This is a genomic window from Acidovorax sp. BLS4 (assembly GCF_032929295.1).
GTDB lineage: Bacteria > Pseudomonadota > Gammaproteobacteria > Burkholderiales > Burkholderiaceae_C > Paracidovorax.
Map to the genome: position 1 here is coordinate 4,259,893 of NZ_CP136797.1, position 221,118 is coordinate 4,481,010.

At 68.4% G+C, this 221,118-nt stretch carries 210 protein-coding genes, 2 tRNA genes, 1 pseudogene and 1 riboswitch (1 of these 214 only partly in view); of the genes and pseudogenes, 105 read left to right on the top strand and 108 right to left on the bottom strand.

What is annotated here, in order from left to right; all coding sequences use genetic code 11:
- The 7 genes and pseudogenes from tilS to R1Z03_RS19640 form a co-directional block, all read left to right on the top strand.
- Window positions 1-352: the end of a tRNA lysidine(34) synthetase TilS gene (gene tilS, locus R1Z03_RS19610; protein WP_317354208.1), read on the top strand. 599 nt of this gene lie to the left of the window's left edge; the window shows 352 of its 951 coding nt (coding positions 600-951); its start codon lies beyond the left edge, outside the window; it ends in the stop codon at window positions 350-352.
- 97 nt (window positions 353-449) lie between these two features.
- On the top strand, window positions 450-1,718 hold the full coding sequence (locus R1Z03_RS19615) for an aspartate kinase (RefSeq protein WP_272548049.1): 1,269 nt from the start codon (window positions 450-452) through the stop codon (window positions 1,716-1,718).
- Between the two features lie 42 nt (window positions 1,719-1,760).
- A tRNA-Ser gene (locus tag R1Z03_RS19620) sits at window positions 1,761-1,853 on the top strand.
- A 328-nt stretch (window positions 1,854-2,181) separates the two neighbouring features.
- Window positions 2,182-3,822, top strand: a complete 1,641-nt coding sequence (locus R1Z03_RS19625; protein ID WP_317354210.1) for a hypothetical protein — start codon at window positions 2,182-2,184, stop codon at window positions 3,820-3,822.
- A 327-nt stretch (window positions 3,823-4,149) separates the two neighbouring features.
- On the top strand, window positions 4,150-4,530 hold the full coding sequence (locus tag R1Z03_RS19630) for a hypothetical protein (RefSeq protein ID WP_317354213.1): 381 nt from the start codon (window positions 4,150-4,152) through the stop codon (window positions 4,528-4,530).
- 180 nt (window positions 4,531-4,710) lie between these two features.
- Window positions 4,711-5,391 (top strand): annotated as a pseudogene (locus R1Z03_RS19635) (type VI secretion system tip protein VgrG); the annotation flags it as partial.
- 154 nt (window positions 5,392-5,545) lie between these two features.
- Window positions 5,546-10,627 (top strand): RHS repeat-associated core domain-containing protein, encoded by a 5,082-nt coding sequence (locus R1Z03_RS19640; protein ID WP_317354215.1) that lies wholly within the window; start codon window positions 5,546-5,548, stop codon window positions 10,625-10,627.
- Between the two features lie 491 nt (window positions 10,628-11,118).
- Here the strand turns inward: R1Z03_RS19640 and R1Z03_RS19645 are convergent, their stop codons facing one another.
- Window positions 11,119-13,116, bottom strand: a complete 1,998-nt coding sequence (locus R1Z03_RS19645; RefSeq protein WP_317354218.1) for a U32 family peptidase — start codon at window positions 13,114-13,116, stop codon at window positions 11,119-11,121.
- Window positions 13,117-13,287: 171 nt separating this feature from the next.
- Between R1Z03_RS19645 and R1Z03_RS19650 the strand changes: the two genes are divergently transcribed.
- The 6 genes from R1Z03_RS19650 to R1Z03_RS19675 all read left to right on the top strand — a co-directional run bounded on the left by R1Z03_RS19650 (window position 13,288) and on the right by R1Z03_RS19675 (window position 19,613).
- Window positions 13,288-14,457 carry a branched-chain amino acid ABC transporter substrate-binding protein gene (locus R1Z03_RS19650; protein ID WP_372588175.1) on the top strand — a complete coding sequence of 390 codons (1,170 nt, stop codon included), beginning with the start codon at window positions 13,288-13,290 and terminating at the stop codon, window positions 14,455-14,457.
- Between the two features lie 188 nt (window positions 14,458-14,645).
- Window positions 14,646-14,897: a hypothetical protein gene (locus R1Z03_RS19655; protein ID WP_317354221.1), complete on the top strand. Its 252-nt coding sequence runs from the start codon at window positions 14,646-14,648 to the stop codon at window positions 14,895-14,897.
- Window positions 14,898-14,955: 58 nt separating this feature from the next.
- Complete coding sequence (gene tadA / locus R1Z03_RS19660; RefSeq protein ID WP_317360437.1) at window positions 14,956-16,350, top strand: tRNA adenosine(34) deaminase TadA; 1,395 nt, start codon at window positions 14,956-14,958, stop codon at window positions 16,348-16,350.
- A gap of 63 nt (window positions 16,351-16,413) precedes the next feature.
- Window positions 16,414-17,397, top strand: a complete 984-nt coding sequence (locus R1Z03_RS19665) for an LD-carboxypeptidase (RefSeq protein WP_317354224.1) — start codon at window positions 16,414-16,416, stop codon at window positions 17,395-17,397.
- Window positions 17,398-17,582: 185 nt separating this feature from the next.
- Window positions 17,583-18,521 (top strand): adenylate/guanylate cyclase domain-containing protein, encoded by a 939-nt coding sequence (locus R1Z03_RS19670; protein WP_284431236.1) that lies wholly within the window; start codon window positions 17,583-17,585, stop codon window positions 18,519-18,521.
- A 75-nt stretch (window positions 18,522-18,596) separates the two neighbouring features.
- Window positions 18,597-19,613, top strand: a complete 1,017-nt coding sequence (locus tag R1Z03_RS19675) for an asparaginase (protein ID WP_317354227.1) — start codon at window positions 18,597-18,599, stop codon at window positions 19,611-19,613.
- A gap of 21 nt (window positions 19,614-19,634) precedes the next feature.
- Here the strand turns inward: R1Z03_RS19675 and R1Z03_RS19680 are convergent, their stop codons facing one another.
- Window positions 19,635-20,309, bottom strand: coding sequence for a hypothetical protein (locus tag R1Z03_RS19680; protein WP_317354230.1), 675 nt, complete (start codon window positions 20,307-20,309; stop codon window positions 19,635-19,637).
- A gap of 171 nt (window positions 20,310-20,480) precedes the next feature.
- Here R1Z03_RS19680 and R1Z03_RS19685 point away from each other — a divergent pair, with 171 nt between their 5' ends.
- The 5 genes from R1Z03_RS19685 to R1Z03_RS19705 all read left to right on the top strand — a co-directional run bounded on the left by R1Z03_RS19685 (window position 20,481) and on the right by R1Z03_RS19705 (window position 25,234).
- Window positions 20,481-21,203, top strand: coding sequence for a hypothetical protein (locus tag R1Z03_RS19685; RefSeq protein ID WP_284404528.1), 723 nt, complete (start codon window positions 20,481-20,483; stop codon window positions 21,201-21,203).
- Window positions 21,204-21,608: 405 nt separating this feature from the next.
- Complete coding sequence (locus R1Z03_RS19690) at window positions 21,609-22,274, top strand: haloacid dehalogenase type II (RefSeq protein ID WP_317354235.1); 666 nt, start codon at window positions 21,609-21,611, stop codon at window positions 22,272-22,274.
- The gene (locus tag R1Z03_RS19695; RefSeq protein WP_317354238.1) at window positions 22,274-23,365 is read left to right on the top strand and encodes a phosphotransferase; all 1,092 of its coding nucleotides are present in this window, start codon (window positions 22,274-22,276) and stop codon (window positions 23,363-23,365) included. The genes R1Z03_RS19690 and R1Z03_RS19695 overlap by 1 nt, the downstream gene beginning before the upstream one ends.
- The gene (locus R1Z03_RS19700; protein ID WP_317354241.1) at window positions 23,362-24,729 is read left to right on the top strand and encodes an aspartate aminotransferase family protein; all 1,368 of its coding nucleotides are present in this window, start codon (window positions 23,362-23,364) and stop codon (window positions 24,727-24,729) included. Before R1Z03_RS19695 ends, R1Z03_RS19700 begins: the two co-directional genes overlap by 4 nt.
- A gap of 4 nt (window positions 24,730-24,733) precedes the next feature.
- Window positions 24,734-25,234, top strand: a complete 501-nt coding sequence (locus R1Z03_RS19705) for an Lrp/AsnC family transcriptional regulator (protein ID WP_284400048.1) — start codon at window positions 24,734-24,736, stop codon at window positions 25,232-25,234.
- Between the two features lie 151 nt (window positions 25,235-25,385).
- Here R1Z03_RS19705 and R1Z03_RS19710 read toward each other — a convergent pair whose 3' ends face one another.
- From R1Z03_RS19710 to R1Z03_RS19730, 5 genes are all read right to left on the bottom strand, one after another.
- Window positions 25,386-26,660, bottom strand: a complete 1,275-nt coding sequence (locus R1Z03_RS19710) for an acyl-CoA dehydrogenase family protein (RefSeq protein WP_317354246.1) — start codon at window positions 26,658-26,660, stop codon at window positions 25,386-25,388.
- A gap of 62 nt (window positions 26,661-26,722) precedes the next feature.
- Entirely contained in the window at window positions 26,723-27,808 is a 1,086-nt protein-coding gene (locus R1Z03_RS19715; protein ID WP_317354249.1) for a phosphotransferase, read from the bottom strand.
- 34 nt (window positions 27,809-27,842) lie between these two features.
- Window positions 27,843-28,562, bottom strand: coding sequence for a Crp/Fnr family transcriptional regulator (locus R1Z03_RS19720; RefSeq protein WP_092743762.1), 720 nt, complete (start codon window positions 28,560-28,562; stop codon window positions 27,843-27,845).
- A 225-nt stretch (window positions 28,563-28,787) separates the two neighbouring features.
- Complete coding sequence (locus R1Z03_RS19725; RefSeq protein ID WP_317354256.1) at window positions 28,788-29,567, bottom strand: oxepin-CoA hydrolase, alternative type; 780 nt, start codon at window positions 29,565-29,567, stop codon at window positions 28,788-28,790.
- A gap of 69 nt (window positions 29,568-29,636) precedes the next feature.
- Window positions 29,637-31,160 (bottom strand): 3-hydroxyacyl-CoA dehydrogenase, encoded by a 1,524-nt coding sequence (locus R1Z03_RS19730; protein WP_317354259.1) that lies wholly within the window; start codon window positions 31,158-31,160, stop codon window positions 29,637-29,639.
- A 112-nt stretch (window positions 31,161-31,272) separates the two neighbouring features.
- Here R1Z03_RS19730 and R1Z03_RS19735 point away from each other — a divergent pair, with 112 nt between their 5' ends.
- The gene (locus R1Z03_RS19735; RefSeq protein WP_317354262.1) at window positions 31,273-33,495 is read left to right on the top strand and encodes a hypothetical protein; all 2,223 of its coding nucleotides are present in this window, start codon (window positions 31,273-31,275) and stop codon (window positions 33,493-33,495) included.
- 94 nt (window positions 33,496-33,589) lie between these two features.
- On the opposite strand, the gene R1Z03_RS19740 is transcribed toward R1Z03_RS19735, so the two are convergent.
- The 4 genes from R1Z03_RS19740 to R1Z03_RS19755 are packed head-to-tail and all read right to left on the bottom strand — an operon-like array spanning window position 33,590 to window position 36,663.
- On the bottom strand, window positions 33,590-34,504 hold the full coding sequence (locus tag R1Z03_RS19740) for a thiamine phosphate synthase (RefSeq protein ID WP_317354264.1): 915 nt from the start codon (window positions 34,502-34,504) through the stop codon (window positions 33,590-33,592).
- A gap of 1 nt (window position 34,505) precedes the next feature.
- Window positions 34,506-35,336: a thiazole synthase gene (locus R1Z03_RS19745; RefSeq protein ID WP_284414476.1), complete on the bottom strand. Its 831-nt coding sequence runs from the start codon at window positions 35,334-35,336 to the stop codon at window positions 34,506-34,508.
- A gap of 5 nt (window positions 35,337-35,341) precedes the next feature.
- On the bottom strand, window positions 35,342-35,539 hold the full coding sequence (gene thiS, locus R1Z03_RS19750) for a sulfur carrier protein ThiS (protein ID WP_284400028.1): 198 nt from the start codon (window positions 35,537-35,539) through the stop codon (window positions 35,342-35,344).
- Complete coding sequence (locus R1Z03_RS19755; protein WP_317354269.1) at window positions 35,536-36,663, bottom strand: FAD-dependent oxidoreductase; 1,128 nt, start codon at window positions 36,661-36,663, stop codon at window positions 35,536-35,538. The genes thiS and R1Z03_RS19755 overlap by 4 nt, the downstream gene beginning before the upstream one ends.
- A 247-nt stretch (window positions 36,664-36,910) precedes the next feature.
- Here R1Z03_RS19755 and thiD point away from each other — a divergent pair, with 247 nt between their 5' ends.
- The gene (thiD, locus tag R1Z03_RS19760; protein ID WP_317354272.1) at window positions 36,911-37,765 is read left to right on the top strand and encodes a bifunctional hydroxymethylpyrimidine kinase/phosphomethylpyrimidine kinase; all 855 of its coding nucleotides are present in this window, start codon (window positions 36,911-36,913) and stop codon (window positions 37,763-37,765) included.
- 162 nt (window positions 37,766-37,927) lie between these two features.
- Here the strand turns inward: thiD and R1Z03_RS19765 are convergent, their stop codons facing one another.
- From R1Z03_RS19765 to R1Z03_RS19810, 10 genes are all read right to left on the bottom strand, one after another.
- A complete protein-coding gene (locus R1Z03_RS19765; protein ID WP_317354275.1) occupies window positions 37,928-39,208 on the bottom strand; it encodes a cytosine permease in 1,281 nt (426 codons plus the stop codon).
- A 189-nt stretch (window positions 39,209-39,397) separates the two neighbouring features.
- Window positions 39,398-40,474, bottom strand: a complete 1,077-nt coding sequence (locus R1Z03_RS19770) for an NAD(P)/FAD-dependent oxidoreductase (RefSeq protein WP_317360439.1) — start codon at window positions 40,472-40,474, stop codon at window positions 39,398-39,400.
- A 29-nt stretch (window positions 40,475-40,503) separates the two neighbouring features.
- Entirely contained in the window at window positions 40,504-40,827 is a 324-nt protein-coding gene (gene fdxA, locus R1Z03_RS19775; RefSeq protein WP_092743740.1) for a ferredoxin FdxA, read from the bottom strand.
- A 102-nt stretch (window positions 40,828-40,929) separates the two neighbouring features.
- On the bottom strand, window positions 40,930-42,309 hold the full coding sequence (locus tag R1Z03_RS19780; RefSeq protein ID WP_317354278.1) for a GTP-binding protein: 1,380 nt from the start codon (window positions 42,307-42,309) through the stop codon (window positions 40,930-40,932).
- Window positions 42,309-43,241 (bottom strand): sulfate adenylyltransferase subunit CysD, encoded by a 933-nt coding sequence (gene cysD / locus R1Z03_RS19785; RefSeq protein WP_272553239.1) that lies wholly within the window; start codon window positions 43,239-43,241, stop codon window positions 42,309-42,311. The genes R1Z03_RS19780 and cysD overlap by 1 nt, the downstream gene beginning before the upstream one ends.
- A 48-nt stretch (window positions 43,242-43,289) precedes the next feature.
- Complete coding sequence (locus R1Z03_RS19790) at window positions 43,290-43,670, bottom strand: DUF934 domain-containing protein (protein WP_317354285.1); 381 nt, start codon at window positions 43,668-43,670, stop codon at window positions 43,290-43,292.
- A 35-nt stretch (window positions 43,671-43,705) separates the two neighbouring features.
- On the bottom strand, window positions 43,706-45,544 hold the full coding sequence (locus tag R1Z03_RS19795) for a nitrite/sulfite reductase (RefSeq protein ID WP_317354288.1): 1,839 nt from the start codon (window positions 45,542-45,544) through the stop codon (window positions 43,706-43,708).
- 10 nt (window positions 45,545-45,554) lie between these two features.
- Window positions 45,555-46,358 (bottom strand): sulfite exporter TauE/SafE family protein, encoded by an 804-nt coding sequence (locus R1Z03_RS19800; RefSeq protein WP_284404497.1) that lies wholly within the window; start codon window positions 46,356-46,358, stop codon window positions 45,555-45,557.
- A gap of 170 nt (window positions 46,359-46,528) precedes the next feature.
- Window positions 46,529-48,493: an FAD-dependent 5-carboxymethylaminomethyl-2-thiouridine(34) oxidoreductase MnmC gene (gene mnmC, locus R1Z03_RS19805; protein ID WP_317360441.1), complete on the bottom strand. Its 1,965-nt coding sequence runs from the start codon at window positions 48,491-48,493 to the stop codon at window positions 46,529-46,531.
- Window positions 48,494-48,521: 28 nt separating this feature from the next.
- A complete protein-coding gene (locus tag R1Z03_RS19810) occupies window positions 48,522-48,794 on the bottom strand; it encodes an oxidative damage protection protein (protein ID WP_284414462.1) in 273 nt (90 codons plus the stop codon).
- Between the two features lie 143 nt (window positions 48,795-48,937).
- Here R1Z03_RS19810 and R1Z03_RS19815 point away from each other — a divergent pair, with 143 nt between their 5' ends.
- From R1Z03_RS19815 to R1Z03_RS19865, 11 genes are all read left to right on the top strand, one after another.
- Window positions 48,938-49,960, top strand: coding sequence for a sulfate ABC transporter substrate-binding protein (locus tag R1Z03_RS19815; protein ID WP_272569324.1), 1,023 nt, complete (start codon window positions 48,938-48,940; stop codon window positions 49,958-49,960).
- A 48-nt stretch (window positions 49,961-50,008) separates the two neighbouring features.
- The gene (ssuE, locus tag R1Z03_RS19820) at window positions 50,009-50,599 is read left to right on the top strand and encodes an NADPH-dependent FMN reductase (RefSeq protein WP_317354295.1); all 591 of its coding nucleotides are present in this window, start codon (window positions 50,009-50,011) and stop codon (window positions 50,597-50,599) included.
- Window positions 50,600-50,745: 146 nt separating this feature from the next.
- Window positions 50,746-51,708, top strand: a complete 963-nt coding sequence (locus tag R1Z03_RS19825; RefSeq protein WP_317354298.1) for a sulfonate ABC transporter substrate-binding protein — start codon at window positions 50,746-50,748, stop codon at window positions 51,706-51,708.
- Window positions 51,709-51,720: 12 nt separating this feature from the next.
- A complete protein-coding gene (locus R1Z03_RS19830) occupies window positions 51,721-51,906 on the top strand; it encodes a hypothetical protein (RefSeq protein ID WP_284425657.1) in 186 nt (61 codons plus the stop codon).
- Between the two features lie 19 nt (window positions 51,907-51,925).
- The gene (gene ssuD / locus R1Z03_RS19835) at window positions 51,926-53,089 is read left to right on the top strand and encodes an FMNH2-dependent alkanesulfonate monooxygenase (protein WP_284399997.1); all 1,164 of its coding nucleotides are present in this window, start codon (window positions 51,926-51,928) and stop codon (window positions 53,087-53,089) included.
- Between the two features lie 15 nt (window positions 53,090-53,104).
- Window positions 53,105-53,479: a VOC family protein gene (locus R1Z03_RS19840; RefSeq protein WP_284399990.1), complete on the top strand. Its 375-nt coding sequence runs from the start codon at window positions 53,105-53,107 to the stop codon at window positions 53,477-53,479.
- Window positions 53,476-54,339 carry an aliphatic sulfonate ABC transporter permease SsuC gene (gene ssuC, locus R1Z03_RS19845; RefSeq protein WP_272569330.1) on the top strand — a complete coding sequence of 288 codons (864 nt, stop codon included), beginning with the start codon at window positions 53,476-53,478 and terminating at the stop codon, window positions 54,337-54,339. The genes R1Z03_RS19840 and ssuC overlap by 4 nt, the downstream gene beginning before the upstream one ends.
- A gap of 41 nt (window positions 54,340-54,380) precedes the next feature.
- Window positions 54,381-55,358 (top strand): aliphatic sulfonate ABC transporter substrate-binding protein, encoded by a 978-nt coding sequence (locus R1Z03_RS19850; RefSeq protein ID WP_284431215.1) that lies wholly within the window; start codon window positions 54,381-54,383, stop codon window positions 55,356-55,358.
- A gap of 4 nt (window positions 55,359-55,362) precedes the next feature.
- On the top strand, window positions 55,363-56,184 hold the full coding sequence (locus tag R1Z03_RS19855) for an ATP-binding cassette domain-containing protein (RefSeq protein ID WP_284425653.1): 822 nt from the start codon (window positions 55,363-55,365) through the stop codon (window positions 56,182-56,184).
- A 79-nt stretch (window positions 56,185-56,263) separates the two neighbouring features.
- Window positions 56,264-56,479: a molybdopterin-binding protein gene (locus R1Z03_RS19860; protein ID WP_092743710.1), complete on the top strand. Its 216-nt coding sequence runs from the start codon at window positions 56,264-56,266 to the stop codon at window positions 56,477-56,479.
- 241 nt (window positions 56,480-56,720) lie between these two features.
- Complete coding sequence (locus R1Z03_RS19865) at window positions 56,721-56,972, top strand: hypothetical protein (RefSeq protein WP_284404467.1); 252 nt, start codon at window positions 56,721-56,723, stop codon at window positions 56,970-56,972.
- 36 nt (window positions 56,973-57,008) lie between these two features.
- On the opposite strand, the gene R1Z03_RS19870 is transcribed toward R1Z03_RS19865, so the two are convergent.
- Window positions 57,009-57,572, bottom strand: coding sequence for a TetR/AcrR family transcriptional regulator (locus tag R1Z03_RS19870; RefSeq protein WP_272569334.1), 564 nt, complete (start codon window positions 57,570-57,572; stop codon window positions 57,009-57,011).
- A gap of 134 nt (window positions 57,573-57,706) precedes the next feature.
- Between R1Z03_RS19870 and R1Z03_RS19875 the strand changes: the two genes are divergently transcribed.
- The 6 genes from R1Z03_RS19875 to R1Z03_RS19900 all read left to right on the top strand — a co-directional run bounded on the left by R1Z03_RS19875 (window position 57,707) and on the right by R1Z03_RS19900 (window position 64,969).
- Window positions 57,707-58,435 carry a nitroreductase family protein gene (locus R1Z03_RS19875; RefSeq protein ID WP_317354313.1) on the top strand — a complete coding sequence of 243 codons (729 nt, stop codon included), beginning with the start codon at window positions 57,707-57,709 and terminating at the stop codon, window positions 58,433-58,435.
- Between the two features lie 401 nt (window positions 58,436-58,836).
- Complete coding sequence (locus R1Z03_RS19880) at window positions 58,837-61,008, top strand: TonB-dependent receptor (RefSeq protein ID WP_317354316.1); 2,172 nt, start codon at window positions 58,837-58,839, stop codon at window positions 61,006-61,008.
- 1 nt (window position 61,009) lies between these two features.
- On the top strand, window positions 61,010-61,786 hold the full coding sequence (locus tag R1Z03_RS19885) for an ABC transporter ATP-binding protein (protein ID WP_317354319.1): 777 nt from the start codon (window positions 61,010-61,012) through the stop codon (window positions 61,784-61,786).
- Entirely contained in the window at window positions 61,783-62,781 is a 999-nt protein-coding gene (locus R1Z03_RS19890) for an ABC transporter substrate-binding protein (protein WP_317354321.1), read from the top strand. The genes R1Z03_RS19885 and R1Z03_RS19890 overlap by 4 nt, the downstream gene beginning before the upstream one ends.
- Window positions 62,778-63,848 carry an iron ABC transporter permease gene (locus R1Z03_RS19895; RefSeq protein WP_317354324.1) on the top strand — a complete coding sequence of 357 codons (1,071 nt, stop codon included), beginning with the start codon at window positions 62,778-62,780 and terminating at the stop codon, window positions 63,846-63,848. The genes R1Z03_RS19890 and R1Z03_RS19895 overlap by 4 nt, the downstream gene beginning before the upstream one ends.
- 188 nt (window positions 63,849-64,036) lie before the next feature.
- Window positions 64,037-64,969 carry a CysB family HTH-type transcriptional regulator gene (locus tag R1Z03_RS19900; protein ID WP_317354326.1) on the top strand — a complete coding sequence of 311 codons (933 nt, stop codon included), beginning with the start codon at window positions 64,037-64,039 and terminating at the stop codon, window positions 64,967-64,969.
- Window positions 64,970-64,996: 27 nt separating this feature from the next.
- Here the strand turns inward: R1Z03_RS19900 and R1Z03_RS19905 are convergent, their stop codons facing one another.
- The gene (locus R1Z03_RS19905; protein ID WP_317354329.1) at window positions 64,997-65,410 is read right to left on the bottom strand and encodes a c-type cytochrome; all 414 of its coding nucleotides are present in this window, start codon (window positions 65,408-65,410) and stop codon (window positions 64,997-64,999) included.
- Window positions 65,411-65,597: 187 nt separating this feature from the next.
- Between R1Z03_RS19905 and R1Z03_RS19910 the strand changes: the two genes are divergently transcribed.
- The 4 genes from R1Z03_RS19910 to alaS all read left to right on the top strand — a co-directional run bounded on the left by R1Z03_RS19910 (window position 65,598) and on the right by alaS (window position 72,026).
- A complete protein-coding gene (locus tag R1Z03_RS19910) occupies window positions 65,598-66,569 on the top strand; it encodes a sulfurtransferase (RefSeq protein ID WP_284425646.1) in 972 nt (323 codons plus the stop codon).
- An 84-nt stretch (window positions 66,570-66,653) separates the two neighbouring features.
- Window positions 66,654-67,844 carry a YeeE/YedE family protein gene (locus R1Z03_RS19915; RefSeq protein WP_317354332.1) on the top strand — a complete coding sequence of 397 codons (1,191 nt, stop codon included), beginning with the start codon at window positions 66,654-66,656 and terminating at the stop codon, window positions 67,842-67,844.
- Window positions 67,845-68,060: 216 nt separating this feature from the next.
- Window positions 68,061-69,185: an ROK family protein gene (locus tag R1Z03_RS19920; RefSeq protein WP_317354334.1), complete on the top strand. Its 1,125-nt coding sequence runs from the start codon at window positions 68,061-68,063 to the stop codon at window positions 69,183-69,185.
- Window positions 69,186-69,398: 213 nt separating this feature from the next.
- The gene (gene alaS, locus R1Z03_RS19925; protein WP_284431205.1) at window positions 69,399-72,026 is read left to right on the top strand and encodes an alanine--tRNA ligase; all 2,628 of its coding nucleotides are present in this window, start codon (window positions 69,399-69,401) and stop codon (window positions 72,024-72,026) included.
- Window positions 72,027-72,099: 73 nt separating this feature from the next.
- Here alaS and R1Z03_RS19930 read toward each other — a convergent pair whose 3' ends face one another.
- The 5 genes from R1Z03_RS19930 to R1Z03_RS19950 all read right to left on the bottom strand — a co-directional run bounded on the left by R1Z03_RS19930 (window position 72,100) and on the right by R1Z03_RS19950 (window position 77,090).
- Complete coding sequence (locus tag R1Z03_RS19930; protein WP_284431204.1) at window positions 72,100-73,146, bottom strand: GGDEF domain-containing protein; 1,047 nt, start codon at window positions 73,144-73,146, stop codon at window positions 72,100-72,102.
- Window positions 73,147-73,173: 27 nt separating this feature from the next.
- Entirely contained in the window at window positions 73,174-73,968 is a 795-nt protein-coding gene (trmB, locus tag R1Z03_RS19935; RefSeq protein ID WP_317354340.1) for a tRNA (guanosine(46)-N7)-methyltransferase TrmB, read from the bottom strand.
- Entirely contained in the window at window positions 73,938-74,921 is a 984-nt protein-coding gene (gene gluQRS, locus R1Z03_RS19940) for a tRNA glutamyl-Q(34) synthetase GluQRS (RefSeq protein WP_317354343.1), read from the bottom strand. Before gluQRS ends, trmB begins: the two co-directional genes overlap by 31 nt.
- Entirely contained in the window at window positions 74,918-76,063 is a 1,146-nt protein-coding gene (locus R1Z03_RS19945; RefSeq protein ID WP_317354345.1) for an FAD-dependent oxidoreductase, read from the bottom strand. The genes gluQRS and R1Z03_RS19945 overlap by 4 nt, the downstream gene beginning before the upstream one ends.
- Window positions 76,064-76,151: 88 nt before the next feature.
- Window positions 76,152-77,090, bottom strand: coding sequence for a LysR family transcriptional regulator (locus R1Z03_RS19950; RefSeq protein WP_272569350.1), 939 nt, complete (start codon window positions 77,088-77,090; stop codon window positions 76,152-76,154).
- Between the two features lie 110 nt (window positions 77,091-77,200).
- Here R1Z03_RS19950 and R1Z03_RS19955 point away from each other — a divergent pair, with 110 nt between their 5' ends.
- The 4 genes from R1Z03_RS19955 (at window position 77,201) to R1Z03_RS19970 (ending at window position 79,882) form a co-directional block, all read left to right on the top strand.
- The gene (locus R1Z03_RS19955) at window positions 77,201-77,902 is read left to right on the top strand and encodes a pirin family protein (protein WP_284431200.1); all 702 of its coding nucleotides are present in this window, start codon (window positions 77,201-77,203) and stop codon (window positions 77,900-77,902) included.
- 84 nt (window positions 77,903-77,986) lie between these two features.
- Complete coding sequence (locus R1Z03_RS19960; protein ID WP_272569353.1) at window positions 77,987-78,541, top strand: flavodoxin family protein; 555 nt, start codon at window positions 77,987-77,989, stop codon at window positions 78,539-78,541.
- Window positions 78,542-78,593: 52 nt separating this feature from the next.
- Window positions 78,594-79,001 carry an OsmC family protein gene (locus R1Z03_RS19965; RefSeq protein ID WP_272569354.1) on the top strand — a complete coding sequence of 136 codons (408 nt, stop codon included), beginning with the start codon at window positions 78,594-78,596 and terminating at the stop codon, window positions 78,999-79,001.
- The gene (locus R1Z03_RS19970; protein ID WP_317354350.1) at window positions 78,998-79,882 is read left to right on the top strand and encodes a pirin family protein; all 885 of its coding nucleotides are present in this window, start codon (window positions 78,998-79,000) and stop codon (window positions 79,880-79,882) included. Before R1Z03_RS19965 ends, R1Z03_RS19970 begins: the two co-directional genes overlap by 4 nt.
- Window positions 79,883-79,937: 55 nt before the next feature.
- Here R1Z03_RS19970 and R1Z03_RS19975 read toward each other — a convergent pair whose 3' ends face one another.
- From R1Z03_RS19975 to R1Z03_RS19990, 4 genes are read right to left on the bottom strand one after another with little or no spacing between them, the layout of a single operon-like run.
- Complete coding sequence (locus tag R1Z03_RS19975) at window positions 79,938-80,720, bottom strand: sulfurtransferase (protein ID WP_317354351.1); 783 nt, start codon at window positions 80,718-80,720, stop codon at window positions 79,938-79,940.
- 43 nt (window positions 80,721-80,763) lie between these two features.
- A complete protein-coding gene (locus R1Z03_RS19980; RefSeq protein ID WP_317354352.1) occupies window positions 80,764-81,615 on the bottom strand; it encodes a MinD/ParA family protein in 852 nt (283 codons plus the stop codon).
- 10 nt (window positions 81,616-81,625) lie between these two features.
- Complete coding sequence (locus R1Z03_RS19985; RefSeq protein WP_372588176.1) at window positions 81,626-82,408, bottom strand: GGDEF domain-containing protein; 783 nt, start codon at window positions 82,406-82,408, stop codon at window positions 81,626-81,628.
- 55 nt (window positions 82,409-82,463) lie between these two features.
- The gene (locus tag R1Z03_RS19990) at window positions 82,464-84,134 is read right to left on the bottom strand and encodes a SulP family inorganic anion transporter (RefSeq protein WP_317354355.1); all 1,671 of its coding nucleotides are present in this window, start codon (window positions 84,132-84,134) and stop codon (window positions 82,464-82,466) included.
- 149 nt (window positions 84,135-84,283) lie between these two features.
- Here R1Z03_RS19990 and R1Z03_RS19995 point away from each other — a divergent pair, with 149 nt between their 5' ends.
- The 3 genes from R1Z03_RS19995 to R1Z03_RS20005 all read left to right on the top strand — a co-directional run bounded on the left by R1Z03_RS19995 (window position 84,284) and on the right by R1Z03_RS20005 (window position 86,358).
- The gene (locus tag R1Z03_RS19995) at window positions 84,284-84,745 is read left to right on the top strand and encodes a BON domain-containing protein (RefSeq protein ID WP_284431196.1); all 462 of its coding nucleotides are present in this window, start codon (window positions 84,284-84,286) and stop codon (window positions 84,743-84,745) included.
- A gap of 103 nt (window positions 84,746-84,848) precedes the next feature.
- The gene (locus R1Z03_RS20000; protein ID WP_317354359.1) at window positions 84,849-86,072 is read left to right on the top strand and encodes a PLP-dependent transferase; all 1,224 of its coding nucleotides are present in this window, start codon (window positions 84,849-84,851) and stop codon (window positions 86,070-86,072) included.
- Between the two features lie 109 nt (window positions 86,073-86,181).
- A complete protein-coding gene (locus tag R1Z03_RS20005) occupies window positions 86,182-86,358 on the top strand; it encodes a hypothetical protein (protein ID WP_284399897.1) in 177 nt (58 codons plus the stop codon).
- 84 nt (window positions 86,359-86,442) lie between these two features.
- Here the strand turns inward: R1Z03_RS20005 and R1Z03_RS20010 are convergent, their stop codons facing one another.
- Window positions 86,443-87,087, bottom strand: coding sequence for an arylesterase (locus R1Z03_RS20010; protein ID WP_284431194.1), 645 nt, complete (start codon window positions 87,085-87,087; stop codon window positions 86,443-86,445).
- Between the two features lie 30 nt (window positions 87,088-87,117).
- Between R1Z03_RS20010 and R1Z03_RS20015 the strand changes: the two genes are divergently transcribed.
- The 4 genes from R1Z03_RS20015 (at window position 87,118) to ribB (ending at window position 90,594) form a co-directional block, all read left to right on the top strand.
- Entirely contained in the window at window positions 87,118-87,813 is a 696-nt protein-coding gene (locus tag R1Z03_RS20015; RefSeq protein ID WP_272569367.1) for an ABC transporter ATP-binding protein, read from the top strand.
- Between the two features lie 114 nt (window positions 87,814-87,927).
- The gene (rlmB, locus tag R1Z03_RS20020) at window positions 87,928-88,677 is read left to right on the top strand and encodes a 23S rRNA (guanosine(2251)-2'-O)-methyltransferase RlmB (protein WP_317354365.1); all 750 of its coding nucleotides are present in this window, start codon (window positions 87,928-87,930) and stop codon (window positions 88,675-88,677) included.
- A 15-nt stretch (window positions 88,678-88,692) separates the two neighbouring features.
- Window positions 88,693-89,511: an NAD-dependent deacylase gene (locus R1Z03_RS20025; protein WP_317354367.1), complete on the top strand. Its 819-nt coding sequence runs from the start codon at window positions 88,693-88,695 to the stop codon at window positions 89,509-89,511.
- Window positions 89,512-89,514: 3 nt separating this feature from the next.
- A riboswitch (FMN riboswitch) is annotated at window positions 89,515-89,721 on the top strand.
- A gap of 198 nt (window positions 89,722-89,919) precedes the next feature.
- Entirely contained in the window at window positions 89,920-90,594 is a 675-nt protein-coding gene (gene ribB, locus R1Z03_RS20030; RefSeq protein WP_317360443.1) for a 3,4-dihydroxy-2-butanone-4-phosphate synthase, read from the top strand.
- A gap of 15 nt (window positions 90,595-90,609) precedes the next feature.
- On the opposite strand, the gene R1Z03_RS20035 is transcribed toward ribB, so the two are convergent.
- From R1Z03_RS20035 to R1Z03_RS20045, 3 genes are all read right to left on the bottom strand, one after another.
- A complete protein-coding gene (locus R1Z03_RS20035) occupies window positions 90,610-91,569 on the bottom strand; it encodes an aldo/keto reductase (RefSeq protein WP_317354370.1) in 960 nt (319 codons plus the stop codon).
- 217 nt (window positions 91,570-91,786) lie between these two features.
- Window positions 91,787-92,386, bottom strand: a complete 600-nt coding sequence (locus R1Z03_RS20040) for a chromate transporter (RefSeq protein WP_317354373.1) — start codon at window positions 92,384-92,386, stop codon at window positions 91,787-91,789.
- A complete protein-coding gene (locus R1Z03_RS20045; RefSeq protein WP_317354375.1) occupies window positions 92,383-92,991 on the bottom strand; it encodes a chromate transporter in 609 nt (202 codons plus the stop codon). Before R1Z03_RS20045 ends, R1Z03_RS20040 begins: the two co-directional genes overlap by 4 nt.
- Window positions 92,992-93,457: 466 nt before the next feature.
- On the opposite strand from R1Z03_RS20045, the gene xopAJ reads away from it, so the two are divergent.
- The 3 genes from xopAJ to R1Z03_RS20060 all read left to right on the top strand — a co-directional run bounded on the left by xopAJ (window position 93,458) and on the right by R1Z03_RS20060 (window position 95,643).
- Window positions 93,458-94,435, top strand: coding sequence for a XopAJ/AvrRxo1 family type III secretion system effector zeta toxin (gene xopAJ, locus R1Z03_RS20050; protein WP_317360445.1), 978 nt, complete (start codon window positions 93,458-93,460; stop codon window positions 94,433-94,435).
- A gap of 2 nt (window positions 94,436-94,437) precedes the next feature.
- A complete protein-coding gene (locus R1Z03_RS20055; RefSeq protein ID WP_317354379.1) occupies window positions 94,438-94,734 on the top strand; it encodes a hypothetical protein in 297 nt (98 codons plus the stop codon).
- Between the two features lie 63 nt (window positions 94,735-94,797).
- A complete protein-coding gene (locus tag R1Z03_RS20060) occupies window positions 94,798-95,643 on the top strand; it encodes a fumarylacetoacetate hydrolase family protein (protein ID WP_317354382.1) in 846 nt (281 codons plus the stop codon).
- A 33-nt stretch (window positions 95,644-95,676) separates the two neighbouring features.
- Here R1Z03_RS20060 and R1Z03_RS20065 read toward each other — a convergent pair whose 3' ends face one another.
- Entirely contained in the window at window positions 95,677-97,776 is a 2,100-nt protein-coding gene (locus R1Z03_RS20065; protein WP_372588177.1) for a TonB-dependent receptor family protein, read from the bottom strand.
- Window positions 97,776-98,477 carry a superoxide dismutase family protein gene (locus R1Z03_RS20070; RefSeq protein WP_317354388.1) on the bottom strand — a complete coding sequence of 234 codons (702 nt, stop codon included), beginning with the start codon at window positions 98,475-98,477 and terminating at the stop codon, window positions 97,776-97,778. The genes R1Z03_RS20065 and R1Z03_RS20070 overlap by 1 nt, the downstream gene beginning before the upstream one ends.
- Before the next feature lie 285 nt (window positions 98,478-98,762).
- On the opposite strand from R1Z03_RS20070, the gene R1Z03_RS20075 reads away from it, so the two are divergent.
- Window positions 98,763-99,338, top strand: coding sequence for a retropepsin-like aspartic protease (locus tag R1Z03_RS20075; protein WP_317354391.1), 576 nt, complete (start codon window positions 98,763-98,765; stop codon window positions 99,336-99,338).
- 49 nt (window positions 99,339-99,387) lie between these two features.
- Here R1Z03_RS20075 and mmsB read toward each other — a convergent pair whose 3' ends face one another.
- From mmsB to R1Z03_RS20095, 4 genes are all read right to left on the bottom strand, one after another.
- On the bottom strand, window positions 99,388-100,284 hold the full coding sequence (gene mmsB / locus R1Z03_RS20080; protein WP_284431184.1) for a 3-hydroxyisobutyrate dehydrogenase: 897 nt from the start codon (window positions 100,282-100,284) through the stop codon (window positions 99,388-99,390).
- Between the two features lie 88 nt (window positions 100,285-100,372).
- Window positions 100,373-101,539, bottom strand: coding sequence for an acyl-CoA dehydrogenase family protein (locus R1Z03_RS20085; RefSeq protein WP_272569380.1), 1,167 nt, complete (start codon window positions 101,537-101,539; stop codon window positions 100,373-100,375).
- A gap of 85 nt (window positions 101,540-101,624) precedes the next feature.
- Window positions 101,625-102,050 carry a lysozyme inhibitor LprI family protein gene (locus tag R1Z03_RS20090; protein WP_284425624.1) on the bottom strand — a complete coding sequence of 142 codons (426 nt, stop codon included), beginning with the start codon at window positions 102,048-102,050 and terminating at the stop codon, window positions 101,625-101,627.
- Between the two features lie 53 nt (window positions 102,051-102,103).
- On the bottom strand, window positions 102,104-103,642 hold the full coding sequence (locus R1Z03_RS20095; protein WP_317354398.1) for a CoA-acylating methylmalonate-semialdehyde dehydrogenase: 1,539 nt from the start codon (window positions 103,640-103,642) through the stop codon (window positions 102,104-102,106).
- Window positions 103,643-103,895: 253 nt separating this feature from the next.
- On the opposite strand from R1Z03_RS20095, the gene R1Z03_RS20100 reads away from it, so the two are divergent.
- The 3 genes from R1Z03_RS20100 to cycA all read left to right on the top strand — a co-directional run bounded on the left by R1Z03_RS20100 (window position 103,896) and on the right by cycA (window position 107,437).
- Window positions 103,896-104,804: a LysR family transcriptional regulator gene (locus R1Z03_RS20100; protein ID WP_317354401.1), complete on the top strand. Its 909-nt coding sequence runs from the start codon at window positions 103,896-103,898 to the stop codon at window positions 104,802-104,804.
- A gap of 107 nt (window positions 104,805-104,911) precedes the next feature.
- Window positions 104,912-105,367 (top strand): DUF2846 domain-containing protein, encoded by a 456-nt coding sequence (locus R1Z03_RS20105; RefSeq protein WP_317354404.1) that lies wholly within the window; start codon window positions 104,912-104,914, stop codon window positions 105,365-105,367.
- A 618-nt stretch (window positions 105,368-105,985) separates the two neighbouring features.
- On the top strand, window positions 105,986-107,437 hold the full coding sequence (gene cycA, locus R1Z03_RS20110) for a D-serine/D-alanine/glycine transporter (protein WP_317354406.1): 1,452 nt from the start codon (window positions 105,986-105,988) through the stop codon (window positions 107,435-107,437).
- 128 nt (window positions 107,438-107,565) lie between these two features.
- Here the strand turns inward: cycA and R1Z03_RS20115 are convergent, their stop codons facing one another.
- Window positions 107,566-107,781: a hypothetical protein gene (locus R1Z03_RS20115; protein WP_317354409.1), complete on the bottom strand. Its 216-nt coding sequence runs from the start codon at window positions 107,779-107,781 to the stop codon at window positions 107,566-107,568.
- Here R1Z03_RS20115 and R1Z03_RS20120 point away from each other — a divergent pair.
- Both R1Z03_RS20120 and R1Z03_RS20125 read left to right on the top strand, forming a co-directional pair.
- Window positions 107,774-108,169: an EF-hand domain-containing protein gene (locus tag R1Z03_RS20120; RefSeq protein WP_317354411.1), complete on the top strand. Its 396-nt coding sequence runs from the start codon at window positions 107,774-107,776 to the stop codon at window positions 108,167-108,169. The genes R1Z03_RS20115 and R1Z03_RS20120 overlap by 8 nt on opposite strands.
- A gap of 127 nt (window positions 108,170-108,296) precedes the next feature.
- On the top strand, window positions 108,297-108,560 hold the full coding sequence (locus R1Z03_RS20125) for a hypothetical protein (protein ID WP_284431178.1): 264 nt from the start codon (window positions 108,297-108,299) through the stop codon (window positions 108,558-108,560).
- Window positions 108,561-108,641: 81 nt separating this feature from the next.
- Here R1Z03_RS20125 and R1Z03_RS20130 read toward each other — a convergent pair whose 3' ends face one another.
- Window positions 108,642-108,800: a DUF3309 family protein gene (locus R1Z03_RS20130; RefSeq protein WP_284404388.1), complete on the bottom strand. Its 159-nt coding sequence runs from the start codon at window positions 108,798-108,800 to the stop codon at window positions 108,642-108,644.
- Between the two features lie 214 nt (window positions 108,801-109,014).
- Here R1Z03_RS20130 and R1Z03_RS20135 point away from each other — a divergent pair, with 214 nt between their 5' ends.
- Window positions 109,015-109,971 carry a hypothetical protein gene (locus R1Z03_RS20135; RefSeq protein WP_317354417.1) on the top strand — a complete coding sequence of 319 codons (957 nt, stop codon included), beginning with the start codon at window positions 109,015-109,017 and terminating at the stop codon, window positions 109,969-109,971.
- 14 nt (window positions 109,972-109,985) lie between these two features.
- Here R1Z03_RS20135 and metE read toward each other — a convergent pair whose 3' ends face one another.
- Window positions 109,986-112,376, bottom strand: coding sequence for a 5-methyltetrahydropteroyltriglutamate--homocysteine S-methyltransferase (metE, locus tag R1Z03_RS20140; RefSeq protein WP_317354419.1), 2,391 nt, complete (start codon window positions 112,374-112,376; stop codon window positions 109,986-109,988).
- Between the two features lie 108 nt (window positions 112,377-112,484).
- Here metE and R1Z03_RS20145 point away from each other — a divergent pair, with 108 nt between their 5' ends.
- Entirely contained in the window at window positions 112,485-113,411 is a 927-nt protein-coding gene (locus tag R1Z03_RS20145) for a LysR family transcriptional regulator (protein ID WP_272563647.1), read from the top strand.
- On the opposite strand, the gene R1Z03_RS20150 is transcribed toward R1Z03_RS20145, so the two are convergent.
- Window positions 113,398-113,826, bottom strand: coding sequence for a nuclear transport factor 2 family protein (locus R1Z03_RS20150; RefSeq protein ID WP_284431175.1), 429 nt, complete (start codon window positions 113,824-113,826; stop codon window positions 113,398-113,400). The genes R1Z03_RS20145 and R1Z03_RS20150 overlap by 14 nt on opposite strands.
- 98 nt (window positions 113,827-113,924) lie before the next feature.
- Here R1Z03_RS20150 and R1Z03_RS20155 point away from each other — a divergent pair, with 98 nt between their 5' ends.
- From R1Z03_RS20155 to R1Z03_RS20185, 7 genes are all read left to right on the top strand, one after another.
- A complete protein-coding gene (locus tag R1Z03_RS20155; RefSeq protein ID WP_317354423.1) occupies window positions 113,925-114,812 on the top strand; it encodes a LysR family transcriptional regulator in 888 nt (295 codons plus the stop codon).
- A 90-nt stretch (window positions 114,813-114,902) separates the two neighbouring features.
- A complete protein-coding gene (locus R1Z03_RS20160; RefSeq protein ID WP_317354426.1) occupies window positions 114,903-116,192 on the top strand; it encodes a M20/M25/M40 family metallo-hydrolase in 1,290 nt (429 codons plus the stop codon).
- 113 nt (window positions 116,193-116,305) lie between these two features.
- Window positions 116,306-117,619, top strand: a complete 1,314-nt coding sequence (locus R1Z03_RS20165; protein WP_317354429.1) for a HipA domain-containing protein — start codon at window positions 116,306-116,308, stop codon at window positions 117,617-117,619.
- Window positions 117,620-117,650: 31 nt separating this feature from the next.
- Window positions 117,651-117,974, top strand: a complete 324-nt coding sequence (locus R1Z03_RS20170; RefSeq protein ID WP_284399824.1) for a helix-turn-helix domain-containing protein — start codon at window positions 117,651-117,653, stop codon at window positions 117,972-117,974.
- Between the two features lie 162 nt (window positions 117,975-118,136).
- Window positions 118,137-118,697 carry a sugar O-acetyltransferase gene (locus R1Z03_RS20175; RefSeq protein WP_284431171.1) on the top strand — a complete coding sequence of 187 codons (561 nt, stop codon included), beginning with the start codon at window positions 118,137-118,139 and terminating at the stop codon, window positions 118,695-118,697.
- A 77-nt stretch (window positions 118,698-118,774) separates the two neighbouring features.
- Window positions 118,775-119,236 (top strand): Rrf2 family transcriptional regulator, encoded by a 462-nt coding sequence (locus R1Z03_RS20180; protein WP_272569551.1) that lies wholly within the window; start codon window positions 118,775-118,777, stop codon window positions 119,234-119,236.
- Window positions 119,226-120,146, top strand: coding sequence for an NAD(P)/FAD-dependent oxidoreductase (locus R1Z03_RS20185; RefSeq protein ID WP_317354434.1), 921 nt, complete (start codon window positions 119,226-119,228; stop codon window positions 120,144-120,146). The genes R1Z03_RS20180 and R1Z03_RS20185 overlap by 11 nt, the downstream gene beginning before the upstream one ends.
- A 132-nt stretch (window positions 120,147-120,278) precedes the next feature.
- On the opposite strand, the gene R1Z03_RS20190 is transcribed toward R1Z03_RS20185, so the two are convergent.
- The 8 genes from R1Z03_RS20190 to R1Z03_RS20225 all read right to left on the bottom strand — a co-directional run bounded on the left by R1Z03_RS20190 (window position 120,279) and on the right by R1Z03_RS20225 (window position 128,088).
- Window positions 120,279-120,431: a hypothetical protein gene (locus R1Z03_RS20190; RefSeq protein WP_272569550.1), complete on the bottom strand. Its 153-nt coding sequence runs from the start codon at window positions 120,429-120,431 to the stop codon at window positions 120,279-120,281.
- Window positions 120,432-121,084: 653 nt separating this feature from the next.
- Window positions 121,085-121,768 (bottom strand): type 1 glutamine amidotransferase domain-containing protein, encoded by a 684-nt coding sequence (locus R1Z03_RS20195; protein ID WP_284431123.1) that lies wholly within the window; start codon window positions 121,766-121,768, stop codon window positions 121,085-121,087.
- A gap of 181 nt (window positions 121,769-121,949) precedes the next feature.
- Window positions 121,950-123,113: an iron-containing alcohol dehydrogenase gene (locus R1Z03_RS20200; protein ID WP_317354439.1), complete on the bottom strand. Its 1,164-nt coding sequence runs from the start codon at window positions 123,111-123,113 to the stop codon at window positions 121,950-121,952.
- Between the two features lie 188 nt (window positions 123,114-123,301).
- Window positions 123,302-124,153: a hypothetical protein gene (locus tag R1Z03_RS20205; RefSeq protein ID WP_317354443.1), complete on the bottom strand. Its 852-nt coding sequence runs from the start codon at window positions 124,151-124,153 to the stop codon at window positions 123,302-123,304.
- A gap of 64 nt (window positions 124,154-124,217) precedes the next feature.
- On the bottom strand, window positions 124,218-124,787 hold the full coding sequence (locus R1Z03_RS20210; protein ID WP_317354446.1) for a hypothetical protein: 570 nt from the start codon (window positions 124,785-124,787) through the stop codon (window positions 124,218-124,220).
- 107 nt (window positions 124,788-124,894) lie between these two features.
- Window positions 124,895-125,884: a tripartite tricarboxylate transporter substrate binding protein gene (locus R1Z03_RS20215; protein WP_317354449.1), complete on the bottom strand. Its 990-nt coding sequence runs from the start codon at window positions 125,882-125,884 to the stop codon at window positions 124,895-124,897.
- 102 nt (window positions 125,885-125,986) lie between these two features.
- Entirely contained in the window at window positions 125,987-127,084 is a 1,098-nt protein-coding gene (locus R1Z03_RS20220; protein WP_317354451.1) for a TraB/GumN family protein, read from the bottom strand.
- Entirely contained in the window at window positions 127,081-128,088 is a 1,008-nt protein-coding gene (locus R1Z03_RS20225; RefSeq protein ID WP_272549346.1) for a fumarylacetoacetate hydrolase family protein, read from the bottom strand. Before R1Z03_RS20225 ends, R1Z03_RS20220 begins: the two co-directional genes overlap by 4 nt.
- A gap of 107 nt (window positions 128,089-128,195) precedes the next feature.
- Here R1Z03_RS20225 and R1Z03_RS20230 point away from each other — a divergent pair, with 107 nt between their 5' ends.
- The 3 genes from R1Z03_RS20230 to R1Z03_RS20240 all read left to right on the top strand — a co-directional run bounded on the left by R1Z03_RS20230 (window position 128,196) and on the right by R1Z03_RS20240 (window position 130,809).
- Window positions 128,196-128,978 (top strand): IclR family transcriptional regulator, encoded by a 783-nt coding sequence (locus R1Z03_RS20230; protein ID WP_317354456.1) that lies wholly within the window; start codon window positions 128,196-128,198, stop codon window positions 128,976-128,978.
- Window positions 128,979-129,068: 90 nt separating this feature from the next.
- Window positions 129,069-130,298 (top strand): DUF3108 domain-containing protein, encoded by a 1,230-nt coding sequence (locus R1Z03_RS20235; protein ID WP_317354457.1) that lies wholly within the window; start codon window positions 129,069-129,071, stop codon window positions 130,296-130,298.
- A 223-nt stretch (window positions 130,299-130,521) separates the two neighbouring features.
- The gene (locus R1Z03_RS20240; RefSeq protein WP_272566968.1) at window positions 130,522-130,809 is read left to right on the top strand and encodes a DUF3567 domain-containing protein; all 288 of its coding nucleotides are present in this window, start codon (window positions 130,522-130,524) and stop codon (window positions 130,807-130,809) included.
- A gap of 154 nt (window positions 130,810-130,963) precedes the next feature.
- On the opposite strand, the gene R1Z03_RS20245 is transcribed toward R1Z03_RS20240, so the two are convergent.
- The 3 genes from R1Z03_RS20245 to R1Z03_RS20255 form a co-directional block, all read right to left on the bottom strand.
- Window positions 130,964-132,037, bottom strand: coding sequence for an AbrB family transcriptional regulator (locus R1Z03_RS20245; RefSeq protein WP_317354461.1), 1,074 nt, complete (start codon window positions 132,035-132,037; stop codon window positions 130,964-130,966).
- A gap of 159 nt (window positions 132,038-132,196) precedes the next feature.
- Window positions 132,197-133,684, bottom strand: a complete 1,488-nt coding sequence (locus tag R1Z03_RS20250) for a TIGR01777 family oxidoreductase (protein WP_317354462.1) — start codon at window positions 133,682-133,684, stop codon at window positions 132,197-132,199.
- A 4-nt stretch (window positions 133,685-133,688) separates the two neighbouring features.
- Window positions 133,689-134,348, bottom strand: a complete 660-nt coding sequence (locus tag R1Z03_RS20255) for a DUF4166 domain-containing protein (RefSeq protein ID WP_317354464.1) — start codon at window positions 134,346-134,348, stop codon at window positions 133,689-133,691.
- 124 nt (window positions 134,349-134,472) lie between these two features.
- Between R1Z03_RS20255 and R1Z03_RS20260 the strand changes: the two genes are divergently transcribed.
- The gene (locus R1Z03_RS20260) at window positions 134,473-136,272 is read left to right on the top strand and encodes an ATP-binding protein (protein WP_317354466.1); all 1,800 of its coding nucleotides are present in this window, start codon (window positions 134,473-134,475) and stop codon (window positions 136,270-136,272) included.
- The gene (locus tag R1Z03_RS20265) at window positions 136,269-137,645 is read left to right on the top strand and encodes a sigma-54 dependent transcriptional regulator (protein ID WP_317354468.1); all 1,377 of its coding nucleotides are present in this window, start codon (window positions 136,269-136,271) and stop codon (window positions 137,643-137,645) included. The genes R1Z03_RS20260 and R1Z03_RS20265 overlap by 4 nt, the downstream gene beginning before the upstream one ends.
- A gap of 52 nt (window positions 137,646-137,697) precedes the next feature.
- On the opposite strand, the gene R1Z03_RS20270 is transcribed toward R1Z03_RS20265, so the two are convergent.
- Complete coding sequence (locus tag R1Z03_RS20270) at window positions 137,698-141,291, bottom strand: LAGLIDADG family homing endonuclease (protein WP_317354470.1); 3,594 nt, start codon at window positions 141,289-141,291, stop codon at window positions 137,698-137,700.
- 331 nt (window positions 141,292-141,622) lie between these two features.
- Between R1Z03_RS20270 and R1Z03_RS20275 the strand changes: the two genes are divergently transcribed.
- The gene (locus R1Z03_RS20275) at window positions 141,623-142,315 is read left to right on the top strand and encodes a nitroreductase family protein (RefSeq protein WP_284431109.1); all 693 of its coding nucleotides are present in this window, start codon (window positions 141,623-141,625) and stop codon (window positions 142,313-142,315) included.
- A 347-nt stretch (window positions 142,316-142,662) separates the two neighbouring features.
- Here the strand turns inward: R1Z03_RS20275 and R1Z03_RS20280 are convergent, their stop codons facing one another.
- The 3 genes from R1Z03_RS20280 to R1Z03_RS20290 all read right to left on the bottom strand — a co-directional run bounded on the left by R1Z03_RS20280 (window position 142,663) and on the right by R1Z03_RS20290 (window position 145,065).
- Window positions 142,663-143,388, bottom strand: a complete 726-nt coding sequence (locus R1Z03_RS20280; RefSeq protein WP_317354473.1) for a formylglycine-generating enzyme family protein — start codon at window positions 143,386-143,388, stop codon at window positions 142,663-142,665.
- 26 nt (window positions 143,389-143,414) lie between these two features.
- The gene (locus R1Z03_RS20285; RefSeq protein ID WP_317354475.1) at window positions 143,415-144,605 is read right to left on the bottom strand and encodes an aldo/keto reductase; all 1,191 of its coding nucleotides are present in this window, start codon (window positions 144,603-144,605) and stop codon (window positions 143,415-143,417) included.
- 91 nt (window positions 144,606-144,696) lie between these two features.
- Window positions 144,697-145,065, bottom strand: a complete 369-nt coding sequence (locus R1Z03_RS20290) for a hypothetical protein (protein ID WP_284431106.1) — start codon at window positions 145,063-145,065, stop codon at window positions 144,697-144,699.
- Window positions 145,066-145,226: 161 nt separating this feature from the next.
- On the opposite strand from R1Z03_RS20290, the gene R1Z03_RS20295 reads away from it, so the two are divergent.
- The 3 genes from R1Z03_RS20295 (at window position 145,227) to R1Z03_RS20305 (ending at window position 148,326) form a co-directional block, all read left to right on the top strand.
- Window positions 145,227-145,925, top strand: a complete 699-nt coding sequence (locus tag R1Z03_RS20295; protein ID WP_284431105.1) for a heavy metal response regulator transcription factor — start codon at window positions 145,227-145,229, stop codon at window positions 145,923-145,925.
- Entirely contained in the window at window positions 145,912-147,267 is a 1,356-nt protein-coding gene (locus R1Z03_RS20300) for a heavy metal sensor histidine kinase (protein ID WP_317354479.1), read from the top strand. The genes R1Z03_RS20295 and R1Z03_RS20300 overlap by 14 nt, the downstream gene beginning before the upstream one ends.
- A 165-nt stretch (window positions 147,268-147,432) precedes the next feature.
- The gene (locus tag R1Z03_RS20305; RefSeq protein ID WP_284431103.1) at window positions 147,433-148,326 is read left to right on the top strand and encodes a ChaN family lipoprotein; all 894 of its coding nucleotides are present in this window, start codon (window positions 147,433-147,435) and stop codon (window positions 148,324-148,326) included.
- 124 nt (window positions 148,327-148,450) lie between these two features.
- On the opposite strand, the gene R1Z03_RS20310 is transcribed toward R1Z03_RS20305, so the two are convergent.
- Entirely contained in the window at window positions 148,451-150,430 is a 1,980-nt protein-coding gene (locus tag R1Z03_RS20310; RefSeq protein WP_317354482.1) for an EAL domain-containing protein, read from the bottom strand.
- Window positions 150,431-150,579: 149 nt separating this feature from the next.
- Here R1Z03_RS20310 and purU point away from each other — a divergent pair, with 149 nt between their 5' ends.
- The 8 genes from purU to R1Z03_RS20350 all read left to right on the top strand — a co-directional run bounded on the left by purU (window position 150,580) and on the right by R1Z03_RS20350 (window position 160,342).
- Window positions 150,580-151,428 carry a formyltetrahydrofolate deformylase gene (gene purU / locus R1Z03_RS20315; protein ID WP_317354484.1) on the top strand — a complete coding sequence of 283 codons (849 nt, stop codon included), beginning with the start codon at window positions 150,580-150,582 and terminating at the stop codon, window positions 151,426-151,428.
- A 73-nt stretch (window positions 151,429-151,501) separates the two neighbouring features.
- Window positions 151,502-152,419: a LysR substrate-binding domain-containing protein gene (locus R1Z03_RS20320; protein WP_284431130.1), complete on the top strand. Its 918-nt coding sequence runs from the start codon at window positions 151,502-151,504 to the stop codon at window positions 152,417-152,419.
- A gap of 270 nt (window positions 152,420-152,689) precedes the next feature.
- Entirely contained in the window at window positions 152,690-154,420 is a 1,731-nt protein-coding gene (locus tag R1Z03_RS20325; protein WP_284431100.1) for a PAS domain-containing methyl-accepting chemotaxis protein, read from the top strand.
- Window positions 154,417-155,892, top strand: a complete 1,476-nt coding sequence (locus R1Z03_RS20330) for a chemotaxis protein CheW (protein ID WP_317354487.1) — start codon at window positions 154,417-154,419, stop codon at window positions 155,890-155,892. The genes R1Z03_RS20325 and R1Z03_RS20330 overlap by 4 nt, the downstream gene beginning before the upstream one ends.
- Before the next feature lie 31 nt (window positions 155,893-155,923).
- Complete coding sequence (locus R1Z03_RS20335; protein WP_317354489.1) at window positions 155,924-156,421, top strand: GAF domain-containing protein; 498 nt, start codon at window positions 155,924-155,926, stop codon at window positions 156,419-156,421.
- Window positions 156,418-156,813, top strand: a complete 396-nt coding sequence (locus R1Z03_RS20340; RefSeq protein WP_317354492.1) for a response regulator — start codon at window positions 156,418-156,420, stop codon at window positions 156,811-156,813. The genes R1Z03_RS20335 and R1Z03_RS20340 overlap by 4 nt, the downstream gene beginning before the upstream one ends.
- Before the next feature lie 91 nt (window positions 156,814-156,904).
- On the top strand, window positions 156,905-158,794 hold the full coding sequence (locus tag R1Z03_RS20345; RefSeq protein ID WP_317354495.1) for a sensor domain-containing phosphodiesterase: 1,890 nt from the start codon (window positions 156,905-156,907) through the stop codon (window positions 158,792-158,794).
- Between the two features lie 48 nt (window positions 158,795-158,842).
- On the top strand, window positions 158,843-160,342 hold the full coding sequence (locus R1Z03_RS20350) for an FAD-linked oxidase C-terminal domain-containing protein (RefSeq protein WP_317354498.1): 1,500 nt from the start codon (window positions 158,843-158,845) through the stop codon (window positions 160,340-160,342).
- Between the two features lie 52 nt (window positions 160,343-160,394).
- Here the strand turns inward: R1Z03_RS20350 and R1Z03_RS20355 are convergent, their stop codons facing one another.
- Window positions 160,395-160,979 carry a GYF domain-containing protein gene (locus tag R1Z03_RS20355; RefSeq protein WP_317354501.1) on the bottom strand — a complete coding sequence of 195 codons (585 nt, stop codon included), beginning with the start codon at window positions 160,977-160,979 and terminating at the stop codon, window positions 160,395-160,397.
- A complete protein-coding gene (locus tag R1Z03_RS20360) occupies window positions 160,976-161,662 on the bottom strand; it encodes a hypothetical protein (RefSeq protein ID WP_317354504.1) in 687 nt (228 codons plus the stop codon). Before R1Z03_RS20360 ends, R1Z03_RS20355 begins: the two co-directional genes overlap by 4 nt.
- Before the next feature lie 141 nt (window positions 161,663-161,803).
- On the opposite strand from R1Z03_RS20360, the gene R1Z03_RS20365 reads away from it, so the two are divergent.
- Entirely contained in the window at window positions 161,804-162,229 is a 426-nt protein-coding gene (locus R1Z03_RS20365; protein WP_284426762.1) for an XRE family transcriptional regulator, read from the top strand.
- Between the two features lie 93 nt (window positions 162,230-162,322).
- Window positions 162,323-162,742: an XRE family transcriptional regulator gene (locus tag R1Z03_RS20370; protein ID WP_272566942.1), complete on the top strand. Its 420-nt coding sequence runs from the start codon at window positions 162,323-162,325 to the stop codon at window positions 162,740-162,742.
- A 69-nt stretch (window positions 162,743-162,811) separates the two neighbouring features.
- On the opposite strand, the gene R1Z03_RS20375 is transcribed toward R1Z03_RS20370, so the two are convergent.
- Both R1Z03_RS20375 and R1Z03_RS20380 read right to left on the bottom strand, forming a co-directional pair.
- Window positions 162,812-164,119, bottom strand: a complete 1,308-nt coding sequence (locus R1Z03_RS20375; protein WP_317354510.1) for a DUF445 domain-containing protein — start codon at window positions 164,117-164,119, stop codon at window positions 162,812-162,814.
- A gap of 41 nt (window positions 164,120-164,160) precedes the next feature.
- A complete protein-coding gene (locus R1Z03_RS20380) occupies window positions 164,161-165,303 on the bottom strand; it encodes an aminotransferase class V-fold PLP-dependent enzyme (RefSeq protein WP_317354513.1) in 1,143 nt (380 codons plus the stop codon).
- A 239-nt stretch (window positions 165,304-165,542) separates the two neighbouring features.
- Between R1Z03_RS20380 and ltaE the strand changes: the two genes are divergently transcribed.
- On the top strand, window positions 165,543-166,616 hold the full coding sequence (gene ltaE, locus R1Z03_RS20385; RefSeq protein WP_317354515.1) for a low-specificity L-threonine aldolase: 1,074 nt from the start codon (window positions 165,543-165,545) through the stop codon (window positions 166,614-166,616).
- A gap of 273 nt (window positions 166,617-166,889) precedes the next feature.
- Here ltaE and R1Z03_RS20390 read toward each other — a convergent pair whose 3' ends face one another.
- Genes R1Z03_RS20390 through R1Z03_RS20405 form a run of 4 tightly spaced genes read right to left on the bottom strand, consistent with a single transcriptional unit; the run spans window position 166,890 to window position 172,944 of the window.
- Window positions 166,890-168,023, bottom strand: coding sequence for an HlyD family efflux transporter periplasmic adaptor subunit (locus R1Z03_RS20390; protein WP_317354517.1), 1,134 nt, complete (start codon window positions 168,021-168,023; stop codon window positions 166,890-166,892).
- On the bottom strand, window positions 168,020-170,221 hold the full coding sequence (locus R1Z03_RS20395) for a TolC family protein (protein WP_317354520.1): 2,202 nt from the start codon (window positions 170,219-170,221) through the stop codon (window positions 168,020-168,022). The genes R1Z03_RS20390 and R1Z03_RS20395 overlap by 4 nt, the downstream gene beginning before the upstream one ends.
- A gap of 1 nt (window position 170,222) precedes the next feature.
- Window positions 170,223-171,548 carry a glycosyltransferase gene (locus R1Z03_RS20400; protein ID WP_317354523.1) on the bottom strand — a complete coding sequence of 442 codons (1,326 nt, stop codon included), beginning with the start codon at window positions 171,546-171,548 and terminating at the stop codon, window positions 170,223-170,225.
- A gap of 4 nt (window positions 171,549-171,552) precedes the next feature.
- The gene (locus tag R1Z03_RS20405; protein WP_317354525.1) at window positions 171,553-172,944 is read right to left on the bottom strand and encodes a hypothetical protein; all 1,392 of its coding nucleotides are present in this window, start codon (window positions 172,942-172,944) and stop codon (window positions 171,553-171,555) included.
- 308 nt (window positions 172,945-173,252) lie between these two features.
- Between R1Z03_RS20405 and R1Z03_RS20410 the strand changes: the two genes are divergently transcribed.
- A complete protein-coding gene (locus R1Z03_RS20410; protein WP_317354528.1) occupies window positions 173,253-174,863 on the top strand; it encodes a methyl-accepting chemotaxis protein in 1,611 nt (536 codons plus the stop codon).
- A gap of 19 nt (window positions 174,864-174,882) precedes the next feature.
- On the opposite strand, the gene R1Z03_RS20415 is transcribed toward R1Z03_RS20410, so the two are convergent.
- Entirely contained in the window at window positions 174,883-175,605 is a 723-nt protein-coding gene (locus R1Z03_RS20415) for a YggS family pyridoxal phosphate-dependent enzyme (RefSeq protein WP_317354530.1), read from the bottom strand.
- 39 nt (window positions 175,606-175,644) lie between these two features.
- Between R1Z03_RS20415 and R1Z03_RS20420 the strand changes: the two genes are divergently transcribed.
- The 4 genes from R1Z03_RS20420 to R1Z03_RS20435 all read left to right on the top strand — a co-directional run bounded on the left by R1Z03_RS20420 (window position 175,645) and on the right by R1Z03_RS20435 (window position 179,571).
- Window positions 175,645-176,688: a type IV pilus twitching motility protein PilT gene (locus tag R1Z03_RS20420; protein WP_092744851.1), complete on the top strand. Its 1,044-nt coding sequence runs from the start codon at window positions 175,645-175,647 to the stop codon at window positions 176,686-176,688.
- A 77-nt stretch (window positions 176,689-176,765) separates the two neighbouring features.
- A complete protein-coding gene (locus R1Z03_RS20425) occupies window positions 176,766-177,401 on the top strand; it encodes a cyclic nucleotide-binding domain-containing protein (protein WP_272566930.1) in 636 nt (211 codons plus the stop codon).
- Between the two features lie 33 nt (window positions 177,402-177,434).
- Window positions 177,435-178,571, top strand: coding sequence for a PilT/PilU family type 4a pilus ATPase (locus tag R1Z03_RS20430; RefSeq protein WP_272566929.1), 1,137 nt, complete (start codon window positions 177,435-177,437; stop codon window positions 178,569-178,571).
- 67 nt (window positions 178,572-178,638) lie between these two features.
- Window positions 178,639-179,571 (top strand): NAD(P)-dependent oxidoreductase, encoded by a 933-nt coding sequence (locus R1Z03_RS20435; RefSeq protein WP_284431083.1) that lies wholly within the window; start codon window positions 178,639-178,641, stop codon window positions 179,569-179,571.
- Between the two features lie 102 nt (window positions 179,572-179,673).
- On the opposite strand, the gene R1Z03_RS20440 is transcribed toward R1Z03_RS20435, so the two are convergent.
- The 3 genes from R1Z03_RS20440 to R1Z03_RS20450 form a co-directional block, all read right to left on the bottom strand.
- Entirely contained in the window at window positions 179,674-180,351 is a 678-nt protein-coding gene (locus tag R1Z03_RS20440; protein ID WP_372588178.1) for a BON domain-containing protein, read from the bottom strand.
- Entirely contained in the window at window positions 180,348-180,944 is a 597-nt protein-coding gene (locus R1Z03_RS20445) for an SIS domain-containing protein (RefSeq protein ID WP_284431081.1), read from the bottom strand. Before R1Z03_RS20445 ends, R1Z03_RS20440 begins: the two co-directional genes overlap by 4 nt.
- A 103-nt stretch (window positions 180,945-181,047) precedes the next feature.
- The gene (locus tag R1Z03_RS20450; protein WP_284431080.1) at window positions 181,048-181,431 is read right to left on the bottom strand and encodes a YraN family protein; all 384 of its coding nucleotides are present in this window, start codon (window positions 181,429-181,431) and stop codon (window positions 181,048-181,050) included.
- On the opposite strand from R1Z03_RS20450, the gene rsmI reads away from it, so the two are divergent.
- Window positions 181,431-182,351 (top strand): 16S rRNA (cytidine(1402)-2'-O)-methyltransferase, encoded by a 921-nt coding sequence (gene rsmI / locus R1Z03_RS20455; protein WP_317354539.1) that lies wholly within the window; start codon window positions 181,431-181,433, stop codon window positions 182,349-182,351. The genes R1Z03_RS20450 and rsmI overlap by 1 nt on opposite strands.
- Before the next feature lie 81 nt (window positions 182,352-182,432).
- Here the strand turns inward: rsmI and R1Z03_RS20460 are convergent, their stop codons facing one another.
- The 26 genes from R1Z03_RS20460 to R1Z03_RS20585 form a co-directional block, all read right to left on the bottom strand.
- Window positions 182,433-183,713: an Hsp70 family protein gene (locus R1Z03_RS20460; RefSeq protein ID WP_372588179.1), complete on the bottom strand. Its 1,281-nt coding sequence runs from the start codon at window positions 183,711-183,713 to the stop codon at window positions 182,433-182,435.
- 231 nt (window positions 183,714-183,944) lie between these two features.
- Window positions 183,945-184,021: transfer RNA gene (locus tag R1Z03_RS20465), tRNA-Met, on the bottom strand.
- Between the two features lie 25 nt (window positions 184,022-184,046).
- Complete coding sequence (gene rplQ / locus R1Z03_RS20470) at window positions 184,047-184,445, bottom strand: 50S ribosomal protein L17 (RefSeq protein ID WP_284406975.1); 399 nt, start codon at window positions 184,443-184,445, stop codon at window positions 184,047-184,049.
- Between the two features lie 89 nt (window positions 184,446-184,534).
- Window positions 184,535-185,527, bottom strand: a complete 993-nt coding sequence (gene rpoA / locus R1Z03_RS20475; protein ID WP_272549398.1) for a DNA-directed RNA polymerase subunit alpha — start codon at window positions 185,525-185,527, stop codon at window positions 184,535-184,537.
- Between the two features lie 111 nt (window positions 185,528-185,638).
- Window positions 185,639-186,262, bottom strand: coding sequence for a 30S ribosomal protein S4 (rpsD, locus tag R1Z03_RS20480; protein ID WP_272566916.1), 624 nt, complete (start codon window positions 186,260-186,262; stop codon window positions 185,639-185,641).
- A gap of 89 nt (window positions 186,263-186,351) precedes the next feature.
- The gene (rpsK, locus tag R1Z03_RS20485) at window positions 186,352-186,756 is read right to left on the bottom strand and encodes a 30S ribosomal protein S11 (protein ID WP_011793799.1); all 405 of its coding nucleotides are present in this window, start codon (window positions 186,754-186,756) and stop codon (window positions 186,352-186,354) included.
- 18 nt (window positions 186,757-186,774) lie between these two features.
- Complete coding sequence (gene rpsM / locus R1Z03_RS20490; protein ID WP_056670935.1) at window positions 186,775-187,140, bottom strand: 30S ribosomal protein S13; 366 nt, start codon at window positions 187,138-187,140, stop codon at window positions 186,775-186,777.
- Between the two features lie 22 nt (window positions 187,141-187,162).
- A complete protein-coding gene (gene rpmJ, locus R1Z03_RS20495) occupies window positions 187,163-187,276 on the bottom strand; it encodes a 50S ribosomal protein L36 (protein WP_011793797.1) in 114 nt (37 codons plus the stop codon).
- Window positions 187,277-187,425: 149 nt separating this feature from the next.
- The gene (gene secY / locus R1Z03_RS20500; protein WP_284431076.1) at window positions 187,426-188,745 is read right to left on the bottom strand and encodes a preprotein translocase subunit SecY; all 1,320 of its coding nucleotides are present in this window, start codon (window positions 188,743-188,745) and stop codon (window positions 187,426-187,428) included.
- A 23-nt stretch (window positions 188,746-188,768) separates the two neighbouring features.
- A complete protein-coding gene (gene rplO, locus R1Z03_RS20505) occupies window positions 188,769-189,200 on the bottom strand; it encodes a 50S ribosomal protein L15 (protein WP_272569571.1) in 432 nt (143 codons plus the stop codon).
- Window positions 189,201-189,210: 10 nt separating this feature from the next.
- A complete protein-coding gene (gene rpmD / locus R1Z03_RS20510; RefSeq protein ID WP_056670941.1) occupies window positions 189,211-189,393 on the bottom strand; it encodes a 50S ribosomal protein L30 in 183 nt (60 codons plus the stop codon).
- Window positions 189,394-189,407: 14 nt separating this feature from the next.
- Window positions 189,408-189,926 carry a 30S ribosomal protein S5 gene (gene rpsE / locus R1Z03_RS20515; protein ID WP_272549406.1) on the bottom strand — a complete coding sequence of 173 codons (519 nt, stop codon included), beginning with the start codon at window positions 189,924-189,926 and terminating at the stop codon, window positions 189,408-189,410.
- A 17-nt stretch (window positions 189,927-189,943) separates the two neighbouring features.
- Window positions 189,944-190,309 carry a 50S ribosomal protein L18 gene (rplR, locus tag R1Z03_RS20520; RefSeq protein ID WP_272549407.1) on the bottom strand — a complete coding sequence of 122 codons (366 nt, stop codon included), beginning with the start codon at window positions 190,307-190,309 and terminating at the stop codon, window positions 189,944-189,946.
- An 11-nt stretch (window positions 190,310-190,320) separates the two neighbouring features.
- A complete protein-coding gene (gene rplF, locus R1Z03_RS20525; RefSeq protein ID WP_284431075.1) occupies window positions 190,321-190,854 on the bottom strand; it encodes a 50S ribosomal protein L6 in 534 nt (177 codons plus the stop codon).
- Between the two features lie 24 nt (window positions 190,855-190,878).
- Window positions 190,879-191,274: a 30S ribosomal protein S8 gene (rpsH, locus tag R1Z03_RS20530; protein WP_005793636.1), complete on the bottom strand. Its 396-nt coding sequence runs from the start codon at window positions 191,272-191,274 to the stop codon at window positions 190,879-190,881.
- 20 nt (window positions 191,275-191,294) lie between these two features.
- Window positions 191,295-191,600 carry a 30S ribosomal protein S14 gene (rpsN, locus tag R1Z03_RS20535; protein ID WP_272549410.1) on the bottom strand — a complete coding sequence of 102 codons (306 nt, stop codon included), beginning with the start codon at window positions 191,598-191,600 and terminating at the stop codon, window positions 191,295-191,297.
- 8 nt (window positions 191,601-191,608) lie between these two features.
- A complete protein-coding gene (gene rplE, locus R1Z03_RS20540; RefSeq protein WP_272566913.1) occupies window positions 191,609-192,148 on the bottom strand; it encodes a 50S ribosomal protein L5 in 540 nt (179 codons plus the stop codon).
- 9 nt (window positions 192,149-192,157) lie between these two features.
- Entirely contained in the window at window positions 192,158-192,478 is a 321-nt protein-coding gene (gene rplX, locus R1Z03_RS20545; protein ID WP_272549412.1) for a 50S ribosomal protein L24, read from the bottom strand.
- Window positions 192,479-192,487: 9 nt separating this feature from the next.
- Entirely contained in the window at window positions 192,488-192,856 is a 369-nt protein-coding gene (gene rplN / locus R1Z03_RS20550; RefSeq protein ID WP_025596343.1) for a 50S ribosomal protein L14, read from the bottom strand.
- Window positions 192,857-193,050: 194 nt separating this feature from the next.
- Window positions 193,051-194,643, bottom strand: a complete 1,593-nt coding sequence (locus tag R1Z03_RS20555) for a glycerol-3-phosphate dehydrogenase/oxidase (RefSeq protein ID WP_317354579.1) — start codon at window positions 194,641-194,643, stop codon at window positions 193,051-193,053.
- Between the two features lie 153 nt (window positions 194,644-194,796).
- Window positions 194,797-196,527, bottom strand: a complete 1,731-nt coding sequence (locus R1Z03_RS20560; RefSeq protein WP_317354582.1) for an ABC transporter substrate-binding protein — start codon at window positions 196,525-196,527, stop codon at window positions 194,797-194,799.
- Between the two features lie 113 nt (window positions 196,528-196,640).
- A complete protein-coding gene (locus R1Z03_RS20565; protein WP_284413575.1) occupies window positions 196,641-196,949 on the bottom strand; it encodes a DUF2160 domain-containing protein in 309 nt (102 codons plus the stop codon).
- 150 nt (window positions 196,950-197,099) lie between these two features.
- The gene (locus R1Z03_RS20570; RefSeq protein ID WP_272549418.1) at window positions 197,100-197,912 is read right to left on the bottom strand and encodes a carbohydrate ABC transporter permease; all 813 of its coding nucleotides are present in this window, start codon (window positions 197,910-197,912) and stop codon (window positions 197,100-197,102) included.
- Window positions 197,905-198,801: a carbohydrate ABC transporter permease gene (locus R1Z03_RS20575; protein WP_272549419.1), complete on the bottom strand. Its 897-nt coding sequence runs from the start codon at window positions 198,799-198,801 to the stop codon at window positions 197,905-197,907. The genes R1Z03_RS20570 and R1Z03_RS20575 overlap by 8 nt, the downstream gene beginning before the upstream one ends.
- The gene (locus tag R1Z03_RS20580) at window positions 198,798-199,874 is read right to left on the bottom strand and encodes an ABC transporter ATP-binding protein (RefSeq protein ID WP_317354587.1); all 1,077 of its coding nucleotides are present in this window, start codon (window positions 199,872-199,874) and stop codon (window positions 198,798-198,800) included. Before R1Z03_RS20580 ends, R1Z03_RS20575 begins: the two co-directional genes overlap by 4 nt.
- Window position 199,875: 1 nt before the next feature.
- Window positions 199,876-200,958 (bottom strand): ABC transporter ATP-binding protein, encoded by a 1,083-nt coding sequence (locus tag R1Z03_RS20585; RefSeq protein ID WP_317354590.1) that lies wholly within the window; start codon window positions 200,956-200,958, stop codon window positions 199,876-199,878.
- 400 nt (window positions 200,959-201,358) lie between these two features.
- Between R1Z03_RS20585 and R1Z03_RS20590 the strand changes: the two genes are divergently transcribed.
- The 4 genes from R1Z03_RS20590 (at window position 201,359) to proC (ending at window position 206,181) form a co-directional block, all read left to right on the top strand.
- Window positions 201,359-202,630: a porin gene (locus R1Z03_RS20590; protein WP_317354593.1), complete on the top strand. Its 1,272-nt coding sequence runs from the start codon at window positions 201,359-201,361 to the stop codon at window positions 202,628-202,630.
- A 282-nt stretch (window positions 202,631-202,912) separates the two neighbouring features.
- On the top strand, window positions 202,913-203,677 hold the full coding sequence (locus R1Z03_RS20595) for a DeoR/GlpR family DNA-binding transcription regulator (RefSeq protein ID WP_284394152.1): 765 nt from the start codon (window positions 202,913-202,915) through the stop codon (window positions 203,675-203,677).
- 52 nt (window positions 203,678-203,729) lie between these two features.
- The gene (gene glpK / locus R1Z03_RS20600) at window positions 203,730-205,262 is read left to right on the top strand and encodes a glycerol kinase GlpK (protein WP_284394154.1); all 1,533 of its coding nucleotides are present in this window, start codon (window positions 203,730-203,732) and stop codon (window positions 205,260-205,262) included.
- A gap of 76 nt (window positions 205,263-205,338) precedes the next feature.
- Complete coding sequence (proC, locus tag R1Z03_RS20605; protein WP_317354599.1) at window positions 205,339-206,181, top strand: pyrroline-5-carboxylate reductase; 843 nt, start codon at window positions 205,339-205,341, stop codon at window positions 206,179-206,181.
- Window positions 206,182-206,275: 94 nt separating this feature from the next.
- Here proC and ubiA read toward each other — a convergent pair whose 3' ends face one another.
- The 7 genes from ubiA to R1Z03_RS20640 form a co-directional block, all read right to left on the bottom strand.
- Window positions 206,276-207,151, bottom strand: coding sequence for a 4-hydroxybenzoate octaprenyltransferase (ubiA, locus tag R1Z03_RS20610; protein ID WP_317354601.1), 876 nt, complete (start codon window positions 207,149-207,151; stop codon window positions 206,276-206,278).
- 116 nt (window positions 207,152-207,267) lie between these two features.
- The gene (locus R1Z03_RS20615) at window positions 207,268-207,792 is read right to left on the bottom strand and encodes a Dps family protein (protein WP_284394159.1); all 525 of its coding nucleotides are present in this window, start codon (window positions 207,790-207,792) and stop codon (window positions 207,268-207,270) included.
- 163 nt (window positions 207,793-207,955) lie between these two features.
- Window positions 207,956-209,710 (bottom strand): dipeptidase, encoded by a 1,755-nt coding sequence (locus R1Z03_RS20620; protein ID WP_317354603.1) that lies wholly within the window; start codon window positions 209,708-209,710, stop codon window positions 207,956-207,958.
- A 229-nt stretch (window positions 209,711-209,939) separates the two neighbouring features.
- On the bottom strand, window positions 209,940-210,905 hold the full coding sequence (locus R1Z03_RS20625; protein ID WP_272566898.1) for a LysR substrate-binding domain-containing protein: 966 nt from the start codon (window positions 210,903-210,905) through the stop codon (window positions 209,940-209,942).
- 1,018 nt (window positions 210,906-211,923) lie between these two features.
- On the bottom strand, window positions 211,924-212,184 hold the full coding sequence (locus R1Z03_RS20630) for a hypothetical protein (protein ID WP_317354606.1): 261 nt from the start codon (window positions 212,182-212,184) through the stop codon (window positions 211,924-211,926).
- A 361-nt stretch (window positions 212,185-212,545) separates the two neighbouring features.
- Window positions 212,546-212,938, bottom strand: coding sequence for a hypothetical protein (locus R1Z03_RS20635; RefSeq protein ID WP_317354608.1), 393 nt, complete (start codon window positions 212,936-212,938; stop codon window positions 212,546-212,548).
- 38 nt (window positions 212,939-212,976) lie between these two features.
- Window positions 212,977-213,762 (bottom strand): RHS repeat-associated core domain-containing protein, encoded by a 786-nt coding sequence (locus R1Z03_RS20640; RefSeq protein WP_317354610.1) that lies wholly within the window; start codon window positions 213,760-213,762, stop codon window positions 212,977-212,979.
- Window positions 213,763-213,994: 232 nt separating this feature from the next.
- On the opposite strand from R1Z03_RS20640, the gene urtE reads away from it, so the two are divergent.
- Entirely contained in the window at window positions 213,995-214,699 is a 705-nt protein-coding gene (gene urtE, locus R1Z03_RS20645; protein WP_317354613.1) for an urea ABC transporter ATP-binding subunit UrtE, read from the top strand.
- A gap of 9 nt (window positions 214,700-214,708) precedes the next feature.
- Here urtE and R1Z03_RS20650 read toward each other — a convergent pair whose 3' ends face one another.
- Complete coding sequence (locus R1Z03_RS20650; protein WP_284429125.1) at window positions 214,709-215,635, bottom strand: LysR family transcriptional regulator; 927 nt, start codon at window positions 215,633-215,635, stop codon at window positions 214,709-214,711.
- Window positions 215,636-215,858: 223 nt separating this feature from the next.
- Between R1Z03_RS20650 and R1Z03_RS20655 the strand changes: the two genes are divergently transcribed.
- The 4 genes from R1Z03_RS20655 to R1Z03_RS20670 all read left to right on the top strand — a co-directional run bounded on the left by R1Z03_RS20655 (window position 215,859) and on the right by R1Z03_RS20670 (window position 221,098).
- Window positions 215,859-216,872 carry a porin gene (locus tag R1Z03_RS20655; protein WP_317354619.1) on the top strand — a complete coding sequence of 338 codons (1,014 nt, stop codon included), beginning with the start codon at window positions 215,859-215,861 and terminating at the stop codon, window positions 216,870-216,872.
- Window positions 216,862-217,893 carry a tripartite tricarboxylate transporter substrate binding protein gene (locus R1Z03_RS20660; protein ID WP_317354622.1) on the top strand — a complete coding sequence of 344 codons (1,032 nt, stop codon included), beginning with the start codon at window positions 216,862-216,864 and terminating at the stop codon, window positions 217,891-217,893. Before R1Z03_RS20655 ends, R1Z03_RS20660 begins: the two co-directional genes overlap by 11 nt.
- 12 nt (window positions 217,894-217,905) lie before the next feature.
- Window positions 217,906-219,834, top strand: coding sequence for a CocE/NonD family hydrolase (locus R1Z03_RS20665; RefSeq protein WP_372588180.1), 1,929 nt, complete (start codon window positions 217,906-217,908; stop codon window positions 219,832-219,834).
- Between the two features lie 196 nt (window positions 219,835-220,030).
- On the top strand, window positions 220,031-221,098 hold the full coding sequence (locus R1Z03_RS20670; protein ID WP_317354625.1) for an adenylate/guanylate cyclase domain-containing protein: 1,068 nt from the start codon (window positions 220,031-220,033) through the stop codon (window positions 221,096-221,098).
- Window positions 221,099-221,118: the final 20 nt, after the last annotated feature.

Below are 221,118 nucleotides of genomic sequence, written 5' to 3' on the forward strand. Positions count from 1 at the left end.
GCTGCCAGCGCTCGATGCCGCTTTTCCCCAGTTCCGCGACACCTTCGCCCGCAGCGCCGAGCATGCCGCGCAGGCCAGCGAACTGCTGCAGGAACTGGCCGAGGCCGATCTGGCCGCCGTGGGCGTGCCGCCGCGGCTGGCGGCCTTGCAGTCGCTGAGCCGGGCCCGGCAGGCCAACGTGCTGCGCCACTGGTTGCGCAGCGTGCACGGCACCACGCCGGCCGCAGTCCAACTGGCCGAACTGCTGGACCAGATCGCCGCATGCACCACTCGGGGGCATCGCATCCGCATCAAGGTCGGCCGCGGCTTCGCCGTGCGCGAAGCCCAGGTGCTCGGTTGGTACAATTCCTAGGTTTTGGTCCCCATCCCTGCACGAAAAACGGCGGCGCGCCAGAACAATTTTTCTCCTTTCCCTGCGCCGTCTTGCGTTTCGTCATTCCAGATATCCAATGGCACTGATCGTTCATAAATACGGCGGCACGTCGATGGGCTCCACGGAGCGCATCCGCAACGTCGCCAAGCGCGTGGCCAAATGGGCGCGGGCCGGCCACCAGATGGTGGTGGTGCCCAGCGCCATGAGTGGCGAAACCAACCGCCTGCTCGGGCTGGCCAAGGACCTTGCCCCTTCGCGCGCCACGTCCGCCTACCACCGTGAACTCGACATGCTGGCCTCCACCGGAGAGCAGGCGTCTTCCGCGCTGCTGGCGATCGCGCTGCAGTCCGAAGGCATGGAGTCGGTGAGCTACGCCGGCTGGCAGGTGCCGATCCGCACCAACAGCGCCTACACCAAGGCCCGCATCGAATCCATCGACGACCAGCGCGTGCGTGCCGACCTGTCCGCCGGCAAGGTCGTGATCGTGACGGGCTTCCAGGGCATCGACGAGCACGGCCACATCACCACGCTCGGCCGGGGCGGCTCCGATACCTCTGCCGTGGCGGTGGCCGCCGCCATGAAGGCGGCCGAATGCCTGATCTACACCGATGTGGACGGCGTGTACACGACCGATCCGCGCGTGGTGCAGGAGGCGCGCCGCCTGGCCACCGTGAGCTTCGAGGAAATGCTGGAGATGGCCAGCCTGGGCAGCAAGGTGCTCCAGATCCGCTCGGTCGAATTCGCCGGCAAATACAAGGTGCCCCTGCGCGTGCTGTCCAGCTTCACGCCCTGGGACATCGACATCAACGAAGAAGCCCGCTCCGGCACGCTGATCACTTTTGAGGAAGACGAAAAAATGGAACAAGCCGTTGTATCCGGCATCGCATTCAACCGCGACGAGGCCAAGATCTCCGTGCTCGGCGTGCCTGACAAGCCCGGCATTGCCTACCAGATCCTGGGCGCCGTGGCCGATGCGAACATCGATGTCGACGTGATCATCCAGAACCTGAGCAAGGACGGCAAAACGGACTTCAGCTTCACCGTCAACCGCTCCGACTACGCGCGCACGATTGACTTGCTCAAGGAAAAGGTCGTTCCCGCATTGGGCGCGCAGGAAGTGGTGGGCGACGCCAAGATCTGCAAGGTCAGCATCGTCGGCATCGGCATGCGCAGCCACGTGGGCGTGGCCGCCAAGATGTTCCGCGTGCTGAGCGAAGAGGGCATCAACATCCAGATGATCTCGACCTCCGAAATCAAGACCTCCGTCGTGATCGACGAGAAGTACGTGGAGTTGGCAGTGCGCACGCTGCACAAGGCGTTCGAACTGGACCAGTCGCCTGCTTGACGAGGCAAAAACGCCTTCAATCTGAGGCATAATAGCCGGATTGGAAACGTGACCGAGTGGCCGAAGGTGCTCCCCTGCTAAGGGAGTATGGGGTGTAGAGCCTCATCGAGGGTTCGAATCCCTCCGTTTCCGCCAGATGCAAAAGCCCCAAGTGATTGATTCACTTGGGGCTTTTCTCTTTGGTGCGTTGGGCCGCACATCGGCGACCTGAATTGAACCTGGATCGAGTGTGTGGTGTGAGTTGGCGACACCCCAAGCGATAGGTTCCCGGCGGCAAGGTTGGACGCTTTGGCAGCATTCGGAATCCATTTCGCATAGTCGCGCAACATGACCTGGACACTGTGCCCGTGCTGATTCCTCCCTGTATCCATGACCCCTCTATATGATCGTCAGTGACGCATCCGGTTAAGAAAATCGGGGGGTCACCACTCGCGAAAGCGCTCTATCTAAAAGGGAGAAACCAATGGCTACTGACGGTTGCTGGGTGCAGTTCTACGACGGAGAAAAAATGAGCGGCGGAACGAAGCGTTTCGACGGTCCGCTAGAGGTGTCAGATCTGAACGATTACATATTCTCGACGGGCGAAAAGGGGGGCGACGAAACCGATTCCCTTGTACTAGGCTCGAGAGCGTGGATTCAGGTATTCAAAGATGATGATTACGGCGGCAAGACGGCCTATTTCTATCCCAACCAGACGATTAAAGACTTGGACGCGTACGGAATGGGCGGCACTATCGACAGCTTCAAGCTCTACGATTACCAACCGGAGTCCTTTCCTGCACCGACAACGGTGACTTGGGCCGTTGAGGACAACGACGGTGTGGTCTCAGCCTCTACCATCAACAACTTCTTCCGCACGGCTCTCGGCTCGGCGTTGATGCTGGTCCCCGTCGTGGGCGCTGCGCTCAAGACCATGGTGTACGGTCTTTGGCCCGATCCCCGAACCAACAAAGAGCAGGCTTGGGCCAGCTTTCAAAACTACATCAGTCAGGTGGTCGGCACGGTGTATGACCAGCTTATCGATAAAGAGCTCACCATTAAGCTGCAAGGCCTCTACAACGTGATGCGCAACTATGTGGAGTCGACAGAATCGGAGCGTGCAGGAAATTTCACAGCGCTGGTTAACACGCTGGATTTCCTGGAGCCGAGTTTTCTTGACGTGGAGGATCCTCAGAAAACCCTCAAGTTCTCTTTGCCCTTCGGCTCGATCATGTTGCTCACCATGCGGGAGGAAATCCTGTTCCATGAGGAAATATTTGGTGACCCGCTTAGCCCTGATGAACGCGCTAAACGAGTACGCCGGTTGCAGGAGAAGATTGATGCATACCAAGCGGCCATCGCCGCAGCACGTGCTGAGCTGCTGGCGCTGCGGGCAACCATGATCAAGCTGCAGGACAATAGCTCGATCACCGTCGATAAGTGGACGCCGTACGACACTTACAGTGGATGGCGAGGTGTGGAGGAATACAGCGGTGGAGCCAAGAGGCGTGCCGAGTACGCGGCAGCTAAGCACACTGAGGTGGTGACAAACGAATTGGCTTGGCAGATCGATCAGAACACCGCTCAGACTCAGCTCTGGAGTTGGGCTAATCCCGACAATGTCACACCCATTCGAGCGCCTGAAGTGGTTTATCTGGATGGGCCATACGGCGATTTTCAGGAAAGTGCGAGGTTCAGCGCGGTAGCGGATGATGGCAAGCGGATCACTCAGGTGCGAGTGCGCGCGGGTGACCTGATCGATTCGTTGGAGGTGTTTATAGACGGCACCTCCACCGGTGTGCAGGGCCGCACTGGTGATACGAATGCCGCCCCGTTCGAGGTCACACTGGCCGCTGGCCAGAGCATCATTAACTCAAAAGGTCGCTCTTCCACTTTGATCAACGCGTTGGGCTTCACGGCTGATAACGGACAGAGCTTTCTCGCCGGAAGCCCTGGAAATAGTGGGTTCGACTCCCATCCGCCTGAAGGAACGGCCGACGGCCGGATGGTTGGACTGTCGGGGTACAGCTTGAACGGCACCACTGCGGGGTGCAATTTGAAGGTGCTAACTTTCCACTGGTACTGCACTTTGCCATTGCCGGAAAAGCCCGTTCTGCTGAACTGACGCGGTTTTTTCGTTCCGGCGGGAGGGCGACGTCGTCGCCCATTGCGCAACGCTCAGCCCATAAGGCCGTTCGGTTCGCGCGCTCACGGAATGGATTCGAAAGAGTGGTACTACAGCGGCTTTGGGTACAGTTCAGGAGCTGGGTAAATACTGCGCGTTGAGCGCATGCGCAGCCAGAACTGACCTGAGTCAAGTGATTTGCCGCGATTGCGTGTCGTCCGACATCCACTCGGTGTTCGGGACGGCGAGGCGTGGGGGACGGGCTCTTTACAACGGAATGGCAGCGGGCATTTCGCCTGCGAAGCGACCACCTCAAAGGAGCCCACCATGAACGCATCCCATACGCCCCTGGCTGAAACAAGACCTGCCGGCTCTGACCTGGCCGAGCAGGCCCGTCCCGGTCACGGCATTCCTTCGCAGGACCCGGCCGTGGCCGCCCAATATGCGCTGTCGCCTGAAGAGGCCGAGCGCGAATCGAAATCTTCGCTGATGGGCGGCGGTGTCATGGCTGGTACGGCCGCAGGCGCGGCCGTTGGTGCAGCGGTGGCAGGGCCTGTCGGCGTGTTCGTGGGCGGCACTGCCGGTGCTGTGGCGGGCGCGTTGGGCGGGGCTGCTGCGGGAAGTCTGGTCGAGCCAGATGCCCCATCAGCCGATGAGCAACCGACGCATGACGCGGGCAAGACCCCCAATACCGTTTTGCCGCGCTGACTCGGCGCGCATCTGAACCCCATGGGCAACCACCATCAATCGGTGGCCTGTCCACTGGTAATGGGCGGCTCTGTAGGCGCGCAGAGCGTGTTGGCGTCGTTGTGCTTGTATGTTTCAGACCAGACCAGCGCGGTAGAGTTTGACTGCCGATGAGGCGGCCAGACCGGTCCGTGCAGCGTGGACAAGTGGGTCGGCCGCGACCGGCGCAAGACCATCGACCGGGACGAGACCAACGTCATCCACCGCGACCGCACCGAAACCGTGGACCGCAACGAAAAGATCACCGTGCACGGCTGGCGCACCGAGGAAGTCGATGGCGACGAGACCATTACTGTCCATTCCAACCGCACCGAGCGGGTGGACCACGACGAAAAGATCAGCATCGGCGACAACCGAAGCGAAGACGTCGGCATCGACGAGACGGTGAGCATCGGCAAGAACCGCAGCAAGACCATCGGCAAGAACGAGAAAGACCAGATCGGCAGCAACTGGACCATCCAGGTCGGGAAGATGAAAACCGAGACCGTGGGCATGGTGGCCCTGCAGAACGTCGGCATGGCCAAGATGATGAACATCGGCATGGCCTACAGCGTGAACGTTGGCATGGTGCGCAACGACCTGGTGGGCATGCACTGGAGCCGCAGCGTGGGCAAGGACGACAGCGTGAGCGTGGGCGGGGACCGCAGCGCGCAGGTGACGGGTGGCGACAGCCTGCAGGTGGGCAAGGCGCTGGCCGTGAAGGCGCAGCAGATCACGCTGGAGGCGGACCAGGAGATCACCCTGCGCTGCGGGGCCAGCACCGTGCGGCTCACGCCGGCGCTGATCGAAGTGCTGTCCAGCCTGGACAAGCTCAACTGCTGAGGCGGGCCGGCGGGGGCTGCCCTGTAGGGCCTTCGCGCGCTGGCGCGGCCCCAAACCCGATGCGATGGCCGGAAGCCCCGAGGCGATTGGCGCAAAGACTTACCTCTCCCCCCTTGCCTGAACCCGGCAAACGATCCCAAGAAAGAGCGACAGCATGAGTGGCAAACCAGCGGCACGGCAAAGCGACATGACCCAAAAGGGCGGGCCGATCGTTCAGGGCTCGGCCACCGTGCTGATCGGCTCGGCGGGGGGCGTGGCGTGCTCCGTGTGCCCGGGCGGCATGGCGGTGGGCAGCCCCGTCAACCCGGCGCTGGGGGCCAAGGTGCTGATGGGCGGGGATGAGCTGGACTTCAGCCTGCCCGGGCCGATGCCGCTCGTGTGGCAGCGCCAGTACAGCAGCTACGTGAACGAAGAGCACGGGGCGACCTGCGGGCTGCTGGGCTACGGCTGGAAGCTGCCCATGGAGATCGCCGTGCGGCTGGAGGCAGGGCGCACCGTGCTGCTGGACACCGGGGGGCGGGCCATCACCTTCGGCGAGCCGCTGGCGCCCGGCGAAGCGCTGTACAGCGCCAGCGAAGACCTGTGGCTGATGCGAGGTGGCGGTGCAGGCAGCGCGTTGCCTGCCGGCGCGCCTGCCTCGCGCATCCCGTGCGAGCTGCAGCCCTGGGCCTGGCAGCCGCGCTGGGCCCACGTGCCCCAAGAGGCCCGGGCCGACGCGCGGTGCGTGATCGCCGCCTCGGGCAACGGAACCACCGCGTGGCTGCTGTGGCCGGGGGAGGACGGGCACCACCGCGTGGGCCGGGTGCTGGACCGCTTCGGGCGCAGCCAGCACTACGGATACGACGATCACGGGCGGCTGGCTGGCATCACCGACGGCAGCGGGCGGCGCTATGCGCTGCACTACAACCGGGAGCGGGACCGGGAGGGGGCTGCCGCCGCGGCCCCAACCACCGCTACGGCCACTGCCACCGCCCACCCGCTGCTCGGCCCGGACAGCGGCGAGCGCCTGACCGGGGTGGACTGCGTGCACAACCCGCTGGATGCGGCCTGCACCGGCCCGGGCTACCGGGTGGCGCTGGTGCGCTACCGCTACGACAGCGCGGGCGACCTGGTGGAGGTACTGGGGCGGGACGGCCAGCGCACGCGCGAGTTCGGCTACGACCGGGTGCACCGCATGGTGCGCCACCGGGTGCGCAGCGGCCCGCTGCACACCTACGTCTATGAAGACCAGGGCGTGGCCATGCCCCGGCCCGGCGCCCGCGTGGTGGAGCAGCACAACGAGCAGGGACTGTCGTACCTCTTCGAATACCGCGATCCCCCCGCCATCCCTCCCGCCACCCCGGCTGCGATCGGCGAGTCCGAGACGGACCCCGACACCCCAGTCTCCGACACCCCGCAGCCCATGCCGCCGTCCATGCCGCAGCCCGTGCCGGTGAGCGAAGTGCGCGTGCGCGACAGCCTGAACCGGCTCACCCGCTACCACTTCGAAGGCGCAGGCGGAGACAAGCGCCTGGTGCGGCTCGTGCTGCCCGATGGCGCCGAGCAGCGCGACCGCTACGACAGCGCGGGCCGGCGCGTGGCGCACACCGATCCGCTGGGGCGCACCACCTGGTGGCGCTACGACGGCGCCGGGCGGCTGCTGGGCACGCAGCACCCCGACGGGCGCAGCACCCGCTATCGCTGGGGCGAGGCAGGCTCGGCGCAGGACGGCCTGCTGCTGCAGAGCGTGGGCCTGGGGGCGCTGCCAACCCACATGGACTACGACGCCTGGGGCCGGCTGCGGCAGGTGACCGTGGGCGATCCCCAGGGCCTGGATGCCCCGGCCCTGGCCACCCGCTTCGAATACGCCCCCCTGACCGCCGAGGGCGCCATCGACCCCGCCACGCAGCCCTGGTGCGACCAGCCCGTGGCCGTCATCGACGCGCAGGGCGGGCGCAAGGAACTGGCCTACAACGGCTGCGGGCAACTCACGCGCCACACCGACTGCTCGGGCCGGGTGCATGCCTGGCACTACGGCGTCTTTGGCGAAGTGCGCGAGAGCATCGATGCCCTGAACCAGCGCACGCGCTACCAGTACGACGGCGCGGGCCGGCCCACCCGCGTCATGGCGCCCGACGGCTCGCAGGTGCAATACCGCTGGGGCCCGAACGGCCAATTGCAGGCGGCCACGCACAGTGCGCAGCCCGTGGGGGAGGGGGATGCCGCGGGCCACAGTGCCTTGCCCAGCACCTGCGTCACCTACGGGCACGACCTGTGGGGCCGCGTCGTCGCGCAAACCCAGGCCGGCCAGGGATTCGCGCTGCGCTACGACGTGGCGGGCCGTCTGGTGGAGCTCATCAACGAGAACCAGGCCGTCACCCGCTTCGTGCACGACGTGCAGGACCGGCTGGTGCAAGAGGTGGGATTCGACGGGCGCGTGCAGGTCTATGGCTACGACGCGGCCGGCCAGCTTGTGCACAAGAGCGATGGGCACGGGCAGGGCCACCACCCGGGCGTGCAGGGAATGGTTGGGCAAGGAATGGCCGGGCAGGGGACGGCCGCCCAAGGGCTGGGCGCCACCGTGAGGAGCCGCAACCACCACGATGCGGGCGGGCGCATCGTGGCCCGCGTCCTGGTCCGCTCCCCGGGCCTGCCAAGCGCGCAGGGCAACGGCGCCAGCGCCCATGACCGCGGCGAGAGCCTGCAGATCCAGGCCTACGAGTACGACGACCGCGGCGCCCTCGCCGTGGCCCGCACGTGGAGCGCGCACCTGCCCTGGGCGGCAGAACAAGGCCGCGCCCACCCCCAGACCCACGTCCAGACCCTGGGCGAGCAATGGCTGGACGCGCCCGCCCCGCTGCTGCAAGCCCTGCTGGCCCTGGGCGCAACCTCTGCCGCAGAGCCCGATCCGGCCCTGGCCGAAGCCGCGCAGCGCCTGCAGGCCGAGCGCCTCATCGCCGACACCCGCGTGGCCCTGGAGCGCGATGCCTTCGGGCGGTCCACGGGCGAGGCGCAGACCCTGTACCGGCAGGCGCATGCCGCGCCCCTGCTGGGCGGCGAGCCAGAGCCCGAGTTCGAACACCGCATCGCGCACCGCCTGGGGGCGCTGGGGCAGCGGCTGGGCAGCCAGCTGCAGGGCCTGGGCGAGCTGGACTGGCTGGCCTACGGCTCGGGCCACGTGCACGGGCTGCTGCTGGACAAGACCCCGGTGCTGGCCATCGAACGCGATGCGCTGCACCGGGAGGTCGCGCGCACCTTACAACTGGACAGCGCCACGGATCTGACCCATGCCGCAGTCACCCAGACCCGGCGCCTGGACCCCATGGGCCGGCTGCTGCAGCAGGACTGGCAAGGCCTGCCATCGGCAGGATTGGCGCAGGCACCGGGCCCGCTCGCCGCCCTGTCCGTGCGCCGCTACACCTACGACGCGCTGGGCCAACTGGTGGGCGTGCAGACCCCGTTGGATGCCACGCGCTACCACTACGACGTGCATCAGCGCCTGATCGGCGTGGCGCATGCGGCCGCCGACGCCGTGCAGCAGCGGCGCTGGCGGCTCGATCCGGCGGGCAACCGGCTGCCGGACCCCTCGGGCCAGGACGCGGCCCCGGGTGCGGACCGCCAGGACTGGGCGAGCCAGGTGCAGCAGAACCTGCACGACCCGGGCTTCGATCTGCTGCAGCCGCAGGGTGGTGCGTCAGGCCGCGCGGGCGGGCCGGTGCAGCAGTGGCCGGGCAACCGCATCGGCTGGAGCCACGGCGGGGCGGGAGCCGGTGCGGTTGCCGGTGCGCAGGGGGGCACCCTGCAGTACTGCTACGACGCCTTCGGCAACCGGGTGCAGGCGCAGCACGCCGATGGGCGCACGCTGCGGCTGGAGTACGACGCGCTGCACCAGTTGGCGGCGGTGTTCGAGCAGGCGCCGGGCGAGCCGGGCTGGACTCCGGTGGCGCGCTACCGCTACGACGCGTTCGGGCGACGTCTGGGCAAGACCGTGGTCCGCGAAGGACATCAGGAGAGCACCCACTACGGCTGGGACGGCGACCGGCTGGTGCACACGCAGGATGGGCAAGGCATCCGGCACACGGTGTACGAGCCGGCCAGCTTCGTGCCGCTGCTGCAGCTGCAGCGCAGGCAGGGGGCCAAGGATGCGGTGCAGATGCTGATGGGCCTGGGTGCAGAGCCGGGCGAAGACACCACGGATGCGACGGACAGCTTCGCGGCCATGCCACGGGCGCAGCGGGAGATGGTGCAGGCGGCGCTGAACACCGTGCTGGACCCCGCCAGCGGCGCGCAGGCACTGGCCCTGGTGCAAAAACACATGCCGCAGGATCTGGCGCAGGCCATGGCGGGCAGCGTGGGCCAGTTGCAGGCCGAGCGCCAGGCCCAGGCAGCGGGCAACCCGCTCACCATCCGGCACTACCTGTGCGACCACCTGGGCACGCCGATCGGGCTGGTGGATGGCAATGGCGAGAAGGCCGGCGAGATCACCTGGGCGGCCAGCTACGGTGCCTGGGGAGATGTGCAGGAGGAATACAACCCGCACCGGATCGAGCAGAGCATCCGGCTGCAGGGCCAGCAGATCGATGCCGAGACCGGGCTGCATTACAACCGCTTCAGGTACTACGACCCTCACCTGGGGCAGTACATCACGCAGGATCCGATTGGCCTAAATGGGGGTAGAAATTTATATCTCTATACAAATCAACCCATTACCATGATTGACCCGCTAGGATTAGAGGCCAATATTGTGGGCCATCCAGCTGCCGGTCCAGTGGGGAAGTTGACCAATCCGAATTCGCATCATCTTGCCATTGAACTTAAACCAGATGACGCGAATTGTGATCTTGCTGGTGTAAAGACTCTTGGAGGCCAACCTTCTGGAAACTTTGCGAATGGCTATCTTGTATCGCGTTCCAACTATCCTGGAGATTCAAAGGGCATAGATGTAAGGCAGGCCATTCAGAAGCCGGAAGGAATGACGGATTGTGAGTTTCTCAAGAAGCTGAAGAAGGCATCGGAAGAATACTGTAATTGCCTTCCGTATTCCAAGCCTAACGTCTCTCTAATTCCTGGGACGCAGGATGGGCAAATGGATCCCGGTACATACAATAGCAACTCGTATGTGTCTGGTGTCATACAGAGAGCTGGAGCAGTTCCTCCAACGCTGAACACTGGGGGCAACTGGCAGGCACCTGGATATGGTAATCCTTTGCCTATCAGCAATATTGTTGCTCCTGTTGGAACAGTCGAGGTCAAATGATGAGAGAACGATTTTTGGATACGGCGATAGGATCGTTGAAGTTGCTGTTTTATCTTTGCGCCATTATTTTCTTGTCGGTGTTTTCAATGTATTTCATTGATTACAATACGAGTTGGCTTGAGGCTTTGCCAAAGAGGGAGTATTTGGTTTTGGCAGTCGCGACGCCTTTTGGCTTGTTTGCAATAACGAGGTTTAAGCTTTCGTCAATCTTTGTGGCTGCTGTGTTCTTGGTTCCAAGTTTTTATGTGATATATTTTATTGTGGCCTGTTCGATTTTTAAAGATTGTATTTAAAATCGGCGCTTAAACGCCCCTGGCTTATCATCCTGTTTTCCACTCTTTTGCGAAAGACGTTTAGGCAAAACCGCACCTCGCGGGCTGTTCTGGGCCGCAGATTATCTGGCCCTCGGTTTGAGGCTGGTAGGTGTCGGTTGTAGCCGGGGCGAATTTCCCGGGGCATTCGGCGGCGGCCAAAGCCGCGTTGCCACGGTGCTATACCGCCACAGGCCGCGTGCGGTAGAACTGCATCGGCACCGCCTGCATGTCGCGCGCGTGCTGGTTGAGCACCGACTTCTTCATCTTGCCCACCACGTGCATCTCGCAAGGCTTGCAGTCAAAGCGCAGGGTGAGCTTTTCCTTGCCGTTGATGAGCTGCAGCGGCTCGGCCTTGATGGTGCCCTTCACGCCGATCACGCCCTTGGCCTGCTTGGGGCACAGGCTCATGGAAAAGCGCACGCAGTGCTTGGTGATCATCAGGCTGACTTCGCCTTCCTCTTCCTTCGACTCGTAGGCCGCGTCGATCACCTTCACGCCGTGCTTCACGTAGAAATCGTGCGCCTTCTGGTTGAACACGTTGGCCAGATAGGTGAGCGTGTCCTCGGGGAAGGGCGCGGGGGGCTGGACGGGCTCGGCGCGGGGCAGGCTCACCAGGCCGGCGGCGCGCGCGGATTCGAGCGCGGCCACCGCGTCGCGGCGCAGCGGGTTCAATGCCGAGGCCGGCACGAACCAGGGCTGCGACAGGCTCAGGGCGATGTCGTGCACGGAGAACACCGTGGCGCCGAAGCGGCCGAGTTGCTCGCGCAGCGTGGCCTCGGCTTGGCGGCCGTCGGTGGCGCGCTGGTGCGGGTGCACGATCGCCGCGCTGCCGACGAAGCCATCCTCGTCGGTCAGCGTGAGGTCGAAGCCGTCGGGCGTTTCGGACAGCTGTGCCCACAGGCCGATGCGCCGGTCGCTCGACTTCTTGTCGAGGGTGCGCACCCAGTCCATATCGCGGTTGCGGTTGATCTCCAGCCCACGGCGCAGGTCCTTGAAGCCGGCGATGGGGTCCTTGGGGAACACGCGCCACAGGCCCTTTCTGGCGTTAACGGCTTCGGCGCGGTTGATCTGCAGGCCCACCAGTTCCTTTTGCAGGTCGTAGTAGCACAGGCCGTCGCCGTTGTGCAGCACAGTGTCGGGGCTGGACAGTTCGAGTTCGGCGAAGTTATCGCCCACCTTGGTGACCCACCCGATGGCGCGGCCCGGCGTCTTGGGCGTGTCGAACGCGCCGATGTCGTCCTGGCGACCGTTGACGAAGTAGTCGGTGAACTCGCGGTTGAAGTTCTGGTCGGGGTCGGGCGTGAAGGTGAACGTGGTGCGCCCGGACGACGAGCGCGCCAGCGGCTCGGACGAGAACTCGCGCTCTTCGATGATCTCGTCGAGCAGCTTGCGGTAGTGCGCCGTGATGTTCTTCACGTAGCCCATGTCCTTGTAGCGGCCCTCGATCTTGAAGCTGCGCACGCCCGCATCGATGAGCGCCCGCAGGTTGTCGCTCTGGTTGTTGTCCTTCATCGACAGCACGTGCTTTTCGTGGGCGATGATGCGTCCGCTGCCGTCCAGCACCTCGTACGGCAGGCGGCAGGCCTGGTTGCAGTCGCCCCGGTTGGCGCTGCGGCCGGTGTGCGCGTGGGTGATGTAGCACTGGCCGGAATAGGCCACGCACAGCGCGCCGTGCACGAAGAATTCGATGGTGGTGCGCGCCGGGTCGGTGGCGGCGCGCACGGCGGCGATCTCCTGCAGGTCCAGCTCGCGCGCGATCACGATCTGCGACAGGCCCGCGTCCTGCAGGAAGCGCGCCTTCTCGGGCGTGCGGATGTCGGTCTGGGTGCTGGCGTGCAGCTGGATGGGCGGCAGGTCCAGTTCGAGCAGGCCCATGTCCTGGATGATGAGCGCGTCGGCCCCGGCGTTGTATACCTGCCAGGCCATCTGCCGTGCGCCTTCCAGCTCGTCGTCCCGCAAGATGGTGTTCAGCGTGACGAAGATGCGGCTGTGGAAGCGGTGCGCATGGCGCACCAGGCGCTCCAGGTCGCGCAGATCGTTGCCCGCGCCGGCCCGGGCGCCGAAGGCCGGGCCGCCGATGTAGACGGCGTCGGCGCCATGGTTGACGGCCTCGATGCCGATGTCGGCGTCGCGCGCCGGGGAAAGCAGTTCGATCTGGTGGGGCAGCAGGGACATGGGGCGCGATTATCCCAGCGGGCGCTGCCGGTGCCTACCCGGGCCGGCATTAGCGGCGCGAATGCCCCGCAATCTGCACTGAATTGGTGCGATTTATCCCGGAACCGGTGCGTGGCGCGGCTAGCATACGCACGCTTGGCCGCCGGCCCCGGCGGCTTTCCAACGACAAGGATGGAGACTTTGAGAGTGCTGAATGCTTCCCGACTGAGTTTTTCCCTGCGGTCCACCGCGCTGGCCTGCGCGGCTTTGGTGGCCTGCGGCGCCGCCATGGCCCAGGACGTGCAGACCGTCAAGATCGGCCACGCCGGCCCCCTGTCGGGCGGGATCGCCCACATCGGCAAGGACACCGAGAACGGCGTGCGCCTCGCGCTGGACGATCTGAACACGCAGAACCTGGTGATCGGCGGCAAGAAGGTCCGCTTCGAGCTGGCCGCCGAAGACGATGCCGGCGACCCGCGCCAGGCCACGGGCGTGGCGCAGAAGCTGTGCGACCTGAAGGTGGCGGGCGTGGTCGGCCACCTGCAGTCGGGCACGTCCATTCCCGCCTCGTCCATCTACGACAAGTGCGGCCTGCCCCACATCACGGCCGCGGCCACCAACCCCGACCTGACCAAGCCCGGCTACAAGACGACCTTCCGCCTGATCGCCAACGACAGCGCGCTGGGCGCGGCGCTGGCCCTCTACGCGGCGGACCACCTCAAGCTCAAGACCGTGGCGATCATCGACGACCGCACGGCCTACGGCCAGGGCGTGGCGGCGGTGTTCAAGGCCACGGCGCTGCAAAAGGGCCTGACGGTGGTGTCCGAAGAGTTCACCAACGACAAGGCCACGGACTTCATGGCCATCCTCACCGCCATCAAGTCCAAGAAGCCCGACGGCATCTTCTACGGCGGCCTCGATGCCCAGGCCGGCCCCATGCTGCGCCAGATGGAGCAGCTGGGCCTGGGCTCGGTGAAGTATTTCGGCGGCGACGCGCTGTGCACCGAGAAGCTGCCCGACCTGTCGTCCAAGGCGGCCGTGCTCAAGAACGTGACCTGCGCCACGGGCGGGGCCTCGGTCACCAAGATGCAGGGCGGCGCCGAATGGAAGAAGCGCTACGACGCCAAGTTCCCCGGCCAGTTCCAGATCTACAGCCCGTACGCCTACGACGCGGCCATGGTGCTGGTGGACGCGATGAAGCGTGCCGACTCGGTGGACCCCAAGGTCTACGTGCCATTCCTGTCCAAGACCCAGTACAAGGGCGTGACGGCGAACATCGCGTTCACGCCCAAGGGCGAGTTGACGGCGCCGGCCGTGACGCTGTACCACTACCCGGCGAATGCCCGGGTCGCGCTGAACTGATCCTGCACCCCGAGCGCGCCCGCCAGCGCGCTGTTCTTCGTTACAGTGGCGGCTCTGTCCGGCGCCGCCGCCGATGCCACTCCCCGTGCGATTTCGATCCCGTGACCCCGTGAATGGGCCGCAGGGTGAGTCGGCGCGTGGCACGGTATCGGGCCGCCGCCGGTCGCGCAACACACGGAGAACTGACCATGCGCATGGGATTCGGACTCGTGGGCCTGCTCGTGGCCCTGGCGATCGTCGCCGTCCTCGTGAAAAAGCAGATGGGCGCCACGCGCGCTTCCGTGCCCGTCATCGCGGTGCCGGGCGCCCAGCCGCCGGCCAGCGGGGCCTCGGCTGCCACCGTGCGCGAGCAGAGCCAGCAGGTGCAGCAACAGGTCAAGCAGCAGATGGAAGCGCTCATGCAGCAGGCCCGCCCCATGCCGGAAGACGAATCCAAGTGAAATCGGGCCCATGCCGGCGTTTTCCATGCCCTGATGGCTATAAAAATAATAGCAAATGATGGATTCGGCCGATGATGAAGATGCGCGCTGGATGCGCCATGCCCTGGCCGAGGCGCGTGCTGCGGCCGAGGCGGGCGAGGTGCCGGTGGGCGCGGTGGTGGTGCGCAACGGCGAAGTCATTGCCACGGGCCGCAACGCCCCCATCGCCGGCCACGATCCCACCGCGCACGCCGAGATCGCCGCGTTGCGGGCGGCGGCGGCGCGCCTGGGCAACTACCGGCTGGATGGCTGCACCCTCTACGTCACGCTGGAGCCCTGCGCCATGTGCAGCGGCGCCATGCTGCACGCCCGCCTGCCGCGCGTGGTGTACGGGGCGCAGGACGCCAAGACCGGCGCGGCCGGCTCGGTCGTCGATCTGTTCGCCGAGCCGCGGCTGAACCACCACACCCAGGTGCGGCGCGGCGTGCTGGCCCCAGAGTGCGGCGAGTTGCTCAGCGGTTTTTTCCGTGAGCGGCGCAGCCAGCAGCGTGTCCGGGCGCTGTCGGCCCACCCGCTGCGCGATGACGCGTTGCGCACGCCGGACGCCGCCTTCGCGGGCCTGCCCGATTACCCCTGGGCACCGCACTACCTGAGCGACCTGCCTGCGCTCGCCGGCCTGCGCCTGCACTACCTGGACGAGGGCCCGCGCGATGCCGCCCGCACCTGGCTGTGCCTGCACGGCCTGCCCACCTGGAGCTACCTGTACCGCCACATGCTGCCGGTGTTCACCGCTGCGGGCGACCGGGTGGTGGTGCCCGATCTCATCGGCTTCGGCCGCAGCGACAAGCCCAAAAAAGAGGCCGCCCACGGCTTCGAATGGCACCGGCAGGTGCTGATCGAATGGATCGAACGGCTGGACCTGCGCCACGCCGTGCTGGTGGTGCAGGGCTGGGGCGGGGCGCTGGGCCTGACGCTGCCCATGGCCCTGCCCGGGCGGTTCGACGGCGTGCTGGCCATGAACACCTGGCTCGCCGGCGCCGATGCGCCGGTTCCCCATCGCCTGCAGGCGTGGCAGGCGGAATGCGCCCGGGCCGGCCGCAGCGCGGGCGCGGGCCGCCTGGTGGCGCAGGCCGGCAGCCCGCTGACTCCCGAGGCGCAGGCGGCCTACGATGCGCCGTTTCCCGATGTGGGTTTTCGCGCTGCGCTGCGGGCGCTGCCGCAGGCCGTGCCGGAGGAACCCGAGGGCGCCTTCATGGCCCTGGCGGCCCGCCGCTTCTGGCAGGGCGAATGGACAGGCCGCAGCCTGCTGGTGGCCGGTGCGCCGGACGCCGCGCTGGGCCCTGCGGCCATGCAATCCCTGCAGGCCCTGGTGCGCGGCAGCCCGCCGCCGCTGGCAGTGCCCGGTGCGGGGCATTTCGTGCCGGAGCAGGGCGCCGAAATCGCCGCGCGGGCTGTGGAATACTTCCGACCCTAGCGCGCCGGCCGCACCGGCGCACACACCGCATCCACCGGAGCAGGCCCGCGCGGCCTGAATGCCTTGTCCCTTGCATCCCATGACGACCACGCCCATTGCGGCCACGACCACGGCCCCCGGCACATCTACATCTACTCGCCCTCCGGCGCGGTGCGCGACAAGGCGGCGTTCAAGCGCGGCATCGCCCGCCTGAAGGCCCTGGGGCACGAGGTCGAGGTGGATGCCGATGCCCTGGCCACGCACACGCGCTTCGCGGGCGACGACGCCACCCGGCTGGCGGCCATCCACCGCGCGGCGGCCAGCGGCGCCGACCTGGCCCTGATCTCGCGCGGCGGCTATGGCATCACCCGCATCCTGCCGGGCATCCGCTACAAGGCGGTGGCCAAGGCGGTTGCGGGGGGCACGCGCTTCGTCGGCGTGAGCGATTTCACGGCGTTCCAGAACGCACTGCTGGCCAAGACCGGCGCCATCACCTGGGCTGGCCCCTCGCTGTGCGGAGACCTGGGCCCGGAAGGCGAGCCCGACGACATCATGCTGGCCTGCCTGGACGACCTGCTCACCGGCCACGGCGAGGGCAGCGGCTGGCGCATGAACGCCGAAAAGCCCAGCGCCGCCGGCCAGCCCGCGGTGCGCGACGTCTACCTGAAAAGCGCGCAGCTGTGGGGCGGCAACCTCGCCGTGCTGGCCGGGCTGGTGGGCACGCCCTACCTGCCGGCGGTGCGCGGCGGCATCCTCTTCATCGAGGACGTGAACGAGCATCCCTACCGCGTGGAGCGCCTGCTCACGCAATTGCTGCATGCGGGCGTGCTGGCGCAGCAAAAGGCCGTGATCCTGGGCCAGTTCACCGGCTACAAGCTCGCACCGCACGACAAGGGATTCAAGCTGCAGAGCGTGGTGGACTGGCTGCGCACGCAGATCAAGGCGCCGGTGCTGACCAACCTGCCTTACGGCCATGTCGCTACCAAGGTGCTGCTGCCCGTGGGCGCCACGGTGTCGCTGTCGGTCGAGGGGCGCGACGCGCTGCTGTACTGGGGCCACACCCACTGAGGAACGTGGGCGGGGCCACCTTCCATGCCCCGCTGCAGGCCGCCCGAGCCGGCCCCATAATTTGCATTCCGTTTCCATTCTTTCCCCTCCGTGCCTCGTCTGTTCGCGTGTTGCGTGCACGCATCCCTGATCTTTGAAGGCCCTGGCGCCACCACGCGGCCAGGCGCTCGCCGGAAGGCCGCGCCATGACGGGCGGCGCGGTGCACACCGTCGTGTTCGCCGACATCGCGGGCAGCACCGCCCTGTTCGAGGCTGTGGGCAACGCACGTGCGACCGCCGCCGTGACCCAGCTGACCGACTGGATCGGCGAGACCGTCACCACCCATGGCGGCCGCGTGGTCAAGACGCTGGGCGACGGCGTGCTCGGCGTGTTCGAGGACGGCGCGGCCGGCGTGGCCGCCATGGCCGCGATGATGCGCAGCCACCACCACCGCATGCACGCCTGGCCGCGAGAACTGCGCCTCGACCTGCGGGCGGGCCTGGCCAGTGGCGAGATCGTGCAGGTGGACGGCGATTGCTACGGCGACGCGGTCAACGTGGCCGCCCGGTTGTCCGAGCGTGCAGGCCCGCGCGAGATTTGGGCCACCGAAAGCACCGTGGAGCAGGCGGGAGCGGTGGACGGCACCTGGTTCGTGCGCCTGGGCGCCATGGACCTGCGCGGGCGGTCCGAGCCCATCGTCATGTACCAGGTCGAATGGCGCGATGGCGAGGAGGGCGATTCGGTCACCATGCAGGCGGCGCTGCCCAGCGCGGTGATGCCGCTCGATTCCGGCAGCGCCTGCCTGGAACTGTCCTGGGGCGGCGCGCACCGCGCCTTCCTGTCCACGCAAACGCCCGTGCACCTGGGCCGCGCCACGCAGGCCCAGGTGCATGTGGGCGACCCCCGGGTCTCGCGCCTGCATGCCCGCATCGACTGGCGCAACGGCACCTTCGTGCTCACCGACCTCAGCAGCTTCGGCACCTGGGTGCACTTCGGGGGGGGCAGCACCGTCGTCAACCTGCGCCGCGACGCCTGCCTGCTGCATGGCACGGGGGTGATCGCCCTCGGGGTGCCGCTGGGCAAGGTGGCCGGCGGGCCGACGGTGGGCTTTCGCGTGTCGGGCGGCACCGTGCTGCCGCACTGACGCGGCAGCGCCGGGATCTTTCCATCTGCCTGCCCGTGGGGCAGGCCCAGCACCCAAACCAAAGCGAGTTGCCCCATGCACCATGCCCCATTGATCGAACTCACCCGTGGCGGCATTCCTGAAAGCCTGCATGCCGGCTCGGTGGCCGTGGTGGACCGGCAGGGCCGGCTGCTCGCGCAGGTGGGCGACCCATGCGCGCGGGTGTTCACCCGCTCCACCATCAAGGCCTTCCAGGCCCTGCCGCTGCTGCGGTCCGGGGGCGTGCACGCCCTCGCCTGGGGCGAGCGCGAACTGGCCTTGCTGTGCGCCAGCCACAACGGCGAAGCGCAGCACGTGCAGGTGGTGCAGGGCATGCTCGACAGCGTGGGCCAGGCCCACACCGTGCTGCGCTGCGGCTGCCACGTGCCGCTGTTCGCGGCGCTCGGGCTGGGCACGCTGGCGCCCGGCGCCGTGCACGACGAGCGCCACCACAACTGCAGCGGCAAGCATGCGGGGTTCGTTGCGTACTGCGTGCAGCAGGGCCTCTCCTTGCCCGACTACACCGACCCTACGCACCCGCTGCAGACCCAGGTGCGCGAGCAGGTCGCCAGCGCCGTAGGGCTCGCACCCGAAGAGCTGGCCATGGGCATCGACGGCTGCTCGGCGCCCAACTACGCCATGCCGCTGACGCACCTGGCGCGGGGCTACGCCCGGCTGGCCGGCGAAGCACCGCAGGACAGCGACCTGGGCCCGCACCTGGCGGCGCTGGCCGATGCCATGGTGGCGTTTCCTGCACTGGGCTCGGGCACGGGGCGACACGATGCCGACTTCATGCGGGCCGGCGGGGGCGACTGGGTGTCCAAGACGGGCGCCGATGGCGTGCAGGTGCTGGGCAGCCGCAGCCGGGGCGAGGCCTTCGCGCTCAAGGTCATGGACGGCAACATGAACGCGCAGATCGCCGCCGCCGTCGAGGTGCTGGACCAGCTGGGCTGGATGAATGACGCCCAGCGCGCCGCGTTGGCGCCCTGGCGTGCCGCGCCGCTGCTGAGCGCGCGGGGCGTGCCCGTGGGCGAGCGCCGTCCGGTGTTCCGGCTGGAGCGCGCCGCCGTTTGAGCCCAACAGGCCGCCGCCGCTTTACGGATAAGCGCTGGCCGCTGCAAAAACAGTCGCAAAAGACCAAGTGTCCGGCAGGATGTACGCCACGCCCGCCGACTGGCCGAACACGGGCGCGATGAGCCGGTCGTAGAACGCCGCGTCCACGTTCACGCAGCCGTAGGAAATCCGCTTGTCCTCGGCGCTGCCATGCACGAGCCGCTCGCGCCGGCGCTCTGCGGGGCTCACGCTGCGCAGCCGGTGCAGCGACACGGCGGCGTCGTAGTCGATCCAGACGATGTGGTCGCCGCGCAGGTTCAGCCCCGGCTCGGTGATGAAACGGCCGGCCGGGGTGGTGCGCTCCTCGGGCCGAATCTTCGACAGGGGCTTGTCGCCGATGCCGGGCACCGAGGCGTCGCCGCGGGCGGAGCCCAGCAGCACGGCCGCGCTGCCGCGCCAGCGCCCGTCGGCGGCAAAGACATGCAGGCGCGCGCCCAGCTTGTCGATCACGGCGAACGGCAGGCCGCCGTGGTCGGCCGTGCCCTGCACCCACCGCACCAATTGCACCGCGGTGTCGGAGGTGCCCTCTGGCGGCCACGTCGCGCCGGTGCCAGCCCGTGCCCCGGCAACGGGCAGCAGCCCCAGGGCCGCTGCGGCGATGGCGGCCCTGCGCGAGAGGGCGGCGGCGTGGGTCGGGGCGGCGGGCGGTGCGGTCATGCGGTGATATCGGATGGCCAGGCAGAAACGGCCTGGCGAGTAGCGAAGAAGTACCCAAAAAGTCCCAAGGGGTGGAAAGTGCCGTGCATGCTGGCGCGTGCGAGCAGAGGGGGCCGGTTTGGGCGAATAATGGCTGCTTCTGCCGAGCCTTTGCCCTGATTTTTTCACACCATGTTCGAGCGCTTTCGCAAAGCCTTCGCCTTGGGCCCACGCCCCGACGATCCTCCGCGCCCCGTATCGCTGGAGGACACCGAGCAATGGGCGGCCGCGCAGGGCCTGGCTTTCTCGCGTACCGCGGAGCCTGGCGGGTTCCTGATGCTGGGCCAGTACGAAGGGCGCACCTGGCGCCTGGAGTGCGGGGCGCCGCAGCGCCACTACCTGAGGGGCACGGAACTGCGCGCACGCATCGATGTGGGCGTGGAGCCCGACGTGGCGCTGATGCTGGTATCCCGCCCCCTCAAGGAGGCACTGGAACGCGAAGCCTACGGTGCCTTCACCGACACGCTGCAGACCTCGTTGCCAGGGGACCTGCCCGAGGAAGTGCGCTGGCTCGCCATGTTCGAGGAGATGGCGTGGCCCGGCGTGCCGCTGCCTTTCTGGCAGCATTTCGCGGTGGTGGGCGAGGGCGGCCTGCACGCCAAGCGGTGGGTGCAGCCGTCCATGGTGTCCCATCTGCTGGAGATGCTGCTGCCGGCCCAGGGCGAGCCCGATGAAGCGGGCACGCGCGCGCCGAAAGCGCCGCCGCTGATGCTGATGGTGGCGCGCGGCAAGGTGTCGCTGCGCATCGAATACCCGGGCGACCACCTGCAGACACTGGCCGATGCGGTGATGCTGCTGCACGAGGCTGCCCGCAGCGCCCTGCAGCACCTGCCGCAGGGCACAGCGAAGAACTAGGACCGGCTGGCACGAATTGCGCCGAGGCGGATTCGCTGCGACCGTGAATGCAGGGAGATCGCAGCGGCTCGCTGCGGGCCGATCGAACGCGGTCTTCCAACGCGGCGAGCCAAGGCTGGCCTGACGAATCGGCAAGTGCTCAGCGCAACGGGACCTGCCCGTCGGCGCTGGGATTTCAGCCCCATTTCCCCATCGGGCCACCCCTGCGTGATCGCATGCGCAGGGTGCGCCTCGCGATGCAGTAGTGGCCGCCATCGCGCCGGACGAGGGCAAAACAACACTATCCAAAAATGCCAGGCCCCGTGCAGATTGACAAAGAAACTGCTCGGGACTCGCATCGTTATGGCATCTCCTGTAAAGGGTGCAGTCCTAGACTCGTTTCACCTCAACACAGCAGATCTGCCCATGATCTTCAAACCTCGATTCATCAGCTTCGACTGCTACGGCACGCTCATCAACTTCGAGATGGGGCCGACGGCAAAGATCCTGTTCAAAGACCGGGTGGCGGCCGATCGGATGCCTGCGTTCCTGGACAGTTTTCGGGCCTATCGCCTCGACGAGGTGCTGGGCGACTGGAAGCCTTTCTACGACGTGGTGGCGAACGCCATCCAACGTGCCTGCAAGGCGCACGGCATCGAATGCCTGGCATCGGATGCTGCCGCTTTGTACGACGCCGTGCCGACCTGGCAGCCACACCCGAACGTGGTGGAAGTGCTGGAGGCGATTGCGCCAGAAGTACCGCTGGTCGTCCTGTCGAACTCGATGGTCGACCTGATTCCCCACAGCGTCGCGCACCTCAAGGCCACCTTCCACGCGGTCTATACCGCCGAGGAAGCGCGCGCGTACAAGCCGCGCATGCAAGCCTTCGAATACATGTTCGACCGGCTGGGATGCGGGCCCGATCAGATGATGCATGTCTCGTCGAGTTTTCGTTATGACCTGATGACGGCGTCCGACCTGGGGTTCATGGCCAAGGCCTTCATCGACCGGGGCCATGAGCCTGCGTCGAGCGACTATGGCGTGTGCCGCCTGACAGACGTTCGCCAGCTTCCTGCATTGCTCGGACTCTGATGCTCCGCCTCGACCCCCACCTGGGAACCCAGGGCGCGATGCGTGACCAAGCCGCGGCACTGAGCACAGCAGCGCCCCAACTGGCGCCAGCCGAGGTGCAGCGGCTGGTGAAGCGCCTCTACGGCCTCGACGTCGGCGTGAGGGCACTCGCTGGCGAGCGCGACCAAAACTGCGCGTTGGAATCGGCCGACGGCGCGCGCTACGTGTTCAAGATCAGCAACCCCTCGGAGCGGGTGGAACTGGTCGATTTCCAGATCGCCGCCATCGAGCACATCGCCCGCACATCGCCCGGCCAGCCGGTTCCGCGCGTGGTGCGGATGCTGGACGGACGCGCGCGCGATACCGTGGAACTCGCCGGGGGCATCCGGACCACCGTGCGCATGCTCACCTACCTGGATGGCATCCAGATCCGGGAGACACCGCGAACCGCTGCCCAGCGGGTGGCGATGGGGCAGGGCCTGGCCGCGCTGAACCTTGCCCTGCAAGGCTTCACGCACCCGGCGGCGGCCCATGATCTGCTGTGGAACGTGTCGGCAGCGCATCGTCTGACCGTCCAGCTCGACAGCCTGGTGGAAGGCCCGAGGCGCGTGCTGGCCCAGTCGTTCATGGCCCGCTTCATCGACCACGTGCTGCCTCGCCTTGCTTCGTTGAGGGCGCAGGTGATCCATAACGACTATCACCTCTACAACGTGCTGGTCGCGCCGCACGACCCGTCGCGCATCACCGGCATCATCGACTTCGGCGACATGCTGCACGCGCCATTGGTCGGCGAGGTGGCCACGGCAGCGGCCTTCCACATGGCCGGCTGCGCCGATCCGTTCGAAGGGCCGGCGCAGTTCGTCAGGGCCTACCAATCCGTTGTGCCGCTGACCGAGCCGGAGCAGGAGATCGTCGCTGATCTCATGGCGACGCGCCACCTGATCACGGCCTTGATCTCGGAGTGGCGTGCCTTGCGCTATCCCGAAAACCGCGACTACATCATGCGGCATAACCCGGCGGCCTGGCAGGCGCTGTCGCAGATGGCAGACCTTTCCCGCCACGAGGCGCGCGACCGCCTGTTGACCCCCACACCCACTGAAACCCCGCCATGAAAACCACTGCTGATTTCAATATGGTCAATGCCTACATCCCTGGCCGAGCCCAGGTCGGCCCCGCCACCGAGGCCATGATCGATCGGCGCAATGCGCTGCTCGGCCCGGCCTACCGGCTGATGTATGAGCATCCGCTGCACATCGTGCGCGGTGACGGCGTTTGGCTGATGGACCCCCAGGGCCGCCGCTACCTCGACGCCTACAACAACGTTACCTCGCTCGGTCATTGCCACCCCGCGGTGACCGAGGCGATCTGCCGCCAGGTGACGACCCTCGCGACCAACACGCGCTACCTCCACGACACCATCCTCGAGCTGGCCGAGCGCCTGCTGGCCAGCGTGCCGGGCACGGATCTGGCCCACCTGATGCTGACTTGCACCGGCAGCGAGGCCAACGACCTGGCTTATCGCATCGCCAAGGTGCGCACCGGCGGCACGGGGGTGGTCGTCACCGACACGGCATACCACGGCATCACGGACGCCGTGTCGCAGTTCTCGCCCTCGCTGGGCCCGACCGTCGACCTGGGGGCGCACGTTCGCCTGGTGCCGGCGCCGCGCCGTTACCACGCCGAGGGTGCCGACCTCGGCGAGCGCTTCACGCGCGACGTCGAGGCGGCCATCGCCGACCTGCAGCGCCATGGCATCCGGCCGGCCGCCTTGATCGTCGATTCGCTTTTCACCAGCGACGGCATACTCCCCGAGCCCGCGGGCTTCCTGAAGGGGGCAGTCGAGGCGATCCAGCGCGCTGGCGGGCTGTTCATCGCCGACGAGGTGCAGCCTGGCTTCGGCCGCACGGGCGAGCATCTGTGGGGATTCCAGCGCCATGGCCTCGTTCCCGACATCGTCACCATGGGCAAGCCCATGGGCAACGGCCAGCCGATCGCCGGCATCCTTGCGACAGCCGACGCCCTGGCGGAATTCGGCAAGAACTCCCGCTACTTCAACACCTTCGCCGGCAACACGGTCTCATGCGCAGCGGCCCTGGCGGTGTTGGAGACCATCGAGCGGGACCGACTGGTGCCGCACGCGGCCAGGATCGGCCGATTGCTGCTCGACGGCATCGCGGGGCTTGCCGCGAAGCACGAGGCCATCGGCGACGTTCGGGGGGCGGGGCTCTTCGTGGGCGTCGAACTGGTATCAAACCGGGCGACGCGGGCGCCGGCGCGCGAACTCACCAGCCGGGTCGTCAACCGGATGCGCGACAAAGGCGTGTTGCTCAGCGCGTGTGCCCAGGGACACAACGTGCTCAAGATCCGCCCGCCGCTGGTGTTGTCGGCGGAGCAGGCCGGCATGGTTGTCCAAGCGCTCGACGAATCGCTGGCCGAGACATGCACCACAAGGCAAGGCGGCTTGGCCATACGATAGCGCCATGAAATCGGCCATCCTGTTCGATCGGTTTGACCTCAAGATCCTCGCGCATCTTCAGCGCGAAGGGCGCTGCTCGAACGTCGATCTGGCCAAGTCGGTGGGGCTGAGCCCCAGCCCGTGTCTCCTGCGCACGAAGCGGCTGCAGGAGATCGGACTGATCCGTGGCTACAGCGCCGACATCGCGCTTGAAAAACTGGGGGATCACGTCATCGTGTTCTCCGAGGTCACCATCGGCAGCCACCGGCCGCATGATTTTCGAAAGTTCGAGGAAGGCGCCGGGAAGTACCAAGAGATCGTCGAGTGCTACAACGTCAGCGGCGGATACGACTACCTGCTCAAGATCGTGGTGTCGGGCATCGGCGCTTTTCAGGCGCTGATGGAAAAGATGCTGGAAGACGATATCGGCATCGAGCGTTTCGCTTGCCGGATTGTCCTGCGCCAACCGCATGGACGGCGCGAGTACCCCTTGGGGGCCATTGCGGCTCGGCAACGTTGGGAGTGACGGTGGGCTTCGGGTCTGGGGCGACCCGTGCCGATTCTCGATGCCATGGAAAAACGCCCCGGGATCCGGGGCGATCGCAACCTCTTTGAGTGGAATCTGAAGGGCAGGGGCCAGGGAGCCGTGGGCCCCTGCACCTTGGGGCTGCAGGCAGTCAGCAGCCGCGCGTGATGGGCGGCTCCACGCGACTGCCGTAGGTTCCGTACTTGCCCAGTTCCCACTTGGCGATAGCGTTGCGGTGCACCTCGTCCGGGCCATCGGCAAAGCGCAGGGTGCGCGCGTTGGCGTAGGCATAGGCCAGCGGAAAGTCGTCGCACATGCCGCCGCCGCCATGCACCTGCATGGCCCAGTCGATCACCTGGCAGGCCATGCTGGGCGCGACCACCTTGATCATGGCGATCTCGGTGCGTGCGACCTTGTTGCCGGCCACGTCCATCAGCCACGCCGCTTTCAAGGTGAGCAGGCGGGCCATGTCGATCTTGCAGCGGGCCTCGGCGATGCGCTCCTGCGTCACCGTCTGCTGCGAGACCGGCTTGCCGAAGGCGACGCGGCTGCTGGCGCGGCGGCACATCAGCTCGAGCGCGCGTTCGGCCAGGCCGATGAGCCGCATGCAGTGGTGGATGCGGCCCGGGCCCAGTCGGCCTTGGGCGATCTCGAAGCCGCGGCCCTCGCCCAGGAGGATGTTGGAGGCGGGCACGCGCACGTTCTCGAACACCATCTCCACGTGCCCGTGGGGCGCGTCGTCGTAGCCGAACACGTTCAGCGGTCGCAGGACGCGGATGCCGGGCGTGTCGGCGGGCACCAGCACCATGCTCTGCTGGGAGTGGCGGGCCGCTTCCGGATCGCTCTTGCCCATGGTGATGAACACCGCGCAGCGCGGGTCCGCCGCGCCCGAGATCCACCACTTGCGGCCGTTGATGACGTACTCGTCGCCCTGGCGTTCGATGCGCGTCTCGATGTTGGTCGCGTCACTGGAGGCCACGTCGGGCTCGGTCATGGCGAAGGCCGAACGGATCTGCCCCTCCAGCAGCGGCTTGAGCCAGCGCGCCTTGTTCTCCTCGCTGCCATAGCGGGCGATGGTCTCCATGTTGCCGGTGTCCGGCGCGGAGCAGTTGAACACCTCGCTGGCCCACGGCACGCGGCCCATGATCTCGGCCAGCGGCGCGTATTCCTGGTTGGTCAGCCCGGCGCCGTCATAGCCCGAGGCGGCGGCGCTGTCCACTGGCAGGAACAAATTCCACAGCCCGGCGGCGCGGGCCTTGGGCTTGAGCTGCTCGATGGTGTTCAGGGCCGTCCAGCGCTTGCCGGCGGCGGTGTTGGCCGCCAACTCGGCGGCATAGGCGGGCTCCGAAGGGTAGATGTGGTCGTCCATGAACTGCCGCAGGCGTGCCTGCAGGTCCTGGGTCTTCGGTGAGTAATCAAAATCCATCGCGGTCCTCCGGTTGAAAGGCTTGGGGGCAGGCCGGCGGTGCTGCATCGCCGGCCGTGGTTTCACATGCGCTGGGCAAACCCCCAGGCCATCTGGGCCAGGGGCCGGGCGCCTTCGCCCGAGGTGCGTGCCTGGGCGCTGGAGGCGGTGCCGGCTTCCACCCGCTTGGCGATGCCTTGCAGGATCGAGGCCAGGCGGAACAGGTTGTAGGCCAAGTAGAAATTCCAGTCGGCGCGCAGCGCCTCGGGCGTGGTGAAGCCGGTGCGCTCGCAATAGCGGCGGATGTAGTCGGCCTCGTCCGGAATGCCCAGTGCCGCGATGTCCAGCCCCGCGATGCCGCGGAACATGCCCGGCGGGATGTGCCAGGCCATGCAGTGGTAGCTGAAATCAGCCAGTGGATGGCCCAGGGTGGACAGCTCCCAGTCCAGCACCGCGATCACGCGGTTCTGGGTGGGGTGGAACATCAGGTTGTCGAGCCGGAAGTCGCCATGCACGATGGACACGCGGTTCTCGTCGCGCGCGCTCTCCGGAATGTGCGCAGGCAGCCACTCCATGAGCCGGTCCATCTCCTCGATGGGCTGGGTGATGGAGGCCGCGTACTGCTTGCTCCAGCGGCCGATCTGCCGGTCGAAGTAATTGCCGGGCTTGCCATAGCCGGCCAGGCCCCGGTCGGCGAAACGCACCGTGTGCAGTGCCGAGATCACGCGGTTCATCTCGTCGTAGATGGCGCCGCGCTCGGCCGGTTGCAGGCCGGGCAGCGACTGGTCCCACAGCACACGGCCTTCCATGAACTCCATCACGTAGAACGCCCGGCCGATCACCGACTCGTCCTCGCACAGCACATGCATGTGGGGCACGGGCACGTCGGTACCGGCCAGCCCGCTCATCACCGCGAACTCGCGCTCGATCGCATGGGCCGATGGCAGCAGCTTGGCTACCGGCCCGGGTTTGGCGCGCATGACGTAGCTGCGGCCCGGCGTGACGAGCTTGTAGGTGGGGTTGGACTGGCCGCCCTTGAACATCTCCACCGTCAGCGGTCCGGCGAATCCATCCAGGTTCCGGCCCAGCCAGTCGCTCAGGGCCCGGGTGTCGAACGCATGCTGATCGGAGACGGGTCGGGTGCCGATGAAGTGGTCGTAGTTGCTCATGGAGTGCGGTGGAGGTGGGAGGCCGGCGGGTCGGTCAGTTGTCGGTTTCTGCGATGCGCATCAGGGCTTCGCGGTCACGCACCACGAGGCCGCCCGGCTCGATGCGGATGGCGTCCTCGCGCTCCATCGATTTGAGTTCCTGGTTCACGCGCTGGCGCGAAGCGCCCAGCAATTGCGCCAGCTCTTCTTGCGCCAGTTGCAGGCCAATGCGCATCTCGCGTCCGTCCGAGAGGCTGGGAATGCCGTAGCTGCGCACCAGGTGCAGCAACTGCTTGGCCAGCCGCGCGCGCAGGGGCAGGGTGTTGAGGTCTTCCACCAGGCCGTAGAGCTGGCGGATGCGCCGCGCATGCAGGCGCAGCATGGCTTCGTAGAACTCCACGTGCGCGCTGAGGATCTTGCGGAAGTCGGCCTTGGCCACGCACAGGATGGTGGTGTCGCCGTGGGCATAGGCATCGTGCGTGCGGCGGTCCCCGTCGAAGATCGCCACGTCGCCGAACCAGATGCCGGGCTCCACGTAGGTCAGCGTGATCTGCTTGCCCGAGATGGAGGTGGAACTCACCCGCACCGCGCCGCGAGCGCACGCGATCCATTCCTCGGGCGGATCGCCGCGGGCGGCGATCAGGCCGCCGTCCTTGAAGCGTTTGACGTACGCGCATCGGAGAATGTCGTGCCGCAGAGAAGGGGAGAGGGAAGAGAACCAGCGACCGGTATTGATCGCTTCACGTTCTTCGATGGTAAGAATGGGGTCGTCCATTGGTCTGTCTTTTGGGTGACTGGTATCGCTTTCATTGTCGCGCCCGGGACCGGTGCGCCTGCTGCTCGTTGTCCCGGGGCTGTCGCCTGCGTGTCTGGCACGCGCGCACGGCCACGCCGCGACGCTGCCGCAAGGGGCAGGCACAGGACCCAGGCAAGGGATCAGGCGCGGCAGTTCAAGGAAAAAAGCCCTGGCGCCGGCGTTTTATATGTCTTGATTGCTATGTTATTGATAGCGTGCTGCGCGTTTTTCGAGAAAGGCGGAGATGCCTTCACCCGCGTTGGGGTGCTGCAGGTTGCGCACGAAGTGCTGGCGCTCCTGGGCCAGCTGTGTGGTCAGCGTGTTCTGCGGCGCCTCGCTGATCAGCTCCTTGATGCTGGCCAGCGCATTGGGGGCGCGTGCGTTCAGGGTGTCCGCCAGTTCCAGCGCGCAGGCCAGGGCCGAGCCGGCCTGCGACAGCCGATTGACCACGCCCAGGGCGTGCAGGCGTTCGGCATCCACCTTGCCACCACCCATGAGCATTTCGCTGGCCAGTTGGCGTGGCACGGCCTGGGCCAGGCTCCAGCTTGCGCCGCCGTCGGGCGACAGCGCGATGCTGCTGTAGGCCATGGTGAAAGTCGCGTTGCGCGCCGCCACGACGAGGTCGCAGGCCAGCGCCAGCGAGAAGCCCGCGCCGGCTGCAGCGCCCTCGACCGCGGCGATCACCGGCTTGGGGTAGGCGCGGATGGTTTCGATCCAGTGGTGCAGCGCTTCCACGCCCTGCGCCTGCGATTCGGCATCTTCCTGGCGCCGCGCCAGCAGCCGCTGCAGGTTGCCGCCCGCGCAGAACGTGCCGTCGGCGCCGGTGATGACCACGCTGCGCACCTCCGCGCTGCGCTCGGTGCCGTTCAGGGCTTCGATGCCCGCCGCGTAGATGGCCGGATCGAGCGCGTTGCTCATTTCCGGATGGCGGATGGTCAGCACGAGGGTCTGTCCGTGGCTGGTGCTCTGGAGTTGTGCGGGCATGGGCGCTTTAAGTAAAGAAGAGGCGGGCAGGGCCGGCGGTGCGCCGGCCCGCAGGGAAGATCGGTGGGTTCACTCTTCTTCGTGCAGCAGGCTGAGCCCGATCGCGCCGCGCCGGCGCAGCCAGGGGCTGGGCCGGTAGCGCGTGTCGCCATACACGGTCTGCATGTTGAACAGCACTTCGAGGATGTTGGTCGGTCCCCAGCGATTGCCCATGGCGAGGGGGCCCATCGGATACCCCAGGCCCAGCGTGACCGCCGTTTCCAGGTCGGCCGGGCTGCAGATGCCCTGCTGGCAGATGTCGCTGGCGATGTTCACGATGGTGGCCACCACGCGCTGCGTGACGAAGCCGCCGCTGTCGCGGATCACGCTCACCGGCTTGCCGTCGCGGGCGAACAGCGCGTGGGCCGCGTTGCGGATGTCCAGGCGCGTGGCGGGGTTGGTGGCCAGCACGCGGCGCCTGGTGGCGGGGTCTTCCACCAGCATGTCGATGCCCAGGGTACGTGCCGGGTCGAGCCGCTCCACCACGGCCACCGTGGTGATGTCGAATCCCAGGGGCGCCACCAGCGTGATCGCGTTGGGAGAGGGCGAGGTGCCGGTTTCGATCTGCGCGCCCAGGTCCTTGAGCAACTGGTACAGCTCGGCCCGCCGCGCGGCGCGGGGAGACACCCAGACCGGCGGTATGTGGTCCACGACCGGCGCGGCTGGCTCCGCGAGCACCTGCGCCACGCCGTCGGCATAGCGGAAGAAGCCTTCGCCGGTCTTCCTGCCAAGCATGCCACCGGCCAAGCGCTGGGCGGTGATCACGCTGGGGCGGTAGCGGGGCTCCTCGAAATACTGGTGGTAGACCGACTCCATGACCGGATGCGAGACATCGAGCGCGGTCAGGTCCATGAGTTCGAAGGGGCCGAGCTTGAAGCCGACCTGGTCGCGCAGGATGCGGTCCACCGTGGCGAAGTCGGCAATGCCCTCGCTCACGATCCGCAGCGCCTCGGTGCCGTAGCCGCGACCCGCATGGTTGACGATGAAGCCCGGCGTGTCCTGCGCCTGCACCGGGGTGTGGCCCATGCAGCGGGCGTGCGCGGCAAGCCGCTCGCACACGGCCGGGTCCGTGCGCAGGCCGGCGATGACTTCCACCACCTTCATCAGCGGCACGGGATTGAAGAAATGGAAACCCGCCAGACGCTGGGGGTGTTGCAGCGCCGCACCAATGGCCGTCACCGAAAGCGACGACGTGTTGCTTGCCAGCACGGCATCTGTGGCGACAATGCGCTCCATCTGTGCAAAAAGCGACTGCTTGGCGTCGAGCCGTTCCACAATGGCTTCGACGATCAGGTCGCATGGCGCCAGACCTTCCAGCGAGGACACCGCCGTCAACCGCGCCTGCCAGTCGCCGGCCTGGGCTTCGGTAATGCGGCCCTTGCCTACGAGGCGCAGCCATTGCTGCTTGATATGGTCAATCGCTTCGCCTGCTGAGTTAGGCTTGGCATCAAATAGAAGAACATTGCTGCCGGCCTGTGCCGCCATCTGGGCAATGCCCTGGCCCATGGCACCGGTGCCTATGATGCCCACGAAGGAAAATGGGTTGCTGGTCATGGGGCGCATTATGGCGGCGGCGTATTGGGGAGGACTTATGTGCCAGAATGGGCCGAACAAAAAAGAAACTGTTGTGAAAATAAGTAACGCGATTCTTGGTGCAAGTTTGTCGATGGTTGCCTGCAGCGCCACGGCACTTTCGCTGGGCGCGAGCCGCGGCGCCGTGGTGCTGGGCGCTCCGGTGGATCTGGTGTTCGAGGTGCAGCCCGACCCGGGCACGGACATCGAATCGTCCTGCGTGGCGGCCCGGCTGGTGTCCGGCGAGACTCCAGTTCCGGATTCCAAAGTCCGGGTGACGCCGATACCCGCCTCGGCCGGCCGATCCGCTGCCGTGCGCGTGCAGGCCAATGTGTCGGCCGACGAACCCATTCTCACCGCCAGGCTCACTGCGGGATGCCGCGGTGGTGTTACACGAAACTACACTTTTTTTGCGCAGCTGCCTGAATCGGCGGCTGGCACCTCCCGCCCCGTGGATCTGGGCCAATTGGCGCGGCCTCGCACGGCACCGGCCACAGGTCCTGGGCTGGCAGGCGACGGCGCGGCTGCAACGGGTGCGGGACGGACTTCCGCCGCAGCCACCACGGATGTACCCCCTCGCAGGCCCGCGGCGGCGCCCCGTCCCCCACGGGCCCCTGCCGCGAATGCTGCCGCACCCCGTGCTGCGGCGGCCCCCGCCACGCCCGCTTCGGGCCGCGCGGTGTTCACCAGCCCGCAGCAGCCGGCGCCCGCCGAGCGCCCCCGCCTCGTGATGGAGCCTCTGGATGTGTGGCTCGATGCCCCGCTGCCATTGCGCGCGGCCCCCGAGATGGCGGCGCCTACCGCCACTGATGCCAGCCCCCAGCGCGCCGAAGCCGCTGCGCTGTGGAAGGCGCTGAACACGCCCGTGGAAGAGCTGCAGCAGTCCGCGGCACGCACTGGCAAGCTCGAAGCCGAGGTGGCAACGCAGCGTGCCCAGGCCACCTCCGAGCGCGCGGCCGCCGCCCAGCTCAGGCAGCAACTCGAAGCCGCCGAGACCGAGCGGTTTTCCGCCACGGTGGTCTACGGGCTGCTGGCCTTGCTGGTCCTGGCCCTGGGATTGGCGGCCTGGATCTGGGCGCGCGCACGCCGCCAGTCGGCGCTGGACTGGAGCCATGCCGTCGCTGCCAGTGGCGGCAACGGGCCCCTGGGCGGCGCGGTGGTGGATGGGCCGACGGGTCGCGAGTCGCTTCAGACCGCGCCGCAGGCGGCGGACGAGTGGCCGGGCATGCCCGAGCCGGTCGCATATGCCACGCCCGCAGCGGTGCCTGCTGCCGTAGCCGTGCCCGTGCCAACGCCCGCCCCGGTGCCCGCCAAGCCCGCACCACGCGCCGCTACCTTGCCCGAGCGCGCTCCGCCGCCGGTGATGCGCCGCACCGAGCCCTCGTTGCGCAGCGCGCCAGCGCCCCTGGCGCCGCCGCCCCCCGTGCCGCCCGTGTCCTTGGTACCGCCGCCATCTGCTGTCCGGGCCGCGCCCATCGTGCATCCGGAGGACCTGTTCGACATTCAGCAGCAGGCCGACTTCTTCGTGTCGGTGGGCGAGCATGACCAGGCCATCGGTGTGCTCAAGCGCCACATTGCCGAGCATGGAGAGACCTCGCCCTTTGCCTACCTGGAGTTGCTGCGCCTGTACCACACGCTCAGCCGCGTGGACAGCTTCAATCAGCTGCGTGCCCAGTTCCAGGCGCAGTTCAATGCGCAGGTGCCGGAGTTCTCCTCGTTCCACCGGACGGGCCTGACGCTGGAAAGCTACACGGAAGCGCTGGCGGCCATCGAGGCCGAATGGTCCTCCCCCGAGGTGCTGGACACCCTCGAAGGCTGCCTGTTCCGCCGCGGCGAAGACGCCATCGCCTCGCCGTTCGATCTGGCGGCCTACGACGATCTGTTGCTGTTGCTGGCCATCGCGCAGACTACGCCGGCCAGTGCCCGCGGGGCACCGCCGCCACGCACCCGCACCACACCCCTCACGCCCCCGCCGCTGGAAATCGAGCCCGAGCCGGAATTGCCTTCCGCCAGCGCCTTCGGTGTGGACAGCCTCTCCGCGCGTCGGGAGCAGGAGCTGCAATCGCTGGACTCACTGTCTGCCGGGTTCTCCTGGGAATCGATCCCGGCGCCTCTAGCCCCCAAGCCGATCTCCGAGGCCATGCTGGACATCGACCTGACCGATCCACCACCGCTCACGCTGAGCGAGCTGCCCCCGGTGCCCGTCACCGCGCCGCCTTCGGCGGGGGATCCGGTCGGCTTCGGCATGGACAACGACAAGATGGAGTTGCGTCTGGAGCTCGAAGAGCTGGAGCGAAAGCAGCGCACGGACAAGTAACGGAAAAAGGCCCTTCGGGGCCTTTTTCGATGCAGGGCATGCCGCGCGTTGCGGCTTTCTGTCGTCGGCGCGCGCCTGCCAGGGGTTGCCGGTGTCAGCCCGCCATGCGGGCCATCAGATCCTGTGCCGCGGCTTCCGGATCGTCGGCATTGACGAGCGCCCGCACCACGGCGATCGAGCCCACGCCCGTGGCCAGCACCTCGCCGAACTGCGGCGCCCCGATGCCGCCGATGGCGACCATCGGGTAGTGCCGCATCAGCCGGGCGTAGCCGGCCAGGCGTGCGACCCCCTGGGGCACGGTGGCCATCTTCTTGAGCGTGGTGGGAAACACCGCCCCCATGGCCACGTAGCTGGGCGCCGCGGCATCGGCGCGCACCATTTCCGCATAGCCGTGGGTGCTGACCCCCAGGCGCAGGCCGGCGTCGCGGATGGCCTGCAGCTGCGCAGGCGCCAGCGCATCGAGGTCTTCCTGGCCCAGGTGGACGCCGTAGGCGCCCGCGTCGATGGCGGCCTGCCAGTGGTCGTTGATGAACAGCAGGGCATGCGTGCCGCGCACGGCGTCCACGGCGGCCCGCACTTCGTGCGCGATGGTTTGTGCGTCGTCTGTCTTGTAGCGCAGCTGCACGGTGGGTACGCCGGCACGGGCCATGCGGCCCACCCATTGCGCATCGGGCAGCACTGCATAGAGACCCAGCCGCTCGGGGCAGGCGGGGAAAGGCTGGCGGTGCGGCAGCGGCTGCAGGCCGAAGTCTTGCGGCGCATCGGGCCACTGCGAGGCATCGAAGCCGCCGGTGCGGTCCGTCTGTGCCTGCCAGGCCCGGGCGAGGCACTCGGCATCGCTGGCGATGAAACCCAATGCGCTGCAGGCCTCCAGCGCCGCGCGGTACACCGGGCCGCCGGACAGCGGCACGGGGGCCGGCTGGGATGGGAAGTCGGCGAAGGCGGCGCCATGCGCGGCCAGGATGGCGCGCACCGATGCGGCGTGCCCCGAAGCGGTTCCATGCAGCATTTCAGCCATGGTCGTGGTGCCAGAAAGGGGTGCCCAGCACCGGGGTGCTCGGCTGGGCGGCTTCCTGCGCGGCCATGGCGCCCGCACGGCGGGCGGTGCGGCCGGCCTGCACGGCGTCGGCGAAGGCGCCGGCCATGGCCACCGGGTCTTGCGCCAGGGCCACGGCGGTGTTCAGCAGCACGCCGTCATAGCCCCATTCCATCACCTGGCAGGCATGCGAGGGCAGGCCCAGGCCGGCGTCCACCAGCATGGGCACGTCCAGGCGCTCGCGCAGCAGCTGCAGCGCGTAGGGGTTGACGGGGCCGCGGCCGGTGCCGATGGGCGCGGCCCAGGGCATCACCGCCTGGCAGCCCACGTCGACGAGGCGCTGGCAGAGCACCAGGTCCTCGGTGCAGTAGGGCAGTACCTGGAAGCCGTCGCGGATCAGCTGCGAGGCGGCATCGACCAAGTTCAGCGTGTCGGGCTGCAGCGTGTAGTCGTCGCCGATCAGCTCCAGTTTGATCCAGGGCGTGCCGAACACTTCGCGCGCCATCTGCGCGGTGGTGATGGCCTCCTGCACGCTGTGGCAGCCGGCGGTGTTGGGCAGCACGGGCACCTCCAGGCGCCGCAGCAGCTCCCAGAAGCCGCTGCCGGTCTCGGCGGCGTTGCTGCCCTGGCGCCGCAGCGAGGCGGTCACCATCGCGGGCCGGGCGCGCTGCACGGCGGCTTCGAGCACGCTGGGGGATGGGTAACGGGCGGTGCCCAGCAGCAGGCGGCTGGAAAAGCGCTGGCCGTACAGCACCAGCGCATCGGCGTCGTCGTTGTCTCGGGAAGGGTTGGAAGGGGAATGCATGGTGCTCAGCCGCCCGTCACGGGCGAGATCACTTCCACCCGGTCGCCCGCGGCAAGCTGGCGCAGGTGGTACTGGGTGTTGGGAACGAAAACGGTGTTCACGGCCACGGCAAAGGGCGGGCGCGCGGCGATGGCGGCCAGCGCGTCGGCTACGGTGGCAGGCTCCGGCAGGGTCGTGGCGGTCTGGTTGATGGTGATGTTCATGGGGAAAGGGCTGCCTCTTCGTCGAGGTGCAGGGCCAGATCGAAACGGGAGGCCAGCGCCGATTGTCCCTGGTTCAACCATTCCATGACGGCGTCGAGGATGGCCGGGGCGATCATGAAGCCATGGCGGTACAGGCCGTTGACCTCCAGCACGCGCGGGCGCACCTGGCGGAGGGCGGGCAGGTTGTCGGGCAGGGTCGGGCGGCATTGCGTGGCCACTTCGAGGATGCGGGCCTCGGCAAAGCCCGAATGCACCGCGTAGGCCGCGCTCAGCAACTCCAGGGTCGAGCGCACGCTGGCGGGCGACAGGTCGTCCGATTCGATCTCGGTTGCGCCGATCACGAACAGGTGGTCTTCCTTGGGGGCGATGTAGATCGGGTAGCGCGGATGCACCAGGCGGGTCGGCCGCCGCAGGGTCACCTCGGGCGCATGCACGCGCACGACCTCGCCGCGCACGCCGCGCAGCGCGCTCCACTGCGCGCGGGCGCCCAGGCCCCGGCAGTCGATCACCCAGTCCGGCTGGCCGGGCGTGCCGGGGGAAAAGTCCGATGGCGCGCGCGGGCAGTGCCAGTGGGCCTCGATGCCCAGGCCGGCGAAGCTGGTCTCCAACGCGGCCAGCAGCTGCCGGTTGTCCAGCTGGCCCTCGCCGGGCAGATACAGCCCCTGGGCGAAGCGCTGCCCCACGGCCGGCTCGTGCGCCTGCACGCCGGCGCTGTCGAGCACCTGCAGGGCCGGCAATTCGGGCAGGGTGGCCGTGGTGCGTTCGAGTTGTCCGCGCAGCCGCGCGGCCTCGGGCGCGTCCTGGCGGTGCCACAGGATCAGCGTGCCCTCCTGCTGAAAGAACACGGGCCCGTTCAGGCGGGCCAGCAACTGCGGCCAGCGCGTGAGCGCGTAGTGGCCCATGCGCACCACGCCGGGCTCGGTCACCGCGGACTCCGCCAACGGTGCCAGCATGGCTGCGGCGATGCGCGCCGCGGCGCCTTGCGCATCGGGCCCGGCGGCGTCGTAGACCGTGACCGCATGGCCCTGGTGGGCCAGCTCCACGGCCAGCAACCGGCCCATGAGGCCGGCGCCCAGAATGGCAAGGGAAGAGGGCGAGGAAGGGGAAAGAAGAAGGGGGCGCATCGGGTCCGTCTGTCTGCAAGCCAACAGGGGGACAAAACGGGAAGGCTCCGCCGATGAAACTCCCCACGCCAGCATGACCTGGATCGGGTCGCGGGGCACGCGGGGCGGTGGTGTGGCCGCCAGGCCCCAGGGTATGTTCTCAGTCGCGCGCCATGGGCGGGACACCCCTGTTTCGTCCGTGCAGGGATTACAGCACAGTGACCGCGCCCGCCGGTTTGACCTGGCGCATGGGCCATAATTTTTGCCCATGAACACTGAGACCCTCTCGCCGCCGGCCGCCCGCCGCTACGCACGCGTGCTGTCGATCGCCGGATCGGACAGCGGCGGCGGAGCGGGCATCCAGGCCGACCTGAAAACCTTCAGCGCCCTGGGCTGCTACGGCATGACCGCCATCACCGCCCTGACCGCGCAGAACACGCAGGGCGTGCGCGCCATCCACGGCGTGCCGCCGGACATGCTGCGCCAGCAGATCGATGCGGTGGTGGAGGACATCGGCGTGGACGCCGTGAAGATCGGCATGCTGCATTCGCCCGAGGTGGTGCGCGTGGTGGCCGATGCCATCCGCCGCCACCGCCTGCCGCACGTGGTGCTGGACCCGGTGATGGTCGCCACCAGCGGCGACCGGCTCATCGCGCAAGAAACCGTGGGCGTGCTGGTCGAGGCCTTGTTCCCTCTCGCCACGCTGGTCACGCCCAACCTCGACGAAGCGGGCTTGCTGCTGGGCCGGGCGGTGGACGGCGCCGATGCGCTGGACGCTGCGGCGCAGGACCTGCTGGCGCTCGGCGCGCCGGCCGTGTTGCTCAAGGGCGGCCACCTGCCGGGCGACTGGGTGATCGACGTGCTGGCCGGGCCGCAGGGCCTGTACCACCGGCTGCAGTCGGCCCGCATCGCCACGCACAACGGGCACGGAACGGGCTGCACGCTGTCGTCCGCGATCGCCGCGCACCTGGCGCTCGGCGAGCCGCTGGTGCAGGCCGTGGAGCATGCGCGCGCCTACATCCTGGCGGCCATCGCCGCGGGCGCCGACGTGCACACCGGCCGGGGCCACGGGCCGCTGAACCACGGGCACAGCCCGGTGGCGCAGCGCATCTTGCAGGGCTGACCGCGCAGGGGCGCTGCCTGCCCGTCCCTCACCGACCAAGGCTGCTGGGTGTGCTATAAAAATAATAGCTGAATGCCGGCGACTTGATTGTGCTGGAGCCCGATTTTTGCATCAAACCATCACGCTGCCACGCAAGCCGGCCGGGTGCGCCGCAGGCGTGGGTCAGCGCCGGCCCGGCCGGGTGAGGAACGCCAGCGCGAAGCACAGGCACAGTGTCGGCAGCGCCGCGCCCAGCGCCGGCAGCACCCGCGGCAGTCCGTGGTAGCAGGCGATGCCCGCGATCCAGAGGCCGACGGGCAGCCACTCCACCCGCCGCGCCTTTGCCAGGGCCTGCTGCACCGGCGCGCCGAACGCCAGCCGGCCCAGGATGACGCCGAACAGCGGCACGAACACCGAGCTGAGCAGCAGCAGGAACGGCTCCAGGCTGTGCATGGGCAGCACCAGGGCCAGCGCCGTGCACAGCGCCGCCATGGCCATACCCCAGCGGCGCACGCCCCAGCGCGGCAGCAGGCTGTGGGCCGAGACCGCGCCCGAGTACGCATCGCCATAGGCGTTGTCCACCTCGTCGATCAGGATGAGCGACAGCGCGATCAGCCCGCCCTGGGCCAGCAGCAGCGCGGTCACCAGGTCCTGGCTGGGCAGCGTGAGCGCCACCAGCACGCCGAGCGCATAGCACCACAGGTTGGCCAGCGCGTAGCCCAGCCAGGTGCCGCGCAGCGCGGACCGGCCGGACGTGCCGTGGCGCGCGTAGTCGGCCACCAGCGGCAGCCAGGAGATGGGCATGGCGATCACCAGGTCCAGCGCGGGCAGCACGCCCATGCCGCCCGCGCCGGGGCGCGTCCACAGCGTGGCGAAGCCCTGGGCCTGCGCCAGCGACACGAACTGCCAGCTCAGCCACAGCAGCGACAGCACCACCAGGGGCAGCGCCACGCGCGCGATGAGCCGGCGCACCAGCTGCACCATCGAGCCGCTGAGCAGCAGCATCACCATGCCGCCCCACAGCAGCGTGGCCAGCACCGGCCAGTGGGCCCCGCCCATGGCGCCGGCCTGCCGGCCGATGGCCACCGTGGCATCGCGCATCACCACCAGCTCGAACGCGCCCCAGCCCGTGAGCTGCACGATGTTGAGCCCGATGGGCAGGCCCGCGAACGCGCGCCCGTAGACGGCATGCATCAGTCCGGCGCTCGCCAGGCCGCTGTCGCAGCCGATCTTGGCCACCCAGCCCAGCAGGCCGGCGCCGATCAGCGAGCCGGCCACGATGGCCGCCAGCGCCTCGCGCGGGCTCAACGCGGGCATCAGATAGGCGCCGACCTGCATCACCAGCAGGCCCACGCCCAGGCTGAACCACAGCGAGGCATGGTCGCCGAAACGGAAGACGCGGCGGTCGGGCGCGATGGGGATCAGCGCGTCGTTGGCGGGCGCAGGGGGCGAGGAGGGCGGCATGGAAGCTCCGTGGATGGCAGGCACAGCAGGGTCGCGGCACGGGCTGGCCCCAAGGCACGCTGGGACGGCATGCGGTGGGCGTGGCGGCGGGAGGCGAATGGCCTGCGCGAGGATGACCCCGGCCGATTCAAGGGGAAAGTCTCAGACGGGGACCGGTCGGCCGGTTCCACCCCTGGCGAAGCCGCGATTCTAGGGCGGTGCGGAGGCCGCCGGCACCGCCACCCCCAGCCGCTCGTGCAGCCGGGCGCTGGTGGTGGTGTATTGCAGCGCCACGGGCGCGCCGGACAGGTATTCGGCCGCGCCGAAGGCCGCCAGCGTGGCTTCGTGGAAGCCGCACAGGATCAGCTTGCGCTTGCCGGGGTAGGTGTTGATGTCGCCCACCGCATGGATGCCGGGGATGGCCGTGCGGAAGGCCGCGGTATCGACCACGAGCTGCTTGCGCTCCATCGCCAGTCCCCAGTCGGCGACGGCGCCCAGGCGCGGCGAGATGCCGAGGCAGGCGATGAGCACGTCGAGTGGCAACGGTCGCGGCTGGCCGTCCGGGTCGATCAGTTGCAGCGCGCTCAGGCGGTCGTGCTGCACCTCGATGCCGACGATCTGCCCGGCCACCACCGTGATGCGGCCAGCCTCGCGCAGGGCCTGCAGCTGGGCCAGGGCCTCGGGTGGCGCCTGGAAGGCATCGCGCCGGTGCAGCAGGGTCACGCTGGCGGCGGCGTGCGGCCCCGGTTGGGCGCAGGCGATGGCGCGGGCCACGGCGGTGTCTTCGCCGCCATGCACGACCACATGGCGGCCGGCGGTGTCGGCCGCATCCTCGTGGTAATGCAATTGCGTGCCTTCGAAGCGATCGATGCCTTCGGCCTTGACGGCGCGCGGCACGAACGCGCCCACGCCCGCGGCGATGAAGACCGTACGCGCCAGCAGCGCGGTGCCGGCCGTGGTCTGCAGCAAAAGCCGCCCGTCGGGCTGCGGCGCGAGCGTGGCGACACGCTGGCCCAGGTGCAGGGTGGGTGGGAACGGGGCGATCTGCCGCTGCAGCAACGCGACGAGTTCGCGCCCGGTGCAGACGGGAATGCCGGGAATGTCGTAGATGGGTTTGTCGCCGTACAGCTCGGCGCACTGGCCGCCCACGTGGGGCAGCGCATCGATCACATGGGCTGCAATGCCCTGCAACCCGAGCTGGAACACCTGGAACAGCCCGACCGGCCCCGCGCCGATGACGGCGGCATCCGTCTCGATGGTTCTCGAGGGGGCTGTGGTCGCTTCGATCTTCACGGGGCGTCGGGGGCCTGTCTGCTTCAGCGGATCAGGTCGGCCACCTTGCCGGGCTTGCCGTTCCATTCGTCGGCGTCGGGCAGGGGCGCCTTGCGCTTGGTGATGCTCTTGAACTGGGGCGACAGGTCGGCGTTGATCTTGATGAAGGCGATCTGGTCCGGGGGCAGGTCTTCCTCGGCAAAGATGGCGTTGGCCGGGCACTCGGGAATGCACACGGCGCAGTCGATGCATTCATCGGGGTCGATCACGAGGAAGTTGGGGCCTTCGCGGAAGCAGTCCACGGGGCACACGTCCACACAGTCGGTGTACTTGCACTTGATGCAGTTTTCGGAGACGACGTGAGTCATGGCAGGAGTTGTCGTTGGATCGGGGGTAACCCGCGATTTTAGGGCGTTTCAGGGAGGGGCCCGGGGGCCGCCCCTGCAACGGCAAGGATTCGGCGCCGCCGGTCAGGCCGCCGGGGCGTTCACGAGCACCGCGCCAGCGGTCTTGTGGCTGGCGGTATCCACCAGGATCAGCGAGCCCAGCACGCGCGCCTGGGTGAACGGCGCGGCGGGCAGGGGCTCCTGCAGCAGCAGGTCCACGTGGCCGATGGCATTGGGGTCGAGCTGGGCGGCGTCTTCTTCGGCCAGCGTGTGGATGTTGAGCTTGTGCACCACGCGCTGCACCTTGGCCTTGACCCAGCGGTGGCCGTGCAGCGCCCAGTACACGCGGCCGGCGACCAGGGGCTCGTCGTCCATCCAGGCCACGGTGGCGCGCAACTCGCGCCGGCCGGGCCACGACGGCGTCGATGCCGGGGTGTCGAAATCGTCGGCGGCTACGGCGGCGGCCTGCGGTGCGGCCAGGATCCAGTCGCCGCGCGACACATCCACCTCGCGGTCGAGCACGATGCCCGCGCTCTGGCCGGCCGGCACGCCTACGGGGCGGCGCGCATGGTCCAGGACCTGGGCCACGGTGGCCTGCTGGCCGCTCGGGAACACCTGCACGGCCGTGCCCGGCGCCACGGCGCCTGCCGCCACGCGGCCCCAGAACACGCGGCGCCCCTGGGAGGTGTCGGCGGAGGACGAGAATTTCTCGACCCACTGCACCGGGAAGGCCAGCGGCAGCGCGACGTCGGTGGGCGTGTTGGGCAGGCGCTCCAGGATCTGCAGCAGGCTCGGGCCTTCGTAGCCGCACCAGCCGGGGTGCGCATCCACCACGTTCCAGCCCTTGAGGGCGGACACGGGCACCGTCGCCCGCGCGGCGATGCCGGCGGCCTGAGCGAACGCGCCCAGCGCATCGCGGATGTGGCGGAAGGCGAGCGCCGGGTCTTCCACCGCATCGAGCTTGTTCACGGCGAACACCAGCGAATGCACGCGCAGCAGGTGCACCAGCAGGGAGTGGCGGCGCGTCTGCACCAGCAGTTCGAGGCCGGGGTTCTTCCAGTCGAGCTTGGTGGCATCGACCAGCACCACAGCGGCGTCGGCGCTGCTGGCGGCGGTGACCATGTTGCGCGTGTACTGCTCGTGGCCCGGCGCATCGCCGATGATGAACTTGCGCTCTTCGGTGGCGAAGTAGCGGTAGGCCACGTCGATGGTGATGCCCTGCTCGCGTTCGGCCGACAGGCCGTCGGTCAGCAGGGCCAGGTCGGTCTCGCCCTGGCGCTGCACGCCGGCCAGGTGGTCCTGCAGCACGGCCTTGCTGTCCACCAGCAGGCGGCCGATGAGGGTGCTCTTGCCGTCGTCGACCGAGCCGCAGGTGATGAACTTCAGTGCAGAGATGGCATCGTTTTGGCCCGATGCCGGCGGATTGATTGCCTGTTCTGCTATCGAATTGGTAGTGGTGGTCATCAGAAGTACCCGTCTTTCTTGCGCTTTTCCATCGAGGCGTCGGAGGTCTTGTCGTCCATGCGCGTGGCGCCGCGCTCGCTCACATCGGCCGCCAGGGTCTCGATCACGATGTCGGCGGCCGTGGCGGCCGGGCTCTCCACCGGGCAGGTGCAGGTGATGTCGCCCACGGTGCGAAAGCGCACGTCGCGCGTCTCCACCGTTTCGCCGTCGCGCGGCGGCGTGAGGTCGGTCACGGGCACGAGCAGGCCCTTGCGCTCGACCACCTGGCGCTTGTGGGTGTAGTAGAGCGAGGGCAGGGCGATCTGCTCGCGGTCGATGTACTGCCACACGTCGAGTTCGGTCCAGTTGCTGATGGGGAACACGCGAAAGTGCTCGCCCGGCGCCAGCCGTGTGTTGAACAGCGTCCACAGCTCGGGCCGCTGGGCCTTGGGCTGCCATTGGCCGAAGCTGTCGCGGTGCGAGAAGATGCGCTCCTTGGCGCGGGCCTTTTCCTCATCGCGGCGGGCGCCGCCGATCAGCGCGTCGAAGCGGAATTCCTCGATGGCCTCCAGCAGCGTGACCGACTGGTGCACGTTGCGGCTCTCGCCCGGATGCGCGAGGCGCACGGTGCCGCGCGCCATGGAGTCTTCCACGCTGCGCACGATGAGCTCGGCCCCCAGTTCCTTCGCCCGGAAGTCGCGGAAATCCGTCACCTCGGGGAAGTTGTGGCCGGTGTCGATCATCAGCAGCGGGTAGGGAATGCGCCCCACGCCAAAAGCCTTCTCGGCGCACCGCAGCATCACCAGCGAATCCTTGCCGCCCGAAAACAGCAGGGCGGGGCGCTCGAAGGCGGCGGCCACCTCGCGCAGGATGAAGATGGTTTCTTCTTCCAGCGCGTCCAGGTGGCGGTTGCTGAGGTGGCTCAGCACATGGGATTCGGTGCGGGCATTCATGCGGGGGATCTCGTTGGGGGCGTCGTTGTGCGGGGCGGGGGCGTCGCGTCAGGCGGCGTCGCGGAAATGCGGCAGCGGGTGCGTCACGTCGCCCTGGTAGAAGGCGTGGAAGCGGTCCAGCTGGCGCTGCGCATCGGCCATGTCCACGCCCTCGCGCAGCACGGCCACGTCGAAGCCGCAGCGGGCCATCTGCACCAGCTGGTCGATGAGCACGTCGCCCGTGGCGCGGATCTCGCCCGCGAACTTCAGGCGCTGGCGCAGCAGGCGGGCCTGGCTGAATGCCCGGCCGTCGGTGAATTTCGGAAAGTGCAGGTCGATGCGCTCGATGCCTGCAAGGTCTTGCGCGAGCGGGTCGGCGTCGTTGGCCAGTTCAAGGACTTTTTGGCCTTCCGCGCTTGTGCTGTGTGCGCTGGCAGCTATTATTTTCATAGTGATTCGGTGGGGCTGGAGGACGTCGGCGGATGTCAGTCGGAAAGGACTTCGGCAGGGTGGCGCGCGGCGTTGGCGGCGGCCTTGAACGGCTCGATGCCCACGCGGCGCACGGTGTCGATGAAGTTCTCGTGCCGGGGGCCGTGGGCGGCGTCCACCACGGGCAGGCGCTCGGTGCGGTAGGTGGCCAGCAGCGCCTCGATCACGCCGGGCACTTCGCTGGCGCTGAACGACGGGCCGATGATCTTGCCGGGAATGGCCGGACCCGACAGGTTCGTGCCGTCGGCGCCGCCCAGCGTGATCTGGTACCACTCCTTGCCGTCCTTGTCGACGCCCAGGATGCCGATGTGGCCGCTGTGGTGGTGGCCGCAGCTGTTGATGCAGCCGCTGATGTGCAGGTCGATCTCGCCCAGGTCCCACAGCTCGTCCAGGTCCTGGTAGCGCTCGGTGATGGCTTCGGCGATGGGCAGCGAGCGGGCATTGGCCAGCGAGCAGAAGTCGCCGCCGGGGCAGGCGATCATGTCGGTCAGCAGGCCGATGTTGGGCTTGGCCAGGCCGAGCGCCTTGGCGGCCTTGTACAGCTCGGGCAACTGGTCGCGGCGCACCCAGGGCAGCAGCAGGTTCTGTTCGTGCGTCACGCGGGCCTCGCCGCCCGAGAAGCGGTCGGCCAGGTCGGCGGCGGCTTCCATCTGCTCGGCGGTGGCGTCGCCGGGCGCGTAGCCCAGGCGCTTGAACGACAGCACCACGGCGCGCAGCTGCGGATGGCGGTGCGGCATCACGTTGCGCGTGAGCCAGCGGCCGAAGTCCTGGTCGTTCTCGGCGGCGGTGCGCAGCAGGGCCACGGTCTCGGCTTCGGCGTCCGCCGGGCGCAGGTCCAGCGCGGGTTCGCGGAACGAGGCGGTCACGCGGTCCAGTTCGGCCTGGGTGATGGTGTGCGGTCCGCCTTCGATCTCGACGATCTGCCGGAATTCCTCCTCGACCTGGTCGATGTAGGTCTGGCCTTCGGACTTGACGAGGATCTTGATGCGCGCCTTCCAGGCGTTGTCTCGGCGGCCGTAGCGGTTGTAGACGCGGATCACGGCTTCCAGGTAGTTCATGAGCTGGTTCCAGGGCAGGAACTCGCGCAGCACCGGGCTGATGACGGGGGTGCGGCCCATGCCGCCACCGGCGCGCACGCGAAAGCCCAGCTCGCCGGCATCGTTCTTGTGCAACTGCAGGCCCACGTCGTACCAGCCGAGGGCGGCGCGGTCTTCCAGTGCGCCGTTGAGCGAGATCTTGAACTTGCGCGGCAGGAAGGCAAACTCGGGGTGCAGCGTGCTCCACTGGCGCAGGATTTCGCAGAACGGGCGCGGGTCGGCGATCTCGTCGGCGGCGATGCCGGCCAGCGCGTCGCTGGTGATGTTGCGGATGCAGTTGCCGCTGGTCTGGATGCCGTGCAGTTGCACGGAGGCCAGCAGGTCCATCACATCGGCACTCTTGTCCAGCGGAATCCAGTTGTACTGCACGTTGGTGCGCGTGGTGAAGTGGCCATAGCCGTACTTCAGCTGCGTGCCGATGCGCCGGCCGTCGTGCAGGGGGATGTCGCCCAGCTTTTCCTGCGTGGCCTGGGCCTCGGCCAGCAGGGCGGCATTGGGCTGGTCGTACTCGCGGGCCACCTTGGCCAGCACGCGCAGCTGGGTGCTGGACAGCTCGCCGTAGGGCACGGCCACGCGCAGCATGGGCGCGTAGCGCTGCACGTACCAGCCGTTTTGCAGGCGCAGGGGCTTGAATTCGTCGCCCGAAAGCTTGCCGGCCTGGAAGCGTTCGAGTTGGTCGCGGTACTGCTCAGCGCGCAGGCGGATGAATTCGCGGTCGAAGTCTGTGTATTGGTACATCGTGGGTCACTCAGATCAAAACCAATTTGGCGCCCGCCCAGGCGAGCAGCACGGAAAGGGCCGAGCGGATCAACCGCTCCGGCGCGCGGGATACGAGGCGCGAGCCCAGCCAGATGCCTGGCAGCGATCCCGCCAGCAATTGGACCAGAAGCGGCCAGTCCACGGAGCCGAGCGACGCATGCCCCAGGCCGGCCACCAGGGTCAGCGGCACGGCATAGGCAATGTCGGCCGCGATGATGCGCGGCAACGGCAGCAGGGGAAACACCATCAGCAGCACCGTCACGCCGATGGCGCCCGCGCCCACGGAGGTGAAGGTGACCAGCGTGCCGATCACGGCGCCCAGCAGCACCGGCAGGCTCCAGTGGCGCGGCCGTGCGGCGTCTGTGCCCGCGTCGGCACGCGCCGCCCGGTCGGCCGCCTGTCGGGCGGGAGAAAACACGAAGGCCTTGTATAGCATGGCCGCGGCGGTCAGCAGCAGGGCCACGCCCAGCGTGGTCGTCATGATGCGCTGGGCGGTGCTGCTGCTGGGCCCCATCACCTGGAGGGCCCACAGCGACAGCAGCGCCGCCGGCACGCTGCCGGCGCACAGCAGGCCCACCACCTTCCAGGGCACGAGCCGCTGGCGTGCCAGGCTGACGGTGCCCCCCATCTTGGTGAAGGCGGCGAACAGCAGGTCGGTGCCGATGGCCAGGTGCGGCTTCACGCCGAAGAAGAAGATCAGGATCGGCGTCATCAGCGAGCCGCCGCCCACCCCGGTGAGGCCGACGATCAAGCCCACCGCGAAGCCCGCGAAAACGAATGCCAAATCATGCATGCGGGCGAATGTAGTGGGAGTCTTTATGGAAACAAACGATTGTTTTGTGAGGCCGTTATGCGGATAAGCATATTCCTCAAGGCTGGCGCGGGTTGGCAGGGGGCGGACGGCGGAAAACGGCGATAAGGGGTTGGGCGCCGTTTCTGCCCGGCCCGCGGGTCAGTCCAGGTTCACAGGCGTTCCGTGCCCAGCGCTTGGGCCAGGCGGGCGTCCAGCGGCAAGGGTTCGCCATGCAGCCGGGCGGCGACCAGTTCGCCGCACAGCGGCGCCAGCGTGATTCCGCGCGCGCCCATCGCCGTGCACACCCACAGCCCGGGCAGGGCGTGCGGGTCCACCGGGCCGGCGATCGGCAGGCGGTCGGGCGAGGCGCAGCGCAGGCCGGCCCAGACCGAAACGGGGGGGATTTCCCTGCCGGGCACTCGGTCCGTTGGGGCCGCATGGGTCTGGCCGAAGGCGGGCGCCAACTGGTCCGCCACGGCCGGCAGCAAGGTGCGCAGCTTTTTCCAGTTGGTGGCGTGGGCGGCCGTCTCGTCGGCGCTGCTGGGCGGAAGCTCGGTGGCGTGGCGTTCGAAGGTGGAGCCGGCGTACCAGCGCCGGGCGCCGTTCGCGCCCTCCGGCCCGGGAATGTGGGGCACGAGGCTGCCGTTGCCATTGACCGGAAAGGGCGGCCAGCCCGCGGTGTCTTCGCCTTCTTCGGCCCACGACACCTGGCCGCGCAGCGGCTGCAGGGTCCAGCGGTGGTCCAGCAGCGGCATGCTGTCGGGCCCGGCCGCCACGAAGGCGTAGGGGGCCTCGGCCAGCACCTGGCCCTGCGCACCGATGGCTTGCCAGCCCGCCGGCCCAGTGTCGTCGCTCTTGCCGTCGCTCTTTCCGTCCTCGCCGGCCGGCACGCGGCGCAACCGCGCAACCTGTGCGCCGCCGTGCCATGCGATGGCCGGGTGGTCCAGCAGGGACTGCACCAGCCGCGCCGGGCGCACCCAGCCGGCGCGGGCGTGCCAGCAGGCCGTGGTGCCGGGCGGCAGCCCGGCCTGCCGCAGCGCGTCGGCGTCGGCGGGGCGGCTCCATTCGCCGCCGTTCCCGCCGGCCCAGGTCGGCGGCACCCCCGGGCTGCCGTCCACGCGGTGCTCCAGCACGCCGCAGGGGCTCCAGGCTTCGCCCACCGGCAGGGCCGACAGCGCCTGCAGCGTGGTGCGCACCCCGCTGCGTGACAGGCGCGACAGCACGCTGTCGTCGGGCGACACATGGGGGGCGAGCAGGCCGGCGGGCAGGCCGGAGGCGCCGCGCGCGGGCGCCTCGGCGCGGTCCAGCACCCGCACCTTCCACCCGCGACGCGCCAGGCTCGCGGCCACCGAGGCGCCGGCCAGTCCCGCGCCGATCACCAGGCATTCGGACGCCGCCGCCACTTCCAGCGGCGGCGGGGCGTTGCGCGCCGCCCGGGGTTCCCAGGCCGGATCGAACGTGGCCTGCAGGTTGTCGCGCTTCGGGGGCACGCCGGGCACCTTGGCCACGGTGAAGCCGCACTGCGCGAGCGTGTCGCGCACCGCCCGCGCGATGGTCCAGGTCGCCAGCCGCGTGCCCCGCCGGCAGCAGCGCGCCACGGCCTTCAGGGTGTGTTCGTTCCAGAGATCGGGGTTGCGCTGCGGGCTGAAGCCGTCCAGGTAGACCGAATCGGCCGTCGGCATCTGCTGGCGCAGCATGGCCTGGGCATCGCCCACATAGAGCGTGAGCAGCACGCGGCCCTGCTCGAACGACAGGCGGTGCACGCCCGGCAGCAGCCCCCAGAACTGGTCGTGCAGCTGCTGCGCCAGGGGCGCGAGGTCGGGGTGGGCGCTGGTGGCGCGTAGCAGGTCGCCGGCGGCCACGGGGTAGGCCTCGCACGAGGCGAAGTGCAGCAGGGCAGGGCGATCGGGGTCGCTGCGCCAGGCCGCCCAGGTCACGAGGAAGTTCAACCCCAGGCCGAAGCCGGTCTCCAGGATGCGCCAGCGCGGCTGGCCGGCCCAGGCCTGGGGCAGGCCGCAGCCGTGCAGGAACACGCGGCGCGCCTGGCCCAGGCCGCCGTTTTCACTGTGGTAACGGTCGCCGAACCGCGGGCTGTAAGGGGTGCCGTCCGCCAGCCAGTCGATGGGCTCCGGCAGGAACCGAGCCGGGTTCATTCCCGGCGGTTCAGGCGCTGGGCGGCACGTAGCCCTGGGCGGCGTCGGCGCCTTCGCCGAAGAAGTGCTGCTCCATCTGCCGGGCCAGGTACTGGCGGGCGCGGGCGTCGGCCAGGTTCAGGCGGTTTTCATTCACCAGCATCGTCTGGTGCTTGAGCCAGGCGGCCCAGGCTTCCTTGCTGACGCCCTCCCAGATGCGCTTGCCCAGGTCACCGGGATAGGGGGGAAAGTCGAGGCCTTCGGCTTCCTTGCCGAGTTTGATGCATTGAACGGTACGTGCCATGGGGAAGGGTCCTGGAAAGGTGGTTTAGATGTTTTGGGTATTTAAAACTGAAATTTCAGTAGTTCCAGTTTTGAAGAGCGACTTTCAGAATGCGTTGCATCGGTGATTTGCACCGGACCGCATTCCACAAAAGAAAGCCTCTCATGAACGTTCGCCGCGACTTTATCAAGTTTCCCCTCGCCGCCGCCCTGCTGGCCGGTATGGCCCTGACGGCTTTGCCGTCGCTGGCCCAGCCGGTGCAGTTCCTGAACGTGTCCTACGACCCCACCCGGGAGCTGTACGTCGAATACAACCAGGCGTTCGCCAAGCACTGGAAGGCCAAGAGCGGCCAGGACCTGGCGATCAAGCAATCGCACGGCGGCTCCGGCAAGCAGGCGCGCTCGATCATCGACGGCATCGATGCCGACGTGGCCACGCTGGCACTGGGCGGCGACATCGATGCGCTTGTCACGCACGGCGGCCTCGTCAAGGCCGACTGGCAAAAACGCCTGCCACACAATTCGGCCCCCTACACCTCGACCATCGTGTTCCTGGTGAAGAAGGGCAACCCCAAGGGTCTGAAGGACTGGGACGACCTGGCCAAGCCCGGCGTGCAGGTGATCACCCCCAACCCCAAGACCTCCGGCGGCGCCCGCTGGAACTACCTGGCCGCCTGGGAATTCGCCAAGCGCAAGTACGGTGGCGACGCACAGGCCAAGGACTTTGTCGCCAAGCTGTACAGCAATGTGCCCGTGCTGGACACCGGCGCCCGCGGCTCCACCATCACCTTCGTGCAGCGCGGCGTGGGCGACGTGCTGCTGGCCTGGGAGAACGAAGCCTTTCTGGCGCTGAAGGAGTTCGGCCCCGAGAAGTTCGAGATCGTCGTGCCGTCGCTGTCCATCCTGGCCGAGCCCAGCGTGGCGGTGGTGGACAAGAACGTGGACAAGAAGGGCACCCGCGCCGTCGCCGAGGAATACCTCAAGTACCTGTACTCCGACGAAGGCCAGGACATCGCCGGCAAGAACTTCTACCGCCCCACGGGCGACAAGGCCAAGGCCAAGTACGACAAGCAGTTCCCCAAGCTCACGCTGGTGACCATCGACCAGGCCTTCGGCGGCTGGGCGAAGGCCGACAAGGCGCACTTCGCCGATGGCGGCAGCTTCGACCAGATCTACACCAAGAAGTGAAGACGACGGCGCTCTTGCCAATCCGCCCGCGCTAGAAAGCCCCATTCCATGTCCGTCCTCCTGATCGCCGGCAGCCCCTCGGAGCGTTCCCGCTCCGCCGCCCTGCTGGATACCGTGTCGCAGCGCCTGTCGGTGCGCGGTGCGCTGGTGCAGCGCCTGCACATCCGCGACCTGTCGCCCCAGGCGCTGCTGCTGGCGGACACGGGCCACCGCTCCATCGCCCACGCGGTGGACAGCGTGGCCGAGGCCAGCGTGCTGGTGGTGGCGACACCCGTCTACAAAGCGGCCTACAGCGGCGTGCTCAAGGTCTTTCTCGACCTGCTGCCGCAGGCGGCGCTCAAGGGCAAGACCGTGCTGCCGCTGGCCACCGGCGGCAGCGCCCACCACATGCTGGCGCTGGACTACGCGCTGCGGCCGGTGCTGCAGTCGCTGGGTGCCAAGCACATCCTGCCGGGCATCTACGCCACCGATGCCCAGGTCACGCTCACGCCCGAGGGCGCCTACGAGGTGGGGCACGACGTGTCCTCCCGGCTGGACGACGCCGTGAACGTGCTCATCACCGAAACCCTGCGCCCCGCGCCGGCCCAGGCCACGCGGTTCGCGCCGGTGCATTTCTCCCAGGTGCGATGTAGCGTCTGACGCGCCCCGGGCGGCGCCGGCCTGTGGGCCGACCCCCGCCGTCCGCTCCTCCCCAAGCCCTCCCCATCTTTGAGAACCCGCCCGCCGCGGGCAGGCCGCTGCATCGCCGCCCGCACCCGGTGGACCTCGCCAGAAAGACCGATCGCATGACTTCGAATTTCTCTTCCCTGCGCCGCCGGATGGTGGCTTCCGGCCTCGGCACCGTGCTGGCCGCCGGCCTGCCGCCCGCTTTGGCCCAGAAGGGCGACCGCGTCCTGCGCGTGGGCCACCAAAAGGGCTGGCTGTCGCTGCTCAAGGCCCGTGGCACGCTGGAAAAGCGCCTGGCGCCGCTGGGCGTGAAGGTGACCTGGACCGAGTTCAATGCCGGCCCGGTGCAACTGGAGGCGCTGAACGTCGGCTCGATCGACTTCGGCGACGTGGGCGAAGCGCCCCCCATCTTCGCCCAGGCGGCCGGAGCGCCGCTGGTGTACGTGGGGGCCACGGTGCCGCGCCCGCAGCTGGAGGCCGTCGTCTTGCCCAAGGGCTCGGCGATCCAGAGCGTGGCCGAGCTGAAGGGCCTGCGCGTCGCGCTCAACAAGGGCTCGAACGTGCACTACCTGCTGGTCAAGGTGCTGGAAAAGCACGGCCTGCACTACCGCGACGTGCAGCCGGTCTTCCTCGCGCCGCCCGATGCGCGGGCGGCCTTCGAGAAAGGCGCCGTGGACGCCTGGGTGATCTGGGACCCGTTCCTCGCGTCGGCGCAAAAGACGCTGCAGGCCCGCGTGCTGGCCGATGCCACGGGCGTGGCGAACAACCGCGCCTACTACTTTTCCTCGCGCGACTATTCCGCCAGGAACGCCGACGTGCTGCGCGTCGCCATCCAGGAGGTGGACGCCATCGACAAGTGGATTGCCGCGCACAAGGCCGAGGCCGCGGCGGAGCTGTCCACCGTGCTGGGACTGGACCGCGCCGTCACCGAGTTGTTCGTGGGCCGGGCGGGCTACGGTACCTCGCTGGTGTCGCGCGACATCCTGGCCGAGCAGCAGGTGATCGCCGACACCTTCTTCGACCTGAAGCTCATCCCCCGCAAGCTCAACCTGCAGGACGCCGCTCCGGTGGACCTGCTCTGAAAGGGTGCACCCATGTCCGCACCTTTCCCAACCCCTTTGCAGGTGCGCGTGCGCCGGGTGCTGGGCGTGACTGCCCAGGCCTGGGGCCTGTCGGCGCCGCGCGAAAGCGCCCGCGTGCTGGCGCTCGCCCCGGCACCCCGGGCTGCGCGCCGGCGCCGGGCCGTGGCGCGGGCGCCATTTTTCGCCATTTCCTACTGAACGACGACGAGGTCATCGCATGCAAGTGTTCTGGTTCATTCCCACCCATGGCGACAGCCGCTATCTGGGCACCACCGAAGGCGCGCGCCAGCTCAGCCACGACTACGTGAAGCAGGTGGCCGTCGCGGCCGACAGCCTGGGCTACGAAGGCGTGCTCATTCCCACCGGGCGCTCGTGCGAAGACCCGTGGGTGGTGGCGTCCAGCCTGGTGGCGGTGACGCGCCGCCTCAAGTTCCTGGTGGCCGTGCGGCCGGGCCTGCACCAGCCCAGCCTGGCCGCGCGCATGGCGGCCACGTTCGACCGGCTCTCGGGCGGGCGGCTGCTGATCAACCTGGTGACGGGCGGCGACCAGGTCGAGCTGGAAGGCGACGGCGTGTTCCTCGACCATGCGGCGCGCTACGAGCAGTCGGCCGAGTTCATCCGCATCTGGCGCGAGATCCTCACGCGCAGCCACGACGGCGGCACCTTCGATTACGAGGGCAAGCACCTCTCGGTCAAGGGCGCCAAGCTGCTGTTCCCGCCGCTGCAAAAGCCGTATCCGCCGGTGTACTTCGGCGGCTCCTCGGCCGCCGCGCACGACTTGGCGGCCGAACAGGTGGAGGCCTACCTGACCTGGGGCGAGCCACCCGCCGAAGTGGCCAAGAAAGTGGCTGATGTGCGCGAGAAGGCCGCGCGGCTGGGCCGCACGGTGAAGTTCGGCATCCGCCTGCACGTGATCGTGCGCGAGACCGATGCCGAGGCCTGGGCCGCGGCCGAGAGCCTCATCAGCCGCGTGAAGGACGAAACCGTGGTGCAGGCCCAGGCCGTGTTCGCGCGCATGGACTCCGAGGGGCAGCGCCGGATGGCCGCGCTGCATGCGGGCGGGGCCAAGCGCTCCCGGGCCGACCTGGAGATCAGCCCCAACCTGTGGGCCGGCGTGGGCCTGGTGCGCGGCGGCGCGGGCACAGCCCTGGTGGGCGATCCGCAGACCGTGGCTGACCGCATCAAGGAGTACGCCGCCTTGGGGATCGACACCTTCGTCATGTCGGGCTACCCGCACCTCGAAGAGGCGTACCGCTTTGCCGAGCTGGTGTTTCCGCTGCTGCCGCTGGCGTTGCAGGAAAAGCTCGCGGGCGGCGCGCCCGGCGGGCCATTCGGCGAGGTCGTGGGCAACCAGTACGCGCCGCGCGCGTCGCAAAGCTGAGCGGCGGGGCAGACCATGGCGATCCATTCCATCAACCATGTGCAACTGGCCTTTCCGGCGGGCGCCGAGGGCCAGATCCGCAACTTCTACAGCACGCTGCTGGGGCTGCCGGAATTGATCCACCCCATCGGCAGCACCCTGCGCTTTGCCGCGGGGGCGCAGCGCATCGAGCTGGTGCCCACCGAACGCTGGCAGCCGGCGCCTGCCGTGTCCCACCTGGCGTTCGAGGTGGAGAACCTGCCCGAGCTGCGCGGGCGGCTGCTGCAGGCCGAGCTACCGCTGGTGGAGAACCGGGCGCTGCCCGGCTACCTGCGCTTTTATGTGAAGGACCCGGCGGGCAACCAGCTGGAGTTCCTCGAACCCGACAACGAACCGAGGTACGACGCATGACCGATACGGTACGAGAGCTGCAGGTCTCGCCCCTGCCCGAGTCGCCCGAAGGCCCGGCGGGCGCCTTGCCTGCGCCGCTGGTGCAGCTGGTGGCCGCCGTGTGGCGCCGCCTGCTGCCCTGGCTGGTGCCGGTCGCGCTGATCGCGCTGTGGCAGGTGGCGTCTGCCCTGGGGTGGCTGTCCACCCGCGTGCTGCCGGCGCCGCTGGACGTGGTCAAGGCCGCGTGGACGCTCACCGAATCGGGCGAGCTGTGGACCCATGTGAAGGTGAGCGCCAGCCGTGCCCTGGCGGGCCTGGCGATCGGAGGCGGCCTGGGGCTGGTGCTGGGGCTGCTCACCGGCTCGCTGCGGCTGGCCGAGACGCTGCTCGACTCCACCATCCAGATGGTGCGCAACATCCCGGCGCTGGCGCTCATTCCGCTGGTGATCCTGTGGTTTGGCATCGACGAGTCGGCCAAGCTGTTCCTCATCAGCGTGTCGGTGTTCTTTCCGATCTACCTGAACACCTTCCACGGCATCCGCAACGTGGACCCGGGCCTGATCGAGATGGGCCGAACCTACGGCCTGTCGCGCTGGCAGCTGTACCGCGAAATCATCCTGCCCGGAGCACTGTCGTCCATCCTGGTGGGCCTGCGCTTTTCGCTGGGGCTGATGTGGGTGATCCTGATCGTGGCCGAGACGATTTCGGCCCAGGCCGGCATCGGCTACCTGACCATGAACGCCCGCGAGTTCCTGCAGACCGACATCGTGCTGGTGGGCATCCTGCTGTATGCGCTGCTCGGCAAGCTGGCCGATGTGTTCGCCCGCGGGCTGGAGCACTGGTGGCTGCGCTGGCATCCCGGCTACCAGGCCAAGTCCTGAACCCGCCCGCCGTGCGCTCGACCGAAAGAAAGAAACCGCCCATGACCTTTTCCCATTCCCCCAATCGCCGCACGGTGCTGGCGGCGCTGGCCGCCACGGCCACGCTGGGCGGCACCGGGCTGGCCGCCGCACAAGGCGCTGCGCCGTCCGTGGTGCGCATTGGCTACCAGAAGTCGTCCACGCTGACCGCGCTGCTGAAAGTGCAGGGCACGCTGGAAAAGCAGCTCGCGCCGCTGGGTGTGCAGCCCGTGTGGCACGAGTTCACGAGCGGCCTGCCGCTGCTGGAGGCGCTCAACCTCGACAACCTGGACTTCAGCGCCGACGTGGCCGACACCGTGCCGGTGTTCGCCCAGGCCGCCGGGGCCCGCGTGACCTTCGTGGCACAGGAGGCACCGTCGCCCACGGCCCAGGCCATCCTGGTGCGGGCGGACTCGCCGCTCAAGACCGTGGCCGAGCTCAAGGGCAAGAAGGTCGGCTTCGCCAAGGCGGCGGGCGCGCACTACCTGCTGATCGCCGCGCTGGAAAAAGCCGGCCTGTCGTTCAAGGACATCGAGCCGGCCTACCTCACGCCCGCCGACGGCCGCGCCGCCTTCGAGCGCGGCGCCATCGATGCCTGGGTGGTGTGGGACCCGTTCCTCGCGGCCGCGCGGCAGCAGTCTGGCGCCCGGGTGCTGGCCGACGGCACGGGCCTGGCGTCGTACCAGCGCTACTACCTGGCCAGCACCCGGTTCGCCCAGGCGCGGCCCGACGTGCTGCGCACCCTGTATGCCGAACTGGAAAAGGCCGGCCGCTGGACCAAGGCCTACCCCAGGGAGGCCGCCGCGCTGCTGGCCCCCGTGTGGGGCCTGGATGCGTCCGTCATCGAGCAGGCCAACGGCCGCCGCAGCTATTCCGTGCGGCCCGTGGTGCCCGAAGGACTGGCCGAGCAGCAGCGCATCGCCGATGCCTTCTTTGCCGAGAAGCTGATCCCGCGCCGGGTGGATGCCCTGGCCGTTCCCCTGTTCAAGCCCGGAGCCTGACCCCATGCCTGACGCCCGACCTTCCTCTTCTGCATCCCCCGCCGGCGGCGTGCGCCTGCAGGCGCGCGGCCTGTCCAAGCGCTACGGCCAGCGCGAGGTGCTGCGCAACGCGCAACTGGAAATCGAACCCGGCGAATTCATCGCCATCGTGGGCCGCAGCGGCTGCGGCAAGAGCACCTTGCTGCGGCTGGTGGCCGGGCTGGAGGCCGCCAGCAGCGGCACGCTCACCACCGACGGCCAAGCCGTGGCCGGCCTGCACGGCGACACGCGCATCATGTTCCAGGAAGCCCGGCTGCTGCCCTGGCGCCGGGTGCTCGACAACGTGACGATCGGCCTGCCCAAGGCCGCGCAGGCGCGGGGCCGCGAGGTGCTGGCGCAGGTGGGCCTGGCCGACCGCGAGGGCGAATGGCCGGCCCGGCTGTCGGGCGGGCAGCGCCAGCGCGTGGCCCTGGCGCGCGCCCTGGTGCACCAGCCGCGCCTGCTGCTGCTCGATGAGCCGCTGGGTGCGCTGGATGCGCTCACCCGCATCGAGATGCACCGCCTCATCGAGGGGCTGTGGCAGCGCCATCGCTTCACGGCGCTGCTCGTCACCCACGACGTGCAGGAGGCCGTGGCCCTGGCCGACCGCGTGGTGCTGATCGAGGACGGCCGCATCGCGCTGGACGAGCGCATCGACCTGGCCCGCCCGCGCTCGCAGGGCGACGCCGCGTTCGCCGCCATCGAAAAACGCATCCTCGACCGCGTGCTGCAAAAGCCCGACGCCGACCCGCCGGCCGATCCGGCCTGGCCCGGCATTCCCGCGCACGGGCTGCGCTGGGCGGTCTGAAACGACGCCTTCCATCGTTCCGTTCCCCTGATTTTCGATCCCACCGTTTTCCGTTCCCGGACTTTTCAAGGAGAAAACCATGTCCATCCAAGCCATCAACGTGCGCAATCAATTCAAGGGCAAAGTGCGCGAGATCGTCCGCGGCGACGTCGTGTCCGAGGTCGATGTCGAGACGCCCTGGGGCATCGTCACCTCCGTCATCACGACGCGCTCGGTCGATGAACTGAGCCTGGTCGTGGGCTCCGACGTCGTGGCGTTGGTCAAATCCACCGAGGTGTCGATCGCCAAGCTGTGAAGGGCATCGGGGCCAAAAACGCCCCTGGCGCATGATTCACTAGGGCGTTGTGCTATAAAAAAAGTAGCACTTGCTTTAAAAGGCGGCCTGCGGGCCGCCTTTTCCATGGTGGAGCGATCCTGCTGGGGGGGCGCTGCGGCACGGCGCCCGGCGTGTCCGCCTTCATCCGTGCGGGCGCTTTCCGACACCGTTGCGTGCGGCACCTCGGTAGCGTCGAGGCCTGTTCCAACGAGGCACTCCCATGAATCCTTCTCCCATCGAATCATTCAAGCGGCTCCAGCGGTACGACGACCGGCGCCCCGGCTTCCAGGGCGAGCACTGGCTGGTGCTGGGCGCGGGCGCCGCGCTGCTGCTGGCCTCGCGCCGCAGCCCCTCGCCCTTGCGGCGCACCGTCGGCTCTGCGCTGGGCAGTGCGCTGCTGGTGCGGGCCGCCAGCGGGCGCCAGGGCTTGGCCAGCGTCCTGCGGTACCTGCCGCTGGGCCGGCGCTGGTAGGGCGCACGCCCGGCGCGGCGAAGCGAAGCGGCTGCCTCAGGCGTTTTCGTCCCGCTGCGAAGGCGCGGTGCGGCACAGGTAGTTCTCCAGCAAGGTGACCAGCTCCGGGGCGAAGCGGGGGTCGCCGAGCAACTTGGGCCGCTCCGCGGTCACGGTGTGCACGACCGCATGCGCGGCCACGCCCACCAGGTAGGTCGCCAGGTCCGGGTCCGGCACGTTCTGCATGAGCGGCCGGATCACCTCCAGGAATTCCCCGCGCAGCTGGTGCTTGTCTTCTTCCAGGCCGCGCACCGTGCGGGGCAGTTCGTCGTAGATGGCTTTGTGCACGGCGGGCGCGGCGCGGTGCTCCTCCACGATCATCTCGACGACCACCGTTAGCGCCTTTCGCAGGGAGGGCTGCTCCGGCAGGACCTGCAGCGCCTTGCGCAGGTCAGAGCGCGTCTCGACGGCATGCCGCCGCTGCAGTTCTGCGATCACCGCCTCCTTGTTCGGAAAGAACTGGTAGAGCGAGCCGATGTTCACGCCCGCGCGCTCGGCGATGGCATTCGTGGTGAATCCTGCCCAGCCCACCTTGGTCAAAATGTAAGTCGCGGCTTGCATGATGGCATCCACGGTGGCGCGCGAGCGCGCCTGGACCGGGATTTTGCGGGGCGTGGCAGCGGTTTTGCTTTTGCGCGGGGACGGCATGGGAACGCGAGTTTCGGAAATAAAAGCTTTAACTTACGATTTAAAGCATGAAAACACAAGACCTGCTGCATCCCTGGGATGCCTTCCAAGCCGCCAACCGCTTTCGCCGGGCGATCCGCCGATTCCGGCCCACACCGATTCCGGAAGCGGATGTCCGGGCCCTGCTGCGCGAGGCCACCTTCGCCCCGTCCAGCGGAAACATGCAGCCCTACGAGCTGCACTGGGTTCGCACCCCGGCCGTGAAAGCCCGCCTCGCACAGGCCTGCAACGGGCAGAAGGCGGCGGCATCGGCCGCGGATTTCGTCGTCTTTGCCGCCAGTCCCGCCATCGGGCGGCGCACCGCCCAGGCGCAGCTCGACCATGTCGAACGATCGACCGTGCTGGGGCCGGAATCGAAGGCCTACCACCGCAAGCAGATCGGCATGTTCCAGCGGATCCTGGGTACGGGCTCGTCGGTGCTGTGGTCGCCGTGGCTGCTGCTGGCCGCCTGGGCGCGCCCCACGCTGTCGCTGCTGCCTGTGGGGCACATCGGCGGCCGCCAGTGGGCCGCGCGCAATGCGATCTTCGCGGCCCAGACCCTGCTGCTGGCCGCGGCGGCGAAGGGCATCGATTCGTGCCCCATGGAGGGCTTCTCCGCGTCCGCCGTCGCCAAGCTGCTGGGACTGCCGCGCGGCACCGTCATCCCCCTCGTTGTGGCGCTGGGCTACCGCGCCGATGACGCCCGCGTCGAGGATCGCTGGCGCCTGCCTTTGGAAGAGTCGGTCGTCGCCCATTGACCGGCAGGGTGACGCCACGCGGCCGGCGTGCTCCGTGCCGTGCCGTGCCGTGCCAGGAGCCGGGCCGCCCGCGTTCGGGATGCTCGTCAGTATGGTCTGTCGGAATTTGCAATAACGCATCCGTGTTGCGTTATTGGGTCTAGAATCTGCTGTTGCAACTCAGTTGCAGTAGTAAATAAATTCACCTTCGGCCATCCTCATCCCCTTTTAAACTGCGGCACCTTTCCCTGTGATCCCGCCGTGGCGCTCTGCCCCGGCCGCCGGCGGCCTTGGCATCCGCACGGCTCGCGCGCATCGGGTCCTGCCTTTTCCACCGTCCACGCCGGCCTGGCTCTCAAAGGCCGCTCCCTGTCTTTTTCCATCCCATCATGCGACCGCTTTGCCCGACAGCTTCCCTCTGGTTGACCCCTTTGCTGGCGCTGTCCGCGCCCGGCGCCATGGCCCAGGAGGGCGGCAGCACCGCCGCGCTGCCCACGGTGGTCGTGAAGGAGCAAGCCACGCCGGGCGCGCTGGACCAGCCGGCCGAGGGCGCGTCCCGCCTGGGCCTGTCGGTGCGCGAAACGCCGGCATCCATCGACGTGGTCTCGCGCCAGGTGCTGGGCGAACGCGGGCTGCGCACCGTCACCGAAGCGGCCCAGGCCGCCGTGGGCGTGACGGCCGGGGACTTTCCGGCCGAGCCCAGTGCGTTTTCGATGCGCGGCTTTGCCAACAGCCAGATCAACACGCTCTACAACGGCATCAAGATCGGTCCGCCCAACATGACCTCGCGCGTCATGGACACCGCCAACCTGGAGCGCATCGAATTCCTGAAAGGCGCGGCCTCGCTGATGTCGGGCGAGGGCGCCTCGGGCGGGGCGGTGAACTTCGTCACCCGCGCGCCGCACCGCGGCCCGGTCCAGACCGAGGTCGAGACGGCGGCCGGCTCGTTCGGCGAGCGCCGCGTCCGCATGGGCTCAGGCGGCACCACCGCCTGGAAGGACCTGGATTACCGCATCGACCTGAGCGGCTCGGACAGCGACGGCCCCGTGCAAGGCACCCATCAGCACAACCGCCACCTGTCGGGCGGGCTGGACTGGCATGTGCGCCCCGGCCTCAAGTTCTTCGTGGCGGCCGAGGTCAAGCGCGACCGGGGCAGCAGCTATTGGGGAACGCCGCTGGTTTCCGCCGCCGCGCCCGGCATCGAGCCCGAGGGCGGCGTGGTGTCCGGCACCTACACGTCGGGCTTCAACGGCAGCGCGCTCGGCCCGGTCGCGATCGACCGGCGCACGCTGCGCACCAATTACAACGTGCTGGACAACCGCAACGACGCGCGCGAAACCTGGCTGCGCACCAGCATGGACTGGCGCATCGACAGCGCCTTCACGCTGCGCACACAGATCTACCGCTACACAGCCACGCGCACCTGGTTCAACAACGAGATCGCCGCGTTCAACGCCGGCACCGGCCTGGTGGACCGTGAGCGCTTCTACGTGGCCCAGGACCAGACCTCGGTGGGCCAGAAGACCGAGCTGCAGTGGGACGGCCAGATCGCCGGCCGCGACAACCGCTGGGTGGCGGCGCTCGAATACAGCGACCTCGACCTGACCCGCCCCGGCGCGGCCAATTTTCCGGGTGACAGCGTGAGCCTGGTGAACCCCGATCGTGGCACCTACGGCCCGCTCACCCGGCAATGGCAGACGAGCGGCGTGCGCAACACGGTGCTCGCGCTGGAAGACCGGTTCTCGGTTGCGCCGGGCTGGACGCTGCTCGGCGGACTGCGGCACGAATCCATCGAGCTGTCGCGCACCTCCACCGATGCCGCCGGTGCGCCGCGCGCCGGCTTTCCGTTCGACAAGGCCTGGCACCCAACCACGGGGCGCGTCGGCCTGACCTGGACCCCAGCCGCCGGCACCACCGTGTATGGCCAGTACGCCACGGGCGCCGACGTGGCGGCCAACAACCTGTTCCTGCTGCGCGGCACGCAGCCGCTGGACCTGACCCGCACGCGCAATGTGGAGGCCGGGGTCAAGCAGTCGTTCTGGCAGGACCGCGGCGAATGGACGCTCGCGGTGTACGACACCGAGCGCCGCAACGTCTATGCCGCGCAGGGCGGGCAGTCGCTGGCCGTGGCAGGGGCCCTGCAGTCGCGGGGCGCCGAGGCCTCGGTGGCGCTGCGGCCCGATGCGCACTGGAGCCTGTGGTCCAACCTGGCGCTGAACCGCGCGCGCTACCAGGACTACGCGCTGGCCGGTGGCGGCTCGCTCTCTGGCAACACACCACCCAACGCCCCGCGCGTGGTGGCCAATGCCGGCGTGGGCTACCGCTTCGTGGCCGGTGTGCCGGTGCAGGTATCGGCCTCGCTGCGGCATGTGGGCGAGCGGTTCCACAGCGATGCGAACACCGTGCGGCTGGCGGCCTACACCGCGCTCGACGCTGCCGTGGCCGTGGACGTGGCCCGCGGCGTGCAGCTGACCCTGCGCGGGCGCAACCTGACCAACCGCGTGTACGCGGCCTGGGCCGATCCGTTCTACCCGGACCAGATCCTGCTGGGCGCCCCGCGCAGCTTCGAGCTGGCCCTGCGCTGGACGCTGTGACATGCAGGCGCTGCTGCGGGCCGAGGGCCTGGGCTTTCGCACCCCGCAGGGGCGCCCGCTGCTGCACGGCGTGAACGCCTGCGCGGCCCGCGGCGAATGCGTGGCCCTGGTCGGCCCCAACGGCGCGGGCAAGAGCACGCTTTTGAGGCTGCTGGGCGCGCGGGCCGTGCCCACCGAGGGCCGGGTGAGCGTGCTCGGGCACGACCTGGCCGCCTGGCCGGCGCCCGAGCGTGCGCGGCACATCGCCGTGCTGGGGCAGACCGAAACCGCCGACCTCGCGTTCCGCGTGCACGATTACGTCGCCCTCGGGCGGCTGCCCCACCAGCACCATGCCGGCCGCGCGGAGCACGCGCGGGCGGTGGAGGAGGCCCTGCACACCTGCGCGGTCGACTCCCTGGTGCACCGGGCGTTGTCCACCCTGTCGGGCGGCGAGCGCCAGCGCGTGCACCTGGCCCGCGCCCTGGCGCAGCAGCCCGCGCTGCTGCTGCTGGATGAGCCCACCAACCACCTCGACCTCGCGGCGCGTGCTGACCTGCTGGCCCTGGTGCGCGGGCTCGGCATCACCGTGGTGGCTGCGCTGCACGAGCTGGGCCTGGTGCCTTCGTTTGCCGACCGGGTGTGGATGCTGGACCGCGGCGCCCTGGTGGCCGACGGCCCGCCCGATGAGGCGCTGAGCGCTGACCGCGTGGCCGCCGTGTTCGGCATGGAACTGGTTCACACGCGGCACCCGCGCCATGGCGGCACGCTGTGGTCGTTCGAGCGCAAGGTGGCGGCATGAGGCGCGCGCTGCGGCGGTGGGCGGCCGGCCGATCCCTGGCGCTGGCGGTGGCCGGCGTGCTGTGCGGCGCGGGCCTCGCGCTGGCGCAGGGTGCGGGTTCGGTGCCGGGGTTCCCCGTCACCGTGCCCAACTGCGGCGACACGCTGCGCATCGCCGCGCCGCCCCAGCGCATGGTCGTGCACGACCTGAACATGGTCGAGATGGCGATGGCGCTCGGGCTGCAGTCGTCCATGGTGGGCGTGACGGGCATCACTGGCTGGTACAAGACCGATGCGGCGTTCCTGCGCAGCCTGGGGGCCATTCCGGAGCTGGCCCCCAAGTACCCCACGCTGGAAACGCTGCTGGCCGCCAAGCCCGACCTGTTCTTCGCCGGCTGGTACTACGGCATGCAGCCTGGGGGCGAGGTGACCCCTGCCACCCTGGCGCCGCACGGCATCCAGACGCTGATCCTGACCGAAAGCTGCGCGCACACGCTCGGCGACAAACCGCGCGCCACGATGGACCTGCTGTACGGCGACCTGCTGCGCCTGGGCACCGTTTTCGGCCGCCGTGCCGAGGCCGAGCGGCTCATCGCGCAGTGGCGCGAGCGGGTCCGGGCCGCGACCCGGTCGCCGCTGCCGCAGCCGCCACGCGTGTTCGTCTACGACTCGGGCGAGGACAAGCCCTTCACCGCGGGCCGCGCCGCCATGCCCACGGCCCTGATCGAGGCCGCGGGCGGGCGCAACGTGCTGGGCGATGCCCCCATGAGCTGGGGCACCAGCGCCTGGGAGACGGTCGCGGCGAGCAACCCGCAGGTCATCGTCCTGCTGGACTACCAGAATGGCCAGGGCCCGGAACACCTTCAGCGCCTCCTGCAGGCGCACCCGGCCATGCGGCTGACCGACGCCGTGCGCCAGCGCCGCTTCGTCACGCTGCGCTATGCCGAGTTGACGCCCGGGCCCGCCAACATCGACGCCATCGAGAAGCTGGCCCGCGCCCTGAGGCAGGCACCATGACGCCGCCGGGGGCGGATGCCCGCACCGCGCGGCGCAGCGCAGTGCCTCTGCGGATCGCGCTGCGCCGCGCGGCGCCATGGGGGATCGCGCTGGCCCTGGCGTTGTTGGTCATGGCGTCGCTCACCGCGGGCAGCGCGCCCGTGTCGTGGCGCGAGGCCGCCGCGGCACTGGCGGGGCCCTGGGCCGGCGTGTTCGGCGCGCCGGCGGGTGACATGGCGCAGGCCATCGTGCGCGACCTGCGCCTGCCGCGTGTGGTGCTGGCGCTGCTGGTGGGCGCCACGCTGGCCCTGGTGGGCGGCCTGCTGCAAAGCACCACGCGCAACGACCTGGCCGACCCGTTCCTGTTCGGCCTGTCCTCGGGGGCTTCCACGGGCGCCGTGGCCGTCATCACGTTGACCGGCGAATGGCTGGGCGCCTGGACCTTGCCGGCCGCGACCTTCGCCGGGGCCGTGGTGGCAGCGGGCGCCGTGCTGCTGCTGGTGCGCCGCGCGGGCGGGCAGGGGCCTGCGCAGACGGTGCTGGCCGGGTTGGCGGTGTCGTTTCTGTTCGGCGCGCTGACGCACGGGCTGGTCTTTGCGGGCGATCAGCGCGCGGCGCATGCCGTGGTCTTCTGGTCGCTCGGCGGCCTGGGGCTGGCGCGGTGGGACAACCTGTGGCTGGCATGCCTGGGGCTGGCCGTGCCCATGGTGTTCGTCTGGCGCCGCCACCGCGCACTGGATGCGCTGCTGGCCGGCGACGACACCGCCCACAGCCTGGGCATCGCGCCCGAGCGGCTGCGCACGCAGGCCTTCGTGGTGGCCGCGGTGGCGACGGCCTGCTGCGTGGCGCTTGCCGGGGTGATCGGCTTCGTCGGCCTGATGGTGCCGCATCTGGCGCGGCGGCTGTCGGGGCCCCTGCATGCCGCGTTCCTGCCGTTGGCCGGGGTGATGGGGGGCGCATTGCTGCTGGCGAGCGATCTGGTGGCACGCACGCTGCTGGGCTCGCAGGAATTGCCGGTGGGCATCGTCACGGCGGGCATCGGCGCCGTGTTCGTGATGGCGCTGCTGCGGCGTCGGGTGGCGGACTGACATGGATCATCAGATGTTTTTGATCCTAAGTCATGGAAATATATTCTTTCTGGTTTGAAGGGCCGACTCCTAAGATCGCGGCAGCTTCCCTGAAAGGTGTTTTCCGTGATCCGACCGCTCTCCGTGGCAACCGACATTTCCCCAGGCCTTCCACGATCGGCTGACGCCTGGCCCGAAAGGGGCGGCGCATGAACTTTCAGCAACTGCGCTCCGTGCGGGAGGCCGTGCGCTGCGGCTTCAACCTGACCGAGGTGGCCGCCATGCTCTACACCTCGCAACCCGGCGTGAGCCGCCAGATCCGCGAGCTGGAGGAAGAGCTGGGTCTTGAAATCTTCGCCCGCGCGGGCAAGCGCCTCACCGGGCTCACGCCCCCCGGCGCCACGCTGCTGCCCATCGTCGAGCGGCTGCTGCTGGAGGCCGAGAACCTCAAGCGCGCCGGCCTGGACTTCAGCGCCGCGCAGGAAGGGCGCCTGTCCGTGGCGGCCACGCACTCCCAGGCGCGCTACGCCTTGCCCCAGGTGGTGCGCGACTTCCGGGCGCTGTACCCCCACGTGTCGCTGCACCTGCACCAGGGCTCGCCCCGCCAGGTGGCCGAAATGCTGCTGTCCGGCGAGGCCGACATCGGCGTGGCCACCGAGGCGCTGGCCGGTTACGACAGTCTGGTCACGCTGCCGTGCTACCGGTGGTCACACAGCATCGTGGTGCCGCCGGGGCATGCGCTGCTGGACCAGGCCGAGCCCGTCACGCTGCAGCAGCTGGCGCGCTTTCCGATCATCACCTACGAGTTGGGCTACACCGGCCGCGCGCACATCGACGAGGCCTTCTCGCGCGAGGGCCTGACGCCTGACGTGGTGCTGACCGCCATGGATGCCGATGTGATCAAGACCTACGTGGAACTGGGCATGGGCGTGGGGATCGTCGCCTCCATCGCCGTGGACCCCGACCGCGACCGCCACCTGCGCATGCTGGACGCGCGCCACCTCTTCGAGGTCAACCTGACCCGCCTGGGCCTGCGGCGCGGCAGCTGGATGCGCGGCTATGCCTACCGCTTCATCGAGAGCTTCGTGCCGACCCTCACGCGCGAGGCGGTGGAAGCCGCCATGAAGGCGCCCGTGCCCTGAGCCGGGCGAAAGAGGGCCAGCCAGCGCTCAAGGCGGCGGGGCAGGCTGCGACAACACCCACAGCGCGAGGGCCCGCGCCTCGGGCTCGGTGATGCGGGCCTGGCGCGGCATGATCACGCGGCCCCAGGTGCCGACGCTGCCGTTGCGGATCTTGCCGGCCAGCCGGACCGGCGCCTCCGGGTCGTTGCGGTAGCGCTCGGCGATCTGGGCGAACCCCGGCCCCACCTGCTTGCGGACCATGCCGTGGCAGGCCATGCAGCTATGCTCCTGACCCAGGTGCCGATCCTCGGCGGCCTCGCCGGTGACGGCAGCGCTCGCCAGCCACAGGCCCGCCAGCACCGTCACGGCCCCGTGCCAGCCCAGCCGCGGCCCGGTGGCCGGGCCTGCGGAACGGGGCAGGGTGCGTGGGGCCATGGCGGTGCGGAAAAGGGCGTGGGTCATGCCGTCGAGCATAGCGGTGCGCATGCGGCACGATGGGATGGCGCCCACGCACCGCCTCCGTTGTCCGGCCTGCCGTTTTGCGCATATCCAAACGCGTTCTTGTCGCTTGGGCCAGCGCATCGGCCCCGATAGATTCGCTCCAAGCCCACCGCACGGCGCAGTGGGCACTCCAGCGAAAGGACGAGGGATGACGACTGCAGCATTGCGATTTCAACGCCACCTCCCGACATGGCGCGACGGCCTGTATGCCCTGGCATTGGGCGCGGCCATCGCGCTGTGCGGCACCGCCTTCGCGGCCACGCCGGTACCGCAGGGTCCGCTGGTCACCACCGACTGGCTGGCGCAGAACCTGGACAACGCCAAGGTCCGCGTGATCGAGGTCAGCGTGAACCCCGGCCTGTACGAGCGCAGCCACGTGCCCGGCGCAGTCAACTTCTCCTGGCATTCCGACCTGAACGACAAGGTGCGCCGCGACATCGTGGGCAAGGAGGCATTCGAGGCGCTGCTGTCCAAAGCCGGCGTGGCACCGGACACCACGGTGGTGCTCTACGGCGACACCAGCAACTGGTTCGCTGCCTGGGGCGCCTGGGTGTTCGACATCTACGGCGTCAAGGACGTGAAGCTGCTGGACGGCGGCCGCAAGAAATGGGAGGCCGAGAACCGGCCGCTGAACAACCGGGTGCCCGAACCCGTGGCCACCACCTACCGCGTCGCCAGCGTCAACACCCAGCTGCGGGCCCGGCTGTCCGACGCGCTGGCGGTGGCCGAAGGGCGCAGCGATGCCCGGCTGGTGGACATCCGCTCGGCGGACGAATACACCGGCAAGGTCTTCGCCCCGGCCGGCGTGCCCGAGCTGTCGGTCCGCGCGGGCCACATTCCCGGCGCGGCCAATGTGCCGTGGGGCCAGGCGGTGCGCGAAGACGGCACGTTCAAATCGGCCGAAGAATTGAAGAAGCTTTACGCCGCCGCGGGCATCGACGGCAGCAAGCCGATCATCACGTACTGCCGCATCGGCGAGCGCTCCAGCCACACCTGGTTCGCGCTGAGCAAGATCCTGGGCTACGAGGTGCGCAACTACGACGGTTCGTGGACCGAATACGGCAATGCCGTGGGCGTGCCCATCACCAACCCGTCCGGCACCCTCTGGGCCGCCAAGTAGCGCCGGGCCAAAACAGTTTGTCAGTAGGGGGTCTCTTTTCAAGCCCGCCGCGTGCGGGCTTTTTTTTGTCCGGAGGTTTTGGCCATGCGCGTTGCGGGACTGTTTTCATGGGGATTGCTGGCCGCGGTGGGGGTTGCCGCCTTGGCGCTGCAGGGCCAGCCGGGCGGGCGCACGCTGGCTTTCTCATTGGCGGTGGGCGCCGTGCTGGGCGTGGTGCTGCAGCGGTCGCGCTTTTGCTTTTATTGCCATGCCCGCGACTGGTTCGCCGACGGCAACCCGCGCGGCCTGCTGGCCCTGGTCCTGGCGCTGGCCGTGGGCACGGTGGGATACACCGTCGTGCTGGGCAGCTGGGTGCCGGTGCCCACGGCCGGGCAATTGCCGGCGGACATGCACATCGGCCCGGTGAGCCTGGCCCTGGTGGCCGCGGGCCTGGCGTTCGGCGCCGGCATGGTGGTGTCGGGCTCGTGCATCAGCGCGCACTGGTACCGGCTGGCGGAGGGCTCGCCCGTCGCGCCTTTCGCCCTGATCGGATCGGCCGGCGGGTTCATCCTGGGGTTTCGCACCTGGAACCCGCTGTACAGCGCCAGCGTGGCCGACGCACCGGTCGTGTGGCTGCCGGCGCACCTGGGCTACGGCGGCGCGCTGGCGCTGCAGCTGGGCGTGCTGGCGGCCATCGCGGCCTGGCTGTGGCGCGGATTCGCCCACGAGGCGCCCGGGGCCGCCGCCGCGCCCCCGGGCGTGCCAGGCCTGCGCGAGGCATGGCGGCGATTGTGGGCGGGCCGCTGGCCGTACTGGGCGGGCGGATTGGCGGTGGGGATCATCGGTGCCTTCGTGATCGTGCGCATGCGGCCGCTGGGTGTCACGGCGACGCTGGGCAGCGCGGCCCGCTCGCTGGCGCAGGGGCAGGGGTGGATCCCCGACCGGCTCGACGGCCTGGACAGCCTGGCAGGATGCGCCACGGCCCTGCAGGCGACCTGGCTCACGCCCAACGCGGTGCTGATCGGCGGGCTGGTCGCGGGCGCTTTCATCGCGGCGCTGGCCAGCGGCCAGTTCGCGCCCCGCTGGCCCAACGGGCGCGACGCCGTGCGGGGCCTGGGTGGCGGCGTGCTGCTGGGCTGGGGCGCGATGACCGGGCTGGGGTGCACCGTCGGTACCCTGCTGTCGGGGGGCATGGCCGGCGCGCTGTCGGGCTGGGTGTTCGGGGCCGCGGTGTTCGTGGCGGTCTGGGGCGGGGTGAGGGCGCGGGCCTGGCGGGCGGGCCGGGCCGCCCGCTGATGCTTGAAGTGTTTTGGCCTCGATGCCGGCGGATTTCATGCCTGTATTGCTACTAAATTCGTAGCAGATCACGTTTTTGCGACTTGTGGGGCCAGGTGTGCATCGCGGCACTGTCCGACGACAAAGGGCGTCTTGGCTGACGGAGGGCCCGTGCCCGGTCGAGCCACCATCGGCGGGTCGCCCGCGCCGCGGGCCCGCATCCGATTCAGGGAACGCATGGCATCCAAAGACAAAGAGAAAGAAAAAGACAAACCCGCCGGTCCGGCCGTGAGCGAGAAGGACATCAAGGCGCAGCGCGATCTGTGCGTGCTGGGACCGCACGGCGACCTGCGCCTGGCCTCGGTCACCATCGACGGGTACAGCCTGGAGCTGCGCGACGGCGACGGCTTTGTGGGCGACAACGCCAGCCGCACCGCCTTCCGCGAAATGCTCGATGCCTGGCGCAAGCTCTACACCGACATGGCCGGCAAGGACCCACTGGGCAGCAAGCCCACGCGCGAGATCAGCAAGCAGCGCCTGGACGAGCTGCTCGAAAAGGACGGCACCGCCGCCCGCGCCATCGAGGCTGCCTCGGAGGACTACGCGCTGCAGCTGTCCCACGTGGTGCAGTGCTTTCTCAAGCACAAGACGTGGCGCGGCGTGAAGCGCGTGATCATCGGTGGGGGCTTTCACCAGAGCGAAGTGGGTGAACGGGCCATCGCCCGGGCCGCCGAAATCCTCAAGAAGGAAAAGACCTCCGTCGAACTGCGCACCCTGCACCACCACGCGGACGAGGGTGGCCTGATCGGCTGGGTGCACCTGGCGCCGCCGGCGCTGCTGCAGAGCTACGACGCCATTCTGGCTGTGGACATCGGCGGCACCAACGTGCGCTGCGGCATCGTGCAGACCCACCTGCACAGCGCGCCCGACATGTCCAAGGCCGAGGTGCTGATCCGCGAGAAGTGGGGCCATGCCGACGACGCCCCCAAGCGCGACGAACTGGTCGAAGGCATCGCGGAGATGCTGGAAGACCTCGTGGCCCATGCCGAGAAGGAAAACATCCGCCTCGCGCCCTACGTCGGCGTGGCCTGCCCGGGGCTGGTCTGCGAAGACGGGTCGCTGGCGGGCGGCACGCAGAACCTGCCGGGCAACTGGGAGAGCATCCGTTTTCACCTGCCGCGCGACCTGTGCGAGCGCCTGCCCTACATCGGCCAGGGCCGCACGCAGGTCTGCCTGCACAACGATGCGGTGGTGCAGGGCCTGTCGGAGCTGCCATTCACCACCGACGTGAAACACTGGGCCGTGCTCACCGTGGGCACGGGCCTGGGCAACGCCAGCTACACGAACCGCGCGGACGGCTGAGCCGCAGGCCCGCGCCCGGCGGGGCAGGGCGCGGAAGACCCGCAGGACAGGGCAGGGCCGATCTCCGGCGCCTTGGAAGGGCGCCGCGCTGCCCAATAGGGCGGGCCGCCCTCCGGCATGCCCCGAAACCTATAATCGACGTCCCCAGCCCTCGCCGGGACTTCATGGGCCTCACATGCGTTGAGGCACCTCGGCACCCCACCAGATTCCAAGATGAGCCAGCCCACTTCCAGCGTCGCAGACATCCGCAAGACTTTCCTCGACTTCTTCGCGTCGAAGGGCCACACCATCGTTCCGTCGAGCCCGCTCGTGCCGGGCAACGACCCGACGCTGATGTTCACGAACTCGGGCATGGTGCAGTTCAAGGACGTGTTCCTGGGCACCGACAAGCGTCCTTACCAGCGTGCCACCTCCGTCCAGGCATGCCTGCGTGCGGGTGGCAAGCACAACGACCTGGAGAACGTGGGCTACACGGCCCGCCACCACACGTTCTTCGAAATGCTGGGCAACTGGAGCTTTGGCGACTACTTCAAGCGCGAATCGCTGAAGTGGGCCTGGGAACTGCTCACCGAGGTCTATCAGCTGCCGGCCGAACGCCTGCTGGCCACCGTCTACGAAGAGGACGACGAGGCCTACGACATCTGGACGAAGGAGATCGGCCTGCCGCCCGAGCGCGTGATCCGCATCGGCGACAACAAGGGCGGCCGCTACAAGTCCGACAATTTCTGGATGATGGCCGACACGGGGCCCTGCGGCCCCTGCAGCGAAATCTTCTACGACCACGGCCCCGAGATCCCCGGCGGCCCGCCCGGCAGCCCGGACGAGGACGGCGACCGCTTCATCGAGATCTGGAACAACGTGTTCATGCAGTTCGACATGGCCGAGGACGGCTCCGTCAAGCCACTGCCCGCACCATGCGTGGACACGGGCATGGGCCTGGAGCGCCTGGCCGCCATCCTGCAGCACGTGCACAGCAACTACCAGATCGATCTGTTCGATGCGCTCATCAAGGCCGCGGGCCGCGAGACCCACACGGCCGATCTGTCCAACCCGTCGCTGAAGGTGATCGCCGATCACATCCGCGCGACCTCGTTCCTCATCGTGGACGGTGTGCTGCCGAGCAACGAAGGCCGTGGCTACGTCGAGCGCCGCATCGTGCGCCGCGCCATCCGCCATGGCTACAAGCTGGGCCAGAAGACGCCTTTCTTCCACAAGCTCGTCAAGGACCTGGCCCAGCAGATGGGGGACGCCTACCCCAAGCTGCGCGAGCAGGAGCAGCGCATCACCGACGTGCTCAAGACCGAAGAGGAACGCTTCTTCGAGACGCTGGCCAACGGCATGGAAATTCTGGACGCCGCTCTGGCCGGCGGCGCGAAGGTGCTGCCCGGCGACGTGGCCTTCAAGCTGCACGACACGTACGGCTTTCCGCTCGACCTGTCGGCCGACGTGTGCCGCGAGCGCGGCGTGACCGTGGACGAGGCCGGTTTCGCCGAAGCCATGAACAAGCAAAAGGCCCAGGCCCGCGCGGCCGGCAAGTTCAAGATGGACAAGGCGCTGGAGTACACCGGCGACGTCAACCGCTTCACCGGCTACGAGCAACTGGCCGAGAAGACCGCCAAGATCACTGCCATCTATGTGGACGGCGTCGGCGTGGCTGCGCTGCGCTCGGGGCAGGAGGGCGTCGTGGTGCTCGACACCACGCCGTTCTACGCCGAAAGCGGTGGCCAGGTGGGCGATCAGGGCGTCATCGCCAGCGGCTCGGCCCGCTTCGCGGTGGCCGACACGCTCAAGATCAAGGCCGACGTGTTCGGTCACCACGGTAGCCTGGAAGCGGGCACCCTGAACGTGGGCGACACCGTGACGGCCGAGGTGGACACGGCGCTGCGCGCCGCCACCATGCGCAACCACTCCGTCACCCACCTGATGCACAAGGCCCTGCGCGAAGTGCTGGGCAGCCATGTGCAGCAAAAGGGCTCGCTGGTGAACGCCGAGCGCACGCGCTTCGACTTTGCCCACAATGCCCCGGTGACCGATGCGCAGATCCGCGAGATCGAGCGCCGCGTGAACGAGGAAATCCTGGCCAACACCCCCACCGGCGCCCGCGTGATGGACATCGAGTCGGCCCAGAAGACCGGCGCCATGATGCTGTTCGGCGAGAAGTACGGCGAAAGCGTGCGGGTGCTGGACATCGGCACCAGCCGCGAACTGTGTGGCGGCACGCACGTGGCGCGTACCGGCGACATCGGGCTGTTCAAGGTCGTGGCCGAAGGCGGCGTGGCAGCCGGCGTGCGGCGGATCGAGGCCGTCACCGGCAGCAACGCGCTGGCCTATCTGCAGCAACTCGAAGACACCGTGACCCGTGCGGCCAGCGTGCTGAAGGCACCGGTGGCCGAGCTGAACGGCCGCATCGGCCAGACGCTGGACCAGGTGAAGGGGCTGGAGCGTGAAGTGGCCGCACTCAAGGGCAAGCTCGCTTCGGCGCAGGGCGACGAGATGCTCGCCCAGGCGGTGGACATCAAGGGCGTGAAGCTGCTGGCGGCCCAACTGCCCGGCGCGGATGCCAAGACCCTGCGCGACACCATGGACAAGCTCAAGGACAAACTCAAGTCTGCCGTGATCGTGCTGGCGGCCGTCGATGGCGACAAGGTTCAGCTGGCGGCCGGCGTGACCGCCGACAGCGTGGGCAAGGTCAAGGCCGGCGAGCTTGTCAACTTCGTGGCCCAGCAGGTCGGCGGCAAGGGCGGCGGCAAGCCTGACATGGCCATGGCCGGTGGCACCGATGCGTCCGCGGTGCCCGCGGCGCTGGCATCCGTGCAAGGTTGGGTGGGCGAACGCCTCTGATTTTCAGGGCGCCGCAAAAACAAAGGCCCGCATCGCGGGCCTTTGTTGTTTGGCCAGCCGCAGGGCCGGCCGGTCAGAACAGTTCGACGTCGTCGTTGGACACCTTGGTGTGCAGGTGGCCCTGGTCGATCAGCTCGTCGTAGTAGCACACCCGGTTGCGGCCGTTTTCCTTGGCGAAGTAGAGGGCCTGGTCGGCCTGGCCCAGGATTTCGACCGGCGCACCGCGGTCGGTGCACACGAAGCCCAGGCTGACCGTGACCCGGCCCACCTGCGGAAAGTTGTACTCCTGCACCGCCAGGCGGAAGCGGTTGAACACCTTGTGCGCGGTCGACAGCGTGGTCGAGCGCAGCAGCACCACGAACTCCTCGCCCCCGAAACGGAAGATGCGGTCGTGGCTGCGGAAGGACGAGCGCAGGATGTTGGCGATCAGGATCAGCACTTCGTCGCCATACAGGTGGCCGAAGCGGTCGTTGACCTGCTTGAAGTGGTCGATGTCCACCACCGCCAGCCACTGCTGCAGCGGCTCGCTGGTGTCGGCACCGTCTCCGTCCGCGAGCATCTCGTCGGCCGCGATGCGCACGCTGCCGGACACGCCCGCGCGGCGCGCGAACTGCTCGTCGAAGGTCTTGCGGTTGAACAGCCCCGTGAGCGCATCGCGCTCGCTGTAGTCCAGCAGGCTCTGGTAGTTCTGGTAGACGTAGAAGACGCTCTGGATCACGTCCAGCTTGTGCACCGAGAACGGCCGCGACTGCGTCACCTCGATGCAGGCGTGCACCTCGTCGTGCATCCACACCGGCATCCACAGCGTGTGCTCGCCCTTGCGCAGCGAATGCAGCGCGCGCCGCTCCTTCTGCAAGATGCACTCGTGCAGCGCGGCGTATTGGGTGAGGGGCTCGCGGCGGGAATCGGCCGCCGCTTCGGAGTTGGTCGACACCATCTGGCCCTGGTCGCACCAAGTGCGCGGCCGCACGTATGGAATGCCATCGTCCTTGAAGATTTCGAGCGCACGCACCGCCTTGATCGCGGGCAGCTTCTGGAGCGTGGAGAGCACCGACACCTCCAGCCGAAGATGGTCGCGGTGGCCGGTCATTTCGACCAGGTTGTCGAGAATGGGCTTCATGGATGCGTCGATTCTGCAGTCATGCGGTCAACTTCGGCGCACGAACACCACGTCCCATACACCGTGCCCCAGGCGCAGGCCCCGGTTTTCGAACTTGGTGAGAGGGCGGTAGTCGGGCTGCGGCGCGTAGCCGTCAGCGGTATTGGCCAATTGGGGCTCGGCCGACAGCACCTCCAGCATCTGTTCGGCGTACGGCTGCCAGTCCGTCGCGCAATGCAGGTAGCCGCCCGGCTTGAGCCGGGCCGCCAGCTTGGCCACCAGCGGCGGCTGGATCAGGCGGCGCTTGTTGTGCTTTTTCTTGTGCCACGGATCGGGAAAGAAGATGTGGATCCCATCCAGCGTGCCGGGCGGCACCATGTGGTCGATCACATCGACCGCGTCGTGCTGCAGGATGCGGATGTTGGCCAGGCCCTGCTCGCCAATGCGTTTGAGCAGCGCGCCCACGCCGGGCTCGTGCACCTCGCAGCACAGGAAGTTGTCCTGCGGGCGCACGCCGGCAATGTGCGCGGTGGCCTCGCCCATGCCGAACCCGATCTCCAGCACCAGCGGGGCGCTGCGGCCGAACACGGCGGGGGCGTCGATGGGTTGGGGTGCGTAGTCCAGCACGAAGCGGGGGCCCAGCTCTTCGAAGGCCTTGGCCTGGCCGGTGGTGGTGCGGCCTGCGCGGCGCACATAGCTCTTGATGGTCTTGGGATAGGGGACGTCGGCGGGGGCACCGCCGCCCGCGCGCGCAGGGCGCTGCTCGGGGGGATTCGTCGGGCCGGCATCGGCCAGGGGCAATTGCGTTTCTGTCACGGTGAGCGATTGTAGATTCCGGACCATGCCCGCGCCCAGAGCTCCAGCGCATGGCCGACCGGGGTGTCGTTTGGCCGCACCAGCGGCGGCAGGCCCAACTGGTGCGCGGCGGCGGCCAGCGCCTTGACGGGTTCGCTCGTGTCCACCGGCGGCGCGCCGTGCTGCTTGGAGAGCTTGGCACCGTCGGGCGCATACACCAGCGGCGTGTGCAGGTAGCGCGGCGTGGCCAGGCCGAGGGCGTGCTGCAGCAGGATCTGGCGCGGCGTGTTGTCGGCGAGGTCTTCCCCGCGCACGACGTGGGTGATGCCCTGGTCGGCATCGTCCACCACCACGGCGAGCTGGTAGGCCCACAGCCCATCGGCGCGGCGCAGCACGAAGTCGCCGACCGTGCCCGCCACGTCCTGCGATTGCACGCCCAGCCGGCGGTCTTCCCATACCACGCCGTCCCGCGCGACCGAAGGCCCCGCATCGCGCTCGCACGGCCCTGAACGGGGCGGTGATTTTTTCTGAATTTCCGATGCGCGGAACCGCCAGGACCGTGCCGGCCGACCCTGCAGCCCGCCGCGGCAGGTGCCGGGGTAGGGCAGTTCCACATGGGGTTGGCGCACATGCCCGAGCCGGGCCTGGGCCTGCTCGATGTCGCTGCGCGAGCAGGCGCAGGGGTAAGCCTGTCCCTGGGCAAGCAGGCGGTCCAGCGCTTGCTGGTATGGCAGGCCACGCTCCGACTGCCGCATCACCGGACCATCCGGCAGCAGGCCGCAATCGGCCAGCTGGGACAGGATGATGGCGTCGGCCCCGGGCGCGCAGCGCGGGGTGTCGACGTCTTCGATGCGCACCAGCCATTGCCCGCCGCGTCCCCCGTGCGCCGAGCGCGCGTCCAGCCAACTGGCCAGCGCCGCCACCAGCGAGCCCGCATGCAACGGGCCTGTGGGCGACGGCGCGAAACGGCCGATGTAGCGGGAGAGGGCGCCCAGCGTCATGCCACCGCGAGGGCGAGTTCCAGTCCCGAGACGAACGCATCTTCCAGGCGATGGCCCAGGCACCAGTCGCCGCACAGGCCGATGCCGGTCTTGGCATCCCACAGGTGCGAGCGGCCCAGCGGCGCGAGCGTTTGCGCATAGCGCCAGCGGCAGACCTCGGCGTGCGCGGGCTCGGCGCGGATGCCGGTCACCTCGGAGAACGCTTTGGTGAGCTTGGCCTGCACCCGGGCTTCGCCGTCCTCCAGGTGCTCCCGCGACCACGCGTGGCTGGCCTGCACGGTCCAGCGCTCCACCGGGCCGCGCCCGGGCTTGGAGGACTCGCGCGCCAGCCAGGCGATGCGGTGGTGGGTGCTGCGCGCCGCGTTCCACTGCGGTCCCAGCGTGGTCAGGCCCGGCCGCACCGCCTGGGGAAACGCCAGCATGAGGGTCCAGCAGGGGGCGATGGTGACCTGGGCCAGTGGTGCGTGCAGCGACGGCGCAACGGTCGTGCCCGACGCGGTGCCGGAGGCCTGCAGCAGCGCCAGCGCCGGCACGGAGGGTTGCGCGAGCAGCACCGCGTCGAACCCCGCATGCACCTGCGCCGCGCCATCGGGCGACTCGGTGCGCAGTTGCCAGCGCTTGCCGTCCATGGGGTCGCGTTCGATGCGGGTCACGCGGCAGCCGGTGAGCAGGCGTCCGGCCTGCGACAGCGGCCGCGACCACGCATCCACCAGCGATTGCATGCCAGGGCTGGCAACCCAGTGGGGCTCGCCCGGCGGAGGTGCCGCGGCGGCCACGCGGCCAGCCGCGTCGAGCACGCGCACGGTGTTGGCGCTCCAGGGCCGGCACAGGCCGGGCACGGTTTCCAGGGCCCGTTCGAAGCGCGAGTCGCGCACGGTGAAATACTGCGCGCCGGCATCGAAGCTGCCGAAGGCCGTATCCAGCGTGGTGGTGCGTCCACCGGCATGGGGGGCCTTCTCGAACACCGTGACCTCATGGCCTGCCTGGACCAGCGTGCGGGCGCACACGATGCCCGCCATGCCGGCACCGATGACGGCGAAGCGGCGGGCCTGCGCCGAGGGCGGCGTCTGGGGGGATGGGGTCTCCGTGGAGGGGCTGCGTCGCAGCCGTTGCTTGGATCGTTGGGCAGGTGCTGGGGGCATGGGGCCGAGCCTTTCGGAAGCGAAGTTCAGGAGCAGTGAAACAAGGCCCACTCTACACGCGCCGCCCTTGGCCGCGCGGCTTCGTGCGCTAGAAATGATGATGGTTTTCGAGCAGTGCCTTGCGCGTGGCGGGGCTTTGCAGTTGGGACAGCCACCACTGCAGCGCCCGGCCCGGCGCGCTGTGGCCCGGTCCGCCCCAGGCGTAGTGCAGCTGCACGTTGCGCCGTGCGCGGGCCACCCGGCGTGTCACGAGGCGCCCCGCCTCCAGATAGGGCCGTGCCATGGGCTCTGGGATGAACCCGCCGCCCAGCCCGCGCAGCTGCGCCTGCAGCTTGGCCTGCATGCTGTCCACGGTGAAGACATCCTGCCCCCCGAGCAGGCCCATGGTGACGCTGCCGCGCTGCGCGGAATCGGCCACGGCCACGGCGCGATGCATGCGCAGCACGGTGTCGGTGATGGGTTCCTGCGCAGCGGCCAGCGGGTGGTGGGGCGCGATGGCGTAGAGAAACTCCACCTCTCCCATCGTCTCCTGCTGCAGGCCGGAGACGGTGGAGGCGTTGACCGCCACGCCGATGGCCAGGTCGGCCCGGCCCGAGGTCAGCATCTCCAGCGTGCCCGACAGGATGCCGGTGCGCAGCTTGAGCCGCGTGGGTGGCTCCATGGCGTAGAACGCCTCGGTCAGCTCCAGCAGGGTGGTGGGCGAGATGATGCCGTCCACGCTGATGGTCAGCTGCGGCTCCCACCCCGTGGCGACGCGGCGAACGCGGTGCGCCACCGCGTCCACTTCTTCGAGCAGCCGCGCGCCTTCGCGCAGCAGTTCGGTACCGGCCTCCGTCGGGCGCGCCTGCCGCGCGCTGCGGTCGAACAGCAGCACGTCGAGGGCATCCTCGATCTGGCGCACGCGGTAGGTGAGGGCGCTGGGCACCAGTCCCAGCCGACGCGCCGCCGCGGCGAAGCTGCCGGTGTCGGCAATGACCTGCAGCATTGCCAGGCTGTCGGGGGTCAGGGCATCGCGGGCGTTTTGCATGTTGGGTGCGGCTGGGCTTCAAAGATTTTGAATGATGCCTTCAATCCGCTTGGGCTTGCAAGCCGCACCCTGCTCCTAAAGTCGCTGCACCGAATGAACACCCGCTGCCCATGCTGACCGTCCGAAAATCCCAAGACCGGGGCCATGCCGACCATGGCTGGCTGCAGTCGTACCACAGCTTTTCGTTCGCCGGCTACTACGACCCCCGCTACATGGGCTATGGCAGCCTGCGCGTCGTCAACGAAGACCGCATCGCGCCGGGCACCGGCTTCGGCACCCACGGCCACCGCGACATGGAAATCCTGAGCTACGTGCTGTGCGGCGAACTGGCGCACAAGGACAGCCTGGGCAACGTACGGGGCATTCCCCAGGGCGACGTGCAGCGCATGAGCGCCGGCACCGGCGTGACGCACAGCGAGTTCAACCATGCCCCCGGGCGCTCCACCCATTTCCTGCAGATCTGGCTGGAGCCCGATGCCCGCGGCATCGCCCCCGAATACGAGCAAAAGACCTTCGCCGATGCGGACAAGCGCGGCGTGCTCCGGCTGCTGGCCTCGCCCGATGGCGCGTGCGGCTCGCTCACCGTCCACGCGGATGCCCGCCTGTACGCCGGCCTGTTCGATGGGTCGGAGGCCGCCACGCTGGCGCTGCCACCTGGCCGCAAGGGCTACGTGCAACTGGTGCGCGGGGCGCTGCAGGTCAACGGGCTTGACCTGGCGGCCGGCGACGCGGCCTTCGCCGAGCAAGAGCCCCTGCTGGCGTTCGGGCAGGGCACGCAGGCGGAAGTGCTGGTGTTCGACCTGGCGGCCTGAGAATCGGCCGACTTTCGTTTTCTTTTTCTCCCTGTCCCCTCTCTTTTTTCTTTATCCAACCACCCGTTCGAGGAGTTCTTCATCATGGCAAAAATCGCAGTGGTCTTTCATTCCGGCTATGGCCACACCCAGCGCCTGGCCCAGGCCGTTGCCGAAGGCGCGAACGCGCAGCTCGTCGCCATCGATGCCGATGGCAACCTGCCCGAAGGCGGCTGGGACACCCTGCAGGCGGCCGACGGCATCCTGTTCGGCACCCCCACGTACATGGGCGGCCCGAGCTGGCAGTTCAAGAAATTCGCCGATGCCTCCTCCAAGGCCTGGTTCGGCCGCAGCTGGCAGGACAAGGTGTTCGGCGGCTTCACCAACAGCGCCAGCCTGAACGGCGACAAGCAGGGGACGCTGGCCTACCTGCACACCCTGGCGTCGCAGCACGGCGGCATCTGGGTGAGCCTGGGCCTGCTGCCCAGCAACTCCAAGGCCGCCACCCGCAACGACCTGAACAACCTGGGCGGCTCGGTCGGCGTGCTGGCCCAGTCGCCCTCCGACGCCAGCGTGCAGGAGATGCTCCAGGGCGACCTGGACACGGGCCGGTCGTACGGCGCACGCGTGGCGGAGATTGCGCGCCGCCTGCACGGCTGATAGATTGGCTGGCCCATCCCCTCTCGATCCCTCCCCTCACCGGAGCCTTCCCATGACCCTCGAATTGCGGCGCATTGCCGGCGCACCGCTGGCGCAGACCCTGACGGTTCGCGGGCATCGCCTTGTCGTGGACGGCACCGTGGCCGAGGATGGCGATGACACCGGCCCCAATCCGCACGACCTGTACGACGCCGCGCTCGGCGCATGCAAGGCGCTCACCGTGCTGTGGTACGCGCGCCGAAAGGGCATGGCGGTGGACGACGTGCGCACGGTGATCGACCGCGACGCGTCGGCCGAGCGCAGCGGCACCTACCGCCTGGCCGCCCGCCTGCAGGTGAGCGGTGATCTCACCGACGCCCAGATCGCGGAGCTGGAAGCCGTGGCCGCCAAGTGCCCGGTGCACAAGCTGATGACCAGCGTCACCACCGAGATCACCACCGCCGTGGAGCGCATGCCATGAGCGGGCCGGCCATCCTGAAGGGGCACGACAAGGACCTGGGCGGCGGATTCACCGTGCGCCGGCTGCTGCCATCGCTGCAGCGCCGCTCCGTCGGGCCCTTCGTCTTCTTCGACCATTTCGGGCCGGTGACCGTGGAGCCGGCGTCCGAATACGACGTGCGGCCCCACCCGCACATCGGCCTGGCCACCGTCACCTACCTGTTCGACGGTGCCATCGTGCACCGGGACAGCCTGGGCTCGCTGCAGCAGATCGAACCCGGTGCCATCAACTGGATGACCGCGGGGCGCGGCATCGTGCATTCCGAGCGGCGGCCCGATGCGCTGCGCGACCGCAGCTACGTGAACCATGGCATCCAGCTGTGGGCGGCGCTGCCGATGGCCAGCGAGGACGATGCACCCAGCTTCGTGCACACGCCGGCCGCCGACATTCCCGAGCTGTCGCACGAAGGCGCCACGGTGCGCGTGCTGATCGGCCAGGCGTTCGGCCATACCTCGCCCGTGGCGACGCTGTCGCCCACGCTGTACCTCGACGTGCAATTGGCCGCCGGCGGTGCGCTGATCCTGCCGCCCCTGGCGCAGGAAATGGCGATCTATGCGGTGGACGGCGACCTGCTGCTCGACGGCGAGCCGTTCGCGGCCCACACGCTGGCCGTGCTGGAGACGGGCGCCGGCGCCGCGCTGCGCGCGCCGGACCGGGCGGTGCGGCTGATGGTGATCGGCGGCGACGCGCTGGATGCCCCGCGCCACATCTGGTGGAATTTCGTGTCGAGCCGCAAGGACCGCATCGTGCAGGCCGCCGACGACTGGGACGCCCAGCGCATGGGCCACGTGCCCGGCGAGACCGAATGGATTCCGCTGCCGGAGCGGCGCTTCAAGCCCTGAAATGGAACATTGGGCCAAAACAGCCCGATGCCCTAATAAATCATGCCCCGGCAGCTCATATTTTGATAGCGTTCGGCTCTGTGGCTGATTCCGGCTGCGTCGACAGGTCGTTCGCCAGCACCCGGCGCTCGTCGAACACGAAGCAGCCGCCGTGGTAGTGCGCCCCGTCGGTTTCCTCGAAGTACTTGAGGATGCCGCCTTCGAGCTGATAGACGTTCTCGATGCCTTCCTCGCGCATCAGGATGGCGGCCTTTTCGCAGCGGATGCCGCCCGTGCAGAAGCTCACCACCGTCTTGCCCGCGAACTCGGCCTTGTGCTCGCGCAGCGCCGGCGGAAACTCGGTGAACTTGTCGATGCGCCAGTCGATGGCGTTGTCGAACGTGCCCTGGTCCACCTCGAAGGCATTGCGCGTGTCCAGCGTCACGACCGGCCGGCCCGCGTCGTCGTGCCCCTGCGCCAGCCAGCGGCGCAGGGTGGGTGCGTCCACCGCGGGCGCCCGGCCGTTCGACGGGCGGATGGTGGGGTGGTCCATGCGGATGATCTCGCGCTTGACCTTCACCAGCATCTTGCGAAACGGCTGCTTGGCCGACCAGCTTTCCTTGGGGGCCAGGGGTTCGAAGCGTTCGTCCGTCTTCAACGCATCGATGAAGCCGCGCACCGCCGTCGCCGGCCCGGCCAGGAACAGGTTGATGCCTTCTTCGGCCAGCAGGATGGTGCCCTTGAGGTGGGCCGCCTCGGCCCGCGCGTGCAGCACGTCGCGCAGCTCGGCCGCGTCCGGCAGGGGCACGAACAGGTAGCAGGAGATATTGAGAACGTCGTTCACGGTGGACTCGGGCATGGCAGGCGGGCCGGACGGCCAACGGGGTGGCCCCGGCGTTCGGCTAACTGGCGGGGGTGAGCAGCGCGGTGTCGATCTTGTTGGCCAGCTGGGCAATGGCCAGCGCCGCGGGGCAGCCGGGCATCTGCATCAGCAGCAGCTGGCGCCGCATGACGGCATCGCGCACCGACGTGTCGGCCGGGATGTCGCCCATGTGCAGCAAGCGCATGGAGCGGCCTGATTCGGTGCTCACGAAGCGGTCCAGCACCTGCTGCAACTGGCTCGTGATGGCGCGGCCGTCGCCGGGGCGCGCGGCCTGGTTGACCACCATGCGCACGTGCTGGCGCTTTTGCTGCGTGGCCAGCACCTTGATCGCGGCGTAGGCGTCGGTGAGGGAAGTGGGCTCGGGCGTGGCGACGATCAGCACCTCGGACGCGAGTGACACCGAGAACAGCACCACGTCGGAGATGCCGGCGCCGGTGTCCAGCAGGATCACGTCGAAGCGCGGCGCCAAGGTCTGGATCACGTTCAAAAATTCGCTGCGCACTTCGGGGGTGAGGCGCGAGTACTCGACCATGCCGGAGCCGGCCAGCACGACCGAAAAGCCGCCGGGCGCGTCGATCACGGCATCGTCCAGGTCGGCCTTGCCGGTGAACACGTCGTGCAGCGTCACCTTGGGGTGCAGGTTCAGCACCACGTCGAGGTTGGCCAGGCCCAGGTCGGCATCGAGCACGAGCACGCGGTGGCCACGGCGGGTGAGGGCGGCCGCCAGGTTGGCGGAAACGAAAGTCTTGCCCACGCCGCCCTTGCCGCTCGTGATGGCGATGATGCGGGCGCTAGGCGGCGGGCTAGCGGTGCGCGCAGGCATGTTGGGGCCGGCGGGTGTGGTGGGTTGCGGGGACAGCGCGTCGGTCATCTCTGGGCTTTCAATAGGCGCTGCCTGTGGAATCCATGGGCGGTGGCAGATCGCCCCATCCCGACGGAGTGTATAGCGGGCCGAAGAGCAGGCTCTTCTCCTCGGCACTGACGGTGCTGTCCGGCTGTTCTTCGATGCTGACGCGGTTGCGGCCGGCCATCTTGGCTTTATAGAGCTGGCTGTCGGCACGTTCGCTCCACAGGAGCGTCGTGCTGCGGATCCACTGCAGGGCGAAAGCCCCGCCGATGCTGACGGTGACGTTGAGGTCGACGGAGGGCGAGATGCGCACCGGCGTGCGCTCGATCGCGCGGCGGATGCGTTCCGCCACCACGCGGCCGAAGCCCGCCTGGCAGGCCGGCAGCACCACGGCGAACTCTTCGCCGCCGTACCGGGCCAGGGTGTCCATGGGGCGCACGCAGCCGTTCAGGGTGCGCGCCACCGACTGCAGGACGATGTCTCCGGCCAGATGGCCGTAGGTGTCGTTCACCCGCTTGAAATTGTCGATGTCGAGCATGAGCAGCAGCGCCGCCTCGCCCGCGCGGGTGACGCGGTCGATCTCGCGCTCCAGCACGGTGCGGAAGTGGCGCCGGTTGGCCAGCCCGGTGAGGGGATCCTTGAGCGACAGCTCGCACAGGCCATCGATCAAGCCCTGCAGGTAGTGCAGTGGCGTGTCGGAGGGCAAAGCAGCTTCCGAGCCCGCGGCCTGTGCAACCAACGCATGCGCTGTCGTCAGGCGCAGGTCGCGCAGGTTCACGAATTGAGGGGTCGCAGATTCAGTCACAAAATGCAACAAACAGTATGCACCGAGTGTAGCAGCGGGGGTGGCTTCTGGCCTCTGCGATCCTGGCTCATTCCGTTAATTGTTGCAACACCGCCAGTGCCTGCGCATCCGTGCGGTAGAGCGCGAGGCCCGGTCCCGCCTCCAGAAGTCCCGCCCGGCGCAGCACTTGCTCCACGGGCAGCTTGATGCCGCTCACGTGCAGTTGCCCCCCGCGGGAGGCGGCCAGTTTGCGCAGGCGGGCGAAGGTTTCCACGCCGGTCACGTCGATGCGGTTGACGGGTTGCGCAAAAAGGCACAGGTGCCGAATCTCCGGATGGGCAGCCCAGTGCTCGGCGATGCGGCGTTCCAGGGCCGCGGCGGACGCGAAGTCCAGTTCGGCATCCATCCGCAGGGCGAAGAGCCCCGGCGCGATGGGGGGCAAAAGCCACAGGTGGCGGTCGCGCAGGCTGCCGTCCGGGTGCGGGGACACCTCGATGATGCGCGGGTGCAGGCGCTGGTAGAGAAAGTGCCCCAGGTTCAGCACCAGGCCGACCAGCACGCCCCAGTACATGCGGGGGGCCGTCGCCAGGGTCAGCGCGAAGGTGACGCCGCCGATGACCGTCTCCACCCGCGACACCCGCCACAGCCGCAGCAGCGTGCCGGGCTTGATGAGGCTGGTCACCGCCGTCACCACCACCGCCGCCAGCACCGAATGGGGCACGTGGTACAGCGCCGGGGTGAGCCACAACAGCACCGCCAACACCAGCGCCAGGGCGAAAAGGGTGGCCCAGCCGCTCCTGGCGCCCGCGTAGAGGTTGATCGCCGAGCGCGAGAACGACGCGCTCGTGGCGAAGCTGCCGCACAGCCCCGAGCTCATCTTGGCCAGGCCGTGCGCGATCAGGTCCTGGTTTTCGTTCCAGCGCGTGCCGCCCTGCTGGTGTTCGACCTTGGCGCTGGAGGCGGTCTCCAGGAAGCTCACCAGCGTGACCACCAGCACCGGCAGCACCAGCGCGCCGAACTCGTCCCACGACAGCCAGCCGGGCCAGTAGGGCTTGGGCAGCCCGGCGGGCAGGTGGCCGACCACGGCGCCGTCATGGTCGGCATAGCCGATGGCCCAGCTGACCAGGGCCGCCAGCCCGACGATCACGATGGCCACCGGAAACGTGGCGCGCCAGCGCCGCGCGGCCACCAGCAGCCCCAGGCTGCCCAGGCCGAAAGCCGCGGCCGTCAGGTCGAAATGGTGCAGCGACGGCGACACGGCCAGCGCGTTCCAGGTGGTGCGCAGCCCCAGCAGGTCCGGCAACTGGGAGGCCAGGATGAGCAGAGCCGCCGCCTGGGTGAAGCCGTTGAGCACGGGCGAGGTGACCAGATTGAGCAGCCAGCCGAACCGAGCCACCCCCAGCAGCATCTGCAGCAGGCCCGACAGCAGCGCCATCCAGGCGGCCAGCGCCACCCAGTGCGCACTGCCGGGCTCCGCCAGCCCGGTGAGCGAGGCGCCGATCAGCAGGCTGGTGAGCGCGGTGGGCCCCACGCCCAGGCGGGTGGAGGAGCTCCACAGCACCGCGATCAGCGCGGGCACCAGCGACGCGTAGATGCCGGTGATGACCGGCATGCCCGCCAGCGCTGCGTAGGCCACCCCCTGGGGCACCAGCATCAGGCCGACCGTCATCCCGGCCCAGAACTCCCCTCGCATCAGGTGGCGGCCCGGACGGGGCCAGGCCAGGAAAGGAAACCATCGGGAAAGGGACTGCAGACGCATCCCGCGATTGTCGCGCGGCGGGAGCGGGGCGCCAGCGGCCTCTCGACTGCCTTGTCCTACGCGAGCTTCGGCGCCTTCCCACCGGGTGCAGGGCGCTGCCAACCTAAAGTGCCCACCAGATTCCCCCATTTCCTGCAAGGAGGCCTCCCATGAACGAAACCCGTACTCCCCAAAGCCCCTCCCACCGGATGGTGAGCATTCTTTCGGCCACGCTGCTGGCTTTCGGACTGGCCGCCTGCGACAAGGCCGATGACCGCACGGTGGGCCAGCAGATCGACTCCGCCGTCGCCAAGAGCGGCCAGGTGGCCTCCGACGCCCAGCGCAAGATGGAAGCCGCCGCCAACGAGGCTGGCGATGCGACCCGCCAGGCCGCCGAGCGCGCCGCCGCGGTGATGGACGATGCCGGCATCACGGCCAAGGTGTCCGCCGGCCTGGCCCAGGACGCGGAACTGAGTGCCGTCAAGATCGACGTGGACACCCGCAACGGCATCGTGACGCTGAACGGTCCGGTCAAATCCAAGCAGGCCAGCGAGCGCGCCACGAACATCGCCCAGAACGTGCAGGGCGTGAACTCGGTGGTGAACCAGCTGACTATCTCCAGCGCCGGCTGATCTCCGGCCCGGCTTCTGCCAACCCGGCACGGGTGCCAGGGCCATTGACCGTGCGCCGCCCGGCCCACCCTCGGCGGGTGCGCCGGGCGCTACCATGGCGCCCATGACTTCACCCGCCGACCTCGCCACCCGCATCGTCCACCACGACTACGTGCCCCCTGCGGGCTTCGCCGCGCCGCAGCCTGCGGTCTACAAGGCCTCCACGGTCATTTTTCCCAATGTGGCGGCCATGCGCGCCCGCGAGTGGAAGGACAAGACCAGCTACACCTACGGCCTGCACGGCACCCCCACCAGCTACCAGCTGGAAGAGCGACTGTGCGAACTGGAGGGCGGCAAGCAGTGCCTGCTGGTGCCCAGTGGCCTCGCCGCCATCGCCAATGTCTCACTGGCGCTGCTGCGCGCCGGCGACGAGGTGCTCATTCCCGACAACGCCTACGGCCCGAACAAGGCGCTGGCCGAGGTGGAACTGGCCCACTACGGCATCCGCCACGTGCTGTACGACCCGATGGACCCTGCCGACCTCGCTGCCCGGATCACGCCTGCGACGCGGCTGGTGTGGCTGGAGGCGCCGGGCTCGGTGACCCTGGAGTTCCCCGACCTGATCGAGCAGGTGCGCATCTGCCGCGAGCGCGGCGTGGTCTGTGCCCTGGACAACACCTGGGGCGCGGGTCTGGCGTTCGCGCCGTTCGACCTGCGGGGCGACGGCCAGTGGGGCGTGGATGTGTCGGTGCATGCGCTCACCAAATACCCCAGCGGCGGCGGTGACGTGCTCATGGGCAGCATCGTCACGCGGGACCAGGCCCTGCACCTGCGCATGAAGCTGTGCCACATGCGCCTGGGGCTGGGCGTGGGCGCAAACGACGTCGAATCCGTGCTGCGCTCGCTGCCCAGCATCGGACTGCGCTATCGCGCCCACGACGTGGCGGCGCGCGCGCTCGCCCGTTGGATGGCTGGGCAGCCCGCGGTGGCCCAGGTGCTGCACCCCGCGCTGGCGGGATCGCCCGGGCACGACCAATGGCGTGCGCTGTGCGCGGCCGATGGCGGGGAGGGCGCCGCGGCGGGCCTGTTCAGCGTGGTGATCGACCCCCGGTACTCCCAGGCGCAGGTGGACGCTTTCTGCGACCGGCTGCAATATTTCAAGCTGGGCTACAGCTGGGGCGGACCGATGAGCCTGGTCGTGCCGTACGAGCTGGCGACCATGCGCAGCCGCCCGACGCCGCAGCTCATGCCCGGCACCGTGGTCCGTTTTTCGATCGGGCTGGAGGCCGAAGCCGATCTCCGCCGCGATCTGGCGCAGGCCCTGGCGCATGCCTTTCCCGCACCCTGACGCCCTGAGGAGCCCGGTGGCTGCGCCCGGTGTGGCGCAGCGGCTGGAAGACCCGGGGCCTTGAGGGCATGCTGTTACATTGACCGCTTCAATTCAGGAAGGTACTACCTTGGCAACACCCAACTACGGATACGAAAAGCGCCAGCGCGAGCTCGCCAAGAAGAAGAAAAAGGAAGAGAAGGCGCAAGCCAAGTCCCACCGCAAGGACGACCCGCGGGAAGGCCCCGCGCAGGACGACGGCCAGCAGAGCGCACCGCCCGCCGACGGCAACGCGCCTGCGGCCTGATCTCTTAACGGCCCGCTGCAGCCGCACCGCCGGCCCAGGTCCAGGCGCTCCGCCCGGCGACCGGGCCCGCCAGGGCGCCGCCCGTCAGCGCAGCAGCTTGCGCAGCTCGGGCCACACGTTGGCCAGCATGGCCGGGTGGGCCTCGGCCTTGGGGTGGATGCGGTCGGGCTGGAACATGGCGGTCGGGTCGGCCGCATCGGCCACGCCCTTGAGCAGGAAGGGCACCAGCGCCGACTGGGTGTCCTTGGCCACGCTGGCGAAGGTGCCGGCAAAACGTTTCGCGTAATCGGTGCCGTAGTTGGGCGGCACCTGCATCCCCACGATGAGGACCTTGGCGCCCGACTGTTTGGCCGCCTGGGCCATGGCCTTCAGGTTGTCGGCGGTGTTCTGCAGCGGCAACCCGCGCAAGGCGTCGTTGCCGCCCAGCTCGATCACGACATGGCTGGGCCGGTGCTGGGTCAACAGGGCCGGCAGGCGGGAGCGGCCCCCAGAGGTGGTGTCGCCGCTCACGCTGGCGTTCACGACCGTGGCGTCGATCTTCTCTTCGGCCAGCTTCTTTTCCAGCAGCGCCACCCAGCCCGTGCCGCGGGCCAGTCCGTACTCGGCGCTCAGCGAATCGCCCACCACCAGGATGACCGGCCTGGCCGCCGCAGCGGCCAGCGCAGCAGGGGCACAAAGCCCTGCGGCCGCGCCGGCCGCCAGGGCCGCGATAAAGTGACGCCGGTACAACAGATTTCGATTCACAGCAAAGCACCTTTCATGTCGGAAACTCCTTCCTTGCCCACCCACCCCATCATCGCCGTGGAGCACGTGCACAAGTCGGTGACGGACTCGACCGGCACCCTCGACATTCTGCGGGATATCGATTTCCGGCTGGCTGCGAGGGAAACCGCGGCCATCGTGGGCGCCTCGGGCTCGGGCAAGAGCACGCTGCTGTCGATCATCGCGGGGCTCGATACGCCCACCCGCGGCACCGTGCGCCTGGATGGGCAGGACCTGTTCGCCATCGACGAAGATGCCCGCGCCGCGCTGCGCGCGCAGAAGGTGGGCTTCGTGTTCCAGAGCTTCCAGCTCATGGGCAACCTGACCGCGCTGGAGAACGTCATGCTGCCGCTGGAGCTGGCCGACCGCCGCGACGCACGCAAGCTCGCAGCCGACATGCTGGGGCGCGTGGGGCTGGGCCAGCGCCTGTCTCACTACCCCAAGGTGCTGTCGGGCGGCGAGCAGCAGCGCGTGGCGCTGGCGCGGGCCTTCGTGGTCGAGCCGGCCGTGCTGCTGGCCGACGAGCCCACCGGCAGCCTGGACTTCGCCACGGGCGAGACCATCATGCGGCTGATGTTCGAGTTGAACCGCGAGCAGGGCACCACGCTCGTGCTCGTCACGCACGACCGGGGCATCGCCGCGCAGTGCGAGCGGCGCATCACCATCGACGCGGGGCGCGTGTCCGAGGCCTGAGGCTTTCGTGGGGGCTTTGGGCCGTTTGTGCCCTGTGCCGGGATATTGCATGCCTTGGTTGCTATCAAATAAATAGCAATCGGTCGCTCGGTCCGTGGCGCGGATAATCCCCGCATGTCCAGCCCCAAAGTCCTCTTCGGCTTCCACGCCGTCGGCGTGCGCCTGAAGACCGCGCCGCAATCCATCATCGAGATCTACTACGAGGCCACGCGGCGCGATGCCCGCATGCGCCAGTTCCTCGACCGCGCCAACGCCGCCGGCGCGCGCCTCATCGAAGCCGACAGCGCGCGCATCGCCAAGCTGGCAGGCAGCCAGGGCCACCAGGGTGTGGCGGCGCGGGTGGAGCCGGTGGCCCTGGCCACCTCGCTCGACGAGCTGCTCGAAGACCTGGAAGCCTCCGGCGTCGCCCAGCCCCTGTTGCTGGTGCTGGACGGTGTGACCGATCCGCACAACCTGGGCGCCTGCCTGCGGGTGGCCGACGGCGCCGGCGCGCAGGCCGTGATCGCGCCCAAGGACCATGCGGTGGGCCTGAACGCCACGGTGGCCAAGGTGGCCAGCGGTGCCGCAGAGACGGTGCCGTACTTCATGGTGACCAACCTCGCGCGCACCCTTAACGAGCTCAAGGAACGCAACATCTGGTGCATCGGCACCAGCGACGATGCGCCCAAGACCATCTACCAGGTGGACCTGAAAGGCCCTGTGGCCCTGGTGCTGGGCGCGGAGGGCGACGGCATGCGCCAGCTCACGCGCAAGACCTGTGACGAGCTGGTCTCCATCCCCATGAAGGGCGCGGTGGAGAGCCTGAACGTGTCGGTGGCCAGCGGCGTGTGCCTGTACGAGGCGCTGCGCCAGCGTACGCCTTGAACCGGTCTTCTCGCCATGCCGCGCTTGCCGCAGCCTGACCCCGAAGACACCTGGAGCGGCTCGGGCGACCTGCATACCACCATCGCCTGGGTCGACGCCGCGCAGCACATCGTGGTGCTGACCGGCGCGGGCGTGAGCGCCGAGTCCGGCGTGCCCACATTCCGCGATGCGCAGACCGGACTGTGGGCGCGGGTGCGCCCCGAGGACATGGCCAGCGAGCCCGGCTTTCGCGCCGATCCCGCGGGTGTCTGGGCGTGGTACGAGCACCGCCGCGCGCTGCTGCAGGGCGTGCAGCCCAATGCGGGCCACCGGGCGCTGGCGGACTTTGCCCGGCGCCATCCCGGCCGCCTCACGCTCGTCACGCAGAACGTGGATGGCCTGCACCAGATGGCCGGCAGCGAGGGCGTGCTGTGCCTGCATGGCGAGCTGCGCGGCAACCGCTGGCTGGACGATCCGCGCGGCTGCTGCGATCTGGCCCACGCCGAGGCCGGCGCACCACCGCGCTGCGCCACCTGCGGCAATCTCGTGCGCCCGGCCGTGGTGTGGTTCGGCGAGTCGTTGCCGCTGGACATCCTCGGTCAGGCGCAGGAGGCGGTCAGCGCCTGCAACCTGATGCTGGTCGTGGGCACGGCCGGCGCCGTGTACCCCGCGGCCGGCCTCGCCCATATGGCCCGGCGCATCGGGGCGCGCGTGGTCATCGTCAACCCGGCGCCAAGCGAACTCGACGGCACGGCCCATGCGGTGCTCCGCGGTCCGTCGGCCGAAGTCTTGCCCCTGCTGCTGGGCCGGGATCGCCCGGCAGGCGACACGCCACCGGCGGCAGCGCCGCGATAATCGCACGGTCTTCAGGGCGGGGTGGAATTCCCCACCGGCGGTAGGCGGTGCGGGAGGTCTCCCCGCGCCGCGAGCCCGCGAGCGCTCCGCATGCGTCCTTCGGGATGGGCGGAGGTCAGCAGACCCAGTGCGACGCGGCTCCAAGGAACACGGTTCCTGGCCCGTTCAGTCTGGGGCCGACGGTCACAGTCCGGATGAAAGAAGATGGGGCGCGCAGCCATGCGCGCCCTGGTGCCTGCGCGCGCTTGCCATTCGGGCGTGCGCCGGTGCTTCTTGCATGCCTTGAGGCGTTTCCTCACCTTCCAGGAGCGTTTCATGAACACCGCCGTTTCCGTTTTTTCTTCCTTTTCCTCTTCCCCTTCCACGCCTGCGGCCGTGGCCGTCGATCACGGCGTGCAGCTGGCGCCCATGCCCGAGGTCATCGCCGCCATTGCCGCGGGCCGTCCCGTGCTCGTCATGGACGATGCCGACCGCGAGAACGAGGCCGACCTCGTCTGCGCGGCCGACAACCTCACCGAGGCCACCATGGCCCTGATGATCCGCGAGGGCAGCGGCATCGTCTGCCTGTGCCTCACGCCCGGGCATGCGGGCGCCTTGGGCCTGCGGCCGATGGTGGAGGTCAACCGGTCCTCGTTCGCCACCGCCTTCACCCAGTCCATCGAGGCGGCCCATGGCGTGAGCACGGGCGTGTCGGCGGCCGACCGGGTGCAGACGATCCGCTGCGCCCTGCAGGTACCGGCGCCCGGCGGTGCCCCGCAGATCGTCAGCCCCGGCCATGTCTTTCCGCTGGTGGCACGCCCGGGCGGGGTGCTGGAGCGCACCGGTCACACCGAGTCGGCCGTGGACCTGGCGCGCCTGGCCGGCCGCGCGCCCGCCGGGGTGCTGTGCGAGCTGATGAATCCGGATGGCAGCATGGCCCGCGGTGCGGACGTGGCGCGGTTCGCCCAGGCCCACGGTCTGCTGTGCACAACCGTGCAGGCGCTGGTGGCGCATCGGCAGGGATTGCAGGCCTTGGCGGAAGAAGGCGGGCAGGGCGGCGGCAGAGTGCCCGCCGCCCATGCGGCGGTCGGCGAACCCGCTTGATGGCCTTCAGGGTCTTCAGGCCGCTTCGGCGCTGGCCTGGCTCAGCGATTCGAGCGCATCCGCATCCAGCTTCAGACTGGCGGCCTGCACCAGTTCCTGCAGTTGGTCCAGCGACGATGCACTGGCGATGGGCGCGGTGATGCCGGGCTGCGCCATCTGCCACGCGATCGCCACCTGGCCGGGGGTGACCTCATAGCGTTCGGCCACCTGGTCGAGTTCGGCCAGGATGCGCAGGCCCCGGTCGTTCAGGTAGGTCTGCACCACCTTGGCGCCGCGCGGGCTCTTGTCCACGTCCGCCGCGCTGCGGTACTTGCCGGTCAGGAAGCCGGCGGCCAGCGCGTAGAAGTTGATCACGCCCACGCCCTTTTCCAGGCACAGGGGGCGCAGCTCTTTCTCGAACACGTCGCGGTCGTACAGGTTGTACAGCGGCTGCAGGCTTTCATAGCGCGGCACGCCCAGGCGCTCGCTGGTGTCCAGGGCCTCGGCCAGGCGCTTCGCGGAATGGTTGGAGGCGCCGATCGCGCGCACCTTGCCTTCGCGGATCAGGTCGGCGTAGGTGCCCAGGGTTTCCTCCAGCGGGGTACCGGCATCGTCATCGTGAGACTGATAGAGGTCGATCACGTCGGTGTGCAGGCGCCGCAGCGAGTCGTCCACCGCGCGGCGGATGTAGTCGCTGCCCAGACCCACCTTGCCACCGCCCATGTCCTTGCCCACCTTGGTGGCCAGCACGATGCGGTCGCGCTTGCCGCTGCGCTTGAGCCACTGGCCGATCATGGCTTCGGACTCGCCGCCCATGTGCCCCGGCGCCCAGCGCGAGTACACGTCGGCGGTGTCGATGAAATTGAAACCCGCGTCCACCCAGGCATCGAGCAGCGAGAACGTGGTGGGCTCGTCCACCGTCCAGCCGAACACGTTGCCGCCGAAGCACAGTGGCGAAACCTGCAGGCCCGAACGGCCGAGGGGGCGAAATTGCATGGGGGACTCCTTGGATTGCGGAAAAGACAGGCCCGATGCGAATCGGGCCACGAAGAAAACGGGGTGCGGCAGCAGGCCCGGGGAGGCCCGGCCAACGCCGATGGCGAAGGTGCCAAAGCCATTGTTGCGGCATACGCCACCCGGCGCGGTAAGACGACCGCTGAATCTTCACGCCCCTGGAGTCAACATGGGCTGTTAAATCCACGGGCGCGCCTGGTCACACCACGCCCAGCGCCCCCAGCACCGCACCGGCCGCCAGCAGCCACAGCAGGTGAAGCCGGGTGCGCCATACCACCAGCGCGCACGCGCCACTCAGCAGCCACAGGCGCAGGTCGGTGCCGGCGCCATGGTGCACGCTGCCCAGCAGCCAGGCGGTGGCCAGCAGCAGGCCGATCACCACGGGCGCCAGCCCCTGCTTGAAGGCGCGCACGCTGCGCCGGTGCCTGTTGCGGTGGCCCCAGCGCGTGGCCAGCCAGGTCAGAACCGTGCTGGGCAGCATGATGCCCACCAGGCTCAGCGCCATGCCCAGCGCGGCCGCGGCCCAGCCCGCCGCGCCCGGCCCGCCGGCGTTCAGGCCCACGTTCCAGCCCAGCAGGCCGACGAAGAGCACGTTGGGCCCCGGCGCGGCCTGGGCGATGGCGACCGAGGCGTTGAACTGCACGTCGGTGATCCAGCCCTGCCGTTCCACCAGGAACCGGTGCATGTCGGGCGCGGCGGCAATGGCCCCACCCACTGCCAGCAGCGAGATGGAGGCGTAGTAGAGGAACAGGTTCAGCCAGTCCACCGGCTGCAAGGCGAGCATGGGGGCCGGCGTCATGGGGCGATCTTCCGCCAGGTCACAGCGCATGCCGCGCCGCCCACCACGGGCAGCACCCAGGCCAGCGGCCAGCGCAGCAGCGCCATGGTGCCGAAGGTCGCGGCCACGAAGGCCCACCCGGCCACCGGGCCCAGCGGGTGCGTGCGCAAGGCCCCCGCCATCCGCAGAGCCACGCCGCCGACCAGGCCAGCCGCCACCGCTCCCATGCCGCGCAAGGCGCCACTCACGGCGGGGTGGCCGGAAAACTGCGCATAGACAACGGCCAGCGCCAGCACCAGCAGCAAGGGAAACAGCAGCATGCCCGCCAGTGCCACCAGGGCGCCACGCAGTCCGAAATAGCGATCGCCGACCACCACGGCGAGGTTGACCACGTTGGGCCCCGGCAGGATCTGCGCCACGGCCCAGTCTTCGAGAAATTCCTCATTGGTGAGCCACCCCTTGCGGTCCACCAGCTCGCGCTGCACCACGGCCAGCACGCCGCCGAAGCCCTGCAGCGCCAGGAGGGTGAACGACCAGAACAGGTCGGCCAGATGGGCCGGGCGGGGGCGGTCGGCCGCTGCAGGCGGCAGCGTGGCGGGGGCCGGGGGGGCGGGTGAACGGGGCATGGCGGATTCGGGGCGGAAAGGAGCCGGGAGCGGGCGGTGGTTCGGGCCGATATTACGGCGCATGGCGGATGCCCGCCCTGGCGATGAGCGAAGTTTGGTGTGGCACCCTGGCCCCGCGCTGTGGGGGCGGGCAGGGGTTCGCGGAGCCTGCCTGATCTTCGCGTGTGGGATGGCACCGCCGAGTGGCTGCCGCTAACTTGCCGGGCCTATGATTCATCGCCTTGCCGCTCGGGCGCGCGTGCCGCGCCATCCCCTCGCCAGACTGACATCGGGGCCCCCGCTGCCGGCGGGCTCCACGCTGAAATCGCAGAGCGGCTCCCCTGAATTGAAGGCAGCCCCTCGCAGCGCAGGCCACGGGGCCCTGTCCCCGGTCCGCTCGGCGGCCTCGGCACTTCGAAGCCTGTCTGCCAGGCGAACCACCCATTCCGCGGCCTCCAATGGCGCATACGCCAACGGCTCCGTGGAGATGTTCGCGGTCGGCACGCTGCCGCCCGTCGGGCCCGGGCGATGGGCCTACCTGGCCGATCCGGCCCACTGGCAGCCCGAGCGCCGCAAGCTGCACGATGCGCTGATCGATGACTCCTTTCGCAAGGCCTCTGTCTTCGCGGAATGCGTGGAGCGGTCGGGCTGCGATCCGACACTGTTCGCCTTGCGCGGCAATACGGCTGCCGGAAAGACCCGGCTGGCCCGATCGGCCGTGCCGGCCCTGGCCGACGCCCTGCAGGAAAGCGGCGGGGGCAGCATCAATCCGGACGCGTTCAAACCGCGGCTCAGGAAGGCGCACGGCCAGCCCCGACTGACCCCGGCCAACGTGCACGCGGAGTCGTGCGTGCTCGCCGACCGGCTGGAGCGCCAGATCGCCACAAGGAAGACCGCGAGCGGAAAGCCGGCCAGCATGCTGGTCGACAAACGGCTGGGCGGAGCGCACGAAGTCGCCAGCTACATCGCACTGTCCGAGCACACCGGCCGCCAGGTCGAGATGTACGACATCGACACCCCTCTGGAGCGTTCGCTGCTGGGTGTCCTGCAACGCAAGCCCGACGGGGACGATCCGCGTCCGCCCTATGCCGCCGTCGTCGCCGGCTACTCCGCCGTTCGCGGCAATCGCCTGGACGTCATCGACCAGTTCCTGGCGAAGCCGCAGATCGGCACCTACCACCTGATGGGCACGTTGGCGACGGGAGAGAAGGCGCCTGTCGCGACCGTTGCGAACGGGGAGCTGACGATCCACGACGCGGACCAATACGCCGAGATCGTGGTGCTCTCCGACTTGCCCGCCAGCGACATGGGCGAACAGGTGATCGACGACGGGACGATCAGGCAGCTGACGCACGCCATGCCCGCCGCCATCGCCGAGACCGCTCGCGAAGCCTTGCAGAAATATGCCGGCCTGTCTTGGTCCCAGGCGCTGGGAATCCACTGCACGCTGAATGGACAAGATTGAAGATGACCCAACTCAAAGGCGAAGCCGCCCTGGCTTTTCATCGGCAACTCAGGGAACGCGCGCAGCAGCAGCGGACGGCGCGGCTGCAGGCCGCCAAGGCGCATGCCGCATCGAGCGGCAAGGAGGCCTTCGACCTCGGGAAGCTCCAGACGCTTTACGATACGACGCAGCGCGGCCGCTGGATCGATCTCGCGCAGCAGGCGGTGGGCTACGAGTACCTGTACTACGTGGAGTATCCGCAGGTGCCTGACCTGCAGGCATTTGCCCGCAGCCTGGACGAGATCGACTACTGGTCGTGATGCTTCGGACGGGCGCCCGTCGCCCGCTTCCGCGTCTGGAATCTTCCACTGGTAGGAGACACTTTGAAGCTGATCCGATATGGCCAGCCGGGCGCGGAGCGCGCCGGGCTCGTCGATGCGCAAGGCGTTGTCAGGGACCTGTCCATGCTGCTGCCCGACATCGGCCCCGCCCAGCTGTCGCCCCGCACCCTGGCCGCCCTCGCGGCGCTGGACACGTCGCGCCTGCCCGTGGTGCCCGAATCGGAACGCCTGGGCTGCCCGGTGGCGGGCGTGGGCAAGATCGTGTGCGTGGGGCTCAACTATGCCGACCATGCGGCCGAAGCGGGCCTGGCCGCGCCGGCCGAGCCCGTGCTGTTCATGAAAGCCACCACCGCGCTGAGCGGGCCCACGGACCCGGTGCGCATCCCGCCCGGCGCGCTGAAGGCCGACTGGGAGGTGGAGCTGGGCATCGTGATCGGCACGCGCGCGCAGCATGTGGCCGAAGACTCGGCGCTGCAGCATGTGGCGGGCTACGTGCTGGCCAACGACGTATCCGAGCGCAGCTACCAGATGGAGCGCGGCGGTCAGTGGGACAAGGGCAAGGCCTACGACACGTTCGCGCCCATCGGACCCTGGCTGGTCACGGCCGACGAGGTGCCCGACCCGCACGCCATCGGCCTGTGGCTGGAGGTGAACGGCGAGCGCATGCAGGACGGGAACACGCGCAACTTCATCTTCGGGGTGCCCCGGGTGCTGTCGTACATCAGCCAGTTCATGACGCTGGAGCCGGGCGACATCGTGCTCACCGGCACGCCGGCGGGCGTGGGACTGGGCAAGAAGCCGGCGCCGCGCTTTCTGCGGCCGGGCGACGCGATGCGGCTGGGGGCCACGGGCCTGGGCGAGCAGCGCCTGGTGTGCGAGGGCGGCTGAGCCGATCCGGGCCCTGCGCCCCGGGCAGGGCGGCTACAGGAACTGCGCGCGCAGCCCTACCATGATGCGCCGTCCCGCCGCGGGCTCGAAGAAGCGCCCGTTGCCGTCGTTCACGATGAGCGAGCCCGCGTAGCGGCGGTCGAACAGGTTGTCCAGCCGCGCCCAGGCCTGCCAGCGCGTGTCCCCGGTGCGAAAGGCATAGCCCGCCCGCAGGCCCGCCACGGCGAATCCGGCGGCGGCCTCGGTGTTCACATCGTTGGCGTACACCTTGCCGGACACGTCCAGCGTCGCGCCCCATTGCCATGCCGGCGACAGGGCGTGGTCCAGCGCCAGTTGCACGGTCTGGCGCGCCGTGCCCGGCAGCCGGTTGCCCGAGGGCACGGTGGCGCCGCCCGCCACGGCGTAGGGACTGTCGAAGAACGCATCGAGGTACGTGTAGGCCACGCGCGGCTTGAAGGCGCCGGACTGGGCGCTCCACGCCAGCTCCAGCCCGCGCCGGCGCACCCGGTCGGCGTTCTGGTACACGGTGCGCCCGTTCACGGTGGCCGCCGGCACGATCTCGTCCCGGCTTTGCGCGTCGAACCAGGCCGCGTCGATGCGGTGCACCGTTCCCTGCCACTTGGCCCCGACCTCCATCTGCCGGCTGCGTGAGGCGTTCAGTCCGTAGTTGGGGCCGGTGTTGCCTGTGCTGTAGGCCATCTCGGCCAGGGTGGGCGTCTCGAAGCCGCGGCCGATGTTGGCGTACAGGTTGAGCTGGTCGGTGGCACTCCATACCAGGCCCAGCACGGGACTGGTCTGGCGCCAGGTGCGCTGGCCGCTGTCGTCGGGGTTCGCGGCGGTGATGAAGCGGTCGTTGACGCTCGCGCGCACGCGGCTGGCGCGCACCCCGGCCACGGCGCGCCAGGTGGGTGTGAGCCAGGCGTCCACCTGGGCGAACCAATCGGTGTTGCCCGCGTGGTCCTGCTCGTCGCGCCGCAGCGCGCCGGGCGTGCCGTTGCTGTTGACCCGGCCCTGGCGGTGCTCGGACAGGCGGTCGGCGTCCAGCCCCAGCGTCCAGGTCAGGGGCAGGCCGGAGGCGCGGCGCACGGTGTGCGTCCAGGCCATGCCCAGGCCGTAGTAGTCGCGGTCCAGGTCCACGACGCCGCCTGCGCTGCTGGCCGCGGCGCCGCTGAACGACAGGAATTGCGTGAGCGTGCGCGTGCCGCCATAGGCGCGCACCCGAACGCTGTCGGCCGCGCCGAGTTGCCGCTCCAGCACCACGCCGAACTGGTTTTGCGCCACGGATTTGCGCGTGCCGAAGTCCGTCGCCGCGGCCGGTGCCTGGCGCGGATCGGCCTCGAACTGCGCCCGGGTCAGGCCCAGCGGGTCCTGCGCCAGGGGCTGGTCGTAGAGATTGAGCAACGCGGTGATCCGGGTGTCGGCATCGGGCCGGGCCACCAGCTTGCCGTTGAGGTGCGTGCGCCGCGCCGCGCTGTGGTCGCGCGCGCCGTCGGTCTCGAAGTGCGACACATCCACCAGCCCGCCGAGCGTGCGGTCGCCGAAGTCGAGCGAGGCATCCACCAGCCGCTGCCCGAACGAGCCCGCCGCCACCGACGCGCCGGCACCGCCGCCTTCGCGCGGCTCCCGGGTGGTGACCTGCAGCACGCCGCCCGCCGCGTTGCCGTAGAGCTGGGCCAGCGGCCCGCGCAGCACCTCGACCTGCGAGGCCGACTGCAGTTGCGCCGTGGCCGCCTGGCCCTGGCCGTCCGGCATGGTGGCCGGAATGCCGTCCACCAGGATGCGCACCCCGCGCACGCCGAAGGTGGAGCGCGCACCGAAGCCTCGCACTGCGATCTGCAGGTCCTGCGCGTAGTTCTGCCGGTCCAGCGCCACCACGCCCGCCTGGGCCGCGAGCAACTCGGACAGGTTCACCAGCGGGCTGGGGGTGGAAAACGCATCGACCGCCACGCTGGTGTGGCTGGCCGCGGCATCGAAGCGGCGCTGCGCCTCGGCCTGTCCAGGCACCTGCACGGCCGGGAGCGTGGCCGTTGGCGGGTCCTGCGGAGGAACGTTTTGGGCCCGTGCGAACCCGGCAGATGCCAGCGCGCAGCACCACAAAGCGGCCTGGGGCACCGCGCGCCGCGCGCGGCGCATCAACGGACCAGCAGGGAGGGAACCGCGGCCTTGTCGCCCACCACGGTGCTGGCCGGTGCGGGCTGGATCAGGCCGCACAGCAGCCGGCCGCCGGAATTGCCGGCAGGGTTGGTGGTGTAGTCGTCTTCCTTTTCGTGCACGACCAGTGAGCGGCCCACCACCGAGGTCTTGCCCGGCGTGAGCGAGACGTTGGCGTTCACGAAACGCACGCTGCCCCGGCCGTCGTCGCCCACGGTGATGTTGGGCAGTTCGCCCGCGTGGGCCTCGTGCGAGGGCTGGCCGGGATGGCCGTGCTTCTTGGCCATGCCGGGGTCGAAGTGGCCGCCGGCACCGCCGAACGCGATGGTCTGGCCGGTGGTGGCGTCCGGTCCCGGCGAACAGGCGCCATTGGCATGGATGTGAAAGCCGTGCTTGCCCGGCGACAGGCCCTGCACCTGGATGGCCACCTCCACGCCCGCGGCGGTTTCGGTCAGGACGGCATTGCCGGCCGGCGCGCCTTCGGGCGTGACCAGGCGTGCGGTGGCGGTGGCGCGTTCCAGGCCCGGCACGGGGGACTTGGCGACGGCGGAGCGGGAGTTGTCCGAGGCGCTGCCGGCGCAGCCCGCCAGGAACAGGGCGGCCGCGACGGCGGCGGTGCTGGCAGCGAGGGTGCCGCGGCGTTGGAATGAAGCGCGGGATGGGCTGGAGGGAAGAGGGGCCATGGAATTCTCCTGGGAAGGGTGCGTCGGGATCGACGAAAAGAATGGTGAAGGAAGCGGCAGGGACGGGTGTCGTGTGATGCGTTGCGCGGTCCTGGCGCCAAGGGTGGATCAGTGGCCGCAACCGTGGTCGCGCGGTGCCCTGGCGGCGCCGCGGGCGAAGGCCCGAGGATGACCGCATGCATGCCCGCAAGGCGTAGGACAACGGCGGCGATGCGCCTGGCGCGGCGCGGCAACGTACGGTGCCTGGGCCATACTCGCCCAAGCACATTTCCGGAAGGACAACGAATGGCATCGGATGGCGAAGACCGCCAGCGCCTGGTCTCGCGGGGCGGTGGCGACGTGGAAGACGCACACGTGCCCGGCGAGCGCCGCACGCGCGCGCTGGCCCGTCGGGGCATGTGGGGCATCCTGGCCTTCTGGCTCGCATTGATGGGCGTGCTGTACGTGGCCATGGACCACTACCTCAAGCCGCGCGGCGCCAGCGTGACGGCAGAGGGTGCCCTGGTGATCCCCCGGCACCGCGACGGGCACTTTCGCGTGGCCGGCACGGTGAACGGCCAGCCCGTCATGTTCATGGTGGACACCGGCGCCAGTCTGGTGGGCGTGACTGATGCGCTCGCGCGCAAGGCCAGCCTCACGGGCGGGGAAGCGACGCAGTTCCGTACCGCCAACGGCACGCGCCAGGGCCGCGTGGTGGTGGCCGATTCGGTCACCGTGCGCTCGCTGGCCGTGTCCGGCCTGCGCGTGGGCACGGGGTACACGGGCGACGACGACGAGGACGCGCTGCTGGGCCAGAATTTCCTGCAGCACTTCGACGTGGAGATCGGGCGCGACCGCATGGTGCTGCGGCCACGCAACTGAGGGCAGCTGAGCGCAGGCCCCGGGGCTGGTCGCTGCCCCGCCGCCCGGGTCAGCCCTTCTTTTGCACCGCCTGGATGATGCTGGAGAAATCCAGCGCCCCCTGGCCGGCCAGGCTGTGCGCCGCATACAGGCTGCGCGCCAGCCCGCCCAGCGGCGTGGCGGCCTTCACGGCCATGGCGTTCTCCTGCGCCAGGCCCAGGTCCTTGAGCATCAGGTCGGTGCCGAAGCCGCCCGCGTAGCCCTTGCTGGCGGGGGCGGTTTCCATGACGCCGGGGTAAGGGTTGTACTTTTCCAGGGCCCAGTTGCCGCCCGAGCTGCGGCGCATGATCTCGGACAGCACCTTCGGATCCAGCCCGTTGGCCACGCCCAGGGCGATGGCCTCGCTGGTACCCGCCATCAGGATGCCCAGCAGCATGTTGTTGCAGATCTTGGCCGTCTGACCCGCGCCCACGGCGCCGGCGTGGAACAGGTTGGCGCCCATCTTTTCCAGGATGGGGCGGGCGCGCTCCAGGTCGGCGGCATCGCCCCCCACCATGAAGGTCAGCGTGCCGGCCACGGCGCCGCCGGTGCCGCCCGAGACGGGCGCGTCGATGAACGCCAGGCCGCGCGCCTGGGCGGCCTCGGCCACCTTGCGCGAGGTGGCGGCGGCGATGGTGGAGCAGTCGATCACCAGCGTGCCGGCGGCCAGCAGCGGCAGCAGTCCGGGCTGCTGCCCGTTGCCCAGGTACAGCGATTCCACGTGCTGGCTGGCGGGCAGCATGCTGATGAGCACCTCGGCGCCCTGCACAGCCGCCGCCGCATCGGCCGCAATGGCCACGCCGCCTTCGGCCAGCTTGTCGCGCGCCGGCTGGGACAGGTCGAAGGCGCGGACCTCATGCCCCGCCTTGTGCAGGTTCAGCGCCATGGGGCCGCCCATGTTGCCCAGGCCGATGAATGCGATCTTCATGGAAGTGTCTCCTTTGGTTTTGAATGAAACAGGCCTCTGGCGCAATAAGTACTAGGGCATGTTGCTATGAAATTGGTAGTGAATTCGGTCAGCGGATGGCGTCGGGCGCGTCGCCCTCCAGCATGCGGCGGGCGATGATGACCCGCATGATCTCGTTCGTGCCCTCCAGGATCTGGTGCACGCGCGCGTCGCGCATCAGGCGCTCCAGCGGGTACTCGCGGATGTAGCCGTAGCCGCCGTGCAGCTGCAGCGCCTCGTTGCACACGTTGAAGCCCGCATCGGTGGCGAAGCGCTTGGCCATGGCGCAATAGGTGCTGGCATCGCGCGCGCCCGCATCCAGCTTGGAGGCCGCCAGCCGCACCATCTGGCGCGCGGCCACCAGTTCGGTCGCCATGTCGGCCAGCTTGAACTGCAGCGCCTGGAAGCTCGCAATGGGCTTGCCGAACTGCTTGCGGTCTTGCATGTACTGCTGCGCCTGGGCCAGCGCGCCTTGCGCCGCGCCCACCGAGCAGGTGGCGATGTTGATGCGCCCGCCGTCCAGGCCTTTCATGGCGATCTTGAAGCCCTCGCCCTCGCGCCCCAGCAGGTGGTCGGCCGGAATGCGCACGTTGTCGAAGCTGATGGTGCGGGTGGGCTGGCTGTTCCAGCCCATCTTTTCTTCCTTCTTGCCGTACTGGATGCCCGGCGCATCGGCCGGCACCGCGAAGGCGCTGATGCCCGCCGCGCCCGATGCGGCGTCGCCGGTGCGGGCCATCAGCACCAGCACGTCGGTGCTGCCCGCGCCGCTGATGAACGCCTTGGCGCCGTTGATGACGTATTCGGCGCCTGCCAACTCCGCCCGGGTCTTGAGCGAGGCCGCGTCCGAGCCCGCGCCGGGCTCGGTCAGGCAGTACGAGGCGAGCTTCTCGCCGCTGGCCAGCAGGGGGCCCCAGCGGTCGCGCACGGCATCGGTCGCCCAGGTGCCGAGCATCCAGGTGGCCATGTTGTGGATGGTGATGAAGGCCGTGGTGGAGGGGTCCACCGCCGCCATTTCCTCGAACACCAGGGTGGCGTCGAGCCGGGGCAGGGCGAGGCCGCCCGCGTTCTCGGGGGCGTACAGGCCGCAAAAGCCCAGGGCGCCGGCCGCGGCGATCGCCTCGCGCGGGAAGATGCCCTCGGCGTCCCAGCGGGCTGCGTGCGGCGCCAGTTCGGCGCGCGCGAAGTCGCGGGCCGTCTCGGCGAAGGCGCGCTGTTCTTCGGTCAGTTCAAAGTCCATGGGTCGGTTCTCGCTGGCGGTCGTTCGTTGTTCTGCTTTGTCTCGTTGCGGGCGGGGCGGGGCGGGGTGGACGGTGGCGGATGCGTTACGGCTTGGCGGAGGGATGGTCCAGCGTCAGCCAGCGCATCAAGCCCTGGCGGCGCGCCTCGGTCTCGGCGGTCAGGCAGGCGTGGTACAGGCGCGGCCACTCGGGCAGGCCCTCGGTGGACTGGGTGCCCTGCTTGCACAGCATGGTGCGCTGGCGCTGCCAGGCGGTCTGCTCCTGCCGCAGCTGCGGCCGCTCGTGGGCCGACAGCGCGCGCATCACGTCGCTGTAGAGAATCGCAATGGCCGTGTCCGCCTGCTGGTAGGTTTGCACCGCGCAGGCATTGGTCTCGGCCACCGTGCCCTCGGGTCGGCAGGGTGCGCCCGCCTGGGCGTGGGCCCCCGCGCTGAACAGCAGGGCGCAGGCCGCGCCGCCGCCCCAGGCGAGCGCCGCCCACCGTTTCGTCGTGATTTTGAGAATGTGCATCCTTGGCGTTGTAGCACCGCGCGGCCCCGGCCGGCCGCTCCCGCGCCAGCGGGCTACTTCAGGCTGATGGTGGTGTTCACGCCGTGCGAGATGGTGCTGTCGTCGAACCAGCGCGCCGTGACCGTCTTGGTCTGCGTGTAGAACAGCACGACCTGCTTGCCATACGGCCCCAGGTCGCCCAGCTTGGAAGCGCGCGAGCCCGAGAACGAGAACAGCGGCACGGGCACGGGAATCGGCACGTTGATGCCCACCTGGCCCACGTCGATCTCTTCCTGGAACTTGCGCGCTGCCGCGCCCGACTGCGTGAAGATGGCCGTGCCGTTGCCGTTCGGGTTGTCGTTGATGAAGGCGATCGCTTCATCGATGTCGGCCGCCGCGCCCAGGCACAGCACTGGGCCGAAGACCTCCTGGTCGTAGATGGACATGCCGGGCTTCACGCCGCTGAACACCGTAGGGCCGACGAAGTTGCCTTTTTCGTAGCCCGCCACCTGCGGCTTGCGGCCGTCCAGTTCCAGCGTGGCGCCGTCGGCGATGCCGCGCTCGATCAGGTGTTCCACCCGGTCCTTCGCTGCGCACGAGACCAACGGGCCCACGTCGGTGCCCTTGTCAGTGCCGCCGCTCACCTTGAGCGTCTTGGCCTTGGCGACGAGGTCGGGAATCCACTGCTGGGCCTCGCCCACCAGCACCACCACCGACAGCGCCATGCAGCGCTGGCCCGCAGCGCCGAAGGCGGCGCCCGCCAGGGCGTTGAGCGTCTGCTCCTTGTTGGCGTCGGGCATGACGATGGCGTGGTTCTTCGCGCCCATCATGCATTGCACGCGCTTGCCGTTCAGGCTGGCGCGGTTGTACACGTGCGTGCCCACCTTGGTGCTGCCCACGAAGCTGATCGCCTTGATGTCCGGGTGGTCGCAGATGGCGTTCACCGCGTCCTCGCCGCCGTGCACCACGTTCAGCACGCCCGGGGGCACGCCGGCCTCCAGCGCCAGCTCGCACAGGCGCATGGTCACCATCGGGTCCTGCTCGGAGGGCTTGAGCACGAAGGTGTTGCCCGTGGCGATGGCCATGGGGAACATCCACAGCGGAATCATGGCGGGGAAATTGAACGGCGTGATGCCCGCGCACACGCCCAGCGGCTGCATCAGCGTGTAGGTGTCCACGCCGCCGGCCACGTTGTTGGCCAACTCGCCCAGCTGCAGGTTGCCGATGGCGCTGGCGTGCTCCACCACCTCCAGGCCGCGGAACACGTCGCCCTCGGCATCGGGCAGCGTCTTGCCTTGCTCGGCCGTCAGGATTGCGGCCAGTTCGGCCATGTTCTCGCGGATCAGCTGCTGGTACTTGAGGAAGATGCGCGCCCGGGCGCCGATGGCCGTTTTCTTCCAGGTCTTGAAGGCTTCCTTGCCCGAGGCGACGGCGGCGTTGATCTCCTCTGGCGTGGCAAAGGGCACGCGCGCCAGCACTTCCTGCGTGGCGGGGTTCACTACGTTGCGCCACTGGGTGGTTTGGGACTCGACGAACTGGCCGCCGATCAGCAGCTTGACGGTGGGGGCCAGGGCGGCCTGTGGGGCCTGTTGAGCGGTGATGGATGCGTCCATGGTGTCTTGTCTCCTGTATCTGTCTGTCATGTGGGGCCGGGACAATGGCATTTGCCCGGCCGGGGCTGGCGGCCCGGCAGAGCGCCCGGGCCGCAACCGCGGGCAAATCCCGGTGGCCTGCGCATCCTAGCTGTGCGAAATTGCCAGCACAAGGCGCATGCATGCACCTTGGGTTTGCAAATTTGCACAGGCGGCGGCTGGCCGGCCAGCACGCGCCCCACGAAGAACACATGGATGAGAGGGCCTCACACGAATGGAATGGGACAACCTGCGCTACTTTCTGGAGCTGGCGCGCTCCGGCACCCTGGCCGGTGCGGCACGCCGCACGGGCGTGGAGCACACCACAGTGGCCCGCCGCATCCAGTCGCTGGAAAAGCAGATGGGCGCACCGCTGTTCGCACGCGAGGCCGGCGGGCACCGCCTGACGGAGGCGGGCCGGCAACTGCTGCCCGCCGTCGAGGCCATGGAAACCGCCGTGCTCGGCCTGGAGCGCGCGGCCCCGGCCAATGCCGCGGCGGGCCTGTCCGGGGTGGTGCGCGTGGGCGCGACGGAAGGCTTCGGCACGCTCATCCTCGCGCCGCACCTGGCACGGCTCACGCAGAAGAACCCCGGCCTCACCATCGACCTGCTGGCCTTGCCGCGCATGCTGCACCTGTCCCGGCGCGAGGCAGACATCGTCATCTCGCTGGAGCGCCCCGCGCGGGGATCGGTCATCGTCGCCAAGCTGGCGGACTACACGTTGCACCTGTACGGCCAGCGCGAGTACCTGGCCCGTCGCCCGCTGGTCTCGACCCGGGACGATCTGCGCCACCATGCCTTCGTGAGCTATGTGGACGATTTGCTCTTCACCAAGGAACTGCAGTTTCTGGACGCACTGCACCGGCCAGCGCGGTTCGCGTTTCGCAGCACCAGCATCACGGCCCAATACGAAGCGGTGCGCGCTGGCGCGGGATTGGCCGTGCTCCCCGCCTTTCTGGCCGACCGCGATCCGGTGCTGGCCCGGGTGCTGCCCGAAGAAGCGCGGTTCACGCGGACCTTCTGGATGAGCATGCCCGCCGAGGCCAAGCATCAGGCGCGCATCCAGGCAGTCTGGACCTGGCTGAAGGAGGTGTCTTCCGACAAGACGCTGAAAATCGTTCACGCGCCGGATGCGTCGGAATAATACGAACGTAACTGAATGTATGATCTCGCCGCCTCGGAGCCACGGGAGTGGTTTGATTTTTCGCATGCCCGAGGACATGCCATGCGAATATCCCTGATGAGAAACCCATGAAGAAGATTGCTTTGATTGTTTTGATGTCCGCGCTGTTCACTGGATGCGCTTCCGTGAAGATGGAAAGCAAGGAGGCTTCGGCGAAGGCCAAGGAATTTGCGCAGCCCAGCGAAGGCCTTTCGGGGCTTTATGTCTATCGCGACAGTTTCGTGGGCAAGGCGATCAAACGAAATATCTGGGTTGACGGAAAATGCCTGGGGGAATCGGGTCCTGACGTGTTCTTTCACACGGAAGTCACGGGTGGACAGGAGCACGTGATTGCCACGGATTCCGAGTTCTCGCCCAACGAGCTGAAAGTGATGTTCGAGAAAGGCAAAAACTACTTCGTCCGGCAGTACATGAAGATCGGTGCATTCATCGGCGGCTCCGACGTCGAACTGATCCCTGAGGCAGAAGGCAAGGCCGCCGTGGCGAAGCTCGAAATGGCGACGGCAGGCACCTGCAGCAAATAACGCCAGCGGATCGCCGCTTCGGTAGCGGTCGGTCCGGTCTTTCATGGCCATGCTGATTTCGAATTCCAGGGCGTCTGCTGCACCCAGTGGTGCGCCCGCGGTCGGCGCAGCCGTTTTGATCCAACGGGATGACTGCGCAGATTCCGTCCGGTCTGTCTTGGATATGGACGGCGCGACGATTCCACTGCATTCGCTTGAAAATAGCCGGCCCTCGCGATAATCGGTCCAGCCTGTTTCAATAACCGCTGTTTCAAAAAATCGAGATTTGAATCGGAACAATCAATCCGAGCCGGCGAACGATCCGCTCTCTTGATACACCGCTCCATGGTGGGTCCCGTCGCAGAGCCGCCGCCCGGTTTATCGTGCGCCAGACAGGGTAGGTGGCCGACTCGACCCGCCAACCTTTGGATGCAGCGCTGCACCCATTTGGGGCGTGGCTGGTTTATCCTCCCGCCCTTCCATCGGTCAGGGAGGGAATACCCTGAGCCGGGCCAGTCCGGCGTACCGCGCCGTGCGTCTTGGGAGAGAAGCCCGGAAGCGCGATCCATCCAGACACGGCAGTGGCCGCCCTGAATGCCCTTCGCGCCGAGGAAACAACATCAATCAGGAGGTTTTTCCATGGCAACCCAGGTTTCGCCCGACATTCCGGGCCGGCACGACAGCGACCATCTGCAGCGCAGTTTGTCCAACCGGCACATCCAGCTCATTGCCATCGGCGGGGCCATCGGCACCGGCCTCTTCATGGGCTCTGGCAAGACGATCAGCCTCGCGGGGCCGTCGATCGTGTTCGTCTACATGATGATCGGCTTCATTCTGTTTTTCGTGATGCGGGCCATGGGCGAGCTGCTGCTGTCCAACCTGCAGTACAAGTCCTTCATCGATTTCGCGGCCGATCTGCTCGGCCCCTGGGCCGGGTTCTTCACCGGCTGGTCTTACTGGTTCTGCTGGATCATCACGGGCATCGCCGACGTGATCGCCATCTCGGCCTACTCGCAGTTCTGGTTCCCCCACCTGCCGCAGTGGGCGCCGGCGCTGGCCTGCGTGGGGCTGCTGCTGTCGCTCAATCTGCTCACGGTGAAGCTCTTCGGCGAGATCGAGTTCTGGTTCGCCATGATCAAGATCGTGGCCATCATGGCGCTGGTGGCGACCGGGTTCTACATGGTCTACGCCCATTTCGTCTCGCCCTCCGGTCGCACGGCGAGCCTGGCCAACCTGTGGAACGACGGCGGCATGTTCCCGCACGGTTGGATGGGATTCTTCGCCGGCTTCCAGATCGCGGTGTTTGCCTTCGCAGGCATCGAGCTGGTCGGTACGACCGCCGCGGAGGCCAAGGACCCGGAGCGCACGCTGCCGCGCGCGATCAACTCCATTCCGCTGCGCATCATCGTGTTCTATGTGTTCTCGCTGGTGGCCATCATGGCGGTCACCCCGTGGCGCGAGGTGGTGCCCGGCAAGAGCCCGTTCGTCGAGCTGTTCGTGCTGGCCGGGCTGCCCGCGGCGGCCAGCGTGATCAATTTCGTGGTGCTGACCTCGGCGGCCTCGTCGGCCAACAGCGGGGTGTTTTCCACCAGCCGCATGCTGTTCGGTCTGGCCGAGAAAGGTGTGGCGCCCGGCCGCTTCGCGAAGCTGTCGCGCCGGGGCGTGCCTTCGAGCGGACTGCTGTTCTCCTGCTCCTGCCTACTGGCCGGCGCTTTTCTCATGTGGGTGATTCCGGACCTGGTGGAGGCCTTCACGCTGGTGACCACCGTCTCGGCCATCCTCTACATGTTCGTCTGGTCGATGATCCTGCTGTCCTATATGGCCTACCGCCGCCAGCGGCCGAAGCTGCATGCCGCCTCGCTGTACAAGATGCCGGGCGGCGCCTGGATGTGCGGCGTGTGCCTGGCGTTCTTCGCCGGCATCGTGGTGCTGTTGTCGTTCGAGGCTGATACGCGCCAGGCCCTGCTGGCTACGCCCGCCTGGTTCGTGCTGCTGGCGCTGGCATATCAGGTCGTCCGGCGCCGGCTGCCGGTACCGGGCCATGCCCCGAAGGGGGCGCTGGGTGCCCGCGTGGTATCCGAGCGGGTCTGATTTCCCGATCGCTGGCCGCCATTGCGCATGGCGCCGGAGGGCCATCAATGGGGCGGCTCGGGTGAGCCATGACAGTTAATGGCCTGGAGATCGGGGCTTTTTCGCCCCATTGGAATTTTCGCCAGGGCCTACCCTGCATGGGCCGGGCGAAGGGCGTTTTCTTGTGTGGACTGCTTCGCCACCGACAGGAGTACTTTGGCGATGACACCCCTTATTTCCGGCCTTGCATCGGTCGCATCCTTGCTGTTCAACGCGTCGTCCTCCGGGGCGGCGAAACCTTCGGCTTCCACGCGGGACAGCGGCGCTTCGCCCGCCGAGCCCTCCACGCAGATCACCTTGAGCAAAGAAGCCGAGGCGCTGTCCGGCGTGGCGGGCCAGAGCGCGGCCGCATCCGCCCGGGGCGTGGCGGCGCGGTCTTCCCTCGCGTCGTCGCAGGGCGGGTCGGTCTCCGCGGAGAGTTTTGGAGAGCTGCTCACCCAGTTCGGTGCGACCCAGGCGCAGAAAGAGCAGCTGACTGCCGGGTTCGATGCCAACCACGACGGCAAGATCTCCCAGGAAGAATTCATGAAGGGCCTGGGAGACACCTCTGGCGCCAAGACCGCCAACAGCGAACTGTCGCAGGCCATCCTGCAGTTGATGGATCAGGGGGGCAATGCCAATGGGGTGGTGGACGGCAAGGAGTTCGCCCGATTCTCGATGGCATTCGTCGCGGCGGAGAAGCGGCCTGCGTGATCGGTGGTGAGAGCCACGGGGGCCGTCGGTAAAGGGCCGCATTTGCGAACATTTGCCGGCTCAGGACTGAATCGCAGCACCTGCAATACTCAGCATCCTTGCTGGCTTCCGCGTTAGGACTTCGCTCGTGGGTGATCTGATTGGTTTTTTGCTTTGGTCGGTCTTCGAACTCCTCTTCGTGTTCACAGGCCGGCTGGTGATCGGCTTCGCCAGTGGGGGCCGTTGGCGCGCAGAGCGAATGCAAGCCAAAGAAAGCCGCATTCATGGCCCGTCGGGCGCTCTGTCGTTCAAACGAGACGGGCAACGCGTCTTTACGACTGCCGGATTGGGAATCGTCGGTCTCTCTTTTTATGGGTTGTTGGCTTTGGCCCTGTTCTGGGGTGTTTCTTAAGCCGAACAGACGAAAAAAAGCGGCCTTGGTAGGCCGCCTTTTTGAAAAATCGACACCGCGATAGCACGGCGTCGATGGGGCTTATATCCGGCCCATTAGCAGCAGGACCAGCAGGATCACCACCACCAATCCGATACCGCCGCTGGGACCGTACCCCCACGAGCGGCTGTGGCCCCAGGTAGGCAGGGCACCGATCAAGATCAAGATCAGCACGATGAGCAGGATGAGAGAAATAGACATGGTTTCCTTTGGAGTAGGTGAGTAGCGGTGGACCAAGTGTCGAATGCTGAAACAATTGTTTCGGCAGGACTGGGGGCCCTGCACTCGTAGGAGGGGTTCGATGCAAAGTTGTGCTGCTGCCTTCGCTTCGAGGGTCATGCCTTCGCTACTTTTGGGGGAAGGGCAGCGGGCTTGCGCACACTTCGATCACCATCGATCCACGCCCAGGCTTGCCATGACTACTTCTGTGAATAACCTTTCCTCCAATAAGCTGGGAGGGCTTCCCGGTCTGAAGGATTCAGGCTCCATCAAGGAGCCCACCCTTCAGAGGTCGGAATCGCGAAAAAGCCTGAGTGGCCCCGACGGCCTGCAGGCCAATAGCCAATCGAAAGGGGAGCTTGGAGGCAGCTTGGCACCGCGCTCCAACATCAATTTGCTGCGAAAGAACTCGCTGATTCAGACCCAGAAGCGAGAACTGAATGCCGAAACGGTACGCGACAGCTTGATCAAATCGCGCGATGGTAAAAATTCCGATGACGGTAAAGCCTCCCTGCTGAATGACCTTCACAGCAGCAGGCTTTTCCAGCACATGCAGAGGACCAACAGCGGTAACGAGGATGCGGTAATCTCCATAGCGCCTCCTGGCAATGATGACGCGCCACGCCAAGAGCCCGCTGCCACTTCGCCTTCCGCTCCCCCAGTGCCTCCCCCTCCACCGCCTTTGCCGACCCCGCCACCTTCCCCCAAGGAGCCTCTTTCCCCTCCGGCTGGCTTGGAGGTCTATCCTCCTCTGGACCTGGACGAGAATCCTCCTGAGATGTATCCACCCATCAACCATGAGAATGAGGGTGGCGAAATCTATCCTTTGCCGACACACATGGATGCTGGACCTCCATCCGGGACGGACTACAACAGCGAGCCCGAGATGGACGTCGATGTCGATGTCCACGCTCATGTGGATCTCGGGTCTGGTCATCATGGAATCGAGGAAGAACTCAAACCTGATGAAAAGACGCAGCGGCTGATACGGATGCAAGAACAGCAGGAGGCCAACGCGAACGCGCTGACTGAGTTGAATGTCAGGATTCAGGAACAAGCGGCTATTCGCGACGTGATTGCCAAAATGGCTGAGGCTAATCGCAAGACCGTCGAAGCTGCGGCCAAAGCGATGGTCGACGCAGCACCCAAATAAGCCATCAAAAGTTCTCAGGCGCTGGCTGCCACCTCTGGCTCTGCCACGTTCAAGATCGCCCACTCGCGTCGCAGCGCGCGAGTGGCGTCCACCATGTTGCGCAGCGCGGCTTCGGTTTCGGGCCAGCCTCGGGTTTTCAGGCCGCAGTCGGGGTTGACCCAGAGGTTTTCCACCGGAACGACCTGCGCGGCCTTCTCCAAAAGCCGCCGCATTTCCTGCACGCCGGGCACGCGGGGCGAGTGGATGTCGTACACGCCAGGACCGATCTCGTTGGGGTACTGAAACGCCCCGAACCCCCGCAGCAGCTCCATGTCGGAGCGGCTGGTCTCGATGGTGATCACGTCGGCATCCATGGCCGCGATCTCGGGCAGGATGTCGTTGAACTCGCTGTAGCACATGTGGGTGTGGATCTGCGTGGTCGAACGCACGCCCGATGCGCTGATGCGAAACGCCCGGGTCGCCCATTGCAGGTAGGTCTTCCAGTCCGCGCGGCGCAGCGGCAGGCCTTCGCGGATGGCGGGCTCGTCGATCTGGATGATGCCGATGCCGGCGCCTTCCAGGTCGGTCACCTCGTCGCGGATCGCCCAGGCGATCTGCTCGGCCGTGCGGCTGCGCGGCTGGTCGTCGCGCACGAAAGACCACTGCAGGATGGTGATGGGCCCGGTCAGCATGCCCTTCATGGGGCGCGGGGTGAGGCTTTGCGCGAAGGCGGTCCAGTCCACCGTCATTGGCCGAGGCCGGGCGACGTCGCCGAAGAGGATGGGGGGCTTCACACAGCGCGATCCGTAGCTCTGCACCCAGCCGTTGGCGGTGAAGGCGAATCCGTCGAGCTGTTCGCCAAAATATTCGACCATGTCGTTGCGCTCGGCCTCGCCATGCACCAGCACGTCCAGGCCCAGGGCCTCCTGCGTGCGCACGGCCCGTTCGATCTCGGCCTGCATGGCGGCGCGGTAGGTGTCCGGGGCTTGCTGACCGCGCTTGAAGGCGGCGCGGGCGGCGCGGATCTCGGCGGTCTGCGGGAACGAGCCGATGGTCGTGGTGGGCAGCAGCGGCAGTTGCAGCCGCTGGCGCTGCGCTGCCTGCCGGACAGGGAAGGGGGCGGTGCGCTGGTCGGCACCGGCCGGGGCACTGTCCAGGCGCCGGCCCACATCGGGGCGGTGCACGCGCTGGCTGGCGCGGCGGCTGTCGATGGCGGCGCGCGCGCTGGCCAGGGCCGCCACATCGGGCTGTCCGTTGAGGGCGCTCTGCAGGGTCTGCAGCTCACCGAGCTTTTCCAGGGCGAAGGCCAGCCAGGACTTCACCTCGGCATCGAGCCGGTCTTCCGACGCCAGGCCGAAAGGCACGTGCAGCAGGGAGCACGAAGGCGCGATCCACAGCGGCCCCCGGTGCTTGGCGGCGATGGCGGCCAGGCGCTCCAGCGCGGCGTCCAGATCGGCCCGCCAGATGTTGCGGCCGTCCACGATGCCGACCGACAGCAGCTTGTGGCTGGGCAGCCAGTCGGTCACGGCGACCAGGTCCTCCGGCGCCCGCACGGCGTCCACGTGCAGGCCGGCCACGGGCAGCTGGCACGCGAGCCGGGTGTTTTCCTGCAGGGGCGAGAAGTAGGTGGCCAGCAGCACCTGGGCGCCGGCGCGGTTGAGCTGCCAGTACGCCGGCTCGAACGCGTGTCGCCAGGCATCGGGCAGGTCCAGGCCCAGGATGGGCTCGTCGATCTGCACCCAGGCCACGCCCTGGCGCTTGAGCCGCGCGAGGATCTGTTCGTACACGTCCAGCAGCGGCTGCAGCAGCGAAAAGCGGTCGAAGCCCTCGGCCTTTTCCTTGCCCAGGTAAAGAAAGCTCAGGGGCCCGAGCAGCACCGCCTTGACAGGGTGGCCCAGGTCCTGCGCCTCGGCCACCTCGTCGAACAGGCGCTCGCTGGCCAATCGGAAGTGGGTGGACGGCGTGAATTCCGGCACGAGGTAGTGGTAGTTGGTGTCGAACCACTTCGTCATCTCCAGCGCGAACTGGCTGGCGTGTGGCGTGGCGGGTGCGTGGCCGCAGGCGCCCTGGCCCGACTCGCCCTGGCAGGCGGCCGCGGTGGCGGTGGACTCGCCACGGGCCATCTTGAAGTAGCGGGCCAGTTCGGGCTGGCCGGGCACGAAGCCGTAGCGCGCGGGCTCGGCGCCCAGCAGCTGGATGTGGTTGGCCACATGGTCGTAGTAGGCGAAGTCGCCCACGGTGACGAAGGCCAGGCCCGCGTCGCGCTGGGCCTGCCAGTGGCGGGCGCGCAGTTCGGCGCCCACGGCTTCCAGCGCCTCGGACGTCAGGTCGCCGCGCCAGTGCTTTTCCAGCGCGACCTTGAGTTCCCGGTGCGCGCCCATGCGCGGAAAGCCGAGGGTGTGGGTGGAGATGGGTGATTGGGCCATGGTCGAAATTCCTTTGAATGGGTGGTGCGCTGAGGCAGGCCGCCATGGTCCGGTGATTGCATTTATTATTCAAACGAAAGTTTTGTGCCTTCATCTTGAGAATAACTAATGAACCAGTCGATCCTGGAAATCCGCCACCTGCGCACCCTGGCCGCCCTGCGCGACAGCGGCAGCCTGGTTCGCGCCGCGCAACTGCTCAATCTCACCCAGTCGGCCCTGTCGCACCAGATCAAGCTGCTGGAAGACCGCTACAACGCGCCCCTGTTCGAGCGCAAGTCCGTGCCGCCCCAGTTCAGCGCCACCGGCACGCGGCTGCTGGCGCTGGCCGATGCCTTGCTGCCCCAGGTGGAAGCGGCTGAGCGCGACGTGGCGCGGCTGTCGATGGCGTCCGCCGGGCAACTGCGCATCGCCGTGGAATGCCACACCTGCTTCGACTGGCTGATGCCCGCGATGGACGCTTTCCGCAGCCGCTGGCCCGAGGTGGAGATGGACATCGTGAGCGGCTTTCACGCCGACCCGGTGGGCTTGCTGCACCAGGACCGGGCCGACCTGGCCATCGTGTCGGAGGTGGACGGCGACGAGGCGGGCGTCGACCACCACCCGCTGTTCGGATTCGAGATCCGCGCGCTGCTGGCCAACGGGCACCCGCTGGCCGACAAGCCGTGGCTGGCCGCGCAGGACTTTGCCGACCAGACCCTCATCACCTACCCGGTGCCTGACGAGATGCTGGACATCGTGCGCCAGGTGCTGGAGCCCGCCGGCATCCGCCCGCCCCGGCGCACCACGGAACTCACCGTCGCCATGCTGCAGCTCGTGGCCAGCGGCCGCGGCGTGGCGGCCTTGCCGCTCTGGGCGGTGCAAAGCTATCTGGACCGCGGCTATGTCACCGCCCGGCCCGTGGGCGAGCAGGGCCTGATGGGCGAGCTGCACGCGGCCTGCCTGCCGCAGTTGTCGGGCCGGCACTACCTGCAGGACTTCGTTGGCGTGATTCGCGAGACGAGCTTCGTTGCGCTCAAGGCCGTCACGCTGCTGTAGTCGGCGGCGGTGCCGGTGCGTATTTGTCACCGACCTCTTCGCGCAGGGGATGCGTGTCGTAGACGATCTGCATGGCCCGGATGCGTGGGCTGCCTGGGTCAAAGGTGAAGACATCGACGCAGGTGAAGGCCACCTCGCGGCCGTCGCTCAAAGTCCAGTCGTAGCGGAAGTAGGCTGCGATGCGCACGGCGCCGCCGTCCTGCGGTGCCACCGAGGTGAAGAGGTCCAGCACGGTGATCACGCTGCCATTCGAGGCCTGCGCGAGCCGGTGGAAAAAGTCGCGGGCGCCCAGGGTGCCGAGAAAAGGCGAGTGCACGAGCCCGTCGTCTTCGAAGCAGGCGATCAGGCCCTCGGTATCGCTGGCGTGGAGGTGGCCCAGATAGGCCTTGACGGTGTCGAGCGGGTGCGTTGTCATGCGGTGTCCTTGGTGGGTCGCTGGGGAGATCGCCCTAGCTTGGCGGCGCCGGCGCTGTCCGGCAAGCCACAATCGGTGCCAATACATAAAGGGTGCTTATGTATCTGCGCCATCTGCAATACCTTCGGTCGGTCGTCGAGCACGGCTCTTTTGCCCGGGCCGCACAGGCCTGTGGCGTCTCCCAGCCTGCCATCAGCCAGGGAATGAAGGCGCTGCAGGCGCACTTTTCCGCCCCTTTGCTGGTCCGTGCGGGGCGCCGCTATGTGCCGACCGAGCTTGCGCGATCGGTCGCGGCGCAATCGTCGTCGCTGGGGCAGCGCATGGGGGCGCTGGGGTTCAAGCCAGTGCCTGCGCCCGACCGGAATGTGCTGCGCGTGGGGCTGACGCCATCCGCCGCCCTGGTCTGGGGCCCCGTGCTGTATGCGCGCTGGTGCCTTCCCCATCCCCGGCGCTGCCTCGACATGGCGACGGCGGACGAGGGTGCGCTGCTGGCCGGACTGCTGCAGGGGCGGTTCGATGCGGTCATCGCGCCCAAGCCGCGCCAATTTGCCCACCCGGACCTGGCCGAGCGCCTGCTTTACGAGCTGCAGCCGCAGGTCTATGCCCGCCGCGGCCATCCCCTGGCACGGGCCCGAACGTTGGCGCAGCTGCAGGGCGCTGCGTGGGCCTGCGTCGGGCCCAGCGTCAAAGGTCCCGTCGATGTGCTCACCGAGGCGCACCGCGTGCGCCGCATGCCTGTGCCCAAGATCGCGGTGCGCTGTCCCGATTTCGCCAGCATGCTCCATCTGGTGGGGCAATCCGAGCTGTTGGCCGTCGTGCCCCATCCGGCACTGCTCGGCGCCGCGACGCCGGTGGTCAGGGCGCTTCAACTCGCCGAGGCCTTGCCGCTGTATGGCATGTGGCTGTTCGAACTGCGTACCCGGCCATCGCGCATCGATCCGCAGTGGATCGCAACCGATCCCTCCCTATCGCAGTCCCGCGGTTGAATGGGATATTGCAAGAAATCAGAGGGCGTGAAGTTTCCGTTGCAGCGGCCCATAATGGCTTATCTCCCATTCATGCCCACTGTTGCCACCATGCATTCCTCGCAAACCCCGTCATCGTTCGTGCGTCCATTGATCGCATTCCTTTCCCTGGCTTTCGCCGGCACCCTGGCGCAGGCCGCACCGGTGGCCGACGTGCACGCCTTGGCGCAAAAGGAGCAGCAGCCGTTGCTGGACACGCTGCGCGACCTGGTGCACATCGAGTCGGGCAGCAAGGACATCGAAGGCCTGAACCAGATCGCCGCGCGCATTGCCCAGCAACTGAAGGCCCAGGGTGGCACCGTGGAGATCCTGCAGCCCACCGACATCTATCGCCTGGACGACACGCCCGAGAAGGTGGGCCCGGCGGTGCATGCCGAGTTCAAGGGCACCGGCACGAAGAAGATCCTCTTCATCGCGCACATGGACACGGTGTATCTCAAGGGCATGCTGAAGGACCAGCCCTTTCGCATCGATGGCGGCAAGGCCTACGGCCTGGGCATCGCGGACGACAAGCAGGGCGTGGCCACCATCCTGCACACCGTGGGCCTGCTGCAAAAACTCGGCTTCAAGGAGTACGGCACGCTCACCGTGCTGATCAACGGCGATGAGGAAATCAGCTCGCCCGGCGCGCGCAGCACCATCACCCGCGTCGCGGCCGACCAGGATGCAGTGTTTTCCTTCGAGGGCGGAGGTACGGACGGCAGCCTGCGCCTGGCCACCAGCGGTATCGGCGCGGCCTACCTGACGGTGCAGGGCCGGGCCTCGCACGCCGGCGCCGCGCCCGAAAAGGGCGTGAATGCGCTCTACGAGCTGTCGCACCAGCTGCTGCAGCTCAAGGACCTGTCCAGGCCCGAGCAGGGCCTCAAACTGAACTGGACCGTGGCCCAGGCCGGCACCAACCGCAACGTGATTCCCGCCGAGGCCACGGCCCAGGCGGACGCCCGCGCCCTGCGCGTGTCGGACTTCGACGGGCTGGAAAAAGAACTGCAGGCCAAGGTGCAGACCAAGTTGCTGCCAGAATCCAAGGTATCGGTGAAGTTCGAAGTGCGCCGCCCGCCGCTGGAGGCCAACGACGCCTCGCGCCGCGTGGCCGGCCACGGCAAGGCCATCTACCAGGAACTGGGCCTGCCCCTGAACGTGCTGGACAAGGCCACCGGCGGCGGCACCGACGCGGCGTTCGCCGCGCTGAAGACCCGCGGCGCCGTGGTGGAGGGCATGGGCCTGTCGGGCTACAGGGCGCATTCCAACAACGCCGAATACGTGCAGATCGACACCATCGTGCCCCGGCTGTACCTGGCCACGCGCATGGTGATGGACATTTCGCGAGGCGTGCTCAAGTAAGCCAGTGGTGTCGCGGGGCAAAGAAGGTTCCGCTCCGCAATTACCCATTTTTGGCAGAAAACTATCCATATTACATGGCTAAACAGTAGCAATATTGATATATTTCTGTGCATATGCAGCCGCAATGCACGCTCCAGATCCACGCCCAGGGCCGGTGGCACGACGCCGCCAGCGTCCTGCTGCTGGGTGATCCCGCCCAGGGCTGGCGCACACCCAGCTACACCGGTTATGCGGTGGAATGGGCTGTGGAGCACGGGGGCCGGCGCGATGCCTGGGCGCTGGCCAGCGGCTTCGCCACCGGGCTGGAGCCGCTGGAGCTGCGCCAGTGGCCCGGCTTTCTGGCGGACCTGCTGCCACAGGGCCATGGCCGCGAAGAGCTGCTGCGCCAGTTGGGCCTGCCCGAGGCGTCAGAAGCCGTGGCCGACTGGCCGCTGCTGCTGGCCGGGGCCGGCAACCCCATCGGCCACCTGCGGGTGAAAGAGGCGGCCGACTGGCTGCAGGCGCGCACCGGGCCGCGCCGCGGCTTCACCGATGCCGAGGTGGCCGAGCGGTCGTCCGACTTCATGGACTACCTGAGCCGCCACGGGCTTTTCGTGGCCGGGTCGTCGGGCGTGCAGGGCGAATGGCCCAAGGTGCTGCTCACGCGCTCGGCCAGCGATGGCCTGCTGCACCTGGACCACTCGCTGCCCGATGGCGAGGCGGCAGCGCATTTCATCGTCAAGTTCGGCCGCGGCACGAACGAGCGGCTCGCGGCCATCCTGCGGCACGAGGCGCCCTACATGGACATTGCCCGGCACCTGGGACTGCGAGTCCACGCGCCGCTGGTGCTGCGCGACCGGGCGCTTTTCATTCCGCGCTTCGACCGCATCGCCGGCGACGCGGCGCGTGGCTCGGGGCAGGGCGGCGGCGTGGTGCGGCTGGCGCAGGAAAGCATCGCCACGCTCACCGGCCGGGCGGGATTCGGCGCCGTGCCCTCGCACGAGGAAGTGTGCCGCCAGCTGGCCCGCGTGTGCACCGATCCCGCTGCGGAAGTGGCGGAGTACCTGCGCCGCGACGTGGCCAACCTGGCGCTGGGCAACAAGGACAACCACGCGCGCAACACGGCCGTGCAGCGCGGCTTTGACGGGCGCATCGCCCTCACGCCGGTGTTCGACTTTGCGCCCATGTACCTGCACCCCGATGGCATCGCGCGGCGCATCCGCTGGGCGGTGGGGGACGACGGCGCGCCGGACTGGCGCCGGGTGCTGGACGCCGTCGCCGCCGAATGCGCACTGCCGCGCGCCCCGATGGCCCAGGCCTTGCGGGACCTGGCCGGCCCCCTGGAAGCCGTGGCGCGCGACGGCGGTGGCTTCGGCCTGGAGCCGGAGGTGCACCGCTTTCTGCAGCCCGCCATCGCGGCCCAGGTGCAGGCGCTGCAGGCCCTGTGACATCAACACTTGAAAAGCGGGCCCCTTTCGCATGGACAAACGCTACACCCCCCTTCCACTGGCACAGCAACTGCTGCTGCGCCGCCAGGCCGTGCAGGACCTGCTGGACCACCCGCAATGGACCTTGCGCGAGTCCATCCGCCACCTGCGCAGCACCTTGCGGCTGACCTCGGCCGAGCTGGCGCGCCTGGCGGGCATCTCGCATCGCGCGCTGCAGGACATCGAGCAGGGCCGCAGCCCGGGCACGGTGCAGACGATGAACCGCATCCTGGGCGTGCTCGGTCTGCGGCTGGGGGTGGTGCGGGCACCGGTGGAGCCCGTGGCGCCGGACGACGGCGGTGGCCCCGTTGCCTGACGGGCCACAATGCGCGGCACACAACGCGCGGCATTCTGTTTGCTATCAATTTAATAGCTGTATGCCCTAGTGTTGATTGTGCTGGTGGCCATTTTGGCTTGAACCCCTCCACGGGGTCACCCGGGCGACCGCCTGCGCCCGCGGCGCCTTCACAATGGCCCGATGACCTCACAGAAAGAACACATGCTGGCCGGCCGGCTCTACCACGCCGGCGATCCCGAACTCCAGGCCGACATGGCGGCCAACAAACGCTGGCTCGTGCGCTACAACGCGGCGATGGCCGCAGACCCCGCCGAGCGGCGCGCGCTGCTGGCCGAGCACCTGGGCTCGGTGGGCGAGGGGGCCGTGGTGCGCCCGCCGTTCCACTGCGACTACGGCTTCAACATCCACCTGGGCACGGGGGTGTTCCTCAACTTCAACTGCGTGATCCTGGATGTGGTCGAAGTGCGCATCGGTGACGGCACGCAGATCGGGCCGGGCGTGCAACTGCTCGCGGCGGACCACCCGCGGTCGCCGCAGGAGCGGGCCCAGGGCCTGGAGTTCGGCCGCCCGGTGACCATCGGCCGCAACGTGTGGATCGGCGCCGGCGCCCTGGTGATGCCCGGCGTGACGGTGGGCGACGACGCCATCATCGGCGCGGGCAGCGTCGTCACGCGCGATGTACCTGCCGGCGCCACCGTGGTGGGCAACCCGGCCAGGGTGCTGCCGCCGCGCCAGGGCTGAAACATCGGCCCGGGGAGACGCCCGCCTAGCATGCCCCTTCGCTTGCCAGATCTTTTTCATGCAACTAATAATGTTGCATGAAACAAGACAGCAAGCTATCCGGCGTTCTCCATGTGCTGCTGCACATGGCCGAGAACGACACCCCGTCCACCTCCGAATCGCTGGCCCAGGCCATGCACACGCATCCCGTCGTCGTGCGGCGGGTGATGGCGGGCCTGCGCGAGGCGGGCTTCGTCGCCTCGGCCAAGGGCCATGGCGGCGGGTGGGTGCTGTCGTGCCCGCTGGAGGAGGTGAGCCTGGCCGACATCCACCGCGCCGTGGGCGAGCCGCCGTTTCTCGCAGTCGGCCACCGCACCGAGCGCCCGGAATGCCTGGTGGAGCAGGCGGTGAATGCCGCGCTCGACGGCACTTATCGAGAGGCCGAGGCGCTGCTGCTGGCGCGCCTGGAGCAGATCACCCTGGCCGATCTGTCGCGCGACTTCCATCGCCGCTTTGCCCAGAGTGGCCTGTCGATGAAGGAGGTGTCCCATGCGGTTTGATGCCTTGGTCATCGGCGGCAGCTTTGCCGGCCTGTCCGCCGCCATGCAGATCGCCCGCGCCCGTCGCAGCGTGTGCGTGGTGGATGCGGGCGCGCCGCGCAACCGCTTCGCGGCGGCGTCGCACGGGTTCTTCGGCCAGGACGGCGAGCGGCCGCAGGACATGATCGCGCTGGCGCGCCGCCAGCTCCTGACCTATCCGTCCGTCACGTTCAAGGCGGGAACGGCCACGCAGGCCCGAGCCTTCGGCCCGGCAGGTGAGGGCGGTGACGGTGAATTCGCCGTGACGCTGGATTCGGGCGAGTCGCTGGCCGCCCGCAAGCTGCTGCTGGCCACCGGTGTGCGCGACGAGCTGCCTGCCGTCGATGGCCTGCGCGAGCGCTGGGGCGCCACCGTGCTGCATTGCCCGTATTGCCACGGCTACGAGGTCGGTGGCCGGCCGCTGGGCACTCTGTACGCCGCGCCCGCCTCGGTGCACCACGCGTTGCTCGTGGCCGACTGGGGCCCGATGACGCTGTTCCTGAATGGCCACGAGGCGCCCGATGCCGAATCGCTGGCGCAACTGGCCGCCCGCGGCATCGCCCTCGAGCCGGCGCGCATCGCGGGCCTGGAAGGGGACGCGCCCGCCTTGTCGGGCGTGCGCCTGGAAGATGGCCGCCGTGTGCCGATCAAGGCGCTGTTCGTGCCGCCGCGCACGCACATGGCCAGCCCGCTGGCCGAGCAACTGGGCTGCGCCTTCGACGAGGGGCCGGCCGGCCTGGTGATCCGCACCGATGCCACGCAGCAGACCACGGTGCCCGGTGTGTTTGCCGCGGGAGACGCGGCCATGCCGGGCCACAACGCGACGCTGGCATCCGCCAACGGGCTGATGGCGGGCGTGGGGCTGCACAAGGCGCTGGTGTTCGGGACGTGATGCCCGGGCGCCGGAGGGCGGCCCGAAAGCGTGGGAGGGTAGACGGGAAGAAGGGAAGGGTGGCGGAGCTGCGGCGGCCGCCTCGCCATGGCTGCAAGGCCCCGCTGCCGCAGCGCGGGGCCGCCCCGCCGCTCAGAGAATGATCTTGAGCAGCACGAAAACGACGACGCCGGCGCCCACGCACATGAGCACGCGTTTGCCCTGTGGCATGGGGTTCTTCTTGAGCGAAAAATAGGTGCCGACGCCTGCGCCGATCGAGATGCCGAGAATGGATGCAACGGACATGGGATTCCCTCTGAAGAGTGATGAATGGGTAGGAAGGGGAGGGAAGGTGCGGCCTGCGGCGTCAACCGCATTGCGCTGGGAAAGGCGCGAGTCTAAAGAGCACGGCGCCGCCGACCTGTAACCTCCGGTAATGCGCTCGGACATGGTTGCCAGATTGCTATATGAATGATAGCTATCTGCCGCCGTGGAATCTGCGCCGGGGCCCTGTCGAGGCAAGGCCCCGGCGCGCCGCGCTTGTATGTTTCAGACCAGACCAGCGCGGTAGAGTTTGACTGCCGATGAGGCGGCCAGACCGGTCCGTGCAGCGTTCCTTGCCCTGCAGGCGGCGAAACTGCAGCTGTTCTCCCAATGGCGTTTGGATCGTGACGCGGCGTGTCATCGTGGGCAGACCTTCACACAGGCTGTGGCATTGAAACGACGGTCATCATATCCCGGCATGCGAAAAGCCCTCCTCGCCGGCTGCCCATCCATGGCAGCAGCAGGAGCAGCGCAGCAGATGCTGAAAGCGGCCCCATTCGCTCATCCATTTTCCGCACCAGCAACGCACTGTTGCAGTGCCGTTTTGCACCGGCACGCCGCCCCTCGCCGTGGGCCGGTGCCGCTGCAGCACGCTTGAATCGGAGCCGCCTGCCTCTGCAGGCAAGCAGCCCGGCTCAGCCCAGCAGCTTGAGCAGCGCGTGCGCCGCCGGCTCGGACGATGCGGGGTTCTGCCCCGTCACCAGCAGGCCGTCGGTCAGCACGAAAGGCGCCCAGTCGGGGCCCTTGGCGTATTGGCCGCCGCGCTCCTTCAGCATGTCCTCCACCAGGAAGGGCACGATCTTGGTGAGTTGCACGCCTTCTTCCTCGGTGTTGGTGAAGCCGGTCACCTTGCGGCCCTGCACGAGCGGCTGGCCGCCCACCGTCTTGGTGTGGCGCAGCACGCCGGGCGCATGGCACACCAGGGCCAGGGGCTTGCGGTCGGCGAACGTGTTCTCGATCAGCGCGATGGAATGGGCGTCTTCCGCCAGGTCCCACAGCGGGCCGTGGCCGCCGGGGTAGAACACGGCGTCGAAGTGGTCGGGGTTCATGCCGGACAGGGGCAGCGTGCTGGCCAGGTGCTTCTGCGCCTCGGTATCGGCCTTGAAGCGGCGCGTGGCGTCGGTCTGCGCATCGGGCTCGTCGCTCTTGGGGTCCAGCGGAGGCTGCCCGCCCTGGGGCGAGGCCAGCGTGATCTCGGCGCCTGCGTCCTGGAACACGTAGTAGGGCGCGGCGAACTCTTCGAGCCAGAAGCCCGTCTTCTTGCCGGTGTCGCCCAGCTGGTCGTGGGAGGTGAGGACCATCAGGATTTTCTTTGCCATGGCGGTGCTTTCAAAGGGAGATCAGAAAAAGAGGAGAAGCGCCAGCGAAAGCGCCTGCCCCCAGATGGGGCCGGCACCGCCGAATGGAAGGGGGGCCCGCAAAGAACGGGCGCGGGCGCAGACGGTAGCCCGCCGCCTATGGCGCGCGCTCCGCGGGTTGGCAAGGCCTTGCCGGCCCCGTTCAGAGCGCCGCTTCGAGCACGCGGCGGCTCACCTCGGGCGTCACGTCGCGGTGCTCGCCCAGGCGCACCATGCCGTGCGCCTCCAGTTGCGCCACCAGCGTGGCCACGCTGTCCGCGCCCACGCCGTAGGCCGACAGCCGGGTGGGGATGCCCATGCGTTCGAAGAAATCGCGCGTGGCGGCGATGGCCGCGTCGATGCGCTCGTCCTCGGTGCCGGTGCGGATGCCCCACACGCGCTCGCCGTACTGCAGCAGCTTGGCGCGCTTGGCACCGCGCTGCGCCTGCAGCAGGGACGGCAGCACCACGGCCAGCGTGCGCGCATGGTCGATGCCGTGCAGCGCGGTGATCTCGTGGCCGATCATGTGCGTGGCCCAGTCCTGCGGCACGCCCGCGCCGATCAGGCCGTTGAGTGCCAGCGTGGCCGTCCACATCAGGTTGGCGCGGTCGTCGTACACCGGCTCGGGCGCGGCCAGGATGCGCGGCCCGATCTCGATCAGCGTCTGCAAAATGCCCTCGGCGAAGCGGTCCTGCACCGCGCCGTTGACGGGGTAGGTGAGGTACTGCTCCACCGTGTGCACGAAGGCATCGACCACGCCGTTGGCCAGTTGCTGCGGCGGCAGCGTGTAGGTCTTGGTGGGGTCGAGCACCGAGAACACCGGATAGGTGTGCGGGCTGCCGAAGGCCAGCTTGGCGCCCTTGGCGCGGTGCGTGATCACGCCGCCGTTGTTCATCTCCGAGCCCGTGGCGGGCAGGGTGAGCACCGCGCCGAACGGCAGCGCGCGGGCCACGTTGCTGCCGCGCTTTTCCAGGATGGCCCACGGGTCGCCGGCCTCGAACGGCACGGCCGCGGCGATGAACTTCACCGCATCGATCACCGAGCCGCCACCCAGCGCGAGCAGGAAGTCGAACCCGCCCTCGCGGATCTGCGCCACGGCGTTCATCGAGGTTTCATAGCTCGGATTGGGCTCGATGCCCGCGAACGTGGCGTGCTGCCGGCCCCCCAGCGCCGCCCGCACTTCGGCCAGCGTGCCGGTCTTCTCGGCGCTGGCGCCGCCCACCAGGATCAGCACCTTGGCCTGTGCCGGGACCAGTCGGTCCAGGTCGGCGATGCGGCCTTTTCCGAAGGCAATGTGCGTGGGGTTGTGGAAGTCGAAATTCAGCATGGGAGTTTTCTCCGGGTGGGGTTGTCATGCGCAGCGCAATGCGCCTTGCCTCGATGTGAGCAGGCGATGCAAACCCGTCGTGGAACCAGCCCGATGGGTTGCAATTTCCCAGAGATGGGGACGAACCCCGGCTTGTAAAGGCATCCATCGGAATGAGCAGGTTGCTACCGCACCGACTCCGCTCCCGCTCAGGGCCTCAGCCGGTATCGCGAGTGCATGAAAAAAGTGTTGCCGCCCGACGAAGTGAAGGGTTTGAACTCGACGGAGGGCGCTCCCCGTTTGTCGGTGCGCCAACCGTAGAGCCCGGTGGGGCTGGGATCGGGCGGCAGGCTTTCGGTGGCCGCAGCGAAGGCGGCCTCGTAGAACGCCGCATAGCTGGCATGCCATTGCGTATTGGTGGCATCGTTGACCAGCGCCATCACATCATCGATTTGCGATCGCTTTTCGGCATCCAGTTGCGGGTAGTGGTCGAACCCCCTGAATTGGACTTGCCCGCCATCGCTGCCGCGCACGATGTCTGCAAGGCTCCCTGCATTCGCTGCCCCGAACTCTTTCGTATTGCCTGAGTTCAGCCGGTTGACGATCACACGGCGCATCAGACGCATGCCCTGCTGGGCCTGCGCGACATCCTTCACGCCCAGTACCTTCCATCGTTGCGGGGCAGGCGCCTCGGCCAGGAACAGCCGCATCAACAGGCCCGCATCGGAAGCGGCATCCGGCAACACCACCGCCTTTTTGATGTTGACGGTCACCAGGGGCGGAGTAATGGTTAGCACTGGTGCCCCAACTCCCTGCTGCACCTGGATCGCAAGCTTTGCGTTGCCCTCGCGCAGTGCCGTGACCACGAAAGCCCACGAGTCGGCTCGGGCATTGTGGGTGGTGCTCGTGACCCGGAGCAGATTAGGGATGTCGCTCACGGCCACGAGCTTTTGGCGCTTGTCGATGGACTCGAGCTTGGCGCGCAGTTGGTTGCCTACCACCAAGGTCAACACGCTGGGCACGGGAGCGTCATACGCAAACTTCAAGAGGGCATTGGGCATCGGGTTTTTGAAAAAGAAGAAGCGGCCGGGATCGTCCAGCGCGCCAAAGCGTTCGCGAAATGCGCTACCGCACAACCCCTGCGAAAGGAGGCATCCGGACGGTGACCCCAACGCGCTGGCATTGGTTGACGATGCGGTCCGCCCAGGCACGGGTCACGAGGAAGGTGCTGGTTCCTACCTCGTCCTGAGTGGCCACCACGTCTGTCTTCAGATTGACGGGATTGGAGTTCACCAGCCCTGCCGCCTCGCTGGCGGGATCTTCGCGGGGGCCGCCGGGGTCATTGGTCAAGGTGTAGATCCTCGCCCCCGTGGTCCACACCATCCAGATCGTGTCGCGCTCCGCCGGCTGCGCGGCATCAAGCCGCTCCTGCACGAAGCAAAAACGGTTTTCACGCCGATTCTGGCGAAGCTTGCCCAAAAACGCCTTGAGGGTGTCCGCCGAAGCGATGTGGCCGGACGCCGGTTTCGAAAAAGCAGAATCGGCCGGGACTGGCAATGCACGTTGGGCGGCGGCCTGCGTGGCACCGGCAGCACCGCCTATCAACAAAGCGGCAAAGGTCAGGACGGTCCGGCCGGCGCTAAGCCATTCCCGCGAAGGCATGCAGCCAAAGGGCAGGCGAAATATCGAATGCATGGCAAGTCGGGAAAAACACGAGGGCGCCGTAGTTTAAATCCCGATCTTCAATTCGTTCCGCCTGGCGGGATATGTGCGTTTCGCAGGGGCTCCGCAACCCTTTGCCCTCAATCCAGCTTCACCCCCGCCGCCTTGATGATCTCCCCCCACCGCTTGGCCTCGGCGCGGGCCATCGCGCGGAACTGCTCGGGCGTGCCGCCCAGGGGCTCCATGCCGAAGTCCTGCATGCGCTTGACCACCGGCGGGCTGGCCAGGGCCTTGTTGACCTCGGTGTTGAGGCGGGTCACCAGTGCGGGCGGCAGGCCGGCGGGGCCGAGCACGCCCTGGAAGGCATAGACCTCGGTGTTGGGCACGCCGGCCTCGGCCAGCGTGGGCACGTCGGGCAGGCCGGGCACGCGCTTGGCCGAGCCGATGGCGAGCGCCCGCACCTTGCCGGCCTGGATCACCGGCAGGCCGGCGGCCAGGTCGAGGAACATGCAAGGCACCTGCCCGCCCATCACGTCCTGCAGCGCAGGCGCCGCGCCGCGGTAGGGGATGTGGGTCAGGAAGGTCTGCGTGCGGTTCTTGAACATCTCCATCGCCAGGTGGTGCGGCGAGCCGTTGCCCGGCGAGGCGTAGTTGAGCTTGCCCGGGTTGGCGCGCGCGTAGGCCAGCAGGTCCTTGACGGTCCTGGCCTCGAAGGCCGGGTGCACCACCAGGGCGAGCGGAAAGCGGCTCAGGCCGCCGATGTAGGTGAAGTCCTTTTCCGGGCTGAACGGCAGCTTGCTGAACAGGTGCTCGTTGTAGGCCAGCAGGGCGTTGTCGGCGGACATGAGCGTGTAGCCGTCGGGCTTGGCGGTGGCGACCATCTGCGCGCCGATGTTGGTGGAGGCGCCGGGGCGGTTGTCCACCACGATCTGCTGGCCCAGCGGGCCGCGCAGGGCTTCGGCCACGGTGCGCGCCAGCACGTCGGTGCCGCCGCCGGCCGGGTACGGCACGACCCAGCGGATCGGCTGGCTGGGGTAGTCGGACTGGGCCCGGGCCGCCCAGGGCATGGCGGCGCCGGCGGTGGCGCCAGCGGCGGCCAGGGCGTTTTTGAGCAGGGTTCTGCGGTGCATGGTTTTGTCTCCTTCAAGGGGATGGTCGGGGGAAAGGGATGCGCCGGTGGGCATCCGTGTTGTTCTATTTGCTACTGATTTGATAGCTATATGCCCTAGATTTCATTGCGCTGGGGCCTGATCTGGCTTGGAATCATTTCCAGCCCCGCGAGGCGGTGCGGCTTGCGGCACCGGCGCGGGGAACACCACGCGCTGCACGCGAAAGCCCTGCTGCGCCATCAGGGCCGGCAGCCCCTGGGGGCCCGCCATGTGCAGCGCGCCCACGGCGGCGAACACGCGGTGCCCGGCGTCATGGGCGGCGGCGATGCCGCGGGCCATGCCGGGGTTGCGGGCGTCCACCATCTGCCGGTATTCGGCCTGCTCGGCCTCGCTGGCGAGGCACTCGCACCATTGCGGATAGGTCTGCAGCACGTTCAGGCGCCCGTCGGCCCAGGCCCGGGTGAGCCGGGTGATGGAGCGCTGCGCCTGCCCGCCTTCGAGCTGGTCGAGCGCCGCCCCCACGGCGGCCGCGGTGCGGGCCGGGTCGTCGGAGGTGAGCAGGCGGATCTGCTGCTCGGGGGTTTCCAGCGCCACGATGGGCTTGGCCGTCGCGCGGGCCATGCCGGCGATGACGGCGTCGATGCCGTAGGCCAGGTCCACGCCCGAGCGGCGCGCCGACTGCCCCACGAGCGTCACGGCCTGCAGCTCGGGCCGCAGGCGGGCGATCGCCGGCGCCAGGCAGGCGGCGTCCACCTGGGCGGCGAGGCGGGCGGCCAGGGCCGGCGGCAGCGGGGGCGCACCGGGCGGGGCCACCATGGCCGCCTGCAGGGCCTGCATCACGGCCGGGTCCAGCAGGTCGAGTTCGAGCGCCACGCGGTCCGAGGCCATCACGGCCGCGCGCACCGTCGGGCCGGGGAACATCCAGCCGCGCTCGGCCGCGTGCACGGTGCCGTAGAGCCAGCTGGTGCGCCCGTCCTTGTCGATGCGCCACAGCAGGCCACGGTCGCGCGCATGGCGCAGGGCCTGCGGCATCTCGGCCGGATCGAAGGGGGCCGCTTCGGGCGGGCAGGAGCGCGGGGCACCGCGGCCATCGTCACTGGCGGCACTCGCGGGGGCAGCGGCTGGCGCGGCCATGGCCGGCGCCTGCTGCGCCAGCAAGGCGCCCGGCAGCAACAGCCACGCCGCCAGCGCGAGCCGGGCCAGCCCCGCGCGGGTCGTCATTGCGGGGCCGCGATGTTCTGGTCGATGGCGCCGAACAGGCTCTGGCCGGCCTTGTTCTTCATCTCGATGCGGATGGTGTCGCCGAACTTCATGAACTCGGTGGAGGGCTTGCCATCCTGGATGGTCTCGATACAGCGCTTTTCGGCGATGCAGCTGTAGCCCTTGGGCCACTCGGTGCGGCCGTTCTGCTCCACGCCGCGGTTGCTGACCGTGCCGCTGCCGATGATGGAGCCCGCGCGCACGTTGCGCGTCTTGGCCACGTGGGCGATGAGCTGGCCGAAGTGGAAGGTCATCTCGGGGCCGGCATCGCACATGCCGACCTTGCGGCCGTTCCAGGTCGATTGCAGCGTGAGGTTCACGCGGCCCTGGTCCCAGGCGTCGCCCAGCTCGTCGAGCGTGATGGCGACCGGGCTGAACGCGGTGGCGGGCTTGGACTGGAAGAAGCCGAAGCCCTTGGCCAGTTCGGCCGGGATGAGGTTGCGCAGCGAAACATCGTTGGCCAGCATGACCAGGCGGATGCCGTCCAGCGCCTGCTCGGGCGTGGTGCCCATCTTCACGTCGCCGGTAACGACGGCGATCTCGGCCTCGAAGTCGATGCCCATGGCCTCGCTCGGCACGACCACATCGTCGCGCGGGCCGATGAAGTCGTCGCTGCCGCCCTGGTACATCAGCGGGTCGGTGTAGAAGCTCTCGGGCACCTCGGAGTTGCGCGCTTTTCGCACCAGTTCGACGTGGTTGATGTAGGCGGAGCCGTCCGCCCACTGGTAGGCGCGCGGCAGCGGGGCCATGCACTGGGCAGGATCGAAGGGGAACGCGTGCGGGGCGCGGCCGGCGTTGAGCTGGTCGTACAGGTCCTGCAGCTGGGGCGACAGGAAGCCCCAGTCGTCCAGCACCTGCTGCAGGCGGCTCGCGATGCCGGTCGCATAATGGGCCGTGCCCAGGTCGCGGGAGACGACGACCAGCTGGCCGTCGCGGGAACCATCTTTGTAGGTGGCGAGTTTCATGGGGCTCAGACCTCTTGTCTTCCAACGCACCGGCGGCGGGTGCCCGGCACGAATTACGAATGGTTAAATTGATTTAACTAAACAAAACTCTGGAAATTCTAGTGCAGATGGACAAGGAACGGGCAGGCATACAGTCGGTGGAAGTCGGCTTCGCCCTGCTGGAGGGGCTGACCCGCTCGCGCGGACCGCTGATGCTCAAGGACCTCGCGGCCACGGCCGGCATGAGCGCCGCCAAGGCGCACCGCTACCTCGTGAGCTTCCAGCGTCTGGGGCTGGTGGCGCAGGACCCGGGCACCGCGCGCTACGACCTGGGGCCGGCCGCCCTCAAGCTGGGCCTGGCCTCGCTCGCGCGGCTCGATGCGATGCGCCTGGCGCGCGAGCGCATGCCCGCGCTCATGGACACCATCGGCCACACCCTGGCGCTGGCCGTGTGGGGCAACCGGGGCCCGACCATCGTGCACTGGGAGGAATCGCCCCAGGCCGTGACCGCCAACCTGCGCCTGGGCGACGTCATGCCGCTGCTGGCCTCCGCCACCGGCCGCTGCTTTTGCGCCCACCTGCCGCGCGAGGCCACGGCCGCGCTGCTCCAGGAAGAGCTGGCCCACGCCGCCAAGCTGGGCCGCACCGATCTGCCCACCGACGCCGCCGCCGTCGACGCCCTGCTGGCCGAGGTGCGCGAGCGCGGCGCGGCCCGCGTGGTGGACACCCTGCTGCCGGGCATCGTCGCGTTCTGCGCCCCGGTGTTCGACGCCGACGGGCACCTGGCCCTGGGCATCACCACGCTGGGCTCGGTCGCCACGTTCGATCCCGCCTGGGGCGGCGCCATCGACGCGCCGCTGCGCACCGCCGCCCAGGCGCTGTCGCGCGACCTGGGCCACGGTTGCGCATGAGCGGGCCGGGGCCACGGGCGGGCCGCGCCGGCGGTGCAGGCCGGCGTCCGGCCACCGCCGCGCCGCCCCTGTCGTCCGGGCAATGAACCCATGCCGCGCCGCGTCCTCGTCCTGCTGACCCTGCTGGTGCTGGCCGTGCACGCCTGGGTGCTGGTGGGCCTGCCCCTGGGCGGCGGACAGGATCGCGGCGCGCCGGTGCGCATGGCCTTCCACACCCGCACCGTGGCGCCACCGCCCCCACCCGAGCCGCCCGCCGCGCCGCCGCCGGCCGAAGCCGCTCCCACCCCTGCGCCCACCCCGCCCGCTGCAGCAGCCCAACCCAGGCCCCGGCCGGCCCCCGTGCGCAAGCCAGCGCCCCCTGCGCCCGCGCCATCGATGCCCGTTGCGCAGGAAGCGCCGCCGATGCCCCCGGGCGAGGCCTCGGCCACGGCAGAGACTCCCGCCGCAGACACCACGGCCATGGCATCGGCTGGAACCGCCGTGCCGGAGGGCGCGGCCTCCGAGACAGCCACAGCGCCCGAGCAGACCGCCTCCGCTGCGTCCAGCCCCGCATCGGCCGCAGCCGCCTCGCCCACCGCAGCGGCATCTTCCCCCACCGACAGCGCCCAGGACAGCAGCGCCGGCGTGGACATCCGACCGCCCGGCGCCGGCGCCAACACAGCCAGCACCACGCCGCCACCCGCGCGCCTGCCCGATCCGGTGCGCCTGGAGTTCGAGGTGAGCGGCCAGGCCAAGAAGTTCAACTACCGCGCCAGTGCCGAACTGCTGTGGCGCCACGACGGCGCCCGCTACGAGGCCCGGCAGGAGATCAAGGCCTTCCTGATCGGCGCGCGCTCGCAGACCAGCACCGGGCAGGTGACCGCCAGCGGCCTGCAGCCGGAACGCTTCGGCGACAAGGCCCGCAGCGAGCAGGCCGCGCATTTCAACTTCGGCCAGGGGCGCGTGACCTTCAGCGCCAACACGCCGCAGGCCGCCATCGGCGCCGGCGCGCAGGACCGCCTGAGCGTGTTCATCCAACTGGGCGCCCTGCTGGCCGCCGCCTCCGAGCGCTATCCCGACGGCACCCAGATCACCCTGACCACCGTGGGCGCGCGCTACGCCGACCGCTGGACCTTCACCGTGGAAGGCACCGAGATGCTGGACCTGCCCCGCGGCGCCACCCCCGCGCTCAAGCTGCAGCGCCTGCCGCGCAAGGAATACGACCAGAAGGCCGAGCTGTGGCTCGCGCCGTCGCTGGGCTTTCTGCCGGCGCGCATCCGCATCACGCAGTCCAACGGCGACTTCGCCGACCTGCGCCTGAGCGCCAACGCGCCGCCCTGATCGCGGCTTGCGGCGCGGCGAAACTCCCGAGAACCTGTGCGGTTTCGCCCACATGGGCGTGGGACAGTGCGGTTACTTCGCGGATCAGGCCGCCCGCGCACAGGATTCATGAAATACTGTTTTCACGCAGCCGGCGGGTTTTCACCGACCGCCGAAAGCGCCAGGGCTTGAACTTAGCGACCTGGGTGGCCATCTGACAGCAACACACCGACAGAGGAACACCATGCACATGCTCTATGACTCCGAAACCTTCGTGGTGGTCCACATGCAGCCGGATGCCGCCGCGGACGGCGCCCCCAAAGGCTGGCCCACCCCGCCCCAGCTGGCGCGCCACGGCTTCGAAATCGTGGACAAGCGCTCCGGCAAGGAGGTGTACCTGGACGGCTCGTGGGCCGAAATGTTCCAGCAGCAGATCCTGGCCTGGCAACGCGACACCCCCACGCAGGAAGAAGTCGAGGACACGCTGGACGGCTACGTGGGGCTGGCGCAGAACCCGGTGGTGGTGCACTGACGAACCTTGCATCGCCCACACCATCCCACGGCCACCGGGATGGGCTCCGTGGCTCCTTCCTGTTTAGGCAAGCCATTGACATGAATGGCGTCTGCCACTGGGGCACTCATTTTCAAGTCATGTCAGCCCAGGCACACCCCATGGGCCAGCGCGGCTAGCTGGCCGGCTTCGTCGCCGGGTAAATCCACCGATACAACGGCGCCACCAGCAGCAGCACGGCGATCAGCCGGCACACCTGGAAGGCCGTCACCACCGGCACGCCCAGCTGCAGCACCTTGGCGGTGATCGACATCTCGGCGATGCCGCCGGGGGCCGAGGCCAGCACCATCGTCACCCAGTGCAGCCCGGTGGCCCGGGACAGCGCCACGGCGAACAGCGCGCACACGGCGAGCAGCACCAGCGTGCCGATCGCCACCGAGCCCAGCCAGCGCGGCGCGGTGTGCAGAAAGCCGGGGCGAAAACGCACCCCCAGGCTGACGCCGATCACCAGCTGCGCGGCGTTGACCAGCGCCTGCGGCACGGCCGACAGCGTGATGCCCGCCATGGCCAGACCCATCGAGACCAGCAGCGCGCCCATGAACCAGGGGTTGGCGCGGCCCAGGCGGTCCATCGCCAGCGCGCCCAGGCCGGTGAGGCCGGCCAGCAGCGCCAGGCCCTGCACATCCACCACGCGCACGGCGGGCGGCAGCAGGTCCAGGCCGTGCAGGCCGCTGAACTGCAGCGCGAACGGAATGGTCACCGTCACGATCACCAGCCGCAGGCTGTGGCTGGCGGCCACGAGGTCGGTGCGGGCGTGTTCGCGCTCGGCCAGCAGGGTCATCTCCGAGGCCGCGCCGATGGCGCCCGAGAAATAGCTGGTCGCGCGCACCACCGGCGCCGGGACGCCCTGCAAATGCGGCGCATGCACGCGGTACAGCCACGCGCCGAACAGCCAGCCGCCGAACAGCGCCCATGCCACGCCCAGCGCGATCGCCCACCACAGCCCCGCCACCAGCGCGGTGACCTGCGGCGTGAAATACAGGCCCAGCACCGCGCCCAGGGTCCACTGCCCGGCATTGCGCAGGCGCCGCGAACTGGCCGTGGGCACGCCCGAGATGGACAGCAGCGCGGTGGCGACCAGCGGGCCGATCATCCAGGGCAGCGGCGTGTGCAGGGCCAGACACACCACCGCGGCCGCCAGGGCCAGGGCCAGGGTGAGAAGAATGCGGGCAGGTGGAAAAGAGAGCATCGGCGGGCGCGGAACGGCGAAATCCAGGGGAAGGGAAAGTATCGCCCGCGCGGCACCGGCCCCCTTCCCGCTGCCAGGATTGCGATGGGAAAAGGCCGAATGCCCTAGTACTCATTGCCCTTGATGCTATTTATTCAATAGCAAACCAATCCACCAGGGTCAGGAGGGCTGGGCCGCGGGGCGCAGCGGTTCGCCCGGGGCCGCGGTCCCGGGCCGGGCCAGGGCGCCCAGCGCGCCGGCCAGCGAGGGGTGCCTGAACACATAGCCCTCGGCGAGGGCGCGCCGGGGCACCGCGTGCTGCCCGCAGAGCAGGAGTTCGGACATTTCCCCCACCGCAGCGCGCAGGGGCCACGCCGGCATCCGCAGCAGGACCGGCCTGCCGAAAGAGGCCCCCATCGCCGCGGCGAACCGCGCCTGCGAGGGCACGTCCGGCGCCACGGCATTCACGGGGCCGGCCATGCCGGGGCGGGACAGGGCATGGCAGACCAGGCCCACCGCATCGTCGCGGTGAATCCACGGCACGCGCTGCCGCCCGCTGCCGAGCACGGCGCCGAGTCCGGCCCGTGCCGCCCAGGCCAGCGGCGAATAGGCCCCGCCCTGTGGGCCCAGCACCAGGCCCATCCGCAGGCAGACCACCCGCACGCCCAGGGCCTGTGCCGCGCCTGCCGCATGCTCCACCTGCGCACATAGGTCCGACTGAAAGCGCCCGGGCTGCGGCGCGCCGCGTTCGTCCAACGGGGTGTCCGCCGCGGGCACGCCGTAGAAACCCACGGCCGACGCCCCCACCAGCACGGCGGGCGGGCAGTGCAGGCGCTGCATCAGCCCCAGGAGCTGCCGCGCCGTTCCGACCCGGCTCTCGACCAGTTGCCGGCGTCGCGCGCGGGTCCACGGCCGGCCCAGGACCGGCGCGCCGGCCAGGTGGACCACGGCGTCGATGCGCGTCTCGCTCGGAATGTCCTCCAGGCGGTCCAGTGCCCAGACCTGCGGGCCGAAGGTCGCGCGGGCCTGCAGCGGATCGCGCGTCCAGACGATCACGCGCCGGCCTTCGCCTTGCAGCCGGCGCACCAGCGCCGTGCCCATGAAGCCGGTGGCGCCCGTCACCAGCACCGCAGGCCCGTGGGCGGCAACGGGCAGGGGTTCAGCGGATGGCGCGGCGGCCCGCAGCCGCACGACGGCGAACGCATTGCGCACGCTCCAGGCCAGCACCACCACGGCCGCCACCGTGAACAGCCAGGACCAGGCCCCGTGCCCGACCCGCACCACGCCGGTCGGCAGGGCCGCGTGCGCCGCGAACAGGGGCGCGATCACGCCGACCAGCACGCCATAGCTCACCGCCAGCAGCGTGTGGAGCACCCGCTCGGCGGGCGGCAGGCGGCGGCTGCGGTCCTCCTCCAGGAAGTCCGCCGCGGTGATCACGATCTCCACCGCCAGCAGGGCCGTCGGCAGCAGCACCCACCAGCCCTGCCACTGCACCCAGGCGAATCCCAGGAAGAGCACGCCGTAGATGGCCTCGCGCGCCGCATGCAGCAGCAGCTCGTGGCGGGCCGAGGTGCGCTGCGGCAGGCGGGCGGACCACTCGTGGTGCCAGAGGTTGTCGAACGCCCCCATCAGGGCCTGCACCGTCAGAACGATGAAAACGATGTCCATGGAATCACTCCTCGGGATCGGTGAACACACCGGTTTGAAAAAACGTGCAGCCCCACAGCGGGTGCGCCATGTCCAGGGTGAAGCGGAACCTGCCCGGCCCTTCGTCGCGGTGCTCGACCCGGCACCGCCCCGGCGTGAGCCCATCGGGAATGGGCACGCAGAACGCGCCCAGCGCCAGGAAATAGCGGCGGCTGTAGAACACCAGGGCCCCGTCCTCCACCACCACGTCGAGCGCCATGGACAGCCCGCCGCTCGTGCGCTCCTGCAGGCCGCCGTCCGGGCCGCGCAGCTTGGTCGAGCGCACGACGGCGGCGTCACGCCGCCCCGGCAGGCGAAGGTGGCGCTCCCACACGACACCGCCGCGCGCGTCGCAGTGCACCCGCACCTCGGCGGGCACGCCGTCCTCGTCGGCATCCAGCAGCGGCCCGCCCAGCAGGCGCGAGGCCCAGGCAAAGCACCGGCCCATGCGGGAGCGCCGGACGTCCAGCGCGCCGCTGTAGCGCACCGGCGCATGGCCTGCCGCGAAACGGCGGCGGATCGCGGGCGACAGCCGGTGCCATTGCGCCGCGCCCAGCAGTGCGGCCAGGTCCAGGGGCGCCGGCGCCTCGGCAGGGGCACGGGCATCGGCATCGCGGGGCAGAAGGAGGGGTGTGGCGGTCTTCATGCCTTCTGTATTGCAGGGCACGTGCCAGCACACAGACCGTTGATTTCAAACGGTTTTTTAATCCACCTGTCAACGCGGTAGACAGCTGCGGCGGGCGCGCTGTCGACTCGGTTTACAGTGCCGGATGGCCATTCACATCGCGCTCGCCCTGGCATTCGTTCAGACCCTGGCCCTGTCCGGCGTGCTGTGGCTGTGGGCCCAGCACGTGGCGGGCGCCCGGCTGCTGATCGTCTTCCTGCTCGGCGTGGGGCTGTGGATCGTGGGCAACGAGCTGCCCAACTGGGCCGGCATCGGCACCGCGCCCTTCGCCATGGCCCTGCTGGCGACGGTGCCCATCACGTCCGCGGCGTTCTTGCACTTCTGCGCCATCTTCACGGGCCAGCGGCTGCGGCCCTGGGCCTTGCGGCTGGCCTACGGCGCGGCGTGCGGCGCGACCGCGCTGTCCTGGTGGGTGCCGCCGGGCGCGTTCGAGCACTTTCCGCCGTTCACCGGCGTGCAGTGGGTGGTGGTGCCCAATGCGGCCGGATGGACCACCAGCCTGGTCTGGGCCACCTGCGCGAGCGCGGGCCTGCTGGTGCTGGCCAAGGCCTTCTGGCAGACGCGGGTGGCCACCGAACGCCGGCAGATCGCGGCCGTGGCCCTCTCGTGCGGCTGGGGGCTGATGTGCATCTCGGGCTACGCGTTCGCGGCCCTGCGCATTCCCCAGTACCCCTGGCAGGTGCTGGCTTTCCCCGCTTACCCGCTGATCCTGGTCTACGGCATCCTGCGCTACCGGGTCTTCATGGCCAACGCCTGGGCGCGGCGGGCCCTGGCCTGGGCGATCGTGCTGTTTCTGGGCCTGCTGGCCGTGCCGCTGACCTTGCTGCTGCCGGTGGAGTCGCGCTGGCTCACCTCCGCCGTGGTGGCCGCCACCTGCCTGGCCTGGAGCGGGCCGGTGCGCCGGCTGGCCGAGCGCCTGGTCTACCCCGGCGGCACCCCCACGGCGCACGACCTGGACACCTGGCGCGGCGCGCTGTCCACGTCCCAATCGCTCGGCGAACTCTCGTCCATCGCCGCCTCGCTGCTGTCCCAGCGCATGGGCGTGGCCGTGCGGGTCGTCACGGGCCCCTCGCTCGCCCCCGATCCGCACACCCCCACGGTGCATTGCCGCAAGGACGGCGCCCAGTGGCAAGCCCATCTGCACGGCTTCGAGCAGGCGCCGCCCGGGCAGCGGCACCTGGCGGAGCTGTTCGGCACCGTGCTCGTGCAGGCGGCGGGCCAGGTGGAAAACGCCGCGGCCGCAGAGCAGCGCGAGCGCGAGCGGCAGCTGCAGGCCCGCCTGGCCGAACTGGGCTCGCTCGCGGCCACGGTCGCGCACGACCTGCGCAACCCGCTGAACGTGATCGCCATGGCCACGGCCTTTACCCCGGCCGAGGTCCGCAAGGACGTGCAGGAGCAGATCGCCCGCATCTCGCGCCTGGCGGAGGACCTGCTGGACTACGCCAAGCCCTGGCAGATCGAGCCGCGGGCCATCGACCTGTCGCAGCAGGTGCGCCAGGCGATCCGCCACGCCCCATCCGTGGAACTGGGGCCCGGGCTGGACAAGCCCTGCCCCGTGCACGCCGACCCCGCGCGGCTGGACCAGGTGCTGGCCAACCTCCTCACCAACGCCCAGGCCGCCGCAGGCCAGCGGCGGGTGCACGTGGATGCCGAGCCGGGCGAGGACGGCCTGCGGCTGCATGTCTGTGACGACGGGCCCGGCATTCCCGCCGAGCTGCGCGAGCGGCTGTTCCAGCCCTTCGCCTCGCGCAGCCCGGGCGGCACCGGGCTGGGCCTGGCCATCGTCGCACGCATCATGGCCGCGCACGGCGGCACGGCCGCACTGACCGAGCGCCCGCCCTGGCGCACCTGCTTCACCCTGACCTTTCCTCCCCACCGACCATGACCCCTTCCCCCTCCCTGGGCCACATCCTGCTGGTGGACGACGAGCCCGCCTACCAACGGCTGGGCAGCTCCTTCCTGCGCGAACTGGGCCACCGGGTCACCGTGGCCGGCAGCGGCGAAGAGGCGGCCTGGGCCTTCGGACAGGACCGCGCCCACGTGGTGCTGCTCGACCTCGCCATGCCGCCCAGCATGGACCCCGAAGCGGGCCTGGAGCTGATCGGGCGGTTCGCGGGCTCGGTCGTGGTGGTCCTGAGCGGCCACGGAGACCGGGAACTCGCCCTGCGCGCCGCCGAGAAGGGCGCGTGGGACTTCCTCACCAAGCCCATCGACCCGGACATGCTGCGCTTCGTCGTCTCGCGCGCCATGCACAAATCCCGCCTGGACGAAGAGCTGCGGGAGCTGCGCGCACGCGAGGGCAGCGAAGACCTGGGCATCGTCGGCCAGTCGCCTGCCGCGCAGCAGCTGCGCGCCATGGTGCGCCGCGTGGCCGGCACCTCGGTGAGCGTGATGGTGCTCGGGCCCACCGGCACGGGCAAGGAGCTGGTGGCCCGCGCCCTGCACCAGTGCAGCGCTCGCCGGCAGGGCCCTTTCGCGATCATCCACTGCGGCGCCCTGTCCAGCGAACTGCTGGAGAGCGAGCTTTTCGGCCACCTGAAAGGCAGCTTCACCGGCGCCCACCGCGACCAGCCGGGCCTGGTGGAAACCGCGCACGGCGGCACGCTCTTCCTGGACGAAGTGGGCGAGATGCCGCCCGCCATGCAGGTCAAGCTGCTGCGCTTCCTGCAAGAGGGCACCTTCCTGCCCGTGGGCGGGCGCGAGATGAAGAAGGCCGACGTGCGCGTGGTGTCGGCGACGCACCGCGACCTGGAGGGCATGATCCAGGATGGCGGCTTTCGCGAGGACCTCTTTTACCGCCTCAAGGGCGTGGTGATGCGCATCCCGCCCCTGGCCGAGCGGGGCATGGACGTGCCGCTGCTGGCCGCGCACTTTCTGCGCCGCGTGGCGCCGCAGGCCCTGTTCGCGCCCGACGCCCAGGCCTGGCTCGCCACGCAGCCCTGGCCGGGCAACGTGCGCCAGCTCCGGGCCCTGGTGGAGTCGGCCGGTGCGCTCATCGCCCCGGGCCACCTGCGCATCGACCTCGACCTGTTGCGGTTCGCCAGCGGCGACCTGGCGCACCTGCCGGATGCGGGCCCGGCCGATGCGGCAGCGGCCGCCCCCGTCGGCGCGCTGGATGCGGCCATCTTCGAGCTGGAAACCCGCATGGTGCGGGAAGCGATGGAGGCCACCCAGGGCAACCAGTCGGAGGCCGCGCGCCGCCTGGGCATCTCGCGCGCCGGGCTGATCAAGAAGCTCACCCGGCTGGGCCTGCGCTAGCGGGCGCCGGCCACCGGCCCTGCCCGCCCCTTAGCCGCCCCTTACCCGCCCCTCAACCGCACGTGCCCAGGTGCCCGCACTGCGTGCAGTAGTCGCAGCCGTCCTTGCGGATCACCGCGTGCGCGCCGCACTCGGGGCACTTCTTGCCGGCCATCGCGGGCGGCATGCCCATGGGCGCCTCGGGCTCGTCCAGCGGCAGCACCTGCTGCACCGGGTCGGGCACGCGGCTGGCCAGGATGTTCTGGATGGCATAGGCCATGGCGGCCACCTCGGAGTCGTGCCACAGCGGCACGCGCGTGCCGTCCTCGCGCTGGCGCGTGCCCAGGCGCACGGGGCCGCGGTCCCACGCCACCTTGCGCATGTCGCTCAGGGCGCGTTCCAGGAAGCCGCCGCGCGCGGCCAGCGAGAGCATGCGCATGCTGGAGGTGATCCACTGCTGCGATTCGCCGCTTTGCCCCACGGGCATGAAGAACTCGATGGCGCGGTCCACCGTGCCCGTGCCGCCGGCATTGGGCACCGGCAGGAACGACACCACCAGGTACAGCGTCTTGTGGCCCTCCTGCGTCCAGTACTCCACCTTCTCGGCGACGGCCGGCAGGGCGCCCTTGGGCCGGCTTTCGATCACGGTGCGCATGGGGTCGATGGGGGCTGCGGCCGATGCGGGTGTCGCTACGGGCGCGGCCGGGGCCGGCGCGGCCTCGGGCGCGTGCGTTTCCAGCACGGCGCCCAGGATGGTGTTGGGCCGGTAGGTGGCCAGCCCCTTGAGCCGCGCGCGCCAGGCGGCGAGGTACAGGCCCTTGAAGTCCTCGTACGGGTAGTCGGCCGGCACGTTCACCGTCTTGGAGATCGCCGTGTCCACGAAGGGCTGCACCGCCTCCATCATGGCGATGTGGTCGGCGGCAGGCATGGACAGCGCGCTCACGAAGTAGTCGGGCAGGGCATTCACATCGCCGCCCAGCTCGCGGTACAGCCGCCAGGCGTGGTCTTCCACGGCGTATTCGCTCATGCGGCCGTCGCCCTCGCGCTTCCTGCGCTTGTAGGTCCACGAAAACGGCGGCTCGATGCCGTTGGAGGCGTTGTCGGCGAAGGCCAGGCTCACCGTGCCCGTGGGCGCGATCGACAGCAGGTGGCTGTTGCGGATGCCGTGCTCGCGGATCTGCGCCTGCAGCGCCTGCGGCAGCCGGCTGGCGAAGGTGCCGGGCGCCAGGTAGCCGGCCGCATCGAACTTCGGGAACGCCCCTTTCTCACGCGCCAGCGCCACCGACGCGGCATAGGCCGCATCGCGCAGGCGCTCGGCGATCTGCGCGGCCATGGCGCGGCCCGCTTCGCGGTCGTAGCGCAGGCACAGCATGGCCAGCGCGTTGCCCATGCCGGTAAAACCCACACCGATGCGCCGCTTGGCGGCCGACTCCGCGCGCTGCGCCTCCAGCGGCCAGAAGGTCACGTCCAGCACGTTGTCGAGCGCGCGCACCTGGGTGGCGACGCTCTGCTCGAAGGCCTCGAAATCGAAGGCCGGCGCGCCCGCCAGCCCGAACGGGTTGCGCACGAAGCGCGTGAGGATGATGGGCCCCAGGTCGCAGCAGCCGTAGGGCGGCAGCGGCTGCTCGCCGCAGTTGTGCACATACAGGCCATTCGCGTCGAAGGCGTGGCAGTCGGCCACGGTGACGTCGTACACGTCCTCGCACCCATCGGCCGCGATGGAATCCACGGTGGCGGTGAATCGCTCGCGGTTCAGCCGGCGCTGGTCGCCCGCCAGGGCGGCTTCCAGGCGAGCGGCCTTGGCGGTGTCGGCAAAGCCGATGCGATCGGCATACGCCTGCAGGTTGTCGCCGGACACCACCAGTTCGTGCTGCGCCTGCGTGGGGTAGGCCCGGGTGCCGCCACGCCCGTCGGGCAGCACAGAGTGCTGCGCGGGGCGGCGGCCGGTGTACAGCGTGGAGGCGATCCCGAAGCGCAGCAGCATGCGCTGCACGGTGCGCAGCAGATCGGCATCGCTTTGCGACAGGCGCACGCTCACGCCCTTGTCCTGGGCTCCCTGCACCGAACCGTCGGCATCGAACAAACCACGCAGCAGGCCGGCGGCGAAGGCGGAGGAGCCGCATTCCATGGCCGGCGTGATCGTCTTGTGGTCAGGCCGCAGGCCCATGGCGTGCGCCAGTCGCCACAGCGCCGCGCTGGCCATGCGGGCCTCCCCGCGCGTGCCGACGGGGCGCTGGAAGCCGCTGAAATCAGACCGGTGGGGCAACGTGGCCGCGGCAGCTTCGGCGGCTTGCACGATGCCTGCCGCGCCGGTGGCGGCATAGGCCACGGTGCCGTTGCCCACCTGCCGCAATTCGGGTGCCCAGACCGAGATCACCGCCTTGTCGGCCTTCAAGGTGCCGTCGCCCACGAGCAGGCCGAGCAGGTAGCCCTCGGCCTCGGTGCCCGCACCGTCCCATCCGCCGAGCGCGCGGTGGTCGTGCAGCACGATCTGGTCGCCCGGCTGCAGGTCGCCGGCCGCCGTCCACTCCAGGGACTGGGCGTAGCGGGTCTGCCGCGCCACGCGGCGCACGCGGTGGTCGGGCGTGAGGCGCAGCGTGTGGCCTTCGCGCGTGCGCAGGGCGATCACGGGCTTGTGGCCGGTCTTGAAAAATCCTTCGCTTTCCGTGCAGAAGACCCGGCCGTCCACCACCGCGCCGAACCGCCGCCCGATGAGGTCGGCCACCTGCGCCGGGCCGTCCGCCGTCAGCACCCAGGTGTCGGCCGTGACGCAGGGATTCGTCGCCGCGATCGCCTCGCAGTAATGCAGGTTGTTGTCGCGGTTGATCGCATCGAGGAACAGGATGCCCGGCTCGGCGAAGTCGTAGGCCGACCGCATGATGGTGTCCCACAGATCGCGGGCCGGCACGGTGCGGTAGACCCACTGGCCGTCGGTGCGCTGCACCGCGCCCTGCGCCAGCAGCGCGGCGCCGGGGCGCGCGGGGTGCACCAGGTCCCACGGCTGGCCATCGGCCACGGCCTGCACGAAGGCGTCGGTCACGCCGACCGACACGTTGAAGTTGTTCCACCGCCCGGGGGTGCGCTTGGCGGTGATGAATTCGAGCACGTCCGGGTGGTCGATGCGCAGCACGCCCATCTGCGCGCCGCGCCGCGCGCCGGCGCTCTCCACCGTGGAGCACGACTGGTCGAACACGTTGATGTAGCTGCACGGCCCCGAGGCCAGCGAGGCCGTGCCCTTGACCTGCGCGCCCTTGGGACGGATGCGCGAGAAGTCGTAGCCCACGCCGCCGCCGCGCCGCATGGTCTCGGCGGCCTCGCGCAGGGCCTCGTAGATGCCGGGGTAGCCGCCGTCGTCCATGCCCTGGATGCAGTCGCCCACGGGCTGAACGAAGCAGTTGATGAGCGTGGCCTGGATGTCGGTGCCGGCGGCGCTCATGATGCGGCCCGCCCCGATGGCCCCCGCGCGCAGGTTGGCGAGAAAGCGCGCCTCGTGCGCCGCGCGCTCGGCGGCGGGCTCCACCGAGGCCAGGGCCCGCGCCACGCGGCGGTAGAGGTCCTGCACCTCCGTCTCACCGGGCTTGAGGTACTTTTCGCGCAGCACGTCCAGGCTGATGGGCTGCACGGGGGTGGCGTCGGACGCCACGGGGATGAAGGGGTCGCGTTGCATGTCGCTGGGGCTTCCACGGTGCACAAGGCCCCCGTTTTACTCCGGTGGCCCGCCGCCCGGCTTGCCCAATGTCAACGAGGACGGCGAGGGTTTTTCAGAGGGTGAAAGTGCCTGGGTGTATGCACGGCAGGGCTGCGCGATGGCGGCCCCTCCCGGGCAGCCGGCACGCGCGCTGCCGCGTTTTTTGTTTCCTGGATCGAAACGCTGTGATTCCCGCGCCGGGGCTTATGCGCCCTGGCCGTTGGCGCCATATTCCAGGCAAGGTGCTCCCGGTTCCCGGTGGCACGCCTGCCCATCCCTTCATCCCACCCTTCCTTTTCAGGAATCCACCATGTCCCCCACCGCCGAACTGGCCGCCGAACTCGAAACCGCCATCCATGGCCCCGATGCCACCCCGCTGATCGAGCGCCTGCAGTGGCGCTACGCCACCAAGAAGATGGACCCGGCCCGCCAGGTGCCCCAGGAGAAGGTCGAGCGCATCCTCGAAGCCGCGCGGCTCGCGCCCACCTCCAGCGGGCTGCAGCCGTTCGAGGTGCTGCTCGTCACCCAGCCCGAGGTGCGCCAGCGCATCCAGGCCATCGCGTGGAACCAGGCCCAAATCACCGAGGGCTCGCACCTGCTGGTGTTCGCCGCGTGGGACGACTACACGCCCGAACGCATCAACGCCATGTTCGACTACACCAACGCGGTGCGCGGCTTCAAGAACGAAGGCTGGGAGAACTACCGCAACATGCTGCTGGGGACCTACCCGCAGCGCGGCGCCGAGGTGAACTTCCAGCACGCGGCCCGGCAGGCCTACATCGCCCTGTCCGCCGCGCTGATGGCCGCGGCCTACGAAGCGGTGGACAGCACGCCCATGGAGGGATTCGATCCCGACGCGCTGGATGGCATCCTGAACCTGCGCGCCCGCGGGCTGCGCAGCGTGGCGATCCTGCCGCTGGGCTACCGCCAGGCCGAGCAGGACTGGCTGGCCCCGCTGGCCAAGGTGCGCCGTCCGCGCGAGCAGTTCGTCACCGAGGTGTAAGGCGCAGCCGCGCGCCTGGACCCGGCAGCGCGGCACCTGCATCGCAGGCCCCCGAGGCCCCGCGCATGCCAGCCGATCATCGACCCTGGAATCCGCCGAGGGCATGGCCCTGGCCCGCCAAAGGCCGGTGTGGACTTCAAAGGCGCAGCGCACAAGGTGCTCCGGGTGCATAACACTTGGAGCGTCTACAACACCAGGTTCTCCACGCCAGGAGCCCCCATCAGACCACATGTCGACCCCAAGGGCGACCTGTCAGGCGCCGAGGAAAGGGTCATTTCCGGAAGGCACTGAAGCTGCCGTGCGGCCACAGGGGCAGCATGGCATCGCAACGGCCTGCCGCCGCCCTGTCAGGGCGCCTTTGCACCGCCCTGCACGGGCGCATCGTAGACACAGCGGAACCCCACATACACCACGTCAAAGTCGGCCGGCTTCCATTGCATGGACGCGGCCTGCATCTGCGCCGCGCCATACCACCAGGAGCCGCCGGCGGTGAGTGCGGTATCGCCCTGCCGGTCGGCCAGCCATTCCCAGGCGTTGCCGCCCATGTCGTGCAGCGCGTTGACGCCACTGCGCGTGGCACCGGCCGGTGCCAGCCGCGGCCAGGCGTCGGCGCCGCTGGTGTTGGCGCCTTCAGGCGAATCGCCGGTCGGGTACGGGTAGGTGCGGCCCCGCACGAAGCCGGCACGAGTCCCTGCGCCCTGCTCGGTGTAAGCCGCCAGCGTCCATTGGGCGCGGGTGGGTAGGCGGCCTTGCGCCCAGGCGCAGAAGTCACGCGCCTCGTGCCAGTTGACGTGCACGGCGGGCCATTGCGGGCTGACCGGCGGCACGCCGAAGGGGCGGCGGAAGTTCCAGCCAGCGCGGCGCTCCCAGCCGCGGCCCCATTCGTGGCCGCCGCCCTCCCGTTCCGCCGTGGTGACACGGCCGGTGGCTTGCGCGAACTCGGCGAACCGGGCGATGGTGGTTTCGTGTCGATCAATGGCGAAGTCGCCAACGGACACCCGGTCCTGACCTTGTGCGGCCACCGCAAAGAGTGCGCAGGCCGTGCCGTGCAGGATTGCCTTCGGTGTTGTCATCCGTTCACTCCTGGGCCAGCGTGGTGTCAGGCGGGAACCGGCGCCTGGCGCGAGATCAGCCCCTCGCGCCGCAGCGACTCCCAGAACGATGCGGGAATGGTCACACGCATCGACGCCACGTTGGCCTGGACCTGGCCGGGCGCGCGGGCACCGGGAATGATCGCCGAAACCACCGCCGGTGCCACCGCGAACTGCAGCGCCGCCGTGCGGATATCAATGCCGTGCCGGTCGGCCACCACCGCCAGCCGCGCGCGCTTGTCGGCCGCGCCCGCGGGGATCTGGTCGCTGAAGTGATACCGGTTGCGCCCGCCCAGGAAGCCGTCGTTGAGCGGCGTGCCGACGACCACGGATATGCCCTTGCGCTGCAGTGCCGGGAATGTGCGCGAGAGCGCCACCTCGTGGTCGAGGATGGAGTACTGGCAGGCCAGCAGCACCACATCGGGCGTCGGCACGTCCGATTCAGCGGCCAGCACGGCGGCGTCGGGCGTGTTGATGCCGAAACCCCAGCCACCAATCATCCCCTGATCGCGCATGCGGGCCAGCTCACCCATGGCACCGCCGGTGCCCGCCGCAACGGCGAAGTGGTCGCGCCACGTGCCTGGCAGTTCGCTGTTGTCGGGCGACAGGTCGTGGATGTAGACGATGTCGATCTTGGGCAGGCCCAGCCGTTGCAGGCTGTCCTCCACCGAGCGGCGCGCACCGGCCGCCGTGAAGTCGTAGCGATACGCCATGGGCGCGGGCTGCACCCACAGCGCGGCATTGGGCAGCGGCCCGCGGCTGGCCTGAAGCATGCGCCCGACCTTGGTGGACACGACGTAGTCGTCGGGATGCTTGCCGCGCAGGAAGTGGCCCAGCCGGTATTCGCTCAGGCCGTAGCCGTAGAACGGAGAGGTATCGAAGTGGCGCACGCCCGCGTCCCATGCGGCCTGCAACACAGCCTGCGCTTGCGCGTCGCTGAGGGCGGCGAAGATGTTGCCGATCTGCGTGCCGCCCAGGCCGAAGCGGAATGCGGGCCGATAACGTTGCCCGGGAGCAGCCGCTGCATTGCGGGGCAGCGCCCGGTCGGTCATCGGCCCCCGCGTAGCCAGGACGCTGCCCCGCTCGGTGAGCGCGGCAGACAGGCCGGGCGCCTGAGCCCGCGCCAGGGGCGAGGCGGCCAGGCCGGCGAACGTGGCGGCGGTAGTGGTTGCGGCATGCAGGAAGTTGCGGCGGTCCATGATGTTTTGATCCTTGGTGAAATGACGAAGTCCGAACAGCGACGACTCGAGGTCGGACGCGAAAGCCGGGGGGAGTGATGACGCGGCGCGCTCACCGCCGCGCTCGCAATGCCGCCTGGGCCCGGCGGACCAGCCCCTGATACTGGTTCTGCTTGTCGGGATACCAGGGCAGCGACTGCACCTTGCCGAAGCCGGCCAGCGCTTCAACGTAGCGCGCCGTGTGCCCGCGCTGCGACGCGTCAGGCAGCAGTCCCGCGTCGCCGACGGTGACCTGCGCACTGCCGTAGAGCGGTGAGGTGTCCACGACCTTGGCACCAGCGCTGACGTACTGGCCGATGACGTCGTACAGATCGGAGCGGGGCGCGCCAGGCAATCGATCGAACGTCAGGAACGTGGCCGGGCCCAGGCTGCCGCGCGGGAACGTGCGGCGGGTGGACATGCGGTGAGTCACGATGGCCATGGATGCACTCCAAAAAAACGGTGGGCGGGGGCGCGGTCGCCCCACGCGCCGCGCAGGGCCCCATGGTCCGCACGCAGCTGACCGATGCCGCTCGAACGGATTACAGATTGGTAATCCAACGCGCAGGGGGTGCAGGCACAATCGGCCCGGAGGTGAAACAGGTGCACAAAGTGCTGGTGATCGAGGACGACCGCGGCGTGGCCGACTATCTGCACCAGGGGCTGTCCGAGTGCGGCTACCGCGTCGATGTGGCGCACGACGGCCCCAGCGGGCGGGCGCTGGCACTGGGCGGCAACTATGCGCTGGTGCTGCTGGACGTCATGCTACCGGGATGCGACGGCTTCGAGGTGCTGCGCGCCATTCGGGGCAAGGGCGGGCAGCCCGTGCTGATGCTGACGGCACGCGACCGGCTGGACGACAAGGTACTGGGCCTGAATGCGGGTGCGGACGACTACCTCGTCAAGCCGTTCGCCTTTTCCGAACTGCGGGCACGGGTCGAGGCGCTGATTCGCCGGGGCCATGCCAGCATTCAGGAGCAGACCGTGCTGCGCGTCGCCGATCTGGAACTGGACCTGGCAGCGCACAATGTGCGCCGCGAAGGCCGCCGTATTGAGCTGTCTACCAAGGAATTCCAGCTGCTGTCCTTGCTGCTGCGCCGCAAGGGACAGGTGCTGACCCGCACCACGTTGGCCGAACGCGTCTGGAACATCCATTTCGACTCCGACACCAACATGGTGGAAGTCGCGGTGCGGCGCCTGCGCGCCAAGGTGGACGACGCATTCCGCCACAAGTTGATCCACACGGTGCGCGGTGTGGGCTACATCCTGGAGTTCCGCGGGGGTGCAGATGGCGACGCATGAGCCCCGCCGGCGGGCGCCGCATTCCGTGGTGCGCCGCCTGGCGCTGCAGTTGGGCCTGGGCGTGGCGCTGTTGCTGGGTGCGATTTCCGTCGTCGTATACCTGGGGGTGCAGACGCTGCAGGAGCAGGCCCAGTCGCGCATCTTGGGCATCAAGGTCCAGAAGCTGGTGGAAACCTCCAGCGCGATGTGGCGACCCGAGAACCAGGACTTTCTGCACCTGCTGCAGACCAACGCCGTCAAGCGCCAGGGCTCGCGGCTGCAGCTGCTGCACCCCGACGGCTCGGCGTTCTACCTCGATCCCCACGACGAAGCACACACGCTGTCGCCGCAGGTGCGTTCACGCAGCTTCGAGCTGCGGTCGGCTGACGGACAGCGGTCGCTGCGGGGCCGCTTCGATGTCGATATCGCAGAGGACGAGCAGCGACAGCAGACCCTGGCGCGCCTGCTGGCCCTGGCCACCGCGGCCGGGGCGCTGGTGAGCGCAGGACTCGGATTCGCCGTAGTGCGGCATGGCCTGCGCCCGCTGAGCCAACTGGCCCGGCAGACCCAGGCGATGTCTGCAGGCCGGCGACTCGCGCATCTGCAACTGTCGGCGCGCAGTGCCGAGCTGGCGCCGCTGGTAGACCAGTTCAACGAACTCATCGACCGGCTCGAAGCGGGCCGCGCGCAACTGGAGGCTTTCAATGCCGACGTGGCGCATGAGCTGAGAACGCCGCTCACCGCGCTCATCGGCAAGACCGAGCTGGCGCTGTCGCGACCGCGTGCGGCGCCCGAGTTGGCGCGAACGCTGGCGTCCAACCTGGAAGATCTGGGGCGCATGGCCTCGGTGGTGAACGATATGTTGTTCCTGGCGCGCGCCGACGGAGGGCTGCGCGCGCGCGTGGATGCGCCACGCAATCTGGGTCTGCTCATCACCGAACTGTTCGAGTACCACGAGGCCGACGCCGCTGAGCGGGGCCTGCGGCTAGCCCTGGAAGGCGAGCTCATTCTGCCGGTGGACGAACGGTTGGTGCAGCGCGGCGTCTCCAACCTGCTCAGCAACGCGTGCCGCTATGCCGCGCCAGGCAGCACCGTCCGCGTGAAGCTGGCTGCGGGCGGTGCGGACGGCCCCGGCGTGTCAGTGGCCAACGAAGGGCCACCGATTCCCGAGGCCGCATTGCCTCGCCTGTTCGACCGCTTCTATCGCGGCGACTCGGCCCGGCACCGCGAGGGCATGCACGCAGGCCTGGGACTGTCCATCGTGGCGGCCATCGCCCGCATGCACGGCGGCGATGTCTGGGCGCGCTCGGCGGCCGACGGCACCGAGGTCGGCATGCGGTTCGGGACGGCGCCGGTCGGCTGACGACCTCTCCGCATCTGCGCACGTGCCCGCGCTGCGTGCCGTCGTCGCAACCGTCCCGGGCGCACGGTCTCAGCCATCCCCCCACCCCCGCCGCTGATCCGTTGCATCACCGGGTCGCGCCGCGGGAAGGCGCGGGTCGACAGGGCATGGCTTTAGCATGCGCCCATGCACGGCACCCTGTTTCCCTCCCGATCGCCTTCGCGGCATGCAGCCCATCGACTCGGCCCCGCGCCGTGGCCGAGAGGCCCCCGCCTCGCTGCCACCCTGCTGCTGGCCCTGCTCGCCGGCTGCGCGCATGCGCCCCCGGACCCTGCCGCCCCCACCCCCTGGCTCGCCCAGGTCCAGGCCCTGCTGCCCGCCGATGTGCTGCTGATCGGCGAGCAGCACGATGCCCCCGAACACCAGGCGCTGGAGCGCGAGGCCGTGCAGTGGCTCGCCGCGCGCGGACAGCTGGCGGCGCTGGTGATGGAGATGGCCGACAGCGGGCGGGCCACCGACGGACTGCCCCGCGACGCGACTGAAGGCCAGGTGCAGCAGGCGCTCGGCTGGAACGCGGCAGCCTGGCCGTGGGCGCAGTACGGCCCGGTGGCCATGGCCGCGGTGCGGGCCGGCGTGCCGGTGCGCGGCGGCAACCTGCCGCGGGCGGACCTGCGCGAGGCGATGCGGGACGAGCGCTGGGACCGGCACCTGGACGCCGCGGCGCTGGCGCGCCAGCACACCGCCCTGCGCGAGGGGCACTGCGGCCTGCTGCCCGAGTCGCAGATCCCCGGCATGGCCCGCATCCAGATCGCCCGCGACGCCCGCATGGCGGCGGTGGCCGCGGCGGCGCGGCGCCCCGGGCAGGTGGTGGTGCTGGTGGCCGGCGGTGGCCACGTGCTGCGCGGCGTGGGCGTGCCCACGCACTGGTTTCCGGGCCTCACGGCCAAGGTGGCGCTGGCCCAGGCCGGCGGGGCGCCCGACCCGCAAGCGGGGGACACCGACGCGGTGCAGGCCACCCCGGCCCTGCCGTCGCGCGACCCTTGCGCCGAGCTGCGCCGCTCGCAGGGCGCCAGGCCCTGAGGCGCCATGGCGAACCCGGTGGAGGATTCAAGCCAAAACGGCCTCCAGCACATGATCCACTAGGGCATATAGCTATTATTTTTATAGCAATAGATCCACACGCGCGTCCGCCGCCCGTGCCGGCTCAGTGGACGGCCCCGCCCGCCTGTCCGCGCAGCAGCGCCGTGAACGCCTCGGCCGGCAGCGGGCGCTGGCACAGGTAGCCCTGGTAGCGGTCGCACCCGCGCTCGCGCAGGAAGGCCAGTTGCTCGGGCGTTTCCACGCCTTCGGCCAGCACCGCCAGACCCAGGCTGTGGCCCATGGCGATGATGGCCGTGCAGATGGCCATGTCGTCGCTGTTTTGCGGCAGGTCGCGGATGAAGCCCTGGTCGATCTTGAGCACGTCGATGGGAAAGCGCTTGAGGTGGGCGAGCGACGAATAGCCCGTGCCGAAGTCGTCGATGGCCATGCGCAGGCCCAGGCCGCGCAGGCGCAGCAGCACCTGGCGGGCCTCCTCGGGGCGCTCGGCGAGCGCGCCTTCGGTGATCTCCAGCTCCAGCTGCGTGGGCGGGTAGCCCGAGGCGGACAGGGCCGACGCCGCGCAGCCGGCCAGGTCGGTCAGGTGGAACTGGCGCGGCGACACGTTCACGGCCATGGTCAGGGCGGGCAGCCCGGCCGCGCGCCATGCCTGGGCCTGGCGGCAGGCCTCGTGCATGACCCATTCGCCCAGCGGGCCGATCACGCCGGAGTGCTCGGCCACCGGGATGAAGCGCGCGGGGGAGATCATGCCCTCCTGCGGGTCCATCCAGCGCACCAGCGCCTCGGCGCCGATCACGCGGCCGGTGGCGATGTCCACCTGAGGCTGGTAGTGCAGCTGCAGGTGGCCGAGCGCCAGCGCCGCGCGCAGGCGCGATTCGAGGGCGAGGCGCTCGCGCGCGGCCCGCGTCATGTCTTCGCTGAAAAAACACCAGGCGCCGCGCCCGCGCTCCTTGGCGCCATAGACGGCGGCGTGCGCGCCCTGCAGCAGGACCTGGGCGCTGTCGCCGTGGCGCGGGAACAGGCTGATGCCCACGCTCGCGCCGGCCACCACCTCGAAGCCCTCGGGCGAGCGCCAGGGCTCGGCCACGGCGGCGATCAGCGTGCGGGCGATGGCGGCGGCCTCCTCCTCGCTCGCGGCGTTGCGCACGAGCACGCCGACCTCGTCGCCCGCCAGGCGCCCGGCCAGATCGCCCGGGCGCAGGGCCGATTCCAGCCGGCGGGCGATGTGCCGCAGCACCTCGTCGCCCACGGCGTGGCCGTAGCTGTCGTTCACGTCCTTGAAACGGTCCAGGTTGAGCAGCAGCACGGCCATGGACTCGCCGCTGCCGCGGGCCTGGGCCGTGGCCTCCTCCAGCCGCTGGGCGAACCAGGTGCGGTTGGGCAGGCCGGTGAGCGGGTCGTTGTGGGCGAGGAACGCCAGGCGCTGGCGCTGGGTGTGCTCCTGGGAGATGTCGGTGAACAGGCACACGTAGTGCGTCACCACGCCCGCGCCGTCGCGCACGGTGCTGAGCGACATGCGCTCGGGAAACACCTCGCCGTTCTTGCGCCGGTTCCAGATCTCGCCCTGCCAGCGGCCGGTGCGCGACAGCTCGGTCCACAGGGCCTCGTAGAAGGCCTGGTCGTGCCGGCCGGACTTGAACAGGCGCGGCGTCTGGCCGAGCAGCTCGGCCTCGGTGTAGCCCATCAGCCGCGTGAAGGCCGCGTTCACCGAGAGGATGCGGTTGTTCGCATCGGTCACCACCATGCCCTCGATGGCGTTGTCCACCACCGTGGTCGCCAGGCGCTGGCGCTGCTCGGCGCCGCGCGCCATCCGCGCCCAGGCGCGGCCCCGGCGCACCAGCGCGGCGGCATCGGCCGCCTGCAGCCGGCGCAGCCCGGCCACCGCCAGGGCGGCGGAGACCAGCACGAAGGCGATGTCCTTGGCGCTGCCCCACAGGCCGGCGCGGGTGCCGCCACCGGCGTCCGTGCCCAGCAGCCAGGCCAGCAGTGCGTCGCCGCCCGCCACCCACGCCACGCCCGCCGCCACGTAGGCGGCCCACGCCCAGCCGGGCACCCGCGTCAGGGCCGGGCCCTCCTCTTCATCCATGAACGTCCTTGTTGTGTTTTGCCTCGCCCGCCGGGCGCACCGCGCTTTCCAGGCGGCCTCCAATGGGACCGTATTCTCGCGCCAGCCGGGGCGCTCCAGAGCGATCGGCGCGGCACGGCCCCTGGCCTTGCTGCGACAATCGCCCCGCTATGAACCAAGCCTATATCCTTACCCTGTCCTGTCCCGACAAGCTCGGGCTGGTGCATGCGGTGTCCGGCTTCCTGCTGGAGCATGGCGGCAACATCGAAGAGGCCGCCCAATACAACGACCACGCCACCGGGCTGTTTTTCATGCGCGTGCAGTTCGCCTGCGCAGCGCACGACCACGCCGCGCTCAAGACGCAGCTGGCCGCCTTCGCCGGCCCGCACGGCATGCACTGGCAGCTGCACCCGGTGTCCGAGCCGATGAAGACGGTCATCCTGGTCAGCCGCGAAGGCCACTGCCTGAACGACCTGCTGTTTCGCTGGAAGTCCGGCCTGCTGCCGGTGCACATCGCGGCCATCATCAGCAACCACCGCGATTTCTACCAGCTCGCGGCCAGCTACAACGTGCCGTTCCACCACATCCCCGTCACGGCCGCCACCAAGGCGCAGGCCGAGGCGCGGCAGTTCGAGATCATCGAATCCGAGGGGGCCGAACTGGTGGTGCTGGCGCGCTACATGCAGGTGCTGTCGGACGACCTGTGCCGCAAGCTGGAAGGCCGGGCCATCAACATCCACCACAGCTTCCTGCCCAGCTTCAAGGGCGCCAAGCCCTACTACCAGGCGCACGACCGCGGCGTGAAGCTGATCGGCGCCACCGCCCACTACGTGACGGCCGACCTGGACGAGGGCCCGATCATCGAGCAGGACGTGGCCCGCGCGGACCACAGCAAGACGGTGGAAGACCTCACCGCCATGGGCCGCGACACCGAAAGCCAGGTGCTGGCCCGCGCCGTCAAGTGGCACACCGAGCACCGCGTGCTGCTTAACGGCCACAAGACGGTGATCTTCCGCTGAAGGCGCCCCGGGTGCGGCGCATCGAGGGAGCCCGGTGACCACGGCCCGCCCGTTCGACCGGCCACGCGGCGCGGTGCGCGCGGCCGACCCGGAAGCCGCCGGCGGGGACGGGCCGGGGGCGACCGGCCGGCGCATCCCGCCCATCCAGTGCCTGCTGACCTTCGAGGCCCTGGCCCGCCTGCGCAGCGTGACACAGACCGCCGACGAGCTGTGCGTGACGCCCAGCGCCGTCAGCCACCGCGTGCGCCAGCTCGAGCAGATCCTGGGCGTGCGGCTGTTCGGCCGCGCCGACTTCTCGCTCACCACCGAAGGCAGCGCCTACCTGGCCCATGTGCGCGAGGGCCTGGGCGCGCTGCAGCGCTTTCCGGGCGCGGCCACGGCGCCGGGCAAGCGGCGGCTCAAGCTGGCGGTGACCCCGACCTTCGCCCGCGCCATCCTGATCCCGCGCCTGCGCCAGTTCACCGAGGCCTATCCCGAGATCGATCTGGCGCTGCAGGTGTCCATTCCGCTGCTGGACGTGGTCGCCGAGGACGCCGACCTGATCGTGCGCTTCGGCCCGGGGCACTACGCCGACCTGGAGCACGTGGAGCTGGCGCGCGACCGGGTCACGCCGCTCGCCTCGCCCGCCTTCGTGCGCGAGCACGGCCCCTTCGAGCGGCCCGGGGACCTGGAAGGGGTGGCCTTGCTGCGCAGCCCGCTGGAGCCCTGGCGCACCTGGTTCGGCGCCAGCGGCCTGGACTGGGCCGAGCCCACCGAGGGCTCGCAGTTCAACGACATCGGCCTGATGTGCGATGCCGCCGCGGCCGGCATGGGCGTGGCGCTGGTGCGGCTCAAGCTGGGCGCGCCCTGGCTGGAAAACGGCACCCTGGTGCGGCTCTTTCCCGGCGAGGCACCCAGCCCGCACGCCCACTACCTGTGCTGGCGCACCGGCACCATGGACCGCTGGGAATGCGCGGCCTTCACCGACTGGCTGCGCCGCACCATGGCGTGAAACGGGGGGAGCGGCACCCCGGGCCCCCGCGCCGGGCGGCGATGGCGGGCAAAAAACCCCGGTTTCGGCCGGCATGGGCTTGCGCGACGCGCACAGGGCCGTCAAGATTCCCAAAGGCCCTGCGCGGTGCGGGTCTATTGTGACGCCGGCGGCGGGCGCGGCTTCAAACCATCACATTACGCCTCGCCGGTTTTCCAGCAGGCCCGGCATTCAAGCCTGGGCTGCAGTGGCCGATAACCCCTAGATGCCGCACACCAGGACCTTGCGACCATGAACGCCTTCACAGAACCCCTTGCCGCGTCCGAGCTGGAACGCGCACGCACCACGGGCCTGCTGGCCGCGCTGGAACGGGTGCAATGCACCATCGAATTCGACCTGGCCGGCAAGGTCCAGCACGCCAACCCCCTGTTCCTGGCCCGCATGGGCTACGCCCTCGAGGACATCGTCGGGCAGCACCACCGCATCTTCTGCCCGCCCGACGTGGCGGCCAGCGCGGCCTACGGCGCCATGTGGGAGCGCCTGGCCGCCGGCGAGATCGTCGAAGGCGTGTTCCAGCGCCTGACCAGGAACGCCGAGCCGGTGTGGCTGCAGGCCTCCTACAACCCCATCTTCGACAGTGCCGGGCGCCCGGTGGGCGTGGTCAAGCTGGCCACCGACGTGACCCAGGCGCGCCAGGCCCAGGCCGACTTCGAGGGCAAGATCGCCGCGATGGACCGGGTGCAGGCCATGATCGAGTTCGATCTGCGCGGCAAGGTGCTGCACGCCAACCCCAATTTCCTGAAGGTGTTCGGCTACACCGAGGACGAGGTCGTCGGCCAGCACCACCGGATGTTCTGCACCCCGGAAGTGGTGCGCTCAGCGGAATACGCGCGGCTGTGGGAGCGGCTGGCCCGCGGCGAATTCGATGCCGGGCGCTACCGCCGCGTGGCCAAGGACGGCTCGGACGTGTGGATCCAGGCGTCGTACAACCCCATCCTCGACTCCTCCGGCAAGCCCTACAAGGTGGTGAAGTTCGCCACCGACATCACCGAGGAAACGCGCCAGGCCGCGGAGACCAAGGGCAAGCTCGATGCCATCGGCCTGTCGCAGGCGGTGATCGAGTTCAGCGTGGATGGCCGCATTCTCACCGCCAACCCGAACTTCCTGCGCACCATGGGCTACACGCTCGATGAGATCCGGGGCAAGCACCACAGCATGTTCTGCGACCCCGATTTCGTGAAGACGCAGACCTACCGCGACTTCTGGGCGGACCTGGGCGAGGGCAAGTTCCAGAGCGCGCGCTACCGGCGCATCGGCAAGCACGACGCCGGTATCTGGATCCAGGCCACCTACAACCCCATCTTCGACGTGGAAGGCCGCGTGTACAAGGTGGTGAAGTTCGCGGTCAACGTGACCGAGCAGGTCGAACGCGAGACCGCCGTGTCGCAGAAGGTGCGGGACATCGGCGCCGTGCTGCGCACCATCTCGGACTCGATCCAGCAGGTGGCGCGCAACTCCGAGCGCTCGGCCGACCTGGCCACCCAGACCCAGCGCGAGGCCGGCCAGGGCCACCAGGTGCTGGCGCGCTCGCGCGAGGCCATCGCCGCCATCGAGCAGTCGTCCGCCGACATCCGCGACATCGTGGCCACCATCGGCGAAATCTCCAGCCAGACGCATCTGCTGGCCTTCAATGCCGCCATCGAGGCGGCGCGCGCCGGGCCGCACGGCATCGGCTTTTCCGTGGTGGCCGACGAGGTGCGCAAGCTGGCGGAAAAGTCGGCGCTCGCCGCGCAGGAAATCTCCAAGCTCGTGGGCAGCAGCGTGGCCCGCGTGGCCGAAGGCGGGCGCCTGTCCGAAGAAGTGGGCGCGGCCTTCAGCCGCATCCTGGCCGCGGTGGACAGCACCAGCCAGTCCATCGGCGAGATCCGCAACGCCATGCTGGCCCAGGAAACGTCCACCCAGGACGTCGTCGTGCTGCTGGACAAGCTGCAAGGCGCCAGTTCCGGACGCACGGGCGCATGACCGAGCCGGGCAGCCCCTCCACGCCAGCGGCGGCCGACGCCCAAGCCCCTGCCCCCGCCCAGGCGCATGTGCGGGTGCGCGTGGGCGACTGCCACATCGCCATCGCGGCGGTGCATGTGGAGCGCGCGCTTGCCATCCCGCCGCAGGGCCTCGCGGCCCTTCCCCGCCGCCAGGGCGCCCTGACCGGCATGATCGACCTGGACGGCCGGGCCGTGCCGGTGGTGTCGCTGGAGCGCTGGCTGCCCATCCAGGCCTCGCCTGCGGGCGGCGCTCTACAGCGGGTGCTGGTGCTGCACGCGGGGCCGGCGCGGATCGGGTTGCGGGTGGACGAGGTCCTGGGCGTGAAGCCCGTCGATCCGCAGGCCATCGTGCGCGTGCACCACGACGGCGGCCAGGAGGAATGGTTCCAGTCGGTCGTGCCCGCCTCGGCCGGCGCGCCGATCCTGTCGGTGCTCGAGGTCGACCGCCTGATGGCCCTGTGCCAGGTCTGGTGCGAGGACGTTGCAGCGCCAAAGGACCCGGCGCCTGCGGCACGCGCCCCGGACCAGGTCCCCACCGAACGGCATGCGGTCTTCGCCGTGGGCGACGACCTGTGGGCCGTGCCGGCCAGCGCCATCCACACGGTGGTGCCCGTGCCGCACGTCGAACTGAACATGCCCCCCGGCCACCTCACGGTGGCCATCAGCACGCTGCGGGGCCGCAAGCTGCCGCTGGTGGACGTGGCCGCCGATCCGGCCCGCGCCGGTGCCGCGCTGCGCCCTTGGGTGGCCGTGCTGGAGAGCCAGGGGCAGTGGGTCGGCCTCACGGCGGACACCTGCCGGCAACTGGTCGATCTGGCCGAACCCGACCGGGCGCCCACCCCCGGCGATCCGCTGCTCAAGGGCCTGGCCCTGGTGCCCGGGCTGGGCACGCTGCGGGTGCTGGACATCGGCAAGCTGTTCGAGGCCGTGCCCGAGGCGGCCGTGAGCGACGTGGCGCCGGCGCCGACGCAGGCCGGCGGCACCGAGGGCGCCGTCGGCGCGCCGACGGGTGCCCAGGCCGACGCGGGACAGGCCGGCGGCCACTTTCTGGTGTTCGAGGCCGATGCGCTCTATGCCTCGCCGGTGGACAGCGTGGTCGGCGTGGTCGAGCTGCCGCAGCCCACCATCGACGAACTGGTGCGCGGCCGGACCGCCGTGATGCCGTGGCGCGGCAAGACGCTCAAGGTGGTCAGCCTGCCCTCGCTCAACGGCCGGCCCGGCGCCGAGCCGCCGCGCATGGCCATCCTGCTGCAGCCCGACCCGGCCGAACACGCCACCGTGGGCATCGCCATTGCCCGGCTGTGCGACTGGCTGCCGGCCCACCGCGCCGATGTGCGCGAAATGCGGCTCGGCTCGGTGGGCGAGTTCCGCATGGTCACGCACCAGCACGATGGCGCCAGCGCCAGCATGGTCGTGGTCGACCTGGGCCAGTTGGCCTACCTGCTCGGCTGACGCCCCCAACCCTTCTCCCCAAGGACCTCCCATGACCCCAGCCAGGCCCCCCGAGAACGAAGCGCAGCGCCTGCGGGCGCTGCAGGCGCTGATGCTGCTCGACACGCCCCCGGAGGAGCGCTTCGACCGATTCGTGCGGTTCGCGGCCGAACAGCTGGACGCCCCGATCGCCCTGATCAGCCTCATCGACGGCCAGCGGCAATGGTTCAAGTCGCGCGTCGGGCTCGACGTGCCGCAGACCAGCCGCGACGTGTCGTTCTGCGCCCACGCCATCCTGCAGCCGGACCTGTTCGTGGTGGAGGATGCGAACCTCGACGCGCGCTTTGCCGACAATCCCATGGTGACCCAGGCCCCGAACATCCGCTTCTACGCCGGCGCCCCGCTGTGCGCGCCGACCGGCGAGCGCCTTGGTACGCTCTGCATCATCGACACCAAGCCCCGCAGCCTCACCGCCACCGAGCGGGCCGTGCTGCGGGCGCTGGGCACCCTGGCCAACGAAACCATTGCCGGCAAAGACCAAGACGCATGACCCGTCCTCCCCCCCTGCCCCTCCTCTTGCTGGTGGAGCCGCAATTCGTGCTGCGCCGCACGATCGTCTCGGTGGCGCGCGACCTCGGCCTGGTGGACTTTCACGAAGCCACCAGCGTGGCGCGGGCCCTGCCCATGCTGGCGGCCCAGCCCTTTTTCGGCCTGGTGCTCGATTGCGACGATGCCGCCGCCTCCACCGACCTGCTGGCGCGACTGCGCGGCGGAGCGTTCGCCTGCGCGGCCGACGTGCCGGTGCTGGCCATGTCCTCGCTGCCCGACCCGGAACGCGATGCCTGGCGCGCCGCCATCGGCGTCACGGGCACGCTGCGCAAGCCCTTCAAGATCGGGGCACTGCTCGAATCGGTGCAAACCATGGCGGGGCGCAGGCCATGACCGCGCGGCCCCCCTGCGTGGTGGTGCGCGCGTCCCGGGCAGGCGCCGGCGCCGCGCCCACCTTCATCGACCCGCTGGGAGACTGCCGCCCGTGCCACCGCTGAGTTCGATCCCCCGCCCCGAAGACACAGACCAGGCGCTCGAACGGGAACGCCAACGCATCTGCGCCCTGCAGACCACCGGCCTGCTGGAGACGCCGGACAGCGACGGCTTCGACCGCATCACGCGGCTGGCAAGCGCCCTGTTCGGTGCCCCCATCGCGCTGGTGACGCTGGTGGACATCGAGCGCCAATGGCACAAGTCGCGCGTGGGCCTTGACACGCGCGAGCTGCCGCGCTCGGTGGCCTTTTGCCACCACACCATCCAGTCCGCCGACGTCATGGTGGTCGAGGACACCCTGCTGGACGAACGCTTCGTCCACAACCCGCTGGTGACCGGCGAGCTGGGCGTGCGCTTTTATGCGGGCGCCCCGCTGGTGCTGCCCGGCGGCCAGGCGCTGGGCGCGCTCTGCATCCTGGACCAGCACCCGCGCACTTTCGATGCCGCGCAGTGCCGGCAGCTCCAGGACCTGGCTGCGCTCGCCATGAACGAGATCGCGCTGCAGCGCACGGCCGGGCGCATCAACGAGATCACCAGCCTGTACAACCGGGCCCAGCTCGTGCAGGACCTGATGAGCCAGTGCACCCAGACGCCGGGCGAGACGCGCACGCTCGTGCTGCTGGACGTGATCCGCGACCGCGACCTGCAGCAGGCCGTGCGCGCCATCGGCATCGCCCCGCTGGAGGCCGGCCTGCGCGACGTAGCGCTGCACCTGGCCCAGGCCCTGGGCCCGGGGGTGCAGCTGTACCACGCATCCGAAACCCGGTTTGCCTACCTGCTCCCCGAGGACGGCGCGCAGCCGCAGGAGCAGGAGCAAGCCGTGCTGCGGGTGCAGCGCCACCTGCAGGAAGCGTTCCGCATCAGCCGCGTCGTGCTGGAGCTGTACCTGGTGGCGGGCCTGGCGCGCTTCACGCTCGACGCCGAATCCGCGGGCGACGTGCTGCGCCGCGCGACCTCGGCCCTGCACCAGGCGGACGAGCTGAACCGCGCCTTGGTCTGGTATGCCCCCGAGTCCGACACCGCCCACCGCCGCGCGTTCGCGCTGCTGCGCGGCCTGACGCAAGGCCTGGCGGAGGGCGAGTTCCGCCTGGTGTACCAGCCCCAGTTCGAGGTGCGCCAGCAGCGCTTTTCCGGCGTGGAGGCGCTGATCCGCTGGCGCCACCCGCGCCACGGCAATGTCTCGCCCGCCGAGTTCATCGAGCAGGTGGAGCAGACGGCCCTGATCCATCTGCTCACCGAATGGGTGCTGCACACGTCACTGGCCCAGTTGGCGGAATGGAACCGCCAGGGCCTGCAGCTGACCATGGCGATCAACGTGTCCGCCCGCAACCTGGAGCATCCGGACTTCGCCCTGGTGCTGCGCAATGCCATCGCGCTGCATGGCGTGGCGGCGCAGCAGCTGCACATCGAATGCACCGAGAACGTCGCCCTGACCGGCCGGGCCACGCAGCGCGTGCTGGAGGAGATCCGCGCCATGGGCCTGAAGGTGTCGCTGGACGACTTCGGCATCGGCTACTGCAACCTGTCGTGCCTGCGCGGGCTGCCGGCGGAAATGCTCAAGCTCGACCAGTCGCTCGTGATGCCCATCGCCCACGATATGCAGGCCTGGACGCTGCTGCGCACCATCATCTCGCTGGGCCAGCGCCTGGGCTACCAGCTCGTGGCCGAAGGCGTGGAAACCCAGGAGATCCTGGACATGGTCTCCGAGGCGGGCTGCGACCTGGTGCAGGGCTACTTCCTGGCCTACCCCATGGAGGCCGGCGAGGTCGCTCCCTTCTTCGCCGCGCGGGCGGCGGCGGCACCGGGAAAGCTTTTCACGGCCGACGCGAAAGAACTTCACGCGAGCGCGGCCGCGCAGCCACCCGTTTGGCGGCTGGATTGACGTAGAGTGCCCCTTCAGCGGTGCCCGCCGGGGGCCCCGCGGCACCCCATGACGATCGCCAACGCCCCTTCCCCCTCACCGTCCCCCGCCGCCGCCATCCGCGCGCGGCTGATCCCCGCGCTGCAGGCCGTGCTGCCCGCGCATGCGCTGCTGTGGCAGGCCGAGGACACCACGCCCTACGAATGCGACGGGCTCACCGCCTACCGCCAGCGCCCGCTGGCCGTGGCCCTGCCCGAGACCGAGGAGCAGGTGCAGGGCGTGCTGCGCGCCTGCCATGCGCTGTCGGTGCCCGTGGTGGCGCGCGGAGCCGGCACCGGGCTGTCGGGCGGGGCCATGCCGCACGCGCTCGGGGTGACGCTGTCGCTCGCCAAGTTCAACCGCATCCTGCGCATGGACCCGGTGTCGCGCACCGCCGTCGTGCAGTGCGGCGTGCGCAACCTGGCCATCAGCGAGGCCGCCGCACCCCACGGGCTGTACTACGCGCCCGACCCGAGCAGCCAGATCGCCTGCACCATCGGCGGCAACATCGCCGAGAACTCCGGCGGCGTGCACTGCCTGAAATACGGCCTCACGGTGCACAACGTGCTGCGCGTGCGCGGCTTCACCATGGAGGGCGATCCCGTCACCTTCGGCAGCGAGGCGCTGGATGCGCCCGGCTACGACCTGCTGGCCGCGGTGATCGGCAGCGAGGGCATGCTGGCCGTGGCCACCGAGGTCACGGTGCGCCTCATCCCCAAGCCGCAGCTGGCGCGCTGCATCATGGCCAGCTTCGACGACGTGCGCCGGGCCGGCGATGCGGTGGCGGCCATCATCGCGGCCGGCATCATTCCGGCGGGCCTCGAAATGATGGACAAGCCCATGACCGCCGCCGTGGAGGACTTCGTCTGCGCCGGCTACGACCTCACCGCCGAGGCCATCCTGCTGTGCGAGAGCGACGGCACGCCCGAGGAGGTCGAGGAGGAGATCGGCCGCATGAGCGAGGTGCTGCGCGCGGCCGGCGCCACCGCCCTGACCGTGAGCCAGGACGAGGCCGAGCGCCTGCGCTTTTGGAGCGGCCGCAAGAACGCCTTTCCGGCCAGCGGCCGCATCAGCCCCGACTACATGTGCATGGACTCGACCATCCCGCGCAAGCGGCTGGCCGACATCCTGCTGGCCATTGCCGCGATGGAAAAGAAATACGGGCTGCGCTGCGCCAACGTGTTCCACGCGGGCGACGGCAACCTGCACCCGCTGATCCTGTTCGATGCCAACGACCCCGACCAGCTGCACCGCTGCGAGCTGTTCGGCGCCGACATCCTGGAGACCAGCGTGGCCATGGGCGGCACGGTGACGGGCGAGCACGGCGTGGGGGTGGAAAAGCTCAACTCCATGTGCACCCAGTTCACCACCGAGGAGAACGCGCAGATGTTCGCGCTCAAGGCCGCCTTCGACCCGGCGGGCCTGCTCAACCCGGGCAAGGTGATCCCCACGCTCAACCGCTGCGCGGAGTACGGAAAGATGCTGGTGCGCGGCGGCCGGATCGCCCACCCGGACCTGCCACGGTTCTGAGCGGCGCGCGGCCGGGGTGCCGGCGCGGGCCGGCCGCTGCCCACTCCCGCGCTCAGAGCATCAGCACCACGAGCAGGCACACCACCCAGGCCGCCAGGGGCGCAAGGCCCTGCCCCAGCCGCCGCGCGCGCCGGTAGAGGTAGGCAGGCGCCAGCCACACCCAGGCGCGAAAGCCCGCGGTGTCGTGCCCGGTGCGCCACAGCCAGCGCTCGTCCACGAAGGCCAGCAGCACGTTGAACGCCACCGTCAGGAAGAAGAACGCCCCCGACTGCACGGCCCGCTGCGACACGTACGGATCGCGGTACACGAGGTAGGCCACGAAACCCTCCAGCGACACGCCCATCACCGGCGCGCAGGCCAGCAGCCAGGCCAGCGTGTTGTTCACGCTGCCGGCCCAGGGATCGGCGGGCACGTGCAAGCCCAGGTGGGGGCATAGGTGCGGCCGGAACTCCGAATGCTCCACCGGTACCCAGCACGGCAGGCCCGGGCGCCAGATGCGCTGGCCCGGGGGCAGGCGCCGGGCATCGATCAGGCGCACGATCTCGTCGTCGGGCACCGGGCCGCGGCACTCGCCCTGCGCCTCGTAGAACCAGCGGGCGTCCTCGCCCAGGTGGATGTCGACTTCCATGGCATTCATCGCAGCCACTCCCCTTTGCGCAAGGTGGCGGAAGCCCGCTCGGACGGATGGAGGACGGTGGGATCGGCCGGCGGCACCCGCGTGACGGGCCGCGCCGCCGCGAGCCGGTGGTGCACGGCGCCGGCGGCGGGCAGGGGACGGTAGCCGCGCCATGCCCGTTCCAGCAGGTGCCGGTAGCCCGGCGACAGGTCCGGGCCGTCGTGCGCGGCCTCGGCGAACACGAAGTCGGCCGACACCGGCTCGCGCGCGGTGTGGCTGGCGTATTCGGTGTCCACGCGCGAGCCGATCCAGACCGGCGCGGGCGCGTCCATGCGCCATTCGGTGATCTCGCGCACCCGCCGGAAATCGACCGACCGCTGGCGCAGCAGGTACAGCGCCTCGGCCCCGCCCGGCTCGCGCGCCGGCTCGGGCGGCTGGGCCGCGAGCGCCTCGCGCGTGAGCCGCGCATAGTGCGCCGTGGCCGGCCGGTGCTCGCAAGCGTATTCGACGATGCGGCGCCCGCGCGCATCCTGGAACGAGCGCCACTGCACGGACGCGCAGGCCCCGCGGCCATCGAGCGCCGCGCCCAACACCCGGCCCGGCACGTCGCCGCGCTCCAGCCCCTTCACCTGCCGCACCGCGCCGTCGCCGCAGCCGGCGAGCGCCATCCCGGCGCACACCAGCGCCACCCATCCCTTGTGCATCGTTTTTTGCTCCCCTGCCGAGCCCCTCGGCAGGCCCCGAGGCACCTGCCGGAATTCGGAAAGTTGACTTTTAATCAATTTCTTGCCGTGACTTTATCCGAAAATCAATCTTCCGTCACCGGGTCTGCCTAGCGTGCCGCCATGCACGATCCCAAGCAGCGGTTTGCCGAGAAATTACGAGAAGCCATGACAGCCGCCGGCTATGAGCCCAAGCCCTCCGTCCTCGAGCGGGAGTTCAACACCCGGCACTGGGGCAAACCCATGACCCTGCACGGCGTGCGCCGCTGGCTCCTGGGCGAGACCATGCCCGATGCCCGCAAGCTCATCACCCTGGCCGAATGGCTGGGCATGCCGGTGCAGGAACTGGCGTTCGGCGTCGCCGACGGTACCGAAGTGCGCGAGCAGCCCGCCCAGTGGCACGTCGGCGTGGGCTACGAGGACCGCGAGCTGTTCGACACCTACCTCAAGCTGCCCGTGCCCAAGCGGCGCCTGGCGCGCGAGGTGATCCTGGCCATCGCCAAGGCCCACGCGGCCGATCAGCCCAAGCCGGCCGGCAAGCCCCATTGACGCGGGCACCAACCGTCACCCCAAATCACGGCGGCCGCGTAACTCGAAGACGGAGTCAATCCACGGCCAACGGGCGTGCCTAGCGTGCCGCCCATGCAAGATCCCAAGCAACTGTTTGCCGAGAAATTACGCCAAGCCATGGTGGCGGCCGGCTACGAACCCAAGCCCTCCGTCCTCGAGCGGGAGTTCAACACCCGCCACTGGGGCAAGCCCATGACCCTGCATGGCGTGCGCCGCTGGCTGCTGGGCGAGACCATGCCCGATGCCCGCAAGCTCATCACCCTGGCCGAGTGGCTGCGCATGCCGGTGCAGGAACTGGCCTTCGGCACGCCCACGCCGCAGGCGCGCGAAGAAGCCGCCCGCTGGCACGTGAACCTGGGGTACGAAGACCGCGAACTGTTCGAGACCTATCTGAAGCTGCCCGTGCCCAAGCGCCGCCTGGCGCGCGAGGTGATCCTGGCGATCGCCAAGGCCCAGGCCGCCGAACAGACCCCGCGCGGCGGCAACCGCTGAAAGCCCGGCGGCAACCGCTGAAAGCCCGCCGGCCACCGGCCGGCAGCCACACCGCAGGGCGCCGGCCCCTCAGCCGGCGAACAGGGCGCCCACGCCCTGCGCCAGGTCGTCCGCATGCGACAGCACGAACAGCAGCAGGCCGATGAAGCCCCCCACCACCGTGCCGTTGATGCGGATGTACTGCAGGTCGCTGCCGATGTGCAGCTCCACCAGGCGCGCCAGCTCCTGGGCGTCCCAGCGGTCCACGGTGTTGCGGATGTGCTCGGCCACGAACTGCGACAGCTCGGGCGCCCACTGCGCCGCCCACAGCTCCAGCCGCACATTCAGCCGCACCCGCAGCGCCGGATCGCCCGCGAGCGACAGGCCCAGCCACTGGCCCATCGCCGCCACCTTGCGCGAGACCGCCGAGTCCTCGTCGGCCAGGTCGCGCTGCAGGCGCTCGCGCAGGCTGGTCCACAGCGTCTGCACGTAGCGCCCCAGGGTGGCGTCGTTTTGCAGGTAGTGGCGGATCGCCATGCCGCGCTCGGCCCATTCCGGGTCGGACTGCAGGCGCTCCACCAGCCGCTGCACCGCGCCATCCAGCGTGCCGCGCAGCTGGTGGGCCGGGTTGCCGGCCACCTCGGCCAGCAGGTTCTCGATGGCCTGGGCGATGGCGCCCGCGCCCTTCTCGCTCATCCAGTCGGTGGGCAGTACCTTTTCCTTCAGCGGGTGCTCGCGCTTGATCCACTGCACGATGGTCTCGGCGATGAAGGTGCGGGTCTGCGGCTCGCGCACCAGGGTGGACAGGCGCGCCAGCAGGTCGTCGAGCAGCGCCTGGTGGCGGCCGTTGTGGGTGAGCGCCTCCAGCGCCATGGCCATGGTGCGCGACAGGTCGATCTGCCCGATCAGCGTGCGCGCGGCATCGTTCATGAAGCGCTGGATGCGCTCGTCCTCCACCGTCTCCAGCGCCGACAGGGCCAGGCGCGACATCTGCCGCGCCAGCAGCTCGGCGTTGCCCGGCGAGGTGAGCCACTGGCCCAGCATGTGGGCCGGGTCGTGGCGGCGGATCATGGTGACCAGCGAAGGCGCATCGAGGAACTCGTCGCGCACGAACGACGCCAGGTTGCCGCCGATGCGCGCCTTGTTGCGCGCGATGATGTCCGTGTGCCGCTGCACGAAGGGCAGCGGAATGCGCCGGAACAGCGCCGACACGGCGAACCAGTCGGCCAGGGCGCCCACCATGGCCGCCTCGGCCACGGCGCGCACGCATTCCACCGCCAGGCTGCGGGGCATCGCATAGGTCAGCGCGAACACGGCGGCCACCGCCAGCAACAGGCCCGTGGCCAGCCACTTGGCCCGGGTCAGTGCGCGGGCCTGGTCTTCGTGGGTGCTCTGCATCGCGCAAGGATAGCCCGAGACCCCTGTGGGACAGGGCCGCTTCAGTGCGCTGGCGGGGCGGCGATCCGGTCCAGCGCCGCGGCCAGGTGGCCCACGGTGCGGTCCACGTGGTGCCACTTCTCCAGCCCGAACAGGCCGATGCGGAAGGTCTGGAAGTCCGGGCCCTCGCCGCACTGCAGCGGCACGCCGGCGGCGGTCTGCAGGCCGGCCTCCATGAACTTCCTGCCGTTCTGGATGCCGGGGTCGGTGGTGTAGCTCACGACCACGCCCGGGGCCTCGTAGCCCTCGGCGGCCACGCTCGGAAAGCCCCGCTCGCGCAGCAGCGCGCGTACCCGGGCGCCCAGTTCGATCTGTTCGGCACGCACCTTGTCGAAGCCGTAGTCGCGCGTCTCGACCATCACGTCGCGCAGCTGCACCAGCGCGTCGGTGGGCAGGGTGGTGTGGTAGGCGTGCTGGCCCTTTTCGTAGCCCTCGGCGATCTGCATCCACTTCTTGAGGTCGCAGGCGAAGCTGCTGCTCGTGGTGCCGTCGATGGCCTGGCGGGCGCGCTCGCCGAGCATGACCATGGCGCAGCAGGGCGAGCCGCTCCAGCCTTTTTGCGGGGCCGAGATCAGCACGTCCACGCCGGTGGCCTGCATGTCCACCCACACGGCACCGGAGGCCACGCAGTCCAGCACGAAGAGCGCGCCCACGTCGTGCGCGGCCTCGCTCACGGTGCGCAGGTAGTCGTCGGGCAGCAGGATGCCGCTGGCGGTCTCGACGTGGGGCGCGAACACCACCTTGGGCGATTCGGCACGGATGGCGGCGGCCACCTCATCGGCCGGGCACGGCGCCCACGGGGCCTGCGGGCCCTCGCCCTGGCGGCGGGCCTGGCACACCACCGCGCCGCCGCCCAGAGCGCCCGCGTCGAAGATCTGGCTCCAGCGGTAGCTGAACCAGCCGTTGCGCACGATGAGCACCTTCTCGCGGTTGGCGAACTGGCGCGCCACCGCCTCCATGCCGAAGGTGCCGCTGCCGGGCACCAGCACCGCCGTGTGGGCGTGGTAGACGCCCTTGAGCGTGGCCAGGATGTCCTGCATCACGCCGGTGAAGCGCCGGGACATGTGGTTGAGCGCCCGGTCGGTGTACACCACCGAGAATTCGAGCAGACCGTCGGGATCGATATCGGGCAGAAGGCCGGGCATGGTTGTCTCCGTGAGGGCTGGGCCAGCACGCCGCACACGCCGCACACGCCGCACAGGCCGCGCTGGCCGGCAGACGGGGCGGACAAGGCCGGAAAAAATGGAGCGGGCCAGCTTAGCACGCGCACTTTCCGCGGGCCGGCCGCCCGCATCGCCTGTGCGATGGACGCAGCGGGCCCAACGCCGCTAGGATGCCGGACCGACCCTTTTCGACCCCAAGCCCCCACCAGGAGCCCCTCCCGATGCCCGACTTTCGCAGCGACACCGTCACCCAACCCACGCCGGCCATGCGCGACGCCATGTTCCAGGCCCCCCTTGGCGACGACGTGTTCGGCGACGATCCCACCGTGAACGCGCTGCAGGACCATGCGGCGCAACTGCTCGGCTTCGAGGCCGCGCTGTTCGCGTGCTCCGGCACGCAGACCAACCTGATCGCGCTCATGGGCCACTGCCAGCGCGGCGACGAAGCCGTCGTGGGCCAGAGCTGGCACACCTACCGCTGGGAGGCCGGCGGCATGGCGGTGCTGGGCTCGATCCAGCCGCAGCCGGTGGAGACCCAGCCCGACGGCACGCTGCGCGTGGCCGACATCGCCGCCGCCATCAAGCCCGACGACCCGCACTTCGCCCGCACCCGCCTCGTGGTGCTGGAAAACACCACCGGCGGCCAGCCGCTGCCCACCGGCTACATCGCCGAGGTGGCCGCCCTCGCCCGCTCGCGCGGCCTGGCCATGCACCTGGACGGCGCGCGCATGTTCAACGCGGCCACGGCCCACGCCGAGAAGAACGGCACCGACGTGTACGACGAGGCGCGCGCGATCTGCTCGCACTTCGACTCGGCCTCGGTGTGCCTGAGCAAGGGCCTGGGCGCCCCCGTGGGTTCGCTGCTGCTGGGCTCGCACGACTTCATCCGCCAGGCGCGGCGCACACGCAAGATCCTGGGTGGCGGCATGCGCCAGGCCGGCATCCTGGCCGCCGCGGGGCTGCACGCGCTGCAGCACCACGTGCGCCGCCTGGCCGACGACCATGCCCTGGCGCGCCAGCTGGCCGAGGGCCTTGCCGAAGCCGGCCGCAGCCACCCCGTGCTGCAGGGGCGCCTGACCGTGGCCTCGGCCCACACCAACATCCTGTTCACCGACGTGGAGGCCGACGTGGCCCCGGCCTTCACCGCGTGGCTGGCCCAACACGGCGTGCGGGTGACCAGCGGCCTCTACGGCCGTGGCGCGCGCCTGCGCTGGGTGGCGCACCTGGACGTGGGCCCCGAGGACGTGGCGCAGACGCTGGAGTGCGTGCGCCGGTTCGACGGGCGCGGGCAATGATCCGCTGAGGGGTCGGCAGGGGCTGCAGTCCCTGTGTCGCGCCGCAGGGGCGCGTGGGTTGAAACTGGGTTTAGAGGTGGCCCCTCATTGAGCGGTACCACTGTCGCGCCCTGTGCGGGCGCGTGGGTTGAAACGGTGCCGGGCGATTGGACCGCCCTGGGGCCACCGCCCCAGGTTCCCCGGTGCAGGCACGCCCCTTCAAGGAAACAATCAATCGCTATATTTTCTATAGCAACACAGACAATCAGTACTAGGGCATGAAGGGGTTTTGACTCAAAAACCGCTCCACACCCAGTCGAACCGCACGTCCAGCGGCAACTGGTGGATGCGGTAGGCCGCGGGCAGCGGCTCCAGCGGGCGCAGGCGCACCACGATCGACGGCATGCGCGGCGACAGCGGCGAAACGCGCTCGGCGGGAAGGCGTTCGGCCTCGGCCACCACGCCGACCACCTCGGCGCGGATGCGCCCGCCGTCCATGAATTGCAGGCTGGCCTGGCGCCCCACCTGGGCGTAGCGCGCCTCGTTGGGCAGCACGTAGGCGTGCACCATGGGCGCGCCGCGCCCCTGCAGCACGGCCACGTCGGTGCCGGGCACCACCCACTCGCCGCGGCGAACGAGCTGGCGCACCACGGTGGCGTCGAAGGGCGCGACCACGTCGGGCGACGGCAGCGCCGCGCCGGCGGCCAGCGGCCCCGTGCCCGCGTTCGTGCCCGCGTTCGTGCCCGGCGCCCCCGGGGCCGCGAGCGGCACGGGGCTCTGGGCGCGCAGCGCCGCCTGGGCAAGTGCGCGGTCGCGCGCCACCTGCGCGGCGGTCTCGGCCCGCTCGGCCCGCGCGCGGTCCACGCCGGCCTGGGCCTGCATCGCCTGCAGGCGCACGCCATCCAGCTCCTGGCGCGTGGCCGCGCCCTGCAGGCGCAGGCCTTCCATGGTGCGCACGCGCTCCTGGTGCAGGGCCGCCTGCCGCAGCGCCAGGCGCTCGGCCTCCTTCAGCCCGGCCAGGCGCGCGGACTGGCCCTGCGCCACGGCCTGGGCCACGGCCGGATCGGTGGCGGCGGCCAGCGGCGCGGCCAGGGCCGTGGAGGCCGGCGCCCCCGCGGCCGTGGGCGGCTCCAGCACCATCACCGGCTGGCCCGCGGGCACGGTCTCGCCCACGGCCACGATGCGCGCCACGCGCCCGGAGGTGTGCACGCCCACGGCCACCTGCTCGGTGACGACGAAGCCGGGCGCCGTCTCCCACCAGTAGGCGATGGCAAAGCGCATCAGCAGGTAGGCCGGCGCTGCAAGCACCATGGCCAGCAGCAGGTACCAGCGCCAGCGCGGCACCTGCCGCTTGGCGGCGGCGTAGCGCACCGGCAGGCCGTTGGCCTCTTGCGCCGAGCCCGGCGGAATGTCGAACTGGATCTTCACGGGGCAGCCCCTTCAAAATCTTCCCACGCCTGCACCACCACGCCGGCGAACGCCGGCAGGTCGGACAGGGACTGTGCGAGCGCGCGCCAGCGCTGCAACGCCGCGGCGCGGCCCACGCCATGGCTGCTTTCCTCGCGGGTGAGCGAGTCCTCCATGCTCTGGGCCACCGCCACCCGCAGGCCGGGCACGGCCTGCCGCACCAGCGGGCGCGCCAGTTCGGCCGCGCGCTCGGGCCGGCTCACGTAGACCATGGCGACGACCTCGGTGGCGCCTGCGGCCTGCAGGCGCTGCGCGAGGCCGGGCACCTGCAGCTCGCGGTAGTGCGTGGTCAGCGCCAGGGGCCAGGGCGTGGCGGCGCGCACCGCGCGCAGCGTGGCCACGGTGCCGTCCTCCCAGCCAGGCTGGTCGGCGGCGTCGAGCTGGCTGCGCTCCAGGTCGAGGTTGAGCCCGTCGAACGGCAGGTGGCGCAGCGGCGCCAGCAGCGCCAGCAGGGCCTCGCGCCCGGCGGGCAGGACCCAGCTGGGCTCGCCCAGCACCAGCTCCACCGCCATGCCCCGATCGTGCGCGTGCTCCAGCAGGCGCCGCAGGGCGGCGCTGCCCGGCGGGCGGGCCAAGGCGCGCAGCTGCGCGCTGGTGAAGGACAGCAGCACGCGCTGGCTGTCCTGCGGCATGGCATCGAGCCGGGCGGGCCGGTCCAGCAGCGCCTGCCCGCTCCAGGAGAACCACCCCAGGCCCGGCGCGCGGGCTGGCGGGGCCGGCTCGCCCCGCGCCGCCGGCGGCAGCGCGGACAGGGCGGTGAGCGCGGGCGCGAGCAGGTCGGGCAGGGGCTCGGCCGCGCCCGGCTGCGGCGGGCAGGGGCTGCCGAGCGCCAGCACGTCGAGCGCGGCCAGCGCCCGGCGCTCCGAGCCGTCGACGACCTGCAGCGAAGCCTGGTAGAGGGCGTAGCGCGCCGTCAGCAGGCGCGAATAGCCTTCGCCGTCGAAGGCATCGAGCCGCAGGCGCGCCACGCGCAGGCCCTCCTGGGCCGCCTGCAGCCGGTTCAAAAAGCCGGGCATCTCGCCGCCGCGCAATTGCCAGTCGGCCAGGGCCTGGTCCAGCACCGAGCGGTATTCGCCCAGGCGCAGTTCCATCAACTGATCGGCCCGGTCGCGCTCGCTCTGCAATTGGCCCCGGGCCGCGTCGCGCTGCGCGCGCCACTCCAGGGGCATGGAGAAATCCACGCCGACGACGGTGCTGCGGCCCGGCTGGCCGCCGATGTCGCGGCTCACCGACTGCGACAGCGACACGCCGGCCTCCAGGCCCGTGTGCTGCGCGTTCTCCAGCTGCGCGGCGGCGGTGTCGCGCTCGGTGCGGGCCTGGGCGATGGCGGGGTCGTCGCCCGCCTGCGCGAGCAGCGCCTCGCGGTCCATGCAGCGCACGGGCCAGCCCGGAATGGCCGTGTCCACCCGCGCCACGGGCTGCCCCGCCAGCCGCGCGAGCGTGCGCAGCGCGCTGGACTGCGCGGCGCGCTGGGCATCGTGCGCGGCCTGCACGCCGTCGAACAGCGCCGACAGGTCGAGCCGGTCGGCCTCCAGCATCACGCCGGCCTGGCGCCGGTGCAGCAGCTGCGCCTCCACGGGCATGCGCACGGACAGGAATTCCTGCGCCAGCAGGCGCCGCTGCAGGCTGTGCGCGAACCGCACATAGGCCTGGCGCACGGCCAGCCGCACGTTCCGCTGCGCCTGCGCCTGCCGCAGCCGGCCCAGCAATTCGGCGCCCTCGGCCTCGCGCACGCCACGCTGCTGGGCCTCGCGGCTGCCCAGCAGCGGCCAGCGCACGCCGACCTGGGCCTGGCCGCGCTGGTAGTCGCGGCTGGTGGTGTCGGTGACGGACTCCCGCACGCCCCCGAGGCTGGCGCCGCCGAACACGCGCGCGCCCTGCCCGGCGCGCGCCGCGCCGGTGCGCTGCGCGGCCACGTCGGCCTCGGCCTGCGCCAGCCGCACGGCCGGGGCCTGCACCTCGGCCCAGCCTTCCAGCTCCGCCAGGGTGGCAGGCGCCTGGGCCAGCACGTCGGCGGGCAGTGCGGGCGGCGCCTCCAGCGCCAACACGGGGGGCGCCAGCGGCGGGGCCGGCTCGGCCGCCGGCGCGCCCGCGCTCCACCCCAGCAGGCACAGCACCGCGGCCCATGGCAAAAGACGTTCCCCCAGGCGATGCGGCATATCAGAACTTGGTTTTGCGCAGCACCCACCAGGGGGCCATCGCGGAGTCCAGGTGGGTCTTCAGGAAGACCTCCTGCAGGATCGAGAACGTGCAGTGCACGCGGTTGACGAAGGCGAAGAGCGGAAACAGCGGCAGGAACCGCAGGTAGGCCGCGTCGTGCCAGGGCCGCTCGGACACGGCCACGAGGTACAGCAGGAAATAGAACAGCAGCGCCGCGAGGTACACCGCGTAGACGAACCCCAGCACCCCCAGCACCGCCCCCACCGGCAGCGTGAACAGCATCACGCCGGTGTACGCCACGATGAGAAAGGGCATGAGCACCTGCATCACCAGGCCGTTCACCACCACGAACAGGAAATTGCGCCAGCCCAGCAGGCGCGGGCGCAGGTTCAGGCGGAACTTGCGGATGAAGATGTAGAACATGTCGCCGTCCCAGCGCAGGCGCTGGCGGAAGAACACGCGCCAGGTGTCCGGCGCGTCGGTGTGGCCCACGGCATGCGGGTCGAACACGATGCGCAGGCCCGGATGGCGGCCGAAGTACTGCTTGATGCGCATCGTCATGTCCAGGTCCTCGGCCGTGCCCGCGTCCCAGCCGCCCAGGTTGCGGATGAAGCTGGCGCGGAACACGCCGAACGCCCCCGAGATGTTGTTGACGATGTTGAACTCCGACAGCCCCGTCTTGCCCGCGCCGATGGACAGCATGTATTCCAGCGCCTGCATGCGCGCGGCCAGCGAGCGGCGGGCGTTGCGCACCCGCAGGCTGCCGGCGACGCCCACCACGCCGGGGTCGTCGAAATGCCGCGTGGCATGGCGCACCATGTCGTTGTCGAACGAGGTGTCGCCATCGAGCGCCATCACGATCTCGCCGCTGGCGATCGACAGGCCGGCGTTCAGCGACGACACGCGGCCGCCGCGCTGCCACTTGGGCAGCACCACCAGCGCGCGCCGGCGCGCACCGGCCAGCAGTTCGCGCGCGCCTCGAGCCGCACGCAGCGTGGGCTCGTTCTGCACCGCGCCGTCCACCACGGCGATGATCTCGATGAAGCCCGGGTAGATCTGCTGGGCGAGCGACTGGATGGTCTTGCGCACGTCGTCGCCCTCGGAGTAGCAGGTGATGACGCAGGACACGCGCGGATAGCGCTCGCGCTGCAGGTAGGGCCGGTGCTCGCGCAGGCCGTACTTCACCATGCCCGCGCACACGAGCAGGAAGAACGGCGCCTCCAGCAGCACCACGAACGGGAAGAACTTGAGCGCCAGCTCCACCCACGACTGGTGCGTCGCGCTGGAAAACAGCGTGACGAACGCGAACACCACCTGCTCCCCCATGCGATCAGGTCCCGTCGCGCAGCCGCGCCATCAGGTCCGAGGCCTGCTCGCCGGAGCGCAGGCCGCCCGGCACCTCCAGGTGCCGGATGCGCGTGCGCAGCGGCATCGCGGCCGCGCCGCCGCCCGCGCCCTGGAGCGACGCCTGCAGGCGCGCGGCCAGCCCCTCGGGCGAGGAGAACGGCAGGAAGAGCCACAGGCATTCCTCCTGCGTGCGCGTGGTGATGTCCGAGGTGCGCAGCAGTTCGTGCAGGCGCCGCGCGAACTCGTCGAGCATCAGGAACACGCGCGATGCGCCTTCGCGTTCGATCACCTCGGCCGCGTTCTGGAACTCCACCAGCATCAGCGCGAACCGCATCTCGCCGTGGCGCGCATGCGTGGCCAGCGCCCAGTCGAGCATGCGGCGGAAATCGGCGGGCGGCACGTAGTGCGCGGAGTCGAGCGCGGCGAACGATTCCTGGATCTGCCCGGCGCGCAGCGCGGCACGGCCCTGCGGGCTCAGGCGCAGCGACGAGATCTCGCGCACGTCCAGCGTGCTGGGCTCGGCCGTGGTGCGGCAGTCCAGGCAGCGGGCCACCACCTGGGTCTCCACGAACACGTGGTGGCAGCTGCCGCAGGCGTACTGCGTGAGCGGCCGGTCGTAGTCCACGCCGATGTGCCGCAGCATGGCGTTGCACTTGGGGCACGAGAGCGCGCCATCGACATGGAAGTCGGCCTCGGGCGCCACGTGGCCGCAGGCGAAGCAATGCAGCGAGGGCGACTTGCGGATGTGGATGCTGGTGCAGTGCGGGCACACGTCCAGGTAGTGGATGTGCGCGCTGCCGCAGGTGCGGCAGTGCCGTGTGCGGTCCACCAGCTCTGCCGGCTCCAGCAGCCGGCGCCGCGTGAGCCCGGCCAGGCACGCATCGGCATCGTCGCCGGGCCGGGCCAGCGCCTCGACCATCGGGTAGCGGTACAGCGCCAGGCTGGCACGGTCGCATTGCGGCTGCAACTGGGCGCCGTCGCGCAGGCACAGGAAATACAGTACCCGCTCGTCGAAATGCAGGGCCGCGGGATCGAGCGGCAGGCTGCGCCGCACGGCCAGGCACAGCTCGCTGGCGGCCAGGGCGGCGGCATACGGCGCGGCGCCATCGGCCAGCCAGGGCGGGGCCGCATCGCCGGGCGCCACGAACAGTGGGCGGTCCCACCAGACGCTGGCGCGCAATTGGGCCGCCAACGCGGCGGGGACATCGCCCTCCCAGCCGTCCAGGTAGAACCCCAGGGGCTCCACGCCGGAGTCCGCGAAGGCCTCCCATGCACTCCAGGCCCTGGCCCTCGACTCGCCGGCCGCCAACTGCCCGGAAGGCCGCAGCACCACCATCGTTTCCAACGCCACGGCCGGCGTGATTTCAACATTCAAAACAACTATCCATTCGCGTTACGCCATAGAGCATGGCCGGCCGGATTCTAAAAGTGGGCCTTCCCGCACCCGGTAGGACAAGGCCGTCCGCAAGCCGGCGGCGTGCAACCCTTTGCAAGCACCGGCTGGCCGCGAATCCGCCACTCGCGCCTACCGAATCGGCGCGGCCCAATCCTCAACAATTCTCAAAAAGGACGGCGATCCAACACCCCGTTTTTGGCGATTGAAATTTGTCACGCAACTGTCAAAAATTACAAAAAGAAACAAACAAAACCAATCCACACCACTCCTGAAACCGAGGTGAAACCATGAAGCTTTCGAACATCAAGATCGCCCACCGACTGGCGCTGGGATTTTCCCTGCTCATCCTGCTGATGCTCGGCCTGACGGTCATCGGCGTGAACCGGGTGTCCAACATCAACGCCAGCCTGGCCACCATCGGAGACTTCAACAGCGCCAAGCAGCGCTATGCCATCAATTTCCGCGGCAGCGTGCACGACCGCGCCATCGCGCTGCGCGACGTGACCCTGGCCACGCGGCCCGACCAGCTCCAGGCCGAGATCGACCTGATCCAGAAGCTCGCGGGCCACTATGCGCAGTCGGCAGCGCCGCTGGACCAGATGTTCGCCTCCACCCCGATCGAGCCCCGCGAGCGGGAGGCCCTGGACCGCATCAAGGAGGTCGAATCACGCGCCCTGCCGCTGACCCGCCAAGTCATTGAGCTGAGCGGCGCCCACCAGCCTGAGAAGGCCATTCAGGTTCTGCAGGAGCAGGCCCGGCCCGCCTATGTGGAGTGGCTGGCCAGCATCAACCGGCTGATCGACATCGAGGAGGAAAAGAACAAGGCCGAATCGGCCAATGCGCGGTCCGTCGCCCAGGGCTTTTCCATCCTGATGCTGGTGCTCAGCGGCACGGCGATCGTGGTGGCGGCAGCGACGGCCTGGCTCATCTCCCGCAGCATCGTGCGCCCCATCCAGCGGGCGGTGCAGGCTGCCAGGACCATGGCCACCGGCGACCTGACGCAGGCCGTCGAGGCCCGGCAGACCGACGAGGCCGGCCAGCTGCTGCAGTCGCTGGAGGCGCTGCGCGACAGTTTCCAGAACGTGCTGTACGACGTGCGCCGCACCTCCGAGGCGGTGGCGGCATCCAGCACCGAGATCTCACAAGGCACCCATGACGTGTCCAGCCGCACCGAGCACCATGCCAGCGCCCTGCAGCAGACCGCGGCGTCCATGGAGCAACTGGGCTCCACGGTGCGCCAGAACGCCGACAACTCCCGCCAGGCCAGCCAGTTTGCCACCCAGTCCAGCGCCGTGGCCATCCAGGGCGGCGAGGTCGTGACCGAGGTGGTCGAGACCATGAAGGGCATCCACGAAAGCTCCCGCAAGATCGCCGACATCATCGGCGTCATCGACAGCATCGCGTTCCAGACCAACATCCTCGCCCTCAATGCCGCGGTGGAGGCGGCGCGCGCGGGCGAGCAGGGCCGGGGCTTCGCCGTGGTCGCCAGCGAGGTGCGCAGCCTGGCCGGCCGCTCGGCCGAGGCGGCGCGTGAGATCAAGCACCTGATCTCCACCAGCGTGCAGCGGGTCGAGCAGGGCAGCGTGCTGGTGAACAAGGCCGGGGCCACCATGACGGAGGTGGTGTCGTCCATCCGCCGCGTGACGGACCTCATGCAGGAAATCAGCGCGGCCAGCAACGAGCAGGCGATGGGCGTCGCCCAGGTCGGCCAGGCCGTGTCGCAGATGGACCAGGTCACCCAGCAAAACGGCAGCGTGGTCGTGCAGATGGCGGCGTCCGCCAGCGGCATGAAGGACCGCACCAGCGCCCTGCTGCAGGCCGTGGGGGTCTTCCGGCTGAATCAGGAAACCGCCGAGGCCGGCCCGTCGCCGCAACTGGGCTGGACGCGCCGGGCCTGAGCATGGCGCGGCCCCGGCCTCAGGCGGGGGCCGCCCTGGTGCCGAAGACGCCCGTGCCGACCCGCACCAGGGTGCTCCCCGCGTGGATCGCCGCCTCCAGGTCGGCGGTCATGCCCAGCGACAGCGTGTCGAACGCCGCAAAGCCCTCGCCCCCCTCCCCCCGGATCTGGTCGAACAGCGCTTTCGCCGCCGCATGGACCGCCAGCTGCGCGGCGAAATCGGGGGCCACATCGGGAATGCTCATCAGGCCCCGCAGCCGCAACCGTGGCAGCCGCGCAACAGACCGCGCCAGGGCCAGAGCCTCCGTTGGCGGCACGCCCGCCTTGGTCGCGCCGCCGTCCACATTCACCTGGATGCACACATCCAGCGGCGCCAGGCCGGCAGGCCGCTGCTCCGCCAGGCGCTGCGCGATCTTTTCGCGGTCCACGGTGTGGACCCAGTCGAAATGCTCGGCCACCTGCCGGGTCTTGTTGCTCTGCACGGGACCGATGCAATGCCACTGCAGCGGCGGCGCCCAGGGCGTGGCGCCGCCTCGCAGCGCGGCGATCTTCGCCACGCCTTCCTGGATGTAGTTCTCGCCGAACGCGCGCTGCCCGGCCTCGGCGGCACGGCGCACGGCGTCGTCGCCGAAGGTCTTGGAAACGGCCAGCAGGCGCACGCTGGCAGGGTCGCGCCCGGCCGCGGCGCAGGCCTGCGCGATGCGCCCAAGAACCTGTTGGAGGTTGTTACCAATCGTCGTCATAATGATTCCTCTGAGCGTACCAAACGACCGAGGGACCCCGTGGACATCACCCAACTGCTGGCATTCAGCGTGAAGAACAAGGCTTCTGACCTGCACTTGTCGGCGGGCCTTCCACCCATGATCCGGGTCCACGGCGACGTGCGGCGCATCAACGTCGATGCGCTCGACCACAAGACCGTCCACGCCATGGTGTACGACATCATGAGCGATGCGCAGCGCAAGGCGTACGAAGAATTCCTGGAAGTGGACTTTTCCTTCGAGATCGAGGGCCTGGCGCGCTTTCGCGTCAACGCGTTCAATCAGAACCGCGGCGCGGCCGCTGTGTTCCGGACCATTCCGAGCAAGATCCTGACGCTGGAGCAGCTCAACGCCCCCAAGATCTTCGGCGAACTGGCCTTGAAACCGCGCGGCCTGGTGCTGGTCACGGGCCCCACGGGCTCGGGCAAGTCCACCACGCTGGCGGCCATGGTCAACTTCCTGAACGAAAGCGAATACGGCCACATCCTCACGGTGGAAGACCCGATCGAGTTCGTGCACGAATCCAAGAAGTGCCTGATCAACCAGCGCGAGGTCGGGCCGATGACGCTGTCGTTCGCGGCCGCCCTCAAGTCGGCCCTGCGCGAAGATCCGGACGCCATCCTGGTGGGCGAAATGCGCGACCTGGAAACCATCCGCCTGGCCATGACGGCCGCGGAAACGGGCCACTTGGTGTTCGGCACGCTGCACACCTCCAGCGCCGCCAAGACCATCGACCGGATCATCGACGTGTTCCCCGCCGAGGAAAAGGAAATGGTGCGGGCCATGCTGTCCGAGTCGCTGCAGGCCGTCATTTCGCAGACGCTGTGCAAGACCAAGGACGGCCAGGGCCGTGTCGCGGCGCACGAGATCATGCTGGGCACCAGCGCCATCCGCAACCTGATCCGCGAGGCCAAGGTGGCACAGATGTACTCCACCATCCAGACCAGCAGCAGCGCCGGCATGCAGACCCTCGACCAGAACCTGACCGACCTCGTCCGGCGCAACGTCATCAGCCCGGCCGAGGCGCGGGGCAAGGCGAAGATCCCCGACAACTTCCCGGGTTGATGCACACCGCATCCCCTCCCGTCCACCCACCCCAGAGATTCGCGGCCTTTTTCAGGCGGCACACCGGAGCACCCCCTATGAAAGGCATCCTCGGCCTGTTGAAGGCCAAGACCCGCGGCGGCAAAGCGGCGGAAGAAGGCGGCGACTCCGTCTTCTTCACCACCGCTTTCGCCGGACAAGGTGTGGACGACGCCATGCTGGTGCCCTGGGAAGCCCGCGCCGTCGAGGTGGGTGCCAGGCGCATGGCCGCCAGCCGCGGCGGCAAGCTGCTGCAGGCGCTGTGGTCCAAGGACAAATACATGGCGCACCTGGACCGGGACGCCGTTGAGCGCATGGAGCGCTTCTTCGAGTTCGCGGCCGTCGCGCCCAACCGCGATGTGATCCGCCAGGACGAGTACGGCAATTTCATGGTGGTGCTGCTCACCGGCACGATCGCCGTCGATCGCGTGCAGCCCTGGGGGGAGCACCTGCGCTTGGCGGAAACCCGGCCCGGCGATATCCTGGGCGAAATGTCGCTGCTGGACAGCGGTATCCGCTTTTCGGCCTGCACCACGCTGACTGACTGCGAGATCGCGGTGCTCAGCGCGGAGGCCATGGACGACATGATGACCAAGGACCCCCAGCTGGCTGCCAGCCTGGTGGCCCTGCTGGCACGCAAGCTCTCGCTGCGCCTTCGCGTCGTGAGCGCCCGCCTGTCCGACAGCCAGAAATGACGCACCGCGCTGCAACCACCCCAGGGAGAGCTGATGGAACGCGATCAGGCCAGTAAATTCATCAACGATCTGCTCAAGCTCATGGTGAGCCGGGGGGGCAGCGACCTGTTCATCACGGCCGAGTTTCCGCCCGCGATCAAGGTGGACGGCAAGGTCACCAAGGTGTCCCCCCAGCCGCTCACTCCCGCCCACACGCTGACGCTGGCGCGCGCCATCATGAGCGACAAGCAGGTGGCCGACTTCGAGCGCACGAAGGAGTGCAACTTCGCCATCTCGCCCGCCGGCATCGGGCGCTTTCGCGTGAACGCGTTCATCCAGCAAAGCCGCGTCGGCATGGTGCTGCGGACCATTCCGCTCACGCTGCCGACCATCGACGGGCTCGGCGTGCCGCAGGTGCTCAAGGAAGTCACGATGACCAAGCGGGGCCTGTGCATTCTGGTGGGCGCCACGGGCTCGGGCAAATCGACCACGCTGGCGGCAATGGTGGACTGGCGCAACGAGAACTCGTTCGGCCACATCATCACCGTGGAAGACCCCATCGAGTTCGTGCATCCGCACAAGAACTGCGTCGTCACCCAGCGCGAAGTGGGACTCGATACCGACAGCTGGGAAGCCGCCCTCAAGAACACGCTTCGCCAGGCCCCGGACGTCATCCTGATGGGCGAGATCCGCGACCGCGAAACCATGGAGCATGCGGTCGCCTTCGCCGAAACAGGCCACCTGTGCCTGGCCACACTGCACGCCAACAGCGCCAACCAGGCGCTGGACCGCATCATCAATTTCTTTCCGGAAGAGCGGCGCGCGCAACTCCTCATGGACCTGTCGCTCAACCTGCGCGGCATGATCTCCCAGCGCCTCATCCCCAAGCAGGATGGCAAGGGCCGGGCCGCGGCGGTCGAGGTGATGCTGAACACGCCCCTGATCGCCGACCTGATCTTCAAGGGCGAAGTCGCCGAGATCAAGGAGATCATGAAAAAGAGCCGGAACCTCGGCATGCAGACCTTCGACCAATCGCTGTTCGACCTGTTCGAGGCCAACGTCATCACCTACGAAGACGCGCTGCGCAATGCCGACTCACTGAACGACCTGCGTTTGCAGATCAAGCTGGGCAGCCAGCGCGCCAAGACCACCGACCTGGCCTCGGGCACCGAGCACTTCGCCATCGTCTGACGCCAGCCGCCCCACCACCCGCCCTTGCCCGGCGGGTTTTCTTTTTTCTGAAATGGAGCCCTCTCCCATGCCCAGCACGAATCCCCGCAGCTACGACGCCACGCCTTTCCGCAAGGTCGCCTTTCTCGGCCTGGGCGTCATGGGCTACCCAATGGCGGGGCACCTCGCCCTCGCAGGCCATACCGTTACCGTGTACAACCGCACCGCGGCCAAATCGGCCGCCTGGTGCGAAGAGTTCGCGGGCAGCGCCGCACCCCGGCACGCCCCCACGCCACGCGAAGCCGCCCAGGGGGCGGACATCGTCTTTTGCTGTGTCGGCAACGACGACGATCTGCGTTCCGTCACGCTGGGTGCCGATGGCGCCTTCGCGGGCATGCAGCCCGGCGCGGTCTTCGTGGATCACACCACGGCATCGGCCGAGGTCGCTCGCGAACTGTACGGCGCGGCGCGCACGCTGGGACTGCAGTTCATCGATGCCCCCGTGTCCGGTGGCCAGGCTGGGGCCCAGAACGGCCAGCTGACCGTGATGTGCGGCGGCGACGCTGCCACCTTCGACAGCGTGAAGCCCACCGCGCTGGCCTTTTCCCGGGCTTTCACCCGCGTGGGCGACAGCGGATCGGGCCAACTGGCCAAGATGGTCAACCAGATCTGCATCGCCGGTATCGTGCAGGGCCTGTCGGAGGCGATCGCCTTCGGTCAGCACGCCGGGCTGGACATGCCGCTGGTGCTGGACGTCATCGGCAAAGGGGCCGCGCAAAGCTGGCAGATGGACAACCGCGGCAAGACCATGGTGGAAGGCCGCTTCGACTTCGGCTTTGCCGTGGACTGGATGCGCAAGGACCTCGGCCTGGTCCTCGACGAATCCCGCCGCAACGGCGCACGTGTGCCGGTCACGGCGCTGGTGGACCAGTTCTATGCCGATGTGCAGCAGCACGGCGGCGCCCGTTGGGACACCTCCAGCCTGATCACGCGGCTGGGCCGCCAGAAAACGAACGGGTAAAAGAACCGATCGTTCAGCCTGGCCGCGCGGGATCCCTCGCGGCCGTGGCCAGTGGCCTGGTGCCGGAACCGCTTTGGCCGATTCGCTGGCAGCCGCCGACGCTCAGCGGACCGGCACGTTGGGCGAAGCGTCCGTGGTGACTGGCGCGGGACGCTGCTGCGCGAAGCCACGCTCCAGTTCCTGCTGCGTGATGATCTCGAACACGCGCACGACCTTGCGCACGCCGTTCACGCCCCTGGCGATGTCGGAGGCACGGTCCGCCTCGCGCTGCGTCACGCGTCCCATGAGGTACACCGTCTCGCGCTCGGTGACCACCTTGTAGGCGCTCGCGAACAGGTCCTTGGCATCGACGAAGCTCGCGCGCACCTTGCCGGTGATCAGCGTGTCGTTGGAACGCTGCGTGAGGGAACTGGGGGGCATCACGGCCAGGTCGTTGACGACCGAGCGCACGTTCTCCACGGCCAACGCGGTCTGCTCGAGTTTTTCCTTGTCCTGCGCGGTCGGCACTTCGCCCGTCAGCAGCACTTGCCGGTTGTAGCTGGTCACATTGACATGGACGCGGTCGCCGAAGGTGTCGCGAATGCGGTTGGAGGCACGCAGTTCGATGCCTTCGTCCTCCACCTGCGTGCCCGTCGTGCGCCGGTCCGACGCCATCATGCTGCCCATGACGGCAGCGCCGCCTACCACCAGCGGAGCGCATGCCGAGAGGGCCGACCCCAAGGCGCCCACGGCCAACAGGGTGCAAGTCAATCGGGTCAAGCGGGTCATCGGGAAGCTCATAGCGGTATCTCCTGTTCACCAAGTAATTGGGCGTCCACGCCGTCGCACAGGCAGTGCAGGACCAGCGAATGCACCTCCCGCACGCGTGCGGCGCGGTCGTGGGGCACGGCGATCAAGACGTCGGTCTCGCGCAGCATGCCGGCCAGCCGGCCACCGCTGCGACCCGAAAGGGCGACGACGGTCATGTCTCTTTCATGCGCTGCATCGCATGCGGCCAGCAGCGGCAGGTCATTGCCGGACTCCGACAGCGCCAGCAGGACGTCGCCCGCCTGTCCCAGGGCTCGCACCTGGCGTCCCAGCGCGTCGATGTCCGGGCCCTCCAGGCCGGCAGGGGTCCAGATTGCGTCGGGCGCCAGTGCCATGGCCGCCAGCTCCGGCCGCTCCCGTTCGAACCCGGCCACGCACAGGGCAGCGAACTGCTGCGCCTGCGCCGCGGCCGGACCGCTGCCGCAGGCCAGCACCTTGCCGCCACTGGTGACGCAGGCGAGGATGGCCTGCACAGCGGAAGCGATGGGATGGCTCAGGGTCTGCGCGGACTGGTATTTGAGGTCGGCGCTATCGATGAAATGCTGTTGAATGCGTTGCTCTAGCATGAGGCAAAGATGATACCTGTGGGGTCGACGCCGTTTGGGTCAACCATGGGCGGCAGGCGTAAAACACTGCATCCGCCTTGACGCCAACCAAGGGCTTGAAGCGTTATTGCGCCTCGAAGGCGCCACGCAGCCACTGCACGGAACCGCCTTCTACCAGGACGGCATCGAAGCGGCATGGCGGTGGTGCAGGCAGGCGCATCAGGTAGCAGCGGGCGGCAAACACGATCCGCTGCTGCTTGGTCCGGCCGATGCTGGCACCAGCGCCGCCAAACGCACTGCTGGCGCGGCTTCGCACCTCAACGAACACCACCGTGCCGTCGCGATCCCGCACGATCAGGTCGATCTCGCCGCCGCCACGCCCGGGCGTTCGATAATTGCGCTCGACCAGCCGTAGTCCAGCGGCTTGCAGGTGGGCCAATGCGAGGTCTTCGGCAGCATTGCCGACCACGCGCGTGTTGGCTACCGGTTTTTTCCCAAGGAATCCCATTGAGCGCCTCTTTCGCTTCAGCCCTGAACGCCGCACGCGACGCGGCGGCTGCGCAGCATTATCCGCAAGGGGCTCTGTACGTCGTGGCCACCCCCATCGGTAACTTGGCCGACATCACACTGCGGGCGCTGCACGTGCTGCAACTGGCCGACACCATCGCCTGCGAAGATACGCGCCATACCCAGGCGCTGCTGCGCGCCTACGGCATAGAGAAAACCAGCAGTCAATTGCTGGCGGTGCACCAGCACAACGAGGCCGAGGCATCGCATTCGGTGGTCGAGCGTTTGCGCGACGGACAGCGGGTGGCCTACGCCAGTGATGCGGGCACCCCGGGCGTCAGCGATCCGGGGGCGCGGATCGTCGCTGCCGTGCACGCGGCAGGGTTGCGCGCTGTGCCACTGCCAGGAGCGAGCAGCGTGACATCGGCACTCAGCGCTGCGGGCGCAGTCGCCCAGGGGGCCGAAGGTTTTCTTTTTGCCGGTTTTCTTCCAGCCAAGAGCGGCGAGCGGGCAACGGCAGTGCAACATCTCGCCACGGAAACCCGCTGTGTGGTGCTGCTGGAGGCCCCGCACCGAATTGCAGAACTGGCCCAGGCCCTTGCGGTTTTGGGAGACCGGCAGGTCACGCTCGCCCGGGAGCTGACCAAACAGTTCGAAGAAATTGCCACCCAGCCTGCCCATGCCCTGTCCATCTGGCTGGCCGGCGGACCACAACGCTCGCGGGGCGAGTTCGTGGTGCTGTTGCACCCGATCCAGGCAGCGCAGGACGATGGCGATGGTCTGCGTGTGCTGAAGTTGTTGATGCAGGAACTCCCGCTCAAAACCGCTGTCCGCCTGTCGGCCGAGATCACAGGATCATCGCGCAATGCCCTGTATGAGTCAGCCCTGGCGCTCAAGCAGGAAGGCGGAACGCAGGCCTAGCAGGCTCGGCCCATGCCAGGCGCTGCAATGCAACTGCTGAGCGGCGTGAACGCATCGGTCCGCGTGGGGTACCGCCTTTTCTCAGCCGACGGTGTACGCCAGTCCGGAGGCCACGCCGCCGAACAGGTCACCTTCTATCTGAGTCACCTGTGGGAAGGCCTTCTTCAACGCGGTACGCAGCGGGCGCAGCGCAGAAGAGCCACCGGTGAGATAAATGGCATCGATGCCACTGGCGTTCAATTCGGCCTTGCTCAGGCACTCCTGGGCGCAATCCACAATCTGCTGCAAAGGCCCCTCCAGTTGCGCTTCCAGGACATCGGGTGAAATGAAGGATTGCAGATCGGATTCGAGCCAATCCAGCACGATGGGTTCTGCAGCGCTGTTTTGCGACACCGCGATCTTGGCGTGTTCCACCGCATTGGCCAGACGGTGCCCCCACCGTTCGTTGAGCACCTCCATTAATCGGTCGTGCAAGCGAAGGTCTGCATAGTCGGTCCGGAGGGACTGCGCGTCCCTCAAAGCTTTCGCGCTGTACAGCCACTGGATCAGGTGCCACGTCGATAAATCGAAGAACACGCGGCTGGGCACTTCCCGGCCACTGGGCCCGATGTGGCGCAGTCCGAGAAGCGGCATGACCTGGGCCCGGCTCAGTCGTTGGTCAAAATCGGTTCCACCCAGGTGAACCCCGGAGGTGGCCAGCACGTCGGAACTGCGATCGGCCAGCAAGGCACGCTCCGGGCCGAGGCGCACGACGGTGAAATCCGAGGTCCCCCCGCCGATATCCACCACCAGCACCAATGATTCATGCGTGATCCGCTGTTCATGGTCCAGCGCCGCTGCAATGGGCTCCAGTTGAAAGGAGACATTGGTAAACCCCGCATCCAAGGCCGCCTGTCGCAAGGCGTCTTCCGCCTGCGCATCACGCGCTTCGTCGCCATCCACGAAGTGGACAGGGCGCCCCATGACAACGCGGTCTGGCATCGCGCCCAGCGCCTGCCGGGCCTGCCCTGCCAACGTGCGCAGAAACAGTGCGATGATGTCTTGATAGCTCACCATGCTCTGGTGAACCGCTGTCTTGTCCTGTAGGAGCGCGCTGCCGAGCAGGCTTTTCAGCGACCGCATGAGCCGCCCTTCCGTGCCCGCGAGGTAATGCGCCACGGCATCGCGCCCGATGTGTGTCTGATGGTCTTCCGTATTGAAGAACAGGGCGGTCGGCAATGTGGTTGCAGTCCCTTCCAACGGTAGCAACGTGGCCACGCCCCTGCCCCGTCTCACCGCCATGGCGGAATTGGAGGTGCCGAAATCAATGCCAAGCGTGGTTTCTTCTGAGGATGTCATCGTGAACAAAGGAGAGATAGGCATCACCCCCGGATTGATCGGGCGGCATCAAACCATCAAGAAGCTGTCGGCACGCGCACCTTTCAGTGTTGCAGTGTGTCGTCATTAATCGCCCTGATGTGAAAAGATGCCGATCGTCACCCACTGACTGGAGGCCAGCCAAAGCTTCCCATCAGTGTTTATCCAGTGAGTTAAACGACAAAAACAAAAAAGCCCACTGATTAGTGGGCTTTTTTGAGAGCGTTTCCGCTTTATTGGTTGCGCGAGGAGGATTTGAACCTCCGACCTTTGGGTTATGAGCCCAACGAGCTACCAGACTGCTCCATCGCGCGACAAGAGATAAATTATAACCTACTTTTATGCTTCTGCGGAAGCATTTGCGGTTTCTGCAGATTCTTCTGCGCGATCAACCAGTTCGACATACGCCATAGGTGCATTGTCACCCACGCGGAAACCCATCTTTAGGATGCGCGTATAGCCGCCTGGACGTGCCTTGAAACGGGGGCCGAGCACATTGAACAGCTTGGTCACGCTGTCACGATCGCGCAGACGATCAAATGCCAAGCGGCGATTGGCCAGGGTGTCTTCCTTCGCCAAAGTGATCATGGGCTCCACCACACGGCGCAGCTCCTTGGCCTTGGGCAGCGTGGTCTTGATGGCCTCGTGCTCGATGAGCGAGTTCATCATGTTCTGCAGCATCGCGAGTCGGTGCGAGCTGGTGCGATTGAGTTTACGAAGGCCGTGTCCGTGGCGCATGGTGCTTTCCTTATGAGTAATTAAATCGGGCAGCCGTATCAGGTACTGCCCAAGGCACTGGCTCCCCCGAGGGAGCCCAAAATTATAACTTAACGCTTGTCGAGGCCTGCAGGTGGCCAGTTCTCCAGCTTCATCCCCAGAGTCAAACCACGGGAAGCCAAGACTTCCTTGATTTCATTGAGCGACTTACGTCCCAGATTAGGCGTCTTCAGCAACTCGTTCTCGGTGCGTTGGATCAGGTCACCGATGTAGTAAATGTTCTCGGCCTTCAGGCAATTGGCAGAGCGCACCGTCAATTCCAGCTCGTCCACAGGGCGCAGCAAGATCGGATCGAACGTTGCACTGCCGCGAGGACCTGCTGGCGCATCGAATGCCGCCAATTCGCCGCCTTCGAGCTGCGCAAACACAGCCAGCTGTTCTACCAAAATCTTGGCGGATGCGCGAACTGCATCTTCCGCCGTGATGGCACCATTCGTCTCGATTTCGACAACCAGCTTGTCCAGATCGGTGCGCTGCTCAACGCGGGCGCTTTCCACGGTGTAGCTCACGCGCTTGACCGGGGAAAAAGATGCGTCCAGCACAATGCGGCCAATCGACTTCGTCGACTCGTCGGCATAACGGCGCAGATTGCCTGGCACGTAGCCACGGCCTTTTTCTACCTTGATCTGCATGTCCAGCTTGCCGCCCTGCGACAGATGGGCGATGACGTGATCGGGGTTGACGATTTCTACGTCATGAGGCGTCTGGATATCCCGAGCCGTGACCACCCCTTCACCGTCCTTGCGAAGGCTCAGCGTGACTTCGTCGCGGTTGTGGAGCTTGAACACCACACCCTTGAGATTCAACAGGATGTTGACGACATCTTCCTGAACACCATCAATGGATGAATACTCGTGCAAGACGCCTGCGATCGTGACTTCCGTTGCTGCGTAACCCACCATGGACGAGAGCAGAACACGGCGAATGGCATTGCCCAGAGTGTGGCCGTAACCGCGCTCAAAGGGCTCCAACGCGACCTTGGCACGATTGTGGCCAAGTTGCTCGACATTGATCGCCTTGGGTTTCAGCAAATTGGTTTGCATTCAGACTTCCTCTCAATACCCCCAGCTCGTTACACCGGTAAGGCTGGTGAAGCGCCTATACCGCGATGCCTCGCGGTATAGGAACAATTTTCTCGAATGTGCGCTAAATGCTTAGCGCGAATAGAGTTCAACGATCAGGGATTCGTTGATGTCAGCGCCGAATTCGTCACGATCCGGAACCTTCTTGAAGATACCTTCGGCCTTGTCGGCATTCACTTCCACCCACGCTGGCATACCCACTTGCTGAGCCAGCTGCAAGGCTTCGACCACGCGACCTTGCTTCTTGGACTTTTCGCGCACAGCCACCACATCGCCCGTCTTGACGAGGTACGAGGCGATATTGACAGACTGGCCGTTCACGGTGATAGCCTTGTGCGAAACCAACTGGCGTGCTTCTGCGCGCGTGGAACCGAAGCCCATGCGGTACACCACGTTATCCAGACGGGATTCCAGCAGGAACAGCAGGTTGGCACCCGTGTTGCCCTTGCGGCGATCAGCGGCTTCGAAATAGCGGCGGAATTGCTTTTCCAGCACGCCATACATGCGCTTGACCTTCTGCTTTTCGCGCAGTTGCAGACCATAGTCGGACGTGCGAGCACCAGAGGTGCGGCCGTGCTGACCTGGCTTGGAGTCGAACTTGGCCTTGTCCGCGATAGAGCGGCGAGCGCTCTTCAGGAACAGGTCAGTGCCTTCACGGCGGGAGAGTTTGGCCTTGGGGCCGAGGTAACGTGCCACTTGAGCTTCCTTGGATTGTCATCTTCCGCAACATCATTGCGGGAGCCACCTGCTGCCAAAGCAATCAGGTGGCGGTGGGCTTATAAAAATTAGATGCGACGGCGCTTTTGCGGACGGCAGCCGTTATGGGGAACCGGCGTCACGTCGGAGATCGAAGTGATGCGGATACCCAGGGCGCCCAGCGCGCGCACCGACGATTCACGACCAGGACCTGGGCCCTTGATCTCGACATCAAGATTCTTGATGCCTTGTTCAATGGCAGCACGACCCGCGACTTCGGATGCAACCTGTGCAGCGAATGGCGTGGACTTGCGCGAACCCTTGAAACCTTGACCACCCGACGACGCCCAGGACAAGGCGTTGCCTTGGCGATCGGTGATCGTGATGATGGTGTTGTTGAACGAAGCATGCACGTGCGCGATACCGTCCGAAACGTTCTTGCGAACCTTCTTGCGAACGCGCTGTGCAGCGTTATTGGCGGGAGACTTTGCCATGTTGATCTTTCAATCTTTTTACTTCTTCAGCGCTGCAGCACCCTTGCGCGGGCCCTTGCGGGTACGAGCATTCGTGCGTGTACGCTGACCACGCATGGGCAGACCGCGACGATGGCGGAAGCCGCGGTAGCAGCCAATGTCCATCAAGCGCTTGATGTTCATCGTGGTTTCGCGACGCAGATCACCTTCGATGGTGAACTGCGCGATCTGATCGCGAATTTTTTCGAGATCGCCGTCCGTCAGATCCTTGATCTTCTTGGAATAAGCGATGTCACAGGCTTCGCAGATCTTGCGAGCGCGGGTGCGACCAATGCCAAAAATGGCGGTCAAGCCGATTTCAGCATGCTGATGCGGCGGAATATTAATGCCAGCGATACGTGCCATATGCGTCCTCTAATACTTTCAATCAACCTTGGCGCTGCTTATGGCGCATGTCCGTGCAGATCACGCGCACCACACCTTTGCGGCGGATGATCTTGCAGTTGCGGCAGATTTTCTTGACCGAAGCCGAAACTCTCATTTCATTCTCCTAAAACTCGTCTTTTCGTCCCGGCCCACTGCGCGGAACACAATTTGCGCCCGCGATGACTCGGAGGCATCAATAAACCGTATCCACCAAGGCTAACCCGCCACTATAGCGCATTTGCCAAGATTCCACTTGTGACTGACTCAGCTGCCAGGCGTTGCTTTGAAGTTGGCCTTCTTAAGCAAGGATTCGTATTGCTGCGACATCATGTAGTTCTGCACCTGGGCCATGAAGTCCATGGTGACCACCACAATGATCAGTAAAGAGGTGCCACCAAAATAGAACGGCACGTTGTACTTCAAGATCATGAACTCTGGGAGCAAGCACACAAAGGTGATGTACACCGCTCCAGCCAGCGTCAAGCGAACCAGGATCTTGTCGATGTAGCGAGCCGTCTGTTCTCCAGGACGAATCCCAGGAATGAAGGCACCGCTTTTCTTCAAGTTGTCTGCAGTCTCTCGGCTGTTGAACACCAAGGCGGTGTAGAAGAAACAGAAGAACACAATGGCCGCTGCGTAGAACATCACATAGATCGGCTGACCTGGGGTCAGTGCTCCAGAAATGTCACGCAACCAACGCATCGACTCACCTGCACTGAACCAGTTCACCACCGTAGCCGGCAACAAAATGATCGACGAAGCAAAGATCGGTGGAATCACCCCAGCCATGTTGAGCTTCAACGGCAGATGCGACGATTGCCCGCCATACACCTTGTTGCCCACCTGGCGCCTCGCGTAATTCACGAGAATCTTTCGCTGACCTCTTTCGACAAACACGACGAAATAGGTCACTGCCGCCACGATCAACACGATGAAAATCGCAGCCAGGATGCTCATCGCACCTGTGCGCACCAGCTCCAGCAATCCACCGATAGAACTCGGCAGCCCTGCAGCGATACCTGCGAAGATCAGGATCGAAATCCCGTTGCCCAAGCCACGCTCTGTGATTTGCTCACCCAACCACATGAGGAACATCGTGCCAGCCGTCAAGCTCACCACGGCCGTCATGCGAAACCCGAACCCGGGACTCAGCACCAGCCCTGCGGAACTCTCCAGTGCCACAGCGATGCCCAGTGACTGGAATATGGCCAAACCCAGCGTTCCATAACGCGTGTATTGCGTGATCTTGCGCCGCCCTGCCTCGCCTTCCTTCTTCAGCTGCTCGAACGTCGGAACGACATAGGTCATCAGCTGCATGATGATCGACGCCGAGATATACGGCATGATCCCCAGAGCGAAAACCGTGAAGCGCGAGAGCGCCCCACCCGAGAACATGTTGAACAGGTTCAGAATGCCACCCTGCTGGCCACTGAACAGCTGTTGCAGCTGCGCCGGATCAATGCCCGGCACGGGAATGTGCGCTCCGATGCGGTACACGACCAACGCCAGCAGCAGAAAAACCAGCCGGCGACGTAAATCGCCAAACTTACCGGTTTTCGCAATTTGAGCTGCGCTAGTAGCCACGGATGCGTTCCTTCAGAACGTATTCAAGCCAGGCTGCCGCCGGCAGCTTCGATGGCCGCCTTCGCGCCCGCCGTTGCACCGATGCCGGTCAACTTGACCGACTTGCTCAGTTCGCCACTCTTGATGACCTTCACCACCTTGATCAGCTGACCCACCAAACCGGCGCTCTTGAGCGCCAGCAGGTCAACTTCAGCAAGACCCAGTTGGTCCAGCGCCGTCAGAGTCACTTCTGCATTGAACTTCAGCAGATGGGACTTGAAGCCGCGCTTGGGCAGGCGACGCTGCAAAGGCATTTGACCGCCTTCGAAGCCCACCTTGTGGTAACCGCCAGAACGCGATTTTTGACCCTTGTGACCGCGACCCGCGGTCTTGCCCAGACCAGAACCGATACCGCGACCGACGCGGCGCTTGGCATGCTTGGCTCCGTCTGCAGGCTTGATGCTATTGAGTTCCATCATCAACCTCTCAGAGGACTTTGACCAGATAGCTGATCTTGTTAATCATGCCGCGCACTTCAGGGCTGTCCTGCAGTTCGCTGATGCTGTTCAGCTTGCGCAGGCCCAGGCCGCGTACGGTGGCACGGTGCGATTCCTTGGTGCCAATCGGGCTGCGCACCAGTTGAATCTTGACGGTTTGTTGCGTAGTCATTTGCTCAACTCCGTTCAGGCGAAGATGTCTTCGACCGACTTGCCGCGCTTGGCTGCCACTTCCGACGGGGTCGTGGAATGCACCAGCGCATCGAACGTTGCGCGGACCATGTTGTAGGGGTTCGACGAACCGTGGCTCTTGGCCACGATGTCGGTGATGCCCAACACTTCAAACACAGCACGCATCGGGCCGCCCGCAATGATGCCCGTACCCTTGGGGGCGGGAGCCATCATCACGTGTGCAGCACCATGGTGGCCCGTCACTTGATGATGAATGGTGCCGTTCTTGAGCGACACCTTCACCAGATTGCGGCGAGCTTCTTCCATTGCCTTTTGCACGGCTGCAGGCACTTCCTTCGACTTGCCCTTACCCATGCCGACGCGGCCATCACCGTCACCGACCACAGTCAGTGCGGCGAAACCGAGAATCCGGCCACCCTTCACGACTTTGGTCACGCGGTTCACCGCGATCATTTTTTCGCGCAGACCGTCGTCCTGACCTTCGCTCTGCACTTTGGGTTGAAATTTAGCCATTTTGTATTTCGCTCCGCTTAGAACTGCAGGCCAGCTTCACGTGCAGCGTCGGCCAAAGCCTTGACGCGGCCGTGATAGGCAAAACCTGCACGATCGAATGCAACCTTCTCGATGCCGGCCGCCTTCGCCTTTTCAGCGATGCGCTTGCCGATGATCTGGGCAGCGGTGGCATTGCCCCCCTTGCCAGAGCCACCGAGGGACTTGCGCACATCGGCTTCTGCCGTCGATGCGCTGGCCAGGACCTTGCTGCCGTCGCCGGAGATAACACTGGCGTAGATGTGAAGGTTCGTGCGGTTCACCGTCAAACGCGCCACGCCTTGCTGCGCAATGCGAATGCGGGTTTGGCGCGAACGACGAAGACGCTGCTCTTTCTTGGTCAACATGTTGCAGCTCCTTATTTCTTCTTGGTCTCTTTGATCGTGACTTTTTCGTCCGAATAACGGATGCCTTTGCCCTTGTAGGGCTCGGGCGGACGAACGGCACGGATCTCAGCGGCCAATTGGCCGACGCGCTGGCGGTCGGCACCCTTGATCACGATTTCGGTCGGGGTTGGAGTCGCAACCGTGATGCCAGCAGGCATTTCGAAGTTCACGGGGTGCGAGTAACCCACGCTCAGATTCAGCTTGGCACCTGCAGCCTGGGCCTTGTAGCCCACGCCGATCAGGCTCAGCTTCTTTTCGAAGCCCTTGCTGACACCCACCACCATGTTGTTCACCAACTGGCGGATCGTGCCACTCATGGCATTCGCTTCACGGGACTCGTCAACAGGCTCAAAACTAAGCTTGCCGTCCTTGATGGAGACCTTCACAAGCGCGCTCTGGGTCAGCGACAGCGTGCCGCCCGTACCCTTCACGTTGATCTGGTCGTCCTTGATGGACACATCCACACCTGCGGGGATGGTCACCGGCATTTTTCCTACGCGGGACATTTCAGTTACTCCTCAATGCCACGTTTAAGCGACGTAGCAAAGCACTTCGCCGCCGACACCGGTAGCGCGCGCTTTGCGATCGGTCATCACGCCCTTGGGCGTCGTGACAATTGCCACACCCAGACCGTTCATGACTTGCGGGATGGAATCACGGCCTTTGTACACACGCAGGCCAGGACGGCTCACGCGCTCGATACGCTCGATCACCGGACGACCGGCGTAGTACTTCAGTGCGATTTCAAGTTCGGACTTGCCGGCTTCGGTCTTGACCTGGAAGCCGTCGATATAACCCTCGTCCTTCAGCACTTGGGCGATGGCGATCTTCACTTTGGAAGACGGCACCAGCACGGTTGCCTTGGACACCATTTGCGCGTTGCGAATGCGGGTCAGCAAGTCAGCGATGGGATCACTCATGCTCATGTTGTATCTCTCCTGCCCGCTTACCAGCTGGCCTTGGTGACACCAGGGATGTCGCCGGCAAAAGCCAGTTCACGGATCTTTGCGCGAGCCAGACCGAATTGGCGGAACGTGCCACGTGGGCGACCGGTGATTTCGCAACGGTTGCGCTGACGCGTGGGGTTGGCGTTGCGTGGGAGCTTTTGCAGGCCCAGACGGGCTGCTTCACGCTCTTCATCGCTGCGCTTCATGTCGCTGGCAACTGCCTTCAATTCCGCATACTTTGCTGCGTACTTGGCGGCCAATTTTTCGCGCTTCAGTTCGCGCTGGATCAAAGCTACTTTAGCCATACGCTGCCTCAGTTCTTGAACGGGAAACGGAAACCAGCGAGAAGCGCCTTCGCTTCTTCATCGCTACGCGCCGTTGTGGTGATGCTGATGTTGAGACCGCGCAAGGCATCCACCTTGTCGTACTCGATTTCAGGGAAAATGATCTGTTCCTTGACACCGATGTTGTAGTTGCCACGGCCGTCGAAGGCCCGGCCAGAGATACCGCGGAAGTCACGGACGCGGGGCAGAGCCACGGTCACGAAACGATCCAGGAATTCGTACATCTGAACGCCACGCAGGGTGACCATGCAGCCGATGGCCTGGCCTTCTCGGATCTTGAAACCGGCGATGGCCTTCTTGGCCTTGGTCACCACAGGCTTCTGGCCAGCAATCTTGGTCAGATCTGCGACGGCGTTGTCCATCACCTTCTTGTCCGACACGGCTTCGCTCACACCCATGTTCAGGGTGATCTTCGTCAGCCGAGGGACTTGCATCGGAGAGGTGTAACCGAACTGCTTAGCGAGCTCGGGGGCGATTTTTTCGCGGTAGTGTTGTTGCAGTCGTGCCATGTTGACTCCTTAGGCCGCCTTGATTTCAGCGCCGCTGGACTTGAACACGCGAACGCGCGCACCATCAGCCTGCACCTTGATACCTACACGATCAGCCTTGCCGGTAGCCGCATTGAAGATGGCCACGTTGGACTGATGGATCGGCATGGCCTTTTCCACGATGCCGCCGGTCGTACCCTTCATGGGGTTCGGCTTGACATGCTTCTTGACCAGGTTGATGCCGTCGATGACCAGATAGGAGTCATCCTTGCGCAGCGACACCGTGCCGCGCTTGCCCTTGTCGCGCCCGGTGAGCACAACGATTTCGTCGCCCTTGCGAATCTTGTTCATGGCGCGTCCTCAGAGAACTTCAGGAGCCAGGGACACGATCTTCATGAACTTCTCGGTACGCAGTTCACGCGTCACGGGCCCGAAGATGCGGGTGCCGATGGGCTCCAGCTTTGCATTGAGCAACACTGCTGCGTTGCCATCGAATTTGACGAGCGAACCGTCGCCACGGCGAATACCCTTCGCCGTACGAACCACCACTGCGCTGTAGACCTCGCCCTTTTTGACGCGGCCACGCGGAGCGGCTTCCTTGATGCTCACCTTGATGATGTCGCCAACACTGGCGTAGCGACGCTTGGAACCACCCAGCACCTTGATGCACAGGACGGACTTCGCGCCGGTGTTGTCGGCAACGTCTAACCGAGATTCTGTCTGGATCATTTCAATATTCCCAACTTGCACCGGCAGGATTGACAGCCCCAGAGAACGTCTCAAGGGCTGAAGATCAGCCAATCAGTCTTGGGCCCGTCGTCCATGCCGCAAACCATTTGCAGCACTTCCCGCTGGGCAGAAACCTCGCGCTTGAAACGCGAAGCCCTCGATTTTGTCAAAAAGCGCAACTGACGTCAAGTACTTCACAACGGGACGTCCAAATACTGCCGAGCCAACGCCTGGAACACCTCCAGTTGGGGGTCGAGGCCGAGCTCCTCGCGCAGGATCTCGCCCACGCGCGGGGCCAAACGAGCGGCTTGGGCCGCATCCAGGAAAAGCATCCGGCTGCGGCGGGCCAGCACATCTTCCACCGTGCGGGCGTACTCGTAGCGGGCGGCAAATCGCACCATCGCCTCGGTCAGCCCCTCTGACAGCGCGGCGTCCGCGCCCGGCAAGCCGTCGATGAAGGATGCCTCACTGCCATAGGAGTGCAGGCCTTGGGGCGCGCTGATGCGGTGCTGCACCGCCTGCTGGGGCGAGCCCACGAGGGGAAGATGGCGCGTCACGCCGCTGGGGCGCTCCGTCAGCAACCCCGCAGTGAAGCATTTTTGCAACACGTCCTCCGCCATGGCCCGGTACGTGGTCCATTTTCCACCGGTGACGGTGACCAGTCCGCTCGCGCTGGCGATGACGGTGTGCTCGCGGCTGATGCTCTTCGTGTTGTCACCGTCGTCGTCCTGCGGTTTGACCAGAGGACGCAATCCGACCCAGATGCTGCGTACATCCGAAGGGCCCGGCGCCCGCGTCAGGTAGCGGGCGGATTCGCTCAGGATGAACGCCACTTCCTCCTTGAACGGTAAGGGCTCGCGGGCCAGGTCCTGGCGTGGGCTGTCGGTCGTCCCCAGGATGACTTTGCCCAGCCACGGCACGGCAAACAGCACCCGGCCATCGGCGGTCTTGGGCACCATGAGCGCATGGTCGGAAGGCAGGAATTCGCGGTCCACCACGATGTGCACGCCCTGGCTGGGTGCCACGATGGGCTTGGCGGGGCGCCGGAGCGCCGCGGCATCCTGCTGGCGAAACGCGTCCACCCACACTCCGGTGGCATTGACCACACACTTCGCGCGCACGGTATAGGCGGTGCCGGTTTCGCGGTCCTCGCACGTGAAGCCCGCCACCTTGCCCGCCTCGTGCACCAGTTCGCGGGCGGAGCAGTAGTTGACGAGCAAGGCTCCGCGCTGCGCCGCCGTGCGGGCCAAGGCGAGCGCCAGCCGGGCGTCGTCGAACTGGCCGTCCCAGTACTTGACCCCGCCTTTGAGCCCTTCCTTGCGGGCCGTGGGCAGCAGGCGCAAGGTGCTTTCCCGGCCGAGGAATTCGGTGGCGCCCAGGCCGGCCTTGCCCGCCAGGACGTCGTAGGCCTTGAGTCCCACGCCGTAGAACGGCGTTTCCCAATAGCGGTAGGACGGCATCACGAACGGCAGCGGCTGCGCCAGGTGGGGGGCATTGTTCAACAGCGTAGTGCGCTCGTGCAGCGCTTCGCGCACGAGGGAGATATTGCCCTGCGCCAGATAGCGCACGCCTCCGTGCACCAGCTTGGTCGCGCGGGAGGATGTTCCCTTGGCGAAGTCGTGCGACTCCACCAGGACCACGCTGAAGCCACGCGCGGCGGCGTCCAGCGCCACGCCCAGGCCTGTCGCGCCGCCCCCGATCACCGCCAGGTCGTAGAGGCGGGGCTCAGCCAGCCGAGCCAGCAGTTCGGAGCGTTTGGTGTACAGGGGGGTGGTCACGGTATTCATGGGATCGATTGTCCATGCGTCTCGGAAGAACCAAGGGTTAACCCTTGATTCACCGCAAAAAACAAATCCGCCCAGGCCCTTGCAGACAAGGACGAGGGCGGGAGGTGGGCAAATCAGGCCGGCGGTGCGTGGGCGCCGGCCCATCCTGCCGGGTCAGCGCACCTTGCCGTCCTTCCAGGCCTGCAGCAGGCGGTCGTAGGCAATGGTTTCGCCCTTGGGCTTTTCATTGGCCAGCTTGGCCCAGGGGGCGGCCTTGTCGCTCAGCCACTTGGCAGGATCGCCCTTGGGATTGAGCTTGGGTGCGCAGTGGGCCATGCCGGCGCGCTCCAGGCGGGCCATGACCTGGTCCATCTCGTCGGCCAGCGTGTCCATGGCGCCCTGTGGGGTCTTCTCGCCCGTGACGGCCTGGGCCACGTTCTTCCACCACAACTGCGCCAGCTTGGGGTAGTCGGGCACGTTGGTGCCGGTGGGCGACCAGGCCACGCGGGCCGGGCTGCGGTAGAACTCGACCAGGCCGCCGAGCTTGGGCGCCATGTCGGTCATGGCCTTGGACTGGATGTCGCTCTCGCGGATGGGCGTCAGGCCCACGATGGTCTTCTTGAGCGAGACGGTCTTGGCGGTCACGAACTGGGCGTAGAGCCAGGCAGCGGCCGTCTTGTTGGCGTCATGGCCGTTGAAGAACGACCACGATCCCACGTCCTGGTAGCCGTTCTGCATGCCGGGCTTCCAGTACGGGCCGTTGGGGCCGGGCGCCATGCGCCACTTGGGCGTGCCGTCGGCGTTCACCACGGGCAGGCCGGGCTTGACCATGTCGGCGGTGAAGGCGGTGTACCAGAAGATCTGCTGGGCGATCTGGCCTTGCGCGGGCACGGGGCCGGATTCGCCGAAGGTCATGCCCATGGCTTCCTTGGGCGCGTACTTCTTCATCCAGTCCACGTACTTGGTGAGCGCGTACACGGCCGCGGGCGAGTTGGTTGCACCGCCGCGGGACACCGAGGCGCCCACGGGCGTGCACTTGTCCGCCGCCACGCGGATGCCCCATTCGTCGATGGGCAGGCCATTGGGCGTGCCGATGTCGGCCGAGCCCGCCATGGACAGCCAGGCGTCGGTGAAGCGCCAGCCGAGCGAGGGGTCCTTCTTGCCGTAGTCCATGTGGCCGTAGATGGCCTTGCCGTCGATGGTCTTCACGTCATTGCTGAAGAATTCGGCGATGTCTTCGTAGGCGCTCCAGTTCAGCGGCACGCCCAGGTCGTAGCCGTACTTGGCCTTGAACTTGTCCTTCAAGTCCTTGCGCTCGAACAGGTCGGCGCGGAACCAGTACAGGTTGGCGAACTGCTGGTCGGGCAGCTGGTAGAGCTTGCCGTCCGGCGCGGTGGTGAATTTGGTGCCGATGAAGTCCTTCAAGTCCAGCCCGGGGTTGGTGAACTCCTTGCCGGCGCCCGACATGTAGTCGGTCAGGTTCATCATCTTGCCGTAGCGGTAGTGCGTGCCGATCAGGTCGGAGTCGCTGATCCAGCCGTCGTAGATCGACTTGCCCGACTGCATCGAGGTCTGCAGCTTCTCGACCACGTCGCCTTCCTGGATCAGGTCGTGCTTGACCTTGATGCCGGTGATCTCCTCGAAGGCCTTGGCCAGCGTCTTGGACTCGTACTCGTGCGTGGTCAGGGTTTCCGACACCACCGAGATTTCCTTCACGCCCTTGGCCTGCAGCTTCTTGGCCGCGTCGATGAACCACTTCATCTCGGCCAGTTGCTGGTCCTTGGCCAGCGTGGACGGCTGGAATTCGCTGTCCACCCACTTCTTGGCTTCCGCCTCGCCCGCCATGGCCGTGTTGCCGGCCAGGACCGCGACGGCCAACGCCAGCGCCGAATACTGCATCTTCATAGTGCTTGTCTCCTGATAGTCAGTTGAATCGACTCCCCTTTGCATTCCAGCGGCCGCCGGGTCCGGGGGATGGGTCGGACCGGCGGCAGAAAAAACTCCCGGCAGCCGGGCCGTCAGCCCTTGCGCAGGATCAGCACCAGCAAGGCCATCGACAGCACGAAGCTGATCCAGATCGACGGCTCGGCCGACAGCGAGAACCACTGCACCAGATGCCCGCTGATGCCCACGAAGGCCAGGTTCACATAGGCGGCGGCCAGCAGGCCGATGAAGAGGCGGTCGCCGCGCGTCGTCGCCAGCGGCAGCCAGCCACGCCGGAGCAGGGTGGGGGACTTGATTTCCCACACCGTCATGCCGGCCAGCATGAGCACGATGCACAGGAAGAAAACGGCCACCGGCGTGGTCCAGGCCATCCACTCAAACATGGGTACCCCCGTGAGCGCCTGCGGCACGTACCCTGAGGGGGACGCAGCGGGTGGCCGGGCAAGGCCCGCTCCACGGCTGCCGCTGGCGTTGGACGCATCGCGCGCTCTGCGGTGAAAGTGTGTGATTCATGGTTGTGCTCCCTTCACACGTCAAACCCGGCCCATCGCGAAACCCTTCGCGATGTAGTGCCGCACGAACCAGATGACGATGGCACCCGGCACGATGGTGAGCACGCCGGCCGCGGCCAGGGTGGCCCAGTCCATGCCGGAGGCGCTCACGGTGCGCGTCATCGTCGCCACGATGGGCTTGGCGTTCACGCTGGTGAGCGTGCGCGCCAACAGCAACTCGACCCAGCTGAACATGAAGCAGAAGAACGCCGCCACGCCCACGCCGGCCTTGATGAGCGGCAGGAAGATGGTCAGGAAAAAGCGCGGGAAGCTGTAGCCGTCGATGTAGGCCGTCTCGTCGATCTCCCGCGGGATGCCGGTCATGAAGCCTTCCAGGATCCACACCGCCAGGGGCACGTTGAACAGCAGGTGGGCCAGCGCCACGGCGATGTGCGTGTCCATCAGCCCCACGGTCGTGTAGAGCTGGAAGAACGGCAGCAGGAACACCGCGGGCGGCGTCATGCGATTGGTCAGCAGCCAGAAGAACACGTGCTTGTCGCCCAGGAACTGGTAGCGCGAGAACGCATAGGCCGCCGGCAGCGCCACGGTGAGCGAGATCACCGTGTTGATGGCCACGTAGATCAGGCTGTTGATGTAGCCCGAATACCAGGACTCGTCGGTGAAGATGGTCTTGTAGTTGTCCCAGGTGAAGTGCTGGGGAAAGAACGAGAACGTGGAGAGGATCTCCGCGTTCGTCTTGAAGCTCATGTTGACCATCCAGTAGATGGGCAGCAACGCGAAGACGATGTAGGCCGCAAGGAAGAGGCTCCGCTTGCGAAAGCGCTTTTCATTCATGGCCGGCTCCGGTCTGTGCGTCGGTGCCCACGCGCTGCATCCAGTTGTAGAGGATGAAGCACAGCAGCAGGATGATGAGGAAGTAGATCAGCGAGAACGCCGCCGCCGGGCCCAGGTCGAACTGGCCCACGGCCTTCTGCGTGAGGTACTGGCTGAGGAAGGTGGTGGCATTGCCCGGCCCGCCGCCGGTGAGCACGAAGGGCTCGGTGTAGATCATGAAGCTGTCCATGAAGCGCAGCAGCACCGCGATCATCAGCACGCCGCGCATCTTGGGCAGCTGGATGTAGCGGAACACGGCGAACTTGCTCGCGCCGTCGATGCGCGCGGCCTGGTAATAGGCGTCGGGGATCGAGCGCAGACCGGCGAAGCACAGCAGCGCCACCAGCGGCGTCCAGTGCCACACGTCCATCACCAGCACGGTGAGCCAGGCCTGCGTGGCGTTGCCGGTGTAGCTGTAGTCGATGCCGATGTACTGCAGCGCGGCGCCCAGCAGGCCGATGTCGGCGCGGCCATAGATCTGCCAGATGGTGCCCACCACGTTCCAAGGGATCAGCAGCGACAGCGCCACCGTCACCAGCACGGCGGAGGACTTCCAGCCCTGCGCGGGCATGGACAGCGCCAGGCAGATGCCCAGCGGGATCTCCACCGCCAGCACGGCGAGCGAGAACGTGATCTGGCGCCACAGGGCCGCGTGCAGCTCTTCGTCGCGCATCACGGCGGCGAACCATTCGGTGCCGACGAACACGCGCCGCTCGGGCGAGATGATGTCCTGCACCGAGTAGTTCACCACGGTCATCAGCGGCAGGATGGCCGAGAAGGCCACGCACAGGATGACGGGCAGGATCAGGAACCAGGCCTTCTGGTTCACCGGTTTGGTCGTGGTGCTCATGCCAGCAGTTCCTCGTTTTGGTAGAAGCAGGTGTGGCGCCCCAGCACCTGCAGCCAGACCGTGTCACCCGCCGAAGGCACCGCCTCGCCCGTGCCCAGGCGGGCCTTGAGCGTGTGCTCGCCCACGCGGGCCGTGAGCAGGAAGTAGGTGCCGATGTCCTGCACCTTCTCCACCGTGCAGGGCAGCGCGCCGGGCTGCCCTGCCGCGGCGATGGCCAGGTACTCGGGGCGCACGCCCACCTGCAGCGCGCCGGCCGGCAGGGCCTTGCCCGCGGGCCGCGCCAGGCGGTGGCCCGCGACCACGATCGCGTCCGACTCGCCCTGCGCGGGCAGGAAGTTCATGCCCGGCGAGCCGATGAAGTGGCCCACGAACACGTGCTGCGGCCGCTCGAACAGCGCATCGGCCGCGCCCACCTGCACGGCGCGCCCGCGCGTCATCACCACCACCTCTTCGGCGAAGGTCAGCGCCTCCACCTGGTCGTGGGTCACGTAGATCAGGGTCAGCTTGAGCTCGTGGTGGATCTGCTTGAGCTTGCGGCGAAGCTGCCACTTGAGGTGCGGATCGATCACCGTGAGCGGCTCGTCGAAGAGCACGGCCGCCACGTCGGAGCGCACCAGGCCGCGCCCGAGCGAGATCTTCTGCTTGGCATCGGCGGCCAGGCCCGAGGCGCGCTGGTCGAGCTGCCCGCTCATGTCCAGCATCTCGGCGATCTGGCCGACGCGCTGGCGGATCTGGGCCTCGGGCACCTTGCGGTTCTTGAGCGGAAAGGCGAGGTTCTCGGCCACCGTCATGGTGTCGTAGATCACCGGGAACTGGAACACCTGGGCGATGTTGCGCTCCTGCGGGCTCGCGTGGGTGACGTCCTTGCCGTCGAACAGCACGCGCCCCTGCGAGGGCACGAGCAGGCCCGACATGATGTTGAGCATGGTCGTCTTGCCGCAGCCCGAGGGGCCCAGCAAGGCATAGGCGCCGCCGTCGCGGAACTCCATCGACAGCGGCAGCAGCGCGTAGTCGCTGTCCTGCTGGGGGTTGGGCTTGTAGGCGTGCGCCAGGTCCAGATTGATGCGCGCCATCTCAGCGCCCTCCCCGGCGCGCGGGCGCCAGCAGCAAGGCGCCGTCGGCGCCGAAGACATAGGCTTCGCCCGGTGCCAGGTGCAGCGTGATGGCCGCACCCAGGTCGAAGTAGTGCACGCCCGTGACCTGCGCCACGAGTTCGCCCCAGGGCGTGTGCGCATGCACGAAGGTGTCCGAGCCCGAGATTTCGGCCAGCTCCACCGTGCCGGCCACCGCCACGTCGCCGGGGCGTGCCTGCAGACGCAGGGCACTCGCCCGCACGCCGACGGTCAGGCCCGTCGCGGCGCTGCCCGCCGGCAAACCCTGCGGCAGCGCCAGCAGGCCGCCACCGGCCATGCGCACGCCGCCCGCGGCCGCATCGGCGGCGATCAGATTCATCGGTGGGTCGCTGAAGGCGCGGGCCACGCGCAGCGAGCTCGGGGCATGGAAGACTTCGGCCGTGGGGCCGTACTGCAGCAGTTCGCCCTCGTGCAGCACGGCGGTATAGCCGCCCAGCAGCAGGGCCTCGCCCGGCTCGGTGGTGGCATAGACCACGGTGGAGTCGCCGGCCGCGAACAGCTGGGTCAGTTCGTCGCGCAGTTCCTCGCGCAGCTTGTAGTCGAGGTTGACCAGGGGCTCGTCCAGCAGCATCAGCGGCGCGCCCTTGGCCAGGGCCCGGGCCAGCGCCACGCGCTGCTGCTGCCCGCCCGACAGCTCGGCCGGGTAGCGGTTCAGGAACATGTCGATGTGCAGCCGCTCGGCCAAGGCGCGCACGCGCTCGGCGATGCCTTTGTCGCCCCGCAGCTTGAGCGGCGAGGCGATGTTGTCGGCCACCGTCATGGAGGGGTAGTTGATGAACTGCTGGTACACCATGGCCACGTTGCGCTCGCGCACGGGCACGCCGGTCACGTCCACACCATCCACGCGCACCGTGCCTTCGGTCGGCTTGTCCAGCCCCGCCATGATGCGCATCAGGCTGGTCTTTCCCGCCTGCGTGGCGCCCAGCAGAACGGTCACCGCGCCGCTTTGCAGCGCCATGTCCATGCCATGCAGCCAGGTCTGGGCCCCTACCCGCTTGTTGATGCTCTCAAGTGCCAGCTGCATGCAGCTACCCCATTTCTGCGACCCAAGCCGCAGCGCAGAGCGCGCACGGCCAAGTCTTCGTTGTTCGATTGCGATCATTTTTGTTGTTTTGTGATCGTTTTGAATCAAGGTTTACCCTTGATTGATTCGTTTTCGTTCGCTTGGCGCCAGTGGCGCGCCCCGCCCCACCGTCAGCGCGCCGTGCGGCCAAAGACGTCTGCAGCGAGGGCGATGGCCAAAAAACAGCGTCTCCAGCGCACTCCGTCCTCTGGAGGTTCCGGGTTTTCCCCTGTGTCGCAAACGCCCTGCTCGGTATTCACACCCTTTACCGCTTGAAACATTGCCCCTAGTCTCGGGCTTCATTCACGAGCGTCGGCGGTGTCGGCGGCGCTCCCGTCCAATTTCGTATCTGGGAGATGTCATGAACAAAATGCGTGTGCTGTCGGTGGCTGTTCTTACCTGTCTATCGTCGGTCGCCATGGCACAAAGCACGTCGGGCATGGCGGGCAGCAGCAGCCTCAACATGTACGGCATCGTGGACCTGGGCGTCAGCCATGTGACCGGCGGCCCCGGCGGCAACCAGACCCGGCTGATCAGCGGCAACATGGAAGGCTCGCGCCTGGGCTTCAAGGGCAACGAAGACCTGGGCGGTGGCTACCGCGCGATCTTCACCATGGAAGCGCGGATCGAGGCCGATACCGGCGACACCAGCAACCGCCCCGTGTCCCTGGGCCAGTTGCCCGACCGGCTGAGCACGGCCACCTCGCTGGGCCTGCCCGCTGCCCTGCAGCCCGCGGTGACCGCCGTGGCCAATCAGATCGGCTCCAACATCGGCGTCAACCTGAACAAAACCTTCTTCGACCGCCAGATATTCAGCGGTCTGGTGACCCCGTTCGGCGCCTTCACGTTCGGCCGCCAGTACACGCCCGGCTACCTGGCCACCGGCAACTTCGATGCGATGAAGACCGAGTCCAGCCTGTCCCTGGGACAACTGGTGGCGATCCCGAACTCGTTCGACATCCGGGTCAGCAACTCGATCCAGTACGCCCTGCAAAAGGACGGCCTCACCGCCACCGCCATGTACGCCGCCGGCGAGGTGGCGGGCAAGCCGAGCGCGCGGCGCCTGCTGGGCATCATGGCGATCTACAAGGGCGACGGCTATTCGTTCGGCGGCGGCTACAACACCCGCAACAACGAACTGGGCGAAAAGTCGCTCACCACCGGCATCATGGGTGCCACGCTGGACATCGGCCCGGGCACGCTGTCCGGCCAGTACGCCGTCATCAAGGACGATCACCCGAGCGACCTGTCCACCATCGCCGCGAGCCTGTCGGCCAACCCGGCCACGGCGCCGGTGGCGGGCCTGGTGCAGAACGCGTTCATCCAGGGCTTCAAGCAGGACGCCCGCCTGTTCCAGGTCGGCTACCGCATCACCAGCGGCGTGCACACGGTGACCGTGGCCTACAACAACATGAACGACAAGCGCCCGTTCAATGCCGACCGCTACTCCTACGGCGCGGCATACACCTACGCGCTGTCCAAGCGCACCGACGTGAGCGCCGTGCTGACGCACCTGGAAAACAAGAACACTTCGCAGGACTTTCTGGGTGGCAACGGTTTCATCGGAGGCGTGGCGGCCTCCCCAGGCAAGGACGTGAACAGCATCGCCGTGTCGATTCGCCACCGGTTCTGACGCGCTCCGCAGTCTTCCAAGAGAAGCCTTTGGCCGCCGAGACAAATCCCCCGCAAGGGGGATTTTTTTCGTCCGGAGCCACCGAAAACCTTGCGGGGCACCGACCGCGGCGCCCTCTGCCTCGGCGTTCGATCCGGATCGGGATTGTTGCTTCTTGATCGTTTCCCATCAAGGTTTACCCTGGAACGGTTCGTTTTGGTTCGCTTTAAAGTCAGGCAGTCCCGCTGCGGACCCTGCGCTGTCATTTCTTTTCGATTTCGCTTCGCCACCCGAATCCTTTCCGTGAACACCAACCCCCGCCAACTGCGCCTGCTCGAAGAGGTCCGCTCCCGCCAATCCGCCACCGTGGAGGAGCTGGCCGACACCTTGGGCGTGACGCTGCAGACGGTGCGGCGCGACGTGCAGCGGCTGGCCGAACTGGGGCTGGTGCGGCGGTTCCACGGCGGCGTGCGGGTGCCGACCTCCACCGTGGAGAATCTCGGCCATACGCAGCGCGAAACGCTGCATGCCGACGGCAAGGCCCGCATCGCGCGTGCCGTGGCGGCCCAGGTGCCCAACGACTGCTCGCTGATCCTCAACATCGGCACCACCACCGAAGCCATCGCCCGCGCGCTCATGCACCACCGCGGCCTGCGCGTCATCACCAACAACCTGAACGTGGCCGCCATCCTGAGCGGCAAGCCCGACTTCGAAGTCATCGTGGCCGGCGGCGTGGTGCGTTCGCGCGACCGCGGCATCGTGGGCGAAGCTGCGGTGGATTTCATCCGCCAGTTCCGGGTGGACATCGCGCTCATCGGCATCTCCGGCATCGAGTCGGACGGTACGCTGCGCGACTTCGACTACCGCGAGGTGAAGGTGGCGCAGACCATCATCGCCCAGGCCCGCGAGGTCTGGCTGGCCGCCGACCACAGCAAGTTCAGCCGCGCGGCGATGGTGCAGGCCGCCACGCTGGCGCAGATCGGCCGGCTGTTCACCGATGCGCCGCCACCCGAGCCCTTTCCCGCGCTGCTGCGCGATGCCGGCGTGGACTGCACCGTCGCTGGATGACGCCCCCACCGTCCCGCGGCACCCCGCCGGTCCTCTTCTTCCAGAATCCACCATGACCTATCTGCTCGCCCTCGACCAAGGCACCTCCAGTTCCCGCAGCATCGTGTTCGACGAGCGCGGCCACATCGTCGCGCAGGCACAGCTGGAGCTGCCGCAGATCTACCCGCAGCCCGGCTGGGTGGAGCACGACCCGCGCGAGATCTGGCGCACCCAGCTGGCCACCGCGCGGCAGGCCCTGGCCCAGGCGAATCTGAAGGCCGGCGACGTGCGGGCGCTGGGCATCACCAACCAGCGCGAGACCACGGTGCTGTGGAACCGGCGCACCGGCGAGCCCGTGCACCACGCCATCGTCTGGCAGGACCGCCGCGCCGAGCCGCTGTGCGCCGAGCTGCGCGAGCGCGGCCTGGCCGACACCATCCAGGCCAAGACCGGCCTGCTGATCGATGCGTATTTCTCGGGCACCAAGCTGCGCTGGCTGCTGGACCACGTGCCCGGCGCGCGCGCCCAGGCCGAGCGCGGCGAACTGGCCTTCGGCACCGTGGACAGCTGGCTCATCTGGCAGCTCACGCAAGGCCAGGTGCACGTGACCGACGTGAGCAACGCCGCGCGCACCATGCTCTTCAATGTGCGCACCAACCAGTGGGACGACGAACTGCTGGAGCTGCTGCAGATCCCGCGCGCCCTCATGCCCGAGGTGCGCCCCTCCAGCGCCCACTTCGGCGACACCCACCCCGAGCTGCTGGGCAGCGCCCTGCCCATCGGCGGCGTGGCCGGCGACCAGCAGAGCGCGCTGTTCGGCCAGGCCTGCTTCAAGGCCGGCATGGCCAAGAACACCTACGGCACCGGCTGCTTCATGCTGATGCACACGGGGCAGAAGTTCCAGACCTCCACCAACGGCCTGCTCACCACCAGCGCGGCCCAGATCGGCACGGCGCCGCCCGGCGCGGCCTCGCTCAGCCTGGCCGGCAGCACGCCCGAGTTCGCCATGGAAGGCAGCGTGTTCGTCGGCGGCGCCGTGGTGCAGTGGCTGCGCGACGGCCTGCGCGCCATCTCGGCCAGCAACGAGGTGCAGTCGCTCGCCGAAAGCGTGCCCGATTCGGGCGGCGTGATGATGGTGCCCGCCTTCACCGGCCTGGGCGCGCCCTACTGGAAGCCCGACGCGCGCGGCACCATCACCGGCCTCACGCGCGGCACCACGCTCGCCCACATCGCGCGGGCGGCGCTGGAGAGCATCGCCTACCAGAGCGCCGCGCTGCTGCAGGCCATGAGCCGCGACGCCGTGGCCGCCGGCGGCGCGCCGGTGAGCGAGCTGCGCGTGGACGGCGGCGCCTGCGTGAACGACCTGCTCATGCAATTCCAGGCCGACCTGCTGGGCATTCCCGTGGTGCGGCCCGCGGTGATCGAGACCACGGCGCTGGGCGCGGCCTACCTGGCCGGCCTGTCGAGCGGCGTGTACCGCAGCACCGACGAGCTGTCGGACCTGTGGCGCGCCGAGCGCCGCTTCATGCCCACGCTGGGCGCCCCCCGCGCCCGCGAACTCATGGCGCGCTGGGAGCACGCCGTGCGGCAGGCCTCGCTCGACTGAAAACCGCCGCCCCGGCCCCCGGCCACAGCGCAGGCGCTAACATCCTGCGCTTCGCCTCCACCTGCCCACCGCCGCCATGAACGCCACACCCGCCGCGACCGATTCGCACTCCTCCGCCATCGCCTTCATCGGCGGAGGCAACATGGCCAGCGCCATCATCGGCGGGCTGATCCGCCAGGGCGTGCCGGCCGCGCAGATCGAAGTGGTCGAGCCCTGGGCCGAAGCCCGCGCCGCCCTGCTCTCGCAGCACGGCATCACGGCGCACGAAGCGGCCGGCCCCGCGCTGGCCCGGGCCGGCACCGTGGTGTGGGCCGTCAAGCCCCAGACCTTCCAGGAAGCGGCCCGGCAGGCGCGCGCCCACACCGCCGGCGCCGTGCACCTGAGCGTGGCCGCCGGCATCCGCTCGGACAGCATCGCCCGGTGGCTGGACAGCGAACGCATCGTGCGCGCCATGCCCAACACCCCGGCGCTGATCGCCCGCGGCATGACGGCCCTCTACGCCCGCCCCCAGGTGACTGCCGACGAGCGCGCGGCCATCGAGCGGATCATCGCGACGACGGGGGAATTCCTGTGGGTGGACGACGAGCCGCAGCTCGATGCCGTCACCGCCCTCTCGGGCTCGGGCCCGGCCTATGTGTTCCGCTTCCTGGAGGCCATGACCGAGGCCGGCGCCGCCATGGGCCTGAGCCGCGCCCAGGCCCACCAGCTGGCCGTGGCCACCTTCGCCGGCGCCTCCGAACTGGCCCGCCGATCGGACGAGCCGCCCGAGGTGCTGCGCCAGCGCGTCACCTCCAAGGGCGGCACCACCTACGCCGCCCTGCAGTCGATGGAGCAGGACGAAGTGCCCCAGCGCTTCATGCGCGCCCTGGAGGCCGCGCGTTCGCGGGCGCGTGAACTGGGCGACGAGTTCGGCGCCTGATCGCCAGCGCGGGCGGGCGCCCCGCCGGCTTCAAGCCAAAACGCCCTCCAGCACAATAAGTACTAGGGCATATCGCTATAAAAACAATAGCAAACTACCGCAGCGCGTAACCCACGGCGATGCCGGCGAACAGTGTGAACCCGATCCAGTGGTTCTCGCGGAAGGCCCGAAAGCAACCCTCGCGCGTGCGGTGGCGGATCAGCGCGAAGTGCCATGCCACCTGGGCCAGCACCACGCCGATCGCGAGGTAGAACGCCGCGCCCAGCCCCAGCGGCGCCAGCGAAACGCCCCAGAACGCCACCAGCAGCAGGTAGAACGCCAGGATGGCCGCCACGTCGAAGCGGCCCAGGGTGATGGCCGACGTCTTCATGCCGATCTTCAGGTCGTCGTCGCGGTCCACCATGGCGTATTCGGTGTCGTAGGCCAGCACCCAGAACAGGTTGCCCAGCACCAGCCACAGCGCCAGCCACGGCACCTCGCCGCGCACGGCGGTGAACGCCATCGGAATGCCCATGCTGAAGGCCACGCCCAGCACCGCCTGCGGCATGGAAAAGAACCGCTTGGTGAACGGGTACAGCACCGTGACCGCCAGCGCCGGCACCGACCAGGCGATGGTGATGGCATTGGTGGTGAGCACCAGCGCGAAGGCCACGAGCGCCAGCACCGCGCCCACGGCCAGCGCCTCACGCGGGGAGACGGCGCCGCTGGTCACCGGCCGCTGCGCCGTGCGCTTGACGTGCCGGTCGAACCGGCGGTCGGCCACGTCGTTCACGCAGCAGCCCGCGCTGCGCATCAGGATGGTGCCCAGCGTGAACACGGCCAGCAGGTGCCAGCCGGGGAATCCGCCTGCCGCGACCCACAGCGCCGACAGCGTGGGCCACAGCAGCAGCAGCCAGCCGGCCGGGCGGCTCCAGCGGATCAGGTCGAGGTAGAGCGACAGGCGCGACGGCGTGGGGGCGGAAAGCTGCATGGCGCGGACAAAGGAGAGGAAAGAAAAAGAGAGAAAGAGAGGCGACCCGGGAAACGAAAACGCCCGCACGGGCGGGCGGGCGCTGGCTGGGCAGGGCCGTGCAAGGCCCGGCCGGCTTACTCCTCCAGGAGCGAGCGCAGCATCCAGGCGGTCTGCTCGTGCACCGCCAGGCGCTGGGTCAGCAGGTCGGCCGTGGGTTCGTCGCTGGCCTTGTCGGCCACCGGGAACAGCTCGCGCGCCGTGCGGGCGACGGCCTCGTGGCCCTCGACCAGGATGCGCACCATCTCCAGCGCGTGGGGCGGCTCGGTGGGCGCGTCGGGCAGCGAGGTGAGCTTGCCGAACTGGGCGTACGAGCCCGGCGCCGCATGGCCCAGCGAGCGGATGCGCTCGGCCACCGGGTCCACCGCGTTCCACAGCTCGGTGTACTGCCCCATGAACATGGTGTGCAGCGTGTTGAACATCGGGCCCGTCACGTTCCAGTGGAAATTGTGGGTGGTGAGGTACAGCGTGTAAGTGTCGGCCAGCAGGCGCGACAGGCCTTGCGCGATGGCCGCGCGGTCCTTGTCGCTGATGCCGATGTTGATGCGCGGTGCGCCGCTGGCGCCGGCGCGGGCAAGGGGGGTCTTGGGGGTCTTGGCCATGGAGAACTCCTTCGGGTGCTGAACTGAACGATGCGTTGCGTTGCGTTGCGTTGCCGCTGCCATCTTGCCGGCCCGGGCGGGCCCCCGCCGCTGCCGGGGAGGCGTGGCGCCCGGGCGCCTGAAACACTTTAGCGCATGCAGGGCAGCCAGCGGCCGCCCGGGGTCACTGCATCTGCGGCAGGTTGCCGATGCGCACCAGCATCTCGGTGAACATCTGCATGTCGGCGTCGAGGTCGGCCACTTCCTTGAATTCCTTCGCGTTGTGGGCCGTGTACTTCTTGCCCGGCATCGCGGGGCCGAAGTTGATCGCGTTGGGCATCAGCTTGGCCGTGGTGCTGCCGGCCGTGGGCACGGGCTTGGCCTCCAGGCCCGTGGTGTCGCCGAAGGTGTTGAGCAGCGTGGAAAGCCAGGCGCCCTTGGGGTCGCGCGCCATCCACTCGCCCTGGCTGTGGTCCACCTCGACCGCCACGCCGGCCTGCGCGCCCCACGCCTGGATGCGCGCGGCGGTGGCCTTCGTCAGCACGTCGGCGGTGCTGCCGCGCGGCATGCGCACGTTCACCAGCACATCGACCTTGCCGTCCTTCTCGCGCACCAGGTTGGGCGACATCGTGAGTGGGCCCATGAAGTCGTCGCTGTACGCCAGGCCCATCGTGCGGCCCAGGTAATCGGTGCCGTACAGGTCGGCGATGTAGCGCACCGCGCCCGCATAGCCGTTGGCCGCCAGCGGCACGCCGGACTCCTGCAGGAACAGCGCCAGGCGCGGCAGCGGGTTCACGCCCTCTTCGGGGCGCGAGCCGTGGGCCGACGTGCCCGTGACCTTGACCGTCAGCGCGGCGCCGTCCTGGACGATGTCGATGGCGAAGGGGCCGCCCTGGCCCGCGTACTTGGCGATGAAGGCCTCGCGGGCCGCGCCCAGGCGCTGCGCCGCGGCGGCCAGATCACCGCCCGTGAGGCGCGCGGTGGCCGTTTGCGGCACGGCGTTGGCCGAGGCGGCGCCCGCCATCGCGGCGATGGTGACCGCACCGGCCGGCACGGCGGCGGCAGGTGCCAGGGCGAACGAGGCGCGCAGCGCGCCCGAGCCCTTTTCGGCCACCACGGCGGGGTACTTGCTGTCCAGCACGATGTTGTACTCGGGCAGCTGGGTCTTGGCGCGGTAGTACTTCATCGCGTCGCCGCCCGTCTCTTCGGTCGTCTCGACCATGAGGCGGATCGTGCGGGCCATCGGCAGGCCGCTGTCCTTGACCGCCTTCATCGCGTACAGCACCGCGGCGATGGAGCCCTTGTCGTCGATGGAGCCGCGGCCGTACAGGTTGCCGCCCACCCGCGTGAGCTTGAACGGATCCAGCCGGGTGCCGTCGTCCAGCCCCCATTCGTCGGCCACCACGGGCACCACGTCGGCGTGCGTGAGGATGCCGAATTCTTCGGTGCCCGTGCCGGGCAGCTTCACTTCGAAGATGCGGTTGTCCACGTTGCGGTACTGCAGGCCGAAATCCTTGGCCATGCCTTCGACCAGCGTGCCGAAGGCGATGATGGCCCGGTCCTCGTGCGGCGGCACCTTGTCCGAGCGCACCGTGGGAATGGCCACCATCTTCGCGGTCGTGTCGATCACCGCCGTGTGGTGGTGCAGCCGGTTGTACAGGCCCAGCAGGCGGCTGATGTTCACCAGGTCGTCGCCCGCCAGCGTGGCCTTGGACCCATACGCCTTCACGCTGGGCGCCAGCGCAGGGTAGGTGCGCACCGCGCGTTCGAGGAACGCGCTGAAATCGCCGCTGGGCGCGCCCGTCTCGGCGACCACCAGGCGGTCCAGATCGGGTTTCTTGAGCGTGCCCGCCAGGGGCGCGGCGTCGGTCGGCGCGGTCACGCTGGAGCAGGCCGAAAGGCCCAGGGCCAGGCCGGCCGCCATCAAAAGCTTCTTCATGAATGTCCTCGGGATTGTGGAGAGCGCGGCGCCCCGCGCGGACCGCATGTGGCGCGGCCCGCGCCAGGCCGGGGTGGAGGATGCCCACCCACCGGCCGCGCGCGGGGCGAAGTTTAGCCCTGCCCCGAGGCGTTTCGGTGAAGCCGGCAGCCCGCGCGCGCGGCGGCCAGCGCCGACCACCGGGCCGCCAGGCCCGCAAAAAGAAGCGGAAGAGACCGCTGGCCTGCGGTCAGGACAGGCGCGTCATGCCCGGCAGCTCGCAGGCGTAGATCGCGTTGCGCAGCGCGGCGATGGCCTCGTAGCGGGTGAAGCTGCGGCGCCAGGCCAGCACCACGCGGCGCATGGGCGGCGGGCTGCCGTCGGCCTCCTGGATCGGCAGGTAGCGGATGTGCGTGTCGTCGCTCTTGCGCCGGCGCGACCCCGTGTGCAGGGCATCGCGCGGCACCGACAGGCGCGGCACCAGCGTCACGCCCATGCCGGCCGACACCATGTGCTTGATCGTCTCGAGCGATGAACCCTCGAACGTGCGGCGGATGCCCTCGGCATTGCTCGCGTAGCGCGCGAACTCGGGGCAGACCTCCAGCACATGGTCGCGAAAGCAGTGGCCCGCGCCCAGCAGCAGCATGGTCTCGCTCTTGAGCTGCGCGGCGGAAATGGATTTCTGTTCGGCCAGCGGGTGGCTGCTGGGCACGGCCGCCATGAACGGCTCGTCGTACAGCGGCGCCATCGCCAGGCCCGTGTCGGGAAACGGCTCGGCCATGATCGCGCAGTCGATCTCGCCGGTGCGCAGCATCTCCAGCAGCTTGACGGTGAAGTTCTCCTGCAGCATGAGCGGCATCTGCGGCGTGCGCGCGATGGCATGGCGCACCAGCTCGGGCAGCAGGTAGGGACCGATCGTGTAGATCACGCCCAGCGTCAGCGCCCCGGCCAGCGGGTCCTTGCCGCGCTTGGCGATTTCCTTGATGGCGGCGGCCTGTTCCAGCACGCTCTGCGCCTGGCGCACGATCTCGTCGCCCAGCGAGGTGACCGACACCTCGCCCGCGCTGCGCTCGAAAAGTTTGACCTCCAGCTCGTCTTCCAGCTTCTTGATGGCCACTGACAGCGTGGGCTGCGACACATAGCAAGCATCGGCCGCACGGCCAAAGTGCTTCTCCCGGGCCACAGCGACGATGTATTTGAGTTCCGTGAGGGTCATTGTTGGATGCGGATTGGCGAACGCGACATTGTGCGCCGAGATGAAACCCCTGTCGGTCAGCCGTTCGCGGGGAGTGCGGTGGGGGGGAAGGAACTTTACCCTGGCTTCACATTGGGGTGCGGGGCGGGCCAGGGGCTGCCGAAAGGTGTGTTGGATGCCCAGAAAACGCTGGCGACCGAGGCATGCGCGTTGCGCGCCAATGGGCCTTGCCAGCCATCTTCGCCGCGGTTTTCCTTATGACCGAATAGGCTTCATGCCTTAGAAAATCATGGTCATGATGCTATTAAAAATATAGCGCATCGAATGTGTTTGGTCCGAACTCTGGCGAGGGCGAGTCGTCGGCCCAGGAGGATGGATTCCATCCGCGTTGGACGGAGAGGAAATTAACGCCTTGCCGCCATGCATCGCTCTGAACACTGCTGCGGGAGCACCAATGCCATAAGGCAAATTGATTTGCCACATAAACGATCAGATGGGTTTCGTGCTGTTTAGGCTGCCTTCCGCCGCCTCGCTGTTACGACTTCCGTGTTGGTTGGGCTTTTTCGGATTGCTCTTCATCCGAACTCATCTCGGGCATTAGCTGATTCTTAAACATCGCGCTGTGCCAATAGCCTTGCGAGTCATTCAGCCAGTCAACTTCTTTTTTTCTGCGAGCGCGCGTAAAGGGGCAAGTGGTATCTCATAGCGCCAAAGCAGGGCTAGCAACTCACACATTGCCTCTTTGTCAAGGGCAGAAATACCGATATCAATCAACAAATATCGACCTACGCCCCTCACGCTGCGTATTGCAATTATCTCTTCCAGACCTTGAAACAGGCGCCGCTCATCACCTCGTGAGTAAAAATTGCCTAAAGCTATTTGTAAAATCAAATCGCATTCCAATCACCGGCGATTGCCAAGAAAAAGTTTTAACGACTGTCACCTAGGCAGTAGTAAGTAGCTAACGCCCTTTTCTTGAGCGCCAAACATGCCTGTAGCCGCTTTAGACCAGTGGTGTTAACAATCAATCCCTTCCTTTCTAATCAATATTTTTTCGCCGATTTTCCTCAACAGCGAGAGGTGGTATTTCGGGCTGCTGAGAAACAGGAGACTCAGTGAAAGCCCCCCAAATCCCTCCGATGATCCACACTCCAACCCACCCGATTACAAGAATCGTCATAGCCACAGCAATCAGGAAAAGCCCCATGCCGCCGCCGCCATAAGGTATTGCAGACCCAATAGCTGCCAACCATGCCAAAACGGTCAATGCACAGACAATCAAGAACAATAAAAAACCCATGGACCCCTCATTTAACTAGAAAATAATTAATCATCAATTCAACCACTATTACTCAACCTTCCCAATCATTAGACTGGATTTTATCGGCAATTGATCACTCGGCATTAGATTCATCCGTTCAATTTAACAACCCACGCCGCACGCAACGCATACGCCAATTCTCTCCACGCCATGGAAAAAATCCATCAATTGCCAGTCTAGGACGATGGCAATGCCGCAGTAGCCGTCGTGCGCAAATGACTTTCTTCTGTCACCCCTGGCCCGCTACGCCTCCATAGCCTATGGTCTGCGTGCGATGAAGGTGCCAGCGGTATGACTCAGTGATGGCACCGTTTAGAAAATGGCTTCGCTATTGATGAAATCACGTCTCAGCGCGAAGGGTCATTGACGTAAACGAGGCAAGAATTTGCGCTCCGAAAACTGCCGTTATTTCCACCATCTCAAGTTCACCGCGAAGCACTCTCTCAACAACTGCATGTGCGATCGTGGCTAACCGCGGCTCACAGTCGTTCTCTGCGACGCCAGTCATCAAAAAATATGCTGCATCACGAAGGGACGAGTCTTCGGTACCTTGCGTCCAATGTTTCATATTTTCAATGATATTCTGCTGCCTCAATTCGTTGATAAGAAACCTCTCAATGCCATGCAACTCTAGAAAGAATTTAGCCCCGTCAGACCCGACAATCGACAATGAAATCTCGCGACCTGCGTCGTCAATTTGCACCCCCAGTAATCTACTTTCTACAAAATTCATATAAAACCTTTTCTAAATCAATTGTCAGGATCAGCAATTTACCTGGGAAATGGTGAAAATGGACCGTCTGCTGGAACATTACCAGCTGGCCACGGAGAGTAGGGCCGACCAGCATGGTCATCCCTCTTTCCATCAGACCAGTCATGAATATGCGGATACTGCGCGCCTTGGTGAGGCCTGTCATAGTCTGTTTGAGGGCTACCGTCGGGACAGTAATCTCTTCCACGGTTTGGGCCTTGAACAAAGCCGCCAGGCGGACCAACATCTGGCGGATTTTTTGGGCGATTAAATATTCGATCCAAACCATAGCCCAACGCACCTAAACCCGTTCCGATAGCAATATCTGTCCCAGTGATGATCGCTGGAATGAACGGAATGGCGATTGCGAACTCGCCTGTCGGGTCGGTATAGGAGGCCGGATTTCCTCCCACATACAAGAACCGGTTCCACCCCCCCTCCAGCCCAATCGGATCCGCCTGGATGTACCGCCCTCCCTCCCGGTCGTAATACCGGTTCAGGTTGTACGCCAGTCCCGTCTCTTCATCCCACACCTGCCCCGGATACCGCAGGTCGAATTTGATGGCTTCCGCATAGTTGGCGCTCCCCTGCCCGCTCTGCGCATAGCCTGTCGCCCCCGTTGTCGGGTTGGCCTCTCCAAACCCCGTGATGAGCCATTGCCACACCACCTGGCCCTGCGTGTTGGTCAGGCGCCGTGGCGTGTTCAGATGGTCCGCATCGATGGCATACAGCCGCCCATTGATCTGCGCCGCCACCGGCATCGGCCCGCTGGCCGTGGGCAGGTAGATGACCTCCGTGCTGTCCATGCGGACCCCGCCAGCCGCGAGCACCGCAGGTTGCCCCGGAGCGAAGCGCAGGGGACACGGACAGTAGGGTCGCCTTTCTTTTGGGTACGTTTCTTTGGCGAAGCAAAGAAAAGTACCTCGGCCGCCGGGCCGAGACCCGGCCCCGAAACCCAAACCAGCAAGCTACTATAAAAATAATAGCAGCCAGACCAATGAACACTAGGGCATCAGGCCCAAAAGACATCAAAAACCCATGCTCACCGTCCAAAACCTCCACCAGTACTACGGCGGCTCCCACATCCTGCGCGACGTGAGCCTCACCGCCCCCCCCGGCAAAGTCACCGTCCTCCTCGGCCGCAACGGCGTCGGCAAGACCACGCTGCTCAAGAGCCTCATGGGCCTGGTCCCCATCCAAAGCGGCACCATCACCTGGGAAGGCCACCCCATCCAGTCCAGGACCCCCTACGACCGCGCCCGCGCCGGCATCGGCTTCGTCCCGCAGGGCCGCGAGATCTTCGGCCGCCTCACCGTCGAAGAAAACCTGCGCATGGGCCTGGCCTACAAGAGCGGCTCCACCCCCGTGCCGCCCCATCTGTACGAACTCTTTCCGGTGCTCAAGCAGATGCTCGGCCGCCGCGGCGGCGACCTGTCGGGCGGGCAGCAGCAGCAGCTCGCCATCGCGCGGGCGCTGGCGCCCAGCCCGCGCCTGCTGATCCTGGACGAGCCCACCGAAGGCATCCAGCCCAGCATCATCAAGGACATCGGCCGCGTCATCCGCCAGCTGGCCGACCACGGGCTGGACGGGCATCCGGTGTCCATCCTGCTGTGCGAGCAGTACTACGACTTCGCCGAGGAGCTGGCCGACGAGTACCTCGTGATGGAGCGCGGCGAAGTCATCGCCCGGGGCCCGGGCAGCGAGATGCAGGCCAAGGGCATCCGCCACCTCGTGGCGATCTGAACCCGCGCCCTAGGCCGGCTGCGCCGTGGCCGCCCCGGCATCCCCCGGCGGCGAAACCAGCCCCTCCACCAATAGCTGCGTGAACGTGTCGTGCAGGGGCGATGCCGCCGCCTGGGCCACCGTGGCGATGCCCAGCTGGTAGGCGATGCGGGGGCGGAACGGGCGCGAGGCGATCGCACCGTGCGGGCAGTGCTGCGCCAGCAGGGCGTTCACGATGGAAACGCCCAGCCCCTGGGCCACGTGGGCGCAGGCCTCGCTGATGGAGTGCACCTCCAGGGCCACGCGCGGCTGCACCCGCCGCTGGCGAAACGCCATGTCGATGTCGTGGCGGATCTGCCGCTGCCGGCCCAGCAGGATCAGGCTGGCGTCGATCAGGTCGGTGGCGCCGACCTCGTTCAGGTGTTCCAGCGGGTGGCCCTTGGGCATGATGCACACGGCCTCGGAGTCGAGGCGGGCGCGGGTGGCGAGCCCGGGCATTTCCATGGGCAACCGCACCAGCCCGATGTCCGCATCGCGGCTGAGCAGTGCGCGCTCCGCGTCGTTGTACGAGCCCGAAAGCACTTCCAGCACCACATCGGGATGGGCCTGCATGAAGCGCCGGGCCAGCACGGGCATGAGCGTGGTCGCCAGGGTGCTGGGCACGGCCACCTTGAGCAGCCGGCGCTTGAAGCCGCCCAGGCGCAACTGCTCGGCATGGCGGCGAAAGCACTGGGCCGAGTCCATCAGGCCCTGGGCGTCGTGCAGCAGCGCGTGGGCTTCGGCGGTGGGGCTCAGGCGGCCTTTCTCGCGCACGAACAGGCGCAGGGCCAGGTCCTCCTCCAGCTGGGCCAGCAGCCGGCTGATGGCGGGCTGCGACAGGCCCAGGCGCTCGGCCGCGCCGGTGGTGGAGCCGCTGAGCATGATGGCGTGGAAGGCTTCGAGTTGCTTGAAGTTCATGGGCATGGAACGGTGCGCCGGCCCCCGGGATGCGCGCGCCGGCGAACGGGCGCGTAGGGCCGTCCCGCATCTTTGCACCGCTCGCGCCCCGGCGCAAACATGCGGTCCGCTGCATAGGGTCATCCGCCTTTGTCATAGCGTTGTGGCGAAGGACCCCGCTCCACAGAATCGGCAGCGTCATCCGCCAACACCGGCACGACGCCACCCCAAGGAGCAAGACGTTATGAGGCCCCCATTTCCCTTCGCACTGGCTGCCAGCGGCCTGTTCTTATCGGCCGCGCCGCCCGCTTGGGCGCAGGACCTGCAGGCGTACGGCCAGGTGCGCCTGAGCATCAACCATGTCAAGACCGGCAATGCGGGCTCGGTGACGGAGGAGCGCGACAACGCGTCGCGCCTGGGCTTTCGGGGCAAGGAGGACCTGGGCGACGGCATGGCCGCCCTGTTCGGCGTGGAGATGGGGCTGGACGCGGACACCGGAGCCGCCACCACGCCCGCCTACCGCAACAGCTACGTGGCATTGCGCGGCAGCGCGGGGACGGTGGCGCTGGGCCGGCTGGATTCCGCCAATCCGACCGGGTCGCCCCTGTATTCGCAGGTCACGCGCATCACCTCGTTCGCCGCCAACGACGCCGGGGCCACGGCCACCGGCACGTCCATTCTCAATGCGCGCAACCGCACCTCGAACGCCGTGGGCTACCAGAGCCCCACGTGGGGCGGCGTCAACCTGCGGGCCCGCTACTACCTGCGCGGCGACACCCGGACGCCCGATCAGGAAAACGGCGCCAAGTCGCTCGACCTGGGGCTGAACTACGCGGCCGGGCCCTGGTCGGCGGGCATCGGCTACGGCCGGGACACGCGCCCGGGCGGCCTGCTGGCCAACGAGTTTTCGAGCAAGTGGCAGGTGGCGGTGCGCTACGACTTCGGTGCCATCGAGCCCTATGTGCTGCTGGGCCGCGATGCGTATGCGAAGGCCTCGGCCACCGCGCGCACCGATGTCGATTACTGGCTGGTGGGCAGCCGGTTCTCCGCCGGCCCGCACGCGCTGGTGGTCAACGTGATGCAGCGGGACGTGCAGGCCTCCGTGCGGGGCCTTCGCAAGCGCCAGCAGGTGGCGTATACGTATGCGCTGTCCAAGCGCACGGAGTTGCAGGCGTTCATCGACCGCGACGGAATCGATTCGAGCCGCAGCAATGTGGCGGTGCGCGCCGTGGGCGCAGGAGTGCGACATGATTTCTAAGGCAAGCTGTGCGGCCCTGCGGGCCTTCCTTTCGCGCCCCGTTTCCGGGCACCGGGTCCGGCCGTTGCTGGCGGCCGGTCTGGCGGGCCTGGCCCTGTGGGGGGCGGGCGCCCATGCGGCGCCGGCCGCCGAGTTTCCCGACAAGCCGGTGCGCATCGTGATTCCGTTCCCGGCGGGTGCCGCGGCCGACACGGCCATGCGGGTGGTGGCACGCAAGATGTCGGAGCAGTGGCGCCAGCCGGTCATCATCGACAACCGGCCCGGGGCGGCCGGCTTCCAGGCGGTCGCATCGGCACCGCCCGACGGCCACACGCTGCTGATGGGGGCGGGCTCGGGCATGGTGACGGCACCGCTGCTGTCTAGCAAGCTCACGTACAACCCGTCGCGCGACTTCGTGCCCGTGGGGCGGGTGGTGGTCAACGTGCCCATCCTCACCACGCACCCGAGCCTCAAGGTCCGCACGGTGCAGGAACTCATCGCGCTGGCCCGCAAGGACCCCGGCGCGCTCAACTACAGCACGAGCGGCAACGGCAGCCCGGGGCACCTGTCGATGGAGTTGTTCCAGGCCGCCACGGGCACGCGCATGGTGCAGATCCCGTACAAGGGGGGTGGCCCGGCGGTGAACGAGCTGGCGGGCGGGTACGTGCAGCTGGGCATCAACGCCGTTCCCAGCGTGGCGGCGCAGATCAAGGCCGGCAAGCTCGTGCCGCTGGCGGTGGCCAGCGCCAAGCGGTCGCGCGCCTTCCCCGAAGTGCCGACCATGGCCGAGGCCGGTTTGAAGAACTTCGAATACGACATCTGGTATGCGCTGTTCGCTCCCGCGGGCACGCCGGCGGACCGGGTGCAGAACATCAGCAAGGTGCTCGGCGCAGCGCTGAACGACGCCGAGGTGACCGCCCTGCTCGTGACGCAGGGGGCCGAGCCGGCACCCACCACGCCGCAGGAGCTGGCGCGCTTCATGCAGGAAGACACGGCCCGCTGGGCCAGGCTGGTCAAGGACCGCAACCTCAAACTCGACTGAGGCGAGCCGTCCATGAACACGATGACGATTCCGTCGGCGGACGCCGCCGCCAGCGCCGCCGCCACCACTACCGCCGCAGCCAGCGGCGTGACCCGGCACACCTTCTGGGTCTCCATGCGCGACGGGGTGCGCCTGGCCACCGACGTGTACCTGCCGGCCCCCGGCGCCGGCCCGCTGCCGGTGTTGCTGGAGCGCACGCCCTACGGCAAGGATGCCGAAACCCGGCGCGAGCGCACGGCGGCCGACCCCCGGCCGATGCGCCGCGGTGAAGTGGCCGAGCGGTTCGCACAGGAGGGCTACGCGGTGGTGGTGCAGGACTGCCGCGGCCGCTTTGGCTCCGAAGGGCAGTTCACCAAATACCTGGGCGAGGCCCACGACGGCGCCGACACCATGGCGTGGATCACGGCGCAGCCCTGGTGCAACGGCGCGGTGGGTACCTACGGGCTGTCGTATGCCGCCCACACCCAGACCGCGCTGGCCAGCCAGCGGCCCGCGGGGCTCAAGGCGATGTTCCTCGAATGCGGCGGCTTCGCCAACGCCTACCGCGGCGGCATCCGCCATGGGGGCGCGTTCGAGATGAAGCAGGCGGTCTGGGCGCTGCGCAATGCCCTCAGCGGCAGCAACCGCATCAGCGAATCGGCACGCCAGGCGCTGGAGCAGGCCGACATCGGCGAATGGTTCCAGCGCCTTCCCTGGACGCGGGGCGACTCGCCCCTGCAGTGGGCGCCCGAGTACGAGGACTATCTTTTCGGGCAATGGGAGCGCGGCCGCTTCGACGACCACTGGCGCCAGCCCGAGCTGTATGCGGCAGGGCACTACGCCGCGTTCGAGGGCGTGGCCGTCCTGCTGATGTGCGGCTGGTGGGACCCGTACGCCCAGACCACCACCGACAACTATCTTGGCCTTTCGCAGCGCACGCACGGCGACGTGCGCATGGTGCTGGGTCCCTGGACCCACGGCGAGCGCAGCGTGCCGTACGCGGGCGACGTGGACTTCGGGCCCGACGCGGTGCTCGACGGCACGCTGGCACCCGACTATGTGCAGATGCGGCTCGCCTGGTTCAACCACTGGCTGCGCGGGCAACCCCTGCCCGAGGGGCAGGCCGATGCCGTGCGCTACTTCCGCATGGGCGGGGGATCGGGGCGGCGCACGCCCGAAGGCCGGCTCGACCACGGCGGGGCCTGGCGCCGTGCCGACGACTGGCCCCTGCCGGGCACCACCCTGGCGCCGTGGTACCTCGCGCCGGGCGGGCTGCTGACCCGGGCCGTGCCGGAGCGCGCGGGTGAGGCGACCTTCCGCTTCGACCCCGCGAACCCCGTGCCCACCATCGGCGGCTCGGTCACCTCCGGGGAGCCCCTGATGGTGGCTGGCGCCTACGACCAGTGCACGCACGGCGGCGTGTTCGGCGCGCGGGCGCCGTTCGGGCCGCTGGCCGGACGGGACGACGTGCTGGTGTTCCAGACGCCGCCGCTCGAGTGCGACGTGGAGGTCACCGGCCCCGTGGTGATCGAGCTGTGGGTTTCGTCCACCTCGCCCGACACCGACTTCACGGCCAAGCTGATCGACCAGTACCCGCCGAGCGAAGACCATCCCGAGGGGTATGCGATGAACCTGACCGACGGCATCCTGCGCTGCCGCTACCGCGACTCGTGGGAGCACCCCGGACTGATGGTGCCCGGCGAGGCCGTGCAGATCACGATCGAGCCCATGCCCACGTCCAATCTGTTTCGCCGGGGCCACCGGATCCGGCTCGACATTTCGAGCAGCAACTTTCCGCGGTTCGACGTCAATCCCAACACCGGTGCGCCCGAAGGGAGCGCGGGGCCCCGGGTGGTGGCGTTCAACACCGTGCACATGGGGCCGGGGCGCGCGTCCCGCGTGGTGTTGCCGATGCAGGCCGTGGGTGGGGCGCCTGCCGCGGGGGCCGGCACGGGCGGATGACGCTGGCCCGGCAGGGGGCGAAGGCGCCGTAGGGGAGAATGGCCGCCCGCCTTGACCATGGCAACGCGGGCCCTCTATGCTTGCCGTGCGAGCGCCTGCCGCGCGGCCGGGTGCCCTCCCGCCCTCCCTGCGAAGAAGGCCGGCGCGGCGCCCGCAGTTCCCAAAGGCCACCCCGAAGAGAAAGCACCGCGCTCCCATGTCCTCTTTCCCCCCTGGCGACGCCCCGGCACCCCCCCTCCCGCACCCGCAGACCTCCGTTCCCCCTTCCTTGCCCCCCGCCGCCGGCCCGCACCTGCAGCCGCGCGAGGTGACGCTGCTGAAGATCGGCCTGCGCGACTTCTCCCAACTGGCCGCCCAGTTGCCGCCCGACCAATCCCTGGCCTGGGTGGAGCGCATCCTGGCCTGCCTGCACGGCGTGCTGGCCCGCTACGGCGCCGAGGTGGACCACCTCACCGGCGATGCCGGGGCAGTGGTCTTCGGACTGGCAGCGCCCGCCGATGCGCCGGGCGCCGATCCGGCCAGGAGCGGTGGCCCTGACGACGACGTGCACCGCGCCGCCATGTGCGCCCTGGCCCTGCAGATGGCCACGCGCGATCTCAACGACGCCTTCCTGCAAGACCGCCTGCCGTCCATCTACCTGGGCATCGGCATCGCCTGCGGCCCGGCCCTGGTGGGGGGCTTCGGCGGTGCGCCGGGCGTGCGCCAGTCGCCCGTGCTGCTGGGCGACGTGGTGGTCGAGGCCCAGCAACTGCGCACCTTCGCCCTGCGCGGGCAGGTGCTGGTCAGCGAGGCCGTGTACCAGCGCTGCTGGAGCATGGCCTCGGTGGCCCCGCCCATGCAGGTCTTCGTGAAGGGGCGCGACGAGCCGCTGTCCATGCGCGAACTGGTGGCGGTGCCCAGCCGCAAGCTCAAGGTGCCGCGCCAGGAGTTCCGCCGCAGCCACCGCGTGGAGGCGCGCCTGCCGTGCAGCTGGCAACTGGTGCAGGACGGCATGGTCATGCCCCATGCCGTGCCCTGCATCCTGCGCGACATGGGCTACCACGGCGCGCTGCTGGAGCTGAACGGCACCGTGCCGCTGCATGGCGAGCTGCGCCTGGCCTTCGACCTGCCGCTGGTGCACTACCCGGCCCGGGACGTGTACGCCCGCGTGGTCACCCTCAAGCCGGTGGGCGATCAGGTGCTGGCGGGGGTGGAGTTCACCGCGACCAGCGCGGAGTTCGATGCGCGTGTGCGGCGGTTCGTGCAGGGGATGGTGGCGGGTTGAGCATTCGGTAATCCCGAAGA

What these genes read in the sequence shown, in the direction of transcription:
- R1Z03_RS19980 (WP_317354352.1), bottom strand. Translation starts at nt 81,615, where the DNA reads ATGACCGACGCGCTGTCCCCGCAACCCACCACACCCGCCGGCCCCAAC.
- rplE (WP_272566913.1), bottom strand. Translation starts at nt 192,148, where the DNA reads ATGGCACGACTGCAACAACACTACCGCGAAAAAATCGCCCCCGAGCTC.
- R1Z03_RS19875 (WP_317354313.1), top strand. Translation starts at nt 57,707, where the DNA reads ATGAAAACACAAGACCTGCTGCATCCCTGGGATGCCTTCCAAGCCGCC.
- R1Z03_RS19830 (WP_284425657.1), top strand. Translation starts at nt 51,721, where the DNA reads ATGTCCGCACCTTTCCCAACCCCTTTGCAGGTGCGCGTGCGCCGGGTG.
- gluQRS (WP_317354343.1), bottom strand. Translation starts at nt 74,921, where the DNA reads ATGACGCTGGGCGCCCTCTCCCGCTACATCGGCCGTTTCGCGCCGTCG.
- R1Z03_RS19795 (WP_317354288.1), bottom strand. Translation starts at nt 45,544, where the DNA reads ATGTACCAATACACAGACTTCGACCGCGAATTCATCCGCCTGCGCGCT.
- rpsE (WP_272549406.1), bottom strand. Translation starts at nt 189,926, where the DNA reads ATGGCTAAATTTCAACCCAAAGTGCAGAGCGAAGGTCAGGACGACGGT.
- R1Z03_RS19970 (WP_317354350.1), top strand. Translation starts at nt 78,998, where the DNA reads ATGAGCGGGCCGGCCATCCTGAAGGGGCACGACAAGGACCTGGGCGGC.
- rpsH (WP_005793636.1), bottom strand. Translation starts at nt 191,274, where the DNA reads ATGAGCATGAGTGATCCCATCGCTGACTTGCTGACCCGCATTCGCAAC.
- R1Z03_RS20620 (WP_317354603.1), bottom strand. Translation starts at nt 209,710, where the DNA reads ATGAAGAAGCTTTTGATGGCGGCCGGCCTGGCCCTGGGCCTTTCGGCC.
- rplX (WP_272549412.1), bottom strand. Translation starts at nt 192,478, where the DNA reads ATGAACAAGATTCGCAAGGGCGACGAAATCGTTGTGCTCACCGGGCGC.
- R1Z03_RS20280 (WP_317354473.1), bottom strand. Translation starts at nt 143,388, where the DNA reads ATGACAACACCGAAGGCAATCCTGCACGGCACGGCCTGCGCACTCTTT.
- R1Z03_RS20085 (WP_272569380.1), bottom strand. Translation starts at nt 101,539, where the DNA reads ATGGACTTTGAACTGACCGAAGAACAGCGCGCCTTCGCCGAGACGGCC.
- R1Z03_RS19900 (WP_317354326.1), top strand. Translation starts at nt 64,037, where the DNA reads ATGAACTTTCAGCAACTGCGCTCCGTGCGGGAGGCCGTGCGCTGCGGC.
- R1Z03_RS20075 (WP_317354391.1), top strand. Translation starts at nt 98,763, where the DNA reads ATGGCATCGGATGGCGAAGACCGCCAGCGCCTGGTCTCGCGGGGCGGT.
- R1Z03_RS19885 (WP_317354319.1), top strand. Translation starts at nt 61,010, where the DNA reads ATGCAGGCGCTGCTGCGGGCCGAGGGCCTGGGCTTTCGCACCCCGCAG.
- R1Z03_RS20205 (WP_317354443.1), bottom strand. Translation starts at nt 124,153, where the DNA reads ATGCCCAATGCCCTCTTGAAGTTTGCGTATGACGCTCCCGTGCCCAGC.
- R1Z03_RS20170 (WP_284399824.1), top strand. Translation starts at nt 117,651, where the DNA reads ATGGACAAACGCTACACCCCCCTTCCACTGGCACAGCAACTGCTGCTG.
- metE (WP_317354419.1), bottom strand. Translation starts at nt 112,376, where the DNA reads ATGGCCCAATCACCCATCTCCACCCACACCCTCGGCTTTCCGCGCATG.
- R1Z03_RS20070 (WP_317354388.1), bottom strand. Translation starts at nt 98,477, where the DNA reads ATGGCCCCTCTTCCCTCCAGCCCATCCCGCGCTTCATTCCAACGCCGC.
- R1Z03_RS19930 (WP_284431204.1), bottom strand. Translation starts at nt 73,146, where the DNA reads ATGAAGCCCATTCTCGACAACCTGGTCGAAATGACCGGCCACCGCGAC.
- R1Z03_RS19850 (WP_284431215.1), top strand. Translation starts at nt 54,381, where the DNA reads ATGACCTTTTCCCATTCCCCCAATCGCCGCACGGTGCTGGCGGCGCTG.
- R1Z03_RS20045 (WP_317354375.1), bottom strand. Translation starts at nt 92,991, where the DNA reads ATGCCCCGTTCACCCGCCCCCCCGGCCCCCGCCACGCTGCCGCCTGCA.
- R1Z03_RS20270 (WP_317354470.1), bottom strand. Translation starts at nt 141,291, where the DNA reads ATGCAACGCGACCCCTTCATCCCCGTGGCGTCCGACGCCACCCCCGTG.
- R1Z03_RS20150 (WP_284431175.1), bottom strand. Translation starts at nt 113,826, where the DNA reads ATGACAACGCACCCGCTCGACACCGTCAAGGCCTATCTGGGCCACCTC.
- glpK (WP_284394154.1), top strand. Translation starts at nt 203,730, where the DNA reads ATGACCTATCTGCTCGCCCTCGACCAAGGCACCTCCAGTTCCCGCAGC.
- R1Z03_RS19755 (WP_317354269.1), bottom strand. Translation starts at nt 36,663, where the DNA reads ATGCGCCCCCTTCTTCTTTCCCCTTCCTCGCCCTCTTCCCTTGCCATT.
- R1Z03_RS20340 (WP_317354492.1), top strand. Translation starts at nt 156,418, where the DNA reads ATGACCCGTCCTCCCCCCCTGCCCCTCCTCTTGCTGGTGGAGCCGCAA.
- R1Z03_RS20665 (WP_372588180.1), top strand. Translation starts at nt 217,906, where the DNA reads ATGAACACGATGACGATTCCGTCGGCGGACGCCGCCGCCAGCGCCGCC.
- thiS (WP_284400028.1), bottom strand. Translation starts at nt 35,539, where the DNA reads ATGAACATCACCATCAACCAGACCGCCACGACCCTGCCGGAGCCTGCC.
- R1Z03_RS19685 (WP_284404528.1), top strand. Translation starts at nt 20,481, where the DNA reads ATGTTCGAGCGCTTTCGCAAAGCCTTCGCCTTGGGCCCACGCCCCGAC.
- mmsB (WP_284431184.1), bottom strand. Translation starts at nt 100,284, where the DNA reads ATGAAGATCGCATTCATCGGCCTGGGCAACATGGGCGGCCCCATGGCG.
- R1Z03_RS19630 (WP_317354213.1), top strand. Translation starts at nt 4,150, where the DNA reads ATGAACGCATCCCATACGCCCCTGGCTGAAACAAGACCTGCCGGCTCT.
- R1Z03_RS20190 (WP_272569550.1), bottom strand. Translation starts at nt 120,431, where the DNA reads ATGTCCGTTGCATCCATTCTCGGCATCTCGATCGGCGCAGGCGTCGGC.
- R1Z03_RS19695 (WP_317354238.1), top strand. Translation starts at nt 22,274, where the DNA reads ATGCTCCGCCTCGACCCCCACCTGGGAACCCAGGGCGCGATGCGTGAC.
- R1Z03_RS19810 (WP_284414462.1), bottom strand. Translation starts at nt 48,794, where the DNA reads ATGGCACGTACCGTTCAATGCATCAAACTCGGCAAGGAAGCCGAAGGC.
- R1Z03_RS19990 (WP_317354355.1), bottom strand. Translation starts at nt 84,134, where the DNA reads ATGCGTCTGCAGTCCCTTTCCCGATGGTTTCCTTTCCTGGCCTGGCCC.
- R1Z03_RS20650 (WP_284429125.1), bottom strand. Translation starts at nt 215,635, where the DNA reads ATGAACTTCAAGCAACTCGAAGCCTTCCACGCCATCATGCTCAGCGGC.
- cycA (WP_317354406.1), top strand. Translation starts at nt 105,986, where the DNA reads ATGGCAACCCAGGTTTCGCCCGACATTCCGGGCCGGCACGACAGCGAC.
- R1Z03_RS19700 (WP_317354241.1), top strand. Translation starts at nt 23,362, where the DNA reads ATGAAAACCACTGCTGATTTCAATATGGTCAATGCCTACATCCCTGGC.
- R1Z03_RS19790 (WP_317354285.1), bottom strand. Translation starts at nt 43,670, where the DNA reads ATGAAAATAATAGCTGCCAGCGCACACAGCACAAGCGCGGAAGGCCAA.
- R1Z03_RS20160 (WP_317354426.1), top strand. Translation starts at nt 114,903, where the DNA reads ATGCATTCCTCGCAAACCCCGTCATCGTTCGTGCGTCCATTGATCGCA.
- R1Z03_RS19650 (WP_372588175.1), top strand. Translation starts at nt 13,288, where the DNA reads ATGGAGACTTTGAGAGTGCTGAATGCTTCCCGACTGAGTTTTTCCCTG.
- R1Z03_RS19860 (WP_092743710.1), top strand. Translation starts at nt 56,264, where the DNA reads ATGTCCATCCAAGCCATCAACGTGCGCAATCAATTCAAGGGCAAAGTG.
- R1Z03_RS19955 (WP_284431200.1), top strand. Translation starts at nt 77,201, where the DNA reads ATGCTGACCGTCCGAAAATCCCAAGACCGGGGCCATGCCGACCATGGC.
- R1Z03_RS20555 (WP_317354579.1), bottom strand. Translation starts at nt 194,643, where the DNA reads ATGAATACCGTGACCACCCCCCTGTACACCAAACGCTCCGAACTGCTG.
- ltaE (WP_317354515.1), top strand. Translation starts at nt 165,543, where the DNA reads ATGCCCGACTTTCGCAGCGACACCGTCACCCAACCCACGCCGGCCATG.
- ubiA (WP_317354601.1), bottom strand. Translation starts at nt 207,151, where the DNA reads ATGCAGCTTTCCGCCCCCACGCCGTCGCGCCTGTCGCTCTACCTCGAC.
- R1Z03_RS19945 (WP_317354345.1), bottom strand. Translation starts at nt 76,063, where the DNA reads ATGCCCCCAGCACCTGCCCAACGATCCAAGCAACGGCTGCGACGCAGC.
- R1Z03_RS19950 (WP_272569350.1), bottom strand. Translation starts at nt 77,090, where the DNA reads ATGCAAAACGCCCGCGATGCCCTGACCCCCGACAGCCTGGCAATGCTG.
- R1Z03_RS19800 (WP_284404497.1), bottom strand. Translation starts at nt 46,358, where the DNA reads ATGCATGATTTGGCATTCGTTTTCGCGGGCTTCGCGGTGGGCTTGATC.
- rpsN (WP_272549410.1), bottom strand. Translation starts at nt 191,600, where the DNA reads ATGGCTAAAGTAGCTTTGATCCAGCGCGAACTGAAGCGCGAAAAATTG.
- R1Z03_RS19965 (WP_272569354.1), top strand. Translation starts at nt 78,594, where the DNA reads ATGACCCTCGAATTGCGGCGCATTGCCGGCGCACCGCTGGCGCAGACC.
- R1Z03_RS19905 (WP_317354329.1), bottom strand. Translation starts at nt 65,410, where the DNA reads ATGACCCACGCCCTTTTCCGCACCGCCATGGCCCCACGCACCCTGCCC.
- R1Z03_RS19745 (WP_284414476.1), bottom strand. Translation starts at nt 35,336, where the DNA reads ATGCATTCCCCTTCCAACCCTTCCCGAGACAACGACGACGCCGATGCG.
- R1Z03_RS20175 (WP_284431171.1), top strand. Translation starts at nt 118,137, where the DNA reads ATGACCTCACAGAAAGAACACATGCTGGCCGGCCGGCTCTACCACGCC.
- R1Z03_RS20430 (WP_272566929.1), top strand. Translation starts at nt 177,435, where the DNA reads ATGGAACGCGATCAGGCCAGTAAATTCATCAACGATCTGCTCAAGCTC.
- proC (WP_317354599.1), top strand. Translation starts at nt 205,339, where the DNA reads ATGAACGCCACACCCGCCGCGACCGATTCGCACTCCTCCGCCATCGCC.
- R1Z03_RS20400 (WP_317354523.1), bottom strand. Translation starts at nt 171,548, where the DNA reads ATGGGGGAGCAGGTGGTGTTCGCGTTCGTCACGCTGTTTTCCAGCGCG.
- rpmD (WP_056670941.1), bottom strand. Translation starts at nt 189,393, where the DNA reads ATGACTACGCAACAAACCGTCAAGATTCAACTGGTGCGCAGCCCGATT.
- R1Z03_RS20035 (WP_317354370.1), bottom strand. Translation starts at nt 91,569, where the DNA reads ATGCAATTTCGCCCCCTCGGCCGTTCGGGCCTGCAGGTTTCGCCACTG.
- R1Z03_RS19870 (WP_272569334.1), bottom strand. Translation starts at nt 57,572, where the DNA reads ATGCAAGCCGCGACTTACATTTTGACCAAGGTGGGCTGGGCAGGATTC.
- R1Z03_RS20380 (WP_317354513.1), bottom strand. Translation starts at nt 165,303, where the DNA reads ATGCCCGGCCTTCTGCCCGATATCGATCCCGACGGTCTGCTCGAATTC.
- R1Z03_RS19720 (WP_092743762.1), bottom strand. Translation starts at nt 28,562, where the DNA reads ATGGACGACCCCATTCTTACCATCGAAGAACGTGAAGCGATCAATACC.
- R1Z03_RS19705 (WP_284400048.1), top strand. Translation starts at nt 24,734, where the DNA reads ATGAAATCGGCCATCCTGTTCGATCGGTTTGACCTCAAGATCCTCGCG.
- R1Z03_RS20585 (WP_317354590.1), bottom strand. Translation starts at nt 200,958, where the DNA reads ATGCAGCTGGCACTTGAGAGCATCAACAAGCGGGTAGGGGCCCAGACC.
- R1Z03_RS20145 (WP_272563647.1), top strand. Translation starts at nt 112,485, where the DNA reads ATGAACCAGTCGATCCTGGAAATCCGCCACCTGCGCACCCTGGCCGCC.
- R1Z03_RS20590 (WP_317354593.1), top strand. Translation starts at nt 201,359, where the DNA reads ATGAACAAAATGCGTGTGCTGTCGGTGGCTGTTCTTACCTGTCTATCG.
- urtE (WP_317354613.1), top strand. Translation starts at nt 213,995, where the DNA reads ATGCTCACCGTCCAAAACCTCCACCAGTACTACGGCGGCTCCCACATC.
- thiD (WP_317354272.1), top strand. Translation starts at nt 36,911, where the DNA reads ATGAACACTGAGACCCTCTCGCCGCCGGCCGCCCGCCGCTACGCACGC.
- R1Z03_RS20440 (WP_372588178.1), bottom strand. Translation starts at nt 180,351, where the DNA reads ATGAGCTTCCCGATGACCCGCTTGACCCGATTGACTTGCACCCTGTTG.
- R1Z03_RS20615 (WP_284394159.1), bottom strand. Translation starts at nt 207,792, where the DNA reads ATGGCCAAGACCCCCAAGACCCCCCTTGCCCGCGCCGGCGCCAGCGGC.
- R1Z03_RS19890 (WP_317354321.1), top strand. Translation starts at nt 61,783, where the DNA reads ATGAGGCGCGCGCTGCGGCGGTGGGCGGCCGGCCGATCCCTGGCGCTG.
- R1Z03_RS19735 (WP_317354262.1), top strand. Translation starts at nt 31,273, where the DNA reads ATGGTTGCCTGCAGCGCCACGGCACTTTCGCTGGGCGCGAGCCGCGGC.
- purU (WP_317354484.1), top strand. Translation starts at nt 150,580, where the DNA reads ATGAACCAAGCCTATATCCTTACCCTGTCCTGTCCCGACAAGCTCGGG.
- fdxA (WP_092743740.1), bottom strand. Translation starts at nt 40,827, where the DNA reads ATGACTCACGTCGTCTCCGAAAACTGCATCAAGTGCAAGTACACCGAC.
- R1Z03_RS20230 (WP_317354456.1), top strand. Translation starts at nt 128,196, where the DNA reads ATGGACAAGGAACGGGCAGGCATACAGTCGGTGGAAGTCGGCTTCGCC.
- rplR (WP_272549407.1), bottom strand. Translation starts at nt 190,309, where the DNA reads ATGTTGACCAAGAAAGAGCAGCGTCTTCGTCGTTCGCGCCAAACCCGC.
- R1Z03_RS20575 (WP_272549419.1), bottom strand. Translation starts at nt 198,801, where the DNA reads ATGAGCACCACGACCAAACCGGTGAACCAGAAGGCCTGGTTCCTGATC.
- R1Z03_RS20630 (WP_317354606.1), bottom strand. Translation starts at nt 212,184, where the DNA reads ATGGGTTTTTTATTGTTCTTGATTGTCTGTGCATTGACCGTTTTGGCA.
- R1Z03_RS20240 (WP_272566968.1), top strand. Translation starts at nt 130,522, where the DNA reads ATGCACATGCTCTATGACTCCGAAACCTTCGTGGTGGTCCACATGCAG.
- R1Z03_RS20200 (WP_317354439.1), bottom strand. Translation starts at nt 123,113, where the DNA reads ATGCTGAATTTCGACTTCCACAACCCCACGCACATTGCCTTCGGAAAA.
- R1Z03_RS20640 (WP_317354610.1), bottom strand. Translation starts at nt 213,762, where the DNA reads ATGGACAGCACGGAGGTCATCTACCTGCCCACGGCCAGCGGGCCGATG.
- R1Z03_RS20165 (WP_317354429.1), top strand. Translation starts at nt 116,306, where the DNA reads ATGCAGCCGCAATGCACGCTCCAGATCCACGCCCAGGGCCGGTGGCAC.
- ssuD (WP_284399997.1), top strand. Translation starts at nt 51,926, where the DNA reads ATGCAAGTGTTCTGGTTCATTCCCACCCATGGCGACAGCCGCTATCTG.
- trmB (WP_317354340.1), bottom strand. Translation starts at nt 73,968, where the DNA reads ATGGTCCGGAATCTACAATCGCTCACCGTGACAGAAACGCAATTGCCC.
- rplO (WP_272569571.1), bottom strand. Translation starts at nt 189,200, where the DNA reads ATGGAACTCAATAGCATCAAGCCTGCAGACGGAGCCAAGCATGCCAAG.
- R1Z03_RS20220 (WP_317354451.1), bottom strand. Translation starts at nt 127,084, where the DNA reads ATGACGACCCGCGCGGGGCTGGCCCGGCTCGCGCTGGCGGCGTGGCTG.
- R1Z03_RS20290 (WP_284431106.1), bottom strand. Translation starts at nt 145,065, where the DNA reads ATGGCCATCGTGACTCACCGCATGTCCACCCGCCGCACGTTCCCGCGC.
- R1Z03_RS20090 (WP_284425624.1), bottom strand. Translation starts at nt 102,050, where the DNA reads ATGCACATTCTCAAAATCACGACGAAACGGTGGGCGGCGCTCGCCTGG.
- R1Z03_RS19895 (WP_317354324.1), top strand. Translation starts at nt 62,778, where the DNA reads ATGACGCCGCCGGGGGCGGATGCCCGCACCGCGCGGCGCAGCGCAGTG.
- R1Z03_RS20300 (WP_317354479.1), top strand. Translation starts at nt 145,912, where the DNA reads ATGGCGACGCATGAGCCCCGCCGGCGGGCGCCGCATTCCGTGGTGCGC.
- R1Z03_RS20305 (WP_284431103.1), top strand. Translation starts at nt 147,433, where the DNA reads ATGCACGGCACCCTGTTTCCCTCCCGATCGCCTTCGCGGCATGCAGCC.
- R1Z03_RS20355 (WP_317354501.1), bottom strand. Translation starts at nt 160,979, where the DNA reads ATGAATGCCATGGAAGTCGACATCCACCTGGGCGAGGACGCCCGCTGG.
- rplQ (WP_284406975.1), bottom strand. Translation starts at nt 184,445, where the DNA reads ATGCGCCACGGACACGGCCTTCGTAAACTCAATCGCACCAGCTCGCAC.
- R1Z03_RS19625 (WP_317354210.1), top strand. Translation starts at nt 2,182, where the DNA reads ATGGCTACTGACGGTTGCTGGGTGCAGTTCTACGACGGAGAAAAAATG.
- R1Z03_RS20210 (WP_317354446.1), bottom strand. Translation starts at nt 124,787, where the DNA reads ATGCATTCGATATTTCGCCTGCCCTTTGGCTGCATGCCTTCGCGGGAA.
- R1Z03_RS20655 (WP_317354619.1), top strand. Translation starts at nt 215,859, where the DNA reads ATGAGGCCCCCATTTCCCTTCGCACTGGCTGCCAGCGGCCTGTTCTTA.
- R1Z03_RS20065 (WP_372588177.1), bottom strand. Translation starts at nt 97,776, where the DNA reads ATGCGCCGCGCGCGGCGCGCGGTGCCCCAGGCCGCTTTGTGGTGCTGC.
- R1Z03_RS20415 (WP_317354530.1), bottom strand. Translation starts at nt 175,605, where the DNA reads ATGACGACGATTGGTAACAACCTCCAACAGGTTCTTGGGCGCATCGCG.
- R1Z03_RS19730 (WP_317354259.1), bottom strand. Translation starts at nt 31,160, where the DNA reads ATGACCAGCAACCCATTTTCCTTCGTGGGCATCATAGGCACCGGTGCC.
- R1Z03_RS20350 (WP_317354498.1), top strand. Translation starts at nt 158,843, where the DNA reads ATGACGATCGCCAACGCCCCTTCCCCCTCACCGTCCCCCGCCGCCGCC.
- R1Z03_RS20435 (WP_284431083.1), top strand. Translation starts at nt 178,639, where the DNA reads ATGCCCAGCACGAATCCCCGCAGCTACGACGCCACGCCTTTCCGCAAG.
- R1Z03_RS19615 (WP_272548049.1), top strand. Translation starts at nt 450, where the DNA reads ATGGCACTGATCGTTCATAAATACGGCGGCACGTCGATGGGCTCCACG.
- R1Z03_RS20000 (WP_317354359.1), top strand. Translation starts at nt 84,849, where the DNA reads ATGACTTCACCCGCCGACCTCGCCACCCGCATCGTCCACCACGACTAC.
- R1Z03_RS20360 (WP_317354504.1), bottom strand. Translation starts at nt 161,662, where the DNA reads ATGCACAAGGGATGGGTGGCGCTGGTGTGCGCCGGGATGGCGCTCGCC.
- R1Z03_RS19815 (WP_272569324.1), top strand. Translation starts at nt 48,938, where the DNA reads ATGAACGTTCGCCGCGACTTTATCAAGTTTCCCCTCGCCGCCGCCCTG.
- R1Z03_RS20370 (WP_272566942.1), top strand. Translation starts at nt 162,323, where the DNA reads ATGCAAGATCCCAAGCAACTGTTTGCCGAGAAATTACGCCAAGCCATG.
- R1Z03_RS20460 (WP_372588179.1), bottom strand. Translation starts at nt 183,713, where the DNA reads ATGCCTATCTCTCCTTTGTTCACGATGACATCCTCAGAAGAAACCACG.
- R1Z03_RS19710 (WP_317354246.1), bottom strand. Translation starts at nt 26,660, where the DNA reads ATGGATTTTGATTACTCACCGAAGACCCAGGACCTGCAGGCACGCCTG.
- R1Z03_RS20135 (WP_317354417.1), top strand. Translation starts at nt 109,015, where the DNA reads ATGACTACTTCTGTGAATAACCTTTCCTCCAATAAGCTGGGAGGGCTT.
- R1Z03_RS20015 (WP_272569367.1), top strand. Translation starts at nt 87,118, where the DNA reads ATGTCGGAAACTCCTTCCTTGCCCACCCACCCCATCATCGCCGTGGAG.
- cysD (WP_272553239.1), bottom strand. Translation starts at nt 43,241, where the DNA reads ATGAATGCCCGCACCGAATCCCATGTGCTGAGCCACCTCAGCAACCGC.
- R1Z03_RS20025 (WP_317354367.1), top strand. Translation starts at nt 88,693, where the DNA reads ATGCCGCGCTTGCCGCAGCCTGACCCCGAAGACACCTGGAGCGGCTCG.
- R1Z03_RS20565 (WP_284413575.1), bottom strand. Translation starts at nt 196,949, where the DNA reads ATGTTTGAGTGGATGGCCTGGACCACGCCGGTGGCCGTTTTCTTCCTG.
- R1Z03_RS19840 (WP_284399990.1), top strand. Translation starts at nt 53,105, where the DNA reads ATGGCGATCCATTCCATCAACCATGTGCAACTGGCCTTTCCGGCGGGC.
- R1Z03_RS20250 (WP_317354462.1), bottom strand. Translation starts at nt 133,684, where the DNA reads ATGGACATCGTTTTCATCGTTCTGACGGTGCAGGCCCTGATGGGGGCG.
- R1Z03_RS20560 (WP_317354582.1), bottom strand. Translation starts at nt 196,527, where the DNA reads ATGAAGATGCAGTATTCGGCGCTGGCGTTGGCCGTCGCGGTCCTGGCC.
- R1Z03_RS20105 (WP_317354404.1), top strand. Translation starts at nt 104,912, where the DNA reads ATGAAGAAGATTGCTTTGATTGTTTTGATGTCCGCGCTGTTCACTGGA.
- R1Z03_RS20580 (WP_317354587.1), bottom strand. Translation starts at nt 199,874, where the DNA reads ATGGCGCGCATCAATCTGGACCTGGCGCACGCCTACAAGCCCAACCCC.
- ssuC (WP_272569330.1), top strand. Translation starts at nt 53,476, where the DNA reads ATGACCGATACGGTACGAGAGCTGCAGGTCTCGCCCCTGCCCGAGTCG.
- xopAJ (WP_317360445.1), top strand. Translation starts at nt 93,458, where the DNA reads ATGTTCGCGGTCGGCACGCTGCCGCCCGTCGGGCCCGGGCGATGGGCC.
- R1Z03_RS20100 (WP_317354401.1), top strand. Translation starts at nt 103,896, where the DNA reads ATGGAATGGGACAACCTGCGCTACTTTCTGGAGCTGGCGCGCTCCGGC.
- R1Z03_RS20185 (WP_317354434.1), top strand. Translation starts at nt 119,226, where the DNA reads ATGCGGTTTGATGCCTTGGTCATCGGCGGCAGCTTTGCCGGCCTGTCC.
- R1Z03_RS19995 (WP_284431196.1), top strand. Translation starts at nt 84,284, where the DNA reads ATGAACGAAACCCGTACTCCCCAAAGCCCCTCCCACCGGATGGTGAGC.
- R1Z03_RS20445 (WP_284431081.1), bottom strand. Translation starts at nt 180,944, where the DNA reads ATGCTAGAGCAACGCATTCAACAGCATTTCATCGATAGCGCCGACCTC.
- rplN (WP_025596343.1), bottom strand. Translation starts at nt 192,856, where the DNA reads ATGATCCAGACAGAATCTCGGTTAGACGTTGCCGACAACACCGGCGCG.
- R1Z03_RS20570 (WP_272549418.1), bottom strand. Translation starts at nt 197,912, where the DNA reads ATGAATGAAAAGCGCTTTCGCAAGCGGAGCCTCTTCCTTGCGGCCTAC.
- R1Z03_RS19670 (WP_284431236.1), top strand. Translation starts at nt 17,583, where the DNA reads ATGACGGGCGGCGCGGTGCACACCGTCGTGTTCGCCGACATCGCGGGC.
- rpoA (WP_272549398.1), bottom strand. Translation starts at nt 185,527, where the DNA reads ATGCAAACCAATTTGCTGAAACCCAAGGCGATCAATGTCGAGCAACTT.
- rpsK (WP_011793799.1), bottom strand. Translation starts at nt 186,756, where the DNA reads ATGGCAAAGTCTCCCGCCAATAACGCTGCACAGCGCGTTCGCAAGAAG.
- R1Z03_RS19855 (WP_284425653.1), top strand. Translation starts at nt 55,363, where the DNA reads ATGCCTGACGCCCGACCTTCCTCTTCTGCATCCCCCGCCGGCGGCGTG.
- R1Z03_RS20325 (WP_284431100.1), top strand. Translation starts at nt 152,690, where the DNA reads ATGAACGCCTTCACAGAACCCCTTGCCGCGTCCGAGCTGGAACGCGCA.
- ssuE (WP_317354295.1), top strand. Translation starts at nt 50,009, where the DNA reads ATGTCCGTCCTCCTGATCGCCGGCAGCCCCTCGGAGCGTTCCCGCTCC.
- R1Z03_RS20395 (WP_317354520.1), bottom strand. Translation starts at nt 170,221, where the DNA reads ATGCCGCATCGCCTGGGGGAACGTCTTTTGCCATGGGCCGCGGTGCTG.
- R1Z03_RS20245 (WP_317354461.1), bottom strand. Translation starts at nt 132,037, where the DNA reads ATGCTCTCTTTTCCACCTGCCCGCATTCTTCTCACCCTGGCCCTGGCC.
- R1Z03_RS20335 (WP_317354489.1), top strand. Translation starts at nt 155,924, where the DNA reads ATGACCCCAGCCAGGCCCCCCGAGAACGAAGCGCAGCGCCTGCGGGCG.
- R1Z03_RS20265 (WP_317354468.1), top strand. Translation starts at nt 136,269, where the DNA reads ATGACCCCTTCCCCCTCCCTGGGCCACATCCTGCTGGTGGACGACGAG.
- R1Z03_RS20660 (WP_317354622.1), top strand. Translation starts at nt 216,862, where the DNA reads ATGATTTCTAAGGCAAGCTGTGCGGCCCTGCGGGCCTTCCTTTCGCGC.
- R1Z03_RS20195 (WP_284431123.1), bottom strand. Translation starts at nt 121,768, where the DNA reads ATGGCAAAGAAAATCCTGATGGTCCTCACCTCCCACGACCAGCTGGGC.
- R1Z03_RS19865 (WP_284404467.1), top strand. Translation starts at nt 56,721, where the DNA reads ATGAATCCTTCTCCCATCGAATCATTCAAGCGGCTCCAGCGGTACGAC.
- rlmB (WP_317354365.1), top strand. Translation starts at nt 87,928, where the DNA reads ATGTCCAGCCCCAAAGTCCTCTTCGGCTTCCACGCCGTCGGCGTGCGC.
- R1Z03_RS19690 (WP_317354235.1), top strand. Translation starts at nt 21,609, where the DNA reads ATGATCTTCAAACCTCGATTCATCAGCTTCGACTGCTACGGCACGCTC.
- rplF (WP_284431075.1), bottom strand. Translation starts at nt 190,854, where the DNA reads ATGTCCCGCGTAGGAAAAATGCCGGTGACCATCCCCGCAGGTGTGGAT.
- R1Z03_RS20310 (WP_317354482.1), bottom strand. Translation starts at nt 150,430, where the DNA reads ATGGATGAAGAGGAGGGCCCGGCCCTGACGCGGGTGCCCGGCTGGGCG.
- R1Z03_RS20625 (WP_272566898.1), bottom strand. Translation starts at nt 210,905, where the DNA reads ATGACCCTCACGGAACTCAAATACATCGTCGCTGTGGCCCGGGAGAAG.
- tadA (WP_317360437.1), top strand. Translation starts at nt 14,956, where the DNA reads ATGGATTCGGCCGATGATGAAGATGCGCGCTGGATGCGCCATGCCCTG.
- rpsM (WP_056670935.1), bottom strand. Translation starts at nt 187,140, where the DNA reads ATGGCACGTATCGCTGGCATTAATATTCCGCCGCATCAGCATGCTGAA.
- R1Z03_RS20670 (WP_317354625.1), top strand. Translation starts at nt 220,031, where the DNA reads ATGTCCTCTTTCCCCCCTGGCGACGCCCCGGCACCCCCCCTCCCGCAC.
- R1Z03_RS19680 (WP_317354230.1), bottom strand. Translation starts at nt 20,309, where the DNA reads ATGACCGCACCGCCCGCCGCCCCGACCCACGCCGCCGCCCTCTCGCGC.
- R1Z03_RS20040 (WP_317354373.1), bottom strand. Translation starts at nt 92,386, where the DNA reads ATGACGCCGGCCCCCATGCTCGCCTTGCAGCCGGTGGACTGGCTGAAC.
- R1Z03_RS20365 (WP_284426762.1), top strand. Translation starts at nt 161,804, where the DNA reads ATGCACGATCCCAAGCAGCGGTTTGCCGAGAAATTACGAGAAGCCATG.
- R1Z03_RS20410 (WP_317354528.1), top strand. Translation starts at nt 173,253, where the DNA reads ATGAAGCTTTCGAACATCAAGATCGCCCACCGACTGGCGCTGGGATTT.
- R1Z03_RS19715 (WP_317354249.1), bottom strand. Translation starts at nt 27,808, where the DNA reads ATGAGCAACTACGACCACTTCATCGGCACCCGACCCGTCTCCGATCAG.
- R1Z03_RS20095 (WP_317354398.1), bottom strand. Translation starts at nt 103,642, where the DNA reads ATGGACGCATCCATCACCGCTCAACAGGCCCCACAGGCCGCCCTGGCC.
- R1Z03_RS20130 (WP_284404388.1), bottom strand. Translation starts at nt 108,800, where the DNA reads ATGTCTATTTCTCTCATCCTGCTCATCGTGCTGATCTTGATCTTGATC.
- R1Z03_RS20330 (WP_317354487.1), top strand. Translation starts at nt 154,417, where the DNA reads ATGACCGAGCCGGGCAGCCCCTCCACGCCAGCGGCGGCCGACGCCCAA.
- R1Z03_RS19725 (WP_317354256.1), bottom strand. Translation starts at nt 29,567, where the DNA reads ATGCCCGCACAACTCCAGAGCACCAGCCACGGACAGACCCTCGTGCTG.
- R1Z03_RS20285 (WP_317354475.1), bottom strand. Translation starts at nt 144,605, where the DNA reads ATGGACCGCCGCAACTTCCTGCATGCCGCAACCACTACCGCCGCCACG.
- R1Z03_RS19915 (WP_317354332.1), top strand. Translation starts at nt 66,654, where the DNA reads ATGCGCGTTGCGGGACTGTTTTCATGGGGATTGCTGGCCGCGGTGGGG.
- R1Z03_RS20450 (WP_284431080.1), bottom strand. Translation starts at nt 181,431, where the DNA reads ATGGGATTCCTTGGGAAAAAACCGGTAGCCAACACGCGCGTGGTCGGC.
- R1Z03_RS19910 (WP_284425646.1), top strand. Translation starts at nt 65,598, where the DNA reads ATGACGACTGCAGCATTGCGATTTCAACGCCACCTCCCGACATGGCGC.
- rpmJ (WP_011793797.1), bottom strand. Translation starts at nt 187,276, where the DNA reads ATGAGAGTTTCGGCTTCGGTCAAGAAAATCTGCCGCAACTGCAAGATC.
- R1Z03_RS19975 (WP_317354351.1), bottom strand. Translation starts at nt 80,720, where the DNA reads ATGCCCGAGTCCACCGTGAACGACGTTCTCAATATCTCCTGCTACCTG.
- R1Z03_RS19675 (WP_317354227.1), top strand. Translation starts at nt 18,597, where the DNA reads ATGCACCATGCCCCATTGATCGAACTCACCCGTGGCGGCATTCCTGAA.
- R1Z03_RS19960 (WP_272569353.1), top strand. Translation starts at nt 77,987, where the DNA reads ATGGCAAAAATCGCAGTGGTCTTTCATTCCGGCTATGGCCACACCCAG.
- ribB (WP_317360443.1), top strand. Translation starts at nt 89,920, where the DNA reads ATGCCCGAGGTCATCGCCGCCATTGCCGCGGGCCGTCCCGTGCTCGTC.
- R1Z03_RS19825 (WP_317354298.1), top strand. Translation starts at nt 50,746, where the DNA reads ATGACTTCGAATTTCTCTTCCCTGCGCCGCCGGATGGTGGCTTCCGGC.
- R1Z03_RS19765 (WP_317354275.1), bottom strand. Translation starts at nt 39,208, where the DNA reads ATGCCGCCCTCCTCGCCCCCTGCGCCCGCCAACGACGCGCTGATCCCC.
- R1Z03_RS19655 (WP_317354221.1), top strand. Translation starts at nt 14,646, where the DNA reads ATGCGCATGGGATTCGGACTCGTGGGCCTGCTCGTGGCCCTGGCGATC.
- R1Z03_RS19640 (WP_317354215.1), top strand. Translation starts at nt 5,546, where the DNA reads ATGAGTGGCAAACCAGCGGCACGGCAAAGCGACATGACCCAAAAGGGC.
- R1Z03_RS20215 (WP_317354449.1), bottom strand. Translation starts at nt 125,884, where the DNA reads ATGCACCGCAGAACCCTGCTCAAAAACGCCCTGGCCGCCGCTGGCGCC.
- R1Z03_RS20235 (WP_317354457.1), top strand. Translation starts at nt 129,069, where the DNA reads ATGCCGCGCCGCGTCCTCGTCCTGCTGACCCTGCTGGTGCTGGCCGTG.
- R1Z03_RS20260 (WP_317354466.1), top strand. Translation starts at nt 134,473, where the DNA reads ATGGCCATTCACATCGCGCTCGCCCTGGCATTCGTTCAGACCCTGGCC.
- R1Z03_RS20155 (WP_317354423.1), top strand. Translation starts at nt 113,925, where the DNA reads ATGTATCTGCGCCATCTGCAATACCTTCGGTCGGTCGTCGAGCACGGC.
- R1Z03_RS20180 (WP_272569551.1), top strand. Translation starts at nt 118,775, where the DNA reads ATGAAACAAGACAGCAAGCTATCCGGCGTTCTCCATGTGCTGCTGCAC.
- R1Z03_RS20425 (WP_272566930.1), top strand. Translation starts at nt 176,766, where the DNA reads ATGAAAGGCATCCTCGGCCTGTTGAAGGCCAAGACCCGCGGCGGCAAA.
- alaS (WP_284431205.1), top strand. Translation starts at nt 69,399, where the DNA reads ATGAGCCAGCCCACTTCCAGCGTCGCAGACATCCGCAAGACTTTCCTC.
- R1Z03_RS19780 (WP_317354278.1), bottom strand. Translation starts at nt 42,309, where the DNA reads ATGACCACCACTACCAATTCGATAGCAGAACAGGCAATCAATCCGCCG.
- R1Z03_RS20275 (WP_284431109.1), top strand. Translation starts at nt 141,623, where the DNA reads ATGTCCCCCACCGCCGAACTGGCCGCCGAACTCGAAACCGCCATCCAT.
- R1Z03_RS20375 (WP_317354510.1), bottom strand. Translation starts at nt 164,119, where the DNA reads ATGCAGAGCACCCACGAAGACCAGGCCCGCGCACTGACCCGGGCCAAG.
- R1Z03_RS19740 (WP_317354264.1), bottom strand. Translation starts at nt 34,504, where the DNA reads ATGCTGCATGGAACCGCTTCGGGGCACGCCGCATCGGTGCGCGCCATC.
- R1Z03_RS19920 (WP_317354334.1), top strand. Translation starts at nt 68,061, where the DNA reads ATGGCATCCAAAGACAAAGAGAAAGAAAAAGACAAACCCGCCGGTCCG.
- R1Z03_RS20635 (WP_317354608.1), bottom strand. Translation starts at nt 212,938, where the DNA reads ATGAATTTTGTAGAAAGTAGATTACTGGGGGTGCAAATTGACGACGCA.
- R1Z03_RS20055 (WP_317354379.1), top strand. Translation starts at nt 94,438, where the DNA reads ATGACCCAACTCAAAGGCGAAGCCGCCCTGGCTTTTCATCGGCAACTC.
- R1Z03_RS20255 (WP_317354464.1), bottom strand. Translation starts at nt 134,348, where the DNA reads ATGAAGACCGCCACACCCCTCCTTCTGCCCCGCGATGCCGATGCCCGT.
- R1Z03_RS20225 (WP_272549346.1), bottom strand. Translation starts at nt 128,088, where the DNA reads ATGAAACTCGCCACCTACAAAGATGGTTCCCGCGACGGCCAGCTGGTC.
- R1Z03_RS19645 (WP_317354218.1), bottom strand. Translation starts at nt 13,116, where the DNA reads ATGTCCCTGCTGCCCCACCAGATCGAACTGCTTTCCCCGGCGCGCGAC.